This is a genomic window from Shewanella sp. AS1, from assembly GCF_021412565.1.
In the GTDB taxonomy this organism is placed as follows: Bacteria; Pseudomonadota; Gammaproteobacteria; order Enterobacterales; family Shewanellaceae; genus Shewanella.
This window is the reverse complement of the sequence record NZ_JAKCLJ010000002.1, coordinates 173,015-376,516: the sequence shown is the minus strand read 5'-3', so window position 1 is coordinate 376,516 and position 203,502 is coordinate 173,015. Positions and strand designations below refer to the sequence as shown.

The window sequence follows — 203,502 nt, the reverse complement described above, 5'->3', positions numbered from 1 at the left end:
TGGAAACCATAGCATTGTGGCCCCACCTGATCCCATCCCGAACTCAGAAGTGAAACGCAATCGCGCCGATGGTAGTGTGGGGTCTCCCCATGTGAGAGTAGGTCATTTCCAGACGCCTAATACACGATAAGCCCCAGTAACTCTTACGCAGAGTTACTGGGGCTTTTTCGTATATACGCTTCGCGAACCTCTACTTCACATGCAGCCCACAGCCACTGTGTGGGTGGGCCCCTCAGCTCGCAGCACAGCTGCTTCGCGCTACAAAGCCCTTGAATGTGTTGCATTCATTGCAGGGCTTCTCCGCCCCCATGTGTTCGCTACGCGAACCGAGTAGGTCATTTCCAGACGCCACTTTGGTTTTCACTTTTTCGAAAAGTGAAGACAAAAAGTTAACTCGTAAGAGTGTCGAATAATCCCCAGCACACTGTGTTGGGGATTTTTTCGTTTAACGACTTTAGAAATACTTGCTTGATTTTTACTAGTTCAGACCTGCTCCCATCCGCTCCCTATCGCCGCTGGCGCCCAGAAGTGAAACGCAATCGCGCCGATGGTAGTGTGGGGTCTCTCCATGTGCCCCCTTCGGGGATAATAAAGAGTAGGTCATTTCCAGGCGCCTAATACACGAAAAGCCCTAGCATTCTCTTTATAAGAGATGCTAGGGCTCTTTGCTTTATACGCTCGCCTAAATTGCTCCTGGCAATTTATGGCACTTCCTACATCCATGTAGGTCGCGCGAAAGTGCTACTTCACATGCAGCCCACAGCCACTTAGTGGATGGCAGTTAAGTGCTCCATTCATTAACTGCATTTCCGCCATTCATGGCGGTCAGGTCCTCAGCTTGCAGCTTAGCTGCTTTGCGCTACAAAGCCCTTGAATGCGTTGCATTCATAGCAGGGCATCTTCGCCCCCATGTGTTTGCTACGCGAACTACGAGAGTAGGGTAGATTCTCCGGGCTCACTTTAGGCTAATGCGTTTTTTAAATGCTTCTCGAGTCCTATCATCTGCCTGGCTGTACCAGTAATCGAGCATTTTACCTACCTCCTCTTGAGTGCTGCCGACGTTTGTAGGAATCGATGCTTGTGTCAGGGGTTGTGTTAGGGACAGTGTCTGGCTTTGTGGGCCTGCCACCGTGGGTAGTGGGTCTACCGACGCTAAAGAGAAAGTCATAACGGCGGCGCCTTGGCTTTGGTTGTAGGCTTGGATCTCCTGTTGATAATCGCGCCCAAGCTGAATGCCTTCCTGGCGCAGTGTATCAATTTTATAATCTATCCCATTTCCCTTGTTATCTTGCAATGCTAGATCAGGCTGCTTATTGAAAGCGTCGCCTTCTTTACTGGAGGTAATTGGGGGCAGCTTAATCGTGTATTCATTATCCGCCGCATCGAAGCTAAGTATGATGGCTTCAGAGCTGTAACGTGTTTGTACGCCATGGGCACGATAGCTGCTTAACAGCTTAAACACCAGTTGCTGAGGGCCATTATCATTTGTCAGTGTTTTACCACTGATGGCTTTTTCGTTTAACAGCAGGGTCTCTGTGTTGCCGGGGAGCTTAATCACAACTTCGCCATAGGCATTGCAGACTGTTGTAATTGTGAGGAAGAATAGCCAGGGTGTGAATTTTTTCATGGTTTATCAGCTTGTTGAGCAGTAGCTTTTTTATAGCATTCACACTTTGCTTTGCAAATCTATCTATCCAAAAATACGGTTCTTTTTTATCTGCTGAGGGGTCTATAACAGTAATTGCGTACGATAGCGGGTATACTTTTTTTAAATGCGACTTTGGAGCCAACCTTGTTAACGAAATTATTGATCACCTTATTAGTTATTGTCGGCGCTCTGTTTTATATCAGAAAACCTAAAGTGAAACAGCGCAGTGAGTCGGTATCGCAGCAGGGGCAGCGTTTGCTGTTTAAGTATATTACTATGGGTCTGGTTACCGTGACCTTATTAGGTAGTGTGGGGTACTGGTATTGGTCCTGGCAAGATGGTCAACAAATTGTCAATGTGACTATCGTGTCCCCTAATGATGCGACCAGCCAGGTTTATCGTGTGCATAAGCGGGATATAGGCCTTACTGAGATCACTACAATCGAGGGCGTAAAAGTGCGTCTATCCAGTCAAGAGCGAATTGTGATAGCCCCTGCTTCGTCTAAATAAGTGTTTTTTCTTAGGTTATGTATAATTAATCGGCAATCAATCGGGTTTATGATGCTTACTCATTCCATATCGGGGTTTATGCTGGCCAATATTGGCTTATTGAGTAGAATAAAGCGATATTTTCCCTGCGCTTTGGTGTGGTGAATTTTCATCGAAGTGTTTTTCAGGAGGCCTTATGATCACCGCATATGTCTATGAAGGCAATCATCTTTCTATTATTGAACTCGATATTCAAGATAAGGTCCCACTAGGGACTTTATGGTTAGATCTTTATAAGCCGGAAGAGGCTGAGCGTGAGTGGTTACGAGGCTATTCTGCCGAGGAGTTGCCTGAAGAGGAAGATATCAACGAGATTGAGGCATCGGCGCGTTTTTATCAGAACAAAGATGGCTTACATATTAACTCCTTATTCCCACAGCGGGTGGGGCAGGATGTAAAAGGGGTAAACATCTCCTTTAACCTGCGCTCGCAGTTTCTGGTTACTCTGCGCGAAGATGATGTGGGCCTGATCCGTTTGCTGCGTAATTATCTGCGCTTAGGTCGATTGGCGGTGAAAACGCCCCAAGCACTCTTTATTGAACTGTTTAATTTGAAGGTCGACTATCTTTCTGATTTAATTGAAGATGTCTACTCTGTCCTAGAGAATGTAGGGGAGCAGGTGTTTGACAGTGAAGAGCTAGATGATGTGTTTAAACTCATTACACTGCAGGAAGATTCTAACGGTAAAATTCGCTTAAGTTTGCTCGATACCCAACGTTCATTACGTTACATGCAGCGTTATTATCGGGGACAACTCACGGATGAAGATCTCAAAGATCTGCGTGAAATGTTGTCGGATATTGAATCTTTGATGCCACACAGTCAGTTTATTTTCGATAAGTTAAACTTTCTGCTCGATGCCGCCATGGGTTTCAGTGGGCTGCAGCAAAATAAGATCATTAAGATCTTTTCGGTTGCTGCCGTTATCTTTCTGCCACCCACAGTGATCGCCAGTGCCTACGGCATGAACTTTGCCAATATGCCTGAACTCAGTTGGCAATTAGGCTACCCCATGGCGATATTGATGATGGTGGGCAGTGCTGCTTCGACCTACTTTTTCTTCAAGCGTAAAGGCTGGCTATAGGGATTTAGTGCGACGAAAGGGCAATAAACTGGCTCTTTTATTTTGCAAGTTTTCGGGCTCTGTAACGACCTGGTTAAGCAGTAATAACTTATTATTCATTAGCTTAATTGCCAGAATACACCGGGCATAGGGATTGGTGCAGCGTGACATCTGCAGGTTGAAGTTATGCAGCATGGCTGTTAACTGAGGTCGGTTGGCTTCAGAGGCTTGCTCTATCGCGTCCTGGCTGACCTCTTGTTGTAGTCTTTCCAGCTGCTCTGGATCATGTTCAGCTAACCATCTTAAAGTGTCGAAATCGGGTAGTTCTTTCATGGGCGCCTCGCCGAGTGTCGCGCATGCAATTATCCATACCAGCTAATTTTAGTTGTTGACGCAATATTTGCATAAAATATCAACAAATTAAGCTTTGCTGATATTTATTTTTGATACTGGTTATCTGTTTGGTGTAAAAGGCTGCTTGGCTGTTTTTTCTTTAGGGAGGCTGCGGAACACTGTCATTGCAGTTTTGCAAAGCGGCGAGCTCTGTGTCAGCATAGCTGGGATTTATACCACTGCATAATGCGCACTTATTGGAAGTTTTATAATGGATTTTATCGAAGTTTACCCTAATGCAATTCCCGATGATTTATGCGACCGATTGATTGAAGCCTTCGAGCTTCATCCAGGTGTTAATGATGGACAGACGGGAAATGGTGTTGATTTAAGTAAAAAAGTCAGCCGTGATATTACTATGGATAAGTTCAATGACCTGGCACCATTGAGAAATGAACTGTTGGGGCATACTTTAAAAAATATCAGTGGTTATTTTGAAAAATATTCAATGGCCTTAATGGGGGCGGTTTCTGTTGATGTCGCCGATGAGCAGGGACAGGCACAAACGTTAACGCCAGATAATTTCGAGCGCCTTGGTCGTCATAGAGTACAGCCTCTGGTGCAGTATCTCTATCGCAGTGGTTTTATCAATATTCAGAAATACATTAAGGATAAAGGCGGTTACCCGCACTGGCACTCAGAACAGTTCCCGCAGCTGGGGCATAATGAAGCCCTGCACCGGGTGGTGTTGTATATGTACTACCTTAACGATGTGGCTGAGGGTGGCGAGACTGAGTTTTTCTACCAGGGACGTAAAGTGCAGCCCAAGAAGGGCACTATGGTGATCGCACCAGCGGGATTTACCCATAGCCATAGGGGGAACATGCCTGTGAGCAATGATAAATACATTGCGACCTCCTGGGTGATGTTTAACCGTGCAGAGCAGCTCTACCGTGCTGCCGGTAGCTAGAGAGAGCGCTGGCGATAGTGCTAGAGAAGTATTAGTCGCTGTAGCGATGTGAGTGAGATATGGCATCTCGCTCTAATTCAGATCCTAATCCAGATTGACTTAACAAAAGCGAAATAAGCCAGTATTTTTCATCTGGGTCATGCTCGGCTCTCTATGAATTTGACCTGCCAATGGGTAAGATTGCCCGACTTAACCTTAAGGGATATATACCATGTTATTGATTAAAACTATCGCTTTAGCTCTGGCCGTCTTCATTATGCCAGCGGCCTTTGCGCAAACCTTCACTTTCACGGCGATCCCCGATGAAGATGAGACAAAACTACAGACGCGTTTCGATAAGGTTGCCGATTACCTATCCGAAAAATTAGGGGTTGAGGTCAAGTATATGCCTGTCAAATCCTATGCGGCGGCTGTAACTGCGTTTCGCAATAATCAGGTACAACTGGCTTGGTTTGGCGGTTTATCTGGCGTGCAGGCAAGACGTTTGGTACCGGGTTCTCATGCCATAGCTCAGGGTTATGAAGATCAATTTTTCAAAAGCTATCTGATTGCCAATGCCTCAGTGCCACTGGCTCGCGCTGACAGTTTTCCTGACATCAAGGGCTACACATTTACCTTTGGTTCTAAAGGCTCAACATCGGGCCGCTTAATGCCTCAGTTCTATATTGAGCAAAACACTCAGACCAAGGTGGACGACCTCTTCAGCCGAGTAGGTTTCTCGGGTGATCACAGCCGTACTATTGCTCAGGTAGAAGCCGGGGCGTATCAAATTGGTGCCGTCAACTATAAAGTGTGGGATGACATGGTTGTGAAAGGGCAGGTTGATACCAGCAAGGTGAAAGTGATCTGGGAGAGCCCTGTCTATCCCGATTACCAATGGACATTAAGAGCGGGCTCGGATGACACCTATGGTGCAGGTTTTAGCGCCAAGGTAAAACAGGCCCTGCTGGATATGACAGATCCCGATCTGTTAGCCAGTTTCCCGCGGCACTCTTTCGTGCCGGCGACCAACAAAGATTATGAGCCGGTTGAGTCGGTCGCCACTGCGATAGGCTTGTTAGATTAAAACGTGTTAGCACTAGAATCCATATCACTGAATTATCAGGATAAAACCGTCATAGATAAACTATCGCTAACCATCAACAAAGGTGAAAAGTTAGCGATAGTGGGAGCCTCAGGCGCAGGGAAATCTACTCTGCTGACCCATATTTATCAAAAGCTGAGTAAAGACGCGGCGCTGTGTTCGCAGTCTCAAGGGCTTGTCGATGCTTTAAGTGTTTATCATAACGTCTATATGGGAGCTCTGGCGCGCCATTTTTGGCTCTACAATCTGGCGAACTTAGTCTGGCCCTTTAAGCGCCATCTGACTGAAATAAAACAGCTGTGCGATAACCTGTTCCTCGATGTGGATCTCAACACTAAAGTGTCCGACTTGTCTGGCGGGCAGCGACAGCGTGTGGCCATCGCCAGAGCCTTGTATCAGCAGCAGCCGCTGTTTCTGGGGGATGAAGCTTTCTCGGCGCTGGACCCTGTAATGGCCAGTCGTTTGGTTGAATTAGTGCTGAGCCGCCATGAGACTGTAGTCATGGTGCTCCATGACTGTGATTTGGCCCTCACGCATTTCGACCGTATTGTCGGGCTGCATCAGGGCAAAGTCGCACTGGATAAACCCGCCCGTGTTCTGGATGCGCAGCAGCTTGGGGATTTTTTTGATGAAAATACGGTTTCTGTGACCCCCTGATGCTGAGTCGATTTTCATTTCTCGGTCCCTGGCAGCGATTAACCCTGACACTTTGGCTGCTGACCTTTATCTGTTTCTGCTTTGCCGATATAGAGATCATCTCTCTCGATCCCTGGAGCGAGCTGACACGCATGTTATCCGGCTTTATGGCGCCCGATTTTTTTGCCACCGAATCCCTGCTCAATGCCCTGTGGCTGACGGTCAGTTTTGCACTGCTTGGGGTCGCACTGGGTTTATTGCTCGGGATCCCGCTGGCCATGCTGTATCAGTCGCCTGGGATCGCAGCTATCTGTGCTATGGTGCGCGGCGTGCACGAGATTTTCTGGGCATTGCTGTTTTTACAACTCTTTGGCTTATCGCCGCTTACGGGCATTCTCGCCATCGGTTTGCCCTATGGCGCCACCTTTGCCCGAGTATTTCACGATATTTTGCAGCAGGCGCCTGGGGCCACCTTGCAAAGTTTTCCCTTTGGTGTCGATAGAATAAGCCGTTATGTCTACGGCAAACTGGGCCATGTGTATCCCTTGATGCTGGCCTATGTGCGTTATCGCTTTGAATGTGCGCTACGAAGCAGTGCCGTACTTGGCTTTATCGGTATGCCAACCCTGGGCTTTTATCTTGAGACCGCATTTCGTCAGGGTAACTACCACGAAGGTGCGGCCTTATTACTCCTGTTAGTGCTGCTGATAGGTACAATAGCTTTTTGGGCTCGGCGTCAGCTAATTGCATTTTATCTGCTTGCCGCACTGCTTACTCTGCCGACAATCGGCAGTGTAGATGGACTGCTCATCTGGCAGTTTCTCTCTGTTGACTTGCTGCCGCCGGGCATAAAAGGGGTTGTGCATTATCAGCTTGGTGTTGAACAAGGTCTGGAGCAGTTTGTTTCTTGGTGGCAGGCGTTATCGCTCGAGCAAGCCTTGCCTGGGATTTGGGCCACACTTGTTTTGGCGATATCGGCGCTTGGGGTTACTCACCTTTTGACGCTCTTGGGTTATTTCTGTGTGAGTCGCCACAGGTTTGGCTATCTTACCACCCGCGGGGCGCAGCTTGGGCTGCTCTTTTTACGATCAACCCCTGAGTACTTGTTGGCCTTTATCTTTATGATGCTTTGGGGGCCTTCCATGCTACCAGCGATTGCGGCCCTGGCTCTGCACAATGGTGCACTGATCGCCTATCTTGTGGCGCGGCAAGAGGTTGCGGTTAAGCCTAGCCCCTTATACCGACCTCGAAATGATCATTTCGCCTATGAGGTGTTGCCTCGTATCTATCCCAATTTCATGTCGCTACTGTTTTATCGGTTCGAGGTTATCTTGCGTGAAACGGCAATCTTCGGGGTATTGGGGATAGCGACCCTGGGTTTTTATATCGATAGTGCCTTTAGCGAGATCCGTTACAGCAATGCCTTATACCTCTTGCTGGTGACCGCGATACTCAATGTGCTGGTCGATTTTATCGCCCGGCGGTTATTGGCTAATCGCGTTTCTCACAGCGTGAGTCTTGGGCAGGTATCTTGCGTCGCCTAGCGTCTGTCGCCGTTACTCGCTAGGGACAAATGGTTCAAGGGACAAATGGTTTAAGTGGCATAAGCTGAAGCGGAAAAAGGGGGCAAAAGGCGTCCTTGTCCGTTTGCACCCATTTAGTCTTTTACTTAGCCGATTTTCCTTTGCTGTTAGTCAGGGCTTGCTCCAGCTTTTGCTTTTGCGCATCGCTTAATTTGTCTGACTCAATCAGCTTGATCACCTGGTCGATATCTGGCTTCTCCTGTTTGTGGATCACTATCCTATGAGAACCGTTTTTGTGCAGATCTTCGCCGGCATACTTGATTTCGATTTCGGCCATCTGCTCAGCTATCGCGGCAATCTCGGATGAGGCCAGTTCGATCTGCTCATCCATTTGCATCCCATCTTCTTGGAGTATGATCTCAAACTCTCGCGCCTGCTGTTCAAGTTCTGCCGCTTTCGCTTCCATTTTGGCTCTTTTAGCCTCCATTTCAGCACTTTTTATGATGATCTTCTTTTCGATTTTCGCGACATGCTTAGCCAGTTCGGCTTCTTTTTTTGCCATTTTCTTGGTTAATGAGGCGAGTTTTTGTTTATCGGCTTCGGACATGGCACTGTGGCGCAGGTAGACATGGCTTGACTCCCGCCCATCGAGTTGCTTGATGAGGTGAATGACTTTTTCCTGAGTTGCCTCGGGAAGCGCCGTGAGTTTACTTTTTAATTGCTTGTCATCCTGAACTTCATCGTTGCTCAGTTGATAACTGTATTGTTTACCTTGGTGATCGACTATCACCTTGGTAATTTTGTCTTTCTTCTGAGTTTGCTCTTGGGTTTGCTCTTGAGTGAGTTTGATTTTGGTCTGATCATCTTTAAATTCGATCTGCTTCTGAGACGTTGCCAGTGCACCTGTTATCGGAGCAAGCAGGGCGATGCTGATCAGCAGGGGGATAAAATGTTTAAGTTTCATGGCATTTCCTTATAGTTTGAAATCATTATAGATTTGGCATTGATTGCGAGCTTGTGGGGAGTATGTTCCCGTAAACCTGTAAGGGGTAATGCGAATATCGGGCCAACATCTGGCGAATATCAAACCGATATCAAACCAATATCTATTCAAGGTGAAGTATTGGCCGCTGATCGAGACTCTACGTTGAAATTGTACGTTGAGATTGAATGCCGAGCTTAGTCGTTATCGGCATGGGAAGAAGCGGGCTGGCTATCGCTTAAATTCCCCGATTTGCGCTATCAACTTCCTGATATAAGGAAATTTTCATTTTTTCTGTTATCTTGAAACCCAATATCTGCGCCATTTCATCTTGGTACTCTTTTTGTATAGCCAGATAAAAATGATTTGTTAGCTTGAGGATTTCATGTCGATAAAACGCTATCTGTTTGTGCTCTTTGGTGCGCTTATTCTTCTGCTGGGGGTGAGCCAGCTGATTGTGTCTCACTATTTTAAGGGACAGCTACAGAGCGAGCTGAGCGAAAGTTCTCGGGAGTTATCACAGAGTCTGGTTAAAGTGCTGATTGATAATGTCGGGCCCGAACAGAATTTTGTGGTAAAGCTAGACAAGCCTGTGGTGCCAGAGGAGAAACGAGCACTTATTCAGTCAATACATGAAGTCGAGTCAATGCATGAAGTCGAATCGATGCGCAGTGAGTTTGAGGCGGATGTTGAGGCCGTAAGCGATGAGATAGCAAGGCTCAGCGAGGAGTTAGTGCTGCTTGAGCTGCCAGAAGCGAAAAGCGGTAGTGCAGAGCAGCAACAGCAAAAGCGAATTCAACTAAGGGCTGAGCTCAGGGAAAAGCAGCAGGAGTTAACCCGTCGGTTGAATCAGATGATGGTGCATGAGCAGGAACTCAGACAAAGGCAGAAGGCGAAAATTGCCGAAGCGAAGCGCCAGGCCGCGGATGAGTATCGCCAGCGACTCCATGAGGCGGTAAAGCAGATCGAAGTCGATGCAAATAGCTGGCTTGAAAAAGGCAATGTAGCTCTTATCGAATCTCCGCCATCGCCCGGAGCGCCTGTGGTTAAGGTGACACGGGAAATTTCAGTGCCTAATCAACAGGCCAATACCCAGTTAAATCGTTTCAGTGAGTCTATGTTTGCGATGATCTTGCTAAGCTCAATCGCAGCTTTAGTCTTGGCTTACCTGCTTAGCCATGTGATCAGTGCGCCGCTCTCGGCTCTGGCTAGCGGCCATAAGAAGTTAGGTGAGGGCGAGCTTGGCTATCAGGTCGAGGAGCGCGGGGTAAAAGAGCTTAAGAGTATACTCAGCGGATTTAATCGTATGAGTGTGCAGCTGGCATCGTTAAATGAGCAGAAGAAGCTGATGGCGCAGCAGAAACAGTTAGCCGAGCTTGGTGAAGTGACCCGCGGCATTGCCCATAGCCTACGAAACCCGCTTCATACCTTAGGTTTATTATCGGAAGCGATTGCACAGGCAAACTCAAGCCAGCAAGCCGCTGAGATGCTTGCTCAGATGCAGAAAAAAATCGCCATGATGGATAAGAGTATTCAGTCACTGCTGACACTGTCCAGTACTCAGGTGAATCGCGACGCATCTGTGCCTCTTGCCGCGACTGTGCAGGATATTCTGCTGGAGCTGTCGATTAACGGCAGCAAGATGAAGATTAATTTTGATTGCATAGATCCAAGTTTAAGCATCATGGGGGCAGAGTCGGAGATCAGGAGCATAGTTCACGCCGTGCTGATTAATGCGGTGGAGGCGACGCCGGATTCGGGTCAGATAGATGTCACTCTGTCACAGCAGGGAGACTTTTATACTCTGGTGGTGGCCGATACAGGCAAAGGGATAGATCCGGAAGTGCGCGACAAGCTCAGTCAACCCCATATCACCACCAAAGCCGAGGGAACTGGTATGGGGATCTATATTGCCGAGCAATTGATCAAGGGCCATTATGGCGGTCGCATCCAATTTGCCGATAATCCCGGCGGTGGTACTGTGGTGACACTCTATTTTTTATCCCCTAGTTCTCAAGTTAGTGCTTCTGCAAACATATATTCAAAAAACCAGAGTTCAAAAAGCAAGGATTCAGATAACGCCCCTGAAGAGGTGAAATAATGGAGATGCCCCAGTTGCATATTTTGGTCGTGGAAGATGAACCGGATCAGCGCCAGTTGATCGTGCAGATGCTCACGGCCAGCCAATATCAGGTAAAGAGCGCCGAGAGCGTTGAACAGGCGATAGTGATGATTAAGCAGAGTCCGCCTGACTTAGTGTTTTCCGACTGGAAACTGGGTCAACTGACCGGCATGGATCTGCTTAATTATGTGCGCCGGGAACACACGGACATGGGCTTTATTATCGCCACTGCCTACGGCACTATTACCCATGCGGTCGATGCTATGCAGGCTGGCGCCGATGATTACCTGGCCAAGCCTTATCAACGCCAGACCCTGCTGTTAGCCATAGAGAAAGTGGCTAAGTCCATCGCCTTAAAACGCCAGAACCGCCGATTGTCGTCCGAGCTTTCCCAGCAGCAGGAGCTAGTGGGGCTGGTTGGCGGCTCTGCACTGATGCAGAAAGTCTATCAGCGGGTACAGAGGGTGAGCGCCACAGATGCCACCGTGCTGATCGGCGGCGAGAGTGGCACAGGAAAAGAGCTAGCGGCGCGGGCGCTTTATCAGCTCTCAAACCGTAGTCATAAGCCCTTTATCGCCATCAACTGTGGCGCCATTCCTGAGTCCTTAGCCGAGGCTGAGTTATTTGGCGCCGAAAAAGGGGCTTATACAGGTGCGAACTCTCTTAAGGTAGGTAAACTCGAGGCGGCCAATGGTGGCACCGTTTTTCTCGATGAAATAGGCGAGCTACCGCTGCTGCAACAGACTAACTTGCTGCGTTTTCTGCAAGAAGGGGTGATCTCTAGGCTAGGCCAAAATGGTGAGATAAAACTGGATGTGAGGGTGATTGCTGCCACCCACAGGGATCTACAAGTCGAAGTGGCCGAGGGACGTTTTAGAGAGGATCTCTACTACCGGCTCAATGTGGTGCCTATTCACATGCCTGCGCTTAGGGAGCGACGGGAAGATATCGGCAGACTGGTTGAGCACTTCTTAAAGCTACACGCCAGCCAGTATGGTATCACGACGCCCAAGTTACAGAGTCAGACCATGAAGGCGCTGCTGGATCATGCCTGGCCAGGCAATGTGCGGGAGCTGGCTAACCGTATCGAGCGTTTTGTCCTGCTTGGCGATGAAGAGGAGATGGTTCAGGAGCTTAATGCTACGCCTCAGACCTTAGATACCTCACAATTTGTGTTGCCCAGTGACGGAATAGAGTGGGAAAGTTTTGAGAAAGATTGCCTAGAACAGGCGATGAACCGCTTCGATGGTAATCGTACTAAGGCTGCGAAATGCTTGGGTCTGAGTTACAAGGCATTTTTGTATCGTTTAGAGAAATATCAACTGGTTTGATGCCGAGATTTGGGTTTAGCCTGGGCAATTAAGCCTAGGGCTATGACTAAGACAAAGATAAAGAGACAGACAAAGACAAAGATGGATTTACCACTTGGCTAACCAGAGCCTGATCTTCATTCCGATACTGCTGGTGACGCCTGAGGTTTTAAAGCGGATCTCGCCGTGCTTATCGACTATGTAGATCGCTGGAAACACCTCAGCTCCCCAGAGCTGATTTAGCTCAATGGCATCATTCCCCCTAAGGTTATTAGTGATAGCGTCATTAACGACAGTGTCATTTATAACGGGGTAGCGATAACCCTGCTCGGTCATGAACTGGTTTATCTCATCATCGCTGCCAGAGGCAACCGCTATGCTGATCACCTGATAATCGGCCGTCAGCGTATCCACCATAGGGGAGGTGAGGCGGCAAACCGGACACCAGGTGCCCCAGAAATAGACTAAGGTTGGCTGGGAGGTCGATAAACTGAGTGGTTCGCCCAGGGTGCTGTAGGCATGCAGCTTGGGCGCCTTACCGGTTATCATCTCTTTTTGCTGATAACTCAGCACCAGAAAGGCGATAAGACCAAACAGACAGAGATCTCTCAGATAGCGATAGCGTTTCTTTTGGGGATTCAGCCAACCCAAGATGTTAGATAGTCGCTGCTGCGCGCTCATTTTCTTATCCACGCTTACTTTCTTAACCACGCTTACTTAGTGGTCCTCATTTACTGTGCCGTCCTCGTTTTCTTTGTCCTTCGTTAAGACTTAGAGGTACTCGGTCGGCGTCTGGCGCGTCCAGATCCTGGAATAGGCCATCAATTGTGGGTAGAAGGTGCGAAAGGCGATTTCGATATCGATATCCATTTTTTCCACTGTCTTCTGTGCGCCCTGGAAAATCTCAGGCTTAGATACCCGTTTAGCTACCGCGCTGATGGTTTGATTGAGGCCACTGCGACTCTGATAAGCGATAAGCCAGTTTTCGTCGCGCATCCTTGGGATGAGCAGGTTGAGTTTTTCCGGCAGTGCAGGGGTATTTTCCAGCTGTTGATAGGCAGTCTTGGCAAATTGTGCAAGCGGTTGGTGATGATATTCATCCCAATACTTGGCCAGCATATGATCGAAAGCCAGATCGATTAGAATAGGCGCGGCTCGCTGGAGTTCTTTTGGAAAGGCGGCTTTTAACTCTTTGGTGAGTTCATGGCTGTCGGTCAGGGCATCTATCTGTCTATGTAGCCAGATCCCTTGCTGTAACGCTTTGGGATGATCGCTGATGTTACCTTTTGCAAAGTCGCCAGCCAAATTGGCGCCCAGACTGGTTTTGCTGTTATCGGCGAGATGAAGATGTGCCAAAAAATTCATAGTTGGACTATATTTGTCTTTATCAAATTGTTAATTTCACGGTATCATGGCGAAGTACGCTAAGAAACCTTTATTTTTGTTAATTCTTTCATGGGTTAATACAAGGTGGTCTTAAGGATGTGCGTACAGTGAGATTCATTCCTCACAATTCTCGACTAATCTCGATTTAAGGATCACGGATGATGTGGAACTGGTTGTCGCAACTCTATAATAGTAGTAAAACTTCTCAATCTAAACGCAAACGTGTACAGATTGATATTCCAATTGAGCAACATCGAAATCATAGCATGAAGATAGATATGTCTCGTGATCGACATGCAATGGAAAAGAATAAGCAAGTTAAATAGGTTCACCTTGATCTTATCAGTCTCTGCCAATAGACTAGCGGCCGATTTATGTTAAGCAGAGACTGATTATGCGCGTTGCCGATTTTTCTTTCGACCTCCCCGATGAATTGATTGCCCGATATCCCATGGCGGAACGTACGGCCTCGCGTCTGTTGACTTTAGAGGGCTCGACGGGTGAGCTTGCCGATAAGCAATTTACCGATATTCTCGAGCTGGTTAATCCCGGTGATCTCATGGTGTTTAATAATACCCGCGTGATCCCGGCGCGCCTGTTTGGTCAAAAACAGACAGGTGGCAAGCTGGAGATCTTGGTTGAGCGTATGCTCGATGATAAACGCATTCTCGCCCATGTACGGAGTTCTAAATCCCCTAAAGTTGATAGCGTTATCTGCCTCGATGGTGGTTATCAGATGACCATGGTGGCTCGCCATGATGCCTTGTTTGAACTGGTGCTTAACAGTGATAAGACTATCTTAGAAGTGCTGGAAGAGGTGGGGCACATGCCTCTGCCTCCTTATATCGACAGACCCGATGAGGATGCAGATAAGGAGCGTTACCAGACAGTCTATAATCAAAACCCAGGTGCCGTGGCGGCGCCGACGGCCGGTTTGCATTTTGATGACAAAGTGCTCGCTAAACTGAAGGAAAAAGGGGTCGATACCGCTTTTGTGACACTGCATGTGGGCGCTGGGACTTTCCAGCCGGTGCGGGTCGATAATGTGCTTGAACATAAGATGCACTCAGAGTGGGCGCAGGTGTCTCAAGAGGTAGTGGATAAGATTAAGGCCACTAAAGCCGCAGGTAATCGAGTCATTGCTGTGGGAACCACTTCGGTGCGCTCCTTGGAGAGTGCCGCTAAGGCCAGTGCCGGCGAACTTGAACCCTTTAGCAATGATACCAATATTTTTATCTATCCTGGTTATGAGTTCCAGGTTGTCGATGCCATGGTGACCAATTTCCACCTGCCTGAGTCGACGCTGATCATGCTGATCAGTGCGTTTGCCGGATTTGATGAGGTGAAAAATGCCTATCAACACGCGATCGCACAAAAATACCGCTTTTTCAGCTATGGCGATGCCATGTTTGTGACTAAAAAAGCGAACTAAAACCCGATTTTGTTTTAAAATACCCACCCCACTCAGGCGGTGGGTATTTTTTTTAGTTTTTTTAGATTTAGGGTTGATACTTAATTGTTTGCCCTCATCTGTTTATTAATCGCGTCGCCAATTCTATTGGCGGCAAAAAGTCAGACTGTTTCTCTGGCGAGGTAAATTATGAAATTTGAATTAGATACAACTGATGGACGCGCGCGTCGCGGCCGTTTGGTTTTTGAGCGTGGCACGGTTGAAACACCTGCCTTTATGCCCGTTGGTACCTATGGCACAGTCAAAGGGATGACACCCGAAGAAGTCAGGGCCACAGGCGCCGATATCTTGCTGGGTAATACGTTCCATCTGTGGCTGCGTCCTGGCGAGGAGATCATGCGTAAGCATGGCGATCTGCACGATTTTATGAACTGGCAGCGCCCGATCCTGACCGATTCCGGTGGGTTCCAGGTGTTCAGTTTGGGTGATATTCGTAAGATCACCGAAGAGGGTGTGCATTTCCGCTCACCCATTAATGGTGAGAAGATTTTCCTTGACCCGGAAAAATCGATGCAGATCCAAAATTCTTTAGGCAGTGATGTGGTGATGATTTTTGATGAATGTACACCTTATCCTGCGACAGAAGATGAAGCGCGTAAATCGATGCAGATGTCTCTGCGCTGGGCTAAACGCTCTCGCGATGAGTTTGACCGATTAGAGAATCCTAACTCGCTGTTTGGCATTATCCAGGGCGGTGTTTATGAAGATTTACGTGATGAGAGCCTGGAAGGGCTGGTCAACATAGGATTCGATGGTTATGCCATCGGTGGTTTAGCGGTTGGGGAGCCTAAAGCGGATATGCACCGTATTTTGGAGCATGTTTGTCCTAAGATCCCAGCCGATAAGCCGCGTTACCTGATGGGGGTGGGTAAACCAGAAGACTTGGTTGAAGGTGTGCGTCGTGGCGTCGATATGTTTGACTGTGTGATGCCAACACGTAACGCCCGTAACGGTCATCTGTTTACCAGTGAAGGGGTGATCAAGATCCGCAATGCGCGCCATCGTGATGACACTTCACCACTCGATGCTAAATGTGATTGTTATACCTGTAAGAATTACTCGCGGGCCTATCTGTACCATTTAGATCGTTGTAATGAGATTTTGGGAGCGCGTTTAAACACCATTCACAACCTGCGTTACTATCAAATGTTAATGGAAGGTTTGCGTGGCGCTATCGAGACGGGTACATTAGATGCCTTTGTTGAGGAGTTCTACACCAGCCAAGGTCGTGAAGTCCCTAAATTATCCGATTAATATTACTGCTAATAAGAAGAGAGAAATATGTTTATTTCAAATGCATACGCAAATACGGCTGGCGCACCAGCCAACGGTGGCACCATGGAATTGATTTTCATGTTGGTCATTTTTGGTTTGATTTTCTATTTCATGATTTTCCGTCCTCAGTCAAAGCGTGTTAAAGAACATAAGAACCTGATGAGCTCATTGAGCAAGGGTGATGAAGTGTTAACCAATGGTGGTATCTTGGGTAAAATCGCTAAGATCAGCGACGAGAATGACTATGTGCTGTTGGCTATCAACGAAAACACAGAGATCACTATTAAAAAGGATTACATCACGGCTGTATTGCCTAAAGGGTCGATTAAGTCACTTTAAGTTGTAACTGAGTCACTTTAAGCCAAGAGGGCGATGGTGTGTTAAATAAATACCCAATGTGGAAGAACCTGATGGTGATCTTGATCATCGCCGTCGGTACCTTCTACGCAATACCAAATTTGTTTGGTGAAGATCATGCGGTGCAAGTGGTTGCTACCCGTGGTGCCGAAGTTACTGCGACGACCCAGACCCAGGTAAACGACATTTTGTCGACTGAAGGGATTGGCGTTAAACGTTCTGAGCTTGAAAACGGCCAGTTGTTAGTTCGGGTGGCAAACTCAGATCAGCAGCTGCTTGCAAAAGAGCTGATCGCACAGGCGCTGGGCGACAAGTATATTGTCGCATTAAACCTCGCGCCGGCGACCCCTAAGTGGTTAGAGAACTTAGGCGGTAGTCCGATGAAACTCGGTCTCGATTTACGTGGCGGGGTTCACTTCCTGATGGAAGTGGATATGAGCGAAGCTATCCGTAAGATGACAGAAGCTAAAATCGGTGATTTTCGATCTGATCTTCGTAGTGAGCGTATTCGTTATGCCGGTATTCGCAATACCCCTAAGGGGATTGAGATCAAGTTCCGCGATGCAGACAGCCTGGCGAAAGCAGAGCAGTTCCTCAAGACTCGCAGTAACGACATGGTCTTCAGTGATGCAAGCTCTGGTGACAATTACCAGCTGATGGCAAGCATGAGCGAAATCTACCTTAAGCAGATTAAGGAAGAGGCGCTGCAGCAAAACATCACCACTTTGCGTAATCGTGTCAACGAATTGGGTGTGGCTGAGCCTGTGGTACAACGCCAGGGCGCAGAGCGCATCATCGTCGAGCTTCCTGGTGTTCAAGATACCGCTCGTGCTAAGGATATCTTAGGCGCGACGGCATCGATTGAATTCCACATGGTGGATGAAAGAGCCGATGCGGCGGCTATCGCCAGCGGCCGAGTCGCAGCGACATCGCAAATCTATAATCGTCGTCAGGGCGGTCAGGTTGCTCTTGAAAAAGCTGTGATGCTCACAGGCGATCATATCCAGGGAGCCCAACCAAGCTTCGATGAATACAGTCGTCCTCAGGTCTCCATTAACTTAGATGCGAAAGGCGGCTCTATCTTCTCAAACGTCACCAAGGACAATATCGGCAAGCCGATGGCGACCCTGTTTATCGAATACAAAGATAACGGTGCTAGAAATCCTGACGGTAGCGTGAAGATGGATAAGATTGAGGAAGTGATCTCGGTCGCGACCATTCAGGCGCGTCTTGGACGTAACTTCGTTATTACCGGTCTCGATCACTCTGAAGCGCAAAACTTGGCTTTATTACTGCGTGCCGGTGCCTTGATCGCCCCTGTCTCTATCGTTGAAGAGCGCACCATTGGCCCAAGCCTGGGCGCCGAGAATATCGAAAATGGTGTGCAGGCGATGATCTGGGGCATGGCGGTTGTACTCATCTTTATGCTGGTGTATTACCGTGGTTTTGGTCTGATCGCTAACTTGGCGCTATCGGCTAACCTCATCATGGTTGTAGGTGTAATGTCGATGATCCCAGGGGCGGTATTAACCTTGCCGGGTATTGCCGGTATGGTATTGACTGTGGGTATGGCGGTTGATGGTAACGTACTGATTTACGAACGCATTCGTGAGGAGTTACGTGCCGGTCGCAGCGTGCAGCAGGCGATTCATGAAGGTTACGGCAACGCATTTTCAACCATCGCCGATGCGAACATTACCACCTTTATGACAGCGTTAATTCTGTTTGCTGTGGGTACAGGTGCCGTTAAAGGCTTTGCGGTTACCCTGATGATAGGTATTGCAACCTCTATGTTTACCGCCATCGTGGGCACACGTGCCGTGGTGAACGGGATATGGGGTGGTAAGCGCGTGAAGAAACTGTCTATTTAAGGGGAAGTTGTATGTTCCAGATATTATCGATAAAAGGCACGATCAACTTCCTGCGTCATGCAGTGCCGATCAGCATTATTTCACTCTTGTTAGTGTTAGGCTCATTGGGTTCTCTTGCTTTTAAAGGGATCAACTGGGGATTAGATTTCACCGGCGGTACAGTCGTCGAGATGGAGTTTAGCCAGAGTGTGGATCTTAATCAGCTACGCAGTGTACTGACTTCAGATGAAACCGATGGTGCCGTGGTGCAAAACTTCGGTTCGAGCCGGGATGTGTTGGTTCGTCTGCCTGTAAAAGAGGGCGTTAAAAGCGATCTCCAGGTTCAGCATGTATTAGAAGCCGCTGCTACGGTCGATCCGAGCGTGGAGCAGAAGCGGGTTGAGTTTGTTGGTCCTCAGGTAGGTAAAGAGTTAGCCGAGCAGGGCGGTCTTGCGGTATTAGTGGCGCTGATTTGTATCCTTATCTATGTGTCATTCCGTTTCGAATGGCGTCTGGCTTTAGGTTCGGTAGCCGCACTGGCGCACGATGTGATCATTACTCTGGGCGTGTTCTCACTGTTCCAGCTGGAGTTTGATTTGACCGTATTGGCGGGTGTGCTGACAGTTGTGGGTTACTCGCTAAACGATACTATCGTTGTGTTTGACCGTATCCGTGAAAACTTCCTCAAGATGAGAAAGGCTAACCCTGAAGAGGTGGTTAATAACTCCATCACTCAAACCATGAGTCGTACCATTATCACCACAGGAACGACATTAATCGTGGTGATTGCCCTGTTCCTTAAGGGCGGTACTATGATCCATGGCTTCGCAACCGCACTGCTGATGGGGATTTTTGTGGGTACTTTCTCTTCAATTTATGTGGCGAGTTTCTTAGCGATTAAATTGGGTATTAATCGCGAGCATATGATGCCTGTTGAGATTGAGAAGGAAGGCGCGGATCAAGATGCGCTGATGCCTTAACCTAATATGTTTTTGATCAAAAAAGCCACAGATTGTGGCTTTTTTTATAGGTTAAGAAAGTGTAAAAAGGGTATTCTACAGAGAGCCTTATTTCACGACAGTATCTCTTCTTGGCGCAAGGGTGCAATTTTCTAACAGTGTCTGTATGGGGCGACTATTTATGAGGGCGACTATTATGGGGACGACTATTATGGGGACGACTATGCAAGAAAAAGCCAGGTTGGTAGCAAGCGGTAACCTGTTGCAGGTTCATAGTTTGAAAGGGATGTTGGAGACCTGCGGGATTGAGGTTGAGATCCGAGGTGAAGCCCTGCTCGGGGCTATTGGAGAACTGCCGACCGATCTTCAGGATGTGGAACTTTGGGTGGCCGAATCTCAATATGAGCATGCAGTGTCACAGCTCGAAGCCCTCGAAAGCAGCTCGCCTAAATGGCAATGTGTTAATTGTCATGAGATCAACGAAGGCAACTTCGAGCTTTGCTGGAATTGCTGCGCCGAGCGCAGTGAACAATTGAGTTAGATAAATCGACTCACGATTGACGTGTGATCTCAGTGCTATTCTGTTAAGTGTTGGCTGACTTTAGGTACCTTTATGCAATATTTCCCCCTGTTTCTCGATACGCAATCCATACGGGTGTTAATGATAGGCGCCGGGGAAGTTGCGAGTCGTAAACTGGATTTGCTGACGCGGACCGAGGCAGATATTCGTGTGATAGCCATAGATGTCTGTGATGAGGTGCTGCATTATCATGACTCTGGACGTATCCGTATTGTTCAGCGGGCGGCAAGCAAGGCAGATCTACAGGATTGCGATCTACTCTATCTGGCCACACAGGATGAGGCATTTAATCAAGAGATGGCTCTTGCGGCCAAAGAGAAAGGGATTTTAACCAATGTGGTGGATGCGGCAGAGTTGTGTCAGTTTATCACCCCATCGATTATCGACCGAGGCCGATTACAGGTGGCTATCAGTACCGCTGGGGCGGCGCCTGTGTATGCAAGAGAGCTTCGTGCTCGAATAGAAACCCTGTTACCCGCCTCATTGGCACCTTTATTTGATTTTGTTGCCGAGCGCCGCAGTGAGGTGCAGCAACGCCTACCCAACTTTAGTCAGCGAAAACTCTTCTGGGAGCAGTTTTTTAAGGCAAATGGCGACAAGTTTGATGCCAATACAGCCCATCATTATGCCAATGGCTTTGAGCAACTCAGCTGCGAAGGGGACATTTTATTGGTCGATGATACGGCGCCGTTGACCATGCTGCCCATTGCTGCTATCCCCTTATTACAGCGACTGGATCTTATTTGCTGTGCAGAGACGATTCCTGCTGCACTCTTGGAGCTTTGTCGCCGGGATGCCGCACGTAGCCAGCTACTAACCCTAGGCCAATTGACCGAACATTATCAGCAGGGGGAGCGGCTGCTTATCTATGGGGATATCGACGCGATTAAGGCAATAAAGGCGCATTTCCCAATGGCAAAACATCTGCGAGCCGGGTCATTTTAGTCTGCACTGGGCTACTTAATTAAGGTAAACTAGCGCAAATTTCACCTATATTTCCTCCATGGCACTTAAAGCAACCGTTTACAAAGTACAACTGCAGATCGCGGATATGGTTCGCGGCTACTATCATGATCACAACCTCACATTAGCACAGCACCCATCAGAGACAGATGCACGCATGATGCTGCGCCTGTTGGCATTTGCACTGAATGCCAGTGACAGACTGCAATTCAGCAAAGGCTTGTGTGTCGATGATGAACCTGAATTGTGGCAAAAATCCCTAAGCGATGAGATTGAGCTATGGATTGAATTTGGCCAGAGTGATGAGAAATGGCTAAGAAAAGCGTGTGGCCGGGCTAAACAGGTACAGCTGTTTGCCTATGGTGGGCGCAGTGTACCCATCTGGTGGCAGCAAAATCAGCAGGCGTTTTGCCGTTATGACAATCTTAAGGTGTGGAATATTCCTGAAGATGCCCTAAAGGCGATGGGCGAGTTGGTAAGCCGTACCATGGTGGTACAGTTCACCATAGGTGAAGACGATATCTGGATGTCCAATGACCAAGGCAGCGTGCAGATCATTCCTGAATGCTTAAAGGCCTGATCCTGAGACACGCTTATCATTGCTCAGCAATTGCGGAATAGATCAAAGTATCACTCCTGTAAATCCGCTATAAAGGTATAAATTAATTGTATCTTTATAGAGGTGTTATGTCTGAATCAATTCATGGCCATCAGGTGATGGAACTTATGCTTTCCATCGGGCGTGCAGTTTCCAGAGAAGAGCTTAAACAGCTGATGGTTGAGCAGTTCGGTGAACAGGCCAAATACCATACCTGTTCGGCTCAGGATATGGATGCGCAGGAGTTGATCACTTTTCTTGAGCGTCGTGGCAAGTTTATTGAATCTGAAGCGGGTGTTGAAACCGCTGCGGATCGCATCTGCCAGCATTAATCACGGCCTTAACTGGGTTTAACTTTTGCGCTGGCAGTTTAAATCAGCATTTCAAATTAGCAGTTTCAAAGTTGCAGATTAGGCCCGGATCAATTCGTACGAGTTTTCCGGAGGGATAGACAATAACTCTTCGGCGATAGCGCGGATCTCATCCGCTGCTTTGCTACCGGGATCCAGTTCAAGCACGGATGAACCTTGCTCTTCGCTATCATCATAGATATTTCGGTAATAGGTGATGGCGTCGAGCACTTTTATATGAAACGAACTTACCACCTCTTTGGCTTCTTCAATGCGTTTCAATTGATTGGGTAAAGCGGGGCACTGGGTCAGTACCACAGTTGCCACCATCTTAGGATTAACCATTTTACAAGTGCTGAGCATATCCTCCATGTGGGGCAGCGTCTTAAGATCGCGTCTTTTAGGTCTTAATGGCAGAAGCACATAAGTTGCCACAGACATGGCGGCTCGCATTGCTAAGTTATCCTGCCCACCACAATCGACAATCACATAATCGTAGCGTTGGTCCAGGCTAAGAAGATCATTACGTATCTTTCCATAGAGCTGGATACAGTTAATGATGGGAAGGGTGGGATCTTCATTACGCGCCTGGATCCAGTCTGAAGTGGTACGCTGGGGATCGCAATCAACCAGCAAGACATTGGCATGCAACTTTTGGGTTAAATAGACTGCGATATTTTGCGCGATACAACTTTTTCCGGCTCCGCCTTTTTCACCTCCAACAAGCAGAATCATAAGCTCTCCATTTACGTTAAGTCGTGTTGTATCGCGTGGATCGGATTTCCTAGTATAGGACAGGTTTTTTTACCTTGCTCAAATTACGCAATTAGCTATTTGAAATAGTCACTTGAAATTACGCGATAATTTCCATTGCAATATGAAATTCAGTGTTCGTTTTGGTGCAGCGACATACCCTCGCTGTGACGCCATTTTGATTGCTGGTTTCCGGATTAAAGGTAATGAGCAGGATTTCTCCCTGATTGAAGGCGCGCGGATATGCTATCAATACACCTCTGCGAGAGAGATCGAGACACGTGGCATTGTCTAGGTGGCTCTCTCCCTCATCATCTGTCCATGAGATATGAATATGATCGGCTTCTAAATCGATACGTTGCGATTGGCGTCGTTCATCCAGTTCTTCGTAATATTGATTCATATATTCCCTTAAGCTGATATCTAAATGCGTAACTCATTAAAGTTAGCACAGTTTTTTAAGGGCACAATCTAATGGTTTCACAGAGCTTTATACTTCAAGTCCGTAAGTGGCGTTCTCATAAAGGTGAGGGGGAAGCAGGGATGGCGCCAGGCGTGACGCCATCAGGGAATGTTAGAGTTTTTCATCCTCTTTTTTGGGATAGGGCATTCTCAATTGACCCCAACGGATCGCTATCACAGTGCCAGCCAGCACTATGGTCGATACAGAAATGGCTAATATTCGCCAATCTTCCATGCTTTTCATATCGAGGATAAGGTATCGAGCCAACGCAACAATAGCTATATAGAGGGGCATCCTGACGGGTAGCTCTCCAGACTCTACGTAGTTAGCTACCATGGCCAACACTTCAAGGTAGATAAACAGCAATAGCAGATCGGCCAGTGCCACCGAGCCTATCTTTATGATATGGCCTATCTCTTGCCCTATGGCAATGACAGTGGCAATGGCGATGATAATTAATACAAAATTCTCAATCGCTTTGAGACTTTTTAAACCCAATTTATGATAAAGCTTTCCCATCCTGGTAATTCCTATCGGTTTTATATCTTGATAGAGGGTAGCAATAATAATTTGTGATGTGAGCAGATCGATGTGATTTCAATCACATAATTCTTTTTATCCGAAATAAAGCTTCAACAAGTATAGGGGTAGTAAGGATGGCAGGTAAAAAAAACGCCACAGTGAAGTGGCGTTTGCTAGTCTGGTATGACTTATCGTTTGAGCGCATCGCTCAACAATGGGCGGAAACTCTTTAACAAAGCAACGGTCGCTTTTGGGGTACCAGCGATAATATTGCCTGAAGTCATATAGTTATGATCGCCGATGAGATCGGTCACTGTGCCACCGGCTTCACGTACCAGCAGATCACCTGCGGCGATGTCCCAAGGTTTCAGACCGATTTCAAAGAATGCGTCCATACGGCCTGCGGCCACATAAGCCAGATCCAGTGCCGCAGAGCCGGCGCGGCGAAGATCGCCACACTGAGAGAATGTCGCAGCAAAAAGCTTCATGTAGGTTTCGCTGTGTTGTTTGGCCTTAAAAGGAAAGCCTGTACCGATCACAGTTTCGTTCAAGTCGGTCGCTTTACTGACGCGAAGACGGAAATCATTTAGCTTAGCGCCTTTACCACGCACAGCAGTGAACAGCTCGTCACGTACAGGATCGTAAACGACGGCAACTTCAGTCTTGCCTTTATATTGAACCGCGATAGAAACCGCAAAGTGGGGGATACCTCTAACAAAGTTAGTGGTGCCATCCAAGGGATCGATAATCCACATGTAGTCTTTATTTTCACCCTTATTTTGACCACCTTCTTCACCAACTATGGTGTGGTCTGGGTATGACTTGCGGATCTGATAGGTAATGGCAGCTTCAGCTTCTTTATCGACATTAGTAACATAGTCATTAATACCTTTATTGCTTACTTCGATACGGTCGAGTTCCGTATAAGCACGCATAATCGTTTGGCCAGCGGCACGAGCGGCGCGCACGGCAATAGTCTGCATCGGATGCATTACAATCCCCTGGATGTTAAAGAACAGATATAAATAATCGGCGCACATTATACGTATTTTTAAGGTTATATCAAATAGAGTTTTTTATTTAAGAGATCCCATCGCCCTGTGATACCATCTGCATCACTGTTCTATATAAAGAAATAAACCTATTTAATGCTTAGCAATATCCGTGTAGTCCTGGTCGGAACGACCCATCCTGGCAATATTGGCTCAACCGCGCGTGCGATGAAAACCATGGGGTTATCCACCCTGTATCTGGCAGAACCCAAAGTGGAGCCAGATGGACATTCTATCGCCCTGGCGGCTGGCGCTTCAGATATTTTAAAACATGCGGTTACCGTGGATTCGTTAGCAGAAGCGATCGCCGATTGCAGTCTGGTGATAGCCACAAGTGCCCGCAGCCGTACATTAGACTGGCCTATGCTTGAGCCGCGTCAGGCGGGTGAAAAGCTGGTTGCTTCTGCACTTAATGGTCCTGTCGCCATAGTGTTTGGCCGTGAGAGTAATGGCCTGAGTAATGAAGAGCTGCAAAAGTGCAACTATCATGTGGCTATTCCGGCCAACCCTGAGTACAGCTCACTCAATTTGGCTCAGGCGGTGCAGATCATCTGTTATGAAGCGCGTGTGGCTCACCTGAATCAAACGCCATCTGAGGAAGAAGTCCTCGAATATCCGCTGGCAAAAGAGCAGGAAAACTTCTTTACTCATTTAGAAAAAACCTTGTTGTCGACTGGGTTTATCGTGAGGCAGCATCCTGGCCAAGTGATGATTAAATTGCGCCGCTTGTTTAGCCGAGCCAGAATTGAAAGCCAAGAGATGAATATTTTGCGCGGCATTCTCACCTCGATCGATAAGAAGGTGGGGCTGGCAGACAAGGGCTCAATCAGGTCGCAAGATGATGACAATACAGTGGTGAAGAAGGAAGAGTAACTTCATGGGCATGATTTCCAGAATTAAAGATGACATTGAGTCTATTTACCACAGAGATCCTGCGGCAAATAACACCTTAGAAATTTTGCTCAATTACCCTGGGATGCAGGCTATCTGGATCCATAGGGTTAGTCATAAATTATGGAAGCGTAATTGGTGTTTAACCGCAAGGTGTATCTCGACTTTTTCCCGTTGGTTAACTGGGGTTGAAATCCATCCTGGGGCGACAATCGGCGATCGATTTTTTATTGATCACGGCATGGGTGTCGTGATCGGTGAGACAGCCGAGATAGGCAACGATTGTACCCTGTACCATGGCGTGACGCTTGGTGGAACGACCTGGCAGGCGGGTAAACGTCACCCGACCTTAGGTAATAACGTGGTGATAGGTGCCGGTGCCAAAATACTCGGCCCCATTACTATGCATGACGGTGCCAGGGTGGGGTCTAACTCGGTAGTGGTGAAGGAAGTGCCCCAAGATACAACAGTTGTTGGGATCCCCGCACGTGTGGTGGCAAAACCGACCGAAGAATCGAAAGAGCATGCCGAGCGGCGCAGTGCGATGGCGAAGAAATATGGTTTCGATGCCTATGCTGTGTCCCCCGATAATCCAGATCCTGTGGCAAACGCCATTGGACAGATGTTGGATCACATGCATCTGATGGATTCTAAGGTGCAGGAAGTGTGTCAGGCTGTACGCAATTTAGGCGGCAGCGTGTGCACCGAGCGCTTACCCGAACTGGAAGTCGATGAATTCAGCGACGTTGAACAGGCGGCGGCAGAGAAACGTAAAAGCGCATTAGATGAGTTTGATCCCATTATTTAGCTAAAGAGTGAGATTAAAGGTATTTCAGCGTTGAATCTTTGAGACGAAAAAGGTTAAATACCCTAGCAAAGGGGCAGGGTATTTAACTTTAATTTTTTCTGCAATACTTGACTAAATCACTAGGTTTTATACTTGACTAAAATACTCAGGTATGTTTGAATAAACCCAGGCATTTTAGAGAGCAGTGGTAACGATGAAACTAACTTCAAAAGGTCGGTATGCAGTAACCGCAATGTTAGATGTAGCAATGCATTCGACATCTGGCCCCGTCCCATTAGCTGATATCTCTGAGCGTCAGGGCATCTCCCTTTCCTATCTTGAACAACTCTTCGCTAAATTAAGAAAACATGGATTAGTCTCCAGTGTCAGAGGCCCAGGCGGTGGATATTGTCTCGGATATGATGCCAAGGATATCTCTGTTGGCATGGTTGTACGTGCGGTAGACGAGACGGTGGATGCAACCCGTTGCCAGGGTTCAGGTAACTGCCAAAGTGGCACCCGCTGCTTAACTCACTCGCTTTGGGGTGATTTGAGCAAACAAATTTCAGATTTTTTGAATGGAATAAGTCTAGCTGGATTGATGAACAAGAGAGATGTGCAGTTTATCTCAATCAAACAAGATAAAATCCAACAGGAACAAAGAATAACCGCATAAGTGTTCTTTGTTATTAAATTTTTCAAATGGTACGTAGTAAGAGGTCAGCGATGATCTCTGTAGTACGGAGTGTGAGATGAAGCTTCCTATATATTTAGATTATGCAGCAACGACGCCAGTCGACCCTCGTGTTGCAGAAAAAATGATGCAATGTTTAACTATGGACGGCATTTTCGGTAACCCCGCGTCACGTTCTCATCGTTACGGCTGGCAAGCTGAAGAGGCTGTCGATATTGCCCGTAATCAAATTGCAGAGCTGATCAACGCCGACCCACGTGAAATCGTTTTCACCTCAGGTGCGACCGAGTCTGATAACCTGGCCATCAAAGGTGTTGCACGTTTTTATCATAAGAAAGGCAAGCACATCATCACCAGCAAGACAGAACATAAAGCTGTGCTGGATACCTGCCGTCAACTCGAGCGTGAAGGCTACGAAGTGACCTATCTTGAACCCGCTTCTAACGGTATTATTCCTATCGAAAACATCGAAGCGGCCATGCGCGAAGACACTATTCTATTAAGTTTGATGCATGTGAATAACGAGATTGGTGTGATCCATGATATCGACGCTATCGGCGAGTTGTGTCGTGCCAAGAAGGTTATTTTCCATGTGGATGCGGCGCAAAGTGCCGGTAAGCTGCCTATCGATTTAGACAAGACCAAGGTCGATCTGATGTCGATTTCGGCCCATAAGATGTACGGTCCTAAAGGGATTGGTGCGCTTTATGTTCGTCGTAAGCCCCGTATTCGCCTGGAGGCAACCATGCACGGCGGTGGTCATGAGCGTGGTATGCGCAGTGGTACCCTGGCGACCCATCAGATCGTGGGCATGGGTGAAGCGGCTGCGATTGCCAAAGCCGATATGGAATCAGATAACGCACGTATTCTTCAGTTGCGCGACAAACTGTGGAACGGCATTAAAGATATCGAAGAAACTTATATTAACGGTGATGCCGAGCAGAGATATTGTGGCAGCCTCAATGTGAGCTTCAACTTTGTTGAAGGTGAATCATTGATGATGGCCCTTAAAGATCTGGCGGTTTCCTCTGGTTCAGCTTGTACCTCGGCGAGTCTGGAGCCAAGTTATGTGCTTCGCGCGTTAGGACTTAACGATGAAATGGCGCACAGTTCAATTCGTTTTTCAATCGGACGCTTTACAACAGAAGCCGAAATTGATCATGCGATCGAGACAATTACCAAGTCTATTGGTCATTTAAGAGAGATGTCTCCATTGTGGGAGATGTTCAAAGATGGTGTCGATCTGTCGACAGTGCAGTGGGCACACCATTAATAGACCAATAAACGAATAGAGAGTGGAGCAGAATCATGGCTTACAGTGAAAAAGTAATAGATCATTATGAGAACCCACGTAACGTAGGTTCATTTGACAAGAACGATCCATCCGTCGTAACCGGCATGGTAGGTGCGCCTGCCTGTGGTGACGTGATGAAACTGCAACTTAAAATCGATGATAAGGGTATTATCGAAGATGCTAAGTTTAAAACCTATGGTTGTGGTAGCGCCATCGCCTCTAGCTCACTGGTAACCGAGTGGGTGAAGGGTAAAACCATAGAAGAAGCGCGAGCGATTAAAAATACGGATATTGCTGAAGAACTTGCACTACCGCCTGTAAAGATCCACTGCTCAATTCTGGCTGAGGATGCAATCAAGGCAGCGTTAGACGACTATAAGTCTAAGCACGGACAGTAATATTCGGAGTAAAAATGGCAATAACAATGACTCCCGCGGCAGCAGAAAGAGTAAAAAGCTTTCTCGACAGCCGCGGAAAGGGGCTTGGATTACGCTTGGGACTCAAGACCTCAGGCTGCTCTGGTATGGCGTATGTGCTTGAGTTTGTCGATGAATTAAATGCCGATGATGAAGTATTTGAAATCGATGAAGTTAAAATCATTATCGATGCCAAGAGTTTTATCTACCTGCAAGGCATAGAGTTAGACTTCGTGAAAGAAGGCTTGAACGAAGGATTTAAGTTCAATAACCCCAACGCAAAAGGGGAGTGTGGCTGTGGCGAAAGCTTCACAGTCTAACAACCGAATCTACCTACATGAACTATTTTGAGTTGTTTAGTTTATCGCCTGAGTTTGATCTCGATACTGCCTTGCTTGCACAGCGTTACCGCGAGCTGCAACGGGCAGTACATCCGGATAAGTTTGCCAATGCCAGCGAACAGGATAAGCGGATAGCGGTGCAACGTACCGCGCAGGTTAACGATGGCTTTAATACCCTAAAACATCCTATCTCCCGCGCCGAACATATGTTGAGTTTAAAGGGTATCGATCTGAGTCATGAATCGACAACGGTCAAAGATACGCTGTTTTTAATGCAACAGATGGAGTGGCGTGAATCACTCGAAGATATTAAGCACAGCGACGATCCCGACGAGATCATCGACGAGTTACATCACTCCTTCGCCGAACATCAAACTCAGTTAATAACAAAGATGAGCGAACTGATTGGCAGTGATGATCCAAAAGTCTTGCAAGATGCCGCAGACGTTATACGAAAGATGAAGTTTATGGCAAAATTGCAAGATGAACTCGCCAGAGCAGAAGATGCACTTTTTTGAGTGTGATTAACCTTAATGGCTCAATCTCTCTATTGATAGATGATTGAGCCTTTATCATATAAGTTGGATTGATATGGCACTTTTGCAAATTGCTGAGCCCGGACAAAGCGCAGCACCTCACCAGCATCGACTCGCTGTCGGTATCGATTTAGGCACCACAAACTCGCTGGTGGCCGCTGTCAGAAGCGGTGTGGCCGACACATTGCCCGATGAAGCCGCTCGTCATGGACTCGCCTCTGTTGTGCGTTATACCGCGGAGGGGGTTCAGGTTGGCGAACAAGCTGAAAAATATTCGGCTCAGGATCCGCTTAACACCATAGTCTCGGTCAAACGTTTTATGGGTCGCAGCCTGCTGGATATTCAAGCCGAAGAGACCGCCTTGCCTTATCAGTTCAGTGCCAGTGAAAATGGCCTGCCGCTGTTTAATACTGCGACTGGTCAGGTGAATCCTATCCAGGTATCGGCCGAGATTTTAAGACCGCTTATCGCCCGCGCCGAGAAGACCTTAGGAGGCGATCTCGAAGGCGTGGTGATCACGGTTCCTGCCTACTTCGATGATGCTCAGCGCCAAGGTACTAAAGATGCCGCCGGTTTGCTGGGAGTCAAAGTGCTTCGCCTGCTCAATGAACCCACAGCCGCAGCCATTGCCTATGGCCTGGACTCGGGTCAGGAGGGCATTATTGCCATCTATGACTTAGGTGGCGGTACTTTCGATATCTCAATTTTGCGCCTTAATAAGGGCGTGTTTGAGGTGCTGGCCACGGGCGGCGATACCGCACTGGGTGGCGATGATTTCGATTATGCCTTAAGCCAGTATCTACAACAGGCCTGGGAACTGACTAAGTTAACGCCCAATGAGCGCCGGGCGCTGTTGATTGAGAGTCGCCGGGTAAAAGAGGCATTAACCGCCGGTGATAGTACTCAGGCCTGTTTGACCCTGTCGGATGGTCGCGTGTTTGAACTCAGTGTCGATAAAGCAGTATTTGATGAGTTGATTGAGCCGCTGGTGAAAAAGACCATTGCCGCATGTCGCCGCGCCCTGCGTGATGCCGGCATCAAGGCCGATGAGGTGCTCGAAACCGTGATGGTGGGCGGTTCTACCCGTGTGCCTCTGGTTCGTGAAAAAGTGGCGCAGTTTTTCGGTAAGGCACCATTAACCTCTATCGATCCTGACAGAGTGGTGGCCATAGGCGCCGCTATTCAAGCCGACATTCTAGTGGGTAATAAGCCAGATTCAGATCTCTTGCTGCTCGATGTATTGCCGTTGTCACTGGGGATTGAAACCATGGGCGGCCTGGTGGAAAAAGTGGTGTCGCGTAATACCACCATTCCGGTTGCCAGGGCGCAGGAGTTTACCACCTTTAAAGATGGTCAGACGGCGATGGCGTTTCATGTGGTACAAGGTGAGCGCGAACTGGTGGCCGACTGCCGCTCGTTAGCCAGGTTTACCCTCAATGGCATTCCGCCAATGGCGGCCGGCGCAGCGCATATTCGAGTGACCTTCCAGGTGGACGCAGATGGTTTGCTGAGCGTGACCGCGATGGAAAAATCATCAGGTGTACAGGCGACTATTCAGGTTAAACCTTCATTTGGTCTGACCGATGAAGAGATTGGCGCTATGCTCAAAGACTCGATGGCCCATGCTAAAGATGATATTGAGCGCCGCATGTTGGCTGAACAGCAGGTGGAAGCGGCTCGTGTGTTAGAATCCCTTAATGCGGCTCTGGTCAAAGACAGTGAGCTGCTGTCACAGGAAGAGGCTAAGGCGATTGAACAAGGTATGGCGCATCTGGCACAGACAGCGGCGCAAAATGATGCAGATGCAATTGAGAAGGCGATAGAGGCTCTGGATGAAGTCAGCCAATCTTTTGCTGCAAAACGTATGGATAACTCTATCCGATTGGCGCTTAAGGGCCAGTCTGTAGACAATATATAGGTTGAAAATATGCCACAAATCGTTTTTTTACCCCATGAAGAGTTATGCCCGGATGGGGCTGTCGTTGAAGCACAAGTGGGTGAAACCGTGCTCAATGTTGCACTTCGCAATGGGATCCATATTGAACATGCCTGTGAGAAATCCTGCGCCTGTACTACCTGTCATGTCATCATTCGTGAGGGCTTTGACGAGCTTGACGAGAGTGATGAGCTTGAAGATGATATGTTAGATAAGGCCTGGGGGCTCGAGCCTGAGAGTCGCCTGTCATGCCAGGCTAAAGTACCTGACTGCGATCTGGTGGTGGATATTCCTAAATACACCATCAACATGGTCAGCGAAGGTTAAGTCGCAGCAGTTTGTTTAGATAGGCTGTTGAGATAGTCGATTAGCCAGTCCTGAGGACTGGCTTTTTTGTGCGTGTTAGATAGATAGCGACTATGCTGTTAAAATCGATGACAGGAGGTAAGCACATGAAATGGATAGACTCGCTTGATATCGCCTTAACCTTGTTGGAACAGTATCCAGATGTCGATCCCAATACGATTCGCTTTACCGATCTCTATGACTGGGTCATCAATTTAGAGGAGTTTGATGACGATCCGAATCATTGTGGTGAGAAGATTTTAGAAGCGATCCAACAGTGTTGGATCAATGAATATGAGTAACTATGGCGTTCTTTAGTTAATTTTATAACCAGGTCATGGCCTTACCATTGAGATAACGTTTTGCTTAAAATTTGCCCGCCCCGCATTTTACGTCAAAAGTTTGCGCTCTGTGCTCCTCCTCCGTGCCTATGATGGGAGCTATCTCTCATTCATCTTGCTTAAAAGGTAGGTTTTTGATCTTTTATTTCGTATAATCCGCGCGAATTTTTAAACCTGTTTATTAAAGGAAGCTAGACAATGGCTATCGAACGTACTTTTTCTATCATTAAGCCTGATGCAGTTGCTAACAACCACATCGGTGCCATCTACAACCGTTTTGAAACTGCTGGCCTAAAAATCATTGCTTCTAAAATGGTTCACCTAAGCCAAGAGCAAGCTGAAGGCTTCTACGCTGAGCACAGCGAGCGTCCTTTCTTCGGTGCTTTGGTTGAGTTCATGACTTCTGGTCCTATCATGGTTCAAGTATTAGAAGGCGAAAATGCCGTTCTAGCAAACCGTGAAATTATGGGGGCAACTAACCCAGCTGAAGCGGCTCGCGGTACTATCCGTAGCGATTTTGCGACCAGCATCGATGAAAACGCCGTTCACGGTTCAGATGCCGTTGCTTCTGCAGAGCGTGAAATCGCTTATTTCTTCAGCACTGAAGAACTTTGCCCACGTACTCGTTAATCTGAGTCCGATGCAAAATATAAAAAAGGAGCCGAAAGGCTCCTTTTTTATAGGCTTTACAGGCACAATAGCGCTATTACATCGATGGATTTGGGAAATAGATGAAGATAATTGCCGACGAAAACATGCCCTATGTTGAGGCGTTATTTGCCGACTTGGGTTCCATAACCCGTGTCGATGGTCGCAAGCTCACAGCCGAACAAGTAAAAGATGCCGATGTGCTGCTGGTGCGTTCGGTCACTTGCGTCGATGAACATTTGTTATCGCTAAATCACAAGCTGCGTTTTGTCGGCAGTGCCACCATAGGGCTGGATCATCTGGATCAGACCTACCTCAAGCAGCGACAAATCCCCTATACCAATGCACCAGGCTGTAATGCGACTGCCGTGGGGGAGTATGCCTTTATGGCCATGCTGGAGCTGGCCCGTCGCTTCCATCAGCCACTCAAACAGAAAACAGTCGGTATTGTCGGTGCGGGTAATACCGGCTCTGCCTTAAAAAAATGCCTCGATGCCTATGGCGTGAGCTGTTTACTGCACGATCCTTTCCTAGCTGAAACTGAAGATGAGCGCGATTTTGTCTCTCTGGATGAATTGATAGCTCGCTGTGATGTGATCTCCTTACATGTGCCTCTAACCAAGGCAGGTAAGCATCCAACCTGGTATCTGTTTGATGAGCAGAGACTCGAGAGCCTATTAAAGGGTTGTTGGTTGCTCAATTGCTGCCGGGGAGAGGTGATAGACAACCGCGCCTTAATCGAATTTAAACAGGGCAGAGAGGATATCAAACTGGTGTTGGATGTCTGGGAAGGTGAGCCACACCCTATGGCTGAGCTTATCCCCTTGGCTGAGATAGCAACCCCCCATATCGCAGGTTACAGTTTGGAGGGTAAGGCCAGAGGCACCTTTATGCTGTATCAGTCGCTATGTCGGCAACTGGGGAAAAATGCCGATAAGTCGATGACGAGTTTGCTGCCGCCGCTTTGGATTCATCAACTCACCCCCTTGTCTGTGCCCGATGAGAGAACATTATTAAGTTTGTGTCGTTTGGTCTATGATCTTCGTGATGATGATGAATTGTTTCGCCAGCAGGCACTCATGCCCAATGGTTTTGACCTGATGCGAAAAAATCATAAGTACAGGCGGGAATTTAGCGCCTTAACTCTAGCCAATACTGCGTGTTCTGATGTAGATTGGTTGTCCAAATTAGGTTTTTCAGGAGTCGGTCTGTAATTATGTCGCAGGAATATAACGTAGTCGTATTAGGTGCATCGGGCGCAGTGGGTCAAACTATGATTGAGATCCTTGAAGAGCGTAACTTTCCCGTTGCCAATTTATACCCTTTAGCCAGTAGCCGCAGTGCAGGTGATACTGTCTCATTCCACGGTAAACAGGTCGAGATCTTAGATGTAGACACATTCGATTGGTCTTTGGCTCAGATAGGTTTCTTCTCTGCCGGTGGTGACGTGTCTGCCAAGTGGGCGCCTATCGCCGCAGAGCATGGCTGTGTGGTTATCGATAACACCTCACATTTCCGCTATGACATAGATATTCCGCTAGTGGTGCCTGAAGTGAATCCACAGGCGATCGCCGATTTTCGCAATCGCAATATTATCGCCAACCCTAACTGTTCCACTATTCAGATGTTGGTCGCTTTGAAGCCCATCTATGATGCATTCGGGATCTCCCGGATCAACGTGGCGACCTATCAGTCGGTTTCAGGTTCGGGTAAACGTGCCATCGATGAACTGGCCGGCCAATGTGCCAAATTGCTCCAGGGGCAGCCCATTGAGCCTAAAGCTTATCCTAAGCAGATAGCCTTTAACGTCTTGCCACAAATCGATGTGTTTATGGATAATGGCTACACCAAAGAAGAGATGAAAATGGTGTGGGAAACCCAGAAGATTTTTGGTGATGATCAAATTGTCGTCAATCCCACAGCCGTACGTGTGCCAGTGTTTTATGGACACTCAGAAGCCGTGCATCTCGAAACTGTCCAGCCTGTGGATGCTGATGATGTTAAGGCCGTACTGCGCGGTGCGCCTGGGGTAGAGCTGTTTGAAACCGATGAGAATTACCCTACTGCGGTAACCGACTCAGCGGGCAGCGATCCTGTTTTTGTCGGCCGGGTTCGTAAGGATATTTCACACCCCAATGGCATTAACCTCTGGGTTGTGTCTGATAATATTCGCAAGGGCGCCGCACTGAACAGTGTGCAGATTGCCGAAGTGCTGATCCGCGATTACTACTAATAGCCTTTGTTATTGATAGGCCTGTTGAACGGCCTTTTCGTGCGAATACTCTAAAAAGCTTGCCTCTGGCAGGCTTTTTCGTTTCATAAATGTTTTTCAAAAGTGAACAGTAGCAGGGTATTTAATTCTAGTTTATAGTAATCTCAATAAATACAACCGCCTAAAGCATGCTGCCTATTTTTATTGCGCTATTTCGCTTTCAAGGGAAGATTTGATGAACTTTCGCACCTCGTATCTTGCTGGTTTCATTGCCAGTGCTCTCGTTGTTTTTGCCTTTCCATCGGCTCCTTTATCTGCCGCAGAACCCCTGAAAATTACCGGTCCGGATGGCGAAAGCCGCCAAATGATGCGTCAATATGGGCCTACCAACAGCGCAGATACTTTTTGGAGCATTGCCCAAAAGGTGAGACCCGATAACAGCGTCACTGTGTATCAGGTGATGGCGGCCATCTATGAGGCTAACCCCCATGCTTTTACTAGCGACAATTACAACAGCCTTGAGAGGGGGATGATACTCCTGATCCCAACCAAGGCTGAGATTGCCGCTATTCCTAAGACTCTGGCAAAACAGCAGGCTGAGTATAATGACAAAGGGTGGCAACAGGGCGGTAGTCGTCTTGCAAAGCCGAGTGTTAAACCTGCAGTTCAGCCAGCTCCTGTTGAAGCTGAGATTAGCTCTTCCAATGTTAGCTCTGCCAAAGAAAGCTTTCCTAAAGTAAGTGTCGAGACTCAAAAACAGATAGAAGAGCTCACCGCCAAACTGGAAGCGCAGCAGGCAACAAACCTCTCTTTGACCGATGAATTAGCTAGGGCTCAAGACAAGCTGAATTTGGGCGCAAACGATATCGATGTGTTTCAGGCAAAGATAGATGAGCTTAATGGCCGAATAGCAGAGCTAGATGAGGCGCTGCTAGTGCAAAAAGAGCAGAAAGCGGCTCTTTCTAAAGAGGTGATTCAGCTTCGTGAACAGATTGAACAACTGAAAAAGTCGGCATCAAATGAGGGAATGCCAACGGCTTTTTGGCGTAATTTGATGGACAATCCACTCTATCTTGCGTTGGCTGTCTCGATTCCAGGACTTTTACTGCTTGCTATCTTGTGGGCATTCTTCAGACGCCGTAATGAGGTTGAAGAGGAGGTCTCGCCAGCGGCGAAGATAGCTGAAGAGCCTGCGCCACTGGCTGCGTCTCACTCCTTAGAAGATGACCAGACACTCGCTAGCGATGATGACGAGTTAATGGCTGTCCATCTGGACACAGATGATGAGAAAGAGACCCTGGACTCTGTCATCGGGAATGATGCATACACATCCGAGTCCTTCATGTCTGATGATGAAACTCAGTACAGCCAGGAGTTCAACCGATTCGATGAACAGGATGAAGGGCAATCGTTAGATGACTTGTGGGCCGAGGCGATGGGGGAGCACGATGAGCTCGCTAATCAAAACAGTTCGCAAGAGGAGCAATCTAACGACCTCGACTTAGATGATCTGCTCAGACCTGAGCATGATGCCGAGGTGGAGCTTCAAGAGTCTGAGGCGGATACCCTTATCGAATTAGATGAAAAATCTGCAGGCGATGTGGATCTCGACGCCCTGCTAGCGGATTTGGATAAGAATCAAAATGGCGTTGAGGCAGAGCCAGAACTGGAGCATGAGCCAGAAATAGCGCCAGAGCATTACGCTGTTCAAGCTGAAGAAGCCAGCCTGGACAGTCTGCTGCAAGCTGCGCCGGATACGGTTGAAGATGAGCAGGTTCAGGCTGCTCAATATGAGTCAGCTGAATATGAACCCGAGTCAGATGCGCTATTTGAAGAGCAGGCGATCATCGCTGATGATGACGAGGCTAGCCCCAGTCCACAGGCATACCAGTTTGAAGATGACACAGATGAGCTGATTAAGGCACAGCTTGATGCCGAGTTGGAGTTATTATCCGACCCTGCCGATGATGAGGCGGATCTCGATGCGCTATTGGCAAGCTTTGGTCTTAAAGATGAAAGCGCATCTCAAGTTCAGGAGACAGATGATGCACCAGCCGCCCCTGATGTGACGCCTGATACTGAGGCACTAGAGGACATTCAAGAAGATCAAGAAGACGATCAAGAGCAGGCTCAGGAAACAGAGGCCCAGCTTGATCCTATCGCGCTGAGTACGGTATCTCAAAATGCGCCATTAGAGTTTGAACGATTTACTATCGATGATGCTAATCATGATATCGATCCCGTGAGTGTTAATCTGGAGCAGGAGCCTGAGGATAACGCCCTTGATTCCCTCTTAGCCGATCTTCAAGCGGCTGAAAAGAAAGAGAAGACTAAAGACTCAGGCTTCTTCGACGATCTTAAAGGTGACAAGTCACCTAGCGATAACAGTTTAGATTGGGACGATGGCCTAAATGTCTTTAGCCTGGATGATGATCACCTTGATGCGGAAGATGCATTGGCCGCACTGAAGGCTGAAGATCAGAAACAAGCGAGCATAGTCGACCATGATTTAAGTTCGTTCCAACAGGATAACGGCTATATCGATATCGATAAGCTGCTCAATGATGCCGATGATGAGGCGGGTGATGCCGATCAGTATAAAGAGTTGGATATCGATATGGGCGAGCTTAACGATCTCATGAGCAATGCCGACATGGTAGATGTTGATGATGAGGAGAACTCAGTCAATGCCAAGTTGGATCTGGCCAGAGCCTATATTGAGATAGACGATAATGACAGCGCCAGCGCACTGTTAAAAGAGGTTGAACTGGACGGTAATGAGCGTCAGCAAGAGGAAGCCAAGCAGCTGCTTAAAGGGCTCTAACGCCTCTTGCAATTATCCTAAAAACGGCGCCTTGGCGCCGTTTTTTACTCAGGGGGATTTTCTTGCGTGTTTGCTGTCTGTTTAGGCTAACGATATGCTAGAATCCCGCGCCTAAGTTAGCTTTTATGTAAGGGTTGGAATTTCATGCGTGTTGCATTAGGCATCGAATATGATGGCAGTCGCTACTTTGGATGGCAACGTCAGGCCGAGGTGGACTCGGTTCAGGCACAACTGGAGCGAGCCCTGTCTATTGTCGCCAATGAACCCATTTCCATTCAATGTGCAGGGCGCACAGATGCCGGGGTACACGCCACAGGACAGGTGATCCATTTCGAGACCAGTGCCGTGCGTAAGGAGAGTGCCTGGACCTTAGGGGTCAATGTTAACCTGCCCGATGATATCGCGGTGCGCTGGGCAAAAGATGTCGATGATGAGTTTCACGCGCGTTTCAGCGCCACGGCGCGCCGTTACCGTTATATGATCTATAACCATCAATTTCGGCCGGGTATCTTACGCGCAGGGGTGAGCCATTATCCTGGCGTGATAGATGAGCAGAAGATGCATCAGGCGGCACAATCTCTGTTAGGGGAGCAGGATTTTACCAGCTTCCGAGCCATTCAGTGTCAGTCCAATACGCCGTTTCGTTGTGTGCATGAGGTCAATGTGACCCGCCAGGGCATGTATATCTGCGTCGATATTAAAGCCAACGCTTTCTTGCACCACATGGTGCGCAATATTGTCGGTTCGCTGTTAGAAGTGGGCTATGGCCGCCAAGACATCAGCTGGATTAAGACATTGCTGGCGCTAAAGGACAGAACTCAGGCGGCAGCAACGGCCAAACCAAATGGGCTGTATCTGGTGGATGTGACTTACCCCGATGAGTATCAACTGCCCAAGCTGGCCTTAGGTCCGCTCTTTATGCTCGATTAAGCAAAGTGCCACAAAATTAATGTGTCTCAATATTTACGCCGTGAATGATAACCTATGAGTAAAAATAGCCCTATGCAAACCCCACCCAATCGGCACTCGAGTCTCACTGTCTGGCTTGAGCATCTGTTATCCATTCATCCTACCGAAATCGATATGGGACTGGCCCGAGTCTCTGAGGTCGCGGCCTCAATGGGGCTGCTGAGCCTAGGTCAGACAAAAATCGTTACAGTGGCTGGCACAAACGGCAAAGGTACGACCTGCGCCATGATAGAAGCTGTGATGATGCAGGCTGGCTGGTCTGTGGGCGTCTATAGCTCGCCGCATCTGCTGCAATACAATGAGCGGGTACGTATTAACGGTAATGATGCCAGCGATCAAGCCTTTATCGAGGCATTTTGCGCCATAGACCAGGCCAGAGGGGCGATTTCTCTTACCTTTTTTGAGTATGCCACCTTAGCGGCTCTGTATATCTTTAAACAGCAGAAATTAGATCTGGTGATCCTCGAAGTCGGGCTCGGCGGACGTTTGGACGCCACCAATATGATCGATGCCGATGTTAGCGTTATCACCTCAATCGATATTGACCATCAGGAATATCTGGGTGATACCCGGGAGCTGGTTGGACGGGAAAAGGCGGGGATCTTCCGTGCATCGCGCCCAGCCATAGTCGGCGAGCGGGATCTGCCGCAATCGGTTATCCAAGTGGCGAGGGAAAAAGGCGCTGACTTGATCTTGGTCGGTCAGGCGTTTGATTATGTTAAGCATGAGAATGGCTGGGATTTTCAGGGGCAAACCTTCTCAATGAATGGCTTGCCTTTGCCAACACTGCCACTGCCTAACGGGGCAACCGCCTTGGCAGTGGTTGAACACTTGCTGCCAGGTATCAGCCAGGAACTTGTGGCCGCAGGGCTTAGGGCCGCCAAACTCAATGGCCGCTTAGAGCAGGTGTCATTGCAGCCTACTATCTTACTCGATGTGGCACATAACCCCCATGCCGCCAAGTACCTCAGGCAATCGCTTGCGCCCTATAAAGGTAAGCGAATTTTTGCCCTGTGCGGTATGTTAAAAGATAAAGATTATTCAGAGGTTATTTCCATCCTTGGGGATGTGATGACACAGTGGTATTTTACAAGCCTTGATTGCCAGCGCAGCGCGGCAGCCGATGATCTACTCGCTTGTCTTGAGGGTAAAGGGAACGGGTTTGCTTTCGACACGCTTAGGCAAGCTTATGATGCCTTGGCCGCTAAAATCTGCGACGATGATGTGGTAATTGTGTTTGGCTCCTTTTACACTGTTGCAGAGTTTAAACAACTAGTGTTGAAAGAATAGAGTTTAAACAACTAGATTTTAAACAACCAGAGTTTAAACAACCACATCTTAACTAATTCGATATCAGGTAATTTGCGTGGATCAAGTCGAAGCTAAAGAAAACAAACTATCCAGTCAGTTTCAGAACCGTCTCGTTGGCATCATAGTGCTGGTGGCCCTAGGGGTGATTTTTCTGCCGGATATACTCGATGGCAAGAAACAGCTTCAGGAAGAGCAGTTTGCCGAGATCCCACTGCGTCCCGCTCAAGTGAATGAGCTCAGTGCGCCAGAGGAGATAGCATCGGTCGATCTCAGTGAGGCCAAAGCGCAATTTGAGTCGCAAAAGGCGCAGAGTGAAGTGGTTAATTCAAATGATGAGTCTGCTAAGACCGCAGAATCGATAGCTAAAAAACAAGCTGACGCGAATTCAACGCCTCAATCAGAGAGCAAGTCACAAGCTCAGCCTGAATCAAAGCCAGAGTCAAAGCCAGCAACGCCAACGGCTGCGGCTTATACTCTGCAACTCGGCAGTTTTAAAAATGCCGCCAATGTGAATGCATTGGTTAAGCGTCTGAGAAAAGAGGGCTTTCGCGCTTACACTCTGCCACAGACGCCTGTTGATGGTGAGCTAACCAAGGTTTATGTCGGGCCGGATGTGTCTATGGCTAAACTGGAAAAACTGCAAAAGCAGTTAGATAAATCAACAGGTTTGAAGTCGGCCGTGGTGAGTTACAACCCAGTCGAATAATCAGCCGACTTTAAAACAAGCTTGTTAACTGGCCCGAAATGTTTGTTTCGGGCTTTTTATTGCTCTTTTTAGTTAAAGCCGACATTTTTGTGATCTAACCTATTTTTCAGCTGCTTCATTTGATAGATAACTGGCTGAATCTTAAGTTATAACTTAATTATGTTGATTTGATGAACTCAGAGTCCATGATAGCGGATAAAGTTAGTCACTTTTAAATGAAGCAAAGGGGTGAGAATATCCTCTGTCTCTGATAAAATCGCGCCGTCTTAACACTGAAGCTGGATCAACTATTCAATGGTTTGGATCGATTACGCCATTCTCGCGGTTATCGGATTATCAACTTTAATTAGTTTACTCCGTGGTTTTGTTAAAGAAGCTATGTCCCTTGTGGTCTGGTTTGCTGCTTTTTTCATTGCGAGTCAGTTTTATCAGGACCTCGCCGTTTATCTTACCCAGATGCAAGATGAGTTACTGCGTAATGGTATCGCCATTGCCATCTTGTTCATTTCTACCTTAATTCTGGGCGCACTGGTAAATTACCTTATCGGTCAGTTAGTGGCCAAAACAGGCTTATCGGGTACCGACAGGGTACTCGGAGTATGTTTTGGTGCATTAAGAGGTGCCTTGATTGTCAGTGCAATACTGTTTTTTATGGACGCGTTTACCGGCGCGCCCAATAGCGAGTGGTGGAAGAGTTCTCAGCTCGTGCCGGAATTTGGTGTAGTGATCCAATGGTTTTTTGACTATTTGGAAAGCACATCAAGCTTTGTACCCAAAATATAAAATTTCCGGCCATAGGCTTAGCCTCTGGTTGGCAAACACAATAATTATCAGAACATCTTAAAATGAGGAAATCGACTCATGTGTGGTATCGTCGGAATTGTTGGCCGAACTGCGGTTAATCAGACAATCTATGATGCATTAACTGTATTACAACACCGAGGCCAGGATGCGGCGGGTATTGTTACCGTTGATGGCAATGCATTCAGATTGCGTAAGGCCAATGGTCTGGTAAAAGATGTGTTTGAACCTAAACACATGCAGCGCCTGCAAGGTAATGCCGGTATAGGACACGTTCGTTATCCCACGGCCGGTAGTTCCAGTGCATCAGAAGCTCAACCTTTCTATGTAAACTCGCCCTTTGGTATTTCACTCGCCCATAACGGCAACCTGACTAACACTCTTGAGCTGCAAGAGCGTTTAATCAAGCAGCGTCGTCACGTTAACACCACATCGGATTCAGAAGTGCTGCTTAACCTGCTGGCCGATGAACTGCAACATACCCAGAGTCAGCACCTAACTGCCGATGAAGTGTTTGAAGCTATCACTAAAGTGCATAGTCTGACTCGCGGTGCCTATGCCGTTGCCGCCATGATTATTGGTCAGGGCTTAGTGGCATTCAGAGACCCGTTTGGCATTCGTCCTTTAGTGCTGGGTAAGAATGAGACAGCGCAAGGCACAGAATACATGGTGGCCTCAGAGAGCGTTGCCTTAGATGCAGTCGGTTTCGAAACAGTGCGCGATGTAGCGCCCGGTGAAGCTATCTATATCTCACTGGATGGTCAGCTTTATACCCGCCAGTGTGCCCATTCGCCAAGTTACGCGCCTTGTATCTTCGAATATGTTTATTTTGCCCGTCCCGACTCAACCATAGATAAAGTGTCGGTATACGCAAGCCGAGTGAACATGGGCACCATGCTGGGTGAGAAGATCAAGAAAGAGTGGGAAGATAACGATATCGATGTGGTGATTCCTATTCCTGAAACTTCATGCGATATCGCCTTAGAGATCGCCCGTCATATGGATCTGCCATACCGCCAGGGTTTTGTGAAGAACCGCTATATTGGCCGTACCTTTATCATGCCGGGTCAGCAGGAGCGTAAGAAGTCGGTACGCCGTAAGCTTAATGCTATCAATGCCGAGTTTAAAGATAAGAATGTTCTGCTGGTAGACGATTCAATCGTACGCGGTACCACATCAGAGCAGATCATCGAGATGGCCCGTGAAGCCGGTGCCAAGAAAGTTTACTTTGCTTCGGCAGCCCCAGAGATCCGTTTCCCTAACGTCTATGGTATCGATATGCCAACCGCCAGCGAACTGATCGCCCATGGCCGCGATGCCGATGAGATCTGCAAGCTGATTGGCGCCGACGGCATCATCTTCCAGGATCTCAATGATTTGGTCGAAGCTGTGCGTCAGGAAAACCCGGAGATCAAGCGTTTCGAGACCTCGGTATTCGATGGTAAGTACATCACCAATGATGTGGATCAGGCTTATCTGGATCATCTCACTCAGCTGAGAAATGATGATGCTAAAGCCAACCGGATTAAAGATATCGGCACGAATCTGGAACTGCATAACGTCTGTCATCCTTAATCGCCTTCCCGCTTTATTGTGGGCATACCATATTAAAAAGATCGGCTAATTAGCCGATCTTTTTTTGTCCTCCTCATTCATCACGACTTAAATTTGCAGCTTGGGCCAAGCTGAGTTAGAGTTACTGGTAATTTATACAGTATCTTTTAAAATGTACTGGTTAACTCACTGAATCGACTGAACCTACTAACTCGCATTTGCCATGATTCTATATATTGCCGAGAAACCCAGCCTGGGTCGCGCCATTGCCGATGTTCTGCCCAAGCCTTTGAAAAAGGGGGAGGGATTTATCACCGCGGCCAATGGCGATTGTGTCTCCTGGTGTATAGGGCATCTGCTGGAGCAGGCCGAGCCAGACTGCTATGATCCCGCCTATAAATCATGGAAATTTGAGCACCTTCCTATCGTGCCAGCTCAGTGGCAGCTTAAACCTAAATATAAGACCCGTGGACAACTCTCTGTGCTGCGCTCTCTTATCAAGAAAGCGACGCAATTGGTGAATGCCGGCGACCCTGATCGTGAAGGGCAGTTACTGGTCGATGAGGTGATCGCGCACTTAGGTGTCAAGGGGGACAAGTTAGCCCAAACTCAGCGGCTGCTTATCAGCGACTTGAACCCATCGGCAGTCAAAAGGGCCCTTGGACAGCTGAGATCCAATCGCGACTTTATTCCTCTGTCCACCTCGGCACTGGCACGTGCCCGTGCCGATTGGCTCTATGGTATGAATATGACCCGAGCCTATACCCTGCAGGGGCGAAAAGTAGGCTATCAAGGGGTATTGTCGGTCGGCCGTGTGCAAACGCCGCTGTTAGGCCTAGTGGTTCGCCGTGATGAGGCGATCGCGCAGTTTGTCAGCAAACCTTTCCATGAGGTGCTGGCGCACCTGACGACTGAGCAGCAGGAGGGCTTTAGCGCAAAATGGATCCCCAGTGAAGCCTGTCAGCCCTATATGGATGAGGAGGGGCGGGTGCTGGCGAAAGGCCTGGCGGAAAATGTGGTGCGGCGTATCTCCTATCAGCCGGCTCGAGTAGAAGATGTGCAGCGCAGCAGCAAATCACAAAATGCGCCGCTGCCCTATAACTTGTCTTCCTTGCAGATAGATTGCGCCAAGCGTTTTTCCATGAGCGCCAAGGCAGTGCTCGATACCTGCCAGTCACTCTATGAAAAACATAAGTTGATCACCTACCCACGCTCCGACAGTCGCTATCTGCCCTTGGCGCAACTTGCCCTGGCGCCTAGCGTGATTGATGCTGTGCTGACAGGGGCTGGCGAGCTGACCGAGGGGCTGGATAAGCCTGACAGCCAACTTAAATCTAAGGTGTGGAATGATAAAAAGGTCGATGCCCATCATGCCATAGTGCCCACAGAGAAAGTGGCCAAGCTCTCTTTGTTAACCCAGGCAGAAAAACAGGTTTATCTGCAAATAGCCCGTCAATATCTGGCCCAGTTCTATCCGGCTTATCAATTTGACGAAACCGAAGTTTTTGTCGAGATCCAACAAGGGCATTTTAAAACCAAGGCAAAACAGGATAAGCGCCTGGGCTGGAAGCAGCTGTTTCCCAGCAAGGCAGATCCAGGTGAAGAGCGCTTGCAGCAACTGCCGGATTTAGTCAAAGGTCAGGCGCTGCACTCGCAGCAGGCTGAGCTTATTGAGAAGCAGACTCAGCCACCTAAGGCGTTTACCGATGCCACCCTGCTCAGCGCCATGACGGGCATCGGTCGCTATGTGACTAATCCTGAAATTCGTAAAACCCTGAAGGAGACTGATGGTATCGGCACAGAAGCGACCCGCGCCGGTATTATTGAACTGCTGTTTAAGCGGGGTTATCTGCTTCGTCAGGGGAAGAGCATAGTGTCGTCAGACGTAGGTAAGGGCTTAATCCACAGTCTGCCGGAATCGGCGACCACGCCGGATATGACAGCCCTGTGGGAACGTCACCTGGATGCTATCAGCCGCCGAGAAGCTAAGTATCAAAGTTTTATGACGCCACTGGTAACGAGTTTAACCCAGCTTATTGAGCAGGCAGGTTCCCAGTTGCCCACCGCTTTACAGGGAATTAAATCGCCCCAAGGTCAGTTTCGCCGCCCGAAAACGGCGAAAGGCTCTGCCAAAAAACGCGCTAAAAAAACCAGATCAAAGAGTACAAGCTAACCCCTCCCGAAAACGGGGCCGGAATTAGTTGTCCCCTTTGTACTGGTTACTGATGGGATCGTAGTGATAACCGGCATCCGCCAGCTTCTGTTCCAACATATTGCTGGGTATATCCAGTTCATAGAAGAGATCTTGCCTGTTATGACAGTGTAAGCGCAGGTGTTCGTTGACTATGCCGAGCAGGATCTCGCTGCTCAGATTTGAGAGTTGATAATCCATCGTCATTTCCTGTTAATGCGAGTGCCTTTATTCATTTTTAGCCCAATTCCTCCCGTCATGCCAACTGGTCGGTGTGATTGTCAATTTTCCCGGTTTTTATCTCTATAATGTTGGTAATATAGTCTTGAGGTTGTAATTAACAATAAAGGGTTGAATATGGACAGGATCGATGGCATGCGCGCCTTTACGGCAGTAGTGCAAGAGGGGGGATTTTCCAAGGCGGCACAGCGGCTGAACCTCTCGCCGCAACTGGTCAGCAAATATGTCTCTCAGCTTGAAGATCATCTCAAGGTGCGTTTACTCAATCGCACTACCCGTAAAGTCAATGTGACCGAGGCGGGGCTCGCTTATTTCGAACGCTGTCAGCAGGTGCTCATCGATATCGAGGAGATGGACAATGCCCTGACCAATCTCTCCAGTCAGGCGGCCGGCACCTTGAAAGTCAGTGCGCCCATGTCATTTGGCATAGGGCATCTGCCTGAGGCATTGGATCTGTTTCAGCGCCAATATCCAGAGGTGAAACTGAATGTCACCCTGACAGATAAGAAGGTGGATCTGCTGGAAGATGGGGTCGATGTGGCCTTAAGAATAGGTAAGTTGGCCAGCTCTTCATTGATCGCAAAGAAGCTGGCTCCCATCAAATTAGTGTTCTGCGCCTCACCGGATTATCTGGCGCGCCATGGCATACCAGAGAAACTAGAGGATCTCGCTGGCCATAATTATCTGCATTTTCAATATGCCGATCCTCAGCTTATTTTGGGGCGCTTGGGCCCCACGTTTTCCGGGCTTAAGCTTGGCAGTGATTTTTCCTGCAACAATGGCGACATGCTAGTGGCGGCGGCGATCCAGGGGCGTGGCATCGCGCTGCAGCCCACTTTTCTTGTCAGTCAGGCGTTAAAAGAGGGCAAGCTGGTGGCCTTGATGGAAGATTATACCCCTGAGCCATTGGGGCTTTATGCTGTCTATGTTCACCGTAAATTTCTCGCCAGTAAGGTGCGCAGCTTCGTTAGCTGCCTTAGCCAATATTTCGGTAAGACACCCTATTGGGATCAAATGTAAGTGATGGCTAAACTAAATCTATAGCGGTATTTGGTTTCGCTAGCATTGTTGCGAGCTAATTAACAACAATTTGATGTTAAATATTAAATAGAAGCGCTCTTTATCAATTCATTGTTGAAGGCTAAATTGTACTCATCCGCCAAGATTGGCAGGGCAACAGTTAACTTCTGAGGAAAACATCATGAACAAATTTATCGTTTCACTTTTCGAAAGCAACGCAGGTTTTGCACCCTTAGTTTTACGTCTACCTATGGGGCTTATCCTTGCGGCTCACGGTTCACAAAAGCTGTTTGCTTGGTTTGGCGGTTATGGCTTAGAGGGCACAGGACAGTGGCTGGCCAGTGTGGGCTTCGAGCCAGGTTACCTCATGGCTTTACTGGCGGGCAGCGCAGAGTTTTTTGGTGGCCTTGCTTTAGCCTTAGGTTTACTCACCCGTCCGGCAGCGGCAGTGGTGGCCTTCACTATGGCGATGGCGATGACAGTGCATCTGGGCAACGGCCTGTTTGTATCCAATAACGGTTACGAGTTTGCGCTTATCCTGCTGGCAGTTTCTCTATCTCTGGCAATACAGGGCGCAGGGCGCTACTCCCTCGATGCCCTATTAGCGGCGCGTCTTAAAGGCTAACCATAGGTAGCTTTTCCCCTATATCCCTCAGACAGGCATTAGTTGTGATGCCTGCTCTGCAGATTAATCACATCGAATCGAATAATAGAGTAGGAGCCACCCATGTTAGTCGATGGCAAGTGGACAAAGGCCTGGCAACCCGTGCAGGCGAAAGATAAAGAGGGGCGCTTTGTGCGCCAGAGCAGCAGTTTTCGCCACTGGATAACCCCTGATGGCGAGGCGGGCCCAACGGGTGAGGGCGGATTTAAGGCCGAGGCGGGTCGTTATCATCTGTATGTCGCCTTTATCTGTCCCTGGGCGTCGCGCACGCTTATGGTGAGGGCACTTAAGGGATTAACAGACTATATCAGCGTCTCAGTAGTCAATCCTGTGTTATCGGATCAGGGCTGGCAATTTGGCGGTTATCCCGGCGCCGATGACGATCAGCTGAACGGTCATCATTTTATGCACCAAATCTACACTCAGGTTGACCCTCGCTATACGGGCAGAGCCACAGTGCCGGTACTTTGGGATAAGCAGCGTAAGATGATAGTCAATAACGAGTCGGCCGACATTATCCGTATGTTAAATAGCGCCTTCGACAGCCTTACTGGTTCGACGCTGGATTTATACCCTAAGCAATATCGCAGCGACATAGATAGCCTTAATGAGCGCCTTTATCATGAGTTAAATAACGGCGTCTATAAGGCCGGTTTTGCCAGCAGTCAGTTTGCCTATGATGAAGCTTATCACAGCGTGTTTAACCTACTCGATGAGCTTGAGCAGACCCTGAGTGATGGCCGGGCATATCTGCTCGGTTCTGAACTAACAGAGACAGATATCCGCGCTTTTGTGACCTTAGTGCGATTCGATGTGGCTTATTACGGTTTGTTTAAATGTAATCGGGAGTTAATCGCGCAAAAGCCGTATCTTCAGGCTTATTTAAAACGCCTTTATAGGATTGATGGGATTGCAGACACAGTGAATATCGACCATATCAAGCAGGGCTATTATTCGATTAAAGCCCTTAATCCCGCAGGGATAGTCCCCATGGGGCCGGAGGTAAATTTATGAGTGCGCAGCAGATCTCCCTTGAGATGGATCAGCAGTTTGAGGCGGCAAAAAGAGCTGGGTTAATGCCGAGTCTATTTGTCTCCCACGGCTCGCCCATGTTGGCTCTTGAAGATAGCGACAATGCCGCCTTCTTGACCGAACTAGGCGGTAAATTACTTAAGCCAAAAGGGATAGTGGTGTTCTCGGCCCATACAGATAGTCAAGCAGGTGTCCGTATCACAGCGGGCGAACAGCCAAAGACAGTGCATGACTTTTATGGTTTCCCCGATGCTCTGTATCGAATTGAGTATAGGGCTCCTGGGGCGCCAGCCCTCGCCGAAAAGGTCGCCAATTTGTTGAAAGCTGGAGGATTGGACGCCGTGTTAGATAAGCAGATGGGCTGGGATCATGGCCTTTGGAATCCGCTTTGCCGCCTCTATCCCCAGGCCGATATTCCTGTGGTGCAGGTTTCTCTCGACACCAGCAAGGGTGCCAAGTATCACTACCAATTGGGCAAGGCCCTAAGCTCACTTCGCGCTCAAGGGGTGTTGATTTTAGGTTCGGGTGGTATTAGCCATAACCTTAGGGAGATATTCAGCCGACCAGGGGACCCAGATAGAGTAGAGAAGATGCAGGCCTTTGTGCGCTGGATAGCCGATGGCGTGGCAAAACAAGACCTAAGTTCATTGCTCGACTATGAGGCCAAAGCGCCCTATGCACGCTTTAATCATCCCACGGTTGAGCATCTCATGCCTTTCTATGTGGCACTTGGGGCAGGGCAGGCAGAAGCTGACACAGACTTAGACACAGAAAGCGGCAGCAGGCCAGCACTGCGATTGCATCAAAGTGTCGAGATGCAAATTTTAGCTCTCGACAGCTACGCTTGGTTTGAGTAACCCCGCCATAAGCGATGAGTCACAGTTGGCTGCAAAACCAGACGTAAAATGAATATCGCTTCGAAAACTTAATAGCCAATCTCACTCGCTTTTAGCAAAAGCGAGTGAGCTTTTTACGCTAATCCATCATGCAGAGAACAATATTTTTATGGGTAACGCCGCGTAAAGGTTCGACAAACTTGAGCAAAGTGTAGGAGTTGCTCTTAAACGCATTGTTAGCAAACAGTGTCTAACGCCATCGGTATATCTACCACCCCGTCTCTGTTTCTTATGCCTTCTGTACGATTGAAACCAAAACTCAAATAAACACTTTCTGCGTTCACTGCAGAATTCACAGTAAAGTGACCACTATTACCGTTTTTGAGAGACTCATCTTTAACCACTTCCCACAACTGGCGTGAAAGCCCTTTTCCTTGGCTACCCTCGTCTACAAAAAGATGATACAAGTGCGAATAATCTCGAATACCAGCCACACCAACAATGTCATCATTCATATTCACAGCGACCGCATAAAAGTAGTTTGCAGACAAATACGTTTTAATATTCTCTTCTGACATAGAGTCAAGCAAAACACTATGCACCGATAAATCACAAGTCGGGCAAACATACTTTTTTGTCAAACGTAATATCAACACACTGATTGCTTTCGCATCACTAATCACAGCTTTTCTAATATTGATGCTCATTGCTTATCCTGGTTGATAACGCCTCTCTCTGGGGCAAACCGGAGCGCAGCGTAGGTTTGTCCCTAGCAGCGATTTGTTATGACATCAACTCTTCGGCCTTACTGTTTAGTAGTTGTGTCCTTGCTTTTATGAATTCATCATAATCAAGTTTGTCAGTATCTTCAGGGCATAGGGCAGATTCCAAATACGCTCGCCTTCTGTCCTCTGGAAGGCTACCAAGATACTCTGTGGGTGACTTATCTTTGATATTGTTATTGTCGCCTCTGGTCAAGAAACAAATATTGGCAAGCACATTGATCTGCTTTCTTTCGCGACCACTTTTTTCTAAAAATTTCTGGGGAAAGATATGATGATATTCATGTTTACTCCCCTTTTTTAGAACTTCGTCTAAAACAACGTTTGCGCCACTTAAGAATGACTTAGGCCCCATTGTGTTGAGCATAAGAATGAGGACTCGACCATTAGCACTTGTGCTACTAAAAGGGCTCTTTTCAAAGTCTATTTTGTTATCAGCTACGGGATAGCGGAGCACATGCTCTTCATCATCCCGTAAGCGACAAAGTTCTACAATATCCGTTGCCTGTCGCTGATTAACACCTGCAGAGAATCTCCGCGTAAACAGCGACCGCCAAAACCATCTCAATATCTTGTCACGCTGCTTGTCCGTATAACGAATCCCGTCAGCTTTATCAGTTGCAAAAAATGCAGCCAAAGGAACTAACAGACCTGGAAAAGGTATCATCTTGTAATGGCGTACATTAGCCTCTCTCTTTAAAAAGTCTAGCGCCCCCAAGATACCCTTCTCGACTATATGAAATTTTTCTCTTATCTCATCACCTTGTAGTTCCATTATGGTTTTCGGAGTGGTTTCACCCGCAATGATGCCTGCACACATTCTTAGTTGAAGATCTTTATCCTCAACTAACTCTCCAAAATTGTGATCAGATATTTCTGACTGTAAATCTCGAAATTTCTCCACCAAATCAAAATCGTCAGACCAGCTCCAAGCAGACAACAGCTCAAACACATCAAGCTCGGTCCCTGCACGATTAATTCTTTCGAATACAATTGCGACTTTGTTTCTATCTTCTGATTCGAAAACCTCATTTGGAATTAAATACTCTTTGAACCTTGATTGAAGTTCGTCAAGTTTCAAAATTATGTCGTCACGTAGCCCATTGGTTGCCTGACGATAAGCAACCGGATCAAAAAGCGTTTTCATAGGAAAATGTCTGGATTGATCTATTTCTGATTCTTCCAGTGCTAAAAATAGTGACTCCTGTATATTCTCCTCTGCATCAATATCGAAATATATATCAGTCCATTCAGAGGATATTGGTGCCAAATCCGTCTGAAAAACACTAAAGATTGAAGTTAAACGCTGCTGTCCATCCAATACATAATTTACCGGGTAGTCTTTTTGAGGTTCGGGCAAATCGAAGAGACCCAATCTTTTTTCAGTCTTTAATCTAGTGTCGGTTTTCCACAAGATTACAGTTCCTATCGGGAACCCTTTGTAAATACTATCCAAAAGGAAAGCAACTTGCTCAGGCTCCCAAACAAAATCACGTTGAAAAGCTGGAATCCTGATATCACCGGATGTAATGCGATCAATTAGTTTGCGAATTGTTATTGGATCACTCATTGAATTTCCTTGATGTCACAGATCAGATAGTAAAAATTGTTGCATGTTGCTTTTAGTCATAACATTTTATTAGTATGCATGCGCATGTATTTGGCAAAACGCGCATGCACATTTATTAAACCTATTATCTAAGCTGCACTATAACAAAGTTATTGATTAATAAACACTCTACCAGACTCGTGCTGGATAAACGAGCACAAAAATTTGCAAAGTTAGCTTGTGATTTTGACTCGAAGCAATCGAGGTGAGAAAGCGTCCCGAAGGCGCGTTTTACAGCCAAGGGCTTCTACAGCTAAGGGCTTCTACAGCCAATGCCTCCTAAAGCTAGGCGCTTCGCTGATTTTTGGATGGTTGGGGCGAGCGATACGCCCCGTCGATCGTTACTTTGGTCGTTCTTTACCGCGATCGTTACCTCAACAGCTCTCCACGATTAAGGGCGATCAATTTATCTAGGATGCGCTCGCCATCCATGCGTATGCCGTTGTGCTCATATTCAGAGGTGAGCCAATATTTCAATCCGGCGACCTGCTTGGCCGTCTCTAAACTGTATTGCATCTCGACAAACATATCTTCGCTGTAAATTGCGGCGGCCACAGGCACAGTGTTGTTTTGCAATTTATTCAGATCATAGAGGCGAGGCCAGTCGGCCTTTTCTGCCAGCAGGTGAGCGGCATGTTTTAGCGGTTTTAGGTTGCTGAACTGGTCGAAAAACCAGGGATAGACCATCTCGCCGGTAAACAAGAATGGCTTGTCGGCTTGATAGTTAAATTCAGGGTATTGGCCTCTGACGCGCTGGGCCGACCAGCGTGAGGCGGATTGCTGACAATAGATACTCTCATGCAGTAGGGCAAAAATGGGGTTGGTGTTAAAGTCCAGCAGCTGGCAAAAATGCGCCAGAAACAGCGGATTCACAGTCAATCCGTTTGATGTGTCTATCAGCGCCTGTTCCAGCAGGTAATAGACCTGCTCTGGGCCTTGCTCCATGCCTATATTGATCCCCAAGAGTTGCAACATCTCAACCGTGAGTCGCTCGCCGCTGGCGATGCGTACTTCATGCTGGGTGATATAGTCAGCCAGCTGTTTCACCAGTTGCTGTGCATCGGGGAAACGCTGGAAAAAATCCTGATTCTTGGCGAGCACTCTGAGGTAGGTGGCTTGATAGACCTCGTCGGCGCTACGTGTCAGTGGGGGGATACCGCCTGTGATATAGGCTTCATGGACGCCCTCTGGCGCATCATTGAGGTATTTAAGTACACAAAAACCGCCAAAACTCTGGCCTAAGATGCTCCATTTTTGATCGCCAATAAGCTGTTTGCGGATCGCTTCGGCGTCTTTAATGATATTATCGGCGCGAAAATGGCTTAGGTAGTCCGCCTGCTCAGCCGAATTCAGATGACTTAATGCGCTGAAGTTAACCGGAGTCGACAAGCCTGTACCACGTTGATCCAGCAGCAGGACACGAAATTCCCGCAGCGCTCGTTTAACCCAACCGCTGTTTGATACCGGCCTTAAGGCGCCAAAGCCTGGGCCACCCTGGAAAAAGACCATATAGGGTAAAGGTGAGTCCTTATGCTCAGGGGCAAAGAGTTCACGGGCGAACACAGTTATCTGCTCACCTTGAGGCTGGTTGTGATCTAGGGGAAGATGAAAGTGGTGTTTGATGGCATGAATACCAGACAGGAGCTGCGGCTTAGACATAGGGAACCTTGGGTTATGGGCAATTTTTTAAGTTGGATTGTAATCAAAAAATTTTTAGCTCGATAGGTTATCCTAGATCAAAATTATGCTAAGAGTTGTTAGAGAATATGGATGGCATATCGTACTCTAGGATCAACCTTTAATAGTGGATGTGAAGATGAAATATCAAATTGTGCCAGTCACACCGTTTCAGCAAAACTGCAGTATTATTTGGTGTGAAAAAACGAAGATGGCAGCGGTTGTCGATCCGGGCGGTGATGTCCAACGTATTACGCAGCAGTTGCAGGCCAATGGGCTTACAATAGAAAAAATACTATTAACTCATGGGCATATTGATCACGTGGGCGGCGCAAAAGCCTTGAGTGAGGCCACTGGTGTGTCCATTATTGGTCCGCACAAGGCCGATGAATTTTGGTTATCTTCACTCAATGAACAGAGTAAGCATTTTGGCTTCTTGCCCGTGGCACCTTTTACGCCGGATCAATATCTGGAGCACGGCGATCTGGTGACAGTAGGGGAGCAGACGCTGAAGGTCTATCACTGCCCTGGACATACGCCGGGTCATGTGGTGTTTTTCAGTGAAGCGGATAAGCTTGCCTGGGTTGGGGATGTGTTATTTAAAGGCTCTATCGGGCGTACCGATTTCCCACAATCCAGCCATAAAGATCTGATCCACTCTATCACCCAAGTATTATGGACATTAGGGCGAGATGTGAGTTTTATTCCCGGCCACGGCCCCATCTCCAACTTTGGTCTTGAGCGTGAGCAGAATCCTTTCGTAGCCGATCAGCTGTTAAGCTGATCATTAGCCGACACACAGCCTAAAGGGTCTCTTTTGAGGCCCTTTTTAGTGCATTTGGGTCAGCCATTTTCTTTTTTCTAACTTAGTTACTGGTCTATTTACTGCCTTATTTACAAGCTTAGCCTGTCTCTTTACCGGCTTAGTTTGCACTCTGCTGCCATTGAGCGCGTTAAAAAACTTCATTTGGTGATTTTTTAAGCGATTTGTTTCGATATTTTGCGGATGATCCGGTTTTTCTGTTTTATTTTGGTGTAAATTACCTACAAATATTCCACTGTAACATGGGGTCATACATGGAACATCGTTGGCAAGTTGCTTTTTCTGCGGGTCTACTGGCAGCCATTTGGGCTGAGGTGGCCGATATATTTCATCTGGTGACTTGGATTGGTTTCCTCTCCTGCAGTACCTATTTTGCACAGGGTAAAGTTAACGCTAAAGGCGTGTTAACCACTTGGTTGACTAACTTCTCTGGGGTGTTCTGGGCCTGGGTGATCATTGCCGGCGGCAGTTACTTTAACGAACCTTTAGTGGGTTATCTGTTAACTGGGATTGCGACCAGCATGATGTGTTTGCAGGCCAGTTATCAAAAGCTTGCCTTCATTCCCGGCGCCTTTATTGGCTGCTGTGCGACATTTGCCATGGGCGGCGATATTGCACCTATCATCTTACCTTTGATCTTGGGGGCACTGCTGGGTTATGGCATGACGCTGTTAACGGCTCAGCTGGTTGCATTTTCAACCAAGACCTTACCCGCAATTAAACTGCGTTTAGCCAAACAGCATTAATCGGCCAATAGGCAGAAATTAAAAAGGGTCAATAATCGTTATTGACCCTTTTTTAATATCGACTGTAGCAGGCTAGCGAAAACCTTATTTAAACACGCTCCAGATAGGGGCGTGATCGGACGGTTTTTCTATACCCCTTAGTTCATAATCCACGTCGGATTCGACTAAACGTGCGGCAAGGGAAGGGGTTGCTAGGATCACATCGATCCTCAGGCCGCGGTTATCATCAAAGCCTTTACTGCGGTAATCAAACCAGGAGTAACGCTCACTGCGCTCAGGATGCAGTTGACGGAAGGTATCCACTAATCCCCAGTTGAGCAGGGTTTGTAGCCACTCGCGCTCTTCCGGCTGAAAACTGCACTTACCTGTTTGTAGCCAGCGTTTTGCGTTAGCCGGGCCGATGCCGATATCTAAATCGATAGGAGAGATATTGATGTCACCTATGATGGCGATATCTTCATCCGGACTGCGGTGCTCCTCAAGGTAGCGCATCAGATCCTGATAGAATTTACGCTTGGCAGGATATTTCACTTCGTGACTGATATTTTCCCCTTGGGGGAAATATCCATTAAGCACAGTGAGGGGCCTGCCATTTTCCTGCATAAAAGTGCCCATAATCATACGGCGCTGGGCATCTTCATCATCGGTAGGAAAACCTTTCTGAACGTTTAATGGTTCAAGCTTGGATAACATGGCCACACCATAGTGTGCCTTGCCACCATGATAATGCACCTTGTAACCCATGGCCTCAACATCGGCCAGGGGAAATGCTTCATCGTGCACTTTTGTTTCCTGCAGACCGATAATGTCCGGCGCATGGCTGTCGATCAGCGCCTGTAGCTGATGCAGTCTGGCCCTGAGACCATTAATGTTAAATGAGACTATTTTCATCCTGAAAACCTATTTGAGCCTAAGTTTGTTTGAGGCTAAGTTTGTTTGAGCCTAAGTTTGAGCCTAAGTTTGAGCCTACGGCAGAACGTGTTTGTAAGGCTTAACGACCACCTTTTCATAGACACCTGCTGCGATGTAGGGGTCTTTATCGGCCCAAGCCTGGGCATCTTCGAGGGAGGCAAAATCGGCAACGACCAGAGAGCCAGTGAAACCAGCTTCACCTGGGTTTTCACTGTCGATAGCAGGATGCGGTCCGGCAATTAATAAACGGCCTTCATCGGCTAACTCTTGCAGGCGCGCCAGATGAGCCGGACGGGCAGCTAGTCGATTTTCTAAACTGTTTTCAACGTCTTGAGATGAGATCATATACCACATTATTTGAGTTCCTTTTTCTGTTCTTCAGGTAGATGTTTATAGAGATAGACAACTGTGACCACAGTATTGACCAGTGTCAGGGCTGTCAGACCAAAGACTTTAAAATTGACCCAGGTATCCTGTGACAGGCTAAAGGCCACGTAGATATTGCCTAGACCACACGCGATAAAGAAAGCCACCCAGTACCAAGTGACGCGAGCCCAAACTGCATCGCTGACCACCAGTTCTTTGCCCAGCATCCCCTTTAAAATGGGTTTGTTAAGCCATTGACTGACCGCCAAAGCGATGGCGAACAGGGCGTAAACCACAGTCACTTTCCACTTGATAAAGGCATCATCGTGAAAAATCAGGGTGAGGGTGCCGAAAAAGCTCACCATGGCGAAGGTGATGAGATGCATCTTTTCGACTTTCTTATACAGCATATAAGTGACTATTAACTGCAGGGCGGTGGCCGCGATCAGGGCGCCACTGGCAATGTAGATATCGAAAAATTTGTAGACAGCGAAAAAGATCACTAACGGCAGAAAGTCGAGCAGTTGTTTCATAGGTCTTTTAAATACACAAACAATAGAGACCATCGAGTGTAGCACGGCAACTATAGTCGCAAAAGCGACCGAGCGCAGAGAAGGGGGATTTGTTCTCTCTACTGGTTAATTATTACCAGATAGCTGAATTGAAGCTGAAACCGGCAAGTTTGGGGTGTAAAAAACCGATCTCTTAGGAGATCGGTTTAACGTGAGAACGGTCTATCGGGAAATAGGTCTATTGTGAGATCGCTCTATAGTGAGATTGCTCTACTGGGCAGCCTATAGTGTCGCCGCTTTCATATTACGGGTAAATTCACCTAAAGCTGCTAAAAGCGCTGTCTCGTTATCTCGGTTCGCCTCGATTATTTTCACCACGGCGGAGCCGGAAATGGCACCGGCGGCGCCTGCGTCAATTGCAGCCTTCACCTGAGATGGCTCGGCAATACCAAAGCCAAGCAAAGGCGGCGCACTCTTATAGGTTTCAAGCTGAGATAAAATCTCGTTAATCGGCATGCCTGCTTTTGATTCAGTCCCAGTCACCCCAGCGCGGGACAGCAGATAGGTATAGCCTTCGCCTTTTTCGGCGACCTGTTTTAGGGTGTCGCTATCGGCGTTGGGCGGCGCGATAAAAATGGGCGCGATACCATGAGCCTTGGCGCTGGCAATAAAAGGCTCTGCTTCTTCTACAGGCACATCGGCGATCAGTACTGAGTCCACCCCCGCAGCCTTTGCCTTGGCATAAAAGTTATCAATTCCCTTGGTAAAGACCAGGTTTGCGTAGAGCAGCAGACCGATAGGCAGCTCTGGGTATTTTTCGCGGATCTTCGCCAGCAGGGTAAAACATTGGCTCGGGGTGGTGCCTGATGCCAAGGCGCGCAGGTTAGCCCCCTGAATAACAGGGCCATCGGCCAATGGATCGGAAAAAGGAAAACCCAGCTCCAGGGCATCGGCGCCATTTTCCACTAAGGTATCGATTATCTTGAGTGACAGTTCGGGGGTTGGATCGCCTAAGGTGACAAAGGGGACGAATGCGCCTTGCTGTTTGGTCTTTAGTGCGGCAAATGCTGTTTGGTAACGGTTACTCATCGCCGCTCTCCTTGGTGGTTTGTGTCTCTCTTTTCTCTAAAATATCCGCGACTGTGAAGATATCTTTATCACCCCGCCCCGACAGGTTGACCACTAAGATGGTCTCCTTGGTGGCTTTCTCGGCCAATTTGATGGCGTAGGCGAGGGCGTGAGCCGACTCCAGTGCAGGAATGATCCCTTCGCTTCTAGCCAGCAGCTGAAATGCGTCCAGGGCTTCTTCATCGGTCGCCGACTCGTAACTGGCGCGGCCGGTTGCCGCCAGATAAGCGTGCTGCGGCCCAACCGAGGGGAAATCCAGTCCCGCAGAGATGGAGTAGGACTCCTCTATCTGCCCTTCACTGTCTTGCATCAAGGGGGCCTTCATACCGAAGAAGATGCCCGTTTTGCCGTGTTTAAGTGGCGCGCCATGTTTGGGTGTGTCTATGCCAAGGCCCGCAGGTTCGACGCCGATCAGCTGCACCGAAGCTTCATCAATAAAGTCGGCAAACATGCCGATGGCGTTGGAGCCGCCGCCCACACAGGCGATCACCGCATCGGGCAATCTGCCTTCGCGCTCAAGCAGCTGCTTCTTGGTTTCTTCGCCTATCATGCGCTGAAACTCACGCACTATGGTGGGGAAGGGATGCGGGCCTGCCGCCGTGCCCAGCAGATAGTGCGCCTTATCATAACTGCCAGACCAGTCACGCATCGCCTCATTACAGGCATCTTTTAGGGTGGCTGAGCCGGAGGTTACAGGGATCACTTCGGCGCCCATCAGCTTCATACGAAACACGTTGGGTGATTGACGTTCGACATCTTTGGCGCCCATATAGACCTTGCATTTGAGATCCAGCAGAGCGCAGGCCAGCGCTGTGGCGACGCCGTGTTGACCCGCGCCGGTTTCGGCGATGATCTCTTTCTTGCCCATGCGTTTGGCCAGCAGTGCCTGCCCTAATACCTGATTGGTTTTATGGGCGCCGCCGTGGAGCAGATCTTCCCGTTTTAGGTAGATTTTTACCAGCGGGTTGGGACTCAGATTGCGCGTCAGCGTCAGTGCCGTGGGTCTGCCGGCATAGTTTTTCAGTAAGTCAGTAAATTCCGCCTTAAAGGCCTCATCTTGCTGTGCATCGACGAAGGCCGACTCCAACTGCATCAGGGCGGGCATCAATATCTGTGGCACATACATACCGCCATATTCGCCGAAATAGGGATCGAGTTTTGTCATAATTGCTTCCTGTTCTGGTCAGTCTCTGTGACCGGGTATTCATTTGTGTGATCTGTGTTTCAGTAGTGACGCAGTGCGGCAAAGGCATCGGCTATTTTCTGATGATCTTTGATGCCGGGCTCGCGCTCTAAGCCTGAGTTAAAGTCCAGACCAAAAAAGCCCTGTTTGGCGGCATCAAAGGCGTTATCGGCGCTCAGTCCACCGGCAAGCATGGCCTGCTGTTTTTTAGGGAGCGGCAGTTGCCAGTTGAAGCACTGGCCTGTACCGCCAAATTGACCTGTCTCGCCAAACTGGCTGGCATTAGCCGTTTGAGTCTTGCTGTCATAGAGCAGGCGATCGACATGCTCTGGTAGCTTAAGCTCAGATTGTTTGAGCTCTGGCAGTTTAGCGTCAGTGCTGCTTTCGATAGCAATCGCCTTCCAGATCTCACACTGGCAGTTGGCATCTTGCAGGGCGAGACGTAATTCATCGATCTCATATTGGGTTTCACTGCCATGAAGCTGCACCGCAAACAGTGACAAGGCGGTAGCCACTTCCACTATCTTGTTGATCTCTTCATTGACAAACACTCCCACATATTTGAGCCGTTTGTTTGAGGCGCTCTGTTGTTTGATTAAATTATGCGCCTTCTCAGGTGAGATATAGCGTGCCGATTGAGGGGCGAAAATTAAGCCGCCATAGATGGCGCCCGCTTGTGCGGCTGCTTTGGCATCCTCTGCGCGGGTTAAGCCACAGACCTTGTTATGGCCTAAGGTGAGGGCGCGGCAAGCGAGATCCAGATCTGGCTCGGCCATCAAGGAGCTGCCTACCAAGAAGCCATCGACCAGGGGACTTAAGCGGCGAACCTGGCTCTGGTTATAGATCCCCGATTCGCTGATCACCACGCGGTCGGCCGGAATGTGCGGCGCTAGTGTCTCTGTGGTAGCCAGATCGGTGGACAGGTCGCGAAGATTTCGATTGTTGATGCCTATGATGGGGGCATCGAGGTCGATGGCGCGTTTAAGCTCCTCTTCGTTGCTGACCTCGGTAAGTATATCTAATTGATACTTAGCGGCCTCATGAGCAAGGGCGCGGTACTGCTCATCGTCTAACACAGACAGCATCAACAAAATCGCATCGGCGCCCTGGTGAGCCGCCAGTTTTATCTGATAGGGATCGACAAAGAAATCTTTGCACAGCACAGGCTGAGTCACCCGCGCGCGTACCTTGGGAAGATAATCCATATCGCCCTGGAAGAACTGCTCATCGGTGAGCACAGAGATCCCGGCGGCATAATTAACATAGATATCGGCAATCGCCTCGACATCGAAATCTGCCCGGATCAGCCCCTTAGATGGGCTTGCCTTTTTACATTCGAAGATAAAACCCGCATCGGGGGCTTTTAATGCCTCGAACAGACTTCTGTCAGAGATCTTTGGCTGTAACGAGTCCTCTGGGAATCGCAACTTTAATGCGGCGATATGCGCTGCCTTGGTCGCAACTATCTTAGTTAACACATTCTTAGTTAACACATTGCTTGGCTTTAATGATGTATGGCTCACTGTGGTTCCTTTAATCCTGTTGGCTTGCGCTGGAGAGTTTTTCGACTAAATCGAAGGTGCGTCCGCTCGCTAAGGTGCTGAGGGCAAGTTGTACTCCTGCGGCTATCGATTCGCATACACCTGCGACATAGAGGGCGCAGCCGGCATTGGCGGCGACGGCATCGCGGTGGGCATCAGCGCCCTTACCGAGTAAAATGGCCTGGGTGAAAGCCGCGTTTTCTTGCGGGGTGCCGCCTTCAAGCTTAGATAATTTTGTCTGACTTAACCCAAGCTGCGCCGGGGTGAGTGTGTATTGGGTGATGCTCCCCTCTTTGAGTTCGCAGACCTGGGTATCGCCATGGACTGCAACCTCATCTAGGCCTGAGCCGTGAACCACCATGGCTCGTTTCATTCCCAGCGCCTTTAGAACCTGAGTTATGGGCTCGACCAGCTCAGGGCTGTAGACACCGAGCAAGATATAATCGGGGCGAGATGGATTGATCAAGGGGCCTAATAGATTAAATAGGGTTCGGGTCTTGAGTGCCTGTCTCACTGGCACGGCGTGGCGCACTCCGCCATGATAGTGAGGCGCAAACAGGAAGCAGAGACCTAACTTGTCCAGGCAGTCTCTGGCGGTTTCTGGTGCCATGGTGAGATCGATACCAAACTGAGACAGAAGATCGGAGGAGCCCGACTTGCTCGACACCCCCCGATTACCATGTTTGGCGACCTTAGCACCGGCGGCCGCGGCAACAAAGGCGGCCGTGGTGGAGATATTGATTGTGTTATGGCCATCGCCGCCTGTGCCGACAATATCCAGTATCCCCTGCTGACGCGTGGCGTCATTGCCTTGGGGGAAGGGCTTGGCAGCACTTAGCAGCGCATCGGCAGCACCCGAGATCTCCGCTATGGTTTCGCCGCGCACTTTCATGGCGATCAGCATAGCCGCCATCACAGTCTCGCTCATCTCGCCATTGATAACGGCGCTAAAAAGGGTTTTTGCCTCTTCACGGCTGGCACTTTGTCCCAGGTAGAGCTTATCGAGTATGGGTTGCAGCTGACTCATCTACTGAGCTCCTTGTGGTTGCTGTGGGGAAGATCCTCAGTTAAGTAAGCTAAGGTTTGGGTTAGCAGTTGGCTGCCTAAGGTGGTCAGAATCGATTCGGGATGAAACTGAAAGCCGACCGCTTTAATGCTTTTATGGGAGATCGCCATTGGCATCTCGTCTGTGGTGGCTATCACCTCCAGGCAATTGGGCACCTTAGTCGCGACCAGGCTGTGATAACGCGCGACCGGCAGCGGCGAGGGCAGGCCATCGAAAATCCCTTGGCCATGGTGCAAAGTTAGACTCGCCTTGCCGTGCACCACTTGCTTGGCTCGCTCTACTTTACCGCCAAAATGCTCGATCATCGCCTGATGACCCAAGCAGATCCCCAGCATAGGCACTTTGCCTGCAAGTCGTTCGATGAGCGCCATTAAACAGCCCGATTCGTGAGGTGCGCCTGGGCCAGGTGAAAGCACCAGCACGGCAGGTTCCAATTCATTTAGCAGTTTGTCTGCAATAAAGTCTGCCTCAAGATCGTTGCGGTAGATAATGACCTCAAAACCCAAAGTCCTGAATTGATCCACCAGGTTGTAGGTGAAGGAATCAAAATTGTCTAACAGGTAGATTTTCATCGCCCACCTCCCATCTTGATGGCGGAAATAACGGCTTGGGCTTTTTGGCGGGTTTCATCGGCTTCGGCCTGGGGATCTGAGTCATAGACCAAGCCAGCACCGGCCTGAATGTGGGCGACAGCGTTTTTGACGAACGCCGAGCGGATCACGATACAGGTGTCCATGTCGCCTAACGCGTTGAGATAGCCGACCGCGCCGCCATAGCTGCCGCGCCTGGTCTTTTCTGCCTTGCGGATCAGCTGGGCGGCTCTCACTTTAGGCGCGCCAGTCAGCGTGCCCATGTTCATACAGGCCTGATAGGCATGCAGCGCATCGAGATCTGTGCGTAGCTGTCCTGTCACCCGGCTAACTAAGTGCATCACATGGGAGTAGCGATCGACTTTCAGTAGTTCTGGCACTTTGCGGCTGCCGCTTTGGCTAATGCGAGCCACGTCGTTACGGGCTAAATCCACCAGCATTAAGTGCTCGGATAGCTCTTTCTTATCGAGTCTCAGCTCAAGTTCAATGCGACTGTCGAGATCGAAATCTATCTCGCCATTGGCCAGTTTGCCGCGCTTTCGTGTGCCGGCTATGGGGTAGATCTCAACCTGATTGGTAGCGGCTTCATACTTGATTGCACTTTCTGGCGATGCGCCAAATAGGGTGAAATCCTCGCCGCGAAAATAGAACATATAGGGGCTAGGGTTGGTTAGACGCAGGGCGCGATAGGCGCCGAGCGTGTTGGGACAAGGCAGGCTGAAACTGCGAGAAGGCACCACCTGAAAGATGTCGCCAGCGTTTATATGCTCTTTGAGATTATTGACCACAGTCTTAAAGTCATCGTCTGAGATATTGACCTGAACGTCGGCTTCGACGCTGCAAAGGGGCTCGATAGGCGATAGGGTTTCACAGGCCTGCTTTAGCTTGTCTCTACGTTCACTGAAATGGGCGCTAAAGGTATTTAAGCCGCTGAAATCATGGGTGATGATATCGGCCCGCTGGTCCTGATGATCCACTAAGATCAGGGTTTCAGCCAAATAGAACAGGTAATCGGGGCAGGTGTTATCACTGTCTGACACAGTCGGGAGCGGCTCGATGGTATCGATAAGATCGTAAGCGAGCACGCCGCCGAGAAACAGGGATTCAAACTCGGGCTTATCGACAGTCTCTATCTGCTGGAGTAGGGTGCGCAGGCCATCCAAGGGAGAGGTGGCTTTTAATTTTGCATCCTCATCGAGTTGTCCCGAGGGCTTACGCAGTTGCAATATAAGGCCGTCGTCTTCGAGCTGAGCTGCGCCTAGCCTGGCATCATCTTGGCTGAAATAGTGGTGTATGGGTGACAGAAGTGTTTGTCCATTGGGGGTGAGCGCCTTAAATGTGAGTGTGTAGCCTTCACAACGGATCATCATGGCGGCGTGGGTCATCACTATGCTTTTGAGGTGATCTTTACTGTCTATTTCGGCCGATTCCAATAGCAAGGTATTTGGCGCATCATGAGTGAGCTGCTGATAGAGGTTGAGCGGATCATCATGATAGGTTATCCGCTCCTTGTGTGTGCTGACCGATGCCAGAGTGTCATGCGCCATGTTTACTTGCTCCATGATGGTTGTTTCAACCTTTATATAACCTTAGCCTAAATTGCAGTGTGCTAAGCCTTGTCAGATTTTGTGATAAAAATTAAGCCATTAAACGCAAAAAGCCCGCATTAAATGCGGGCTTTTATGTTATTTCTTGTCTCTTTTATATGAGCACAGAGTTTCACACCACCCGCTAATTTGGGAAGTGCCACCACCAGTTGATGCTGTTGAACGCTGTAGTCTGTGTCATTTATCGCTGCATATAAAAATTGAGAGGTGTTATAAAAACATTGTTATGGTCTGGCTGTCAATGGAATATTTTTTTGATTAATCACTTTCTATTTCGAGTCGCTCATCTCGTGTCCCGGCCAACGACTCGAATTGCAGTATTTCACCCAATTGGATGTTTCTACTAATAAAGTCGAGTAGAATAAGAGAATGACAACTGAAACACTTTTAATCGACCTCCATAGCCACACCACTGCATCCGATGGTCAATTGACCCCATCTGAGCTTGTGGCCAGGGCCCTTGAACAAGGGGTTCAGGTACTGGCTATCACAGATCATGATACTTTGGCGGGCTTGGCCGAGGCCCATCAATTTAATCAGTCTCAACCCAAACCGCTGAAATTGATTGATGGTTGTGAGATCTCAAGCAGCTGGAATCATTTCGATATTCACATTGTCGGTTTGAATTTGGACTGCAACAACAGTGAACTCATCGACTTTTTGGATAACCAGCGGCTGCTGCGTGACAGCCGTGCTCAGGAGATAGGCCGTCGCCTGGCGAAGGCGGGGATAGAGGGCGCTTATGAGGGTGCTCTGGCCTTAGCCGATGGCGCGGCGCTGAGCCGTGGCCACTATGCTCGCTGGCTTGCAAACAATGGATATGCGCCCGATGCAGCTTCTGTTTTTAAGAAATATTTAGCCCGTAATAAAACCGGTTATGTACCCAATAATTGGTCGGATATGGCGACCGCGATTAAGATTATCCATCAGGCTCACGGCATCGCCGTGTTGGCGCATCCCAGCGGGTATAAACTGTCGGCAAAATGGTTAAAGCGCCTGGTGCGTGATTTTAAAGCCGCCGGGGGCGATGCCATGGAAGTGGTGTTAGGTCAGCAAACCTTGGATGATAGAGATAATCTGATCGCCCTGAGCCGGCAGAATCAACTTGCCGCATCGTTAGGAAGTGACTTTCATTTTCCCGACAGTTGGATAGAGTTAGGTAAGAATATGTTCCAGCCCCAGGGTGTTGACTGGGTCTGGCAGATGGATAGGTGGACGGAAACACTATGAGCCAGTTTTTTTATGTACATGAAGAGAACCCCCAGGCGCGCTTGATTAATCAGGCGGTCAATTTGATTAAGCAGGGGGGCGTGGTGGTTTATCCAACCGATTCAGGTTACGCCCTGGGCTGCTTGCTGGGGAATAAGGATGCGATGACACGCATCGAGCGCATTCGTCAGATAGATCATGATCATGATTTCTCCCTTATGGTGCGGGATCAGTCTGAGCTTGCGAGCTATGCCAGGGTCGATAACCAGGCATACCGAGTGCTAAAGCATAATACCCCTGGGCCGTTTACCTTTATTTTTAAGGCGACAAAAGAGGTGCCTAAGCGGTTACAGAATCCGAAAAAGAAGACTATCGGAATCCGTGTGCCTGATAATGTGATTGCTCTGGCACTGCTCGAAGCCCTAGATGAGCCTCTAATGTCGACCAGTTTGATTCTGCCTGGTGAAAGTTTTACCGAGTCGGACCCTGAGCATATTCGCGATATCTTGGAACATCAGGTGGATGTGATTATCCATGGTGGTTATTTAGGTCAGAAACCGACGACAGTGATCGACATGTCCGAAGGGGAAATCGAGATCCTGCGAGAAGGGGCGGGTGACGTCAGCCAGTTTATTTAAATCGGTGGTTAAATTTCTGTCTATTCCCCTTGCGAGTCGGTATAATCGCGTGTTTGGTGTCTGTTTAGGGGAGTCTCTTCGAGACTGTGATGAACAAGAGTGACGCCCTGCGGTAACGCATAGCTGAGAACCAGAGCAGTGACGCATAGCGGCGACACAGAATAGGCGGCGACACAGATTAGGAGCTTGGATGCAGGGAACACAACAGAGTCTACCGCTGGTACTTGTCAGGGGAGAGGTGGTTAAGGAACTACCTGCCGATCTGTTTATTCCGCCCGAAGCCCTGGAAGTGTTTTTAGAGTCTTTCGAAGGGCCGCTGGATCTCCTGCTTTACCTGATCCGCAAGCAAAAGCTTGATGTGGTCGATATGGCTATTTTCCCCGTGACCGAACAATACCTTGAGTATATCGAGTTGTTGCAAGGGGCAAGAGTGGAGATAGCCGCCGATTATCTGGTGATGGCAGCCACCTTAGCCGAGATTAAATCGCGTCTGTTACTGCCTAAGCCTGTGACTCAAGAGGATGAAGAAGATGATCCTCGTATGCAGCTGATAAGACAGTTAAAGGCCTATGAAACCATCAAAGAGGCGCAGCAGCGACTCGATGAACTGCCGCGTCTAGAGCGGGACATTTTTCAGGCCAAGGCGCTGGCCGCGGCCGATATTAAGCCGATTGTGGTGCCGCCACCTGTGTCTTTGGTGGACTTGGTTGGTGCCTTTGCCGCCGTGCTCAAGCGGGTTGAGGCGACAGAGCATCACCATGTACGTCGTGAATATCTATCGACCCGGGAGCGGATGACGCAGATCTTAGCCATGCTTGAAGGCAAATCTTACCTGCCTTTCGAGCAGCTGTTTGATGTCAGCGAAGGGAGGGCCGGTGTTGTAGTGAGTTTTCTGGCATTAATGGAGTTGGTTAAAGAGTTATTGGTCGACTTGATCCAGGCGCAGCCTTTGTCGACCATACATGTTAGGGCATATGGGATTGTCGACAAGTAAACTAAACATCAATCAACAACAACTAAAACAGCTTATCGAAGCCAGCCTGTTTGTGATGGCCAAGACGGTTTCCATTAAACAGTTAACCGAGGGTGTGCTGGCGGACTTTAGCGTATCACGTTCGCGCATTAAAGCGGCACTTGATGAGCTACAACAGGATTATCAAGGACGCGGGGTGACACTGGTCAGTGTGGCCGGTGGGTATAGATTCCAGACCATAGAGATGCTCAGTCCCTATCTGCAGCGTTTATGGCAGGAGAAGGCGCCTAAATATTCTCGGGCGACCTTAGAGACCTTGGCGGTGATCGCCTATCGTCAGCCTGTGACCCGAGGCGATATAGAACAAGTACGTGGTGTGGCAGTCGGTAGCCATATCATGAAAACACTATCCGACAGAAACTGGATTAAAATTGTTGGGCATAAAGAGGTGCCGGGACGGCCCGCTCTGTATGCCACAACAACTGAATTTTTAGCCTATTTTGGCTTAGATCGAATAGCAGATCTTCCTGAATTATCCGATCCTGAGTCATTAGCAGCGCTGTTTTCCGGCTCGGCAATTTACAAGGAGCATTTGCCTGAACCTGAGACAGAGTCTGAAACGTAAAAGAGTCAACTAATGAGTGAAAAATTGCAGAAAGTCTTGGCCCGTGCAGGCCATGGCTCCCGTCGTGAGATGGAGGCATGGATTGCTGCAGGTCGAGTTAGTATTGACGGTGAAATCGCAAAACTCGGTGATCGTGTCGAAGCCGATGCCAAAATCCGTATCGATGGCCGCGCGGTATCTATTAAAGCCGAGCAGGATCTTGTCTGCCGTGTGATCGCCTACCACAAGCCTGAAGGTGAGATCTGTAGTCGCAAAGATCCTGAAGGGCGACCAACGGTATTTGACCGCCTGCCTCGTACCCGTGATTCTCGCTGGGTTGCCGTAGGGCGTCTGGATATAAATACCTCAGGCTTATTGCTGTTTACTTCTGATGGTGAGCTGGCCAACCGCCTGATGCACCCATCACACGAAGTCGAGCGTGAATATGCGGTGCGTACCTTTGGTGAGGTGACCGATGCTTGTGTGCAGCGTTTGCGCAGTGGCGTGACCCTGGAAGATGGCCCGGCGCACTTTGATAAAGTCAAACCCGCTGGTGGCGAGGGGATGAACAAGTGGTGGCATGTGTCACTCGCAGAAGGGCGTAACCGTGAGGTTCGTCGTTTGTGGGAGTCCCAAGAGATCCAGGTGAGTCGTCTTATTCGTATCCGTTACGGTATGATTGAACTGCCCAAGTCACTGCCTCGTGGGGGATGGGTTGAGCTGCCTGTGGAACAAGTGAACTATTTAAGAGAGCTGGCGGGCTTAGCGCCTGAAAACCGTACTCTGATGGGCACTGATAAGCACAGTGTTGCGCGGGCTAAGGTGAAGAGTGCCAAGATCCGTCGTGCTGTGCGCAAGCATAAAACGACGGCGAGTAAAACGCCCCGTCAGCGCAGTTAAGGACCTTAATTACTATTCCCTTAAGTGTGTCTATTTTGTATCAAAGCCGCAGATTGCGGCTTTTTTATTGCTTAGCAGCAGTGCAAGCCTACCCAAAATCGAACACCAACCCCATCAGCAACACAAGCGTAACCGCGTAATTCCTGTCTTACCAGTTTTGTATCACGCCCCAGTCCTTTTCAAGATAAGTTTTGTTTCAAGCCCAAGTTTTTTCAAGCATAAGTCTTTTTCAAGCATAAGCCTTTTTCAAGCATAAGTTTTGTATTAACCCTAAATGACAGTCGTTTTTTATTATTATTTCATTGCTGATTAAATTAGATTTTTTAATTTCAGCAAAGTTAAGCCGGATTTTTTATTAGGTTATATTTAAAAATTAAATTACCGATACCTATGTTTAATATTTATTAAATAAATTAAAAAATAAAACATAATAAAAACAGTTGTATTAATTTGTATCCATTTTTGATTGGGTAGCTAAATAATTGTTCGATATTCAATCTCCTTTTTAAGTCTTTGATTTAAAATAATTTGTATTTTTTCGTTCTGTTTTTTTAATCTTCAAATGTATCAATTGTTTTCAATTAGGTTGTTTTGATGTTGTGCTTGTTGACAGCTTGTTTCTTTTTTAACAATATCGGCGGCGAAGGAATTAACTTCTTTTAAATAATAAAACTATAAAGATTAATGGAGTGGGGTTTAATTATTTAAATCTCAGAACATGAGGGGAAAAACATGAACTCTTTAACTTTAACTGCAAAGGCTGTACGGGTTGGTTTAATTGCCGCCGCGACCTCAAGTATCGCTTTTTCAGGTGTCGCTTTTGCTGCTGATGAAAACGGTGAAAAAGTAGAACGTATCGAGGTAACAGGCTCGCGTATTAAGCAGGTTGATATGGAGACGGCATCACCTGTCACTGTATTAACGGCTGCCGATATTCAGATGTCAGGTGAAGCCACAGTTGCCGATGTGCTAAATAACTCCTCGGTCAACAGTTTCGGCTCTCACCGTGGTACCTCTGGTTTGGGGTCGGGTGCATCGGCAACTAGCAGTATCCAGATGCGTGGTCTGCCATCGCATTATACCTTGGTTCTGCTCGATGGCCGTCGTATGCCGGGTACCAGTGCCAGCTCAGGCGCCGCAGCCGATACTTCCCGTATCCCTATGGCGATTGTGGAGCGTATTGAGATCCTGCGTGAAGGGGCATCGGCGGTTTACGGCTCAGACGCGGTAGCAGGTGTGATTAACATCATCACCAAGAAAAACTTCGAAGGCCTTACATTCGCTTATGATGCATCTCTACCCGAAGAAAAAGGCGGTGATGAACATCGCTTTAACGTCACGACTGGTTACTCAAGCGAAAAAGGGAATATCACTCTGAGCTATGAGTATTACAATGCTCAAGCTGTGATGGATAGGGATATCTGGAAGTTCGATGACCCAACCTATGGCGCTTTCAGTAGTTTTGGTGCAGTACCTACGGGTAAATATGATACTGGCACTGTCGATGCAGACGGCGACCCAATATTTGCTAACTATTCAAACTCGGCTATCTGTGCTCAGGCACCTAACTCAGTGGACTACACAGACGGGCAAAACAATGGCCAATGTCTCTATAACCACGGAATGGTAACTAAGCTGTTTGGTAATGTGGTGCAAAACTCTGTGCTGTCTAACTTTAACTACAGCCTAACTGATGATATCCAGTTCCGCGGCCGCGCCAGTGCCTCTATGTCTGAAACCGATACCCGTTATGCGGGGACGCCAGTATCGACCAATGTGCCGACCATGAGTGCCTCACATCAGTATAATCCTGTGGGTAAAGATTTAGATTTGTCACTGCGCTCGGCATTCATTGGTGCTCGTGATACCCATACTGAGATCAACTCTATCGATTTCTTGGGCGGCATTATCGGATATGCAGATCTGGGTAATGGCCTTGATTGGGAGATCAATGCCCAGCATAGCCGTTCGAGCACTAACGTGTGGAACACTAACCTGATCAACGATGATATAGTGCAGAACCTTATCGATTCTGAGCAGTACGATATCTTCAACACCACAGGCATGAGCTATGGTGACTGGGATGCCATGATGACAGATTTTTATGGTCAGGCGGCCCACACAGGTACTTATCAGGCGCAGTTTATCAGCTCACAGGTGGATGTATTAGCATCGACTCTGCTCCTTGATAGCGGTGATTTTTCTCTTGCAGGTGTTGTGGGGACAGAATTCGAGCGTGTCGATTACACTCAGTTCAGTGATCCTCAGTCTGCTTCAGGTAAAGTCTCTGGTGGCTCAGGTGGTGACGATGTCAACGCAACCCGTGACCGCACCTCGGCCTACGTAGAGCTGCAGGCGTCTCTACCCTTTAATATCGATGTGAACGCGGCTGTACGTTATGACAAGTATGAGCAGGAAGGTGATGTTGGGGCGCAGTTTGTGAATGGCACCTTCGATAGCACTACACCGCAAGTGGGTATTGCATGGCGTCCGGTCGATTCACTCTTAGTTCGTGCAAGCTGGGGTGAGTCGTTCCGCGCACCAAACATGGGTGAGATGTTCGCAACTCAAGCGTTGAGTTTCGAAAGTGCGCTGGATACCGTATGGTGTGATGCTAACAATAATGCCGATCCAGTGTATTGTCGCCCTCAGCAGCAGCACAAGACCTGGTTTGGTGGCAACCCAGATCTTAAGCCTGAAGAGGGTGAGTCCTTCACAACGGGTATCGTATGGAACGCGACCGACGAGTTGTCAGTTGAAGTGTCTTACTATGACTTGACCCTGGACAATCAGATCGCCTCTACCAGCCTGACGCGTCTTTTGAAAGATGAGGTGGACAATGGCTCATCAACGGCTATTGTACGTGGCCCAGATGGCAAGATTGATACGGCCTACAGCTTCGATCAGAACATGGCATCCCTTGAAACCTCGGGTATCGACTTTAAGGCGGCTTACTTCTTAGAAACTGGCATGGGCGACTGGACCTTTAAGGCAGAGCTAGGTTATGTGGATGAATATGCACAGACCTCTGCTGCCGGTGAAGAGCCATTCGATTACGCTGGCCTGCAGGACTACCCCAAATACCGAGGTAATGTGAACATCAACTGGGCTCAAGGTGATTGGTCGGCGGCCTGGACCACCTATTATGTTGGTTCACAGTATTCGGGTAACGAAGAGTACGGTTATGATTTCCTAGCTGCAGTGTCGCCTTACTATAAGCACAACGTGCAGGTGAGCTATGTTCACCCATGGAACGGTAAGCTGACGCTTGGGGTTAATAACCTGACAAGTGAAGATGCGCCGACTTGGTACGATGGATTTGTCGATTACCGCGATGTGAAGACAGATTTGTACGATGTGATGGGCAGAACTGTGTTCCTGCGCTTAGAGCAAACTTTTTAAGCCATAACAAACAAAGCCCAAACACTATTGTTAATAACACTCCCTGTTACTTAGCAAGCCAAAGCCTCCTGTAAAGGAGGTTTTTTTTGGTTAATTCTGACTAGATCAATAAGCAGAGGCTCATTTTTAACGGACTAGTAATTCAGCCTCAGTTCCTGTCTGTGCTCGTGAGCATGGTTGGCCGCACACTCGGCGCACCTTTGCTCTAAAGGATCGGCCATCAATCGCGATGCTTCAATTTCTGACTCACAATCGGCGCACAGTCCATATAGACCTATATCGAGCTGACAGAGGGCTGCATCAAGCTGGGTGAGCTTAGTGAAAAGCGGTTCGCAGGTGAGTTTACTTGCGCTCATCTGCTCGATTAATGCCGATAAACTGAGGGTTTTACTATCGATTTCAAGCTGCTTTTGTGCAAGCAGCTGCGATAATCCAACTCTGATATTGGTTTCGAGTAGCGATAGTTCATGTCTGATACGAGAGCTGTTCACAAATTGCTGCCTTGTTGGTGTCTAGAATATAAAGTCTAAACAGCTTGGCAATCTTGGCTATGACTAAGATCAAATTGCAGCGATATTTTGAGTAATATTGTCTCATTGCACAAAAAGTATTAGGTCATTTTGACCCTGATCAAAGCCGTGTTTAAGAGTCCTGCAGTAATGAGAGTATTTGTCGGGTATCTTTCAGGATTCTTATCTGTAAAAACAAGGCTTCGGCTTGTTCATAATGACGCGAGATAAATCTTAGCCATTGCTTGATACGAGCGTGATAATATTGCTGTTTTTCACTGACCACCTCAAATTCTGAGTACTGAATAAGCAGTGCTTTTACATCGTCCCAGGCCATGGCTTGCTGATGACCTTTCACTACATGAGCCAGGTTAGGGACTGTGAGTGCGCCCCGTCCCAGCATCACATCATCACAATCGCTGGCAATCTGGCATTTTAAATAATCTTCTCGGTTCCAGATCTCGCCGTTGGCGATAACAGGAATATTAATATGCTCTTTTATCAACTTGATATATTGCCAGTGGGCAGGAGGGCGATAGGCCTCCTCTTTGGTGCGGGCATGGACGGTCAGTTCATTGGCACCAGCAGAGGCGATCGCCTCGGCAATCTCGACACAGCGACTTTTATCATCCCAACCTAAGCGGATCTTGGCCGTTACCGGTTTTTCTTTAGGCACAGCATCACGCACGGCCTTGGTCACCTGATAGATGGTTTCCGGCTCTTTTAACAGGGCGGCGCCGCCATTGCTGCGGTTAACCATAGGTGCCGGGCAGCCATAGTTGATGTCAACGCCATGGGAGCCAAGCTCAATTGCCCGCACTGCGTTTTCAGCCATCCAGTTCGGGTGTTGCCCTAAGAGCTGCAGACGCACCGGAGTCCCCGATGGAGTATGACATTGATATTTGAGCTCGGAGCAGAGTCGGAAAAAGACTTTTTCCGGCAGCAGTTGATCCACCACGCGGATAAATTCACTGATGACTAAGTCATAGCCTCCCACACTGGTAAGCAGGGCTCGCATAGGTGCATCGGCTACGCCTTCCATCGGGGCTAAGATCACGCGCATGTTTAAGTCTCAAAATTAGCTATTGGGTCGACGGCTTTACCAAGGGTTAATAACAGGCGGCAAAGCCAAAAGGGCGCTTATTCTACGCCAGCGCCGATGCAGATAAAAGCGAAACAGTTACCTATGTGACTGTGTTACTTAGCTTGCACTAGCATGCTTTTTGTATCATAAATGTGATGTTTGATTGGTTTTTGAAATAAAACAGTTAAATATCTGGTCATATCAATCAGCCGACAATGAAGTGGTGTTGGTAACCAATTGCATACATTAAGCAAATAAGGAAGAGATTATGAAATTAGCAAAAAATACCGCTGTGGCTGTTGCACTGGGCTCTGTGATGGTTGGGGGCAGTATAAGCACTCAGGTTCAAGCCGACCCATTTGGCTATGTTGAGATGCAGTCTGGCTACCAAATCGCCAACAACGAAGGTAAATGCGGTGAAGGTAAGTGCGGCGAGAAGATGAAGAAAGCCAAAGAGGGCGAGCGTGGCATGAGCGAGTCCGCGAAAGAGATGGCCAAAGAAGGCAAGTGCGGCGAAGGTAAGTGCGGCGAAGAGATGATGAAGAAAGGCAAAGAGGGTAAATGTGGCGAAGAGATGAAGAAAACAGGCGAAAAGAAAGCCAAAGAAGGTAAATGTGGTGGTGCAAAATCTTAGTCTGCCCTAGCTAAGGTGACAATGATTAGGTCAGTGTTTACTGGCCTAATCTGTTTTGGCGACCAGTTGAGAACAAGTGTGGAGTGTGTATGTTGAGCCAAGCTAGAGTCGGGTTAGGATTAAGGCGTGAGATGTTGGGGGAATTTTGCCAGGCGCTTCCCCGCGAGATCGATTTTCTTGAGGTCGCACCGGAGAACTGGATGACTCTAGGAGGTAAGTTTGGACGTCAGTTTCGTCAGCTCACCGAAAAACACCGTTTCTTCTGCCATGGCTTGTCGCTCTCTATCGGCAGTCCGGCACCTCTGGATATCCGCTTTATCAAGCAGGTAAAACATTTTCTCGATCAGCATAATATCGAACTCTATTCGGAGCATTTAAGTTACTGCTCGGGAGCAGGGCATCTTTACGATCTGATGCCGATCCCTTTTACCGATGCCGCGGTTACTTATGTGGCGAAACGGGTCAAGCAGGTTGAGGCGATTTTAGAGCGTCCATTGATCCTGGAAAATGTCTCCTTTTATGCGGCTCCCGCAAGCGAGTTAACCGAGCTTGAGTTCGTCCAGCATGTTCTGGAAGAGGCGGACTGCAGGCTGCTGCTGGATGTGAATAACATCTATGTCAACTCTATCAATCATCAATATGATCCTTTTGAGTTTATGCGCGCCATGCCGACAGAGCGGATAGCCTATCTGCATATTGCCGGTCATTATGAGGAAGCATCGGATCTGCTGGTAGATACCCATGGCAGTGAGGTGATTTCGCCTGTGTGGCAATTACTCGAGGCCTGTTATCAGCATCATGGGGTGTTTCCGACCTTGCTGGAAAGGGATTTTAATATTCCCGCTACCGATGAATTGCTAAGGGAGATCAGGCAGATCCATGGCTACCAAACTGCTCAGTTAGATAAGCTTGGCAGGAGCGCATAATGGCATTTCAAGCTGTTCAGCAGCGTTTTATCGATTATATCCGCGATCCGAATCGTCCCTTGCCTGAGGGGACGGATCTGCGCCGCATGACAATTTATCGGGAGCTGTTTTTCAACAATATGAAAGGCTTTGTCGATAATGGCTTTCCTGTGCTGCGCTCTCTGTACCATGAGAGGGATTGGTTAGCATTAGTACAAGACTTTTTTGTAAAGCATGATTGCAGTTCCCCCATCTTTCTGGATATCGCCCAGGAGTTTTTACTCTTTCTGCAAGATGAGTATCAGCCAGGCCCTGGGGATCCCGATTTTATGCTGGAGCTGGCGCACTATGAATGGCTCGAGCTGGTGGTGGCCACAGAGCAGGATGATCCCTTGCAGCAAGTTATCACCTTGGAGCAGATAGATAGCGTTAAGTTGGTACTGAGCGCCAGTGCTAAGGTGGCGCAATACCGATATGAAGTGCAGCGAATTTCACCCGAGTATCGCCCCGAGATCCCGAGTCACGAGCCGCAGTTTTTTTGTATCTACCGGGATGCAGAAGATGAGGTGTGTTTCCTGCAGTTACAGGCCTTAAGTGCTCAGGTGCTGGGATATATTTCACAGCAGGGGCAAGTATTTCAAGCAATTTGTGATTGGCTGGCGGCTACCTATCCTGAGATGGCAGCAGGCGTACTCGAGTCTGGTTGCCGGCAACTGCTGCAACAGATGATTGCTAAAGGGATAGTCATGGGGGATCGCACCTAAAGGGAATGCCTGTCAGGCTTAGGGGAATTAATGGCTTTTTGGGCTTTCTATCTTAAAGATGACTCACTATAATGGCGGTAAAATTTGATCTAGATCAATAAAAACCATTAATTTTGCGTGAGGAATCTATGAGTCAGCCGTTTAAAGACCCTTTTAATTTCGTTTATTTCATTGGCTTTTTGTTGGTACTCATGTTGCCAACCCTGCCAGCAACCCTGTCTTGGCTGAAACATCTGCAACTGCTGTGATTTCAGGCTAAACTGCTTGCGTTTTACACTGACTTTTTACTCGTTTTTTACTTAAGTTAAGTGCAAATTTAGATATACTAACCACTCTATTTTGAGTGGTTTTTTATGGGTGGATGAATGACTCGGGGATTATTGCTGCTGATTGGCTGTTTGAGCCTGGCACTTGGCCTTATCGGCATTTTTGTACCGCTGCTGCCGACTGTGCCTTTTATCTTGCTGGCCTCGTTCTGTTTTGCCCGTTCAAGCCAAAGATTACATCAGTGGCTAATCAGTCATCCCTGGTTTGCTCAGGCGCTGCAGGATTGGGAAGAGCAAGGCGGTATACGTAAAGATCTGAAACGTAAAGCCTACATCATGACTAGCCTGAGTTTTATGGTGAGCATAGTATTAGTGCCGCTGCTGTGGGTTAAGTTGATGCTGCTGGGGATGTGTTTGGCTTTGCTGCTTTATTTGTGGCGTGTCCCTGAGCTGGATGACTAAAGCTGATTTTGTGAGCAAGGAGAGGCTTTAGGGCGTCACAGTTGCAAGGGAGTGTAAAGAGGCTTAAGCTAAGCCGAAAATTTTCTCATAAACTGGTCTTTGGCCAGTTTTTCCCTTTAAAGGGCGTTAAAAAAAGATGTTAGTAATGAATCAAGACAAGTTAGCGTTAATCAAAGAGAGTATTAAAACGATCCCTAACTATCCCAAACCAGGGATCATGTTCAGGGATGTGACCAGCCTGATGGAAAATCATAGTGCCTATCAAGCAGTGATCGAGTTGTTGACCGAGCAGTATAAAGATCGTGGCTTCACTAAGGTTGTGGGTACTGAAGCGCGCGGATTTCTCTTTGGTGCGCCTTTAGCGCTTGCCCTGGGAGTGGGTTTCATTCCTGTGCGCAAGCCAGGAAAACTACCACGTGAGACTATCAGCGAAAGCTATGAGCTTGAATATGGTCACGATTCACTAGAGTTACATACAGATGCTATCCAATCGGGTGATAAAGTATTGGTGGTTGACGATCTGTTAGCAACAGGTGGCACCATCGAAGCCACAGTGAAGTTAATTCGTAAACTTGGCGGTGAAGCCAAGCATGCGGCGTTTGTTATTTCTCTGCCAGAATTAGGCGGTGAAACGCGCTTACAAGCATCGGGTCTTGAAATTGTTAAACTCTGTGAGTTTGAAGGCGAATAATCGCATCTCACAGCCGTTAATCTGGTTTAAATATTAAATGCCACTGGTGAGAAACGAGTGGCATTTTTTCTGCCTGCAATTTTCTACCTGCAAAATTATTTTAAACAGCCTAGCTCATTGATTCTTAACTCACTTGCACATTTTAAACTCAAGTCTACGCGCTGGTGTTAATCGCGATTTGGTGATTGTTTAAAACGTCAGGTGGAGGTGTTTGCTTGCTAGCGACTGAGGCATTTGCATGTTATTGTTGGCAGCTAGTCGGAAGAAATTTCCGTTTTGGGTGATGACAATTTGGGGAGTGACATGTCATATCAGGTGTTAGCCAGAAAATGGCGCCCTGCCAAATTTGAGCAAATGGTCGGGCAATCTCATGTATTGCATGCCTTAACCAATGCGCTCATGCAGAATCGATTACATCATGCTTATCTCTTTTCGGGCACTCGAGGAGTGGGTAAGACCAGCTTGGCGCGACTGTTTGCCAAGGGGCTTAATTGCGAACAAGGCGTCACAGCCCAGCCCTGTGGCCAGTGTGCTAGCTGTGTTGAAATTGCCCAGGGGCGATTTGTCGATCTGATCGAAGTGGACGCCGCCTCGCGCACCAAGGTGGATGATACCCGCGAATTGTTGGATAACGTCCAGTACCGTCCATCCCGTGGCCGCTATAAAGTCTACTTGATTGACGAAGTGCACATGTTATCGCGCAGCAGCTTTAATGCCTTACTCAAGACATTGGAAGAGCCGCCTGAACATGTGAAGTTTCTGCTGGCGACCACAGATCCCCAACGTTTGCCAGTCACGGTTTTATCTCGCTGTCTGCAGTTTAATCTTAAGAGTCTCACCTTAGATGAGATCAGTGTGCAGCTGAGCCATATCCTCAAGCAGGAACAGATCCATTTCGACGAGGGCGCGCTAACACTGCTCGCCAAAGCGGCCAATGGCAGTATGCGTGATGCGCTGAGCTTAACGGATCAGGCCATCGCGTTTGGCGCCGGGCAGGTACAGCTTTCTCAGGTTCAGACCATGCTCGGCACGATAGATGAGCATTATGTCATCGTTCTACTCAAAGCCTTGTGTGATGGCGATATTGCCAAGTTGATGCAAGTCATAGATGAAGTGCTGTCATACGGCGCAGAGCCTGTAGAGGTGCTCCGCAGCCTGCTGGAGCTGCTGCATCAGATCACCTTAACCCAATTTGCTCCCGCCGCGGCGCAGCTTTCCAAGTATGCCCAGCAGATAGCTGCCTTTGCCGCCCAGCTCCCACCCGAGCAGGTTCAGCTTTATTATCAGCTCTTATTGACTGGCCGTAAGGATCTCCCCCATGCGCCGGATCCTAAATCTGGGCTGGAGATGGCCATGCTGCGTGCCGTGGCTTTTGTGCCCGAATCGCCGGCAAAAAAGTGGCAGAGTGAGCCAGGTAAGCAAACTGCGCCTCAGGACACCACTGTATCGGCGTCGGGTCATGCTCCTGAAAAACTGACCTTGCCAGTGATGCCCGCAAAATCAGCCGCGCCAGTCAAGTCAGCTGCCCCCGCTACTGTGAAGCAAACAGTGGGTGAAAGCCAAGCTGAGAATGAACAAGACTCAGAAACTGGGCCAGAGGCAGAAAATAGACAAGAGACTGGCAGTACAGCAGAAGCTAGCAGTGCCAAAGCGCAGCATAGCGAGAAGGATGTGGATTGTGATGATGCCAGTTTACTGTCTGAGCAGGCACTGATCTTAAGTCAGGCTGCCAGTCAGACACAGCTGAGCAAAGATGATACGTCTACTAGCGAGACTCATGTTAGTGAGACTCATGCTAACGAGACGAATGTGAGCGATTCGGGTCAAAGCAAGGCGAGTAATGCGTCAAGCCCATCACTGTTCGACGCTTACGATGAGATGACACCAGACTATGGCGATGAGTTAGCGGCTAATGGGCAAGATGCCCTGGATTATGAGGCCTACCTTGCTAGTCAGCCAAGTCAGCCAAGTCAGCCAAGTCAGACTGATGTTGCTGCAAGAGAAGCCTCTCAAGCAGTCTCTCAAACAGCAGCATCTCAAGTAAAAGAAGCAGCATCTGTGGCGCCCTGCAGCGATGATCTGCTCGATGCTGTGCTTGCGGCAAGAGACTCCTTACTTAGCGAGCTGGATGTCAAACCATCTAAGGAGAGTGACGCAAAAAAGTCTGAAGTGCAGGTTAAGGCCTACGTGCCGCCTAAGAGGCAGACCGATGCGGGAACCACACAGAGCGATAAAGCCTCAGATGACAAAGCGATAGAGGACAAATCCAAAGATGATCTGGACGACAGGCCGCCCTGGGAAGATAAACCCAATGCGGCTGTCGAGGTCAGTTCATTAAAGGATGTGACGCCTGAAAATGACGTGACTCATGAGCAACACAGCGAGCTTAAGGCTAAAGATACAACAGACAAGGCGGCTCAAGAGCAGGCTATTTCTCAAACCCAGCTTGTATCTCAAGAGCCGGCTGTTTCTCAAGAGCAGCCTGTTTCTCAAGAGCAGCTTAAGCCACAAAAGTCCTTGCCAGATCAGGTGCTGAGTCAGCACTCTACTCAACTAAGTGTGAGCGAGTCCATTACCGGCGATAGCACAGATCTTAAATGGTATCGCCTGATGGCGGCATTGGAGATTGGCGGGCGGGTAAGACAGCTTGCAGTGAACTCTGTGTGCCAGCAGTTTAGCGAGCCGCTGCCCTTAGTATTAAAGCCGGATCAAAAGCATCTTGAAGCCGCGGCGGCTGTCGCGCAGCTTGAAGAGGCGTTATCCACGGCTTTGGGTGAGCCTTGTCAGGTGAGCTTTAGCGTTGGTGTGGTCAAGGGGCGGGAAACGCCGCTTGAGATCCGCAAGCGTTTCCATGGCGAGCTGTTAGCCCTAGCTGAGCAGGAGCTCGTCAGTGATGAGCATATTCGCTGGCTCTCTCAGGCCATGGGGGCTCAGATGGTGCCCGATAGTTTAAGCTATGCTCCCGAGCGTTTAGGTCAGCGAGGTCAGGCTATCGAGCTTATCGATAAGTCGAACTTTCTTGAGCTGGCCGAATCACATTAATGAAAGGCGTTACAGCTTAAGTTTTTATTTGGTGATCAGCATTGATTGCTTATTGGCGCTAATTCAGTAAGATTAGCCAGTTTTTTAATATCGAAGAGAACGCAATATGTTTGGAAAAGGCGGTATGGGCAACCTAATGAAACAAGCCCAGATGATGCAAGACAAGATGGCCAAAGTGCAGGAAGAGATCGCACGTATGGAAGTGACCGGTGAAGCCGGTGCGGGTCTTGTAAAAGTCACTATGACAGGTTCTCACAGCGTGCGTAAGGTTGAGATCGACCCAAGCCTGCTAGAAGATGATAAAGAGATGCTTGAAGATCTGATTGCCGCGGCCTGTAACGATGCTGCGCGTCGTGTTGAGCAGAGCCAAAAAGAGAAGATGGCGGAAGTCACAGGCGGCATGCAACTGCCACCTGGCATGAAGATGCCATTCTAATCATGAAGTTCAGCCCTCTCGTTGATGAGTTAATACAGTCGCTGCGTTGCTTGCCCGGTGTGGGCCCCAAGTCGGCGCAGCGCATGGCATTTCAGCTTTTGGAGCGGGATCGCAAGGCGGGGCAGAAGCTCTCTCAATCCCTTGCCAGCGCCATGAGTGATGTTGGTCACTGCAGTGCATGCCGCACTTTCACCGAAGAGACCCTGTGTCCAATCTGCGCCAGCAGTCGCCGCGGACAGTCGGATCTGATCTGTGTGGTAGAAACCCCGGCCGATGTATTAGCTATCGAGGCGGGAGGCTATTTTTCCGGTCGTTATTTTGTGCTCTTAGGTCACCTGTCGCCGTTAGACGGTGTGGGACCCGACGAGCTTGGCCTGAGTCTGCTAGAGCAGCATCTGGCATCGGGTGACGTGAGCGAGCTGATCCTTGCTACGAATCCGACGGTGGAGGGAGATGCCACGGCTCACTATATTGCCGATCTTGCCCGGCAGTATCAGGTGAAGGTCAGCCGTATCGCCCATGGTGTGCCCGTCGGCGGTGAGCTTGAATATGTGGACAGCACCACCTTGGCCCTGTCGTTCAATGGGCGCTTGCCTTTGTAAACCATAGCTTTTAGTGGTGAAAACCTTAGAGATAAAATCCAACTCCAACAGAGTTGGATTTTTTTTGAGCAAATAAAACTTAAGATAAAAATCTGGCTTGAAAAGTGAAATTCCAGCCCCATCTCTTTAGCCATAGAGTGTCGTTTGTGAATTTAAGAAGGAATAATCGATGTCACAACAAGAAACCCATGGCTTTCAAACAGAAGTCAAACAACTGCTTAATTTGATGATCCACTCTTTGTACTCCAACAAAGAGATTTTCTTGCGTGAATTGGTCTCCAACGCTGCCGATGCCGCCGATAAACTTCGCTATGAAGCCTTAACCAAAGATGAGTTATATGAAGGCGACGGCGAGCTACGTGTGCGTGTCAGCGCCGACAGCGAGAAAGGCACAGTCACCATAGAAGACAATGGCATAGGTATGACCCGTGATGGTGTGATTGAACACTTAGGCACCATAGCCAAGTCGGGCACGGCTGAGTTCTTCAAGAACCTCTCTGGTGATGAATCGAAAGACTCAAAGCTCATTGGTCAGTTTGGTGTGGGGTTCTATTCGGCCTTTATCGTTGCCGATAAAGTCACAGTTCGTACCCGCGCTGCCGGGCATGCTGCCGATGAGGCTGTGCAGTGGGAGTCAACGGGGGAAGGTGAGTTTACCGTTGAGAACATAGTTAAAGCATCTCGCGGTACCGAGATCATCTTGCATCTGCGCGAAGATGAGAAAGAGTTTGCCAGCGATTACCGTCTGCGCTCAATCATCACCAAATATTCTGATCATATCTCTGTGCCTGTTGAGATGTGGCAAGAGGGTACGCCCGCCAAAGAAGCCACAGAAGAGGGCGGAGAAGCCATCCCTGCCACTGAGGGTAAATGGCAAGCGATGAACAAGGCTACGGCCCTGTGGACCCGTAACAAGAGCGATGTGACCGACGAGGAGTATCAGGAGTTCTACAAGCATATCTCCCATGATTTTGCCGATCCGCTGCTGTGGAGCCACAATCGCGTCGAAGGTAAGCAGGAATACACCAGCTTGCTTTACATCCCTTCGAAAGCGCCTTGGGATCTATGGAACCGAGACCGTAAACATGGCCTGAAACTCTTCGTTCAGCGTGTATTTGTGATGGACGATGCCGAGCAGTTTATGCCCAGCTACCTGCGTTTCGTGCAGGGCTTAATCGATTCTAACGATCTGCCGCTCAACGTCTCTCGTGAGATTTTGCAAGATAACAAGGTTACTACGGCGCTGCGTACCGCCGTCACCAAGCGTGTACTTAGCATGCTGGAGAAGCTGGCAAAGAACGAGCCAGAGAAATACCAGACTTTCTGGGCCGAATTTGGCCAGGTATTGAAAGAGGGCCCTGCCGAAGATTTCGCCAACAAAGAGAAGATTGCCGCGCTGCTGCGTTTTGCCTCTACCCATACTAATGAGGCGGCGCACACTGTGTCTTTAAGTGACTATGTTGAGCGCATGAAAGAGGGCCAGAACAAGATCTACTATATTGTGGCTGACAGCCATGAGGCGGCGGTTAACAGTCCTCACCTTGAGGTACTGCGTAAGAAGGGCATCGAAGTCTTACTCATGTCTGAGCGTATTGATGAGTGGTTAATCAACCACTTAACTGAGTTTGATGGCAAGCAGTTACACTCGGTCACTCGCGGCGATCTCGAACTTGGGGATCTGGAAGATGCGGCTGAAAAAGAGGAACAAGAGAAGCTGCAGAGCGAGTCTGAAGGCCTGGTAAAGCGGGTTAAAGAGGCTCTGGGTGACAAGGTTTCCGAGGTGAAAGTGACGACGCGTCTGACCGATACTCCAGCCTGTGTGGTTGCCGGTGAAGGTGAGATGTCATCACAGATGATCAAACTGATGCAGGCGGCGGGGCAATTTGTTCCTGAAAGCAAGCCGGTATTTGAGCTCAACCCAGCGCATCCCTTAGTGTCTCGCTTAGATGCCGAGCAGGATGAGGAAGCCTTTAGCCAATGGGCTGAGCTACTCTTACAACAGGCTCAGCTTTCTGAGAAGGGCAGTTTAGCCGATCCTTCGGCCTTCATTAAGCTGATGAACAAGATGCTGCTTGCGAGTGTCAAATAAGATAGCATCGAATAAGAGGCAGCCTAGCTGCCTCTTATTCATTGAGTCACACAGACTAAAGATGCTAAGAGATAGCCCCTAAGGTAAGAGATAAGCCTCTAAGGAATGATATGGACAGCGTATTGGATTTAACTAAAGAGAATATCCAGCAGGTGGTCGATGCGTCGATGCAGCAACTGGTGATCTTAACCTTCTGGAGTCAGCAGAGCCCAGACAGCATGGCCTTAGGCCAGAGCCTGGAGCAGCTTGCTCAGTCGGGCCGTTTTATCCTGGCGAAAGTCAATTGCGATGCAGAGATTGAAATCGCCCAATATTTTCAGATCCAGAGTCTGCCAACCACACTGTTACTGACAGAGGGTAAGCCGATTGATGGCTTTGCTGGCCCCTTACCTGTGGATCAGATAGAGGCCATGTTGGCCAAACATCTCCCAGCACAGTGGCAGCTGGATCTCAATCAGGCGAAAACCTTGTTGGCACAGGATGATGCTGTTAATGCCTTACCTCTGCTGAAAGCCGCCTATCAGGAACAGCCTCATGCTGAAGTCGCCCTTGTGTATGCCGATGCACTCTTGATGCTAGGGCAGGTAGCGCAGGCAAAAGTTCTGCTCGATGGGATAGGGCTGGCCGATCAAGACAGCTACTATCAGAGCCTGAAAGCCAAATTGTCCTTGGCCTTAGATGCGGCCGATACGCCGGAGATCCGAAAGCTTCAGGAGAGTGTCGATGCATCGCCCGGCGATTTAGCCTTGCTGCTCTCTTTATGTAAGGCATTGCATGGCGCCAAACGTGATGAGGAGGCACTTGAGAAGTTGTTTGCTGTACTCAGTAATGATATCAACGCACAGGATGGTCAGATCAAGCTGCTTTTCATGGAAATCTTAACCGCCATGGGCCAAGGGAATGTCACGGCCAATCAATTTCGACGTAAGCTCTACTCTTTACTCTATTGATACTGCGGCTTCACGGCTTAATTTCAGTGAATTTGACTGAAAATGCCGTGAAAAACAGTTAATCGCTGACTATCAGCCTAAAGTCGAATGCAAACTCAGGCTCAGCTACTTCAAAATGGCGGCCATTTGTGCGAAGATCGCCGCCCAATGAAAAATATAATTATGCGAAATAAGAGGACTCTCAGATGCGCATTATGCTATTAGGTGCCCCAGGTGCCGGTAAAGGTACTCAGGCTCAGTTCATCATGGAAAAGTACGGTGTACCACAGATCTCTACTGGCGACATGTTACGTGCGGCGGTAAAAGCGGGCACTCCGCTTGGTCTGGAAGCCAAGAAAGTGATGGATGCTGGCCAGCTGGTGTCTGATGAGCTGATCATTGGCCTGGTAAAAGAGCGTGTGGCTCAAGATGATTGTGCCAAAGGTTTCCTGCTCGACGGTTTCCCTCGAACTATTCCTCAGGCTGATGCAATGGCGGCTAGCGGCATAGAGATCGATCATGTGATCGAAATTGATGTGCCGGACGAAGAGATAGTTAAGCGCATGAGCGGACGTCGTGTTCACCCAGGTTCTGGCCGCGTTTACCATGTGGTTTACAATCCACCTAAGGTTGAAGGCAAAGATGATGTCACTGGTGAAGAGCTGGTGATCCGCCCTGACGATGAAGAGAGCACAGTGCGTAAACGCCTTGGGATCTACCATGAGCAGACTAAGCCTCTGGTTGAGTACTATGGCAAAGTTGCCCAAGAGGGCAAACTGACTTACAACAAGTTTGATGGTACTCAAACCGTTGCCGCTGTCAGTGAAGCGATCGAAAAAACCATAGGTTAACTTAGGTTTCTTACGTTTAGGTTTAAGCCCACTTATATTCAAGCGCACTTATATTTAAGAGCACTTAGATTGAATAGCTGAGAACTGGCATGAGCCGCTTCTCATAATTGATTAAAGCCCACTGAGTTGGGCTTTTTTTATGGCTGGCGCAATGCTAGCCTAGAATAAAATTGGTTATCATTTCGGGTAGGAAAATCGTTTGAATTCAATCTCATCTTCAACGCCTGCAAAAATGGGCGTCTTGCTGGTTAATTTAGGCACACCAGACACGCCCACCCCTGCAGATGTAAAACAGTTTTTGAAGCAGTTTTTAAGTGATCCTCGCGTCGTGGATCTCAATCCGCTGATCTGGAAACCTATCCTTAACGGCATTATTTTAAATACTCGGCCCAAAGCGGTCGCTAAGCTATATCAATCCATCTGGTGGCAAGATGGCTCGCCGCTTATGGTGATAAGCGAGAGACAAAGAGAGGCACTCTCTTTGTTGTTAGCGAAAATTCATGGACGTGAAATTCCGGTGGAGCTGGGAATGAGCTACGGCAATCCATCCCTGCAGGCTGGGCTTGATAAGCTAATTCATCAAGGCGTCGATAAAGTCGTAGTGCTGCCGCTCTATCCGCAGTACTCCTGCTCGACTGTGGCGCCTGTGTTCGATGCCATTGCCGAGATTTACAAGCAGCGACGCGATTATCCTGAAACCCGTTTCAGTAAAGCCTATTATCAGCACCCAACTTATATAAAAGCCTTGGCTGAGTCGGTGCGTCGTCACTGGGATGAGCACGGTCAGGCCCAGTGTCTGTTAATGTCTTATCATGGCGTGCCTGTGCGTTATGTGACAGAGGGCGATCCTTATCAGCAGCAGTGTCAGGAGACGTCCAGGTTACTGGCCAAGGAACTAGGGCTCAATGATAGCCAGTGGCGTCTGTGTTTTCAGTCTAAGTTTGGTAAGGAGGAATGGCTAACGCCGGCGACCGATGCCATGCTTGAAGTCCTGCCAGAAGAGGGCATTCGCAGTGTCGATATTATGTGTCCCGCCTTTGCGGTGGATTGCTTAGAGACATTAGAGGAGATCTCCATCGGCGGCAAAGAAAGCTTTATTGAAGCTGGCGGTGAAAGCTATCGTTTTATCCCTTGCCTTAATGACGATGCCGCCCATATTCAGCTACTTGCCGAGATTGTGGCCGAGCAGGCTGGCGCTTGGTTACAGCCTAAGTGATAAATCTCGCTTTATCGGCATAAATCACTGGCCACTGCTATTTTATATGGTAGGATCTGCGGCCATTTTACAGCACTTGGTATAGAGCAGGGTGACTGCCAAGTGCTCGATTAAAGGGTAGGCTAAATGAGGTAGCTTACCTTTTAATGATAATTTCCATTTGCATGGATGCGACAAGAGTGAGCTTGATATGAAGTTTCCCGGTCAACGCAAGTCGAAGCATTATTTTCCTGTTACAAATCGTGATCCACTATTGGCTCAGTTCACTCAGCAGCCACAGCATATCTCCACCCACATCTGCGGGATAGATCAAACCTTAGTCGATATCGAGGCCAAAGTGGCCGATGAGTTGCTCAGCCGTTATCAGCTACCTAAGGGCAACTCTACCTTAATCGATGATACTAAGGCCCATCAGCTCTATAACGAGCTTAAAGCCCTGAGCCTGATCAGCGATGAGTTTGCCGGAGGCACTATCGGTAACACAGTGCACAATTATGCCATCTTAGCCGATGATCGCTCCGTGCTGTTTGGGGTGATGAGTAACAACATTGAAGTGGGCAGTTATGCCTATCGCTATCTGTGCAACACCTCATCGAAAGTGGATCTCAATTACTTGCAGCCGGTTAATGGTCCGATTGGCCGCTGTTTTACCTTGATCTCAGATTGCGGTGAGCGCACTTTTGCCATCAGCAAAGGCTCAATGGATAAGCTTACTCCCGAATTTATTGATAAAGAGATAGTGCAAACCTCATCGGCATTGGTGCTTACTGCTTATCTGATGCGGGCCAGTGACAAAGATCAGATCACAGAGGCGGCGCTAACGGCCATCGCCTACGCCAAAGAGGCAGACGTCCCCGTGGTATTAACCTTAGGTACACGTTTTCTGATTGAGGAAGACCCAGAGTGGTGGATTAACTTCATCAAAGAGAATGTCACTATTCTGGCGATGAATGAGGATGAGGGCGAGGCGCTGACTGGATATCGTGACCCATTGAGTGCATCTAACGCCGCGCTGGAATGGTGCGATTTGGTGTTAACCACAGCAGGTCCCTTAGGCTTGTACATGGCTGGTTACACAGAAGATGGCGAAAAGCGTGAAACCACTCATACCTTGCTTCCTGGTGTCATCCCTGAGTTTAATCGCTATGAGTTTTCCAGACCCAAATTAAAGCTGGCCTGTGAGACGCCGCTTAAAGTGTTTGCCCACATCGCCCCTTATATGGGAGGGCCGGATATTATTCGCAACACTAATGGGGCGGGAGATGGCGCCTTGGCTGCGTTATTGCACGATCTGGCTTCCAATACTTATCATAAGGCCAATGTGCCAGGTTCGAGCAAGCATAAGCGTGATGGGTTGTGTTACTCCTCATTTTCGCAGATCTGCAAGTACGCTAACCGGGTTGCTTATGAGGTGTTAGCTCAGCACAGTCCACGTTTATCCCGAGGTTTGCCAGAGCGGGAAGACAGTCTGGAAGAGGCCTACTGGGAACGTTAATTGCCGCGTGGCATCCTCTTTGTGATAACTGAATCGGCCTGTGCTTGAAAAAGTTCAGGCCGTTTTGTTTGCTTATGCTTTTAGTGCCCGTTTGTTGAGCCTGTTTGCAAAGCGATCCAATAGGCTTTAGGTTAGTGAGCCGAATCTGATGATTTATTCCTTATGGGGAATGTTCGTCATACCTAGTGTGACTCTAGAGGAGCGCCCAGACGTTAACATTATGGCAAAATCGATTACCCTTTCGGCTTATGTTAAAAAGCGCAATGGCGTAGCCCTAGGGGCGCCAGAATCGATGAGAAACATGTTGAGCCGCTCACTTGGCGCAGGCAGTTTTCATCAGTTCTGGGAATACTGGAATCCTATCTGGGGTTACTATCTCGCGAGGCTGGTGATGCGTCCTTGCCTTCGTGTGCTTCCTTTCTCTTTAGCCTTAATCATGACCTTTGCCGTGAGTGGCGCATTGCACGATCTGGCCGTTACTCTGGTCAAAGTACGCGTTACGCTGTTTTTTACTCCCTGGTTTACCCTGATGGGGCTGTGCGTGCTTGCCTCAAAACGCTTGCCACTCTCCTATGGGAGAAGGCCATGGTTGATGCGGGCAATGATAAACCTTTCCATCATCTGTGCTTGCCTTTTGTTGACCCAAATGCTGCTTAAATAGTCAGCCAGTTCACAGTGAGCTCTCTCTTTCCCATAAAGGGTGCATTCATTAGGAAATGATTGTATAACGGGGCGTTAAAATTGAGCGACTGTGGTAGCAGTTGACTCGAATAATATGGATAAAATGGACAGGTTGTTATGAAAAATTCCCGTATTTTGACCCTAGGCCTTATTCTGCTTACTCCAATGGTTTTCGCGAAATCGAGATCTTAAAATAACTGTGTTGTGAATGGGACTTAGTCTGTCGTGGTCATGAAAAAAGGCGTCAATGGACGCCTTCTTATTAAATGGACTACAGAGTAGTAAGTAGATAGCAGTAAACTTAAGGTTTCATTTCCACGTTTATCTGATCGGTGAAACTGCCTGTGGTCTTGCCTGCTTGAGTGTTGTGATAAACTTCTGAGTCAAAAGCATTTTCTGATTTTGCTATCACGACAGTAGCCACAGAATCACCGGTTACGTTAACGGCAGTACGCACCATATCCAGCAATCTGTCTACCCCCATGATCAGAGCGATACCTTCGACAGGCAGACCGACCTGATTAAGTACCATGGCCAGCATGATCAAACCTACACCAGGAACGCCTGCGGTACCGATAGAAGCTAATGTTGCTGTGACCACAACCATGGCGTAGTCGGTAAGCGTGAGATCAATACCAAAGACCTGTGCAATAAAGACGGTCGCCACCCCTTGCATAATCGCCGTACCATCCATGTTTATAGTGGCACCTAAAGGCAGAGTGAAAGAGGCTATCTTATTATCCACGCCCAGGCGGTGTTCGGCAGCTTCGATAGTGACTGGCAGTGTTGCATTTGAACTTGCGGTACTGAAGGCAAATAACTGCACGTCGCGCATTTTACGGATAAAGATGAGGGGACTTAAGCCCGAGAAACTTTTTAATAGCAGTGGGTAAACAACAAAGGCGTGGAATATTAATACAGCCAATACCACGAAGAAATATTTAACCACACTCTGGAAGGTTTCAACACCCAGAGAAAGTGCCAGTTTACCCATGAGCGCGAAAATACCATAGGGGGCAAGTTGCATGATTAAGGTTACTACGCGCATGATAACTTCATTCAGGTCATTAAATAGGGCTGAAACGCGTTTACCTCTTTCGCCAATATGGGAAATCGCAAAACCAAAGATAACTGCAAATATAATGATCTGCAGCATATTGCCTTCGGTCATTGCTTGAATAGGATTACGGGGAACGAGGTTGATTAATACATTGGCTAAACTTGGGGCCTCTTTAACAGCGAAATGCATATTTTCACTGGCAAGGCTGGCATTACCTGGATGGATTAGCAGGGCGACTAAAATTGCGGTGATCAGCGCTATTGCGGTAGTAAATAGATAAAAAATGATGGTTTTTCCGCCAAGTCGCCCCAAAGTTGATGGGTCGCTTAAAGAGCAGGTACCGCAAACGAGTGAGATAAAGACCAGGGGAACAACCAGCATCTGCAAGCTTGAGATAAAAATGGTTCCTACGACATGTAATACACCATCGGTAATATAGTCCTGAATAAAACTACTTTCTGGAAATAAACTGCGAAGTAGAAGACCGAAGAAAATACCCCCGGCCATGCCGATAAGTATTTTAGGTGTTAACCCTAGTTTCTTTTTTTTAGTGGGCGCCATAGTGCATCCTGTATTAATTTTAATCAATGTGATTTTGCCATAAAGCCTAGCAAGAAACTGAGCCTTGTGAAATGGCTAAATAAGTAATCTTTTGGAACATTTGTTAAAAATAAAGTCGATTAGTGATGGAAAAGTTATAGGAAAATTGTGTAATGTTAATCTATAAGTAATAGGCGGATGTCAACATTATAATCTTAAGTTACAGGGAGTCTGACAATGAAGTCAGCGTTTAACGTTTTTACCTCATATTTATTTTTACTTTTTCTTGCTGCCTGTAGTGGTGGGGGCGATATCACAGACGATGGTACTGATGGTGGAACTAGCGTAGATCAGGACAGTATCTCCATTGCACTGACTATCGATAATACCCAAATCTCCGCAGCATCGCCGGCGACTCTTACCGCTGAGGTAAAAACGGGGGGAGGCAGTCCAGTTAATACCTTAGTGACCTTCAGTTTAAACGATGCGACCTATGGCACCTTTACGCCGGCAACCGGAGCGGTGGCGACAGACAGCAGTGGGGTGGCTACTATTACCCTGAATACGGCGTCCATTAGTACCGGCGCCACAGTGACAGCAACCACCAGCACGGGTGAGAGCGCAACTGTTAACGTCACCATGGCCGGTGATGGTGGTACTGTTGTGGCTGGTGGCGGAGCACAAGTTGCTGTGACATTAACTGATGCTAACGGTAATCCTATTCAATCAATCAGCACCTTGACTCCAGGTAAAGTTACCGCGATGGTCAGTGGGGTTTCTAAGTCTGTGATAGTGACATTCGATACGACTATCGGTGATCTGCCCATTAAATCTGCTGTGACTGATGCTCGAGGAGTGGCAAGCGTTGATATTTATGCGGGTAACGCTTTGGGGGCGGGTGAGGTTAGCGCAACATTATCGACTGGCGAAGTAGGTAAGGCGATAGTGGTTGTCGGCGCCACCAATGTGGTGATGGGCAGCGGTACTCCCTTTGTTGCGGGTACAGCCGAAGTGAGTACAGATGTGCTGTCAGCTGGCGGTACAGCGACTATCTCGGTACAAATCCAGGACGATCAAGGCAGTCCCTATACTCAGCCCGTGGATGTTAGCTTCTCATCCCGTTGTGTCAGCGCGGGTTCTGCTCAAATCAGTACACCGGTTGCAACCAACAACGGTGTGGCGACATCGACTTATTTGGCCAAAGGCTGTGTGGGTGATGATCAGATCAATGTGACGGCCAACGCCGGTGGCAAAAACCTTTCTGCCACAGGTATGTTAGAAGTGTTACCCGCCGATGTGGGCAGCATAGTGTTCGATTCGGCAACCCCACAAACCATCAGCATTCTGGGAACCGGTGGTGTCGAGTCTTCAACGGTGAAATTCCAAGTGCTGGATAAAAACAGTAACCCTGTCAGTAACCAGAATGTGCTGTTTGCATTAAATACTAACGCTGGTGGGGTTACATTTGCTCCGCCTAATGCAACCACAGATGCGAATGGTATGGTACAGACGGTTGTGACAACAGGTACTGTGGCCACGTCACTGAGGGTCACGGCGACCGTTGATAACGGCGCTGTGCCAGCGATTTCCAGTCAGTCTAAACAGTTGATCGTATCGACGGGTATTCCAGATCAAGACAGCTTCTCGCTTTCAGTCGATAAGCTGAACCCTGAAGGCTGGGATATCGATGGTGCCGTGGTGGTGGTAACGGCGCGTATGGCCGATGCCTTTAACAACCCGGTGCCAGATGGCACGACTATTTCCTTTACTACAGAGGGCGGTTCTATTGGCGATCACTGTTCGACGGTTAATGGTGCCTGTTCAGTGAAATGGACCAGTCAGCTGCCTCGCCCAGAAGGGAATACGCTGTTTGATGGATCAGGAGCGATGACCAATAACCCTGATGCTAATTTGAGTTTCGATGCGACTCTTGGGATCTACGGCAACATGTATGGTCAAAAATATGGTGGACGTGCAACTATTACAGCAACCGCGATTGGTGAGGAGTCTTTCCCCGATCTCAACGGTAATGGTCGCTTTGATGCCAGTGAAATGTCAGAGTTTCTCAATGGCACTGATGTTACGGGTCACTCTTTTGACCTGACAGATGCCTTTAATGATTACAATGAAGATGGACTGTTTAACCCTCAGGACACCAGTGGTACAGGTCAGCAAGGGGGCTCACTAGAAGAGCTGATCGATTTTAATGCCGATGGTGTCTTTCAAGTTGCCGATCAGAAATACAATGGTGTGCTCTGCTCCGATCCGGTGCATTCTGGGTGCGCCGATGGCGTGACAGAATCTAAGTCTTTGTATGTGCGTCGCAGTTTAGTGATAGTGATGTCTGGCAGCACGGCTTATTCAACGCCGGCGAGTGATGTTCTTATCACAGATAAGGATGGCGCCCATGTGGGAGGAGGGATCACTATCGAGGGTAAAGGCACGGCGTCTGTCATCTTTGTTATTTCAGATCGCCATAATCAGCAGATGCCAGCAGGTACAAAGGTGTCATTTAGCGCCACTGCGGGCTCAGTCGTAAGTTCAACTCAGTATGTCTGGCCGAGCAGTAACTACAATGGCGGACGTGAATTCACTGTGACCCTAAAAGGGGAAGATCAAGACGATTCAGGTGTTTTCCTGGTTGAGGTGGAAACACCGTCAGGGCTTGTAACTCAGGCTCTTTCAGTTCCAATAACAACAATTAAAGCCCCCTGAGAAGTAACAGTAAAAAAGGTGCCAAAGGCACCTTTTTTACTGTCTATGTTTTAGCGAAGGAGTAACACTCCTCTGAACTTTTTATCGTTGGAACTGATAGACACTGCCGAGTTTCATTATCTGGGTCAGTTCATCGAGGGCGATTCTGGATTCATTGATGAGTTGAGGATCGGCCAGATCAGCCACATCCAGCCTGTCACGATAATGTTTATCGACCCAAAGGTTCAAACGATTAAACAGTGCATCATTCATTAGTGTGTGCGGGTTGACTGCCGAGACTTCCATCTCTGTCATAGCAACGCGCAGGCGCAGGCACGCGGGGCCGCCGCCGTTTTGCATGCTCTGCTTAACATCAAAATAGTGTACCTGCTTGATAGGGGTACCTAAGGTGATAAGTTCATTTAGATAGGCCGATACCGCAGGATTGGCCTGACAATCTGTCGGGGCAATGATGGCCATCTCGTCAGGGGACAAGGTGACGATTTGGGTATTAAAAAGGTAACTTTTCACCACATCATCTATGCTGACTTTACTGGTCGGTACACAGATAAAATGCAGATCTGTGGCGCTAAATTTGCGGCGAATCTCAGCTAACTTTTCCTCGGTATGGAGAAAGGCTTGTTCGTGATAAAACAGCACATTCTGGTTACCCACGGCAATCACATCATTATGAAAAACGCCTTGATCGATAACATCGGGGTTTTGCTGGATAAACACGCAGCTTTCATCGTCAAGACCATGCAGGCGCGCAATCGCCTGCGATGCCTCTAAAGTTTGCCTTGCTGGGTATTTCTTCGGTTTCTTGGCAGCAGGGTTGGTGGCCTCTTGGCCATAGACAAACAGCTCGAGACCTGCATGACCATACTCTTGACATAATCGGGTGTGATTGGCCGCGCCTTCATCGCCAAAGCTGGTGTGTTCCGGCAGGTGTTGATGATGGGCAAAATGTCGCGGATGATTAAAAGTCGCCGCCAGAATCCGTCCTGTGGTGACTGGTTCTATGCTGCGGTGTAATTTATCCACTAGGTTTGCAGGGGTAAAATGAATTTTGCCATCATAGGTATCGGCACTGGGGGAGACGGTGGCGGCATTGGCTGTCCACATGCTCGATGCGCTACAACAGGCTCTAAGGAGCGCAGGAGCTTGTGTGGCGGCTTTATTAAGAACTTGTGCGTCTGTTCCTGAAAAACCGATCCGACGCAGTGTATGAAGATCTGGGCGCTCCTGAGGCGCCAGTACGCCTTGGACTAATCCCATGTCGGCGAGTGCCTTGGCCTTTTTGAGTCCTTGTTTTGCCGCGGCCTTAGGGTTGGATGTGGCTGCTGCATTATTTAATGAAGCCACATTGCCATAGGACAAGCCCGCGTAATTATGGGTGGGGCCGACGAGTCCATCAAAGTTTGCCTCATAATGCTTCATTATATTTCCCTTGAACTTGTTATTTGATTAATCATTTTACGACCGATTTTCCATCAGGCCTGCTGAAATTTTGCTCCAGTATACTGAAGCTGTTTGGCTTAACAAGTTGACTAAAAAAGGGGGGTATTGTGATATCTGCTTAAAAATGCATAACTATTGCTTGCGGGATGCCTAATAATGAAATATTAGTTTTTAATTACGCAATATTATTTTTCACAATTTTTTCAAAAATGGTTAAAAATTGGCACTCTGAGACAAATAAAAGAGGGATCTGCTTGAAAGTATCGATACAACCCTCTATATATGGAGCCAATTTACACAACTTTGAGACTTTTTGGCGCAGATCATTCTATGGGTAAATCGCTAGTTATTGTCGAATCACCGGCCAAAGCCAAGACTATTAATAAGTATCTTGGTAAGGATTACATTGTAAAATCCAGTGTGGGTCACATACGTGACTTGCCAACCTCTTCGGTCAGTGAAACGAAGTCAGGAACCAAATCTCCAGCAGAAGTGCGCAAGATGTCAGCGGAGGAGAAAGCGGTTTATAAGGCCAAAAAAGCCAAACAGGCACTTGTTGCCCGTATGGGGGTCGATCCCGAACATGGCTGGAAAGCCAATTACCAGACACTTCCTGGTAAGGAAAAAGTTGTCAAAGAGCTGCAATCACTTGCTGAAAATGCCGATAATATCTTTCTCGCAACCGATTTGGATAGAGAGGGAGAGGCAATCGCTTGGCATTTACAAGAAGTGATTGGAGGGGATCCTGCCCGCTATCAACGTGTGGTATTTAATGAGATCACCAAATCGGCCATTCAGGACGCTTTCAGTCACCCATCCAGCTTAGATAACAACATGGTGAACGCCCAGCAGGCGCGACGTTTCCTCGACCGTGTTGTGGGCTTTATGGTTTCACCACTGCTTTGGAAAAAGGTCGCCCGGGGCTTATCTGCCGGCCGGGTGCAATCGGTTGCGACCCGTTTGGTGGTCGAACGTGAAGGCGAGATCAAGGCCTTTGTCCCTGAAGAGTTTTGGGATATCCATGCCGAGCTAAACACCTTGTCCAATGAAATGCTCAAGATGCAGGTGGTTAGGTATCAAGGTGGTAACTTTACCCCTGTCAATGAGGCGCAGGCGCTTAAGGCTGTTGACGCGTTAAAAGGAGCCAGCTATCGGGTGAGTGCCCGGGAAGATAAGGCGACCTCAAGCAAACCCTCTGCACCTTATATCACCTCTACTCTACAGCAGGCGGCCAGTACCCGTTTAGGTTTCGGGGTAAAGAAAACCATGATGATGGCTCAGCGTCTCTATGAGGCGGGCCATATCACCTATATGCGTACCGATTCGACTAACTTGAGTCAGGAAGCGCTCGATAGCGTCAGAGCCATGATAGGCAAAGAGTTTGGTGATAAATACCTGCCTCAGGAGCCTATTCGTTATGGCAGTAAAGAGGGCGCTCAAGAGGCGCACGAGGCGATTAGACCGTCCGATGTAAATGTTACAGCAGCCAACTTAACTGATATGGAGCGTGACGCCCAGCGTTTATATGAGCTGATCTGGCGCCAGTTTGTTGCATGTCAGATGATGCCTGCGAAGTACGATTCCACTCGTCTGACAGTCACCGCAGGCGATTATGAACTTAAAGCTTCAGGCCGCACACTGAAATTTGATGGTTGGACGAGAGTACAAACTGCTATTAGGAAGAAAAACGAAGAAGATAACACACTGCCTTTCGTTGCCCAGGGTGACAGCTTGTCACTTAAACAACTGGATCCCAAGCAGCATTTTACCAAGCCGCCGGCACGTTTTAGCGAAGCATCTTTGGTTAAAGAGCTTGAAAAACGGGGAATTGGTCGTCCTTCAACCTATGCAACCATTATCTCCACTATTCAAGATCGCGGTTATGTCAAAGTTGAAAATCGCCGTTTCTATGCAGAAAAGATGGGCGAAATCGTCAGCGAGAGCCTGATCGGCAGCTTTGAAGAGCTGATGAGCTATGACTTTACCGCGGGCATGGAGCAGACCCTGGATAATGTAGCTCAAGGTCAACTCGATTGGAAAAATGTACTCGATAGTTTCTATCAGGATCTCACTTCGCAATTGGAAAAGGCCGAACTGCCACCCGAAGAGGGCGGTATGCGCCCCAATGAGATGGTGCTCACCGACATTGCCTGCCCAACCTGTGGACGTCCTATGGGGATACGTACAGGCTCGACTGGGGTTTTCTTAGGCTGCTCCGGTTATGCCTTACCGCCAAAAGAGCGTTGTAAGACCACAATGAATCTGACAGCGGGCGAAGAGGCTATCAGTGAAAATAGTGAAGATGCCGAAACAGAAGCGCTGCGTGCCAAACACAGATGTGGTGTCTGTGGTACCGCCATGGACAGCTACCTAATCGACGAGAAGCGTAAACTGCATGTGTGTGGTAATAATCCCATGTGCGGTGGATATGAAGTGGAGCAGGGGCAGTTCAAGATTAAAGGCTATGAAGGGCCCATATTAGAGTGCGACCGCTGCGGTAGCGACATGGAGCTTAAGAATGGCCGCTTCGGTAAATATTTTGGTTGCACCAATGCAGAGTGTAAAAATACTCGTAAACTATTGAAAAATGGTGAGGCGGCGCCACCAAAAGAGGATCCTATTCATCTGCCAGAACTCAAATGCACTAAGTCTGACGGTTACTTCGTATTAAGAGATGGTGCGGCGGGGATCTTTATGGCGGCCAGTACTTTCCCTAAATCTCGGGAAACCCGCGCGCCCTTGGTGGAGGAGCTGGTCAAGTACCGCGATCTCCTATGGCCTAAATATCAGTATTTAGCCGATGCGCCTTTGACGGACGATGAAGGCAATAAAACCTTCGTTCGTTATAGTCGTAAGACAAAGGAGCAATATGTTGCAACAGAGGTGGATGGTAAAGCCACTGGCTGGGTTGCCAAGTATATTGCTGGTAAATGGATTACTGAGGCAAAGGCCAAACCCAAGGCCAGGCCTAAAGCGAAGAAATGATACTAATCGCCCTAACTTAAGTTAGGGCTTTTTTTATCCACTTGATTTATAGTCTAAAACAATGAATATTAGATCGCTATGAAGTGCGATATTCCTTACGATAAAGCACAGTGTACAAAGCTTTATCTTGTAATGGATTAAGTGGAATTATGGTCATTGATAAAAACGGATATATAGAACTCATACAATATCTTACCCATCACCTTGAGATTTTCGAATTATCTGAAAATATCCCTGCCAGCGGTGGGACTATTATGGAGATATTTGAAGAGCAGCTGGCGGCACAAATTATTTTGGTCTGTGGCCAACACGGCTCTTTGAGCTTTTCCGACCGTAATAGGGTGATCAGGGAAGTTGACGCCATAGTTTATGATCTCGAAGAGATCTTAGCTAAGGTGGCCGATCACAGGGCATCCGATGAGCAAATCCGCTTTATTACCGAGTTTTCAGCCCTGATAAAAAATCTATTCGATAATGAAATCATCAGCCTCACAAAAGAAAAAGTCTTAGTAACAGACGGTTACAACTGATCTCTTGAGTATTGGCTTGAACCTTTCTAAGGTTAGTCTGAGCGCACTATTTTTGGGATCAATGAATGTTATCCATGTCTGTTAATAAACAGCATCTTATTGTTTATGTTATTTTGACTCTGTTTTGGACTGTATTTCAATATTTTAGCAAGAATGCCGTTGAGATGGGGTGGGGGTTTATCCTCTTCGTTTTTTCACTTCCTTTTGTCCCTTTTATCTTGGTATGGCTTGGTGTGCAGTTTATAAGGCACTATCGTTATGCTAGGGCTGGTATTAATATGGGGCAGCATCTGGCCCATTGTGCCTTTACCGGTTTGCTGTTTTGTTTATTTGTCTATCATTTTGTACGTTAAGCCATGACGTGTTCGGAGGCTATGATGATTGAGCTATTAGATGGTTTTAGTCATGATGTGCTCGCGATAAGGGTTCAGGGGATCCTCTCCAGTGACGATTATGACAGAGCCCTTGTGCCTGCCATTGAGGCTAAGTTAACAGATCATGCAACAATAAAGTTATGGTACGAGTTTGGCGAGCAGTTTGAAGGGGTCGCGATTGAGACCCTGTGGGATGACGCTAAACTGGGCCTTTTTCATTTAACTGATTTTTCGAGAGTGGCCATTATCACAGACAATGAAAATCTGATGAATATGGCCAAGTTATTTGCTTATATGGCTCCGTGTCCTGTTGCGGTATTTTCACGGCAGAAAACGTCTCAGGCCTACCGTTGGCTAAATGCTGTTGCTGTGGTTTAATCACCTTTTCCTCTCGCTCATTCCGAGCTGAATTTTTCGTTGTTTTGAGGTTTTTACATGCTGAAAAAAATTCTGATCTCAAGTGTCTTACTGTCGACGGCTGTATTTGCCATGGACAAAGAGATTGTCGGCCCCACGGCGACCATGCAAGTGATTGAAGCTAATCTTGATTTTGAAGCCCGTATAGATACAGGGGCCAGTAAAACCTCCCTTAATGCCTTCGATCTTAAAATTGAGCAACCTGCCAAAAAAATGAAAGACAATATTGGCAAGACTATCTGGTTTACGACTGAAAATGCCAGAGGTGAGCAGAAGCGACTGAGTGCCAAGATTGTCTCCACCTCGACCGTGAGTAACTCCCAAGGCATAGAAACCCGTTATTTGGTCGAGCTCAATATCAGTTATCAGGGGAAAGCGCGCAAAGTTGAGGTGAACCTCAGGGAGCGGCAACACATGGATTATAAGCTGCTGATTGGCCGTAACTGGCTAAAAGACAAATATATAGTAGATGTTTCTGATAAACAGATCATCGGCCCTGTCGCGCCGATCAGCATAGTCGAAACCGGACTGATTTATGAGACTCGTATCGACAGTGGTGCGGTCGAGAATTCGTTACATGCTGTCGATATTAAGATAGAGAACGGGGTAGAAGATATGGAGCAGAATGTGGGTAAAATGCTCTCTTTTACCACAGAAAATGAGAAGGGGGAGTCACGCCGGGTAAAGGCGAGAGTCGTTGAAACTTCCTTGATTAGAAACGCCCAAGGCAGTGAAGTGCGCTACATGGTCGAATTAAATGTGGGTGAGCCGGGTAAAGAGTATAAGGTGAAGGTGAACCTTAAAGATCGCACTAAGATGAGCAACAAGTTTTTAATCGGGCGTAACTGGTTGCAGGGACACTATCTTGTCGATGTCTCTTTGTAGCTTGCTGACAGTGACGAAAGGATAAGCCTGAGCAGCAAGATTACAGGAAAAGATTAAAGAAAAAGAATAAAGGGGGTAGCAGATCCCCTTTATTTTTAGTTTTATTTAAGTTTTTATTTGAGCACTTATTTAAGAGTCAAACGACACTCCACCTGGGTAAATTTGCCGGCCTTGGAATCGATAGCAATTTCACCCTGATATTGTCCATCCAGCCAGCGGTGGAGTTCTACTAGGGTGCCATAGCCTTTCATCTCAGATAGATTGTTTCTAATATTTTCAAGCAGGTTCTGGCTAATACCCAGACCGTTATCTTTGATTTTTATCAGCAGAGTATCTTGCTGATATTCGACGCCGATCTGCAGCAGCTTATCTTCACTCTCAGGGAGTGCATCGGCAAAACCATGAAAAATACTGTTATTGATCAGCTGATAAAGCAGGATGAACAGATGCCATGCCGGTAGGGTTACCGTTAATTGTTTCGGGCAATCGATAGACCAGTTAATGGCTTTTTCTTTGAGGCGAGGGGAAAGTACAACGAACATATCCTGTAGATATTGTTCGAGAATGATCGCCTTGGTCTGTTGCTCGTTGAGCAGTGGGCGAAGATGCCTGAGTATATCTATCTGCTCTGCCAGTTTTTCGCTCAGGATTGGTGGCTGATTCTGTGCTTTTTGTTGCAGGATAAACAGATTCTCCAGCGCTGCCAGCTGTTGCCTGCTGAGTTGATTCACCAGTTGACTGAGCAATTTTTGATGGGTTAACTCCATTGCAGTGCTTAAATTGGACGGCACAGTATGTTCGCTTACCAGTTTGGGATCTTGCCTAAGCTTATCTAAGTTTTGCTGCACTAAGGCAAGTCTTGACGTCAGGGTCTGGATGGTTTGTTCCTGCTCCGCCTGTTTGTCTTTTAAACTGCTCACATCCACCGCCATGGCGCCTAGCGCAATGAGTTTGCCATCGCCATCTTTAATCGGGTATTTAGTGATAAGGAAAACCCTTTCTCCCTGCACCGTTGGCATAGGCTGCTCAAAATTAAGAGCCTGATCTGACGCCATCACTAACTTGTCATTATTGTGTATAAGCCTGGCGACGTGGGGCGGGTAGATGTCGCGATCGTGCGAGCCAACGATTCGGGTGCGTTCTATACCCAGTAGTTCACAAAACTTATCGTTCACTAAGGTGTATTTGCCGTCAGTGTCTTTTATACAAATAAGGTTCTGTGAGGCATTGAGCAGCGAATTGATCAGTTCTCTTTGGCTTTCCAACTCTTCCTGTGCGCTTTGTTGCATCGCCAGTTGTTGCTCAAGTGCCAGATTACTGGCATCTAAACTTGCATAGGCTATTTCCAACTGATTACTGCGGGCGATAAAGGCTTTAGCCAGCTGCCCGACCTCATCTTGCCGCTTGTGGGCATCAAGTTCTAATCGGCCGATATTGCCACTTTGCAATGCCGATACGATCTGAAAAATAGGGCGAATAAACAGTTTGTGCTGGCATACAAATAAAATCATTAATGCGATTAGCTGCGATAGCAGTAGAAATGCACCTATTTTCAAAGCAATGGCATTGGCTTGCTGAGATAAACTTGAGATAGGGGTAAATAGCAGAATTTTCCATTGTGTCTGCTCCATGGTGAGAATCGACACCAAAACTGGCTCTTCAAACAGTGGACTAGAGGTGAGTTCTAAAGTCACTAGATGCTGCTTTATCGGTTTGGCCTGTAAGGCTGAATTGATCAGGGCGGCCAAGCGGTGTCTGTGTTGCTCGGGAATATCGTTAAGCAAGGTCTGAAGCTGCTCGGCCTGATAGGCAGGATGCTGCACCGACTCCTGGTAAAACGCCTCATCGAGTCGATTAATCTCTTTTTCTACCGGTAACAGACTGGGGAACTGTTTGATAAGGGTCTCCAAAGGTTTGCCTAGAAATGGGTCTGTCTGCTGCTTAGCCGACAACTCATCGAAGGGATCGGAGAGCAAATTGTTATAGGCATCTAAGGCTAATATATACCCCTTAGAGAGAGGGTTTTGATCGGAAATTTTAAAATATTTATCTAGGCTAGCGAGTGAAATATCCACAGTTGCGACGCCGATAAATTCATGTTCGACACGCATGGGAACCGAAGCGGTGACCATAAGTTCTTTGGTATAGGGATCCACATAAGACTCTGACCAGTGGGTATAAGCATTTTGAAAATATTTGACAGGTTTATACCAGTTTTTTTCATGATATCCAGGGCCATCGTTATTATTGTAACCTTCAACGGTTCGATATTCGCCGTTAGGATCCCGTGCCCAGAAAAGGCTTCCGAGTTGTTGGTTATCGAAAAATGCGCTGGGTTCGGGCCAGATCCCGCCCCCAGCGATCAGGTTATTGGTATCTTCCACTACGAGCATAGGGGGAACTAGCTTTTCGATAACGCCGACCTGTCCCTTATAGGTTTCGCCCACTATGCTGATGGTATTGGCGAGGGTGTCGATTTTGGTCACTACATTTTGTAACTGTTCAATTACCGATTGGGCGTAGGTTTGGCTCAGGGATAACTGAGTATCCATGTGATGCTTTTTTTCGGTCGCAAAGAGCAACCAGATACTGGAGGTGATGATCAGCGTTGCAACGATAAATTGAACGATAGTAAACTTGAAAATCAGGCTTTTTTTCCACTGGGTGCGGGGGGATATCGACGGATGTCTTCTGTCGTGAGTTACCATTTGTGGGGGCGCTCCATGTCACTGATCTATCTATCAAGATTAAAACATAATGACGCCAGATGCCGCCAGATGCAAAGGCTATCTTTAGGGATTTTTCAGCAGGGGCAGGGCATTGTGGTTCAGAAGGGGATTAACAGGTAAACCGTTTCGAACTTAGGTGGCCACCTAGGAGCTGAGCCTAGATGGCCAAGCGCTGGATCACACCTTTAATCCTATCAGCAAGAGATCTAATTTCTCTGCCGTGGCGTGGAGTTCATCACCAGCTGATCGATCTGAGCTGTATTATCATTGAGTGTGCTGATGGCACTGGAGGCTTGATTGATTTCCTTTGCCAGCTCACTGATCGCATCCACTGTCACCGCGATATCTTTCGCCCCAGCATCCACCTGTTGATTGGACTCTTGGGTCTCTTTCGTTGATTGTTCGGCGTTGTAGGCCACCTCTCTGACGGCAGTGGTCATCTGATCTATGGCTACGGTCAGGGAGTCCAGATGCTCACTTTACTGGGCGGCAAGGCTCTGAACTTGTATGGCATTTTAAAAGCCAGCCATGACTTGCTGATTAAATTGATAATAGAGGATCTGCGACAGGCTTATTAGGGCGGTAATGGCGATAACCGCTAATAGGGAGAATTTGGTTTTTAAAGTTATCTGTAGTAAGGTAGTTATCCACCCAGCGAAATTTAATTTCTTTCATAACAACTTTGTTTCTCGATTTAAACGCTGTAACAACATGAATTTCTCTAGCCCTGTATTAGCGACACAGCACTTGTCTTGAACAGTATCTTTTGGGCTTTGAAGCGTTTGCTGTTTTTTTCACCGACCTCGGGATTTGAACGGGTTCTTGATGCTTATTTGTCCCATTTTGCGGCGTCAAACAAGATTAAACAGTCTGGTGTCGTCAGCTAAATTGATCGGCTTGTTTTCTCATGGATTTTGTTGGAAAAATTCCAAATAAGCCCTAGTCAAATGCCTTATGGTCACGTAAAATTTGTCTCTTTTTCTATTTTCGAAAGATGAATAGTTAGTCTATATAGAAGTCTTGGCTCCGAAGCGGGGCGGGCAAACTGGAAGAGATGATGTCACAGTTAACAGAAATCGTAGAACAGGCCTTAGCGGCCATCGAAGGGACTGACTCACTGAAGACCCTCGATGACCTTCGTGTCGATTACCTGGGTAAGAAGGGTAAGATCACCGACATGATGAAGTTGATGGGAACCCTGAGTGCTGAAGAGAAACCTGCTTTTGGTCAGGCAGTTAACCAGGCGAAGCAGGCTGTTCAGCAAAAGCTTTCTGAGCGTATCGAAGGTTTAAAAGCCCAGGAACTTGAGGCTAAATTAACCGCCGAAAGCATAGATGTGTCCCTGCCAGGTCGCCGCATCGACAATGGCGGTCTTCACCCCGTGACTCGTACCATAGAACGTATCGAAACCTTCTTCGGTGAACTTGGTTTTAGCGTAAAGCAAGGCCCTGAAATTGAAGATGATTTTCATAATTTTGATGCATTGAATATCTCCGAGCACCATCCGGCCCGTGCCGATCATGATACTTTCTACTTCAATCCCAAGTTGATGCTGCGTACCCAGACCTCAGGCGTACAGATCCGCACCATGGAAACGGAAAAGCCACCACTGCGTATCATCTCTCCAGGCCGTGTTTACCGTAACGATTACGATCAGACTCACACGCCTATGTTCCATCAGGTTGAAGGCTTGATGGTGGATGAAAACGTAAACTTCGCAGAGCTCAAAGGAATTTTGCACGACTTTTTGCGTAACTTCTTCGAAGAGGATCTGCAGGTACGTTTCCGTCCATCTTATTTCCCCTTCACTGAGCCTTCGGCCGAAGTGGATGTGATGGGTAAGAATGGCAAATGGCTTGAGGTGTTGGGCTGCGGCATGGTGCATCCAAATGTACTGCGTAGCGTTGGCATCGATCCGGAAAAATATCAAGGTTTCGCCTTCGGTATGGGGGTGGAGCGTCTCTCTATGTTGCGTTATGGCGTTAACGACTTGCGTTCATTCTTCGAAAACGATCTGCGTTTTCTTAAGCAATTCAAATAACGGAGCTTTTTATAATGAAATTTAGCGAATCTTGGCTTCGTGAGTGGGTTAACCCGAGTGTAAGTCGTGAAGAGTTGGGCCATCAAATTACCATGGCCGGTCTGGAAGTCGATGGCATAGAGGCCGTGGCGCAAGCCTTCAGCGGCGTGATCGTCGGTGAAGTGGTGGAGTGTGGTCAGCATCCGGATGCGGATAAACTGCGTGTCACTAAGATCAACGTCGGCGAAGATGAACTGATCGATATCGTCTGCGGCGCGCCTAACTGCCGCTTAGGCTTAAAAGTGGCTGTGGCCATGGTAGGCGCAGTGCTGCCGGGCGATTTTAAAATTAAGAAGGCTAAACTGCGTGGTCAGCCCTCTTTCGGTATGCTTTGTTCCTACAGCGAACTGGGCATAGATATCGAGAGTGACGGCATTATCGAGTTGCCACAGGATGCACCAGTGGGACGGGACATTCGTCAATATCTGGATCTGGATGATGCCATCATAGATGTGGACCTGACCGCGAACCGCGCCGACTGCTTGGGCATGGTTGGTCTTGCCCGTGAGGTAGGGGTATTAAACCGTCAGGCGGTCATTGAGCCGACCTGGGAAGCTGTTACTGCGACTATCGATGCCGCCGTGGTGCTTGATAACCAGGCCCCAAGCGCATGTCCTCGTTATTTGGGTCGTGTCGTCAAAAACGTGAATGTAAAAGCGGCAACGCCACTCTGGATGCAGGAAAAACTGCGTCGTAGCGGCATTCGCTCTATCGATCCTATCGTCGATATCACTAACTATGTGCTGATCGAATATGGTCAGCCTATGCACGCTTTCGATCTGGCGACCCTAGAAGGGGATATCACTATTCGCCTGGGCGATGGTGAAGAAAAGCTGACGCTGCTCGATGGTAGCGAAGTCACTGTTCCTGCCGATACCTTAGTGATTAGCGACAAACAAAAAGCCTTGGCCTTGGCCGGCGTGTTTGGCGGAGAAGCCTCGGGCGTGACTGGGTCCACTCAGGATATTCTGCTGGAATGTGCTTTCTTCGCGCCTTTAGCCATTATGGGTAAATCACGTCGTTTAGGCTTGCATACCGACTCATCGCACCGTTTTGAGCGTGGTGTCGATCCTGAACTGCAGGCAAAGGTGATGGACAGAGCCACACGTCTGGTGCTGGATATCTGCGGCGGTGAAGCTGGCCCTGTGGTCGAGTCTAAATCAGAGGAACATCTGCCAAAGCCAGCCCAAATAACCCTGCGTCGCAGTAAGTTAGATCGTATTCTCGGTCATCATATCAGCGATAGCGATGTGGTTGAGATCCTTGAGCGTCTTGGTTTTAGTGTTGAAGCGCGCGAAGGACAGTGGCAGGTGACTACCGCGACGTACCGTTTCGATATGGCGATCGAAGAAGATCTGATTGAAGAGGTCGCCCGTATCTACGGTTATAACAACATCCCTAATACTGCACCGGTTGCGGCGCTGCGTATGCCGGATCACAAAGAATCAGATATCAGCCTCAACCGAGTTCGAGCCATGATGGTAGCCCGGGGTTTCCAGGAGGCTGTGACCTACAGCTTTGTGGATCCTAAGCTGCAGGAAAGAGTACATCCGGGTGAGCAGGCGATGATTCTGCCTAATCCAATCTCAATCGAGATGTCGGCGATGCGTCTGTCCATGATCACAGGTTTATTGCAGGCTGTGGGTTATAACCAGAGTCGTCAGCAAAACCGTGTACGTCTATTTGAAACTGGCTTGCGTTTTGTACCCGACGAAACGGCAGAATCTCAAGTACGTCAACAAGCTATGTTGGGTGCTGTCATCTCGGGTGTTCAAAACGATGAACATTGGGCCATGGAGTCAAAAACCGTTGACTTTTTTGATCTTAAAGGCGATTTAGAAGCGATTATCGGCTTGACAGTATCTCAGGAAGAATTTACTTTTAAAACAGCATCACATCCGGCTCTTCATCCAGGGCAATGTGCTGAAATATTAAGAAATGATCGAGTAATTGGTGTCATTGGTGCCGTTCACCCGAGTTTGGAAAAGCCTTTCGGACTGAATGGCAAAACAATCGTTTTCGAACTTGAATTAGACGCTTTATTACATGCAAGTTTGCCTCAAGCTCAGGCTGTATCTAAGTTTCCAGCAAACCGTCGCGACATAGCCGTACTCATCGACGAGGGTATACCTGCGGGTGATGTTGTAAATTTAGTAAGAAAAGTTGGCGAAAATCAGTTGGTTGGCTTAAACTTGTTCGACGTATATCAGGGTAAAGGTGTAGAACCAGGCAAAAAGAGTCTGGCGATTGCACTTACACTACAAGACAACGCTCGTACGCTTGAAGAAAAAGAAATTACTGAGATGGTCGAAAAGGTGGTTTCTGAGCTCAAGTCAGAGTTCAACGCATTGTTGAGGGATTAAAAGTATGGCACTTACCAAAGCCGAAATGGCAGAACATCTTTTTGAAAAGCTTGGAATTAATAAGCGAGTGGCGAAAGAGATGGTTGAGGAGTTTTTCGAAGAGATTCGTCAAGCACTCGAAAACGGTGAGCAGGTCAAGTTATCCGGCTTTGGCAACTTTGACTTAAGGGACAAGAATCAAAGACCGGGAAGAAACCCTAAAACAGGTGAAGATATCCCTATTTCGGCTCGCCGTGTGGTGACTTTCCGTCCTGGACAGAAGTTAAAAAGCCGGGTTGAGAAGGAAAACGCGGGCAAATAGTCTGGTTTGATCACAGTAGAAGGCCACTCAATGAGTGGCTTTTTCTGTTTGTTAACACTGTATTTTCAATGGTTTACAAGTGAGAGGTTGAAGTACTTGTCTTCTACTACCCCTAAATATTTTGATCGGCGTTTTCAATTTCAATTATTGCATCCTAAGTTCTGGCCGACTTGGCTTGCTATCATTGTGCTGGTTATTTTTGGCCTGATGCCCGCTTGGCTAAGGGATCCTATTGCGCGGTTGTTGGCGCGTCTGGTTAAGCTCATCGCCAAAAAGCCCCTCAGGGTGGCGCGAGCAAATTTAGTCACTTGCTTTCCAGAAAAAAGCGACGCAGAAATAAACCAGCTATTGCACGATAACATAGAAAATTTTGTGATGATCTTATTGGCTCAGTCTGAACTCTTGGTGCGCTCGAGTGAGAATCTACGTCGCCGGGTAGAGTTGGAAGGCTTTGAGCATGTGCAGCAAGCCCGAGATGCGGGACAGCCGGTGATCTTTATCATGCCCCATGTGTGGGGGATTGAGTATGCTGGCCTGAGACTTAACATAGAGCTGCCTATGGTATCCATGGCAAAACCCCATAAAAATAAGTTGTTTGATTGGTTCAACAACTATATGCGCAGTTCCAAAGGTGGCAACATCTATATGCGCGAGGCGGGGATCCGTGCGCTCTTATCTGAGTTAAAAAATGATAACAGTTTCTTCTATCTGCCCGATGAGGATCTCGGGCCGGATAAGAGTGTATTCGCACCGTTTTTTGCCACAGTCAAAGCGACACTGCCAGTGGTTGGACGGCTCTCGGCAGCGGGTAATGCTCAGGTCATGCCGGTGAAGATAGGTTATGATCAACAGCATCGCAAGTATAAACTGACTGTGATGCCGGCTATCCCACCTGAGCAGATGCAAGGCAAGGAGAGCGAGGCGAAGGCACTGAACCGCGCCGTTGAGCAGGTGATACTGGCGTACCCGGAGCAATATATGTGGTTCTTAAAGGTGCTCCGTACCCGTCCGTTAGGCGAGCCCTCTATCTATAAAGATAAGAAAAAGTAAAAAACGGACAAAAAGAAAATAAAAAACGGCGACCTGAGGTTGCCGTTTTTTATGTGGAATTAAGTACTCATCCACTTATCTGTTTTATTTAAAGGCCGTTAATCCACCAGACCTCGACGCTTTAGCAAGGCATCGATAGTGGGTTTTCTGCCGGTGAAGTGAATGTAATCTTGCATTAAGTCTTCGCTGTTGCCTTTAGAGAGGACATTGTTGCGGAACTTATTGCCATTGATTTGCGTGAGCCCACCGTTTTTGCTCATGAAGTTGAAGGCATCGGCGGCAAACACTTCTGTCCAAAGATAAGCGTAATAGCCTGCAGAGTAGCCGCCGGTAAAGGCGTGGCTGAAATAGGCCGACTTATAACGGGGAGGAACAGGCATAAAGTCGATGCCATGTTTCGCTAAGGCCTGTTGTTCGAACTTCGCCACATTATCCACTTTGGTATCGACGCCGATAGAGTGCCATTCCATGTCCAGAATAGCGGCCGCTAAATACTCTGTCGTATCAAAGCCTTGGCCAAATTTGCTGGCAGCTAATACTTTGTCGAGTAGGTCAGCTGGGATAGCTTCACCCGTTTGGTAGTGCTTAGCGTAGTTAGCCAGCACCAGCGGCTCCACAGCCCAATCTTCATGGGCCTGAGAAGGAAACTCCACGAAATCCCGTGGTGTTGCTGTACCTGCAACACTTGGGTATTTCACATCTGAGAAGAGGCCATGAACCGCATGACCGAACTCATGGAACATGGTGGTCACTTCATCGAAGGTCATCAGGGTTGGACCCGATGCAGGTTTAGGAATATTGAGCGCATTGTAAACCACAGGTTTAGTGCCCATAAGACCGCTTTGGGTGACGAACTCATCCATCCAGGCGCCGCCGTTTTTACCTTCACGGGCGTAGGGGTCAAGATAGAAAATACCCACTGAGGTATCGTCTCTGTTAAACACTTCGAAGGCTAAAACATCTGGGTTCCAAACGGGGAGATCTTTGCGTGATTTGATCGTGATGCCATAGAGTTTATTCATGGCGAAAAACAAACCGTCATTGAGCACGCGGTTAAATTCGAAGTAGGGCGTAACCTGGCTCTGGTCTAAGTCGTATTTCTCTTTACGTACTTTCTCAGCGTAATATGCCCAGTCCCAAGGTTCGAGCTTGAAATCCTGGCCCGATTTTTTGATTTCAGCCTGAATCTCAGCCGCTTCCTCTTTGGCTTTGGCTACTGCCTGTGGCGCTAAGTCATCCAAAATCTGGTAGACGGCGCTAGGCGTCTTTGCCATCTGATCGGCAACTGTATATTCTGCCCAGGAGTTGTAACCCAGCAGGGCCGCTTTTTCAGCATGAAGGTGTGACTGCTTTAGAATATTGGGGCCATTGGTATCCATGGCGCGATGGGCCGAGGTTTCCCAGACACGCTGGCGAAGTTCGCGGTTATTGAGCTGTGTCAGAATAGGTTGGCGCGTCGTATTGACTAAGGTGATAAGGTAGCCGGTTTTACCTGCATCTTTGGCGGCCTGGGCCAGGGTGGCTATCTCGGCATCGGAAAGGCCATCAAGCTCAGCCTTATCTTGGACGATAATCACATCATTTTTAAATGAATCTAACACATTTTTAGAAAACTCAGTGGTGAGGCTGGCAATCTGGGCATTGAGTTCACGCATCTTGGCTTTATCTGTGTCAGAGAGATTGGCTCCGGCGCGCACGAATGTTTGGTAATAGTATTCAGCTAGACGTTGATCTTCCGCATTCAGCTGATCGCGAGATTGATAGACTGAATTAACTCGGGCAAACAGCTGGGGATTTAAGTAAATATTGTCGATATGGGCAGATAATTTAGGTGCCAACTCGGCTTGAAGTGATTGAACGTTTGCATCTGAGTTCATACTCGCCAGGTTGAAGAAGGTTTTTGCGGTGCGAGTTAATAAACCGCCGGCTTTCTCCATGGCGACAATGGTATTGTCGAAGCTGGCGGCTTCTGGGTTGTTTACGATTTTGGTAATTTCGGCATCATGTTCGCTCATACCTTGCTCGAAAGCAGGGGCATAATCGGCGAATTTGATTTTATCAAATTCAGGAGCTTGGTATTGTAATTGACTCGGATGGAGTAGGACATTGCTATCGATAGTGTTAGCGGCTTGAGTTTGGGCAGACGCTTGTGCTGTTGGTTCTTTTGCTGTTGGTGCTTGGGTTGTTGGGGCTTCAGAACAAGCTGAAAGGGCTAGTGCAGTTAAGATAGCCGTTGTAATAATGGACTTACGCATGGGTTCTCCCTAATTGCTGTGCGAACCGATTTTGATTTGCTCTTGTGTAGATCCGCATCAAGCTGTGATTGACGTCTAACCATATCAAGTGAATGTGACTCACATCAAATGCTATTTTTAAGTTTTAATTAAGAAAAATTCATCTAGCCACAAAAACTGTGTTTGGTGCACTTCGGAGTTGAATTCGCGCGTCAATAAATTATGTGAGTGAAAAGGACTAGAGGCTGCGTCAGGTTCGGAGCCTAAATGGAAGGGCCCAAATGAGGGGTTCTGCTAGCGTTAATGACAGACAAAAAAGCCGCAGTAGGTGAGTTATCTACTGCGGCCTGGTATTACACATGGAGTGACGTATTAGTTTGGAGGCTTAATTTAGTCGACGATCAACTGATACTCATCACGCAGTATGTCGATCAACTCCTGACGTGGATTTTCACTCAGGTTCAGCTTCTCGCCTATGATGGTTTCAGCAATACCCACATAGGTATTAGAGATATCCATCATCACTTCGGTCGGTAGCTTGTTGTCACGGGCCAGTGCAAAGCGCTCTGGCATACGCTCTTTGTTGAGCAGAATATCGGGATCGGGGAAGTGGTTAAGCAGCCACTGTCTGAAACCTTCCTTCGATTTTTCGATGATCGATCCATTGCGACGCGCTTCACCATCCCAAATACGCGAGGAATCTGGCGTACCAACTTCATCCATATAGATGAGTTTTTCCTGGCCATTGGCATCCTTGACATAGCCAAATTCAAACTTGGTATCGACGAAAATTTGATCTTGTGCTTCTAAGGCCTCGCTGATCACGGCAAAACCTTCTTTGAGCAGCTTCTCATAGAGATCGATATCACTGTGACTATGGAAGTTGAAGCCTGCTAGGTGACGTTCAATATCCGCGCGCGAGACGTTGACGTCATCCGCTTCTGGAACACCTTCAAGGCCAGTGAGCACGCCCTTGGTCGATGGGGTGATTAACACTTCATCGAGCTTCTGATCTTTCTCAAGACCTTCTGGCAGTGTGATACCACAGAAATCACGCTCACCTTTGCTGTAGGCACGCCACATAGAGCCTGTGATGTATTGTCTTGCAATCGCTTCAACCATGACGGGTTGTGCTTTTTGTACTATCCACACAAAGGGATGCGGTACATCAAGAATATGGCTATCGGCTAAGCCTTTCTCTTTAAATAGTTTGAACCAATGGTTGGAAATCGCATTCAGTGCTGCGCCTTTACCTGGCACACCATTGAGACCATTCTCACCTTGCCAGATGCAGTCGAATGCAGAGATGCGATCGCTGATCACCATGATGGCCAGAGGGGTATCAGCGGGAACATCATAACCTTTTTGTTTGATCAGGCGCGCACTGTCTTCGGCAGTTAACCAGTAAACACTGCGGACTTTGCCTGAGTGAACGGGTTTGTCCGTGCGGATTGGCAGATCATCGTTAACGGCTAAAACTTTGTTTGATTGATTCATAGGGTATTTTTATGTTTCTGTTAGAGGGTAGGATAACGGCGAAATTGTAACAGAACTCACAGTCGACAACAGCTTTTTCCGGTGTGAAAATTGTCTGTTTTTTATAACAAAATGTTGATGGGTATATAACTTTTTAATCTTATGTATTTCTCTATTGTATAAAATGAACAATCTAGTGGAATTTAGCAACTTGCAATTTAGCTGTTACTATTTTACCTTGGTTTTGTGAAATGGACGTTAACAAATTTTTAACAGGCCTGTTTTAGGCCGAAATAAAAGGAAGTGACTATGTACAATAAGGTAATGAATAAAAAACTGATTGCGCTGCTGGTTTCTGCATCTTTGGTGGGATGTGGTGGAAGTGATGATAAGGATGAGGATGACGTCCAGACTCCTGTCGTCGTTACTCCTCCAGCTGAAGTCTCTGTTGAAACGGGCGTATTTATTGACAGTGCTGTTGCGGGTATTGGTTACCGTACTGAAACGCCTGAAGGCGAAGTGCGTGAAGAGGGAGTGACTAACGAAAACGGTGAATATGAATATGTCGAAGGCGATAGTGTTACCTTCTTTATCGGCGATCTTGTTTTCCCTGCGACTGCCGCAACGGGTGTAGTGACACCACTCGATATTGCGGGTACTGATGATGTTACCGATCAGAAAGTGGTTAATATGGTCAGATTGCTGCAAACCCTCGACCAAGACGGCGACCCAGAAAATGGCATCACTATCACTGAAACTGCGGCAAGTGCCGCTGAGCCAGTCGATTTTGATGTTCCCCCTGATGAATTTGCCGCTTCAGATGCAGTAAAAACTGTGATTGAAAATGGTGGTCAAGATACACCTGTTACTGAACTGATTTCAAAAGGTGATGCCCTTGAACATTTAGCTGGTTCTATTTCAGATAACGGAATTCAAGTGGGTGTGGTAGGCGCTTGGACGCAGAAAGAAGTAGATACGGGCGAGCATGTAAATGATATGCTCACTATCATCTTCTACAAAGATGGTACTTATGGCCAGTTTGAAGGTGATGTTGAAGCGCAGCCCGGTGATGAAGAGTATGCCGGTATGGAGTATGGTACTTATACTCGTGATAGTGAAACCGGCCGTATTATGCCTGTTTCTAAATTTGATGGAAACGATGATCGCGGCTTTACCGATTTTATGTCAGAAGATTCACCTGTGCCGCAACTGTTTGGTGAAGTGGTTGATGGCGAGTTAATGCTTTACGTTGATGCCGATGGTGACGGTGATGTTAATGGTGAAGAGGATGGCACTGTAAGTTTCACCCGCTTTCCAAGTGATGGCATCGTTGGCGCTTGGACAATTCAGGATTTCAATGGCGGTGAAGACGAAAATAACTTCCTAACCCTTATCTTCTTTAATGATGGCACCTATATCCACGGTGAAGTGGACTTCGATGATGGTGATGAGGTCTCAGGGATGGAGTGGGGACATTATGAACTTGATGCTGAAACGGGTCGTTTAACTGCTACGCAGTTTGCTGATAAAAATGGCGATACTGGGCTGACGGATTTTGTTGCTGGTTCTGAAGAAGATAAACTATATGCTGAAGTTGATGGTAACAAGTTAATTTTTAGTGTGTATGAAGATGGTGCAACTGAACCAGAAGTACTAACCTTTACTCGTCAATAGACTCACGCTCGTTTATAAAAGTCAAATTCGACAATAGCCGATAAAAAAGTGCGCCTGCTGAATTTAGCAAGGCGCACTTTTTGTTTTTGTATTTAAGTTTTAATGAAAAGAGGGTTATGACAATAATCAATGGTACGATGATTAGGCGAAGAGACTTGCCATTGGGAGTATGGTTTTTTTCGCTTATTACTGTTTAGAGTCAGGTGCAGGAGTCGTTTTCGATTACATTGCTATATAGCCAGAGATGAATAGCTGCCAACCGAGTAGCGATCCCCTGTCGCCAGCAGCGAGATCAGAGACCTTAAGTACCCAGTTTCCATTGATCGGTTCATTATTGAAATGATCGGTTTGATATTCTTGCACTCGATTGTCTTTGGTGACATTACTTTGATTTTCAAGCTTGTAGATGGTGCCCATGGGGGAGGTTAGGGTCATGGAGAGCTCTCTTTGTAATGGGTGTGATATTTTGACTAATATGCGTACGTCAAAAGCGGTAATGGCATCTTCTATCATGATGCCACTCATTATGCCTTCAGGAGTATTGTCGGTAATGGAGAGCTCGGTGAGATTACTTTGTTCAATTTGACGCATGTCGCTAGGCAATAGTCGAAGATTAACCCTTTGCTGTTTAACCCAATGGTCGTTATCGGCCGCTGCAGTAATGGTAAACATATAGTCTCCCCAGCGAGAATTAATACTCGATGGTACTGAAAGGCTAAAAGTTTCACCAGGGCGGATCCTTTGTTTAGACAGTTTGGCTCCGGGCAGGGAGGATGCGAGGCTTAAGCAGATGCTGCCCTGCCAATGATTGTTACCCTGTATCGAGAAGTGATAGGTAGCGGTTTCGCCGACGGACTTACTCAGGTTATCTTCGGCAACTGAGAGTGTGAAACCAGAGGTTAATACCTTTTCCATCTTTTTTGGGTTTGTTACAGATGTGTATTCAAGGTCTGCCGTTGGGTTGACTGATGAATTACCCTTTTTGTCATTCTTGTTGTCGCTATTAGCGTCAATCAGGCCGTGTTTGATCTCATCCAAGGGAAAGACGGTATTGTATCGAGAATAAACATGTTCAATGGTGATAATGTCGGGTTCAAGTATATCGAAAAGTGGATCGTTAAATCTCATCTGATCGATGTGAAACTTGCTAGCCCCCATGCACTCGGGGGAGAGTGTGAAGAGAATAAACAGTGAAAGGGTGGATATTTTCACTTCTTTTATGCCTCAGTTATTCGCTGTATGGGTTAAAGCGGAAACCCATGTTGATAAAATAGAAAAAGAGGGTCCTTTACAGGACCCTCCATGTTGGTTTTAGTTTTTCTTACCTTTGCTCTTATGAGTAGCCACAATGGTTTCCTCTGAAGAACAGGTGCTTGTGCCAGTTTCACAAACTTGGTAAGTGAAGCTAGTCGCGGTTGAGCTAAAGCGGTCTGTGTAGCTTGTTTTTCTTACACCAGAGCTTACTAGGGCACCGTCGCGGTATACATCGAAGTTTACTTTATTCTTCGAAGTCCAAGACAAGCTGGCTACTACACGGTCACCTGAGGTTTCTGCGCTGCCTTCTAGTACGATAGATGGCTCAGTTACAGTCACTTCTTTAGTGATTGAGTGCTCGGCACCGTCATCATCGCTTACAGTTAGGGTTACAGTGTAAGTACCCGCAGCTGCGTAGCTGTGTGAAGGGTTAGCTAGCGTTGAGCTCGCGCCGTCACCGAAGTCCCAAGACCATGTGCTTACCGCACCGTCGGTATCACCAGATAGGTCAGAGAACTGTACGCTAAGGTCAGTAGCTGCGAAGCTGAAGTCAGCTACTGGCGCCACGTTAGCTGGTGCATCTACAACTTTTAGCGTTACTTGCTTAGAGTCGAATGCGTCATCAGAGTCCCAGGCTACCGCTGTAACTATGTGGTCGCCAACGCTTAGTGAGCTAGTGCTGAATAGACCGCCAGAACCAATTTTACCGTTGAAGTTTGAGTACCAATCAAGACGGTCACTGATGTTACCTTCTTCGGCGTCGATAGCCGTTGCTTTGAAGGTTACGCTGTCACCAACTGTGAATGAAGTACCACCAGTAGGCGCAGTAATAGTCACTACAGGCTTAGTGTTCTCAGCCGGTGGTTCAACAACGGCGTCACCATTAGATACTGAGATGCTCCAGCTGTTTAACACACCAAGCATTTCATAGCTTGACGTATCTTCAGCGTATAGGCGCCATTTACCCTTGCTTGACTCACCTGCGTATTCTACTGGAGTAAAGGTATGAACTAGGTCTTTATTCCAGAAATCACGCCAAGTTACTAGCTTAACCAAAGTACCAGATGGAGACTGTAACCATACGTTCAGGTGTTGAGCATAGTTAGCTGAAATATCAACACTTACTTCCATTGCATCGATAGCAACACCGGTAGGTAGGTCGATTTCTGTGAACACACGGCCGCCAAACTCAGGAAGTGCAATGGCTGTGTTGTTAGAACCACTTACCGTAGTGTTAGCGTTCGCTACAGAGAACTCAACAGTTTGGTTCGTTGTTTGACCAGCAGAGTCGGTAACAGCAGCCGTTACTAGGTGATCGCCTACAGATAGGTCAGATTTAGTGAAGGTTGCACCGTTACCGATTACACCATCAACGTTTGATGTCCAAACTACGCTTGCAGTCAGGTCACCGTCTTCAGTGTCGCCAGCGCTGGCTGTGAAGCTTACTGCTTCGCCCGCTAGGAAGGCACTGTTGTTGAAAGGTGCAGCAATAGCAACGTTAGGAGCGAAGTCAGTAGCACCTAGTGGCGCGCCGCTTAGCTTCAGTGTCCAGTTGTTTAGGATACCGGCATTGTTGTTTTCGTGGTCTTCTACTCGTAGCGTCCAGTTACCTAGAGCGTTATCAAGCTCGTGGTCGTAGTTTACAAAGTTCATCTCAAGACGGTTAGTGCCTTGGCCTTCGAAGCGACGAAGTACAGACTCTTTACCGTTAGGTGCAACTAGTTTGATAACCAGGTCTTGGATAGCGTCGTGCGTGATATCAACATAACCTTCAACCTGAGTGATGATCATCTCATGAGGTACATTGATTACGCTCTCAGCTGGTGACTCAGGCGTATCGTCTTCAATCAACACTGCTTCGTTGTTGCTGAAGCTGGTTGTGATGCTGCCTTCAGGCCATACACGTAGTGTTAGAGGTAATGTCTTAGTGATGTCACCGTCTACCGCAGTTACCGTCATCTGGTAAGTACCAGGGTTGGTCGCAGTGGTGGTGTTGATAGTCATAGTTGTAGACGTATCGGCAACAACTGGGTTTTGACTAAATACTACTTCTGCATCTAGAGCTGGAACAGTTGATAGGCTAAGCTCTGCATCGCCATCGAAACCACCGGCTGCAGTTAGGTCGATAACGTACTCTTGGCCTTCGCCTTGGTTAACCGTTGCAGCTACAGGCGTTGCACTCATAAAGAATGAAGGACCTGTACCGCCTGAATCTGCAAGGGCATTAAACACGTTCATGCGCTTGCCGTTGATGGTTTTACCTTGTAACGCTTCTACGGTATCACCCGTGTTCATTAGGATGTCTTTAAGCTGCGCAGTTGTCAGGTTAGGGTTACCAGATAATAGAAGCGCTGCAGCACCGGCTACGTGAGGTGTGGCCATTGAAGTACCGCTTAGGGTGTCATACTCGCCACCAGGTACGGTAGATACAATGAATGAACCAGGAGCTGCGATGTGTACCAGCTCGTCACCGAAGTTTGAGAAACCAGAAAGGTTGTCTTGACTGTCAGTAGAGGCAACCGCCAATACGTTTGGTACATCGTAACCTGCAGGGTAGAAACCACCGGCATCGATATCTGAAGCATCGTTACCTGCTGCCGCTACGAAGAGGATGTCGGCATTGTTTGCTGCTGTGATTGCATCTTTAAGAGATTGAGCGAAACCACCGCCACCCCAGCTGTTGTTAAGAACGCGGATGTTGTTACCAGCATTTTTTAGACCGATCATATAGTCGATACACTGAACGCCATCGGCTAGGGTACCGCCTTGTGAACCAAGGAAGCTACAACCTACCATTTTGGTACGCCAGCTTACACCAGCAACACCTAAGTTATTGTTACCTTCAGCACCGATAGTACCTGCTACGTGAGTACCGTGTAGGTCTGTATCTTGAGGGTTACCATTGTCTAGGATGGCAGAGATACCGTGGATGTCATCGATATAACCGTTACCGTCGTCATCGATACCGTTTCCAGGGATTTCGTTCGGGTTGCGCCAGATGTTATTTACAAGGTCAGGATGTTGGAAGTCGAAACCTGTATCAATAACACCAACAAGTACAGATGCATCACCGATAGTGTAATCCCATGCCGCTTCGGCAGAGATTTTTTGCATGCCGTAAAGGTTTACATAGCCAGGATCATTTGGAATTGCTTGGTGCTTAACGATGAAGTTAGGCTCTGCGTACTCTACAAGTGGGTGGTTTTTAAGGCCAGCCAATACCGCTTCTACTTTACGGCCTTGACCTAGGTTTAGTACCGCAAGACGACCGTTAGCAATGTTACGTACGCGGTCATCAACACCATCGTTGTTTTTATCTTTGAAAGATACACCTAGGTTGCGAGTAAGCTCTTTACGATCTTTTTTATCTACTTTTTGTTTGAATTTTACGATAACTGATTGTTGATCGTACTGAGGCGCTGCTTTTAGCGGAGCTTGCGCTACAGCTAAAGCTACTGGGCTGATACCTGCTAATAGAGTGGTACCTACTAGGGTATTGATTAGTTTGGAAGATGATTTCTTGGGCGTTTTCATCATCTGATCTCCTATTGTATTAAATTTGTAAGTACTTAGTGTTGTCGCACTCAGTAACTTTATGAGGTCTTCAATCGGGCTATAGCACATACAAATGTATGCGGTATGTATACATTTATATACCTTAGCTTGGTTTTGATCAACATTTGTTTATCAAAAATGTCACAAAACTGTATTAAATGTGTATTTTTGTATACAAATCAAATGAGGTTATAGAATGAATGATGTGTAATAGTTTGAATTTACGTGAATTTATTTAATTGTTGGACAATCTATAGCTTAAATCGCTGGTGAAGTTCTTATTGGGGAGTAAAGCAGAGATCTGAGTGATCTCTGCTCATAGGGGAAATGTGCTGAACTTAGAAGCTAACGCTTTGATTTTCTGTACAGTGCTGAGTATTTTCCTCACAAGCTTTGTAGTTGAAACTACCGCTTTCCTTGCGACTAAAGCTGTCGGTATAGATACTGTTTGCTGATACAGTAGCAATGATTTGCTCGTTTCGATAAAGATCTATCTTTGAGTTTGATGGCGAAATAGCCGTCAGGTTAACTCTATGCTTTCCACGAGCAAATTCATATTCTGCCGTTAAGCTAAGGGTATCTGGTAGGCTATCTTGGCCGTCACAACCGTGGTTTTGTAAGTAGTCATATGCCGCCTTAGCCTTGACAATACCGTAGCCAAAATACTCATCGTGTCCCTGAATACCTTGATCTTCAGCCGTTGCTTTTAATGCTTGGCGGATCTCGCTACCGCTACACTGAGGGAAGTTTGACCAAATCAAAGCAGCAATACCTGATACGGCAGGGGTTGCCATAGAAGTCCCACTCATATAGCCATAATCACCACTTGAGATAGATATTGATGCCTGAACCGCCGCGATAATAGCAGTACGGTCAGCTAAACTTGCACCGATAGCAGGAATATGTGTGCTATTGGTTTCACCTAGGGTGCCATATAACATTCCATCGACATTATTGATGATAATGGCACCGACACCACCTGAAGCCTCGCAGTTTGCCACCTTGTCGTGGAATGAGATATTGCCGCGATCGATAACGCAAACTTTACCTATAGCGCCACTATCTATGGTTTCTGCGGTGCCCATGAAATAGGTATTTCCGTCAGCGGTACCGATATTCTCCATTGCAGATGCTTCATAGTAGACATTGTCAGCAGAGATTGAGGCGAGGGTGGCCATTTGTGCAGGATAGGTTGACAATGTTTGTACGCCACCGGCAGTCACTTCTACACAGGTGTTTTCATCCATTGTCGCACGTTTACCACGGCCGCTGCTGCAACTTGGAAATTGTGAGAAATTGGCAATATTGTTATCTGCATCGTTGGCACCAACCATCATGACGGCAGGATACCCTGCTGGATATGAGCGTGTATTGTTACCGTCGTTACCTGCAGCGGCAACGACTAGTCCGCCTGCCTGACTAAAGGCCTCAAATGCATTGGACTCGACGCTGTTAGCACCACCACCGCCTAAGCTCATACTAATGATGTTAGCTCCGGCTTGACTACAAAGGTTAGTAGCGTGAGCCAGATCAGAAGAGTAGGCCCATCCACTGGCGGTAAACACCTTTATGATGTGCATCTCTACCCCAGGAGCCATACCGACGACACCGAAGCCATTATCCATTGCTCCTATCGTTCCGGCAACATGAGTTCCATGAGGACCACCGTTAATATCCCAATCACCGGTGCCAGAGTCGTTGTCACCGCTGATCGCTCCCCAGTTAAAGTCGGGATTAGATCTGTCGAGTCCGGAGTCTATTACACATACTTTGATGCCGGCACCAGGTACAAAACTGACTTGATCGGCTTGGGACTGATATACCGCATATGGGGTCAGCTGTGTCAATGTAGGATCCCCTACACCGTCTTGATACAAAGATTGTAGTTCGCGGCGTTGATCTTCTTCGATCAGTTGTACATGAGGATTATTTAGCAGGCCTTTGACTTGTATTAGGTCTTGGTCGTTAAAGCTTGCGGCGAAGAAGCCCTCTCCATCAAGGTTGATTGTTGCGCCTGATTTGATTGCCAAGGCTTTTATAATGCCCTTATGTTGGTTATCTACTTGGATAACATAGCGGTTATCAGCTGCTTGACTCGAGGTTGCAAAACTGAAGGTGATAAAAGATATCAAACCTGCTAATTTACTGATTTTCATAGCATATTCTCCATAAGCTTTAGAGGTGCAGCAAGTGGTATCGGTGAAGGTTCATTTTCTTTACGCGATACACATTGGCTGGTGTACATGTCCTGTTGCTGTTTAATGTTCTATGGTTGGGTTAAGTTCATAACCGCATAACCTAGCTAACGGGGATGACTTGCTAGGGATATTCAGCTACGAAAGTATACATTTATATACAAAAATATTTATTTGATCAAATTTATTTAACAATTAGAAAACATTTATTGGCTGAAGGTGGGATTACAGGAAAAAGTAACGCAATTTAACGGATAAATGGCGTTACCGTCATTAGATGGGAATGTTGGCTATACTTTATTGTTTTCTTTCAAAAACTTTTTTTGTAAAGGACAGGAGAGTGATAATTTAGCTCCTCCCAAATCGGAGGAGGAGATTGTGAGACTACCGCTATGGGCTTGGCATATTTTTTTCGCGAGGGCGAGGCCTAAACCTATACCTCCAGAGTCACGACATCGACTTTGATCGAGTCTGATAAAAGGTTCGAAGACCCTTTCTCTCTGCTCGTCAGGGATCCCTGGGCCATCATCTTCGATAATAATCTTGATGGTTGATTTTTCTTGCTTGAGTGTGATGAGCACTTGTGAGCGGGCAAAGCGAGCCGCATTTCGTATGATGTTAGAACATGCCCGTGCTATTTGATTACTATCGGCCTCAATTAAAATAGTTTGGCTTTGGTTAACCTCCAGTTTAAATGTTTTATCGGGATAGAGAACGGTATTGGCATCAATTAACTCACTGAGTAATTTATTAAGGTTGACCTGTGAGAGTTGCAATGGATGGGATTGATTTTCGAGTTGAATAAAATCGAGCGCTTCTTTGATTAGTTTTTCCAGTTCGCTAAGGCCGTTATTGATAGTGTTGATCAGGCGAGTCGGTTTACTTGGCTCAAATTGTTCTTCAATCATGTCAAATGCCAGCTGAACCCTGGCGAGGGGCGAGCGAAATTCATGAGCAACCGCTTGTATTAACTCACGTTGAGATTGGATATTCTGATTGAGTGAGACATTGATCTTGCGCTGATGACGACGATTTACCAGTAGCAGAATAATGATGAACAATACGCTCAGGCCTGCAATCCAAACATTGCGCTGCAAGCTGTGCTGTGCCAGCTGAGTTTTCTGCAGTTGCTGATCGGCTTGCAGCAATTTAATCTGTTGTTCTTGCTGCTCGGCTTCAAAATGGCTGAGGAGAAAGGCCAATCGTTGATCGCTCTCTGAATTAAACATCTCATCGTTCACTTGCTTCAACGCTTCGTGACTTTCCAGTGCAGCCTCCGATTGGCCTAAGTTTTTGTAGAGTAAATAGCGAAATTCGTGGGCGTCCCGAACCATGAGTTTATCTTGCAGTTGTTGGGCGCTGTTTAACGCTGTGGCGCTTAGAGAGAGGGCCTGTTCATTGTTGCCACGTAATTTCTCAACTTTGGCTAGGGTTAACAAGCCGTATGGATTGAGTGAGACAATCCCCAGACTGTTGGCCTGACTAAGCCCCGTGGTGATCTGCTCGTAGGCCTGCTCAGGATTGTTGAGTTCGATATAAGCATTAGCTAAGTCCATATGGATTCTCGCCTCTAACGCCGTATCCGGGATGGTCTGTGCTAGCGATAATGCCTGTTGATATTGCAGTAATGCTGATTCAAGTTGATGTTTGTGTAGGTGTACCATGCCGAGGTTACCGTGGATCTCGGCAATGCCTTGTTTGTCCTTTAATGATTCATAGTAACCCAAGGAGCGTTGTAGGTGAGAAATTGCCTGTTCACTGTCTTTTAGATAGAAATAAGTCAGTCCGATATTACCCAAGATTTGTGCCAAACCCGGGAGATCATTGAGCTCTTCACGAATCTTTCTTGATTGCAGTTGGTAGTCCAGTGCCAAGCTGTAGTTACCGCTAGTACCATACATGTTGGCGATGTTATTGAGTGAAACAGCGATGCCTTTCTCATCACCCAATTGCTTCTGTATGTTGAAGGCTTGGGTGAAATAGTTTAATGCTTTCTCTGGTTGACCAATGGTTTGATAGATAATTGCAATATAGTTTGTGGTACTGGCGATACCTCTGAGATCTTGCTCCTGTTTAGCAATCTCCTGTGCCTGCTGGAAGGTCTTCAGAGCCGTTTGATAATCCGCTTTACGCCAATAAATGATGCCTTGCATCGTATGGGCTGTCAGCTGTCCACGAAGATCATCAATCATTGTGGAGAGCTGTTTAGCCTGATTGGTATACTGCTGGGCCTTCTCATATTGACTGAGAGAGACATAAATCCAGGCCATATTATTAAGAACAATAACCTGACGGCTATCATCTGGCCAACGAGAGAACAGGCTAAGAGCTTGTTCTCCATAGGCCAGACTCTTGAGGGGATCGTTGTCGCGATAGTGTTTGACCAGCGCTGTGAGCACCTCTGCTTGTTGCGCTTGTGGGATACTCGATAGTTGTGCTTCTTGTTGGACGATGTCAGTCTTTGCCTCTGGAGGATCAATACGTGCTGTGATCCCGACTAGAGTGAAGCTGATCAGTATAGTGAGTATTAATAGGGCAATAAGCTTTATTCGCATTTGAGATTAATCTCCGACAAACAGGTAACCTTTACCGTGAATGGTTTTGATACGTGTTGCGTGATTGGGATCATCGCCGAGCTTTCGGCGAATGCGAGAAACTCGTAGGTCTATGGTTCGATGAGAGCTCTCGTAACCAAGGTTGTTAAAATAATCGGAAATAGAATCTCTGTCGCATATCTCTCCTGGCTTGCTTGCCAGTAACCAAAGTAGCTCAAATTCAGCAGTGGTCAATTCAATATCTTGCCCATGTTGTTGTATACGTTGATATTTTTTATCAATACTGAGTCCATCAAATTCGATTGCACTATCGTCTTTACTGTTAGTCTTACTTAATTTATCTTCGGTTTGGGATTCAGTTTTACGTCTTAACAAAGCTCTGACTCTGGCTAACAATACCCGTGAACGTACGGGCTTAGCCAGATAATCGTCGGCACCGGTTTCTAAGCCAGCGACTTCGTCTATATCATTATTGAGTGCGGTTAACATCAATATAGGGCCGCTATAGTTGCCTTCGATTCCGGGATGGCCATGACGCACTGCTCGGCAGATGGATAAGCCATCCATGTCAGGAAGCATAACATCCAAGATAACTAACATGGGTTGCTCAATGATGATGCTCTCTACGGCTTTGGTACCGTTATGTTCTATCTTAGTTTTATAGCCGTTCATCTCAAGAAAATCAGCGACTAAATGAGCCAGATCGGCATCGTCATCGACAATCAATATCCAATTACTTTGCTTCACGATATCCCTCAAAATGTTGCGTAACTGTAAAATATTTATTGCAAGTTATTATATATCATTTTTGTATTCTAATGTATGTTTTTGTATATAAAACTTGTTTTAGGTGTGGCACTTAGCTGGGAAGGGCTGATGTCGATTATGGGCGTTAATCATTTAATTTGGCGATCTAGAGCAATTAAGGCATCCATGCCTTGAAGGGGAATTAAACTTGCGACTTAGGTAGATTTTGATGAAATTTGAGCAATTTGATGAACATTTTTATGATTTAGTTGAAAACTTTCAGGAATCACTAACGCTTCATTCCCCATGTAGCTAAACCAAGAATTACGTGAGGAGTGCTTGGCCTGATAAAGCGCCATATCCGCAAGGTAAATAACCTGATCCCAGCTGATTATACTTGGTTGACTTATTGAAAAAGGATAGGGGGCTGCACCTATTGAGACGGTGATATTTATTTGACCATGTTGTTTTAGATCGATTTCCATTGACTCCATGGCATGACGGACTTTTTCAGTGAGTATATTTAGTTGCTTGCGATCGACAAATCGCGCAACCACTAGAAACTCTTCACCTCCCCAACGAACCACGTAATCATAGTTACGAAATAGAGTCATTAGCCGATGACCGACCTGAGCTAACACTTGATCACCTGCTAGATGACCATAGGTGTCGTTAATCTGCTTAAAGTGATCGATATCTATGATAATAGCCAGTAGATCGGCTTTATCTGGTTGTTGATCATTTTTCTGTATAGTTTCATAGATATGGTCTACCCGATTTAGATCCTGGGAGATTATCTCTTCAATAAAATGACGGTTCCTTATTCCGGTTAGAGAGTCTGTTTGACTCATAGTGTAAAGCCGTAGGTTTTCTATTTTTAATGCTTGAGTGCGTTGAGCTACCTCTTGTTCCAGTCGGTGTTGAGAAACGACTATAGCTCTTCTATAGAGGAGCTGTAACACGAGGATGATAGTGATAAGTGGTACGAAGTAATGCAGTAATCTCGGAAAATCTTCTTTGATGTCACTGAACCATGTTGGAGACCTGATGATTTCCTGAGGAGACGAGTTGAGTGAAGTTGAGCCCGAAGAAATTTGAGATTGGTTTATGTCATTGACGCTTAACTGTGCGGCGGCAAAGTGGTTAAGTGTGCTTGTTTGCGAAAATCTGCTAGTTGTGGTCGCTATCAACTGATAAGCCGTGGTCAAATAATCCTGGGTTGTGTGATGATAAGGTGTGATCAGTAATTGTGCCTGATTTATCCTGATATTGGCTTTGAGCTGGCAGGAAAATAATAGCAATAAACTGCAGGTAATTAATGCGCTTGTGTTTAATCGGCTCTTTCGAGAACACTTAACCATAACCGGATACCTCTTTGTTTGAACGCTGACATCTGCGGGCACTTAATCGGCGAATTTGTAATTGATTTGTTTGATTTGGTCGGTTTTATTACATCGCGCATTCATTTGTATATAAATGTATATTATTAGGTAAGGTGTTATATTGCAATAGTGGTGTAGATAAAGAGGTGCAGTCCGAGGGAGGGCGTGTTATGCCAAGTCGCGGTTAAGTATCTCTTTGTGTAACGGCTAATTGAAAGAGATATGAAGAGGTTTTGAAAGTAAACTGCCTGAAATACGGGCTGAAATAGAGGGGGGGGGATTAACAGGCGAGAAGGCCCCATTATTTTGGGGCACTCAATTAATGCTTATTTGTCGGCAGCGTTGTGACGCTTTAACAAGTTCGCGCTGATATCGGCCAGGCTTAGCTGCTGATCTTCGAGTAATACTAATAAGTGATACATCAGATCAGAGGCTTCATTGATCAGCTCCTCTTTATCATGGGTTGCAGCTGCCAATGCGGTTTCCAAACCCTCTTCGCCGACTTTCTGAGCGATGCGTTTGGTGCCTCGTTCAAACAGATAAGCAGTGTAACTGGATTTGGCATCTTGTCCTTTACGTGAAGCGATGAGTTGTGCCAGATTATCGATAAAGGGATGCGCCTCGCCATCGGGCCAGCAGCTTTCTCGCTGTAAATGGCAAGTGGGGCCATTGGGGATGGCCTGAACCAATAGGCTGTCGTTATCACAATCGCTATCGATAGAAATAAGATCTAGGGTATGGCCAGAGGTTTCGCCCTTGGTCCACAACCGCTGTTTACTACGGCTATAAAAAGTGACTTTTTGACTGCTTAGGGTTTTTTCTAGCGCCGCTTTATCCATGTAGCCAAGCATTAATACTTTGCCTGTGAGATGATTTTGAACCACTGCAGGTAGCAGGCCTTGCTGTTTGTCCCAATCGAGCTGGGCAAATTTTTCTATGTTTTTCATAAGCGTTCCTTCAAGCTTAAATTCGAATCGTTATGCCGTTGTCAATCAGATAGGCTTTTAACTGCTGAATGTCGATGATTCCTTTATGAAATACGCTGGCAGCGAGGGCGGCATCGACTCCTGCCTCGACAAAGACGGCTTTAAAGTGGGCCATGGTGCCGGCACCGCCAGAGGCGATTAAGGGAACGTCACAGATGGCGCGTACCATAGCAAGCTGCTTGATATCATAGCCCTGCCTGACGCCGTCTTGGTTCATCACATTCAGCACGATTTCGCCACAGCCACGTTTTTGTACCTCTTCGACCCAGTCTTGGGTATACCATTGGGTGTCTTTTGTGGCGGCTTCATCACCGGTAAACTGCTTAACTTTGTAGCTGTCAGTCTGCGTGTCATAGTAAGAGTCGATGCCTATGACGATGCACTGGCGGCCAAACTCATCCTGCAAGCGATCGATAAGACTAGGATCGCTCAGCGCCGGTGAGTTAATGGATATTTTATCGGCGCCAAAGGCGAGTTTTTCTCGCGCCTGTTCGATGGTTTTAATGCCGCCTGCGACGCAAAAGGGGATATCTATCTGCTCGGCGACTCGGCTGACCCAGGTTTTATCCACGACTCTGTCGTGGGCGCTGGCGGTAATATCATAGAAAACCAATTCATCGGCGCCCTCAAGGGCGTAACGCGCTGCAAGGGGGACGATATCACCGACAATTTCATGGTTACGAAATTGCACCCCTTTAACGACTTTACCTTCGCGCACATCAAGACAGGGGACTATTCGTTTGGCCAGCATGCAATTGCCTCCTCGACGCTGAAATTTTCAATTAGTAGGGCTTTACCTATGATGATGCCGCTGGCGCCGCTGTCGCGCACTGCCGCAACATCGTCTAAGCTTGCTATCCCACCAGAAGCCTGCCATTGAATATCGGGATACAGGGCGGCAATCTCTTGATAAAGTTCGGTATTACTGCCTTGTAATGTGCCATCGCGACTGATGTCTGTCACCAGCGCATGTTTAAGGCCAAAGGGGCTAAAAGACTCGACCAAAGACTCTAAGGTCTTACCGCCACCAGTTTGCCAGCCCGATACGGCGACAATTTTCTCACCCTGATCGTTAATGTTCACATCCAGCGCCAGGCAGATGGCTTCGCTGCCATATTTTTCAAACCAGCGCTGTACCAGCTCAGTTTGTTTAACCGCAAGTGAGCCGATCACCACGCGCTTAACGCCAATTTCCAGCAGTTCGGCGACCTGGGCTTCGCTGCGAATACCGCCGCCTACCTGTATCTTGGCATCGAGGCCATTGACCAGTTGACCTATCAAGGCGGTTTGACGTTTGGCGGGATCTTTGGCGCCGGTTAAGTCCACGATATGCAACCATCTGGCTCCTTGTGCCTGATAGGATTGCAATTGAGCGAGCGGACTTAAATCGAAGGTGGTTTGCTGATTGTAATCCCCCTGATAGAGGCGCACCACTTGCCCCTCGATGAGATCGATAGCGGGAATGATCATAGTTCAGCCTCCGAGGGAGTTAATCTAGATGGTAAGTTATCAGACGTCATTTTCATGAAGTTTTTGAGGATTTGTGCCCCGACAGCGGCACTTTTTTCCGGGTGAAACTGTACGCCCATAAAATTATCCTTAGCGATAGCGGCACTGAAACGTTCGCCATATTCGCTCTGGGCTATGGTGTACTGACTCAGGGGGGCGCGATAGCTGTGAACAAAATAGACATAACTGCCGTCTGCTATCCCGTTAAACAGGGGATGAGCACTGGGTGAGATCTGGTTCCAGCCCATGTGGGGCAGTGGCAGCCCCTTACTGTCTAAGTCACTAATTTCTGTATCGATAAGGCCAAGACAGGCACAAGCATCCCCATCATCATTGATCCCTTTCTCGGTTGAGGAGTTAGTCATCATCTGCATACCCAGGCAGACCCCAAGCACAGGCTGTGTTAATGACTGAATAACTGCTATCAAATTTTTTGATCTAAGTGAGGCCATCGCTGCCTGAGCGCTGCCGACGCCGGGTAAGACGATTCGAGTGGCGTTGCGGATTTTATCTATATCATCGCTGATCTCCACATCGGCATTGATGCGCTCAAAGGCATAGCGTACCGAGCTTAAATTGGCACAGCCTGTGTCTATGATAATGGTGCTGTCTTTATCTGAGATCATAATACACCTTTACTCGATGGCAGGGTGTCACCCTCAACTTTAATGGCTTGGCGCAAGGTGCGGCCTAGCACTTTAAACAGGCTCTCTACCTTGTGATGGTCGTTGTCGCCAGTGGTAGATATATGCAGGGTGCAGCGCAGTCCATCGGCGAAGGAGCGGAAGAAGTGTGGCACCATTTCCGTGGCCATTTCTCCCACCATCTCCCGCTCAAATTGCCCTTCAAATTTGATAAAAGGGCGACCGGACAGGTCGAGCAAGCAGCTGGCATTGGCCTCGTCCATAGGAATGCTGAAACCAAAGCGGGCAATGCCTCGTTTGTCACCTAAGGCTTCTCTTAGGGCATCGCCTATGGCGAGACCGGTATCTTCGACGCTGTGATGATCGTCTATCTCCAGATCGCCATCCACACTCACGTCCATCTTAAAGGCGCCGTGGGTCGCTATTTGATCCAGCATGTGGTCAAAAAAGCCTATGCCTGTTTTGATCAGACTCTTTTGCTGGCTGTCGAGATCGACAGTGACGCGAATATTGGTTTCCTTTGTAGTGCGAATGACAGTTGCGATGCGGTTACTACTGAGTAACTGTTTTGCTATGGCATCCCAATTTAAGGTTTCACTGTGATATTGCAGCCCCAAAATGCCCATGGCGTCGGCCAAGCCCATATCGGTCGCTCTGTCGCCTATCACGGCAGAGCGGGTAAAATCGATGCGCCCTTCGGTGAGGTATGGCTTTACCAGGCCGAGTTTGGGTTTGCGACAGCTGCAGTTTTCATCATCAAAATGAGGACAGATAAGCACCTCATCGAAAACGATCCCTTGACTTGTGAGGATCTGCATCATCATATCCTGAGGTGCGTCGAAATCCTCTTTAGGAAACGAGGGGGTGCCCAGCCCATCCTGATTACTCACCATGACTAGCCGATATCCGGCCGCCTGCAGCTTAAGCAGCGCTGGGATCACCTGGGGTTCAAATACCAGTTTGCTCAGGCTATCGACCTGTTTGTCTGTGATGGGTTCTTCGATAATGGTGCCATCTCTGTCGATAAAAAGTATCTTTTGTTTCATCGCTACTCCCTTTAATTCAACTCTTACTTAGCATCTTAATTTGAGTGAGATGCTCGCTCTCACGCACTTACTCTATTGGCTTTTTATCTTGATAAGCAGATCGATCAATTGCTCGATTATTAGATCGGTTTGTTCATCACTGGCAAAGCTAAAACGGACACTGCTCGCCAGCGCCGGGTCTTTATAGGCTCGCGCTACCACACCGGCCTGTTTGAGTGCGCTTTGCACCAGGGCGACATCCTCAAAACTGGCCAAGATAAAGTTGCCGTGTGCGGGCAGAACAGTGGCGCCCATGCGCATCAGGGCTTCGGTCAGACGCAGGCCATTTTGTTTAAGCTGCGCTACCTGGGTTTTCATTGTCTCTATGCCTGTAGGACTTAATGCCTGACACGCAAGCACTGAGACCGGCAGCGGCACTGGATAGGGAGCGATAACCCGCATCACCATCTCGATCACCTCGGGGTTGGCCAGCATAAAGCCGCAGCGGGCGCCCGCTAAGGCGAAGGCTTTTGACAAGGTTCTAAGCACCACCAGGTTTTCGTAACGCTCAATCAGATTGGCGACGCTAAAGCTCGCACAAAACTCGATATAGGCTTCATCGACCACCACCAACTTATCAGGCATGGCCTTGATCACTTGCTCAATCAATTCAGGTGCGATAACGGTCCCGGTAGGGTTGTTTGGATTACAGATGAAAACGATTTTTGCATCGCCCACCTGAGTGACAATATCTGATGGCAGCTGATAATCAGAGGTTAGGCGCAAGGCATTGACGCCAACATTAAAGGTTTGGGCGCTGATGGCGTACATGCCATAAGTCGGGCCAAAACAGGCAATGCTGTCTTCTCCCGGCGTACAGAAGGTGCGAATAAGCAGCTCAATGGCTTCATCTGCGCCTCGGCTGGTGAGCACCTGATTTGGCGTGACCCCAGCGTATTGCGCGTAGGCGTTAATCAGTTCAGCGGGCTGACATTCGGGATAACGGTTTAGGCCAAGCAAATCGCTGTTATTAAAAGGTGACTCGTTGGCATTGATCCACACCTGTCCTTCACCGCCTATACGACGGGCCGACTGATAGGGTTCTAAGGTCAACAGCTCAGGGCGGGCGAGGCGCTGGGCAAGATTAAGTGACTGGCTCATTTACGCCTCCTCGCTTGATTTGTTTAAACTTGAAAGTCGCAGTGCCACGGCATTTTTGTGGGCATCTAGCTGCTCTGCGCTCGCTAAGGTCATCACACTCTCGCCCAGGCGCTGTAAGCCTTGAGGGGTGAGCTCCTGTACCGTATAGCGGCGGCTGAAATCTGCCAGCGATAGACTAGAGACCGCGCGGCTGTAGCCATAGGTAGGCAGCACATGGTTGGTGCCGCTGGCATAATCGCCGACCGACTCTGGCGTATAGGCACCGAGGAAGATGGAGCCGGCGGCGCGCAGTTTGGGTAGTAACGCCCGTGGCGCGGCGGTTTGCACTATCAAGTGCTCAGGGCCATAGCGGTTAGAAACTAAGGCCGCCTGATTGAGATCCGCTACCAGCAGGGTGCGGCTGCAGCTTAAGGCCTGGCTGGCTATCTCGGCTCTTGGAAGCGTTGAGAGTTGCGCGGCGAGGGCAAGATTGACCTTATCGGCCAGAGTCTGGCTGTCGGTCACCAGCATCACCTGTGAATCGGGGCCATGCTCAGCCTGGGACAGGAGATCGGCGGCGATAAAGTCGGGGTTAGCATCCTTATCGGCGATCACCAAGACTTCGGACGGCCCGGCAGGCATATCGATAGCAACCACACAGCGACTGTCCTGGGAGACAAGACGTTTGGCCTCAGTGACATAACGGTTGCCAGGACCATAAATCTTATCAACGGAGGGAATCGACTCTGTTCCCAGCGCCAGCGCTGCAATGGCTTGAGCGCCGCCAACCTGAAATATTTGGGTGATGCCACAGGCATTGGCCGCATAGATGATGGCATCGTCTATGGGCGGCGGGCTGACCAGGATGCGTTGCTCACAACCTGCGATCTTCGCGGGCAGGGCGAGCATGAGTACGGTGGAGATGAGCGGTGCACTGCCACCGGGAATATAGAGGCCGACTTTTTCAATCGCTTCGCTTCTGAGCTCGCAGCGAATACCGGCTTGCGTTTCAACATCGATGGGCTTATATGCCTGCGCCTGATGAAAGGCTTGGATATTGTCCATGGCAAGGGCGATGGCATTTTTTATCTTGTCATCGACACGGTCACAGGCGGCAGCGATCGCCTGTGGAGAGAGTGCCAGGCTAGTAAGTTCGATACCGTCGAAGCGTTTTGAGAAGTCGATAAGCGCCGCATCGCCTTTATCGGCAACGCTGTCGATAATGTTTTTTACGCTCTGCTCCAGCGCCTGATCGCCAACCAGTGGCGAGCGGCGAAGGGCCTGCTCTTGCTCACTGGCACTCAATTGATTCCAGTTAAGTTGTTGCATGCTAATCGTTTGCAGGGGAGTTGTACTGCTCATCGTCTTAACCCATCATCTTTTCAATTGGCATCACCAGGATAGAGCTGGCACCCAGTTTAGTGAGCTGTTCCATGGTATCCCAGAACAGATCTTCTGTGCTGACCGCGTGAATTGCGACCCGGTTGGTATCGTCATTGAGGGGCAGCACTGTTGGGTTTTCGGCGCCAGGCAGCAGGGCCACAATCTGATCCAGTGTCTCAGTGGGGGCGTGCAGCAGAATGTATTTGCTCTCTTTGGCGCGGATGACACCATTGACGCGGGAAAGGATTTTATCGATAAGCGCCTGTTTGGCCGGTGTCTGCTCCTGCACTGATTGGATGATGCAGGCCATGGAGCGGTAGATCACTTCGGTTTCATACAGGCCATTGGCCTCTAAAGTTGCGCCGGTAGATACCAGATCGCAAATCCCGTCGGCCAAGCCGGCACGAGGTGCCACTTCCACCGAGCCTTTAAGCATACAGTCACGATAATTCACGCCTTTTTGTTGCATAAAACGGCGTAACAGGTTGGGGTAGGAGGTGGCGATGCGTAAGCCTTCTAATGAGGTAGCATCCTGATAGTCAAACTCGGCCGGTACGGCGAGAGAGAGGCGACAGCCGCCAAAGTCCAGATCCCGTAATTTGATGCACTCGGCAGGCTTGCCAAGAGTTTGCCGCTCTATCTGTTCCTCTTCCAGCACGTTTTCGCCAATGATGCCAAGATCCACGACACCATCCATCACCAAGCCTGGGATATCATCGTCACGTACCCGTAAAAGGTCGATGGGCAGATTGTCAGAGTGTGCGATCAGGCGTTGTTCGTTAATATTAAATTTAACCCCACAGCTTTTGAGCAACTTGAGCGACTCTTTCGAAAGACGGCCGGATTTTTGGATGGCGATGCGTAATCTGTTTGACTCTGGCATGGTTGATCTCCTCATCGATAAATTAATTTAATTTTAGAACTGTTAGACAAACTGTAAGTTAAAAAATAAAAACCCCCGGAATTCCTTCCAGGGGTCTCGATCTATCTTGAGTTAGCCGCCAGAAGGAAATAGACCTCCGGCAGTAAGCGTCCGAAGGCTACCGCATATGATGGTGACTATGGTTGTTGTTCAAACGCTGTTTCATTCTGTGCTGCTCACTTAGGCATAAATGGGTTTTAATATGGCGTAATTTTCGCCGAATCTGCATTTAAACTAATGAATATTTATTTTATGTGCAACCATTAATTTTTAATTGAACCTTAAAATGGGCTGTTTAAGGGATGGTTAGTCTTAAGAGTGTGATCGAGTGCAACTTGTACTTCTCTTATATTCACGGATAATGCCTCCATTATCCTAGCGATTTGTTTGGAGCGAGATTGGTTAACCGATTGACTCAGGAAGTAGAGCGCGTTTTTGCCCGTGAGGGGGCCATCGCCCGTTGGGTCAGTGGTTATAATTGTCGCCCGCAGCAACAAGCCATGGCCAGTGCGGTCAGTCAAGCCTTTGGAAAGGGAAACACTCTGGTCGTCGAGGCGGGAACCGGAGTGGGTAAGACCTACGCCTATCTTATTCCTACCTTGCTAAGCGGTAAGCAGGTGATTGTCAGCACAGGCAGTAAAAACCTGCAGGAGCAGTTGTTTTACAAGGATCTGCCCGAGCTGCTGCAGATGCTGGGCATGAACAAGAAAGTGGCGCTCCTTAAAGGGCGTAATAACTATCTGTGTCAGCGCAATCTGGAGAAGCAACTCGATGCCGCGTCTGCGACAAGCACCCAAGTGCTCGATGATCTGTTAAAGATCAATCAGTGGGCGGGTCAGACCCGGGATGGGGATATAGGCGGGATAAACAGTGTCTCTGAAAATTCGCCGGCCCTGCCTTTGGTGGTGAGCTCAAAAGAGTCTTGTATCGGTAAGGCCTGCGAACATTACGACATCTGTTTTACCCGTAAGGCGCGGCAGAAGGCCCTCGATGCTAAGGTTATCGTGGTCAACCATCATCTTTTTTTCGCCGATAGTCTGCTAAAGGAGACAGGTTTTGCCGAGCTGTTGCCCGATCCCGATGTGGTGATCTTCGATGAGGCTCATCTGTTACCGGATATTGCCGTGACCTATTTCGGCCAGCAGCTGAGCCTTAAGAGTCTACAACGTCAGCTGACAGGTTTTAGTGAGCTTTGCAGGAGCACTATGGCAGACTCGCCACAGATAGCCGTGATGAGCGCACGCTGTCAGAGCTTGCTCAGCCAATGGCAGAGCCAAGTGTTTGCGCTAGAACAGTCTGACTGGCGAGTGCTGCTCGGGCAAAAAGCGCTGATGTCACAATCCTGGGAGCTATTGGGGGAACTCACGGCATTTAAGCGACTGCTATTGGGTTATCTTGGGCGTAATGATGAGTTTGATGATGGGGTTGAAAAGTTCGATGCCCTGTTAAATACCCTGGAACGTTTTTTTCAATGTAACAATACCAACTGTGCTTACTCTATCGAGTTTGGCCATCACAATGCGTTGCTGCGGATAGCGCCTATTAATGTTGCTAAAGAGTGTCAGGCGCTGTTTCATGCCGATACCAGCTGGATATTTACCTCGGCGACCTTACAGATAAACCGTGATTTACGCCTGTTTACCGCTGCCCTTGGATTGGTAAAAGCACGTACTCTTATCCTCGACAGCCCCTTTGACTATGGCCGTCAGGCACTGTTTTGCGTACCAAGACATCTGGGTAGTGTTGCGAGTCAGGACAACGCCGCCCGTCAGCTGGTGGAGGTGGCAGTAAAAGCGATCAATGCCGCCAAGGGGCGCACTTTTATGCTGTTTACCAGCCACAGAATGTTAAATCAGGTTGCCGGTGCGCTCCATGGTCGAATTCATTATCCACTATTGGTACAGGGACAGGCGGGCAAACAGACCCTGCTGAAAAAATATCGCCAGCTTGGCAATGCTGTTTTGCTGGGCACAGGTGCTTTCTGGGAGGGGGTGGATGTGCGTGGTAAGCTGCTGAGCTGCGTTATCATAGACAAGCTGCCTTTTATCTCGCCCGACGATAACTTATATAAAGCCAGAGCCGAGGGGATCAGCCGTGACGGCGGCGATCCCTTTCTCTCTTTGTCTTTGCCCCAGGCTGTGATCAGCCTAAATCAAGGTGTTGGCCGCCTTATTCGGGATGAGAAAGATCGCGGCGTGCTTATCTTGTGCGACAACCGGATAGTGAATCGTCCATACGGTCAGGCTTTCATTAATTCTCTACCACCTATGGGGCGCACCCGAGATCTGAACAAAGTATTGTCATTTTTAGACAGCATCGATTGAGGGTGAATAGCGTATTGCATTCATATTCGCTGAGTCCTTATTCCCTAGCCCTTAGTCCCTAGTCCTTGGCCCTGTCCTAAAATTTGTCGCTGCAACTGAGAATTACGTTATAATCCCGACCATTCTTTCTTCGCAGTAAACTGCGTTTAGCCTGAGCTAACTTAAGTTCTGATTCTTATAAGTGTCAGTTTAGGCTGTTAATATTTTGGTTTTATTTATGTCTGAAACGAAAGCGAATTCATCTAACCTGACTGTTCTGGCTCTCGATACCTGCACCGAATCTTGCTCGGTGGCATTGGGTCATCAGGGCAACATTTATGCCCTGCAGGCCGATGCGCCCCGTGAGCACAGTCAGCGACTCCTGCCTATGGTCGATCAAGTATTAAAGCAGGCTGAGATAGGGCTGGATAAGGTGGAACTTATCGCTTACGGCCGCGGCCCTGGCAGTTTTACCGGGATCCGCATCTGTACCTCTATGACTCAAGGTTTAGCCCTTGGCCAGGATTTGCCCGTTGTTGGGATCTCTACCCTGCAGGCCATGGCGCAGCAGGCAATCGAACGACAAGGAGTGACTCAGGTCGTCGCGGCTATCGATGCCCGCATGGGGGAAGTCTATTGGGGCGAGTTTATCAACCGTGATGGCTTGGCGACCTTAGTTGGCAGTGAGCGCGTGTGCAAACCTCAGGAGGTGAGTCGAGAGCTGGATTATCAGCAGGCGGTTGCGGCCTGTGGCACAGGCTTTGATGCCTATCCAGAGCTGATATCTGAGACGATGAGCTTAGTCGATGAAGCCAAGTTTCCTCAGGCATCCTATATGCTGGCGCTGGCTCGTTATTCTTATGCAGCTGGACTCTCTACCGATGTGGAAGGACTGGAGCCCGTTTACCTGCGAGACACAGTTACCTGGAAGAAGCTTCCCGGCCGTGAGTAGTTGAATATTCAGCGAATAAGCTCAGGGTATCGGAATTAGTCTATGATTAGGTGTGTGTTCATAGGTTTTATAATGGGTTGAGATGATAGGGTCAGTGATCATGTTTCTGTCGTCCATTCACCTATTCAATCTCTTAGCAAGCCCCATAGCTAAGCGACAGCAACTTAAGCAACAGCAACTTAAGCAACAGCAACTTAAGTAACAGTAAGTTAAACAAGAGCAACTGATAAAGGTCTATATGAGCATGATCAGGCGTGCAGTTTCTAAAGAAAGAGTGAGCAAGTCCGCTTGCGAACGCTCGTTGCCGTTTTTAGGGGGCTTATGATGCAGTTTCCTAGCGGCAATTTGTTTCGCACCCAGCCATATTCTGCACCTTCATCACTGCAGCGAGAAACTATTGGTCTGAGTGAAGGCATCAATAAAACTCAGCAAACTCTTGTGCTGCCCGCAATTACACCACTTTCGAATGTAGGAAAAACAAGGGAAGCAACAGGGGAAGCAAGGGAACAAGCTGGGGCAGGGCTCAATAATAGCAGTGAAAAAAGTCGCAGTATCACAGCATTTGCGCTGTCGGATAGGCTAGATGCGAAACTTGAATATGACAGGCAAACTCAATCATCTGATTATGCCATCTCAGCCTATCTTAAGTGTGAGTACGCCGCTAAACGTGACGCCATATCGCAAATGGTGGGTATAGATACCTATGTGTAAGCGACTTATGTGTGAGCCGTTTATGTGTAAGCGACTTATGTCTAAGCTGCCTATGTTTAATCCCTATTTTCCTGCTGATTAATCCCTATGATGTCACGGACTGACAGTATGCATACCTTGCGTAAACCGAGTTCTGCTGTACCAAGCCGAGGTCAGTTTATAATTGAACTCATTCTTGCCTTAGTGTTGACCCGTATTCCCTATCTCAATGTGCCTTTTAACTGGTTAGAGAGTTATTTTCATGAGCTTTCTCATGCCTTAGCGACCCTGATGACAGGCGGCGCCGTGAGTCATATTGAGCTTTACAGTAATGGCGCCGGACTCTGTTTTAGCCTAGGTGGCTTGCCTGTGATGATTGGATTTGCAGGCTATTTTGGCGCGGCGCTCTGGGGAGGGCTGCTATTTTATCTGGCGACTTGGCAACGGGGGATACGCTTGAGTTTTGCCTGTCTCGGATTGGGGGTGATCCTCTCAGTGCTGTTTTGGGGGCGGGATCTGCTTACTATCCTCATCCTTGCCATCTTGGCCTTGCTCTTTCTGTTGCCACTTAAATTGAGCCAGAGTCCCATTTTGACTCTGCTATTAAGGTTGACGGGTTTGCTGGTGCTGCTCAATGCCTTAGCAAGTCCAGCTGTGCTATGGGGCGTGACGGGCAGAGGCGATGCCATCATGTTAGCGCAGCAGACCTGGTTGCCGACCTGGTTTTGGATCTTGCTCTGGTTACTCTCCTGTTTCGCTATGCTGTGGCTTTGCTGGCGGCGAGTCGACGGCCATGCAGCTAAAAGCTCCGCTATTGACGATAGCCACTCGCCAGGGCGTTAGTCTGCCCATTAGCCACAAGTAGGGACCGTCACTTAACAAAACGCAGTGAGGATTTTTGTTTTATTTCCTTTGTTAGGCTGTTAGCTTTTACCTTGTCTTTATTACTTTCAGGATGAAATTTAATGAAAAAATTAACCCTAGTCACAGCTATGCTTGCTCCTTCCTTGTTGAGTCTGTCGGTTTGGGCGCAGTCGCCTCAGCCTCAGGTGAGTCCCCAGATGCAAGCCGCTGTAAGCAACAGTTTGAGACAGGAAGCCAATATTGCCCGCGATATCTATCGTCATCCCGCCGAAACCCTGACCTTTTTTGGCATTAAACCGACAGATACTGTGATTGAACTCTGGCCGGGCGGGCGTTGGTACGCCGAGATCTTAGGCCCCTATCTTGCGGATGAGGGACATTACATTGCAGCCAATTTCGATGCTAATCCGCCAGCGGATGTGAAGACGCCCGCTTATCGGGTGCGTCTGGGCAAGGCCTTGGATCAGTGGCTGGTGGACAATAAGCAGGAGTTAGGTAAAGCCTCTGCCTTTGCCTTTGAGCCACCGCGTTTGGCATCACTTGGGGAAGATGAGAGCGCCGATGCTGTACTGACCTTCAGAAACCTGCATAACTGGGCGATGGCCGAGCAATTAGAAACCGTATTTGATGCCGCATACCAGGTGCTTAAACCCGGTGGCGTGTTGGGTGTGGTGGAGCACAGAGCCAAACCAGGCATGAGTATGTCTTCAGGTTATATGGAGCAGGAGGCTATGGTGAGCCTTGCGCAGGAGGCGGGTTTCACCCTAGTGGCCAGCAGCGAGGTTAACGCTAATACCAAGGACACCAAAGATCACCCTAAAGGGGTGTGGACATTGCCCCCTAGCCTAAGTTTAGGGGAGCAGGACAGGGAGAAATACCTAGCGATCGGAGAAAGTGATCGCATGACTCTCAAATTTATAAAAAAATAACCGTCAATGCCTGACAATACCCAGGGTTTATGGCAATCTTGCGGCCGCGAAAATGAGGTAGCGATTTCGCTGCCTCATATCCGTCTTGGCGGGCGGGTTTGGGGGGAGGATGATAAGCCCTTATTACTCGCGCTTCATGGCTGGTTGGATAACGCCAATAGTTTTCAGCCACTATCAAACTATTTAAAAGATTATCAATTGCTTGCAATCGATTGGCCTGGCCATGGTGCATCTCAGCACAGGCCGGGGGCCTATCCGCTGCACTGGATAGATTATCTCTATGATCTAGAGTGTTTGATTGAGCATATCAGTCGTTCAAGAACCCTCTATGGGGTGATAGGCCACTCGTTAGGCGGTATTGTGGCTTCGGCCTACAGCGCCGCCTTTGCCCAGAAGGTGCCTAATTGGATCTTAATTGAGGCGCTCTCGCCCCTGTTCGAATCATCAGAGAACAGCAGGCAGCGATTAGTGCGCAGTTTTCAAAGTCATAGCAGGCAAAAACCTGCGGATGCAAATCGTATCCTGATGCTCGATAGTGCGGTGAAGGCAAGGCATAAGTTGACCGGCTTAGCGTCAAACTGGTGTGAGCTATTGATTGAGCGAAATCTCACCCATACACAAGTGGGCTTGTGTTGGCGCAGCGATCCCAGGCTTAAATTGGACTCGCCGATGCGGCTCAACTTCGAGCATATAAAGGCCTTAATGCAGGATCATCCCGCCAGAGTCTTAGCTGTATCGGCCGATAAAGGGTATCGCCTTTTATCTCATCATCAGGATGAGATATCTGCTTGGTATCGGAATTTGACCTTAGTTCAGTTGGCTGGGGATCATCATCTGCACATGGGGAATGCTGCTGGGGTTGCCGCAGAGATTAAGAAATTTCTCGTCGGCGACTAACGCATTTCAGTGCTTTAGATAGGGCACAATTGAGTGCTTCAGATAGCGCAAAATTGAGCTAGGTTTTTTGCTCTAATTATGTGATGATAATCAAAATTTAAACGCCTGTATGATTTTAAAGTCGTCAGAATAACACTTGAAATAACAATAATAAGTCAGTTTTAGTCGTTAATTTTATAATCTGATGTGAATGGGGTCATTCACAACTAACTCTGCCTTGGGGATTTAGGAGAGATTAAGTGGAACAGCTATGGACAAAAAACTTACCCGATGATGTACCGGCAATCATAGATGATAAGCAGTACAGCTCAATCATAGATCTATTTGAAAGCTCAGTGGCTAAGTATGCCGATCAGCCTGCCTTTATGAACATGGGGGCGACGCTGACCTATCGTAAGTTGGAGGAGCGTAGCCGCGCTTTTGCCGCCTACCTGCAAAATGAACTTAAGCTGCAAAAGGGCGATCGCGTGGCGATCATGATGCCTAACCTGCTGCAGTATCCTATCGCACTGTTCGGTGTCTTACGTGCCGGCATGGTGGTGGTGAACGTCAATCCACTCTATACTCCGAGGGAACTGAAACACCAGCTCAACGACTCAGGTGCTAAGGCGATCGTTGTGGTGTCAAATTTTGCCAATACTTTGGAGCAGGTGGTCGAGCAAACGTCTGTCGAGAGTGTGATCATCACAGGGCTTGGGGATCTGCTAAGTGCGCCTAAGCGAACCCTAGTCAATTTTGTCGTCAAATATATCAAGAAGATGGTGCCTAAATACCATCTGCCCCATGCGCGCTCTATGCGACAGTCGCTTTCCCTAGGTCGCAGGCTGCAATATGTGAAGCCCGAACTTCAGCTAGATGATATCGCCTTCTTACAATACACAGGCGGCACCACAGGGGTATCGAAAGGGGCTATGCTGACGCACCATAATATCGTCAGTAATCTGCTGCAGGCCGATGCGGCTTATTCTCCCTTGTTGACCCAGGGCAAAGAGCTGGTGGTGACGGCATTACCTCTTTATCACATTTTTGCCTTAACGGTGAACTGCCTGCTGTTTATCCATAAAGGGGCTAACAATCTGTTGATCACCAATCCTAGGGATATTCCGGCATTTTTGTCTGAATTGAAAAAGTACCCTTTCACTGTGCTGACCGGGGTCAACACCTTGTTTAATGCCTTAGTGAGTGCGCCAGATTTTAAGGAGCTGGATTTTTCTCACCTTAAACTCTCGATTGGCGGCGGTATGGCGGTGCAGCGCGCCGTGGCCGATAAATGGCAGGGACTCACCCAAACTCGCCTGCTTGAAGGTTACGGTCTGACCGAAGCTTCTCCGCTGGTGACTTGCTGTCCTTATAACCTTGATGGCTATAACGGTTCTATCGGTTTTCCTGTCGCCAATACCGATATGCAGGTACGAGATGATGAGGGCAATGTCCTCGCGCAAGGTGAGACAGGGGAGCTGTTTGCAAAGGGACCACAAGTGATGAAGGGGTACTGGCAGCGTCCGGAAGAGACGGCCAAGGTGATAGACCAGCAGGGTTATTTGGCGACCGGTGATATTGGCTATATGGATGATAAAGGCTTCTTTTATATAGTGGATCGCAAGAAAGATATGATTTTAGTATCTGGTTTTAACGTCTTCCCCAATGAGATTGAAGAGGTAGTTGCACTGCATCCCAAGGTGGTAGAGGTCGCGGCAGTCGGGGTTCCCCACGATGTCAGTGGCGAATTGGTGAAGGTGTTTGTCGTGGCTAAAGATAAATCCTTAACCGAAGAGCAGGTGATCAATCACTGTCGTCAACATTTGACAGGATATAAAGTGCCTAAGCTGGTAGAATTCAGGGACGAGTTACCTAAAACCAATGTGGGTAAGATCTTGCGCCGCGAGCTGCGCGATGAGGCGAAATCCGCATAAGGGACAATAAGGTTAGCTTATAGCAGGTGATCTAAGCCGGCGTTTATCGCCGGTTTTTATTTGAAAGTGTTTATTTGATAAACCAGTTGTAGCCCGACGTGTCGCCGCTACGGGGAGAGAAGAGTGTTACCTTTTACCTATATTGAGGATGATGCCAGCCTAAGTGAGTTGGTCGAGCAGTATCATCAGGCCAGTGTCCTGGTATTGGATACTGAGTTTGTACGTACCCGAACTTACTATGCGCGTTTAGGCTTGATCCAGGTTTATGATGGTAAAACCTTAGCCTTGATTGACCCCTTGGAAGTGAGCGATCTCACTCCCTTCTGGGCGCTGCTACAGCGCGACGATCTTATCACTGTGCTGCATTCCTGTAGTGAGGATCTTGAGGTATTGGCAAACTATGGCCAGTGTCAGCCCAAGCAGCTGTTTGACAGTCAGATAGCCGCAGCCTTATGCGGTTTTGGACATGGTATCGGCTATGCCAAGTTGGTAGAGCAATGTTTGAACATCAGCTTAGACAAAGGGGAGTCCCGCACCGACTGGATAAAACGTCCCTTAACTGATGCCCAGTTGCATTACGCCGCCAACGATGTGGAGTACCTGTATCAAATCTACCCTCAGCTACTTGATAAGCTTAAGCAGTCTGAGCGTTTAGCTTGGGTGTTTGAAGAGGGTGAGCGCATGACCCAGGGGCGGCTCGATGCGCCGGATGGTGAGACTGCCTACCTTAGAGTGAAAAACGGCTTTCAGCTGACATCGCAGCAGCTAGCCTATCTGAAAGTGCTGGCAAAATGGCGTTTAGAGCAGGCGCTGGCAAAAGATCTTGCCCTGGGGTTTGTGGTTAAAGATCACGCCCTCATCGCACTGGCGAAGAAACGCCCGCAGAGCGTGTCTGATATATATAAGATGAGTGAGCTGACCGAGCAGGAGAAGCGACGTCATGCCAAGACCTTAGTCGCCGTGTTAAAGAGCGCCGATCTGCAAAATTTGCCCCAGCCCATAGATGTGCTGGCCTTAAAACCCGGCTATAAATCTGCTTTTAAGGCGATTAAAAACTGCCTTACCTGTATAGCAGAGGCTGCCGATGTGCCCATGGAGCTTATTGGCTCTAAACGTCATATCCATGAGTATCTGCAATGGGTCTGGGAGGGCAAAACCAGTGAGCCACCGCTGGTGCTGACAGGTTGGCGCGGTGAGCTGACGGCATCCAAACTGGAGCAGCTAAGCTTATAAAGCGATATAAAAACGCCCTCATGTGAGGGCGTTTGTTATTTTGTCTCTTAAAGCTTGGCCAGAGTGCTGTTTGACAAGAGTGCTGTTTGGTAAGGATGTGGTTTACCTGAATGATTATTTTTCAGGCAAAGTCACATTGAGCTCCAGCACTGAGAGATTGTCATCATTCTGATCTAACTGCACAGTGACCTGATCGCTGTCTATCTGCACATATTTACGGATCACATCGATGATCTCCTGTTTCATGGCCGGAAAGTAATCCGGTGCATCCCGTTCACTGCGCTGGTGGGCAACGATGATCTGCAGTCGCTCTTTGGCAGTAACGGCAGTGCTCGGTGTTTTCTTGGTTTTAAAATAATCGAGTAAAGACATAATTAGCTACCAAATATCCTTTTTAAGAATCCTTTTTTCTCTTCGGTGACAAAGCGCATCGCAACCTCTTCCCCTGTCAGGCGGGCGACACTGTCGCTGTAGGCTTTGCCGGCATCACTTTCTTGATCGATGATCACAGGTATACCTGAGTTTGACGCCTTAAGCACGGCCTGTGATTCGGGGATCACACCTAAGAGCGGAATGGCCAAGATCTCCTCCACATCGGCAACGCTGAGCATCTCACCGGTTTCGACGCGGGCAGGGGAGTAACGGGTCAGCAGCAGATACTCTTTAACCGGCTCTAATCCCTCTTCGGCGCGTTTCGAGCGGCTCTGCAGCATACCGAGTATACGGTCAGAATCGCGCACCGAGCTCACCTCTGGGTTGGTGGTAACGATAGCGACATCGGCAAAGTAGAGTGCCATCATGGCGCCGGTCTCAATGCCAGCGGGTGAGTCACAGATAATATATTCAAAATCCTGGCGTAAATCCTCAAGCACTCGGCCCACGCCCTCTTTGGTGAGCGCGTCTTTGTCCCTTGTCTGTGAGGCGGGCAGGATAAACAGGTTAGGGGTGCGTTTGTCTTTAATCAAAGCCTGATTAAGATTGGCTTCGCCATTGATCACATTGACAAAATCATAGACGACGCGACGCTCGCAGCCCATGATGAGATCCAGATTACGCAGGCCGATATCGAAATCGATCACTACGGTTTTGTGTCCTTTCAATGCCAGCCCAGTTGCAATCGCTGCGCTTGAAGTGGTTTTACCCACTCCGCCTTTTCCTGAGGTGACAACAATAATTTGTGCCATGTTCTATTTTGTCCTTTATTGTTTCTATAGCGATAGGGCGTCGAATGTGAGGCTGTCACCTTCGAGTTTGATACAACCGCTTGCTTTCGAGGCATGTGCCTGAAGATTTTCTGTTAGCCAATACTGCCCGGCAATGGAAACCAGCTCAGGATCCAATGTCTGGGCGATAATGACGGCATGTTTGTCACCACTGGCGCCCGCCATGGCTTTTCCTCTTAGACTACCGTATATGTGAATGCTGCCATCTGCAATCACTTCCGCGCCATTTCCTACCGTGCCAACAATAATCAAGTCGCTATTTTTCGCATAAACCTGCTGACCCGAGCGGATAGTCTGTTTAACTATTTTGGTGGCTTTGGGCATCACAACTTGGCTAGCACTCTGTTTGCCCGATTTCACTAAGGCGAGTCCCAGCGCCTTAGCTTGGTTGGCAATGGCTGAGGGGGCGCCTGTGATCCCAACGATCACCAGTTGGCGGGAGATAAGCAGATCTTTAAGGCCGGCAAGGTTATAGTCAGGATCTGTGATGGCACTTAGATTAACCACCAGTGGGGCGCCAAGGAAAAACTGCGGGGCTATGGCCAATTTACTGTCGAGTTCAGCGGCAACCTGATCGAGACTGACATGGTTGATATGCAGCACTGAAAGCGTAAAAGAGGAGCCTTTTAATTCGAGGCTAGGTTTCTGCATTCCTAAATTTGCTCTTTATAAATAACCAGCTGACGCTGGCTGGGCATTATAATAATCTCTTGCCTCATGGTATAGTGTGCCGTATTTGCTGGCAAGTTGATTAGACTGGAAATTTTGTAGAATATGATTTGTGCTGTATATAAGAGTCGGTTAAAAGCAGACAGTTACCTGTTTATTGAAAAACGTAATGATTTTGAACGAGTTCCTGACGCCTTGATGAAGATGTTTGGTACTCCTGAGTTGGTGATGTTACTGCCATTAGATAAGCGTCAGCAGTTGGGCATTGCGGATATTAATAAGGTACGAAGTGAATTAGCTGATAAGGGATATTATCTGCAATTACCTCCTCCTCCGGTTAATTTGCTTGAAGCCTATAAGAAAGAGATTGGTTATAGCCAGGATTAGTAATTAAGGGAAAGAGCATGCTTCTAAAAAAAATAGTGCTCGTGAGCTTAGGGCTCAGTGGGTTATTTTTTGTGACGTTTTCGCCTGCAAGTCAAAGTGAAGGGAGTTATCAGCAAGGCGAGCTGAGTTTTACTACATACTTAGATGGATTAAAGCAGCAAGGCCGAGAAGCAGGGGTGAGTGAGAAAACTCTTAATATCGCTTTTTCTCAAATGAAGTTGTTTAAGAAGGCAGTGATCAATGATGAAAACAAAGCCTTACCCGAAAAGTTTGCCGAGTATCTCCCAGAGAGCGTGCCTGAAACTTTGGTCGAGCAGTCCAGAGCCCTGTTTAAAGCCCATAAGGAGGAGTTTGAGCGTTTAGGCAAGCAATACGGGGTTCAGCCCAGATTTGTGCTTGCGCTATGGGGACTGACATCACACCTAGGAGAGGATGTCGGGGATTATCCAGCATTAAGTGTGATAGCATCCAACGGCTATGGCGCTAAGCGAAACGCATTAGACCGAATCGACTTCATTGCTGGACTTAAATGGCTGGATAGATCTAAGGCTGAATTTAACCAGTTAAGAAGTAATTGGAAGGGCGAGTTAGGTTACCCCCATTTTTCTGTTGAAGAGTTTGCCCGTTACGGCGTTGATGGCAACCAGGACGGACAGATTGATATCTGGCAGGATCTCCATGATGCGTTTGCATCGACGGCAAATTATCTGTCGCAGCAGGGGTGGGATGAGAAGAGTACCTGGGGAAGGCAAGTGCAGGTGCCAGCTAACATAGATAGCGAACTCTCAGGTCTTGAGATACATAAAACCTTCGATGAGTGGCAGGCAATTGGCGTGCGCCGATTCGATGGTTCCGATCTGCCTAATCGCAGCGATATGCAGGTCTCCTTAATCATGCCCGATGGGGTAAATGGCAGAAAATATCTGGTTTATGATAACTACCGTATCCTGAGCCAAAGGTATGCCTCTGCTTATTTTGTGTTGTCTCTGACCTATCTGTCAGAGCGAATTAAATATCCGGAGATTCAGTAAACATTATCTGTTCGTCGTATGAATAAGAATACTTTTTGGAAAGAAAAAACCTTAGCAGAGTTAACTCTGGATGAGTGGGAGCAGCTCTGCGATGGCTGTGGCAAGTGTTGCTTAAATAAGATTATCGATGATGACACCGATGAACTTTATTACACCAATGCGGCCTGTAAACTGCTGGATAATCAGGCTTGTCACTGTATCCATTATGCGAATCGATTCGACCATGTTCCCAGCTGTACCAAGGTCACACTAGAGAACATTGCCGAGCTGACCTGGTTACCCGATAGCTGCGCCTATCGTCGCCTCTACTTGGGCAGAGATCTCCCCAGCTGGCACCCATTGCTGAGTGGTTCGAAACAAGCCATGCATGACTTAGGGATCTCGGTGCGCAATAAGACGGTCAACGAGACTAAGGTTAAGTATCTTGAAGATCACATAGTGAGCTGGCCGCTGAAAGACTGCGATTGATAACGCAATTAAGCTTTACAAAAAAACGCCCTTAGAGGCGTTTTTTTATGTGTAGTTTTGATTGCTCATTACCACTTTTACTTAAGCGAACTCGGTTACTAAGATCAAGGTTTTAGGTTCTATTTTTCATCAATGAGGGGATGAAGAAGAGGGCAAAGGCAATGAGATAAAGGGTAAAGGCCAGTATCATCCACTGGGCCATGGTCACACCAAAGATCTCCCAAGGGGTATCGGTGCACATGCCTGTGGGCAGGAACAACCAAGGTAGCCATTCATGCAGTGGCATCCAGCCAGGAAAATCAGGCAGAAAAGAGCAGGTGGCAAAGGGGTTGGCGTTGGTTTGTATATCCACCAGCTCATAGGCCAGTTTGACTCCCCAGACGGCACTCACGCCCCAAACAAGTGTGGCTAATGCTCTTAGTCCCTTGAATTGATAGCCAAAGATCCCTAGCAATCCGGCGAGCATGATACCGATAACGGCAAGTCGGATATAGATACACATAACACAGGGGTCGAGCTTCATCACATGCTGAAAGAAAAGCGCTGTGATCTCTAAGGCTAGGCCACTTAAGAATAAGATGATCCATGCTTTACGTGAATGGGCAAAATGGGTAAGTGCGTTCACTATTATCTCCTATAAAAAACGCCCCTGACTGCAGAGGCGTTTTTAAGACTTTACGGAACTCGAAAAGTTCAGTCAATCAATGTTTAACGGTACTGATAAAGATCAGTGTCCGCCCATCCCTGCCGCCGAGTCCAGCGCACTATGATGGATTAACAGCTGTGAATTGTACATGTAGTGGGTCATATCTGTTAAGAAGCCGGTTTCGATAGCCAGAATGCCCACTAAGGATAATACGATAGTGTAGGGCAGCGCCATCCATACCATGCGGCCATAGGAGAGGCGGATCAGCGGAGCTATAGCCGAGGTCAGCAGGAACAGGAAGGCAGCCTGGCCGTTAGGGGTCGCAACCGAAGGCAAGTTAGTGCCGGTATTGATGGCGACGGCGAGCAGGTCAAACTGATCCCGTGAAATTTGGCCATTTAGCAGCGCCGCTTTCACTTCGTTAATGTAAACGGTTCCGACAAACACGTTATCGCTCACCATAGAGAGCAGACCGTTAGCGATGTAGAAGATCACCAGTTGAGTGTTGCCTTCATAGCTTAAGGCCCATTGGATCACAGGGGCAAACAGATGCTGGTCGATGATCACAGCAACGATGGCAAAGAAGACCGCGAGCAGTGCGGTAAAAGGCAGCGCCTCTTCAAATGCTTTACCTAAGGAGTGTTCATTAGTGATGCCGTTAAAGGCAGTGGTAAAAATGATCACTGACAGACCAATAAGGCCAACTGAGGCCAGGTGCAGTGCAAGACCGACAATCAGCCAGATCCCGACTAGCGCCTGGATCACCAGTTTAAACTTGTCATGGTTTGTGCGCCGAGCATCTTCGTAGGTAGAATATTCGGTTAAAATCTTGTGCACGGTGCCGGGAAGCTGCTGACCGTAACCAAAGACTTTGAATTTTTCGACCAGGAAACAGGTGGCAATACCAGCGAAGAACACAGGGACAGTAACAGGCCCCATGCGCAGGGCAAATTCACCAAATTGCCAGTTTGCCTGAGCGGCGATGATCAGGTTCTGGGGCTCGCCCACCATGGTACATACACCACCCAAGGCAGTACCAATACCAGCATGCATGAGCAGATTGCGCAGAAATCCGCGGAATGCCTCCAGCTCATTTTCACATAATGGGTGGCCTTCACCATGATGATCTGAAGTGTGATCATGGTCATCCGAGAAGCTTTTCCCTGATGCAACCTTATGATAAATTGAGTAAAAACCAACAGCTACCGCAATAATTACGGCGATCACAGTCAAGGCATCGAGGAAGGCAGAGAGGAACGCCGATGCGATGCAGAACATTAATGATACCACTAACTTTGAGCGGATCTTAGTGATCATCTTGGTAAACACATAAAGCAGAAGCTGTTTCATAAAGTAGATACCCGCCACCATAAAGATCAGTAGCAGTAGCACTTCAAGGTTGGCTTCTATCTCATGCAGCACCTGACTTGGAGAGGTCATCCCTATGATAACAGCCTCGATAGCCAGTAAACCGCCCGGCTGTAGAGGGTAGCATTTTAACGCCATTGCTAGAGTGAAAATGAATTCAACAACCAGTAACCAACCTGCGATAAAGGGGTTGAGGTAAAAGATAATAGGGTTGATCACTAAAAAGGATAAGATTGCGATTTTGAACCACTTAGGCGAATTGCCTAAGAAGTTGTCAATAAACGCCTGACTTATAGTCACAGGCATGGCTTCCTCTCAATTAAGTAGTTCTTTTTATAGAAAGTGAACGGACATTTTGTAAATGGGCGCGCATATTCTAACGTATTGCACTATACAAATTAATCTCTTTTGACGATAAAATTAAACTTAAATCTAGATTAATGTTTTCTGGTAACTTTAGGACGTGTTTATCTTCCAAGTTTGTTTTGCAGCAGTTGGTTGGAAATTTATACAAGGCAGCACTTTTGATGTGTGGTTATTCCAAATGAGCAAGTGCTAAGGCCGTAGGAATGACGACAAACGCTGCCCTAGGTGTTTGGTTGTAGGTGTCATAGCTCATGGCGCGGTTAAAATACTTTTATCTCGAACAAAAATTAAACAGCAAAGATAAACACGCTCTAATGCAGGCTGTCCGTTTTTGCTATTTCTGCGATCACTGTCAGTCCGCAAAAGCAGTAATCAGACAGATTAGGTTTTCATTTTTCTTGTCTCTGGTATGATCAGTTCCACAATAACACTAAATTAATTTGGAATTCTGGCCTGATGACTACCGTTTCCCAAGCTAACGCGACGCCAAAAGATAAAGACATTATTGAAGCTAAAGGTCCCGCCAGCTTTGCCGAGAAGTACATAGTTCGTTCAATATGGGAAGGCAAATTTCCACCAGGCTCTATCTTGCCTGCCGAGCGCGAGCTCTCAGAATTGATCGGTGTCACCCGTACGACATTGCGTGAAGTATTACAGCGTTTGGCTCGTGACGGCTGGCTGACGATACAACACGGCAAGCCAACCCGAGTCAATGATATATGGGAAACTTCAGGCTTGAACGTGCTTGAGACCATAGCCGAATTGAACCCCGCCGGTGAGCCTGTGCTACTGGAGCAGCTCTTGTCGGCACGCACAAATATCAGTGCCATCTATTTCAAGGGGGCTGTGCGTCATAATCCGGACAAGGTGCTTGAGGCTTTAGGCTCGCTTGCAAGTTTAGAAGACGATCCCAAGGCCTATATCGATTTCGATTATCAGTTGCATCACACTCTGGCTTATCACTCGGGGAATCCTCTTTATGTCTTAATCCTAAACGGCTTCAAAGGCTTATATAGCCGGGTAGGACAAGAGTATTTTGCTATCAAGAAAGCCCGTGAGCTAGCACTGGATTTCTATCAGGCGCTGGAAGCCCTGGCTAAAGCCCACAATCATAACGATATTCCCGTCTTGATGCGTAGCTATGGTATCAACAGTGGTAAACTCTGGCAGCGGCATAAAAATGATCTGCTCAGTAAAGCCGAGACGCTGTAAAGGACTTAAAAAAACCACTCATAGAGTGGTTTTTTATGGTTGTATTCCCTTTTCGAGTTTGGGCGCCGACTAATCGATATCGAAGTTGTAGTAGATATCTAAGGATTTTTCGACCGCACTTGAGACACTCTCAAGATAGAGCTGGGTTAACAGATAGTAACGTACCGTCATCTCATAACCCGGGCTGAAGACACCGACGCCATATTTCACCATCAGGTTTTCCCCCAGATACCCACTGATGGCGACTTTACCCTCATCATTGGTGTCAAACTGCACATTGGAGAGCCCCAGCTTTTCGATGACGCCTGTAGCACTGTTGCCTAGGTTATTGACGCTACCATCGCCTATCTGATTGCTAAGGGTCAGGGCGGCGCTCATCATAAATGCACTGTTCTGATCGCCGCTGTTATTATTAAAGCCCGTGCCTTTGACTATGTAGGAGATGATCTCCGCCTGCTCCTTGGCGGGGTTCGAGAACAGGGTCACTATGGGTTTAAGTGGTGTACCCGTTATCCTCACGCCGGCAATAACATCTTCAGACTTTATCTCTCGGACGGCTTCAATATTGAGGTTGGGCACCTCCATCGGGCCGATAAATTGCACTTCCCCTCGCTTAATCGCCAAGGTTTGTCCCATAAAGCGATAGGAGCCTTTTACCACTCTGACATCACCATAGAGGCGAGGGGGATTAAAGGGTTCTTGGCGAAGATCCAGCGTGCCGACCAGCATACCTTTTAATCCCATGCCATCGATGGCGAGCCTATCGCCGACATGGATCTTAACTCTGCTACTAATGGCGATGGGGCGCTTCTTCTCCTGCTGTTCAGACAGACTGTCCTGAAAGACAACATCGCTGGACTCTGCGATACCACCTTCGGGTAACTGGACAATTTTTATGTGGCCGGAAGGGACGTCTAGCTGACCACGTATGTCGATATTGTCGCGGCTGAATTGGATTTTAAGTTCCGGTGACAGATCCAGTAGCACCATGGGCGGCTGAGTTACAGCCAGTTTGTCGCCACTAAAGTCTATGTTTCCAAGCAGTTTTTCACCGCGCCAATCCAGATCGCCCTTGAGACTCGCCTTGCCATCACCCATGTTCCAGCCGCCATCAAACTGGGCATAACGGCCGTTAAGGTCCATATTAAATTGAATATTATCCAGGCGGGTAGGGTTGTTTGCGGCGAGTAACTGGCCATCTTTAAGCTGGATATTGCCCACTATCATAGGTTTTTTCAGTGTACCTGAAAGGGTGAGTTTACTCGATACCATCCCTTCTAGTACCTCAAGCTGGGGAGCAAAACCGGTCAAGGCGTGCAGATTAATACGGTTAAAGATGATCTCACCTGACAGGGGATTATCCGGGGTCACTCCTATCTCGATATGACTGTTAACATTGGCCAGCTTCTCTGACTCAAACAGTGTGATGAGCCTTAGCTGCTTATCATCTAAGTTCAGTGAAATTTCGACGTTTTGATAATGGGTTTGCGCTTGCTGTTTGGCCGACTGAAACTCAAGATTCCCAGGCGCCAGCTTGACGTTTATCTGGGCTCTGGGTTTTTGTTTTTCGCTCCAACTGAACTTTCCGTCCAGGCTGGTTGGGCCGTACCATTTTACTTCGCTTGGCAGGAGCGGCGCGATAATGGCACCAATATCACCGTTAAAATCTATGCTGGCATCGCCGGTTTTCGCCAGCTCAGCGGTATCGGTTAGACACAAGGCCCCGTCGCTGTGTCGCCAGCAAAATGGCGGCACACTGCCTGTCTGTTGTTTGTTGTTCCACTGGATATGCACCGGGTTATCGAGCTCGATGGCGCCGATGGCCGATGCTAATGTCAGTTGATTCACATCGAGCTCAAGCTGCTCTGTGTCGATATCAAATTGTGAGTCCAGGGCTGTGGTGAGGTTGATGTCGCCCTGACTTTGCAGCGCCAGGCTCTGCTGATTTTGATCGCCCGCAAAGGTGAGGTTAACCGTGGAGATCAGCAGATCTTTTTGCTGCAGATCCGATGCTTCCAGGAACAAGGCAAATTGATGTTCATCCTGTGGACGATAATTTCCATTTAATTGTGCCTGTGCCAGGCTGATATCGGTAAATTGAAGGCCGCTGACATTGCCATCGATTGAGATCACTGGATGGGCGTTATCCCCTGTCGCCTTAATATCCATGGCCACAGAGCCATCAGCATCTTTATGCCACAGGCTTAAGTCTGGAATAGATAACTTGCCATCTAATGCCCAGCTCTGTTCCACCTGACCCGAGAGGGCAAACTCTGAGCCTAATGCTTTAAGTATCAGCTGTTTTGCGTTGAGGTGGTACTGTTCATTTACCTGTAAGTCCCCCTCAAGCTCAAGCGGGTAGTCATCGATATGGCCGCTTAGTTTCGTTTCATTGATGGCAATTTGCCAGTGTTTATCCTCGATTCGCCCCCAGGTTTTGATATGACCTGCAATAGCCGTTCTGGGCAGGCTGGTTTCATCGTCAATATTGATCTGCTCCAACTGCAGATCCTGAGTGTCTATGCTGAGATCCCAGCTTATCGTATCACCGTATGCCAGTAGACCGCTTAATTGTGCATTGCCCATGGCGCTGGTTAGATCCAAATGCTCAATATTAAGCTGCTGCTTATGGTGACTGAGTTGAGTCTCTAGCTGCAGCGGCGGATGATAGGGCGTTAAGATCTGGCTCGTGAGGATGGCTGTTTGCTGCTCAAGATTGCCCTGGCTTGACAGATAGAGCGCCTTGGCCTCATAAATCGCCTCTTTTAAGGGCCACATAATATGGTCGCTGCCTAAGGTCACTGAATAGGGCAGGCTGGCCTGGGTGAGGTCGATATTGGCATTTAATTGAAATTGAATATGCCCATTGCCGCGGGCATCGAGGTGCAGGGCACTGAGATCGCCGCTCAGCTGTGCGCTCACGCGCTGTTTATCCAGCTGAGGCAGGGTCTTGATGTGATCTGTCTGCACCGCGAGCTTGAGGTTCATCGGATACTGATCCTCCAGGCTGATATTGCCCTGAAGCTGCATATCGGCTTCGTCATGCTGAAGGTCAAGCTTGTCGACCTGAATGTGATAACCGACATAGCTGCCCTGTAATAGAATGCTAGCAAAGTGATCCTGACGCGGCCCTATTTGTAGCTGGCTGTCGGTGAGCTGAGCCTTCTCGACAAATATCGGCATAGGGATAGGCACCTGGGGCATTTGGGCCAGTGGCCAGGCTTGCTGCTCCTGGGCTGCTGGCGCTGGCGCCGCCTTTGCCTCTGTCTCAGCACTTAGCGGTATCTGCACTATCAGACCATCGCTGTCGAGGTAATTGACCCTTAACCCGGTGGACAGCCAGCTTGCCTGGGTGGAAAGCTGCTTGGCACTAAAGTGCATTTCGTCAACACGCACATACACATTACTCAGTTGCCCCTGAGTTAAGTTGATCCCAAATGGCAGTTGCAGCTCAAAAGGCTCGTCGGTTAAGGTTTGTGAAGAGCTGGCATCTGGGTCTTCTGGTTGTGTCTCTGGGCTTAGTGGGATCAGCTGAGTGTCGATATTCACATCGGCAGAGCCTGTGTGAAGAGCATTGACACAGAGTTGCTGCTGCACAAAACACAGTGGCCGCCAGTCGAGTTGCAGCTGCTTTACTTCTACTTCTATTCCCGTCATTTGCCAATGGGCATAGCTGAGGGAGAGCTTGCTGTTGAGTGTGCCTGACTCATAGGTTAAGTCGAGATTGGGGACAAAGGCATCGGCTAAATTCACCGCGATGCGACTGCCAAACGGGGTTCCTATCAGTATCGCTGCAACCACAAGCAGGAGTAATGGCAGATAAACCAGCAGGCGCAGAGTATGCTTAATCCAAATCAATAGCCTAGCTACCGAGGATGTTTTCACCGGCTCTGGGCGAGCAGTATTGTTTGACTCTGGCGCTGAACTCATAGCTCTGAACCCATAGTTAGATGGATTCGCCAGGGGCGGTCGGTTGCATCGGTTTTATCTAGGCCAACCCCTAAGTCTAATTTTATCGGACCGATGGGCGTGATCCAGTGGATCCCCGCGCCAACGGAAACTAATGGATTTATCTGATCAAGGTCGAAGGCGTTACCTGCATCAACAAAGGTGGCCACACGCCAGGAGGGCGTGAGGTAATATTGATACTCTAGACTGCCAACCAGCAGGTAGCGTCCACCCACCACCATTCGCGCAATATCGTTATCATCATTGATATAGTCGATATAGGGACCAAGTTCATTGTAGCCATAACCACGGATACTCTGATCGCCACCGGCAAAAAAGCGCAGCGATGGCGGGATTATAGCTAGATCATCTTCGCTGACCACATTCGCCCCAAGATCGAGACGGGCGACAAACCTGTGCTTTTCAAAGAAGGTATCTATCCATTTGAATTTGGCCTGCAGGTGGGTCAGTCTGGCATCCGAGCCCGCAGTCGGATCGGCATATTCGATACTGTAATACTGAAAATAGCCAGACTTAGGGTCTAAGGTTTTATCGCCCCTATGGGTCTGAGAAATACTGCTGCCGAACAGGTAAAAAATCGGGTCGTAATCTATGTCTGACTGGGTATAGCTTTCATCCAATATGTCAACCGAATAGGTAAAGACCCAGTTATTGTCTAAGCGTCTCTGCCTGACCACCCCTAAGGTCTTGATGATGGACTCGAGTTCACCATCGTAATCATATTCACGATCGGCCACATCGTAGACCTGCTTAACCCCATATTTCTCCCTGAGCAGCCCCAGCCTGATCTTAAGCTGATCGTCTAAAGGGTGGGTGAGGGGAATTGTATATGTAGTCAGAAACTTAGGCCTGTCCGGTGACCATTCGACACTGGTTTCTTGGGAGTGACCATAGCGGTTGATCTGCGGGGTTCGCCAGGTGACTTTTACTCTGGGCTCAATCGTTTCATTGCTGGTATTACCCACGTTTGCACCCACACCAATTTCAATGGAGTGACTTGCCTTTGGGGTCAGTTCAACTTTAATGGGTACAGTTTTATCTTCGCTCTTATCGATAAGAGGTAACACTTTGATGTTACTGAAATAACCTGTATTGATTAGCTGCTGGTTCAAATCGCCAAGACTACCCGTACTGTATTTCGCTTCCTCTTCGAAGGGGATTAATTTGTCCAGGAAGCCGGGCTCAAGGGTATGTCCTGAAAAGGTGACGGATCCGAAGCGATAACGCTCACCGGACTCATAATGGAGGGTGATCCGCGCGGTATTGAGATCGCGATTGATCACTATGGTGTTGGTCTTGTAACGACCGTTAAAGTAACCGCGGGCCAGTGCCAGGGTCAGTAACTGAGACTTAACTTCATCATATTTACCGTGATTGAGTATATCGCCCGGCTTGATATCGATACTGTAAAGCCAGTTGCTGACGGCGTCATCATCACGGATCTCCCCCTCTAAGCGAATATCAATCCATTGGATTCGGATTGGCTCATTGGGGGTTATCTGCAATTTCAGCTGCCAGGCATCTTGCTCTGAGCTGACAACTTGCTGCTTAATCTGGCCATGATAATAACCCAAGGATCGCAGCGCCGCGCGCGCATGTTCGTTGGCATTGAAGATGAAGGCGTTACGTTGCTGCTCTGAAGTGGGAAACTCGCCTAAGTGAGCCATGATGTTGCGAGTCAATGCGTCATTGGCGCCTGTGATTTCAACCTCTATCCATTTATTTGCCCATACAGGAAGCGCCGCCATGCAAAGCATGGTGCCTAACAGTAAAGGAAATATCGATTTTATGAAAAGAGAACGTAGCAAAAATCACTCTATCTATTTGAAGATATTATTGTCTGCTATTGTCGCAGATTATTAATGGCAAGCAAGATTATGATTGTAATTAATAATGAATCTGGCTAAAACTAGGGGCAAAAAACAGTACAAGGAATTCCAGTTAGTATGAAAATGAAGCAGCTTTTATTGTGTGGTATGAGTGCGCTTTTGGGCCTATCTCTTAGCGCAGGGCTTAGTGCCAATGTCAATGCCGAGGAGTCTCGCTTTTCTATTGCCATTCACGGCGGCGCCGGCACTATCTCCAAGGCGAATTTGACTAGCGCCCAAGAGCAAGCCTACAGAGATAAATTGAAACAGGCGGTCGATGCGGGTTACCGGGTTTTGGAACAAGGCGGCGATAGTTTATCTGCTGTGACTGCGGCCATTAATATTCTCGAAGATAGTCCCCTGTTTAATGCCGGCTTAGGCGCTGTCTATACCTATGAGGGCGCCCATGAACTGGATGCCTCCATCATGGATGGTAAGACGATGAATGCAGGTGCTATCGCCGGGGTTAAACATATCAAGAACCCCATCAATCTGGCTCAGAGTGTGATGGAGTATTCGCCTCATGTGATGCTATCGGGTAGCGGCGCCGAGGAGTTTGCCTTAAGCCAAGGTTTCACTCTGGTACCTAGTGCCTATTTTGATACGGATACACGTTATCAGCAGTTGCAGGATGCAAAGCAGAAATTAAAGGCGGCTGAGCAAGGGGCGCAAGGAAAAATCGATCATCAGGCTGCAGTTAACTATCTCGATCTGGATTACAAGTTTGGGACAGTCGGTGCAGTCGCCTTGGATAAGCAGGGAAACCTGGCCGCAGGTACTTCTACGGGCGGCATGACGGCTAAACGCTTTGGCCGTATCGGTGATTCTCCTGTGATTGGTGCCGGTACTTACGCCGAAAATGGCGTCTGCGCCGTCTCAGCAACTGGGCATGGCGAGTATTTTATCCGCTATCATGTTGCAGGTGATATTTGTGCAAGAGTCAAGTATCAGCACAAAACTGTGGTACAGGCCGCCGATGAGGTGATCAATCAGCGTTTGGTGGGCGCAGGTGGAACCGGTGGGGTTATCGCCATCGATCAGCGCGGCAATATCGCGACGCCTTTCAATACCGAGGGGATGTACCGCGCTACGCGTAAGGAAGGCGAACCGGCGCAGGTATTGATTTGGCAAGACCACTAACGGCTTAAGCAAAGCGGATAGAAACAAGCGGATTGAAAAAGGGGCTGTAATTAGCCCCTTTTTTCATATAAACAAGCGATTACATAAACTTCTTGCCCACATTGCATCTGATCTGCTCGCTCTCATAGTTCATTAAGGTAAAAAAAGCGAATCCATTAGCTTTAAACGTTCTATAAAACTAATGTCTTAGTTTCAGTGAGTTGGCTCTAGCCCTTGTGGTTAGGGCGTTTGACGTACATTTGAGGCATTTGTACTGGACTACAATTACATTCTTACACTAGGTGAGAGTTCAGTTATGGATAGCTATCAAAGATTGTTAGTCGTAGTTGATGAGCACGACTTCAGCCTAAAAGGGATCGCACGGGCACTCTATATGGCAAGTCGAACGACAAATGCATCCATTATTGTGATGTTGCTTGAGCATGGCAGTTTCGTGAGTCGTCTTGTAGACACTTTTGAACATGGAAATGAGGCAGACACGGGAGAGGGCCTTAACGGTCATTCCACCCAGATGAGTCTGGATAAAAAACGTCACTGCATTACCCAATTTATTCAGACCAACAGGCAAAACGGTTTATCTATCTCACAGGCGTCTATTTCCTGTCATTCCTGCGATGATGTCTTAAGCTTTTGCGAAGATTTTAAGGTCGATACCATCTTTATCGCGGCTTCCCGCCATAAACTCTGGAACTGGTTAACCATCAAAGCCTTAGATACCCGGCTTGTCAGAGAGTCGCCGCGCCCTGTAGTGGTGGTGAAAGATCATCTGTGGGAGCCAGGTGGACGGATCCTCTCACTGGTGGACCCTTGCAATAATGGTGAGGATGAACAGGCATTAAACAAAAAGGTGCTGCAAACCGCGGAACATTTTACCCGTTTACTTAAAGGTTACTGTCACCTGCTGGACTGCTATTATGGTGAGACTCCCAGCATCTCTTTTCATCAGTCGGTGTCACCAGAGGGTGATGAGCAATACCATTTTGAGCGATTGTCCCGTTATAGCAGCGAATATCATCTGTTGCCCGATAGAAGCCTTAAAGCGCGGGAGTATTGTCATCTGGTAAAGGAGTTACCAGAGGATGCCATCGAGTCACTCTCTAAAAAGGTGGACAGTGAACTGGTGATCATAGGCGATAAGGGCACATCCAGTTTTTTCTCGAATCTGTGTGGTCACGCGGCGGATCAGGTGATAGACAGGATTAACTGTGATCTTCTGGTGGTGAAACCCCAATAACAGGAGAAACCCCAGTAGCAGGGACAACACCCCAGTAAAAGAGACAAAAAAGGGCTGAATATGCGTTCCGGCATGAGTCAGCCCACTGCTTTAGTTTATTTCTTTACCCATTTTCCCTGCGGGGTCTGCACAAACTGCCCCTTGCTGGCAGCGGCGATGGCTTTTTCGGCGGCCAGCTTGGCTACATCATCGACACTGATCCCATTTTTCTTGGCTATCTGCTCATAATAGGCGCGGCGCTTGGCGTTGACCGATTTGGCTAAGGCAATGGTGTCGTCATTTGTGACCACCACGCCCAGATAACCGTTACTTAATTCACCCACTAACCCTTGGTTCTTAGCATCTTGAAGATCTAAGGCAAAGACATTGAGGCTTAATAATAAACCGCTGATAAGTAAGAGTAGTTTATGTTTTATCTTCATCTTCTGGTACCTAAAATGGGTTAAAACAGCTCATCGTTTTGAAGCAGCTCATCGAGCTCCTTATCGACTTTAATTTTTATCTCGTGCTCAATCTTCACGTTGAGATTGATCACTATGGGTTTATCGGGCGGCTCTATCTTTACCGTCGGGGTACAGCCGCCGATACTGAGCAGACAGATAAGTCCAAGCAGTAAACTGGGAGTTTTGGTTAGTCTTTTCACTCGTCATTCCTTTTCGATATGTAGAAACTTGGCGCCTATTTAAAGCTTACTCTGATAGGACTTAAATTACATGCCTCAAATTACATGCCTTAGATTACATGTTTTAGATGACGATAAGCTGAACAAAGTACATCAGCTGTTACTATTTAACTATAACTATCAGCCGTTACTATCGCCATCAAGATTATTGCTCCATCGCTTGTTCAATTTTGTTTTGCAATGAGTCACCTATTTGTAAGCTTTTGAGTAGCTGCAACATATTCTCCTCCTGAGTGTAGTTGAAATGGATTGGCCGCTCGATATCTTTGGCGCGTCCCTTCACCATGACACGCAATTTGGCGTCGCCATTTGGCGCCATATCAAACTCGCTGGCCAGTTCACTGTAGTGTAACTCTTCCAAAATAGAGAAAGCATAATCCAGGTAGGGCTGAGTCTGGCGCATCTGCATTACAGCTGGATTGTCATCGACTTTGATTAAGCCGCCGGGGGCGCGTGCGGCCAGATGCCCCTGGTTGACTGAGATCTGGCCATGTTCGAGTTCGACCGGCAAAACGCCATCGAAGATCCCATCGGCATAGACGCCTGTCAGGGGTTGTACGGCAAGTAGCTGGGTCAGATCCAGCCCTTGTAAAATCAGATAGGCTTCAGATGGTCGGGTGAGGTGCAGATTGAATTTGGGCAGTAGTAACTTGCCGCCTAAGGTGCTGGCATTGGCGGTAAGTGTGAGCGAGGCGGTTTGTTTTTGTGTGTTGCCATTGAGTTCATTGCCGTCATTGTCTTCATTGCTGTCACTGCTCGCCTGCTCGATGGCAAATTCGAGGCGACTCATGGCTTCTATATCCGTTAACAGCACGCCAGGATTAAAGGCCGCAATTTTAAGCTGAAGTCGATCGCAGATAAACTCGGCTTGCTGGTACTGGCCTTGATTTTGATTATCAAGCCTCGCAGCTAAGTGGCACGCGCCCGTGAGCCAAACCTGCTGGAAGGGCAGTTGCTTTAGCTCCCCTTGTGTAAATTCAAGTTCTGGTACCAGCGAGGCGCCGAGTGTTATGCCGCTATCTGTCCAGTTTGCGTTATGGGTGGTGGATAGCTGGATATCACCGACACCGTTAAGTGGCAGCTTCAAATCCAGCATCTGCTCAAACTCTCTGAGTAACTGGTTAATATCACTTGTTAACTTAAGCTTGCCCTGCAACTTAAGTCGCTGCTTCTCGCTTTTCGCCTTAGCCTTCTGCAGGGTTAATTTGTGCTCGCTGGTGAAGTTAATATCCTGCAGCTGCCAGCTTTCGTTCGTGGATAAGCGGTGATCCTTGGCTTTGTTATCCGCCTGCCAATTGAGGGACTGCCTCAGGGAAAACTCGCTAATTTCTAGTAACTTGCGGCTTCTTTGTTTACCAAGCCACTGATATTGCTCACGGCTTTGAAGATGGTGCAGACGATATTGCAGCGTAGTTTTTAAGGGGCTCTGCAGTGTATACAGGCTTGCTTCGGTGTGCTTTGACTTTTGTTCTGGTTCTGATTTTGGCTTTTGTTCAGGCTTTGGCCTGAATGCCTGGCTGGTAAGAGTAAAGGAAGCGATCTGGGTAATGCGTTTACTGGCTTTAGGCTGATTTTGCTGGCTCTTTTCTTTTTGTGCTGTTTGCGTTGTTTGAGCTGATTGGGTCACTTGAGCCGTTTCAGCGTTAGCTGCTGCGTCGATGGGGTCGATTAACTCGAACTGCGTAAGGTCTAACTGAATGCCTGGCACCCTAAATTTAACGTCCTGCTCGATAGCTAAATTCAAGTTCGCTTTGCTCTGCATTTTGAGTTGCAGCGCACTGAGTTCGCGCGCACCATCTTTTAGCTGAGGTTGTTCTGTGGTCACGCTAAAGGGCTCAAGCTCCAGCAGGAGTTGCAGCGCTGCTTCTTGTTTTGCATCATTTTTTGCTTCTTGTGTCGTTAAGCTCTCTTCTTGCCCGCGCTCTTTTTTCCAGCGAAGGCTGCCGCCGCTCAGTTGTAGCTGGGTTTGCTGACTGCTGATTTTTATCGGTGGCTGAGGCTGGGGTGCTGTGAGCGCTAGTCGATTGCCTCTTACTGTCAGGCGACTCTGACCAAAATTAAGCTGCTTCATATCTTTGAGGGTGAGCGGCGCCTGGAGCATCAGTGCTATCTCCTCTGCGCTCAGCGCCAGTGTCTGCTGCTGATAGCTAGGGGATAGGAGAGTGACCCGACTTTGTGCATCCATGCTGAAGTTGGAAGCCATCTGCAGCGGCTCGCTTTTAATCTCAGCCTCACCCGACAGGGACAAATCGATGCCATTCAGACTGGCGCGGCTCTTAATTTTGTTCTTGATTTTGTCCTTGAAATCGCCATCGCAGCGGCTGGCGGCGGGTGTCGGCTGTGTGTTTGATGACAGTTGTGTATTTGATAGCTGTGGCATACAAAGAGGGATTAACACTGAGCCATTAAGGCGCCAGCGTGTGGTGAGCGTCTTGGGGGTCAATGTTAGCTCCTTCACCTCGGCGGTTAATCTGTGCTCGGCGAGGCTTATCTGCGCTTTTGCTTGGGGCAGCTTGAGTGCCTGCTCTTTTAAGTGGTAGTCGAGCGGATGATTAAGCGTGAGGCTAACCTTTACTTCCTCTTGAGGCGCCGGGCGAAAATCTGTCTTTAGCGGCCAATGCTGCGGCTCAAGGGGAGTGAATAACCCATCAAGCTGCGCTGTTGAGAGCTTAGTCTCAAGAGCGAAAGGCGAGAGCTGCAGGGCGAGATCGCTAAGCGGGCCGGAGAGGGTAAACTCAAGGTTCGAATTTTGCGCTTCATTGACAACAGATGTTCGATTCGGGGCTAAGTTGTCAACTGCCTTCGACCTAAGCTCAATCCCAACAGGCTGAGATAAGCTGGCTTGATTTCTCTTACCTAGGCTTATACTGCCTAAATTTAGGTCAAGTTGCTGAACCTTATGTGTTGAGCTGAGTCGGTGATCCTGAAGGTGAAACGCCCAAGTTGAGTCCAGATGACCGGCAAAATGCAGCTGAGACTCTGTGACCAGCTGCCTGATGCGATTGAGTGTATCGGCGCCTGTATTGTCCTGATTAAGTTCGCTGAGATGAGCTGCGAGTGCATACAGGGGCCGCAGTTCAAGCCGGGTTTTTCCCTGCCAAATCTCTTCTCCTAAGCTGGCCTGAATATCAATCAGCTTTTGCTCATTGACACTAAGGTGGCCAAGCAGATGGCCGCGTTGGTCTAGGTTTAAATAGTTTAAGACCAGGCTGGTTTGCTTATCTTCCAGGTTGGTAAGATGGATCTGCGCCCGGCCTACGGCAATAAGCGGCAGGGACGCTAATGTACTGACCAGCTCATTCTTTATTTTAAATTCAGTTAGCTTAGTTTCAGTTAGCTTAGTTTCAGTTGGCTTAGCTTCAGTCGGTTTCTTATCTTGGGCCTTCGGGGCTGACAAGGCGCCAAGCTGCAATAGCTTAGGGGAAAGCCTGATATCTATGTTATCGACGGCAACAGACTTTATGCTCGCCAAAGATAAGGTTTTTTCCAAGGAGAAGGACCACCAGGACAGGTCCTCTTTTAAGCTGACTTGTAACTGCTCGATTGTGATTATGGTGCCGTCCACATCCAGTGTGATGGCGCCCACCTGTCCGCGAAGCAGCGCTTGAGGCGTGATAGAGAGCGACGTAATTTGGGTGTGGTGATCCTTAAGAAACTGATTTGCGCCCGCTGTGGTGATATTGGAAAACTGTGACCAGGTAATAGCCACAAACAGGGCGGCGCCTGCCAAACTCAGCAGTAAAATGATCCCTATCATTCGACTCGTTTTAGACAGGCGCGCCACATCGATTCCTTTAATCTTATCCTTATCTAACGGCTTTATGCACTCAACTGGCGTGATAAGCCTTTATTGCTTGACCCAACCTTTATTGAACGGCCCCAACCTTTATTAAACGACCCAACTTATGATGGTGCTCAAGCTGTGGCTGCTGCCGGGCGCCAAAATGACCTTGTCTTCGAGCACATTCGCCGCTTCATGGCAGACCATAGTGAGGTAATCTTCGTCATTGAAGCGCGACAGGCGTTGGGATTTTTCAATCCAGGGATTCCATAACACGGCCGACTGGCTGTTTTCACGTCTGACTTTGATGATCCCCTCAGGGGTATGCAGCTGCTGCTCGTCACCTAGCTGATTGTAGACGCGGTCTGTTTCTTTATCGAAGATGACCTCATCGGTTTCCTGTGTGTAGGGGCCTTCACCAAACTCAATATAATGACTGCCGGAGAAACCTGTGGCTCTGAGCCTATGTATATCTTGGATAGGGAAATAGGTGTGTAGCGCCTGGGTCAGGCTGACATAATCATCACTAAGGTTGTGATTGATTAAGCTGACTTTTAACTCATGGCTTAAGCGAAAAACCGCTTCAACGCGCGTGTTATGGGGCCAGTAGGCTTTATCCTCTGCCGACAGGGGAAGGCTGAGGGTGAGCTCGACCACTTCATTTTGAGTGTCTATTTTATCTAATTGCCAAATTCGGGTGCGAGCAAATCCATGTTGTGGCCAGTTGCTGTTTTCATGCATGCCAAACCAGGGCCAGCAGATAGGAATGCCGCCGCGAATGCCACTGCCGGGCTGATATTCATCGGCGCCGGACACCCATAACAAAGGCGCCTTGCCCTTGGGAATGAAGCTGTCGATCTGCGCCCCTTGCATAAAGATCCTGGCCTGACAAAACTCTGTGTCTATGTCGAGATAAGTAAGACCGTTTTGATGAACTTTCTGGGTAATACAAGCCATTAGATTCTACCTCATTCCTTTGGTTTAGTTGGCTAAGTGCTGATAAGCAGGACTGACAACAGGTTTAAAACAGGGGTTAGCTTACCGCCTTTTTTCTGCAAGGATAAGTCCAGCGCAATGGTTTTTGTGATTTTGTTGTTTGGCCTTTAAAGGTTAATTTACGCAACTCGCCTAATTAGCCTAATCAATCGGCTTAAGCCCTTTTATAAAACTCAAGCAGGCGGTTGTTAGCGGGCATCTCATGATCCGCAGCCAGTTCAAGGCCCGCCGCGCTAGCAAGCTGTATGATCCACTCTATATCCCGGATGCCGCTGTTTTTGTCACGCTGTTTTAACCAGATATCGAACTGGTGATTGCTCTCGCTTGTATATTGCTTGTTGTAGTTAAAGGGGCCGTAGATACAGCATTTTCCCTCAGGGCTCAGATGCTGCTTTACGCCAGCAAAGAAAGCGTCGACATGGTGCATGCTCATAATGTGCAGGGTATTGGCACTGAAGATCCCATCTAGGTTCAGATGATCGCAAGGCCAGGACTGGCTGACCTCTAAGGTTAAGGGCGCGTTAAGATTATCGCCGCCCTCAAAGGCGATGCGCTTAGTAAGGGGCTGGATATAAATCCCCTGGTCGCTGGGTTGCCAGATCAGATGGGGCAGATGATTGGCAAAAAACGTGGCATGTTGCCCTGTGCCGCTGCCAATCTCCAGGACCTGTTTACAGCGGCTAAAGCTAGTGCTTAGCACAGATAAGATAGGGTGCTTATTATTCTCACAAGATTGTGAGTAGGGCAGTTCAGAGGGATCGATTATCACAGTGTTGTTATTCCATTTAGGGGTTACTTTGACTTGCTTTGTTTTATCCTTTAATCAGCCATGCAAGCAGCATAGCTGATTAAAGGATAAAACAAAGCACGCGCGAGGCGTGCCTTGTTAAGTGGCTTAAATTTATTTGGCCAATAGGCCGCGGCTTCTCAGCAGTGGCTCGATACCCGCTTCCTTACCACGAAAACGCTTGTACAGTAGCATAGGATCGTCACTGCCGCCCTGTGATAACACATTGTTCTTAAAGGCATCGGCCGTGGCTTTATCGAAGATGCCGTTTTCTTTGAAGGCTTCAAAGGCATCGGCACCTAGAATATCAGACCAGAGGTAGCTGTAATAACCTGCCGAGTAACCCCCAGCGAAGATATGCGAGAAGTAAGTGCTGCGATAACGGGGCGCGATCTCTTCGATAAGTCCCATGTTACTCAGTGATTCGGCTTCAAACTTGGCCGCATCCTTAGGTGTGGTATCGCTCAGTGAATGCCAGTCAAGATCCAGCTTGGTCGCGGCCATATATTCAACTGTGGCAAATCCCTGGTTGAACTGGCTGGCGGCGCGGATTTTATCGACCAGGGCTTGGGGGATCACTTCACCTGTCTGGTAATGCTTGGCGAAATGGCTCAGCACTTCGGGTTGCGTCATCCAATTTTCCATCACTTGGGATGGGAACTCTACATAATCACGGGGCACAGAGGTGCCGGCCTGGGATGCATATTCCACGTCAGAGAGCATGGTATGCAGGGCATGGCCAAACTCATGGAACAGGGTGCTGGCCTCATCGAAGGTAAGCAGAGCTGGCTCATCGCCAGTTGGACGAGGGTAGTTGAGCACATTCACAACGATAGGAATGGTATTCACACCTTCGATATGCGACTGCGGACGATAGGAATTATTCCAGGCGCCACCGCGTTTGCTGTCACGCACATAGTAATCCCCCATGAAGATCGCCATCAGTTTGCCATCTTTGTCATACACTTCCCAGGTACGCACTTCGTCATTGTACTTAGGTAGGTCGGTGCGCTCTTTAACTGTGATGCCATAGAGACGATTGGCGGTATAAAACACGCCTTTTAAGGTGTTTTCTAGCGAGAAGTAGGGGCGGGTCTGCTGCTCGTTAAAGCTGTATTTGGCCACACGGATTTTGTCTGAGTAGTACCACCAGTCCCAGGCCGCCAGTTTAAAGTTGCCGCCCTCGCTGTCGATAAGCTTTTGCATCTGCGCCACTTCGGCGCGGGCTTGATTCAGGGCGGCAGGCCAGACGCGGTCTAGCAGTTTGTAAACATTTTCCGGTGTCTTGGCCGTGCGTTCTTCAAGCACATAATGGGCGTGAGAAGGGTAGCCTAACAGCTGGGCACGCTCGGCGCGCAGGGCGGCTTCTTTGGCGAGGATCTGCTTGTTATCGTTAGCGTTATTATTGTTCGCACGCTCGATATAGCCCTTGTAAATTTTCTCGCGCAGCTCACGGTTATCGGCATAGGTCAAAAACGGTGTGATAGAGGGGCGATGAGTGGTGAAAACCCATTTACCAGGATGACCACGTTTCACGGCTGTTTGGGCCGCCGAGTTAATCACATCCTGGGGCAAGCCTGAGAGATCTTGCTCATTGTCGATAACCAACTCAAAGGCATTGGTTTCGGCCAATAGGTTGTCACCAAAGGCCAGGCTCAGTTTGCCCAGCTCTTCGTTAAGGGCGCGTAGTTTGAGCTTGTCGGCATCATTTAAGTTAGCGCCGCCTCGGGTGAAAGATTTATAGGTGTCTTCCAGTAGCTTTTGCTGGGCGACGGTCAAACCTGACTTATCCTGCTGATAGACAGTTTTAACTCGCTGGAACAGCTTATCGTTGAGACGGATATCGTCACGGGCGGCAGAGAGCAGTGGTGCCACCTCTTTTGAAATCGCCCTTAATTCATCATTGGTGTCTGCGCTGGTGAGGTTATAAAACACTCGGGCGATTTTACTGGTGAGCTTGCCGGAAAACTCCATGGCTTCTATGGTGTTGGCGAAAGTGGGCGCCTTTGGATTGTCGATAATGGCTTGAATTTCTGACTTTTGCTCAGCGATGCCCGCCTTAAACGCAGGCAGGTAATGCTCGGGTTTGATCTTGGCAAAATCAGGCATGCCGGCAAAGGTATCATAGGGCTTAAAGAAAGGGTTGTTGGTATCCTGCGCCATTACATTTTGGGCACTTTGTTCTGACTGGCTGATGCTATTGCTGCTGGCATTACTGCTGGCACTTGTATCGAGGCTTGCAGAGCTACAGCTGCTTAAGCCTCCCAGCATGAGCGCTAGCGTGATGGCTGACGCCAGCGGTTTGATCCCTAGAGTATTTTTTATCATCAGTAATTCCCGTTCTTTTCCCTGATTATTGTTATAGCGGCCGCGACTTGGACTAGAAAACACGACCCAAACGGCTAATCTATCCTGTTTATGAGATTGAGTTCTACCAATTCGGTGCATAGTTTGTAACAAAGAGTTTGTAACAAAGAGTGTGTGACGGCCTATCAAGCATTTTCAATGGCGATTTTTATGGCAGAATATCGATTCCAACAACCACCTGATTAGTAATAATTTTAATAATATGACAGGCTTAAATCGCGTTATCTCTTGTGGTGCAGTGGCGTTGTCCCTGCTTATTTCTTCCTACTGCGCCCAAGCTAAGGCGCAAACCGCTCTGACTTCAATCTCATCAACAGCCGATACTCTGGCCGAATATGCTGTCGAGCAGTATGGCGAGAAAACCGTGGATTCTCTACGCACCCTAGTCAGTTTCAATACTGTGGCCGTCGATGGGCTGACGCCGCGAACCAATCCCGAATTTATCCATTTCAAACAGGCGCTGAAACAGTTAAGTCAGCAGCTTGGGCTGGATTATGCCGATCATGGCTATGTGGTGTTAATTGGACTCGGTGATAGTGACAGTAAGCTCGGGGTGATCACCCATGGTGACGTGCAGCCCGCCGATCCTAAATTATGGCACAAGAGCCCCTATGAGCTGGACACCACAACAGAGCCCGGCCTGCTTATCGGTCGTGGCACTGAAGATGATAAAGGGCCAATTGTCACCGCCATGTACGCCATGAAGGCAATCAAAGATAAAGGCTTGATATTAGACAGGCGCATCGAGCTGATGGTCTATATGGCAGAGGAGTCTGACTGGGAACCATTAAAACAGTTTTTAAACACCTTTACCCCAGCCGATATCAATATCACTATCGACGCCGAATATCCTGTGGTCACAGCAGAGAAAGGCTGGAGCAAAATCAGCTTTACCGTGCCGCCAGCTAACGTGAGCGATACCGAGCTGCCAACGCTGAGCGCATTTCACGGCGGTTCATTTGCCAGCCAAATTCCCCAGCAGGCGAGCGCCACGCTCAAACATGTGAATGAAACACTGCTAAATCAACTCAAGCAGCGTGCTGGGGCGCAAATTGGCATGCATTATCAGTTTCTGCAACAGGGTGACAGTTTGACCATATTGGCCGATGGTAAGTCCACCCACTCATCCACCCCTGAAGATGGCATTAATGCCGTGACCCATCTGGCCGAACTGCTAAAAGGTTATGATTGGCCGAAAACCCAGGCGGCATTAACCCAAAGCTTTATCAGTGAGATGATTGGACTTGGAATATACGCCGAGCAGTTTGGCGAAATTGCCTATCGCGATGATTTTATGGGGCCTATGTCGCTCGCGCCCACAGTGGTAAAAGAGACAGAAAAGGGCACAGAGATCACCATTAATCTAAGACGTCCACTGGGTAAAACCCCTGAAATGCTGGACAGCCAGACCCAGGCCGCCTTGGCCAACTGGCAGCGCCAGCATGATGTCAGTTTGCAGGATATCGCCACCTACTGGGGAGAGCCTAAGCTGATGGATAAGGCGCCGCACCTTAACACCTTATTATCTGTGTTTGGTCACTTTACCGGCGTGAAAGACCCCAAACCTGTGGCGATTGGCGGCTCTACCAACAGTAAGCTATTCCCCAATGCCCTGAGTTTTGGCCCCGCCATGCCAGGTGTGGAATACACGGGCCACAGCGAACATGAGTTTATTACCCATGAGCAGTTTATGCTCAACCTCAAGATGTATACCGCCGCCTTTGTCGAGTTGGCAGTGAAGTCTGAGATACGCTAATACTGAATGAAACCTTTTGCCCAAATGACTATCAACAAAAAGGGAAGCGTTTGCTTCCCTTTGTTTACCTAAAATACTCGAACCTTGAACCTTGAACCTTGAACCTTGAACCTCGAATCTCGAACCTCGAACCTCGAACCTCGAACCTCGAACCTCGAACCTCAGTTTAATACCCCAGCGCCTCGCTACCAGCGCGTCTGGGATCGGAGGAGCCGAAGAGGCCATCATCTGTGATCATGATAGATTGAGTTGAGCCAATGGCATTACCGACCTTGACCTTATGGCCTTTGGCTTCGAGCAGTTTGATTGTGTCGCGGTTCAGGCTCTTCTCAACTCGGATCTCATCTGGCAACCATTGGTGATGGATACGCGGTGCGTAAGTGGCCTCGGCGATATTCGTTTTATGGTCGATCACATTCATGATGATCTGCAAAGTCGTGGTGATGATGCGTGAGCCGCCTGGACTGCCAGTCACGATAAAGGGTTTATTCTCTTTCATGACGATAGTGGGGCTCATGGAGCTTAAGGGTCGTTTCTTGCCCTTTACCGCGTTGGCATCACCGCCAATCAGGCCGAAACCGTTAGGTACGCCGGGTTTGGCCGAGAAATCATCCATCTCGTTATTGAGTAAAATTCCCGTGCCTTCGGCCACAAGGCCGGAGCCATAGCTGAAATTCAGTGTGTAGGTATTGGCTACCGCATTGCCCCATTTGTCGACCACAGAGTAGTGGGTGGTTTGCGGGCTCTCATAACCGACTATCTTGCCCGGCGCTATCTCACTGCTGGGGGTGGTCTTATCTTGTTTGATATCGGCGGCGCGGCTTTTTGCGTACTCTTTACTGATGAGCTGCGCCACAGGCACTGTGACAAAATCGGGATCGCCCAAATATTCGCTGCGATCGCTATAGGCGCGTTTCATCGCCTCACTCATCAGATGTATCGTCTCTGCGCTGTTGTGGCCAAGATCGCCAATAGGATAGGGCTCAAGCATGTTGAGGATCTCTATGATGTGAATGCCGCCAGAGGAGGGGGGCGGCATAGAGACCACCCGATAGCCGCGGTACTCACCTGAGACGGGTTGACGCTCGGCGACGCGATACTGCTTAAGATCGTCTAGCGTCATAATACCGCCAGCTTGAACTACGGAGGCCACGATTTTCTCGGCGGTTTCTCCCTGATAAAAGCCTTTGCTGCCCTGCTTGCTGATAAGGCTTAGGGAGTGAGCTAGATCTGGCTGTTTTAACTGCTCGCCTATCTCAAAGTTGCTGCCGTCGGCCTTATAAAAAATCCCTTTCGAGCTGGGCCACTGGCTGATCCGGCGTTTGACACCAGCAAGGGAGGTGGCGAGATCTGCCGATACGCTAAAGCCCTCTTTTGCCAGCTTGATTGCTGGGGCGATCACCTCGCTCATGCTCATGGTGCCATATTGTTTGAGGGCATATTCCATCCCCATCACAGTGCCGGGCACCCCGACAGCCAGGCCATGCTCGCGGCTGAGTCTTGCCACCGCATTGCCGTTCTCATCGAGGAAAATATCTTTATCGGCCTTGGCCGGCGCCATCTCACGATAGTCGATGGCGATGGTTTTATTCTCTTTAGCCAGATGGACAAGCATAAAACCACCGCCGCCTATGTTACCGGCTCTGGGCAGGGTGACGGCCAAGGCGAATCCCACGGCCACGGCGGCATCGACTGCGTTGCCGCCGCGTTTAAGAATATCGACACCGACACGTGTCGCCAGAGATTCCTGGCTCACCACCATCCCCTGTTTTGCCCAGACGGGTTGGACAGTGGCGCTATTGCTGTATATTGAAGAGTCTACGCTGTAAGCGGCGGTACTGCTGATTAACGGCAGGGAAAGGGACAAAGCGACGAGTAAACGGGTTAGCGGGCGCACATGAATTCCTTTGTGTCATTTTTGTTTTAGTTAGCTATTAGCTCAATGTGCCGATTATTCGCCATAAGATCAACCTGCTATTTGAACGAGGTGGGATAGTGTTTGCGTTTTCCCGGGTAGATGAGATTGCCCAAATAGGTCAAGCCGCCTGGCATTCACTCTTTGGTGACGATGACCCATTTATGCGCTATGAGTTTCTGCATGGATTAGAAACCAGTGGCTGTGTCGGTGCTCAGAGCGGCTGGCTGCCATCTCATCTCATGGTGAAACAGGATAACAGTCTCATCGCTTTGCTGCCCCTTTATATCAAGTATCACTCCTATGGCGAGTATGTGTTCGATTGGGCCTGGGCCGAGGCCTATGAGCGTCATCAACTTAATTATTACCCTAAGCTGGTGAGCGCCGTGCCATTTACCCCCATAACCGGATCGCGTATCGGCTTTACAGAACAGCTAGATACCGAGCAGCGGCAAGCCTTAGTCCTTGCGCTTAATCACTATTTATCTGATTGGCTTAAAGAACTTGGCGGCTCAGGTTGGCACCAGCTATTTCACCGGAAAAGAGAGCATGACTATTTTGCCAAAGCGGGCAGCTTGACCCGTCTTGGGACTCAGTTTCACTGGCACAATCGCAGTTACCGGGATTTTGAGGATTTCCTCGCCCAGATGAGCAGCCGTAAGCGCAAGAATATCCGCAAGGAGCGTGAGCAGCTCAAGGCTCTGGCGCTGCGCTTTGATTTTATTGACGGTGATAAGGTGACCTCAGAGCAGCTAGCGCATTTTTATCTGTGTTATCGGGCGACTTATGCTAAACGCTCTGGCCATGGCGGTTATCTTAATCTGGATTTTTTCAGTCAGATTCTGGCGAGCATGGGTAAGGCGGTGCGCCTCTTAATGGTGGAGCAGGAGGGAAAACCTGTCGCTGCCGCGCTTTATTTTGTCTCTAAAGAGAGACTCTATGGCCGTTACTGGGGCAGTTTAGTGGAGATCCCTGGATTGCATTTTGAGACCTGTTATTACCAGGGTATCGAATATGCGATATCTCATGGCTTTAAGGTGTTCGATGCCGGGGCCCAGGGTGAGCACAAGGTGCTGCGGGGCTTCGAGCCGGTGGAGACCTATTCTGCCCATGAGATCTTACATCCGCAATTTCGCGATGCGATAGCCGCCTTTACCTTAGAGGAGAAGCGCAATATCAGGCAGTATATGGCTCAGCTTAGGCAGGTATTACCCTATAAAAAGACGGTGGATTAGAGAGCTTAGCCAAGCGCCAGCCAGAAGCCCACGCCTATCATCAGGCTACCGGCAATGCGGTTAAGCCATTTGATGTTATCGCCACGGCCTAGGAAGAGCTTTAAGGATTTGCCGCCACTGGCGTAGGCCATCATGCTGACAAACTCGGTGCACATGATAATCGACAGCAGAATAAGCAGCTGAGGCGCGATAGGGTTGTCGACATTGATAAAGGGGGGCAGCAGGGAGATCATAAAGGCCCAACCTTTAGGGTTGGCGATGGCGGTGACAAACCCTTGGGTCATCAAGGCGCGATTGCTGACGCCACTGGCGGTATTATCCAAAGTTGCCATCTTGCCTTTGGCGCGCCACATCTGAATGCCTATGTAACCCAGATACGCGCCGCCGACCCATTTTAGGACCTCAAAAATGTGCGGGTAATTGAGCATCATGCTGGCAACGCCCATGACGGCGGCAACGGCCACTAAGGCCACACCAACAAGCTCACCTATCATCATCCACAGGGTGCGTCTTACCCCTATGCTCATGCCTAGGGTCATCGCCAGTGTCATGCACATGCCTGGTGTGATGGAGACAAAGAAAAAAGTCGGCAAAAATACAGCGATAAGAATATGTTCTGACATAGGGCTAACGACAACTGAGCCTGAATTAGAAGAATAAATAAGCTTGCTAGTGTAGTGATTTCTAATGGCTTGGCAATAAAAAACCAGCCGCAGCTGGTTTTTTTCTCGAAAGGGCAGAGCTTACAGAACGCCGCGGCGTACCTGATCCCGCTCGATAGATTCAAACAGGGCCTTAAAGTTACCTTCGCCGAAGCCTAAGTTGTTCTTACGCTGAATGATCTCGATGAAGATGGGGCCAAACAGATTTTTGGTGAAGATCTGCAATAGGTAGCCATCTTCGTCGCCATCGACCAAGATCTGGTGATGTTTAATCTTCTCTCTGTCTTCGGTCACCTGTGGTAGTTTATCGAAGATGGTGTCGTAGTATTCAGGGATAATATCCAAGGTCTGGATTGAACTGCCTTCCATTGCATCCAGTGATGCCACTATATCGCGGCTACGGAACGCCAGGTGCTGTACGCCCGGGCCGTTGTATTCTTGCAGGTACTCATCAATTTGGTTTCTGTCGTCGCCTTTCCCTTCGTTGATCGGGATGCAGAAACTGCCATCGGGAGAGCGCAGTGCGTAGGAGATCAGGGCGGTTTGTGAGCCTTTGATGTCGAAGTAACGTACTTCGGTGAATCCGAACACATCTTTATAGAAGTTTGACCATTGCTCCATAGTGCCTTTGTAGACATTGTTGGTCAGGTGATCGACTTCCATGAAGCCTTTCTCTTGGGTGAAGACAGGCTCATCGAGATCGGCAAAGTCAGCGTTGTAGATGTTGTTATCATCACCGAAGGTATCGATAAAGTAGATCAGGCTGTCGCCAATGCCATAAATGGCTGGATAGGGCAGATCTTTAACCTCATCACCGGCAGGCTTAGCACCACGCTCGACGGCGCCGTTAAAAGCAAACTGGGCATCCTCAACGCGCCAGCCCATAGAGCTGATCGCCGGACCATGTTTTTTGGCAAACTCAGATGAGAAGCCCTGCTTTTCTGTGTTCAGCAGGAAATTGATCTGGTTCTGCTTGTAGTAAAAAATTGACTTTTGCTTATGTTTCTTCAGTTTAGAGAAACCAAAGTCGATAAAGACCTTATGCATAAAGTCGATGTCTGGGGTACAAAATTCGGTAAATTCAATCCCCAGTAATCCGAGTGGATTTTGCTCGCTTGCCATTTGCTTTTCCTTTTTCAAATTGGGTGACCCAAGTTGCAATGCTCTCGGGTCTGAGTGTTCTGTCCTGACTGCTAACGTTTGACCTTAAATGCTTTTGCTAAAATGCTAGTCTTCCAGCCAAGAGCGGTTGTAATCAGGGCTCATACAGGCCTGTACATGTTCTGTTAGTTGCAGCGGTGCGAAAGTATCTATCATTACCGCGTATTCATAGGTGTCGGTTTTGCCGATAGAGGCCTCAGTACGCCCCGGCTGCGGCCCATGAGGCACCCCTTTTTGATGCAGTGTCATGTAGCCTGCTTCTATGCCTGTGCGGCTCATAAAGTCGCCATCGACGTAATAGAGCACCTCATCACTGTCGATATTGTTGTGATAGTAAGGCGCCGGGATCGCATCTGGGTGAAAATCATACGGACGGGGCACGAAATTGCAGATCACGAAGTTATGGGCGCTAAAGACGATATGATCCGACGGCGGCAGATGGATCTTGCCCACCTTAGGCGCGTAATCCTGAATATTGAAGCTCCAGGGATACACATAGCCATCCCAACCGGCGAGATCGAATGGATGCCACTGCAGATTTGTCTGCTGGTATTTGTCACCAAATTTAGAGACTAGAGGGAATGAACCTTTCTCGACTATGGCTGGTTGTAGCTTGGGGGTCTGTATATCCCGCTCGCAATAAGGCGCCGATTCGGTCAACTGGCCATACTGATTGCGAAAATGTTTTGGGATCTCAACCATAGAGCTGGACTCAATCACTAACAGGCGCACCAGACTAAAATCATCAAATTTCAGCTGATAGGTGGTGCCTCTTGGGATAACTAAGTAATCCCACCTAGATACCTTGAGGGCGCCATATTCGCTGTAGAGCATGCCTTGTCCTTCATGGACAAAGATCACCTCATCGGCATAGGCGTTACGGTAAAACGCCTGAGTATCTTCAGTCACCTTGGCACTGTAGATGGCGACATCTTGGTTAAAGAAGATCTTATTACGACCAGAAAAGAAGTTGCCCTGACGATCGGCCTGTTTAGCATCCAGTTTATAGTTTTGGATCAGGCTGTCTTGCCAGGTTGCACCATGGCTTAATTCATAATTCTCAACAGACAAAGCCTTAGTTGGCATGTTGTGGTGATACTTATTGGAATAGATATTGGAAAAACCGTGGGTTGAAAACAGTTCCTCACGGTAGAGTTCGCCATTCTCTTTCTTAAACGCGGTATGGCGCTTTGGGGGGATCTGACCCTGTGTTACATAAAATGGCATGGTGCGTAATTCCTTGGTTGTTCTTGCACAATAATTTTTGTGACCTAGTTATCAATTTAGTTGCGGCAACCACCAAAAAAAAGAATAATAAATGCTTAGAGATAATCTAATTTTTAGATGGTATTGATTGTTTTACAGTTGGAGCAGGGATGAAAATCGACATTGAGACCTTTCGTGTCTTAGCCGTGCTGGTGGAAGAGGGCAGCTTTTCCAAGGCTGCAGAGCGTTTACACAAGGCGCAGTCGGCCGTGAGCTATCAGGTGAAGAAACTGGAGCAGCATCTGGGTGTAAAGCTATTTTGTCGGGATCAATACCGCGCAGAATTAACCCCAGAAGGGCAAGTGATCCTGGCCGAAGGCACAAAACTGCTGCAATACCTAGGTAATATCGAACATCTCGCCAGCCGTTTCAGTGAGGGATGGGAGCCCAAACTTGAGCTGGTGGTGGATGGCGCCTTACCTATGGAGCCTATCATGGCGGCGTTAAAGCAGCTCTCTGAACATCAAATTCCTACTAAAATTCAGCTCAATGTGGAATTTCTTGGCGGGGTTCAGGCCAGATTCGAGCGGGATAACGCCGATGTGATGCTGGTAAAAGATTTTCGCAGCGGTCCTCATTATCGTCATCAGCCACTGCCTGACATTGAGAGTATTCTTACTGTCGCTAAGTCGCATCCGCTGGCTAAGGTGAAAAACCTCAGCTTGTTTGATCTACAGCAGTATGTCGAGCTCACCATAGAAGATTCCACTCCGGGCAAACAACACAGGGACGAACTACAGTTTGGCGGCGATAAGGTGTTTTATCTCTCTGGGTTTATCATGAAGAGAAACGCCTTGTTGATGGAGTTAGGCTTTGGCTGGATGCCAGATTTCCTGATCCAGTCTGAATTGGCTAGCGGTGAGCTGGTCGAAGTCGATTTTGTGGGTGGCAGTCGTTACAGTTTCACGCCGCAACTGGTATCGACCTTAGACAGACCGCTGGGGCGGGCAGGGCAACTCTTTACTCAGTTGATCCAAGCGCAATTTGAGCAGTTTAAACTGGCGCGAAGTTAATGTTTTACGCCTCGCATAATTTTTCTTGTCTCTCGGATTTTTGCTAAAAGCAATTCGGCTTAAGCGCTTCACCTTGAGCGCCATGCCTTAAATTGGGCGACTTTATTATCCATATAAGCGGCCGATTGGGTCAGATAGCGCTGGCTGCGCTTCAACCATTTTCTAGCCCAGAGGTGCTCCAGACTCAGTATGGCTAAGCCGATAGGTAGCAACAGCCAGGCTGGCCCCGGCAGAATGAGCAGCGCTAGCCCCAAGAGACACAAACTGCCTCCTATGATGGTGATCAGGCATTTTCTTAATACTTTAAGGCGGTTATCGCTTTTTAATTGTTTGTAATTGTGCATGATTTCCTATTTCCTCACAGTAACTATACTTAGCACTTAGTAGCATTCGCAATTTTGATGCTGGATTTATCTCTCCACCGCTAGCCTCACCACGTCAGAAGTGGGTCGTCAGTGGTCTTATATGGAACCTTAGTATGTGGTCTTTTGCCAAGCAGGATGTCGTAAAACCAAAGCCGGGTGTCATGGCGATGCTGCAGGGCATGTTCGGCCAACTAATCTGTTCTCTCTTTTGTGTCATTCCTTTTGCTATCCCTAGTCTTGCTAAAGCCGAAACCCTGCATCTCACCTCACTTAACTGGCCACCCTATACTGGAGAGAAACTGCAACAGGGGGGCGTCACTGTGGTGATCATTACGGCCGCCATGAATGCAGTGGGCCATCAGGTTAAAGTCGATTATTACCCCTGGAGCCGGGTGCTTCGTCTGGTTAAGCGTGATGACAGTATCTACCGCGGCTATTTTCCTGAATACCTTTACCCCACTGAAGATTATGTGTTTTCCGATCCCGTCGGTCACAGCCCTCTGGGGCTAATAGAGCAGGCCGATTTTCCCCTAAAGTGGCAGCAAGTTAGGGATCTCAACCGTTATCAACTCGGTGTGGTACAGGATTATGTCAACACCTATGAGCTCGACGGCATGATCGCAAATGGCAGCCAGAAAGTGGAACTTGCCAATTCCGATGAACATAACATCCAAAAAGTCGCCACGGGCCGGGTGCAGGGCGCTGTGATTGACCGCCACGTATTTAATTATTTGGTGGATCAAACCCACCTTAAACCCCTCAAAAACAAGCTGCAGTTTAATAAGCAGTTACTCGAACTAAGAAGCTTGCATATTGCCTTTAAAAATAATCCCGAAGGGATTAAGTGGCGTGACACGCTCAATCGGGGGCTTAAACAGATAGATCAAGATAAGATCATCCAGGCCTATTGGACTGCATTGGCACTGGATGATTAATCTGCTTTAAACCATTTAGCTAAACAATTTAGTTAAATCGATCACTTAATCTCGCCCAATCTCTATCTTAATCATTACGCCTTAGAGGTGATTGTCTGCCCTATGGGGGTTAAACTCAGCAGTGCTAATTTAAGGTGCTGAATACCAAAGGGGATCCCGATTATGGTGACAAAGCAGGCCAGTGCGTGGCCGATATGACCAATGGCGAGCCAGATCCCAAACAGCAGGAACCAGATGATGTTGCCAACCAACCCCAAGGGGCCCGTGCCTAAATCTTCAAGGCCAGTGAGTGATTTACGGTTGCGACTCTCCTGACCAAAGGGCCAGAAGGTCATCTCACCAATGACAAAACAGGCACGGCCAAAGGGGATACCTATGATGCTGATAAAGCAGAGCAGGCCAGCTAACCACCAGGCCAATCCCATGACAAAGCCACCTAAAATAAACCAAGCAATATTGAAAATTAAACGCAGTACAGCCATTTGGCCCCCTATTGAATGCGTATCAGATAAACTTAATTTTTGATAATAGCCGGATATAGCGATTATCATGCCATATTTCTAATCTATTGTTTTTATTGGTTATTACAATGATTCTGCTCGGGCTGGTTAGAGGTTTAGCTTAATAGTTGGTTAAATTAACCAGTTATATTAGCGAGTTCAGTCAGCGGCTCATGTAGCGCAAGTTTTATTTAGCGTGATTTTTATGTTGCGTAAGCTTTTTGTGTCGCAGTTAAGATGTAAAATGGCAGCTCGTTCACCAGAGTCTCAACTATGAAGCTATCCCATACTCCAGTCGATCAGATAGGGTTTGACCAATACGGCGTATTTGTTAAACGAGACGATCTGCTCCATCCCGAATTTTCCGGCAATAAGGCGCGTAAGTTTGCCTACTTTCTTGATCAGACTTTTCCCGGTATCACTCACTTAGTGGGTTATGGTTCGCCCCAGGCAAACTCGCTTTATTCCATGTCGGCGCTGGCCAAATTAAAGGGCTGGCAACTGTGTTTTTATGTCGATCATATCGCTTCTCATCTACGCGATAACCCGATAGGTAATTATCGTGCCGCACTGGAGAATGGAGCGGAGATCATCGACTTGTCTCAAGCTGAAGATCGCCAGGGCCGAGACACCTTAACTTATATACAAGAGCAGGTATTACCGGGGCGCGAGGACATGCTTTTTGTGCCGGAAGGGGGGCGCTGTCAGTATGCCGAAGTCGGTGTTACTCAGTTGGCCCGCGAGATCATCGCCTGGAAACAGCAACAAGCACTGAAATCTTTGATGGTGTTTCTGCCGTCAGGGACAGGCACCACGGCGCTATTTTTAAATAAGGCCTTTTGCCAGTTAGATCCCAGCATTCAGGTGTATACCTGCGCCGTTGTCGGTAGCGAGCATTACCTGAGATTGCAATTTAGTCAGCTGGAAAACGACAGTGCCTCGCATCCAGTGATCCTCCCTAAGGCGAAGCCTTATCACTTTGGTAAGCTCTATCCTGAGTTTTATCAGATCTGGCGTAAACTCAGCTGTAGCGGAATTGAATTTGAGCTGCTGTACGATCCTTTAGGCTGGCTGGTATTGGCAAAGCAGTTACCTAAGGTGAGTGAAGAGGCTGTGCTCTATGTTCATCAGGGTGGTTTGCTTGGCAATGAATCTATGCTGCCAAGATATCTGCGAAAATATGGCTAACGGGGAAGCGGGCTAACGAAGAAACGGGTTTACTCAGAAGCGGGCTAATTGGGGAAGATTTGTCTCATTTGGCGAGCTGCATCTCTAGTGAATATTTAGGGATACTGGCTTGCCAAATGAAATTTGCTCAGTCGTTGACCTTTGGGGTCAATCCTACTTGTTGCTTTAGCAACCTTCGATACGGGTGAGAGGAAGTGTGTATCGAATAGCAGAGGATTATTTATTGCTTGAAAGCAACCACTTCATAAACTGCAAGGCTTCGGTGCGCTTAGAGAAGGTTTGCTTGTTTTTACCTAGGCTATCGGTAAATGCGATAGAGGTTTTGTTAACAGAGATTGAGTCCACGGGAAAATTTACTGTGATCTCATGACCATTTACTTTGTACGACATACATCATACTCCTTTATATTGACTGCTGTTCGCAGTTGAAATTTGAATAATAAAAATCCTTAGCAATAGCGAAAGATGAATTTTAGCTGTTTGAAACTATCCATTTTATTTTGTTGCGTCAAGTCTGGCATCTCAACCATGCACCTCAACCATGCACCTCAACTATGTTAAGCCGTTCAATGTTCACAGTAGAGCATCTCTTGATGACAGTATGATGACCAAAACAGATGGCATAGCAACCATGTTGATTGAAGGTGATCTGACTTGTTTGATCTAAGCGAGCGGGTCTTGGGAAACAAAAATAAGACAGGGTATTTCAAGGCTGGCGATTATAAATCTGTTTAAATAAAAGTCAATAGCTTGATTATCGCGCTTCACTTAATTGTTCATTTTGCAGGTCGAGTAGGATCTGTTGTTTCACTTTAGGGCTGGCGGCAATATTGAGGCGACTGAGCCTGATGGCGTAGCCGAAACGTGCCCGTCCGACAATGGCCGTTAGCTGCTGCAGAAAGTGTTTATCTAGCCCGAGCATCTGGCTGTAATGTTCAATCGCCTTAGCGATGGAGCTAAAGCAGAGTCCATCGAACTGAAAATTAAGCTGATAAGCCTGTTCATCCAGCATTATGCCGTCGATACTCAGCGGCCAGGGCTTGGCTGTGGCACGGCCTTTAGCGACCTGGTACATAAACCAGCCACTCTTCTTGAAGCCTTCGAGGATTTTGCAGGAGAACTCAGATTCGGCCAGCTCCTGTTCGGTCCAGTTCTCGCCAATCGCCAGGTGTTTCTTATGCAGGCGCATTAGCTCATCTTTAACCGCCTGATGGCAATCCCAAATCGAGGTTAGCGGAAATCGTTTTGCCAGAGAGAGGCATTCGCGGCAACTGGGCACGGCCAGTGACGGATGGGGCGTGTAGGTTTGGGCCTGATAATGAAACACCCGATCGCAGGGCTCGGCGCAAAACCAGCAGGTGTGTCGCTTATCGAAAGGGATATCGACTAGGGGATAATCAAGGGACACAGTGACTTCCTGTGTCCATTGTTACAGAGAATTCTCGCAAGTTTATTGCTGCTCGATGTCGACCAGTTTTTTCGCCAGAACGATAGGGTCTAGCTCAATACAATCCTGCTCAGCATCCCAATCGATACCGACCAACACGCCATCATCGTGCAGATCCTGGATCCAGTATTCGAGCAACTCCTCTAAAGGGATTTTGGCGGGTTGATAATTCTGCCAGTCATCTGTGCAGTGGAATTTTGCCAGCTCGGCACTAGACCATAAGGGCATTACATCGGTATTTTCAAATTCTGAAGAGTCACATACGACCCAGCCTTCGCCAGTTTCGTCCTGTAGCCCCCATACGGCCTGATGTTCGGTCACATTTTCAATAAAGCCTGCCAGAGATGGATTGCTGTCTGTCATGGTAAGTCTCTTCGATATCAGTTAAAAACAGCGTCATTATACGCTAATGGAGGTGGGCTCCAAGGACTAGTTGGTTAAAAATGCATTATTTATAAAAATCTGCTAATCCAGTGGTTTATCAGGGCAAGTACTGCTGCGGGGTAATATTAATGATAATTTACTTAGAATAACTCAAGTATCTCGTTATCATGTGGCTAATCATAGTTATGATGACCGTATCTTTTCTGGTTGCCGCATTTGGCTAATGAATTTAGCGCAGCCACATTTATGGAGTGCCTTATTGTGAAAAAAATCCTCACCCTCACATCCCTTTTTCTCGCCTCGAGTTTAGCCCATGCCGATCAAGGCTTCGATACCTGTGTCAGCAGCCTGAAACAGAAAGCTGCCGATGCGGGCATCTCGGCAAAAACCATCAGCGAGAGTTTAGATCAGGTCAATTATGTACAAAGGGTGATCGAGCTGGATAACAAACAGCCAGAATTCAGCCAAACCTTCGATAACTATTTCACTAAGCGGGTGACAGATTGGCGGGTAAAAGAGGGGCGACGTTTACTCAAAGAACACAAGCCTCTGCTGCTTAAATTACAGAAAACCTATGGTGTTCCACCACAATACCTGATGGCATTCTGGGGGCTTGAGACTAATTTCGGCGCTTATAAAGGTAAGATGCCAGTGATCGATAGTCTGGTCACTTTGGCCTGTGATCCCCGCCGCAGCAGCTTTTTTACCAGTGAGCTAATTCAGGCGCTTAAACTGAAGCAAACCTATCAATTTAGCCGTGAGGAGATGATCGGTTCCTGGGCAGGTGCCATGGGGCACACCCAATTTATGCCATCGGCCTATGCCAGATACGCAGTCGATGCTGACGGCGATGGTAAAGCCGATCTCTGGCACAGCACAGAAGATGCCCTAAGCTCGGCGGCCAACTTTCTGCATCAACTTGGTTGGGTGCGTAACGAGCGCTGGGGGCGTGAAGTACAGTTACCAGCAAGCTATGACTACAAATATTTAGGTACTGATGATCCGCAGCCGTTAATCACCTGGGCAGAACTTGGGGTAAAAAAGGCCAACGGACAGCCACTGGCAACACCTCAGATGCAGGCGGCGCTCTATCTGCCTGCGGGTCATACCGGGCCTGCCTTCCTGGGGTATGACAATTTTAAGGTGATCATGCGCTGGAACCGCTCTGAATATTATGCCATTGCGGTAGGACACCTGGCCGACCGTATCAATGGCGCCGCGCCGCTGCATATCGCGCCGCCAGAGCAGGCCAACTTCAGTCGTGAGAAACTTAAGCAACTGCAGAATAAGCTCAATGAAAAAGGGTTTGATGTCGGCGAGGCCGATGGCGTGCTGGGAACCCGTTCCCGTGCGGGCTTACAGGATTATCAGCGCAGTGTTGGTTTAATTGCCGATGGCTTTCCCGATGAAAAGACCTTAAAGCGTATCGGCCTACAGCTCTAATCATTTTGATTGCATCTTGAAAGGTAATCCATTAGTTTCAAGTTAACCTCTCTGAAACTAATGGATAATTTTAAGGTGTCACCATGGATCTTCTTGCCGATTTAACCCATGCACAGCGGCAGCGTCTGGCCTTTATCGATTTTAGTCTGCAATATTTTGGGCAGATCTCTCGCCAGGATCTCATCGCCAAATTTGCCACGGGTCTAGCGGCATCCACCCGGGATCTGGCCTGCTACCGCGAGCTGGCTCCCAAGAATATGCAGTTAATTCATCAAACCAAACGCTACCACAGGTGTGATAAGTTTGCGCCTCTGTTTGACCATGATCCTGAAGTGATCCTCCACGGTTTGGCCAATGGTTTTGGTGATGGTTTATCCCATCCTGTGCAGCCCAGCGATGTGTGTATCGATGCGGTGCAGCTAATTCATCCCGATCCCAATATCATTGCCGGGATCATGCGCGCCATTCAGCAGCAACAGGCGATTGAAGTGACTTATGTGTCTGTCTCTTCAGGCTTGACCACAAGGGAGCTGGTTCCCCATACCTTAGTTAACAATGGCCAGCGTTGGCATGTGCGTTGCTTCGATAGAAAACATCAGGTGTTTACCGACTTTGTGGTGACACGCATTACCTCGGTCAGGCTGAGCAGCAGTGAGCCTTTCGATCATGAGTTGCCGAGTCAAGATCTGGGCTGGCAGAAATGGGTAGAGCTGGTGCTTATTCCCCATCCCAGCCTTACTCATCCCGAGGCGATTGAGTTGGATTATAAAATGGTGGATGGCAAGCTTATTCAGCACAGCCGTGCGGCGCTAGCCGGTTATCTGCTGCGCCAATGGAGTGTCGATTGCTCGGTAAAACATCAGATAGCGAAAGGGGTGTGTCAGCTGGCATTGGAGAATCTGTCAGTACTTGATGAGATTGAGCATCTGACAATAGTGCCGGGTGCAAAATCAAGGTAAGTCCAGGCTAGAGCTATCGAAGGAGTTTTGCTAAGCTCGACCCTAATTTTCAGTGTGTATAGAAGAAGGACACTCAATGAGCATTAAAAACGATATGGTGGTGCAGTTTAATTACACCCTGCGCGATGAGAAAGGTGAAGAGCTGGAGACAAACAAGGGGCTCGATCCTATCGCCTATCTGCATGGCCATCACAATATGATGCCGGGTGTAGAAAAGGCGTTAACAGGGCGGGCGATTGGCGACAGTTTCAGTGTGACTCTGCCTCCAGAGGAAACTTACGGGATCCGTAACCCAGACGCCGAGCAGCGCGTGTCGGTTAAGCATCTGCAGGGCGCGAAAGTCTGGAAGCCAGGGATGCGCGCGATCATTCATACAGAACAGGGCCAGCGTCAGGTGACCGTATTGAAAGTGGGTAAGTTTATGGCCACAGTAGACATTAACCATCCTCTTGCGGGACGCGAGCTGACCTTCGAACTCGAGGTGGTCGGCGCCCGCGATGCCACTCAGGAAGAGATAGCTCATGGTCATGCCCATGGCGTCGGTGGTCATCATCACTAATTTGTGATTCTAAACAGACGTCTATAGATAAAACCCAGATTTATTTTGGGTTTTATTCTTTTGGCGCGATATAGGGATTTTATGGTTATCGATTTCTCAACGGGAAAACTGATCCTCTCCGTAAACGACATTCACGTTAAGTTGAACCAGAGTACAGTCTCTCTCTACGCCATGGCCGAGGATCTTAAGGTATTTCAAGATGCCCTGATGTTAGTGGCCGATGCGGGGGCAGTGTGCTGGAGTATCAAACTCGATGACTCACAGCAGTTAGAGCAGGTTATCAATCAACTGGGGTTAGCGACGCAGTAAATGAATCGCTATTTATCTTATACTTTGAATTCAGTATCCATTTTATCGAGTTGGGTCTGGTCCGGCTTCCTGCTATTATGTCGCGAATTTTTTGGGTTGAGATAAGGAAATATTGATGAGCTCTGTTCCGATAGAGTGTGCCCTTTTAGAGAGGATCGCCGTAGAACCCACACTACCCGCTAAGGCCTGCGTTATCTGGTTACATGGATTGGGAGATTCTGGAGCCGGTTTTGCGCCCATAGTGCCTCTGCTGGCGATACCTGATTCTTTGGCTGTGCGATTTATCTTTCCACACTCACCGAGTATTCCAGTGACACTGAACCAAGGGTTCGTGATGCCAGCCTGGTATGATATACGGGGACTGGATATGAAAAACCGCGCTGATATAGCCGGGGTATTAGTCTCTGAAAAAGCGATTGCGAATCTAATTGACGAGCAGATCGCAGCGGGCATTCCTGCCGATAAGATAGTGTTGGCTGGCTTTAGTCAGGGAGGCGTGATGAGCCTGTTTACTGCGCTCAGGTATGATAAACCGCTGGCGGGGATCATGGCGCTCTCCTGTTATCTTGCTAGTGGCGAGCAGCTGCCCGATAACCTCAGTGAGGCGAATCGTCATACACCTATCTTGCAACAACATGGCGAGAAAGATGAAGTGGTGCCATTTGGTGCTGGGCTTGCTGCTCACGAATTAGTGAAGGCGGCGGGTTATCCGGTTCAATGGCAAAGCTATCCTATGGGGCACAGCGTGTTACCTGAGCAGCTACAGGATATCAGCTGCTGGCTGATTGAGCGGTTAAGCTGAGGATTGAATAGATTAAGTGGCTAAGCCTTTTGAGCGTAACGCACAAATAGCCAATAAAAAATCCACCTTTGCGGTGGATTTTTTATTGGGCTTGCCAGTTTTGGCTACAGCTCAAGTCTCTGGGTTATTTCAAAGGCGCAGCTTGTGCTTTGGTCTGAGGCAGGATGAGGTTCATTGTGATGGCCACTATGCCACACAGACTGATCCCGGTCAGGCTGAAGGAGCCTATGCCAAACGCCATTCCACCTATGCCGAATACCAGAGTTACCCCAACGATACACAGGTTTCTTGGCTCGCTGAGATCAACATGGTTTTTGATTAAAGAGTTCAGACCCACGGCGGCGATTGAACCAAACAGCAGACACATGATCCCACCCATCACAGGGACAGGGATGGTTTGCATTAAGGCGCCTAATTTACCTACGAATGCCAGAGCAATGGCGGTTATTGCAGTCCAGGTCATGATGCGGGGATCGAAACTTTTTGTCAGGGTGACCGCACCTGTGACTTCGGAGTAAGTTGTATTTGGTGGTCCACCAAAGGCTGAGGCGGCTATGGTCGCTACGCCATCTCCTGACAGGGTGCGGTGCAGGCCAGGCTTTTTCATATAGTCTTTACCTGTGACATTGGAAATGGCCAAAATATCGCCGATATGCTCCACCGCAGGGGCGATGGCGACTGGGATCATAAAGGCGATGGCATGCCAATGAAATTCTGGCGCTACGAAGTTGGGTAATGCCAGCCATTTAGCCTGCTGCACTGGGGTAAAGTCGATAATGCCAAAGGCCAAACCTAAAGTGTATCCCACTATAATGCCTGCCAGAATGGGCATAAGTTTAGCTATCCCTTTGGCAAAAATGGCGACACCGATAGTGGCAAGCAGTGAGGCCAAAGACAGGATCAACGCATGATCAGCATCGACCAGGACTAAACTGCCATCACCACTTTTACCTAATGCCATATTCACAGCGACTGGGGCGAGACCTAGACCTATCACAATAATTACTGGGCCCACGACCACAGGCGGGAGCAGACGTTTGATAAAGCCATCACCACGCAGTTTCACTAGGCTGGCTAATATCAGATAGACACAGCCAGCGGCCATTAATCCACCCATAGTGGCTGGAATGCCCCAGGTTTGCACGCCGTACAGGATAGGAGCGATAAAAGCAAAGGAGGAGGCAAGAAACACTGGCACTTGGCGCTTGGTGATGAGTTGGAACAGTAAGGTGCCAACGCCTGCGGTAAATAGGGCAACATTGGTGTCTAAGCCAGTTAATAACGGCATCAACACTAATGCGCCAAAGGCGACAAACAACATCTGTGCGCCTTGTAAGGGGAGCATTAAACGATTCATTCTTATTCTCTATTTTGTAGGTAAACCGAAAAAGTTTAACTTGATGCTCCTTTTTTTACATTCGAAAAGATCACATTCTGCAAAACTCGTCGAATGGGAATAAAATAGTTAAACTGAAATGATCAATGTGACAGGCATGGATTTACCAGGTGTGTTACACTGCCGCCACTCTAATTTGGTTAACGTTTTTTTTGGTTAAAGAATCGGATACGGATGTTTAAGAATCATATATTCGCTATTTTTAGCGCAGCATTGCTGCTTTTGAGCGTGAGTGTACAGGCTCAAGAGCGCCTTCAACTCGATGAGAGTAACGTTAAGGTTGAAGATCGCACTAGCCAAACCCAACAAAATGCGCTGCAACAGGCCTTGCGTAATGTCGTATTGAAAAATGCTGGCAGTCAGAGTGTGTTATCCAACCCGACTATAGCCTCAGCCATTAAAAGCCCAACGAACTTTATTCGCCAGTTCGGTTATCAGGAGAATGAAGGGCAGTTATATCTGCATGTTTCATTCGATCTACAAAAAGTCGTCAGATTGCTGCGCGATGCACAGTTACCTGTGTGGGGAACACAGCGTCCCTTAACCCTGTTCTGGTTAGTACAGGATGAGGATGAGCGCACCATACTCAATGATGAGTCGACCACAGAAACCCGCGCTTTTATCCGTGAACTGGCAGGTGAACGTGGTGTTCCTACGCTACTACCAATTATGGACCTTGATGACAGGATGAAGATAACCGCCAATGACGTGCGTGGTATGTTTGTCGACCATGTCGTCAACGCCTCTGCGCGCTATGGCACAGATTATTTTGTGATGGCAAGCATCGAGCCCAGTGATAATGGCGAGCGTAGAAGTTATACCATGGCGCTCTATCCTGTACGGGGTGACAACGCCTTGTTTACCCCACTTACCCAAGCATCGGGCGCAGCTGCAGATACAGACAGTGCCCTTGAGCAGATCTATAGTGCCATCAGTGAGTACTACGCGGGGCGTTATGCCGTTGCCGATACGGGCGAGTCTTTGATGACTCAGCTGAATTTTGTTCAAATCACTGAGCGTAAGCAACTGGTGGATATTGAACATTATTTGGGTCAGTTAACTGCGGTAAAGCGTGTGACCCTGACTCGCCTGCAAGGGGATTCTGCGATATTTTCACTGCAGCTTTTTGGGACAGAAGCGGATCTGTCCCGATTGCTGAACCTGGAATCTAAGGTCAAACGGCAATCAAATTCGCGTTCAGTCGATCAAGATCCGTTAACAAGCTCACAGAATGATGTGGCTAACTACATTTGGCTGGGACAGTGATGTAGGGTGAGCGTTTCAATTAAGCACTCCCTTAATCTGTTTATCAATACGTAAAATCGAGATTGAATTTAGTGGCATCTCATTCACCGTTACAATTGTCTTTACCCGTTTATCTGCCCGATGATGAGACATTTCAAAGTTATTACCCGGCTTCGGGTAATGATGAGCTTATTCAAACCCTGCAAGGGTGTGCGGCCGGGCAGAGGGACAAATCTGTCTATCTGTTTGGGCCTCAAAAATCGGGCCGAACACATCTGATGCACGCAACCTGTGCCAGGGCGAATGAGCTTAACCGCAGCAGTTTTTATCTGCCTTTAGCCATTCATGCCAGTATCTCTACCGAGTTGTTAGAGGGGCTGGAGCGGGTCAACTTAGTCTGTATCGATGATATCGATGCCATTGCTGGCCATCCGCTATGGGAAGAGGCGCTATTTGATCTTTATAACCGTATTGCTGAACAGACCGACTGTGCCCTTGTGGTGAGTGCGAGCGCCTCAGCAACCGAGAGTGGTTTTGGCTTGCCGGATCTTGTTTCGCGTATGCAGTGGGGAGTGACTTATCAGTTGCAGCCCATGGCCGATGAGGAAAAACTTGCCGCATTGCAACGCCGTGCTGCGATGCGCGGATTGCAGTTACCTGAAGATGTGGGTCGTTTCCTGCTAAATCGTTTGGCCAGAGATCTGCGCACCTTATTTGATGTGCTCGACAGGCTGGATAAGGCCTCTCTGGTTCACCAACGCAAGCTGACCATCCCTTTTATTAAAGAGATGCTGAGGCTCTAGTCTGTTCTAAAGTTAAAAAAAGCGCCTAGGGCGCTTTTTTGTTTGCCTGTTTTTTTAGACCTAGGCCCAGCTCTCGTCCTCTTAAGCGCGCGTAGAAGGGGAAAACGACCAATAAGGTACAGAGCAGAACCACTTCGACTATGGCAAAAAGCAGGGCGGTTTCTGTCACGTACAGCAAGGTTAAACCATGTAGCAGATACAAGCAGATTATAAAACTTGCCCAAGCATAGGTGTAAGGATTGCCGGTTAAGATCCCTTTGAGTGGGGCTAACAGGGGTAAGATCCATAACAGGCTGAACAGAAGCGAATATTGACCGTTAACGCCCTGCAGGGTAAACCAGCCAGCCATCAACAAAAGCAGCGCAACATAAGCGGTGCGGCCAAGCTTAAATAGGGTATTGCTCTTCATTGCAGGCCTTATAGTATGCTAAGTACGTTTTCTGGTGGGCGTCCGATTGCGGCTTTATCGTTAGCTAAGACGATAGGGCGTTCTAATAATTTAGGGGTATCGACCATAGCCTGGATCAACAGAGAGTCATCCTCAACGGCCGCTAGGCCAAGCTGTTTATACTCATCTTCTTTGGTGCGCATTAGCTCACGAGGGCTGATGGCTAACTTTTTAAGAATGTCACTGATTTCAAGGTTAGAAAGGGGTTGCTTCAGGTATTCAACCACTGTGATATTGCAGCCTTGCTCTTCCAGTAACGCCAGAGTTTGACGGCTTTTTGAACAACGAGGATTGTGAATTATGGTGACTTGGGTCATCAGGTTCTCCGGTTAACAGATCTGGGCTCATTCTACTGTAAAAGGTGAGTTGAGTCACAAAATCTTGCTGATCGCTATTTCAGTTCATCCATGGCTTGTTTCGCTTGTTTAAACTGACGAATACGCGCCTCGATGCGGGCAAGTTGTAGCGGTTCGCTCTCAGATAAACGATAAGCGAAATTGAGCTGATCGATTGCGCCGGCATAGTTTGCTGCTAAAGCTAGCGACTCGGCTTTCACATAATGCTCCATCGCCTGATTTCCCTCTTTGCGGTAGGCAGCACTCAAAAGTTGCAGTGGCAGCTGGCTCTGTTTGTCGAGGAAAATCACCTCCTCCAGGATAGGGATTGCCTTCTTGGGCTGATCGCTTTCGATATAGGCATTGGCTAGGTTGATATTGATCACCTGCGAGGTGGGTTTAAGGCGCTTCTCTCTCTCCAATAAATTAATGGCTTGCTCGAATTGCTGGCGCTCGAGCAGCAGATCTGTCTTAGTATCTATGTAGAAGAGATTATTGGGCCCAGATTGCAGCAGCTCATCGATAATCACTTCTGCTTCTTTTGCCCGTTTTGAACGCATCAGGGCCAATGCCAGACCATATTGTGCCGCCTGTTTAAAGTTATAATTGTTCTTTTTCAGCTGCTCTTCAAACAGCGACAGGGCGGCTTGAGGGCTGTAACTGGAAAATCGTACCTGAATACGGGCCTTGGCCAGCTGAAAGTCGAGGTTATCGGCCACGTATCTGTGGGGATATTGTGCCGCTCTGTTTCTTGCCTCTGTGATACGTGACTCTGGCAGTGGGTGAGTCAGTAGCATCTGTGGTGGCTTGGAGGTAAAGCGATAACGGGAGGCCAATTTCGCGAAGAAATCGGCCGCGCCTTCTGGATCAAACCCTGATTCGGCTAAGATCTGCATGCCTATCCTGTCGGCTTCTTTCTCGTGCAATCGGGTGTAGTTGATCTGGGACTGGGTCGTCAGTGCCTGGGTGGTCATTAAGGCGGCTATCCCCACCTGAGGTACAGCGATCGCCAGTAAAATCGAGCCTAGCATCCCCGCCATTGTGGCCGTGGAGCTTTTTTGCTGGGCTTCGAGGCTACGAGCCAGGTGCCTTTGGGTGACGTGGGTGATTTCGTGTGCAAGCACTGAGGCGATTTGACTCTCGTTGTCGGCGTTAAGAAATAACCCGGTATGCACGGCGACATGACCACCGAAAAAAGCAAAGGCATTGATCTCGTCGTTACGTAACAGGAAGAAATAGAAGGGGGTTTTGACCCCAGTTGCATGGGCTACTAAGCGATTACCCAGCTCGGTTGTGTATTGATTCAACACGGGATCGTTAAGCACTGGCGCCGATGCGCGGATCACCCGCATATAAGCATCACCGTAGACATTTTCTTTTTCCAGGCTGAAGGTATTAACCGCTGCGGTGCCAAGGTCGGGTAAATCATTATTTGCAAAACCCTGAGGTGCGATGGAGAAAAGGGCAAAGGATAGCGCCCCGGCGATAAGGGATTTTGCAGTTGGTAGTGTTCTCAAATCTTTCCTCAGGGGTCTGTGCTGGCTGTGTTATTTGAGCGACGAAATCACTATTAGTTCATTAATTTACATAAACTAACATACAGCTCATCTCGAACTGGATGATGTGTAATTGATAACTTGTGGTTTAGTTAGAGACTTAGGATAATAGCTGCAGTTTATCTTTAGCAAGTTCATTATGACTTTTATTGATTTGACCGCTTATCGTTGCCCGTTGGCCTTAGTTAAGTTTAAGTTAGCACTGAAACAGACAGAAAATGGTGAAGAGTTACAGGTAGCATTGAAGGACAGTGGAACCAGGCGCGATGTCTGTCGTTTTTTGGCTAAGGTGAATCCGACTTTTAGCGAGCTGAGAAACGATGAGCAGATGCTAATATTATCTGTAATGAAATCAAACCTGTCTTAATTAGAGTGCGTATCCGAAATAGGAAGTGTAAATGTTTTCCATATTGACTGACTGGTATAAAGAAAGGTTTAGCGATCCCCAGGCGGTAACATTAGTGTTTATCCTGGTGGCCATAGCGCTGGCGATCTACTTTGCCGGTGGTTTATTGGCCCCTTTACTGGTGGCCTTGGTGTTGGCTTTCTTGCTGGAATGGCCAGTGGCGCAGATGGTTAAGATAGGGATCAATCGCACCACGGGCGCATCTTTAGTGCTGGTACTCTTTATCGGCCTGATGGTGCTATTAACCTTTGGCCTGGTGCCTAGTATTTGGCGTCAGGGTGTTGCTCTGGCAACCGATCTGCCTAATATGCTGGACAAAGGCTTGATGACAATCACTGGCTATATCGAGCAATATCCGCAGTTTTTCAGTGTCGAGCAGATTGATGCCAGTGTCGGGGAGCTAAAGAAACTTCTCGATACCCAGCACATTATCGATTTTGGTAAACAGCTGCTTGGCTATTCAGCGTCATTGCTTGTGCTTATGGTTTACGCCATTTTAGTGCCTTTGTTGGTGTTCTTTTTCTTAAAAGATAAAGAGGAGCTGATCAGCGGTAGCAAGCGTTTTATTCCAGCTAACCGTGAACTGGCCCGTAAAGTCTGGCTGGAGATGAATCAGCAGATCTTCAACTATATTCGCGGCAAAGTGATCGAGATAGTGATAATCGGCGTGGTCAGTTATATCTTCTTCGCCGTAATGGATCTGCGTTATGCCATGTTGCTCGGGGTGTTGACCGGTTTTTCTGTGTTGATCCCCTATGTGGGGGCGACCTTAGTCACTCTGCCTATTGCTTTGGTGGCTTTTTTCCAGTGGGGCATGAGTCCTGAATTTGGTTATCTGATGTTAGGTTACGGTATTATTCAGGCGCTCGACGGTAATGTGCTGGTGCCTATTTTATTCTCAGATGCGGTGGATCTGCACCCTGTGTTCATTATCGCCGCAGTATTGGTGTTTGGTGGGCTATGGGGCGTGTGGGGGGTATTTTTTGCAATCCCCTTAGCCTCATTGGTGAAGGCGGTGATCAATGCCTGGCCTCAGTCTAAGGCCAAGTCTGAATCCGAATCCGAATCTATGAGCGATACGCCACAGACGCAGGAGAATGGTGAGCGAGCGGCCTCTTAATTATCTCGTAGTCGATTGAGTCAAATTTATTGATAACAAAAAGCCAGCTATGCTGGCTTTTTGTTATCTGTTGCTTATTACCTGGATTTTAGATCAATTTGATTCAAGGTAATCTAATACGACTTGGTGATGATCTTTGGTCTTAAACTTATCAAACACGTGGGCAACTTTGCCATCCTGACCTACGAGAAAGCTGAGGCGATGGATACCATCGTAGATCTTGCCCATGAACTTCTTCTCGCCCCACACACCAAAGGCATCGGCAACACTATGGTCTTCATCGCTGAGCAATGAGAAATTGAGCTGATGTTTATCGGTAAATCGGTTCAGTTTTGCCACAGGATCTGGGCTGATCCCAAAGACAGTAACATTAAGCTCATTGAGTGCATTTTGGCTGTCACGCAGTCCGCAGGCCTGCACTGTGCATCCAGGTGTTAGGGCTTTGGGGTAGAAATAGACTAACACCGGGCCCTTTTGTAGCGCCTCTTTTAACGAGGTAGACGCGCCGTCTTGATTCTGTAGTGTAAAGAGCGGTGCCTGATCACCTGTAGTTAAGGTTTTCATCCTAATTCCTTTGTTTTCCTGTTTATCTTTAGGGTTCGAGTTTGGCTGCGTCTGAGGTTAGCAGATTGGTGCCTTGCATTCTCTCGATAGTACAGCTGAGCTCCATCTCCTGGGCAAGTTCTTTAAGGGAGAGCTCCAGTTTAGTGATATCGACTTTTTCTGGCACATTGATGGTCAGCGAGACATTTTGCATGGGCTGGCCATCGACGCTCTCCTCTGCATGGGAGCGCACGGCGCCCAGATCCAGTGAACGGTCGGCCAAAAATTTCGTCAGGCGCCCCATGGTTCCGCGCTGATCTTTACCGTTCAGGTTAAGCAATAATCTAGATACAAAATTGGGTGGAGTATGCTTTGAGGTGCGCTTCATTACCGTTAGTAGACCCAGCTCCACACTTAAAGGGGGCAAAAGGGTTTCTATTTTTGTAATGGATGCCCAGGCGCCTGAGAGCATCATGATTAAGGTAAATTCATTGCCGTAAATTGCCATTTTGCTGTCGACTATGTCGCAGTCGCAGTCGTTGGCAAGTTTTGCAAACTGACTCACGATACCTGGACGATCTGTACCCAGAGCCGTGACGACAAGATGATTGGACATGAAATTCCCCTGAATGTTGCGTTTGTATCGCTGTAAATAAACATCAAGACAAACAGATGTTTTTGAAGAACGTTATGCTAACACATGTGAGTCATTTTGCGATCCCCGTCTTGATAAACTGAGGCATAAATAGGTAGCATTTAAGGATATGGCTTTATTCATCTCTCTATGTCGTTATGCTTGTGTTTACCACTGAGCATCAGTACCATAGCGAATCCTGAACACCTGGGGAAATCACATGATAAACGGAAGCATTGTAGCCTTAATCACACCTATGAATAGTGATGGCTCGGTTGATTATGCAAGTCTTGAACAATTGGTTGAATACCATATCCAGCAAGGAACAGATGGTATTGTTGCCGTCGGTACGACGGGTGAATCTGCAACCTTACCCATGTCAGAACATATTGAGGTTGTGTCCCATACAGTGAAATTTGCCGCTGGTCGTGTACCTGTGATCGGTGGTAACGGCGCGAACGCAACGGCAGAAGCGATCGAGTTGACCAAGGCGCAGTCAAACCTTGGCGTAGCCGCTATGCTCGGCGTCACACCTTATTACAACAAACCCACACCAAACGGCTTGGTGGCCCATTACACTGCAGTGGCCAACGCCACGGATATTCCGCAGATCCTTTATAACGTGCCTGGCCGTACCTCGGTCGACATGTTGCCTGAAACTGTCGCCAGATTGGTCGAAGTCCCCAATATTATTGGGGTGAAAGAAGCGACTGGCGATCTGAGCCGTGTAAAGCGTCTGCGTGAACTGTGTGGTAATGATTTTAAACTCTTTAGTGGCGATGATGCGACAGCCCGTGAGTTTATGCTGCTAGGCGGCGATGGGGTGATCTCGGTTGCTAACAACATAGTGCCGAAAGAGTTTAAAGCTATGTGCCGTGCGGCGCTTAGCGGTGATGATAAGGCTGCTTTGGCCGCTGAAGCGGACATTGTGCAACTTTACACTGCACTGTTTTGTGAGGCGAATCCTATCCCGGTGAAATGGGCCGCCCATCGTATGGGGTTAATTAAAAACGGTCATATTCGTTTACCCCTTACGGAACTTTCACCCGAATACCATGGTCTGTTGCTAGAAGCGATGAAAAAAGCCCGAATAGAGGTCCAATAATAAATGCTAAAGCAAGTAACACCGATTTTGTTGATTGCAGCAGTTTCTGCATGTAGTTCACCCCTGGAGCGACGCCAGGCTAATGGTACTGATGAGTATGTTTCGTTAGCCGCCCAGCCTAAATTGGTTATTCCCGCCGATTTGAATGAGCCTCAATACAGTAACGAGTATGCGATCCCTGAGCTTGGCGACAAGGCCGATAGCCGTTCTGTGGGGAAAAATTTGGATATCCGCCCGCCGCTGCAAATTTTGCCCATGGCGGAAGGGACGCATGTTGAAGAGTCCAGTGACAGTATCAAGATCATTGTTGAGACGATCGACAATGAGGTCGATTTACGCCAAGAGATGTTTACCATTTTAACCAATTATCTCAACAGTAAGCCTATTGATATAGTCAAAGAAGACTATGACGCCGGCATTATAGAGACAGACTGGATCGAAAATGAGGATGTGTTAGACACCCATTTCTTTGGCAGTGACGATGTGTACACAGTACGCCAACGTTATCGCTTTACCGTGAATGTCCGTCCCCATGGCCGCAGTGGTAATCTGGAGATTGAGCTAATCGATCACCAGGAGTCCTACAATGGTGAGTCTCAGGATGTGTCGCTCAGTGGCGAAGATAAACGCCGTTTTACCGTTGATATCTTAAACAGCACCATTGCTTACATGAGCGTGAAGCGTGAGCAGATGATCAAGGCCAAGCGAATTCGTGAAAGCCTGGGGATCGAAGTGGAGCTGGTTAAGGCGCCTGAAGTGGAAGATGAGGCGCAGTCAGAGTCGAGCTACTGGTTAGCCCTGGCACCTTACAAGCGTAGCTGGGATCGTCTGCGTCTGGTTCTGCCTGAGATGGGATTTGAAATTGTCGACATGGACAGCAACAAAGGGCTGTATTATATCAGTGTCAACGAAGATTCCGGTTTCTGGAGCTCTTTGTGGAACGATAAGCAGCTGCCATTGAAGAAGGGCGCTTATCGTCTTCTGGTTGAAGAAGATAAAGAGGACAAAGCCAATAAGACGCGTATCTATCTTCACGACATCGCGGATGAGCCGCTGGAGAACGAGACAGTTGAAGAGATCTATAACGGTCTTGCCGAACTGATGAAAGAGGATCGCAAGGTGCGATAATCGGTTCAGTTAGAAGCGAAAAGGAGGCGTAATTCGCCTCCTTTTTTGTACCCCAAATTAAGTAAAATTATCACCACTGACTATAGTTAGCAGATGGCATTCTGCCAGAAATTCTGTAATGGAGGTTAGATGCCTTCTAAGTTTCACCTTCAGGATATCGAAGCCAAGTACCTAAAAATTGTCAGTGAATTTGCTATCGATATGCTATCCCTGCAGGGTGTCGATAATATCCTGTGGCATCTGGCGCAGAACGTGGTTGCGCAGATGGGATTTGATGACGTGGTGGTCTATCTGCTGGATCAGCAACGCGGCATGTTGATCCAACGGGCCAGCTATGGCGCCAAGAACCCGAAAGGCTTTGAGATCTTATCCCCGATTGAACTTAAGTTAGGTGAAGGGGTTGTGGGTGAGGCGGCGAAACGCAAGCAGCCATTACGGATCCCTGATACCCGGCTTTATCCCAATTACATTGTGGATGATGCGCCTAGATTGTCCGAACTGGCGGTGCCCATGCTTATCGATGGTGAAGTGGTGGGGGTGATAGACACAGAACATCCAAAGAAAAATTTTTATAATGAGCAGCATGAGCGCACCCTGTTTGCGCTGGCTTCCATCACAGCCATGAAAATCCATAAGGCAAAATCTGTGGTCAAACTGCAGCAAACCATCGAAGAGTTAGAATACAGCTGCAAGATCCAGGATGTGTTGTTCGAGATAGCCGAGCTGATATTTGAAACCCATGATTTACCGACTTTCTATCATCGTCTGCATCTGTGTATTTCCCGGCTAATCTTTGCTAAAAACTTCTATATCGCGCTGCTGGACAATACCGGCCAGCGCCTGTGTTTTCCCTATCATGTGGATGAGTTTGATGAGATAGCGCACAATACTTACTATACCATCGACCCTCACTTTTTAAGTGTCACAGGCTATGTGTTACTCAAAAACCAACCCTTGCTGGCCGATAAGGCCGAGCTAAAGCGTATGGTGGCGGCAGGGCAAGTTCAGGTGTTGGGGGAGCTGCCTAGGAGCTGGTTGGGGATCCCTTTTGGCCATGAGCACTTTAAGGGCATAGTGGTTGTACAAAGCTATGACGACAACTATCTGTTTCAGACCAAAGATAAGCAGCTGTTGATCTTTGCTGCCAAGCATATCTGTAATGCCATCGAGAGAATGAACCTTAAGTCGCGTTCGGAAGAGATTGCTTTACATCACCCATTGACTGGGCTCGCCAATCGCCCCTTGCTCTTCGACAGAATTGCTCAGGCCTGCAACAGGGTTAAAAGTACGCTTAAGCAACAAGCTATAGATGATAATCTAAGTGGCATTTCACTCTTATATCTGGATATAGATCATTTTAAATTGATCAACGATACCTATGGCCATCACTTAGGGGATGAACTGCTTAAAGCGGTGGCTGTGCGTCTGGGGCTGGGGCTGGGGCAGCTGGAGTCTGTGTGCCATCTGCGCCAAGATCAATTTGCGATTTTACTCGATAACATGGCCGAGCCAAAGTTGTCTCTGGAGGTTGCCAACAGGCTACTGGACTTGTTCGAGCAACCGATCAACCTAAGTGGCATCGCAGTTAAGACATCAGTGAGCATAGGTATCGCAAACTGCGGCGCAATCGATATCTCGCCCAATGGGCTGCTGATGTTGGCCGATGAAGCGATGCAAAAAGCCAAACAGTTAGGGGGCAATAGGGTCTATGTGCATGATGGGGCGCCGGATGAACTCCTGCTCGCCTCCTTTAGTGACGACTTTAATCAGGCAATTGCAGGTAGGGAGTTTTATCTCGAATTTCAGCCAATTTATCAGCTAAAAAGTGATAGAGTGATCGGCGCAGAAGCCCTTGTTCGCTGGCAACACCCTAAGTTAGGCCCACTCATGCCTATGCAGTTCATTGCCGCCTGCGAGCGTAATGGCGCACTGCAGCAGCTGGATTGTTATGTGGTCGAGACTGTGTCTGAGCTGCTCAGTGAATATCAAAGTGCATTGCCCAAAGCGTTCAGGTTAAACGTCAATCTCTCTGGCAGCGGTCTTAACTCGACTAAATTGCTCAGTTTATTGGAGTCTAAATATTGCAACAATCAGCCGTTACTCTCTTTGATGGGGATTGAGGTCAAAGAGCAGGTTTTGAGTGCATTACAAGATGAAGTCAAGCAGACGCTTTCCCGTCAGCAAAATTTAGGGCTATCGATTGCGCTCGATGACTTTGGCACCAGTTGCTCTTCACTAAAGTCTTTGCATCAGATGAACTTTAACCTGATAAAAATCGATCGCGCCTTCGTTCGCTACATGGATATGGCGATAGATAATCAAATCACCCTAGAAACCATCATTAAATTGGCCAAAACCTTAAATATTCAAACGGTGGCAGAAGGTATTGAGACCCATGAGCAATACCAGAGAATGCAAAACTTCGGCTGCGATTACGGTCAGGGGTATTTTATGCATGGCGCATTGAACTGGGCGCAGCTGCTTGAGGTGATTGAGAAGCAAGAGAGCTTTTCCCGATTTGGATAATAAAGGGGAAATTCGCCAACAAGCACACATTTGTAGTGGGGTTGTTAATATTGTAAGGAAAAGTAAAACGCCTTGATGAGGAGGTTTTACAAGGTAAACTACTGATAATAAAACTCGATGATTGGACCATTGATGAAAAAAACTATAACAATAGCAATATTAGTTGCTGCCGCAACTGGTTATTATTTTTATATAAATCAAGAAAATAAACCTTCCCCCTCGAGATCTGCCGTGACCCCAAATGTGGTGGTTTCCATCGCGGAAATGCAGCCCATTCGTGATGAAGTCGAGGCATTGGGGACTGCCAAGGCGAACGAATCTGTTTCAATTACCCCGAAAGTGACCGATATGGTGACCGAGTTGAATTTCGATGATGGCGACATAGTCGAGAAAGGGCGCATGTTAGTTCGTCTGCAGGATAGGGAGCAACTTGCCAGGGTCAGAGTCGCCAGCGTACAGATGAACGACCATAAGCGTGAACTGGCCCGTATCAGTTCACTGGTCACCAGCCAAACCGTTGCCGAACTTGAGCGTGACAGATTACAGACCTTGATGGATACCGCCAAGGCTGAGCTGGATCAGGCCGAGTCTGCCTTAAAAGATCGCCACATCCTAGCCCCATTTTCAGGTCGTCTTGGCTTGCGCCAAGTGAGTTTAGGCAGTCTGGTGACGCCCGGCACAGTGATCACGACCCTGGATGATATCTCTGTGATCAAACTGGACTTTTCGGTTCCCGAGCGTTTCTTGCAATCTATCGCAATAGGCAAATCTGTCGAAGCCAGTGCCGTGGCATTTGATAACCAGGTTTTCAATGGCAAGGTGGTCTCGGTCGATAGCCGCGTTAACCCTGTCACCCGCGCCGTTATCGTTCGCGCCGAGATCCCCAATAAGGACTTACGTTTGCTACCCGGCATGCTGATGAAGGTAAAGCTGATTAAACAGAGCCGTGATGCCTTGATTATCCCGGAAGCGGCAATTATTCCTATCCAGCAGAATCATTTTGTCTATCTTGTGAATGACGACGATGTGATTGAACGTCGCCAGGTGCAGATTGGGCTGCGTAAGCGAGGTTGGGTCGAGATTTTAGATGGGATTAATATAGGCGAACGTATCGTGACCCGCGGGATCTTAAAAGTGCGCCCGGGCAATACTGTGACCACTCAGCCCAGTGAGCATTTTAGCTTTAACGAACAGGCTAAGGTGGGTCCCACCGTATGATGTTAACGGATTTGTCGGTAAAACGGCCGGTATTTGCTTCCGTTATTAGCATGCTCTTAATTGCGTTTGGTTTAGTCTCGTTCGATAAGTTGCCATTAAGGGAGTATCCCAACATAGATCCGCCAATCGTATCGGTGGAAACTAACTATCGAGGGGCGAGCGCCGCGGTTGTCGAGAGCCGCATTACTCAGTTAGTCGAGGATAGGATCAGTGGCGTTGAGGGGATACGTAATATCAACTCTTCCAGCCGTGATGGTCGCTCTTCTGTTACCTTAGAGTTCGATGTTGGGCGTGATATCGAGGCTGCGGCCAACGATGTGCGTGATCGTATCTCAGGCTTGCTCAATAACCTGCCGGAAGAAGCCGATCCCCCAGAGGTACAAAAAGCCAGTGGCGGCGATGAAGTGATTATGTGGCTTAACCTGCAGTCAGATCAGATGACGACACTGCAGTTAACCGATTACGCACGGCGTTATCTTGTGGACAGATTCTCTGTGATCGACGGTGTGGCCAATATCCGTATCGGAGGCGGCAAAGTCTATGCGATGCGGATCTGGATTGACCGTCAGGCGCTGGCGGCTAGGCATTTGACCGTTGCCGATATTGAGAAAGTGCTACGCTCCGAAAACGTTGAATTGCCAGCAGGTTCGGTAGAGTCCAAAGACAGACAATTCACTGTACGTTTGGAGCGAACCTTTAAGACGGCGGAAGATTTTAATGAGCTGGTGCTGGCCGAAGGGGATGATGGGTATCTGATCAAACTTGGCGATGTGGCCAAGGTCGAGATAGGCTCAGAAGAGGAGCGTATCACCTTCAGAGGCAATGGCGAGTCTATGATTGGCCTTGGTGTCTCCAAGCAATCGACCGCCAATACACTGGATGTGGCCCGTGCGGCCAACGCCCTTGTTGATAAAATTAACCCCACCTTGCCGGCGGGCATGGAGATTAAGCGCTCCTACGACAGTTCTGTCTTTATCGAAGCCTCTATCAACGAGGTGTATCAGACCCTGTTTATCGCTATGTCTTTGGTCATAGTGGTGATCTATCTGTTCCTGGGTAGCGTGCGTGCCATGTTGATCCCCGCACTCACTGTGCCGGTTTCTCTGATGGCGACCTTCATCGTACTCTATGCTCTGGGTTATACCATCAACCTGCTAACCTTGCTTGCCATGATCCTCGCCATCGGTATGGTGGTCGATGATGCGATTGTGATGCTAGAAAATATTCACCGCCGCATCGAAGAGGGAGACTCTCCCCTTAAAGCGGCGTTTTTAGGTGGCCGTGAAGTTGGCTTTGCTATCATAGCAACCACCTTGGTGCTGGTAGCTGTGTTTATGCCGATCACCTTCTTAGATGGCGATTTGGGCAAGCTGTTTAAAGAGTTTGCTGTTGCGATGAGCGCGGCGGTGATATTCTCCAGTCTCGTTGCCTTAACCTTAAGCCCTATGATGTGCTCTAAGCTGCTTAAGCCAACTGGGCAAGAACCTTGGCTAGTGAAACGCATCGATGCGGGTATGGATAAGCTGATCGCCGCATACGGTCTTTTGCTTTCCAAGTCGATGAAGCATCCCGTCTTGGTGAGCAGCTTAGTGGTAATGGCACTGCTTGCCAGTGGCTTTTTGATGACCAAGGTTCCTCAGGAGTTTGCTCCGCAAGAGGATAGGGGCTCTATGTTTTTGATGGTGAACGGTCCTCAGGGGGCCAGCTTCGAATTTATCAGTCCCTATATGGATGAGATTGAAGCGCGTTTAATGCCACTCGTTGAAAGCGGCGAGATCAAGCGTCTATTGATCCGTGCGCCCCGTGGTTTTGGTCGCAGTGCTGATTTCTCTAACGGTATGGCGATTATCGTATTGGAAGATTGGTCAACGAGGCGTCCTGCATCGGCAATCATCAATGATATACGCGCAAGGCTATCGGATCTTGCTGGTGTGAGAGCCTTCCCTGTGATGCGCCAGGCATTTGGCCGCGGCATAGGTAAGCCTGTACAGTTTGTACTGGGTGGCCCAAGCTACGAAGAGCTGGCGAAATGGCGCGATATCATGCTCGAAAAAGCCAAAGAGAATCCTAAATTAATCGGTCTTGATCATGACTATCAAGAGACTAAGCCTCAGTTGCGTGTGGTGATAGACAGGGATCGCGCCGCCGATCTGGGGGTGTCTATTGCTCATATTGGCCGTACTCTGGAGTCTATGTTGGGTTCACGTTTGGTGACCACTTTCATGCGCGATGGTGAAGAGTATGATGTGATCATCGAAGGCAACCGCGAGAACCAAAATACTGCCAGCGATCTGGCTAACATCTATGTGCGTTCTGACAGAAGTCAGCAGTTGATCCCGCTGGCTAACCTGGTGAGTGTCGAAGAGTTTGCCGATGCTAGCCAGCTGAATCGCTACAACCGGATGCGCTCTATTACCTTAGAAGCAAACCTTGCCGATGACTATAGCCTAGGTGAGGCGCTGACCTATCTTAATCATCTTGCCCATATCTATCTACCGGCAGAGGCGGTGATCAGCTATAAGGGGCAATCGCTGGATTATCAGGAGTCGGGTAGTTCTATGTACTTCGTGTTCCTGCTGGCCCTTGGCATAGTATTCTTAGTGTTGGCAGCGCAATTTGAAAGCTATATTCACCCTATGGTTATCATGCTGACAGTGCCGCTGGCGACTTTAGGTGCGCTGATAGGGCTATGGGTGACGGGGCAGAGCCTCAATATCTATAGTCAGATAGGGATCATTATGTTGGTCGGCTTGGCGGCCAAGAACGGTATCTTGATCGTTGAGTTTGCCAACCAGCTGCGAGATAAAGGGATCGCCTTCAATGATGCCATTATTCGCGCCTCCAGCCAGCGTTTACGTCCCATTTTGATGACAGGTATCACGACGGCAGCGGGCGCCATTCCATTGGTTCTAGCCAAAGGCGCTGGCGCCGAGACACGTTTCGTTATTGGTGTGGTTGTGCTGTCGGGGATCATACTGGCGACCTTCTTTACACTGGTAGTGATCCCTGTGATGTACTCAGTGCTTGCCCGTAAGACGGGATCGCCAGATGCGGTGGCGCGAGCGCTTGAGCAAGAGCTGAAATAGCCTTAATCCCTTCTGATGCTCGAGATAAAATGCCAACCTTAATCATAGGTTGGCTTTTTTATTTCACTTTTCGCCTAATTCATTTTTCGCTTAATTCATTTTCGCATTTTTCACTTTTCCACCGGTTTCATGCCCAGTTTATTTTGAGGTCCCTGTTTGTGGTAGTTAAACTATCGGGGAAAATTTGTTAGGGTATACATAACGCAGCAGTGAATTATTTTACTGTTATTTAAATGGAATTAGCATCTTAGGAGTAGCAGATGGAAAATCATGTTTTAAATATGGAAGAGGGGCTGAACAGGACGGCACCTTGCAGTTTTCAAAAAGGTGCCATAAGAGTGGATGGCGTATTGACCTTAGCCCGGCATCAGCTGTGTTTTGAGCCCTACAGCAAGTCGAGCCCATTCGGCCCCTATGGGATTGGGATGAGTCAGGTCGTCGCTGTTGAGCCCTGTTGGGGGAAAGGCGCGGGTATCTTGCCTATCACGCCAGATGGGATGCAGCTTAGCTTAGCCAACAAAGAGAATTATCAGTTTATTGCGGCTGATATCGACGAGTGGATAGCTTTAATTCAGGCCGAACTTCATCAGTGAGTCAGGCGTCTTACCAATCTAAACAGAATAAAGAGCAGGATCCCACTGATCACACCGACCAGATGCGCCTCGGTAGCAACACGGGCATTGATCATCTGAGTGATCTGCTCGCTGGCACCATAAACCTGCTCATAGAGCACTTTGGCGCAAACTCCCACCAAGAGCAGGTAACCCGAGCGTATCCCAGACTGAATATCCCTAAGTGCGCCATAGGTAAACAGGCCATGAAGCAATCCGCTTAGGCCGACATAGGCTCCAAGGGCGGGGAAGAAGAGATATAAGCCTATGCCTTGCAGCAGGCCGAGCAAGATGAAAATTAGGCTGAAATTTGCCAGCCTGTAGTGGTTCTCATGTAGAAAGCTTATCACCCACAGACCCGCTAGGTTCATCAAAAGATGCAGGGCATTGGTGTGCAGTAAATTTCCGCTAAACAGACGCCACCACTCACCATGACTGATGGCGCTACGGCGGTAACCAAGTTGACCCTCAAGCTGAATAATGAAGAGAGTGACACACAACAGGCTGATAAATGCCACCACGCTATAGGGGGTGGCAGTCGATTTGAGTTTATGGATCATGCTGGTTTAGTTTTGATTGTCTAATTCGGCTTGTATGCTGGTCTTATTGTCTAGGTAGTCGTTTAACCCTTTGCTGCGTAATATACAGGCAGGGCAAGTTCCACAGCCTGAACCTTTAATCCCGTTATAGCAGGTGAGGGTCTCATCCCTGACCAATTCAAGGCTCTGATACCTGTCCGCTAAGGCCCAAGTTTGTGCCTTATTGAGCCACATTAATGGGGTTGAGATGGTCAGTTTTCGGTCCATCCCTTGTTCAAGCGCATTTTGCATCGCTTTGATAAATTGATCACGGCAATCTGGATAGCCTGAAAAGTCTGTTTCACACACGCCAGTGATCACTGTCTGTGCGCCTATCTGGTATGCGTAGATCCCGGCCAGGGTTAAAAATAGAATATTACGACCTGGCACAAAGGTATTGGGCAAGCCGTTCTCCATCAATTCATTTG

The 203,502-nt window shown here is 48.1% G+C and carries 181 protein-coding genes, 1 rRNA gene and 2 pseudogenes (1 of these 184 running past the window's edge); 110 read left to right on the top strand and 74 right to left on the bottom strand.

The annotated features are described in order from the left end of the window. Nucleotides 1-114: ribosomal RNA gene (gene rrf, locus LZP69_RS05900) — 5S ribosomal RNA — on the top strand; the annotation flags it as partial. Between the two features lie 841 nt (nt 115-955). Here the strand turns inward: rrf and LZP69_RS05895 are convergent. Further along, nucleotides 956-1,627 (bottom strand): DUF2057 domain-containing protein, encoded by a 672-nt coding sequence (locus LZP69_RS05895; protein WP_234199257.1) that lies wholly within the window; start codon nt 1,625-1,627, stop codon nt 956-958. Between the two features lie 165 nt (nt 1,628-1,792). Between LZP69_RS05895 and LZP69_RS05890 the strand changes: the two genes are divergently transcribed. After that, the gene (locus LZP69_RS05890) at nt 1,793-2,158 is read left to right on the top strand and encodes a hypothetical protein (RefSeq protein ID WP_234199256.1); all 366 of its coding nucleotides are present in this window, start codon (nt 1,793-1,795) and stop codon (nt 2,156-2,158) included. 175 nt (nt 2,159-2,333) lie between these two features. Then, nucleotides 2,334-3,281 (top strand): magnesium/cobalt transporter CorA, encoded by a 948-nt coding sequence (corA, locus tag LZP69_RS05885; RefSeq protein WP_234199255.1) that lies wholly within the window; start codon nt 2,334-2,336, stop codon nt 3,279-3,281. Here the strand turns inward: corA and LZP69_RS05880 are convergent. Beyond that, entirely contained in the window at nt 3,276-3,593 is a 318-nt protein-coding gene (locus LZP69_RS05880) for a DUF3135 domain-containing protein (RefSeq protein WP_234199254.1), read from the bottom strand. The genes corA and LZP69_RS05880 overlap by 6 nt on opposite strands. A gap of 271 nt (nt 3,594-3,864) precedes the next feature. Between LZP69_RS05880 and LZP69_RS05875 the strand changes: the two genes are divergently transcribed. The 4 genes from LZP69_RS05875 (at nt 3,865) to LZP69_RS05860 (ending at nt 7,827) form a co-directional block, all read left to right on the top strand. After that, complete coding sequence (locus tag LZP69_RS05875; protein WP_234199253.1) at nt 3,865-4,563, top strand: 2OG-Fe(II) oxygenase; 699 nt, start codon at nt 3,865-3,867, stop codon at nt 4,561-4,563. A gap of 211 nt (nt 4,564-4,774) precedes the next feature. Next, nucleotides 4,775-5,629 (top strand): putative selenate ABC transporter substrate-binding protein, encoded by an 855-nt coding sequence (locus LZP69_RS05870; protein WP_442800664.1) that lies wholly within the window; start codon nt 4,775-4,777, stop codon nt 5,627-5,629. A 3-nt stretch (nt 5,630-5,632) separates the two neighbouring features. Next, nucleotides 5,633-6,304 (top strand): ATP-binding cassette domain-containing protein, encoded by a 672-nt coding sequence (locus LZP69_RS05865; RefSeq protein ID WP_234199252.1) that lies wholly within the window; start codon nt 5,633-5,635, stop codon nt 6,302-6,304. Continuing rightward, on the top strand, nt 6,304-7,827 hold the full coding sequence (locus LZP69_RS05860; protein ID WP_234199251.1) for a PhnE/PtxC family ABC transporter permease: 1,524 nt from the start codon (nt 6,304-6,306) through the stop codon (nt 7,825-7,827). Before LZP69_RS05865 ends, LZP69_RS05860 begins: the two co-directional genes overlap by 1 nt. A gap of 121 nt (nt 7,828-7,948) precedes the next feature. On the opposite strand, the gene LZP69_RS05855 is transcribed toward LZP69_RS05860, so the two are convergent. Beyond that, the gene (locus tag LZP69_RS05855; RefSeq protein ID WP_234199250.1) at nt 7,949-8,770 is read right to left on the bottom strand and encodes a hypothetical protein; all 822 of its coding nucleotides are present in this window, start codon (nt 8,768-8,770) and stop codon (nt 7,949-7,951) included. A 403-nt stretch (nt 8,771-9,173) separates the two neighbouring features. On the opposite strand from LZP69_RS05855, the gene LZP69_RS05850 reads away from it, so the two are divergent. Further along, nucleotides 9,174-10,889 (top strand): sensor histidine kinase, encoded by a 1,716-nt coding sequence (locus LZP69_RS05850; RefSeq protein ID WP_234199249.1) that lies wholly within the window; start codon nt 9,174-9,176, stop codon nt 10,887-10,889. Continuing rightward, nucleotides 10,889-12,241, top strand: coding sequence for a sigma-54-dependent transcriptional regulator (locus LZP69_RS05845; RefSeq protein ID WP_234199248.1), 1,353 nt, complete (start codon nt 10,889-10,891; stop codon nt 12,239-12,241). Before LZP69_RS05850 ends, LZP69_RS05845 begins: the two co-directional genes overlap by 1 nt. Before the next feature lie 87 nt (nt 12,242-12,328). Here the strand turns inward: LZP69_RS05845 and LZP69_RS05840 are convergent, their stop codons facing one another. Then, nucleotides 12,329-12,901 (bottom strand): protein disulfide oxidoreductase, encoded by a 573-nt coding sequence (locus tag LZP69_RS05840; RefSeq protein ID WP_234199247.1) that lies wholly within the window; start codon nt 12,899-12,901, stop codon nt 12,329-12,331. Nucleotides 12,902-12,991: 90 nt separating this feature from the next. After that, nucleotides 12,992-13,585: an acyl carrier protein phosphodiesterase gene (locus LZP69_RS05835; RefSeq protein ID WP_234199246.1), complete on the bottom strand. Its 594-nt coding sequence runs from the start codon at nt 13,583-13,585 to the stop codon at nt 12,992-12,994. 415 nt (nt 13,586-14,000) lie between these two features. Between LZP69_RS05835 and queA the strand changes: the two genes are divergently transcribed. From queA to LZP69_RS05790, 9 genes are all read left to right on the top strand, one after another. Then, nucleotides 14,001-15,038 (top strand): tRNA preQ1(34) S-adenosylmethionine ribosyltransferase-isomerase QueA, encoded by a 1,038-nt coding sequence (gene queA, locus LZP69_RS05830; RefSeq protein ID WP_234199245.1) that lies wholly within the window; start codon nt 14,001-14,003, stop codon nt 15,036-15,038. A 168-nt stretch (nt 15,039-15,206) separates the two neighbouring features. Continuing rightward, nucleotides 15,207-16,331, top strand: coding sequence for a tRNA guanosine(34) transglycosylase Tgt (tgt, locus tag LZP69_RS05825; RefSeq protein WP_234199244.1), 1,125 nt, complete (start codon nt 15,207-15,209; stop codon nt 16,329-16,331). Nucleotides 16,332-16,358: 27 nt separating this feature from the next. Beyond that, nucleotides 16,359-16,691, top strand: a complete 333-nt coding sequence (gene yajC / locus LZP69_RS05820) for a preprotein translocase subunit YajC (protein WP_234199243.1) — start codon at nt 16,359-16,361, stop codon at nt 16,689-16,691. Nucleotides 16,692-16,729: 38 nt separating this feature from the next. Then, nucleotides 16,730-18,580 (top strand): protein translocase subunit SecD, encoded by a 1,851-nt coding sequence (gene secD, locus LZP69_RS05815; protein ID WP_234199242.1) that lies wholly within the window; start codon nt 16,730-16,732, stop codon nt 18,578-18,580. An 11-nt stretch (nt 18,581-18,591) separates the two neighbouring features. After that, nucleotides 18,592-19,539 carry a protein translocase subunit SecF gene (gene secF / locus LZP69_RS05810; protein ID WP_234199241.1) on the top strand — a complete coding sequence of 316 codons (948 nt, stop codon included), beginning with the start codon at nt 18,592-18,594 and terminating at the stop codon, nt 19,537-19,539. 202 nt (nt 19,540-19,741) lie between these two features. Further along, nucleotides 19,742-20,059 (top strand): putative signal transducing protein, encoded by a 318-nt coding sequence (locus tag LZP69_RS05805; RefSeq protein WP_234199274.1) that lies wholly within the window; start codon nt 19,742-19,744, stop codon nt 20,057-20,059. Nucleotides 20,060-20,131: 72 nt separating this feature from the next. Next, entirely contained in the window at nt 20,132-21,043 is a 912-nt protein-coding gene (locus LZP69_RS05800; RefSeq protein WP_234199240.1) for a precorrin-2 dehydrogenase/sirohydrochlorin ferrochelatase family protein, read from the top strand. Between the two features lie 58 nt (nt 21,044-21,101). Further along, nucleotides 21,102-21,641, top strand: a complete 540-nt coding sequence (locus tag LZP69_RS05795) for a YaeQ family protein (protein ID WP_234199239.1) — start codon at nt 21,102-21,104, stop codon at nt 21,639-21,641. 107 nt (nt 21,642-21,748) lie between these two features. Continuing rightward, nucleotides 21,749-21,991 carry a YecH family metal-binding protein gene (locus tag LZP69_RS05790; protein ID WP_234199238.1) on the top strand — a complete coding sequence of 81 codons (243 nt, stop codon included), beginning with the start codon at nt 21,749-21,751 and terminating at the stop codon, nt 21,989-21,991. A 78-nt stretch (nt 21,992-22,069) separates the two neighbouring features. On the opposite strand, the gene LZP69_RS05785 is transcribed toward LZP69_RS05790, so the two are convergent. The 4 genes from LZP69_RS05785 to suhB form a co-directional block, all read right to left on the bottom strand. Then, nucleotides 22,070-22,744, bottom strand: a complete 675-nt coding sequence (locus tag LZP69_RS05785; protein WP_234199237.1) for an AAA family ATPase — start codon at nt 22,742-22,744, stop codon at nt 22,070-22,072. Between the two features lie 118 nt (nt 22,745-22,862). Beyond that, nucleotides 22,863-23,165: a PilZ domain-containing protein gene (locus tag LZP69_RS05780; RefSeq protein WP_234199236.1), complete on the bottom strand. Its 303-nt coding sequence runs from the start codon at nt 23,163-23,165 to the stop codon at nt 22,863-22,865. A gap of 171 nt (nt 23,166-23,336) precedes the next feature. After that, a complete protein-coding gene (locus LZP69_RS05775; RefSeq protein WP_234199235.1) occupies nt 23,337-23,744 on the bottom strand; it encodes a phosphate-starvation-inducible protein PsiE in 408 nt (135 codons plus the stop codon). 191 nt (nt 23,745-23,935) lie between these two features. Continuing rightward, complete coding sequence (gene suhB, locus LZP69_RS05770; RefSeq protein WP_234199234.1) at nt 23,936-24,739, bottom strand: inositol-1-monophosphatase; 804 nt, start codon at nt 24,737-24,739, stop codon at nt 23,936-23,938. Nucleotides 24,740-24,895: 156 nt separating this feature from the next. Between suhB and trmJ the strand changes: the two genes are divergently transcribed. The 20 genes from trmJ to LZP69_RS05670 all read left to right on the top strand — a co-directional run bounded on the left by trmJ (nt 24,896) and on the right by LZP69_RS05670 (nt 45,578). Next, on the top strand, nt 24,896-25,672 hold the full coding sequence (trmJ, locus tag LZP69_RS05765) for a tRNA (cytosine(32)/uridine(32)-2'-O)-methyltransferase TrmJ (protein WP_234199233.1): 777 nt from the start codon (nt 24,896-24,898) through the stop codon (nt 25,670-25,672). Nucleotides 25,673-25,676: 4 nt separating this feature from the next. After that, entirely contained in the window at nt 25,677-26,498 is an 822-nt protein-coding gene (gene cysE, locus LZP69_RS05760) for a serine O-acetyltransferase (protein WP_234199232.1), read from the top strand. Nucleotides 26,499-26,691: 193 nt separating this feature from the next. Further along, nucleotides 26,692-27,153, top strand: coding sequence for a Fe-S cluster assembly transcriptional regulator IscR (gene iscR / locus LZP69_RS05755; RefSeq protein ID WP_234199231.1), 462 nt, complete (start codon nt 26,692-26,694; stop codon nt 27,151-27,153). A 76-nt stretch (nt 27,154-27,229) separates the two neighbouring features. Next, complete coding sequence (locus LZP69_RS05750; protein ID WP_234199230.1) at nt 27,230-28,444, top strand: IscS subfamily cysteine desulfurase; 1,215 nt, start codon at nt 27,230-27,232, stop codon at nt 28,442-28,444. Nucleotides 28,445-28,479: 35 nt separating this feature from the next. After that, nucleotides 28,480-28,863, top strand: a complete 384-nt coding sequence (gene iscU, locus LZP69_RS05745) for a Fe-S cluster assembly scaffold IscU (protein ID WP_234199229.1) — start codon at nt 28,480-28,482, stop codon at nt 28,861-28,863. Between the two features lie 14 nt (nt 28,864-28,877). Further along, entirely contained in the window at nt 28,878-29,201 is a 324-nt protein-coding gene (iscA, locus tag LZP69_RS05740; RefSeq protein ID WP_234199228.1) for an iron-sulfur cluster assembly protein IscA, read from the top strand. 17 nt (nt 29,202-29,218) lie between these two features. Continuing rightward, nucleotides 29,219-29,740: a co-chaperone HscB gene (gene hscB / locus LZP69_RS05735; protein WP_234199227.1), complete on the top strand. Its 522-nt coding sequence runs from the start codon at nt 29,219-29,221 to the stop codon at nt 29,738-29,740. 73 nt (nt 29,741-29,813) lie between these two features. Next, complete coding sequence (gene hscA / locus LZP69_RS05730; protein WP_234199226.1) at nt 29,814-31,676, top strand: Fe-S protein assembly chaperone HscA; 1,863 nt, start codon at nt 29,814-29,816, stop codon at nt 31,674-31,676. Nucleotides 31,677-31,685: 9 nt separating this feature from the next. Then, nucleotides 31,686-32,021, top strand: a complete 336-nt coding sequence (gene fdx / locus LZP69_RS05725; protein ID WP_234199225.1) for an ISC system 2Fe-2S type ferredoxin — start codon at nt 31,686-31,688, stop codon at nt 32,019-32,021. A gap of 125 nt (nt 32,022-32,146) precedes the next feature. Continuing rightward, a complete protein-coding gene (gene iscX, locus LZP69_RS05720; RefSeq protein ID WP_234199224.1) occupies nt 32,147-32,341 on the top strand; it encodes a Fe-S cluster assembly protein IscX in 195 nt (64 codons plus the stop codon). A 237-nt stretch (nt 32,342-32,578) separates the two neighbouring features. Beyond that, on the top strand, nt 32,579-33,010 hold the full coding sequence (gene ndk, locus LZP69_RS05715) for a nucleoside-diphosphate kinase (protein WP_234199223.1): 432 nt from the start codon (nt 32,579-32,581) through the stop codon (nt 33,008-33,010). 101 nt (nt 33,011-33,111) lie between these two features. After that, nucleotides 33,112-34,242 carry a 4-phosphoerythronate dehydrogenase gene (locus tag LZP69_RS05710; RefSeq protein WP_234199222.1) on the top strand — a complete coding sequence of 377 codons (1,131 nt, stop codon included), beginning with the start codon at nt 33,112-33,114 and terminating at the stop codon, nt 34,240-34,242. Between the two features lie 2 nt (nt 34,243-34,244). Beyond that, entirely contained in the window at nt 34,245-35,261 is a 1,017-nt protein-coding gene (locus tag LZP69_RS05705; RefSeq protein WP_234199221.1) for an aspartate-semialdehyde dehydrogenase, read from the top strand. A 214-nt stretch (nt 35,262-35,475) separates the two neighbouring features. Beyond that, the gene (locus tag LZP69_RS05700; protein ID WP_234199220.1) at nt 35,476-38,064 is read left to right on the top strand and encodes a FimV/HubP family polar landmark protein; all 2,589 of its coding nucleotides are present in this window, start codon (nt 35,476-35,478) and stop codon (nt 38,062-38,064) included. 144 nt (nt 38,065-38,208) lie between these two features. Then, on the top strand, nt 38,209-38,994 hold the full coding sequence (gene truA, locus LZP69_RS05695) for a tRNA pseudouridine(38-40) synthase TruA (protein WP_234199219.1): 786 nt from the start codon (nt 38,209-38,211) through the stop codon (nt 38,992-38,994). 72 nt (nt 38,995-39,066) lie between these two features. Next, entirely contained in the window at nt 39,067-40,323 is a 1,257-nt protein-coding gene (gene folC / locus LZP69_RS05690; protein ID WP_234199273.1) for a bifunctional tetrahydrofolate synthase/dihydrofolate synthase, read from the top strand. Nucleotides 40,324-40,399: 76 nt separating this feature from the next. Further along, nucleotides 40,400-41,050, top strand: coding sequence for a cell division protein DedD (gene dedD / locus LZP69_RS05685; RefSeq protein WP_234199218.1), 651 nt, complete (start codon nt 40,400-40,402; stop codon nt 41,048-41,050). 294 nt (nt 41,051-41,344) lie between these two features. Next, nucleotides 41,345-41,833 (top strand): colicin V production protein, encoded by a 489-nt coding sequence (gene cvpA, locus LZP69_RS05680; protein WP_234199217.1) that lies wholly within the window; start codon nt 41,345-41,347, stop codon nt 41,831-41,833. Between the two features lie 78 nt (nt 41,834-41,911). Further along, entirely contained in the window at nt 41,912-43,426 is a 1,515-nt protein-coding gene (purF, locus tag LZP69_RS05675; RefSeq protein WP_234199216.1) for an amidophosphoribosyltransferase, read from the top strand. A 202-nt stretch (nt 43,427-43,628) separates the two neighbouring features. Beyond that, nucleotides 43,629-45,578, top strand: a complete 1,950-nt coding sequence (locus tag LZP69_RS05670; RefSeq protein ID WP_234199215.1) for a DNA topoisomerase III — start codon at nt 43,629-43,631, stop codon at nt 45,576-45,578. Between the two features lie 24 nt (nt 45,579-45,602). Here LZP69_RS05670 and LZP69_RS05665 read toward each other — a convergent pair whose 3' ends face one another. Next, nucleotides 45,603-45,797: a DUF4250 domain-containing protein gene (locus tag LZP69_RS05665; protein WP_234199214.1), complete on the bottom strand. Its 195-nt coding sequence runs from the start codon at nt 45,795-45,797 to the stop codon at nt 45,603-45,605. Nucleotides 45,798-45,953: 156 nt separating this feature from the next. On the opposite strand from LZP69_RS05665, the gene LZP69_RS05660 reads away from it, so the two are divergent. The 4 genes from LZP69_RS05660 to LZP69_RS05645 all read left to right on the top strand — a co-directional run bounded on the left by LZP69_RS05660 (nt 45,954) and on the right by LZP69_RS05645 (nt 49,409). Continuing rightward, nucleotides 45,954-46,856, top strand: coding sequence for a LysR family transcriptional regulator (locus tag LZP69_RS05660; RefSeq protein WP_234199213.1), 903 nt, complete (start codon nt 45,954-45,956; stop codon nt 46,854-46,856). Nucleotides 46,857-47,037: 181 nt separating this feature from the next. Further along, nucleotides 47,038-47,481 carry a DoxX family protein gene (locus LZP69_RS05655; protein ID WP_234199212.1) on the top strand — a complete coding sequence of 148 codons (444 nt, stop codon included), beginning with the start codon at nt 47,038-47,040 and terminating at the stop codon, nt 47,479-47,481. A gap of 102 nt (nt 47,482-47,583) precedes the next feature. After that, nucleotides 47,584-48,534: a glutathione S-transferase family protein gene (locus LZP69_RS05650; protein ID WP_234199211.1), complete on the top strand. Its 951-nt coding sequence runs from the start codon at nt 47,584-47,586 to the stop codon at nt 48,532-48,534. Continuing rightward, nucleotides 48,531-49,409, top strand: a complete 879-nt coding sequence (locus LZP69_RS05645) for a DODA-type extradiol aromatic ring-opening family dioxygenase (RefSeq protein WP_234199210.1) — start codon at nt 48,531-48,533, stop codon at nt 49,407-49,409. The genes LZP69_RS05650 and LZP69_RS05645 overlap by 4 nt, the downstream gene beginning before the upstream one ends. Before the next feature lie 215 nt (nt 49,410-49,624). Here LZP69_RS05645 and LZP69_RS05640 read toward each other — a convergent pair whose 3' ends face one another. From LZP69_RS05640 to LZP69_RS05630, 3 genes are all read right to left on the bottom strand, one after another. Beyond that, complete coding sequence (locus LZP69_RS05640; protein ID WP_234199209.1) at nt 49,625-50,095, bottom strand: GNAT family N-acetyltransferase; 471 nt, start codon at nt 50,093-50,095, stop codon at nt 49,625-49,627. Between the two features lie 76 nt (nt 50,096-50,171). Then, complete coding sequence (locus tag LZP69_RS05635) at nt 50,172-51,740, bottom strand: GmrSD restriction endonuclease domain-containing protein (RefSeq protein ID WP_234199208.1); 1,569 nt, start codon at nt 51,738-51,740, stop codon at nt 50,172-50,174. Between the two features lie 408 nt (nt 51,741-52,148). Further along, complete coding sequence (locus LZP69_RS05630; protein ID WP_234199207.1) at nt 52,149-53,438, bottom strand: alpha/beta fold hydrolase; 1,290 nt, start codon at nt 53,436-53,438, stop codon at nt 52,149-52,151. A gap of 157 nt (nt 53,439-53,595) precedes the next feature. On the opposite strand from LZP69_RS05630, the gene LZP69_RS05625 reads away from it, so the two are divergent. Both LZP69_RS05625 and LZP69_RS05620 read left to right on the top strand, forming a co-directional pair. Further along, nucleotides 53,596-54,240, top strand: coding sequence for an MBL fold metallo-hydrolase (locus LZP69_RS05625; RefSeq protein ID WP_234199206.1), 645 nt, complete (start codon nt 53,596-53,598; stop codon nt 54,238-54,240). Between the two features lie 293 nt (nt 54,241-54,533). Further along, complete coding sequence (locus LZP69_RS05620; protein WP_234199205.1) at nt 54,534-55,025, top strand: DUF1097 domain-containing protein; 492 nt, start codon at nt 54,534-54,536, stop codon at nt 55,023-55,025. 84 nt (nt 55,026-55,109) lie between these two features. Here LZP69_RS05620 and xthA read toward each other — a convergent pair whose 3' ends face one another. The 9 genes from xthA to LZP69_RS05575 form a co-directional block, all read right to left on the bottom strand. Beyond that, nucleotides 55,110-55,916: an exodeoxyribonuclease III gene (xthA, locus tag LZP69_RS05615; RefSeq protein ID WP_234199204.1), complete on the bottom strand. Its 807-nt coding sequence runs from the start codon at nt 55,914-55,916 to the stop codon at nt 55,110-55,112. A 75-nt stretch (nt 55,917-55,991) separates the two neighbouring features. After that, nucleotides 55,992-56,291 (bottom strand): YciI family protein, encoded by a 300-nt coding sequence (locus tag LZP69_RS05610; RefSeq protein WP_234199203.1) that lies wholly within the window; start codon nt 56,289-56,291, stop codon nt 55,992-55,994. After that, the gene (locus LZP69_RS05605) at nt 56,291-56,836 is read right to left on the bottom strand and encodes a septation protein A (protein ID WP_234199202.1); all 546 of its coding nucleotides are present in this window, start codon (nt 56,834-56,836) and stop codon (nt 56,291-56,293) included. Before LZP69_RS05605 ends, LZP69_RS05610 begins: the two co-directional genes overlap by 1 nt. 261 nt (nt 56,837-57,097) lie before the next feature. Then, nucleotides 57,098-57,904: a tryptophan synthase subunit alpha gene (trpA, locus tag LZP69_RS05600; protein ID WP_234199201.1), complete on the bottom strand. Its 807-nt coding sequence runs from the start codon at nt 57,902-57,904 to the stop codon at nt 57,098-57,100. Further along, nucleotides 57,897-59,108, bottom strand: a complete 1,212-nt coding sequence (trpB, locus tag LZP69_RS05595) for a tryptophan synthase subunit beta (protein WP_234199200.1) — start codon at nt 59,106-59,108, stop codon at nt 57,897-57,899. Before trpB ends, trpA begins: the two co-directional genes overlap by 8 nt. Before the next feature lie 59 nt (nt 59,109-59,167). Next, the gene (gene trpCF / locus LZP69_RS05590; protein ID WP_234199199.1) at nt 59,168-60,649 is read right to left on the bottom strand and encodes a bifunctional indole-3-glycerol-phosphate synthase TrpC/phosphoribosylanthranilate isomerase TrpF; all 1,482 of its coding nucleotides are present in this window, start codon (nt 60,647-60,649) and stop codon (nt 59,168-59,170) included. A 10-nt stretch (nt 60,650-60,659) separates the two neighbouring features. Next, on the bottom strand, nt 60,660-61,694 hold the full coding sequence (trpD, locus tag LZP69_RS05585) for an anthranilate phosphoribosyltransferase (protein WP_234199198.1): 1,035 nt from the start codon (nt 61,692-61,694) through the stop codon (nt 60,660-60,662). Further along, complete coding sequence (locus tag LZP69_RS05580) at nt 61,691-62,305, bottom strand: aminodeoxychorismate/anthranilate synthase component II (RefSeq protein ID WP_234199197.1); 615 nt, start codon at nt 62,303-62,305, stop codon at nt 61,691-61,693. The genes trpD and LZP69_RS05580 overlap by 4 nt, the downstream gene beginning before the upstream one ends. Then, on the bottom strand, nt 62,302-63,870 hold the full coding sequence (locus LZP69_RS05575) for an anthranilate synthase component 1 (RefSeq protein WP_234199272.1): 1,569 nt from the start codon (nt 63,868-63,870) through the stop codon (nt 62,302-62,304). The genes LZP69_RS05580 and LZP69_RS05575 overlap by 4 nt, the downstream gene beginning before the upstream one ends. A 429-nt stretch (nt 63,871-64,299) precedes the next feature. Here LZP69_RS05575 and rnm point away from each other — a divergent pair, with 429 nt between their 5' ends. The 6 genes from rnm (at nt 64,300) to LZP69_RS05545 (ending at nt 71,656) form a co-directional block, all read left to right on the top strand. Continuing rightward, nucleotides 64,300-65,160: an RNase RNM gene (rnm, locus tag LZP69_RS05570; protein ID WP_234199196.1), complete on the top strand. Its 861-nt coding sequence runs from the start codon at nt 64,300-64,302 to the stop codon at nt 65,158-65,160. Next, nucleotides 65,157-65,777, top strand: a complete 621-nt coding sequence (locus LZP69_RS05565; protein ID WP_234199195.1) for an L-threonylcarbamoyladenylate synthase — start codon at nt 65,157-65,159, stop codon at nt 65,775-65,777. The genes rnm and LZP69_RS05565 overlap by 4 nt, the downstream gene beginning before the upstream one ends. Before the next feature lie 190 nt (nt 65,778-65,967). Further along, nucleotides 65,968-66,771, top strand: coding sequence for a segregation and condensation protein A (locus tag LZP69_RS05560; RefSeq protein ID WP_234199194.1), 804 nt, complete (start codon nt 65,968-65,970; stop codon nt 66,769-66,771). Continuing rightward, a complete protein-coding gene (gene scpB / locus LZP69_RS05555) occupies nt 66,752-67,375 on the top strand; it encodes an SMC-Scp complex subunit ScpB (protein WP_442800663.1) in 624 nt (207 codons plus the stop codon). Before LZP69_RS05560 ends, scpB begins: the two co-directional genes overlap by 20 nt. 12 nt (nt 67,376-67,387) lie before the next feature. Further along, nucleotides 67,388-68,254 (top strand): 23S rRNA pseudouridine(2605) synthase RluB, encoded by an 867-nt coding sequence (gene rluB / locus LZP69_RS05550; RefSeq protein WP_234199193.1) that lies wholly within the window; start codon nt 67,388-67,390, stop codon nt 68,252-68,254. A 732-nt stretch (nt 68,255-68,986) separates the two neighbouring features. Continuing rightward, on the top strand, nt 68,987-71,656 hold the full coding sequence (locus LZP69_RS05545) for a TonB-dependent receptor (protein WP_234199192.1): 2,670 nt from the start codon (nt 68,987-68,989) through the stop codon (nt 71,654-71,656). Between the two features lie 134 nt (nt 71,657-71,790). On the opposite strand, the gene LZP69_RS05540 is transcribed toward LZP69_RS05545, so the two are convergent. Both LZP69_RS05540 and dusC read right to left on the bottom strand, forming a co-directional pair. After that, nucleotides 71,791-72,147: a TraR/DksA family transcriptional regulator gene (locus LZP69_RS05540; protein ID WP_234199191.1), complete on the bottom strand. Its 357-nt coding sequence runs from the start codon at nt 72,145-72,147 to the stop codon at nt 71,791-71,793. 151 nt (nt 72,148-72,298) lie between these two features. Further along, the gene (dusC, locus tag LZP69_RS05535; protein WP_234199190.1) at nt 72,299-73,228 is read right to left on the bottom strand and encodes a tRNA dihydrouridine(16) synthase DusC; all 930 of its coding nucleotides are present in this window, start codon (nt 73,226-73,228) and stop codon (nt 72,299-72,301) included. Nucleotides 73,229-73,517: 289 nt separating this feature from the next. Here dusC and LZP69_RS05530 point away from each other — a divergent pair, with 289 nt between their 5' ends. From LZP69_RS05530 to LZP69_RS05465, 14 genes are all read left to right on the top strand, one after another. After that, nucleotides 73,518-73,883: an HvfA family oxazolone/thioamide-modified RiPP metallophore gene (locus tag LZP69_RS05530; protein ID WP_234199189.1), complete on the top strand. Its 366-nt coding sequence runs from the start codon at nt 73,518-73,520 to the stop codon at nt 73,881-73,883. 89 nt (nt 73,884-73,972) lie between these two features. Continuing rightward, nucleotides 73,973-74,809 (top strand): HvfB family MNIO-type RiPP peptide maturase, encoded by an 837-nt coding sequence (locus LZP69_RS05525; protein WP_234199188.1) that lies wholly within the window; start codon nt 73,973-73,975, stop codon nt 74,807-74,809. Continuing rightward, on the top strand, nt 74,809-75,552 hold the full coding sequence (locus LZP69_RS05520) for an HvfC family RiPP maturation protein (RefSeq protein WP_234199187.1): 744 nt from the start codon (nt 74,809-74,811) through the stop codon (nt 75,550-75,552). The genes LZP69_RS05525 and LZP69_RS05520 overlap by 1 nt, the downstream gene beginning before the upstream one ends. Before the next feature lie 365 nt (nt 75,553-75,917). Further along, entirely contained in the window at nt 75,918-76,280 is a 363-nt protein-coding gene (locus tag LZP69_RS05515) for a YbaN family protein (protein WP_234199186.1), read from the top strand. A 136-nt stretch (nt 76,281-76,416) separates the two neighbouring features. Continuing rightward, nucleotides 76,417-76,971, top strand: coding sequence for an adenine phosphoribosyltransferase (gene apt / locus LZP69_RS05510; RefSeq protein ID WP_234199185.1), 555 nt, complete (start codon nt 76,417-76,419; stop codon nt 76,969-76,971). 303 nt (nt 76,972-77,274) lie between these two features. Next, nucleotides 77,275-80,013, top strand: coding sequence for a DNA polymerase III subunit gamma/tau (dnaX, locus tag LZP69_RS05505; protein ID WP_234199184.1), 2,739 nt, complete (start codon nt 77,275-77,277; stop codon nt 80,011-80,013). 106 nt (nt 80,014-80,119) lie between these two features. After that, nucleotides 80,120-80,449, top strand: a complete 330-nt coding sequence (locus LZP69_RS05500) for a YbaB/EbfC family nucleoid-associated protein (RefSeq protein ID WP_234199183.1) — start codon at nt 80,120-80,122, stop codon at nt 80,447-80,449. A gap of 2 nt (nt 80,450-80,451) precedes the next feature. Further along, nucleotides 80,452-81,051 (top strand): recombination mediator RecR, encoded by a 600-nt coding sequence (gene recR, locus LZP69_RS05495; protein ID WP_234199182.1) that lies wholly within the window; start codon nt 80,452-80,454, stop codon nt 81,049-81,051. A gap of 169 nt (nt 81,052-81,220) precedes the next feature. After that, nucleotides 81,221-83,140 (top strand): molecular chaperone HtpG, encoded by a 1,920-nt coding sequence (gene htpG / locus LZP69_RS05490; RefSeq protein WP_234199181.1) that lies wholly within the window; start codon nt 81,221-81,223, stop codon nt 83,138-83,140. Between the two features lie 110 nt (nt 83,141-83,250). Beyond that, complete coding sequence (locus tag LZP69_RS05485; protein WP_234199180.1) at nt 83,251-84,090, top strand: co-chaperone YbbN; 840 nt, start codon at nt 83,251-83,253, stop codon at nt 84,088-84,090. A gap of 185 nt (nt 84,091-84,275) precedes the next feature. Then, on the top strand, nt 84,276-84,920 hold the full coding sequence (adk, locus tag LZP69_RS05480; protein WP_234199179.1) for an adenylate kinase: 645 nt from the start codon (nt 84,276-84,278) through the stop codon (nt 84,918-84,920). A gap of 232 nt (nt 84,921-85,152) precedes the next feature. Further along, complete coding sequence (hemH, locus tag LZP69_RS05475; RefSeq protein ID WP_234199270.1) at nt 85,153-86,136, top strand: ferrochelatase; 984 nt, start codon at nt 85,153-85,155, stop codon at nt 86,134-86,136. Between the two features lie 190 nt (nt 86,137-86,326). Next, a complete protein-coding gene (locus LZP69_RS05470) occupies nt 86,327-87,631 on the top strand; it encodes an inosine/guanosine kinase (RefSeq protein WP_234199178.1) in 1,305 nt (434 codons plus the stop codon). Between the two features lie 220 nt (nt 87,632-87,851). Beyond that, nucleotides 87,852-88,292 carry an MBOAT family O-acyltransferase gene (locus tag LZP69_RS05465; protein WP_234199177.1) on the top strand — a complete coding sequence of 147 codons (441 nt, stop codon included), beginning with the start codon at nt 87,852-87,854 and terminating at the stop codon, nt 88,290-88,292. A gap of 321 nt (nt 88,293-88,613) precedes the next feature. On the opposite strand, the gene LZP69_RS05460 is transcribed toward LZP69_RS05465, so the two are convergent. Further along, nucleotides 88,614-89,933, bottom strand: coding sequence for a dicarboxylate/amino acid:cation symporter (locus LZP69_RS05460; RefSeq protein WP_234199176.1), 1,320 nt, complete (start codon nt 89,931-89,933; stop codon nt 88,614-88,616). A 216-nt stretch (nt 89,934-90,149) separates the two neighbouring features. On the opposite strand from LZP69_RS05460, the gene LZP69_RS05455 reads away from it, so the two are divergent. After that, nucleotides 90,150-92,627, top strand: coding sequence for an Ig-like domain-containing protein (locus tag LZP69_RS05455; RefSeq protein WP_234199175.1), 2,478 nt, complete (start codon nt 90,150-90,152; stop codon nt 92,625-92,627). An 81-nt stretch (nt 92,628-92,708) separates the two neighbouring features. Here LZP69_RS05455 and astB read toward each other — a convergent pair whose 3' ends face one another. After that, a complete protein-coding gene (gene astB / locus LZP69_RS05450) occupies nt 92,709-94,046 on the bottom strand; it encodes an N-succinylarginine dihydrolase (RefSeq protein WP_234199174.1) in 1,338 nt (445 codons plus the stop codon). A gap of 351 nt (nt 94,047-94,397) precedes the next feature. On the opposite strand from astB, the gene topA reads away from it, so the two are divergent. The 5 genes from topA (at nt 94,398) to LZP69_RS05425 (ending at nt 99,258) form a co-directional block, all read left to right on the top strand. Further along, nucleotides 94,398-97,052: a type I DNA topoisomerase gene (topA, locus tag LZP69_RS05445; RefSeq protein WP_234199173.1), complete on the top strand. Its 2,655-nt coding sequence runs from the start codon at nt 94,398-94,400 to the stop codon at nt 97,050-97,052. A gap of 149 nt (nt 97,053-97,201) precedes the next feature. Next, complete coding sequence (locus tag LZP69_RS05440; protein WP_234199269.1) at nt 97,202-97,582, top strand: DUF3802 family protein; 381 nt, start codon at nt 97,202-97,204, stop codon at nt 97,580-97,582. A gap of 65 nt (nt 97,583-97,647) precedes the next feature. After that, a complete protein-coding gene (locus tag LZP69_RS05435) occupies nt 97,648-97,935 on the top strand; it encodes a hypothetical protein (protein ID WP_234199172.1) in 288 nt (95 codons plus the stop codon). Between the two features lie 24 nt (nt 97,936-97,959). Next, a complete protein-coding gene (locus LZP69_RS05430; RefSeq protein WP_234199171.1) occupies nt 97,960-98,334 on the top strand; it encodes an STAS/SEC14 domain-containing protein in 375 nt (124 codons plus the stop codon). Between the two features lie 57 nt (nt 98,335-98,391). Beyond that, entirely contained in the window at nt 98,392-99,258 is an 867-nt protein-coding gene (locus LZP69_RS05425) for a putative ATP-dependent zinc protease (RefSeq protein WP_234199170.1), read from the top strand. Between the two features lie 125 nt (nt 99,259-99,383). Here LZP69_RS05425 and LZP69_RS05420 read toward each other — a convergent pair whose 3' ends face one another. Then, nucleotides 99,384-101,966 (bottom strand): PAS domain-containing protein, encoded by a 2,583-nt coding sequence (locus LZP69_RS05420; protein ID WP_234199169.1) that lies wholly within the window; start codon nt 101,964-101,966, stop codon nt 99,384-99,386. Nucleotides 101,967-102,283: 317 nt separating this feature from the next. Next, nucleotides 102,284-102,463 (bottom strand): annotated as a pseudogene (locus LZP69_RS16740) (methyl-accepting chemotaxis protein); the annotation flags it as partial. Between the two features lie 581 nt (nt 102,464-103,044). Between LZP69_RS16740 and pheS the strand changes: the two are divergent. The 4 genes from pheS (at nt 103,045) to lpxM (ending at nt 107,781) form a co-directional block, all read left to right on the top strand. Next, a complete protein-coding gene (pheS, locus tag LZP69_RS05410; protein ID WP_234199167.1) occupies nt 103,045-104,028 on the top strand; it encodes a phenylalanine--tRNA ligase subunit alpha in 984 nt (327 codons plus the stop codon). A gap of 14 nt (nt 104,029-104,042) precedes the next feature. Further along, on the top strand, nt 104,043-106,430 hold the full coding sequence (pheT, locus tag LZP69_RS05405) for a phenylalanine--tRNA ligase subunit beta (protein ID WP_234199166.1): 2,388 nt from the start codon (nt 104,043-104,045) through the stop codon (nt 106,428-106,430). A 4-nt stretch (nt 106,431-106,434) separates the two neighbouring features. Then, a complete protein-coding gene (ihfA, locus tag LZP69_RS05400; RefSeq protein WP_234199165.1) occupies nt 106,435-106,731 on the top strand; it encodes an integration host factor subunit alpha in 297 nt (98 codons plus the stop codon). A gap of 96 nt (nt 106,732-106,827) precedes the next feature. Beyond that, the gene (gene lpxM / locus LZP69_RS05395; protein ID WP_234199164.1) at nt 106,828-107,781 is read left to right on the top strand and encodes a lauroyl-Kdo(2)-lipid IV(A) myristoyltransferase; all 954 of its coding nucleotides are present in this window, start codon (nt 106,828-106,830) and stop codon (nt 107,779-107,781) included. Between the two features lie 98 nt (nt 107,782-107,879). Here lpxM and LZP69_RS05390 read toward each other — a convergent pair whose 3' ends face one another. Together LZP69_RS05390 and LZP69_RS05385 are read right to left on the bottom strand one after the other, a co-directional pair. Continuing rightward, nucleotides 107,880-110,036 (bottom strand): M3 family metallopeptidase, encoded by a 2,157-nt coding sequence (locus LZP69_RS05390; protein WP_234199163.1) that lies wholly within the window; start codon nt 110,034-110,036, stop codon nt 107,880-107,882. Nucleotides 110,037-110,405: 369 nt separating this feature from the next. Then, nucleotides 110,406-111,512, bottom strand: a complete 1,107-nt coding sequence (locus tag LZP69_RS05385) for a phosphoribosylaminoimidazolesuccinocarboxamide synthase (RefSeq protein WP_234199162.1) — start codon at nt 111,510-111,512, stop codon at nt 110,406-110,408. Between the two features lie 288 nt (nt 111,513-111,800). Here LZP69_RS05385 and LZP69_RS05380 point away from each other — a divergent pair, with 288 nt between their 5' ends. Next, a complete protein-coding gene (locus LZP69_RS05380; RefSeq protein ID WP_234199161.1) occupies nt 111,801-113,165 on the top strand; it encodes a hypothetical protein in 1,365 nt (454 codons plus the stop codon). A 222-nt stretch (nt 113,166-113,387) separates the two neighbouring features. Here LZP69_RS05380 and LZP69_RS16675 read toward each other — a convergent pair whose 3' ends face one another. The 14 genes from LZP69_RS16675 to hisG all read right to left on the bottom strand — a co-directional run bounded on the left by LZP69_RS16675 (nt 113,388) and on the right by hisG (nt 132,423). Next, on the bottom strand, nt 113,388-114,377 hold the full coding sequence (locus LZP69_RS16675; protein ID WP_234199160.1) for a proprotein convertase P-domain-containing protein: 990 nt from the start codon (nt 114,375-114,377) through the stop codon (nt 113,388-113,390). 99 nt (nt 114,378-114,476) lie between these two features. Continuing rightward, entirely contained in the window at nt 114,477-117,956 is a 3,480-nt protein-coding gene (locus tag LZP69_RS05370) for a S8 family serine peptidase (protein WP_234199159.1), read from the bottom strand. 356 nt (nt 117,957-118,312) lie between these two features. Further along, complete coding sequence (locus tag LZP69_RS05365; RefSeq protein ID WP_234199158.1) at nt 118,313-120,130, bottom strand: S8 family serine peptidase; 1,818 nt, start codon at nt 120,128-120,130, stop codon at nt 118,313-118,315. A gap of 329 nt (nt 120,131-120,459) precedes the next feature. Continuing rightward, entirely contained in the window at nt 120,460-122,724 is a 2,265-nt protein-coding gene (locus LZP69_RS05360; RefSeq protein ID WP_234199157.1) for a tetratricopeptide repeat protein, read from the bottom strand. Nucleotides 122,725-122,730: 6 nt separating this feature from the next. Beyond that, nucleotides 122,731-123,471, bottom strand: coding sequence for a response regulator (locus LZP69_RS05355; RefSeq protein WP_234199156.1), 741 nt, complete (start codon nt 123,469-123,471; stop codon nt 122,731-122,733). Nucleotides 123,472-123,686: 215 nt separating this feature from the next. Continuing rightward, a complete protein-coding gene (locus LZP69_RS05350) occupies nt 123,687-124,772 on the bottom strand; it encodes a GGDEF domain-containing protein (protein ID WP_234199155.1) in 1,086 nt (361 codons plus the stop codon). A 407-nt stretch (nt 124,773-125,179) separates the two neighbouring features. Continuing rightward, nucleotides 125,180-125,800, bottom strand: a complete 621-nt coding sequence (gene hisIE / locus LZP69_RS05345) for a bifunctional phosphoribosyl-AMP cyclohydrolase/phosphoribosyl-ATP diphosphatase HisIE (protein ID WP_234199154.1) — start codon at nt 125,798-125,800, stop codon at nt 125,180-125,182. Between the two features lie 16 nt (nt 125,801-125,816). Then, on the bottom strand, nt 125,817-126,590 hold the full coding sequence (hisF, locus tag LZP69_RS05340; RefSeq protein ID WP_234199153.1) for an imidazole glycerol phosphate synthase subunit HisF: 774 nt from the start codon (nt 126,588-126,590) through the stop codon (nt 125,817-125,819). Then, a complete protein-coding gene (gene hisA, locus LZP69_RS05335; RefSeq protein WP_234199152.1) occupies nt 126,572-127,309 on the bottom strand; it encodes a 1-(5-phosphoribosyl)-5-[(5-phosphoribosylamino)methylideneamino]imidazole-4-carboxamide isomerase in 738 nt (245 codons plus the stop codon). Before hisA ends, hisF begins: the two co-directional genes overlap by 19 nt. After that, nucleotides 127,306-127,974 (bottom strand): imidazole glycerol phosphate synthase subunit HisH, encoded by a 669-nt coding sequence (gene hisH / locus LZP69_RS05330; RefSeq protein WP_234199151.1) that lies wholly within the window; start codon nt 127,972-127,974, stop codon nt 127,306-127,308. The genes hisA and hisH overlap by 4 nt, the downstream gene beginning before the upstream one ends. Beyond that, nucleotides 127,971-129,038, bottom strand: a complete 1,068-nt coding sequence (gene hisB / locus LZP69_RS05325) for a bifunctional histidinol-phosphatase/imidazoleglycerol-phosphate dehydratase HisB (protein WP_234199150.1) — start codon at nt 129,036-129,038, stop codon at nt 127,971-127,973. The genes hisH and hisB overlap by 4 nt, the downstream gene beginning before the upstream one ends. A 72-nt stretch (nt 129,039-129,110) precedes the next feature. Further along, nucleotides 129,111-130,178 (bottom strand): histidinol-phosphate transaminase, encoded by a 1,068-nt coding sequence (gene hisC, locus LZP69_RS05320; protein WP_234199149.1) that lies wholly within the window; start codon nt 130,176-130,178, stop codon nt 129,111-129,113. After that, a complete protein-coding gene (hisD, locus tag LZP69_RS05315) occupies nt 130,179-131,486 on the bottom strand; it encodes a histidinol dehydrogenase (RefSeq protein WP_234199268.1) in 1,308 nt (435 codons plus the stop codon). Nucleotides 131,487-131,523: 37 nt separating this feature from the next. Beyond that, nucleotides 131,524-132,423: an ATP phosphoribosyltransferase gene (gene hisG / locus LZP69_RS05310; RefSeq protein ID WP_234199148.1), complete on the bottom strand. Its 900-nt coding sequence runs from the start codon at nt 132,421-132,423 to the stop codon at nt 131,524-131,526. Nucleotides 132,424-132,860: 437 nt separating this feature from the next. Here hisG and LZP69_RS05305 point away from each other — a divergent pair, with 437 nt between their 5' ends. The 9 genes and pseudogenes from LZP69_RS05305 (at nt 132,861) to rnd (ending at nt 142,243) form a co-directional block, all read left to right on the top strand. Next, nucleotides 132,861-134,786 (top strand): ATP-dependent DNA helicase, encoded by a 1,926-nt coding sequence (locus LZP69_RS05305; RefSeq protein WP_234199147.1) that lies wholly within the window; start codon nt 132,861-132,863, stop codon nt 134,784-134,786. Nucleotides 134,787-135,003: 217 nt separating this feature from the next. Then, the gene (gene tsaB, locus LZP69_RS05300) at nt 135,004-135,717 is read left to right on the top strand and encodes a tRNA (adenosine(37)-N6)-threonylcarbamoyltransferase complex dimerization subunit type 1 TsaB (RefSeq protein WP_234199146.1); all 714 of its coding nucleotides are present in this window, start codon (nt 135,004-135,006) and stop codon (nt 135,715-135,717) included. A gap of 158 nt (nt 135,718-135,875) precedes the next feature. Beyond that, nucleotides 135,876-135,944 (top strand): annotated as a pseudogene (locus LZP69_RS16735) (pentapeptide repeat-containing protein); the annotation flags it as partial. A gap of 94 nt (nt 135,945-136,038) precedes the next feature. Then, nucleotides 136,039-136,428 (top strand): hypothetical protein, encoded by a 390-nt coding sequence (locus LZP69_RS05295; RefSeq protein ID WP_234199145.1) that lies wholly within the window; start codon nt 136,039-136,041, stop codon nt 136,426-136,428. 108 nt (nt 136,429-136,536) lie between these two features. Continuing rightward, nucleotides 136,537-137,250, top strand: coding sequence for a M50 family metallopeptidase (locus LZP69_RS05290; RefSeq protein ID WP_234199144.1), 714 nt, complete (start codon nt 136,537-136,539; stop codon nt 137,248-137,250). 122 nt (nt 137,251-137,372) lie between these two features. Next, on the top strand, nt 137,373-138,200 hold the full coding sequence (locus LZP69_RS05285; protein ID WP_234199143.1) for a class I SAM-dependent methyltransferase: 828 nt from the start codon (nt 137,373-137,375) through the stop codon (nt 138,198-138,200). A 6-nt stretch (nt 138,201-138,206) separates the two neighbouring features. Next, entirely contained in the window at nt 138,207-139,097 is an 891-nt protein-coding gene (locus LZP69_RS05280) for an alpha/beta fold hydrolase (protein WP_234199142.1), read from the top strand. A 239-nt stretch (nt 139,098-139,336) separates the two neighbouring features. Next, nucleotides 139,337-141,010, top strand: coding sequence for a long-chain-fatty-acid--CoA ligase FadD (gene fadD / locus LZP69_RS05275; protein ID WP_234199141.1), 1,674 nt, complete (start codon nt 139,337-139,339; stop codon nt 141,008-141,010). A 123-nt stretch (nt 141,011-141,133) separates the two neighbouring features. Next, a complete protein-coding gene (rnd, locus tag LZP69_RS05270) occupies nt 141,134-142,243 on the top strand; it encodes a ribonuclease D (protein WP_234199140.1) in 1,110 nt (369 codons plus the stop codon). A 114-nt stretch (nt 142,244-142,357) separates the two neighbouring features. Here the strand turns inward: rnd and minE are convergent, their stop codons facing one another. Genes minE through minC form a run of 3 tightly spaced genes read right to left on the bottom strand, consistent with a single transcriptional unit; the run spans nt 142,358 to nt 144,117 of the window. Beyond that, the gene (minE, locus tag LZP69_RS05265; protein WP_234199139.1) at nt 142,358-142,615 is read right to left on the bottom strand and encodes a cell division topological specificity factor MinE; all 258 of its coding nucleotides are present in this window, start codon (nt 142,613-142,615) and stop codon (nt 142,358-142,360) included. A 2-nt stretch (nt 142,616-142,617) separates the two neighbouring features. Continuing rightward, on the bottom strand, nt 142,618-143,427 hold the full coding sequence (gene minD / locus LZP69_RS05260; RefSeq protein WP_234199138.1) for a septum site-determining protein MinD: 810 nt from the start codon (nt 143,425-143,427) through the stop codon (nt 142,618-142,620). Nucleotides 143,428-143,451: 24 nt separating this feature from the next. Continuing rightward, nucleotides 143,452-144,117 (bottom strand): septum site-determining protein MinC, encoded by a 666-nt coding sequence (gene minC, locus LZP69_RS05255; protein ID WP_234199137.1) that lies wholly within the window; start codon nt 144,115-144,117, stop codon nt 143,452-143,454. Nucleotides 144,118-144,240: 123 nt separating this feature from the next. Between minC and LZP69_RS05250 the strand changes: the two genes are divergently transcribed. Genes LZP69_RS05250 through LZP69_RS05240 form a run of 3 tightly spaced genes read left to right on the top strand, consistent with a single transcriptional unit; the run spans nt 144,241 to nt 146,021 of the window. Beyond that, nucleotides 144,241-144,522: a YcgL domain-containing protein gene (locus tag LZP69_RS05250; protein WP_234199136.1), complete on the top strand. Its 282-nt coding sequence runs from the start codon at nt 144,241-144,243 to the stop codon at nt 144,520-144,522. Between the two features lie 17 nt (nt 144,523-144,539). Then, nucleotides 144,540-145,553, top strand: a complete 1,014-nt coding sequence (locus tag LZP69_RS05245; protein WP_234199135.1) for a lytic murein transglycosylase — start codon at nt 144,540-144,542, stop codon at nt 145,551-145,553. Between the two features lie 18 nt (nt 145,554-145,571). Continuing rightward, nucleotides 145,572-146,021: a YcgN family cysteine cluster protein gene (locus LZP69_RS05240; RefSeq protein WP_234199134.1), complete on the top strand. Its 450-nt coding sequence runs from the start codon at nt 145,572-145,574 to the stop codon at nt 146,019-146,021. A gap of 112 nt (nt 146,022-146,133) precedes the next feature. Here the strand turns inward: LZP69_RS05240 and dsbB are convergent, their stop codons facing one another. Beyond that, a complete protein-coding gene (gene dsbB / locus LZP69_RS05235) occupies nt 146,134-146,646 on the bottom strand; it encodes a disulfide bond formation protein DsbB (protein ID WP_234199133.1) in 513 nt (170 codons plus the stop codon). Between the two features lie 102 nt (nt 146,647-146,748). Then, nucleotides 146,749-148,341: a sodium/proton antiporter NhaB gene (gene nhaB, locus LZP69_RS05230; protein WP_234199132.1), complete on the bottom strand. Its 1,593-nt coding sequence runs from the start codon at nt 148,339-148,341 to the stop codon at nt 146,749-146,751. Between the two features lie 516 nt (nt 148,342-148,857). Here nhaB and fadR point away from each other — a divergent pair. Beyond that, nucleotides 148,858-149,613: a fatty acid metabolism transcriptional regulator FadR gene (fadR, locus tag LZP69_RS05225; RefSeq protein WP_234199131.1), complete on the top strand. Its 756-nt coding sequence runs from the start codon at nt 148,858-148,860 to the stop codon at nt 149,611-149,613. A 69-nt stretch (nt 149,614-149,682) separates the two neighbouring features. On the opposite strand, the gene tamB is transcribed toward fadR, so the two are convergent. Both tamB and LZP69_RS05215 read right to left on the bottom strand, forming a co-directional pair. Next, on the bottom strand, nt 149,683-153,543 hold the full coding sequence (tamB, locus tag LZP69_RS05220; RefSeq protein ID WP_234199130.1) for an autotransporter assembly complex protein TamB: 3,861 nt from the start codon (nt 153,541-153,543) through the stop codon (nt 149,683-149,685). Then, on the bottom strand, nt 153,540-155,330 hold the full coding sequence (locus LZP69_RS05215) for an autotransporter assembly complex protein TamA (protein WP_442800662.1): 1,791 nt from the start codon (nt 155,328-155,330) through the stop codon (nt 153,540-153,542). The genes tamB and LZP69_RS05215 overlap by 4 nt, the downstream gene beginning before the upstream one ends. Before the next feature lie 204 nt (nt 155,331-155,534). Between LZP69_RS05215 and LZP69_RS05210 the strand changes: the two genes are divergently transcribed. Both LZP69_RS05210 and LZP69_RS05205 read left to right on the top strand, forming a co-directional pair. Then, on the top strand, nt 155,535-156,590 hold the full coding sequence (locus LZP69_RS05210; RefSeq protein WP_234199266.1) for an isoaspartyl peptidase/L-asparaginase family protein: 1,056 nt from the start codon (nt 155,535-155,537) through the stop codon (nt 156,588-156,590). Between the two features lie 295 nt (nt 156,591-156,885). Beyond that, on the top strand, nt 156,886-157,824 hold the full coding sequence (locus LZP69_RS05205) for a hypothetical protein (protein WP_234199129.1): 939 nt from the start codon (nt 156,886-156,888) through the stop codon (nt 157,822-157,824). Nucleotides 157,825-157,919: 95 nt separating this feature from the next. On the opposite strand, the gene LZP69_RS05200 is transcribed toward LZP69_RS05205, so the two are convergent. The 6 genes from LZP69_RS05200 to LZP69_RS05175 form a co-directional block, all read right to left on the bottom strand. After that, the gene (locus LZP69_RS05200; RefSeq protein ID WP_234199128.1) at nt 157,920-158,246 is read right to left on the bottom strand and encodes a YdbL family protein; all 327 of its coding nucleotides are present in this window, start codon (nt 158,244-158,246) and stop codon (nt 157,920-157,922) included. A 20-nt stretch (nt 158,247-158,266) separates the two neighbouring features. Next, a complete protein-coding gene (locus tag LZP69_RS05195) occupies nt 158,267-158,437 on the bottom strand; it encodes a YnbE family lipoprotein (protein ID WP_267962005.1) in 171 nt (56 codons plus the stop codon). Nucleotides 158,438-158,651: 214 nt separating this feature from the next. Further along, nucleotides 158,652-162,290 carry a YdbH domain-containing protein gene (locus LZP69_RS05190; RefSeq protein WP_234199126.1) on the bottom strand — a complete coding sequence of 1,213 codons (3,639 nt, stop codon included), beginning with the start codon at nt 162,288-162,290 and terminating at the stop codon, nt 158,652-158,654. Between the two features lie 105 nt (nt 162,291-162,395). Then, nucleotides 162,396-163,244: a D-hexose-6-phosphate mutarotase gene (locus LZP69_RS05185; RefSeq protein WP_234199125.1), complete on the bottom strand. Its 849-nt coding sequence runs from the start codon at nt 163,242-163,244 to the stop codon at nt 162,396-162,398. 193 nt (nt 163,245-163,437) lie between these two features. Further along, a complete protein-coding gene (locus LZP69_RS05180) occupies nt 163,438-164,046 on the bottom strand; it encodes a DUF938 domain-containing protein (RefSeq protein WP_234199265.1) in 609 nt (202 codons plus the stop codon). A gap of 138 nt (nt 164,047-164,184) precedes the next feature. After that, a complete protein-coding gene (locus LZP69_RS05175; protein ID WP_234199124.1) occupies nt 164,185-166,398 on the bottom strand; it encodes a M3 family metallopeptidase in 2,214 nt (737 codons plus the stop codon). A gap of 241 nt (nt 166,399-166,639) precedes the next feature. On the opposite strand from LZP69_RS05175, the gene LZP69_RS05170 reads away from it, so the two are divergent. Further along, nucleotides 166,640-168,193 (top strand): dipeptidase, encoded by a 1,554-nt coding sequence (locus tag LZP69_RS05170; RefSeq protein ID WP_234199123.1) that lies wholly within the window; start codon nt 166,640-166,642, stop codon nt 168,191-168,193. Between the two features lie 166 nt (nt 168,194-168,359). Here LZP69_RS05170 and ggt read toward each other — a convergent pair whose 3' ends face one another. Beyond that, nucleotides 168,360-170,090 (bottom strand): gamma-glutamyltransferase, encoded by a 1,731-nt coding sequence (ggt, locus tag LZP69_RS05165; RefSeq protein ID WP_234199122.1) that lies wholly within the window; start codon nt 170,088-170,090, stop codon nt 168,360-168,362. A gap of 182 nt (nt 170,091-170,272) precedes the next feature. Here ggt and LZP69_RS05160 point away from each other — a divergent pair, with 182 nt between their 5' ends. After that, nucleotides 170,273-171,343, top strand: coding sequence for a GNAT family N-acetyltransferase (locus tag LZP69_RS05160; RefSeq protein ID WP_267962001.1), 1,071 nt, complete (start codon nt 170,273-170,275; stop codon nt 171,341-171,343). A gap of 5 nt (nt 171,344-171,348) precedes the next feature. Here LZP69_RS05160 and LZP69_RS05155 read toward each other — a convergent pair whose 3' ends face one another. The 3 genes from LZP69_RS05155 to LZP69_RS05145 form a co-directional block, all read right to left on the bottom strand. Beyond that, complete coding sequence (locus LZP69_RS05155; RefSeq protein ID WP_234199120.1) at nt 171,349-171,966, bottom strand: LysE family translocator; 618 nt, start codon at nt 171,964-171,966, stop codon at nt 171,349-171,351. A gap of 120 nt (nt 171,967-172,086) precedes the next feature. Then, nucleotides 172,087-173,127, bottom strand: a complete 1,041-nt coding sequence (gene hppD, locus LZP69_RS05150; RefSeq protein ID WP_234199119.1) for a 4-hydroxyphenylpyruvate dioxygenase — start codon at nt 173,125-173,127, stop codon at nt 172,087-172,089. Between the two features lie 105 nt (nt 173,128-173,232). Then, nucleotides 173,233-174,393: a homogentisate 1,2-dioxygenase gene (locus LZP69_RS05145; RefSeq protein ID WP_234199118.1), complete on the bottom strand. Its 1,161-nt coding sequence runs from the start codon at nt 174,391-174,393 to the stop codon at nt 173,233-173,235. 149 nt (nt 174,394-174,542) lie between these two features. On the opposite strand from LZP69_RS05145, the gene LZP69_RS05140 reads away from it, so the two are divergent. Further along, the gene (locus LZP69_RS05140) at nt 174,543-175,445 is read left to right on the top strand and encodes a LysR family transcriptional regulator (RefSeq protein WP_234199117.1); all 903 of its coding nucleotides are present in this window, start codon (nt 174,543-174,545) and stop codon (nt 175,443-175,445) included. Between the two features lie 68 nt (nt 175,446-175,513). Here LZP69_RS05140 and LZP69_RS05135 read toward each other — a convergent pair whose 3' ends face one another. Next, a complete protein-coding gene (locus tag LZP69_RS05135) occupies nt 175,514-175,789 on the bottom strand; it encodes a PGPGW domain-containing protein (RefSeq protein WP_234199116.1) in 276 nt (91 codons plus the stop codon). A gap of 134 nt (nt 175,790-175,923) precedes the next feature. On the opposite strand from LZP69_RS05135, the gene LZP69_RS05130 reads away from it, so the two are divergent. Then, nucleotides 175,924-176,745: a substrate-binding periplasmic protein gene (locus LZP69_RS05130; RefSeq protein ID WP_326490248.1), complete on the top strand. Its 822-nt coding sequence runs from the start codon at nt 175,924-175,926 to the stop codon at nt 176,743-176,745. 74 nt (nt 176,746-176,819) lie between these two features. On the opposite strand, the gene LZP69_RS05125 is transcribed toward LZP69_RS05130, so the two are convergent. Next, a complete protein-coding gene (locus tag LZP69_RS05125) occupies nt 176,820-177,227 on the bottom strand; it encodes a YccF domain-containing protein (RefSeq protein ID WP_234199115.1) in 408 nt (135 codons plus the stop codon). 291 nt (nt 177,228-177,518) lie between these two features. Between LZP69_RS05125 and LZP69_RS05120 the strand changes: the two genes are divergently transcribed. Beyond that, entirely contained in the window at nt 177,519-178,433 is a 915-nt protein-coding gene (locus LZP69_RS05120) for a 1-aminocyclopropane-1-carboxylate deaminase/D-cysteine desulfhydrase (protein ID WP_234199114.1), read from the top strand. 216 nt (nt 178,434-178,649) lie between these two features. Here LZP69_RS05120 and LZP69_RS05115 read toward each other — a convergent pair whose 3' ends face one another. From LZP69_RS05115 to LZP69_RS05105, 3 genes are all read right to left on the bottom strand, one after another. Further along, a complete protein-coding gene (locus tag LZP69_RS05115; protein ID WP_234199113.1) occupies nt 178,650-178,823 on the bottom strand; it encodes a hypothetical protein in 174 nt (57 codons plus the stop codon). Between the two features lie 364 nt (nt 178,824-179,187). Next, the gene (locus LZP69_RS05110; protein ID WP_234199112.1) at nt 179,188-179,841 is read right to left on the bottom strand and encodes a hypothetical protein; all 654 of its coding nucleotides are present in this window, start codon (nt 179,839-179,841) and stop codon (nt 179,188-179,190) included. A gap of 42 nt (nt 179,842-179,883) precedes the next feature. After that, nucleotides 179,884-180,243, bottom strand: a complete 360-nt coding sequence (locus tag LZP69_RS05105) for a DUF2750 domain-containing protein (RefSeq protein WP_234199111.1) — start codon at nt 180,241-180,243, stop codon at nt 179,884-179,886. A 267-nt stretch (nt 180,244-180,510) separates the two neighbouring features. Here LZP69_RS05105 and LZP69_RS05100 point away from each other — a divergent pair, with 267 nt between their 5' ends. From LZP69_RS05100 to LZP69_RS05080, 5 genes are all read left to right on the top strand, one after another. Then, nucleotides 180,511-181,707, top strand: coding sequence for a lytic murein transglycosylase (locus LZP69_RS05100; protein WP_234199110.1), 1,197 nt, complete (start codon nt 180,511-180,513; stop codon nt 181,705-181,707). An 83-nt stretch (nt 181,708-181,790) separates the two neighbouring features. Further along, a complete protein-coding gene (locus LZP69_RS05095; RefSeq protein ID WP_234199109.1) occupies nt 181,791-182,666 on the top strand; it encodes a WYL domain-containing protein in 876 nt (291 codons plus the stop codon). A gap of 76 nt (nt 182,667-182,742) precedes the next feature. Then, nucleotides 182,743-183,225, top strand: a complete 483-nt coding sequence (locus LZP69_RS05090; RefSeq protein WP_234199108.1) for an FKBP-type peptidyl-prolyl cis-trans isomerase — start codon at nt 182,743-182,745, stop codon at nt 183,223-183,225. A gap of 81 nt (nt 183,226-183,306) precedes the next feature. Then, a complete protein-coding gene (locus LZP69_RS05085) occupies nt 183,307-183,534 on the top strand; it encodes a DUF3389 family protein (protein WP_234199107.1) in 228 nt (75 codons plus the stop codon). Nucleotides 183,535-183,649: 115 nt separating this feature from the next. Then, nucleotides 183,650-184,336: an alpha/beta hydrolase gene (locus LZP69_RS05080; RefSeq protein ID WP_234199106.1), complete on the top strand. Its 687-nt coding sequence runs from the start codon at nt 183,650-183,652 to the stop codon at nt 184,334-184,336. A 124-nt stretch (nt 184,337-184,460) separates the two neighbouring features. On the opposite strand, the gene LZP69_RS05075 is transcribed toward LZP69_RS05080, so the two are convergent. Next, nucleotides 184,461-185,693, bottom strand: a complete 1,233-nt coding sequence (locus LZP69_RS05075) for a uracil-xanthine permease family protein (RefSeq protein WP_234199105.1) — start codon at nt 185,691-185,693, stop codon at nt 184,461-184,463. Between the two features lie 213 nt (nt 185,694-185,906). Here LZP69_RS05075 and LZP69_RS05070 point away from each other — a divergent pair, with 213 nt between their 5' ends. After that, nucleotides 185,907-186,998, top strand: a complete 1,092-nt coding sequence (locus LZP69_RS05070) for a DUF2066 domain-containing protein (RefSeq protein ID WP_234199104.1) — start codon at nt 185,907-185,909, stop codon at nt 186,996-186,998. A 71-nt stretch (nt 186,999-187,069) separates the two neighbouring features. Continuing rightward, a complete protein-coding gene (gene hda / locus LZP69_RS05065; protein ID WP_234199103.1) occupies nt 187,070-187,780 on the top strand; it encodes a DnaA inactivator Hda in 711 nt (236 codons plus the stop codon). A 25-nt stretch (nt 187,781-187,805) separates the two neighbouring features. On the opposite strand, the gene LZP69_RS05060 is transcribed toward hda, so the two are convergent. From LZP69_RS05060 to LZP69_RS05050, 3 genes are all read right to left on the bottom strand, one after another. Continuing rightward, a complete protein-coding gene (locus tag LZP69_RS05060) occupies nt 187,806-188,189 on the bottom strand; it encodes a DUF2069 domain-containing protein (protein ID WP_234199102.1) in 384 nt (127 codons plus the stop codon). 8 nt (nt 188,190-188,197) lie between these two features. Then, nucleotides 188,198-188,545: an arsenate reductase (glutaredoxin) gene (gene arsC, locus LZP69_RS05055; protein WP_234199101.1), complete on the bottom strand. Its 348-nt coding sequence runs from the start codon at nt 188,543-188,545 to the stop codon at nt 188,198-188,200. 74 nt (nt 188,546-188,619) lie between these two features. Continuing rightward, entirely contained in the window at nt 188,620-190,080 is a 1,461-nt protein-coding gene (locus LZP69_RS05050; RefSeq protein WP_234199100.1) for a M48 family metalloprotease, read from the bottom strand. 178 nt (nt 190,081-190,258) lie between these two features. Between LZP69_RS05050 and LZP69_RS05045 the strand changes: the two genes are divergently transcribed. Beyond that, entirely contained in the window at nt 190,259-190,486 is a 228-nt protein-coding gene (locus LZP69_RS05045; RefSeq protein WP_234199099.1) for a sulfurtransferase TusA family protein, read from the top strand. 31 nt (nt 190,487-190,517) lie between these two features. After that, nucleotides 190,518-191,645, top strand: a complete 1,128-nt coding sequence (locus LZP69_RS05040; RefSeq protein WP_234199098.1) for an AI-2E family transporter — start codon at nt 190,518-190,520, stop codon at nt 191,643-191,645. Between the two features lie 93 nt (nt 191,646-191,738). Here the strand turns inward: LZP69_RS05040 and bcp are convergent, their stop codons facing one another. Beyond that, the gene (gene bcp, locus LZP69_RS05035; protein ID WP_234199097.1) at nt 191,739-192,209 is read right to left on the bottom strand and encodes a thioredoxin-dependent thiol peroxidase; all 471 of its coding nucleotides are present in this window, start codon (nt 192,207-192,209) and stop codon (nt 191,739-191,741) included. A gap of 28 nt (nt 192,210-192,237) precedes the next feature. Continuing rightward, nucleotides 192,238-192,804, bottom strand: coding sequence for a glycine cleavage system protein R (locus LZP69_RS05030; RefSeq protein ID WP_234199096.1), 567 nt, complete (start codon nt 192,802-192,804; stop codon nt 192,238-192,240). A 238-nt stretch (nt 192,805-193,042) separates the two neighbouring features. Here LZP69_RS05030 and dapA point away from each other — a divergent pair, with 238 nt between their 5' ends. The 6 genes from dapA to LZP69_RS05000 all read left to right on the top strand — a co-directional run bounded on the left by dapA (nt 193,043) and on the right by LZP69_RS05000 (nt 202,478). Next, on the top strand, nt 193,043-193,927 hold the full coding sequence (gene dapA / locus LZP69_RS05025; protein WP_234199095.1) for a 4-hydroxy-tetrahydrodipicolinate synthase: 885 nt from the start codon (nt 193,043-193,045) through the stop codon (nt 193,925-193,927). Nucleotides 193,928-193,930: 3 nt separating this feature from the next. Then, the gene (gene bamC, locus LZP69_RS05020) at nt 193,931-195,055 is read left to right on the top strand and encodes an outer membrane protein assembly factor BamC (RefSeq protein ID WP_234199094.1); all 1,125 of its coding nucleotides are present in this window, start codon (nt 193,931-193,933) and stop codon (nt 195,053-195,055) included. A gap of 129 nt (nt 195,056-195,184) precedes the next feature. Continuing rightward, entirely contained in the window at nt 195,185-197,581 is a 2,397-nt protein-coding gene (locus LZP69_RS05015) for an EAL domain-containing protein (protein WP_234199093.1), read from the top strand. Between the two features lie 132 nt (nt 197,582-197,713). Further along, the gene (locus LZP69_RS05010; RefSeq protein WP_234199092.1) at nt 197,714-198,799 is read left to right on the top strand and encodes an efflux RND transporter periplasmic adaptor subunit; all 1,086 of its coding nucleotides are present in this window, start codon (nt 197,714-197,716) and stop codon (nt 198,797-198,799) included. After that, entirely contained in the window at nt 198,796-201,885 is a 3,090-nt protein-coding gene (locus LZP69_RS05005) for an efflux RND transporter permease subunit (RefSeq protein WP_234199091.1), read from the top strand. Before LZP69_RS05010 ends, LZP69_RS05005 begins: the two co-directional genes overlap by 4 nt. Before the next feature lie 260 nt (nt 201,886-202,145). Next, on the top strand, nt 202,146-202,478 hold the full coding sequence (locus tag LZP69_RS05000; protein WP_234199090.1) for a GRAM domain-containing protein: 333 nt from the start codon (nt 202,146-202,148) through the stop codon (nt 202,476-202,478). Here the strand turns inward: LZP69_RS05000 and rrtA are convergent. After that, nucleotides 202,472-203,056, bottom strand: a complete 585-nt coding sequence (gene rrtA / locus LZP69_RS04995; protein ID WP_234199089.1) for a rhombosortase — start codon at nt 203,054-203,056, stop codon at nt 202,472-202,474. The two genes, LZP69_RS05000 and rrtA, sit on opposite strands and share 7 nt — an antisense overlap. A 6-nt stretch (nt 203,057-203,062) precedes the next feature. Next, nucleotides 203,063-203,502 carry the 3' portion of a 7-cyano-7-deazaguanine synthase QueC gene (gene queC / locus LZP69_RS04990; RefSeq protein WP_234199088.1) on the bottom strand. Its footprint extends 247 nt past the window's final position, so 440 of the gene's 687 nt are visible here — the last part of the coding sequence; the start codon falls outside the window, past its right edge; its stop codon occupies nt 203,063-203,065.

What these genes read in the sequence shown, in the direction of transcription:
- LZP69_RS05895 (WP_234199257.1), bottom strand. Translation starts at nt 1,627, where the DNA reads ATGAAAAAATTCACACCCTGGCTATTCTTCCTCACAATTACAACAGTC.
- corA (WP_234199255.1), top strand. Translation starts at nt 2,334, where the DNA reads ATGATCACCGCATATGTCTATGAAGGCAATCATCTTTCTATTATTGAA.
- LZP69_RS05880 (WP_234199254.1), bottom strand. Translation starts at nt 3,593, where the DNA reads ATGAAAGAACTACCCGATTTCGACACTTTAAGATGGTTAGCTGAACAT.
- LZP69_RS05875 (WP_234199253.1), top strand. Translation starts at nt 3,865, where the DNA reads ATGGATTTTATCGAAGTTTACCCTAATGCAATTCCCGATGATTTATGC.
- LZP69_RS05870 (WP_442800664.1), top strand. Translation starts at nt 4,775, where the DNA reads ATGTTATTGATTAAAACTATCGCTTTAGCTCTGGCCGTCTTCATTATG.
- LZP69_RS05860 (WP_234199251.1), top strand. Translation starts at nt 6,304, where the DNA reads ATGCTGAGTCGATTTTCATTTCTCGGTCCCTGGCAGCGATTAACCCTG.
- LZP69_RS05855 (WP_234199250.1), bottom strand. Translation starts at nt 8,770, where the DNA reads ATGAAACTTAAACATTTTATCCCCCTGCTGATCAGCATCGCCCTGCTT.
- LZP69_RS05850 (WP_234199249.1), top strand. Translation starts at nt 9,174, where the DNA reads ATGTCGATAAAACGCTATCTGTTTGTGCTCTTTGGTGCGCTTATTCTT.
- LZP69_RS05845 (WP_234199248.1), top strand. Translation starts at nt 10,889, where the DNA reads ATGGAGATGCCCCAGTTGCATATTTTGGTCGTGGAAGATGAACCGGAT.
- LZP69_RS05840 (WP_234199247.1), bottom strand. Translation starts at nt 12,901, where the DNA reads ATGAGCGCGCAGCAGCGACTATCTAACATCTTGGGTTGGCTGAATCCC.
- LZP69_RS05835 (WP_234199246.1), bottom strand. Translation starts at nt 13,585, where the DNA reads ATGAATTTTTTGGCACATCTTCATCTCGCCGATAACAGCAAAACCAGT.
- queA (WP_234199245.1), top strand. Translation starts at nt 14,001, where the DNA reads ATGCGCGTTGCCGATTTTTCTTTCGACCTCCCCGATGAATTGATTGCC.
- tgt (WP_234199244.1), top strand. Translation starts at nt 15,207, where the DNA reads ATGAAATTTGAATTAGATACAACTGATGGACGCGCGCGTCGCGGCCGT.
- yajC (WP_234199243.1), top strand. Translation starts at nt 16,359, where the DNA reads ATGTTTATTTCAAATGCATACGCAAATACGGCTGGCGCACCAGCCAAC.
- secF (WP_234199241.1), top strand. Translation starts at nt 18,592, where the DNA reads ATGTTCCAGATATTATCGATAAAAGGCACGATCAACTTCCTGCGTCAT.
- LZP69_RS05805 (WP_234199274.1), top strand. Translation starts at nt 19,742, where the DNA reads ATGCAAGAAAAAGCCAGGTTGGTAGCAAGCGGTAACCTGTTGCAGGTT.
- LZP69_RS05800 (WP_234199240.1), top strand. Translation starts at nt 20,132, where the DNA reads ATGCAATATTTCCCCCTGTTTCTCGATACGCAATCCATACGGGTGTTA.
- LZP69_RS05795 (WP_234199239.1), top strand. Translation starts at nt 21,102, where the DNA reads ATGGCACTTAAAGCAACCGTTTACAAAGTACAACTGCAGATCGCGGAT.
- LZP69_RS05790 (WP_234199238.1), top strand. Translation starts at nt 21,749, where the DNA reads ATGTCTGAATCAATTCATGGCCATCAGGTGATGGAACTTATGCTTTCC.
- LZP69_RS05785 (WP_234199237.1), bottom strand. Translation starts at nt 22,744, where the DNA reads ATGATTCTGCTTGTTGGAGGTGAAAAAGGCGGAGCCGGAAAAAGTTGT.
- LZP69_RS05780 (WP_234199236.1), bottom strand. Translation starts at nt 23,165, where the DNA reads ATGAATCAATATTACGAAGAACTGGATGAACGACGCCAATCGCAACGT.
- LZP69_RS05775 (WP_234199235.1), bottom strand. Translation starts at nt 23,744, where the DNA reads ATGGGAAAGCTTTATCATAAATTGGGTTTAAAAAGTCTCAAAGCGATT.
- suhB (WP_234199234.1), bottom strand. Translation starts at nt 24,739, where the DNA reads ATGCATCCGATGCAGACTATTGCCGTGCGCGCCGCTCGTGCCGCTGGC.
- trmJ (WP_234199233.1), top strand. Translation starts at nt 24,896, where the DNA reads ATGCTTAGCAATATCCGTGTAGTCCTGGTCGGAACGACCCATCCTGGC.
- cysE (WP_234199232.1), top strand. Translation starts at nt 25,677, where the DNA reads ATGGGCATGATTTCCAGAATTAAAGATGACATTGAGTCTATTTACCAC.
- iscR (WP_234199231.1), top strand. Translation starts at nt 26,692, where the DNA reads ATGAAACTAACTTCAAAAGGTCGGTATGCAGTAACCGCAATGTTAGAT.
- LZP69_RS05750 (WP_234199230.1), top strand. Translation starts at nt 27,230, where the DNA reads ATGAAGCTTCCTATATATTTAGATTATGCAGCAACGACGCCAGTCGAC.
- iscU (WP_234199229.1), top strand. Translation starts at nt 28,480, where the DNA reads ATGGCTTACAGTGAAAAAGTAATAGATCATTATGAGAACCCACGTAAC.
- iscA (WP_234199228.1), top strand. Translation starts at nt 28,878, where the DNA reads ATGGCAATAACAATGACTCCCGCGGCAGCAGAAAGAGTAAAAAGCTTT.
- hscB (WP_234199227.1), top strand. Translation starts at nt 29,219, where the DNA reads ATGAACTATTTTGAGTTGTTTAGTTTATCGCCTGAGTTTGATCTCGAT.
- hscA (WP_234199226.1), top strand. Translation starts at nt 29,814, where the DNA reads ATGGCACTTTTGCAAATTGCTGAGCCCGGACAAAGCGCAGCACCTCAC.
- fdx (WP_234199225.1), top strand. Translation starts at nt 31,686, where the DNA reads ATGCCACAAATCGTTTTTTTACCCCATGAAGAGTTATGCCCGGATGGG.
- iscX (WP_234199224.1), top strand. Translation starts at nt 32,147, where the DNA reads ATGAAATGGATAGACTCGCTTGATATCGCCTTAACCTTGTTGGAACAG.
- ndk (WP_234199223.1), top strand. Translation starts at nt 32,579, where the DNA reads ATGGCTATCGAACGTACTTTTTCTATCATTAAGCCTGATGCAGTTGCT.
- LZP69_RS05710 (WP_234199222.1), top strand. Translation starts at nt 33,112, where the DNA reads ATGAAGATAATTGCCGACGAAAACATGCCCTATGTTGAGGCGTTATTT.
- LZP69_RS05705 (WP_234199221.1), top strand. Translation starts at nt 34,245, where the DNA reads ATGTCGCAGGAATATAACGTAGTCGTATTAGGTGCATCGGGCGCAGTG.
- LZP69_RS05700 (WP_234199220.1), top strand. Translation starts at nt 35,476, where the DNA reads ATGAACTTTCGCACCTCGTATCTTGCTGGTTTCATTGCCAGTGCTCTC.
- truA (WP_234199219.1), top strand. Translation starts at nt 38,209, where the DNA reads ATGCGTGTTGCATTAGGCATCGAATATGATGGCAGTCGCTACTTTGGA.
- folC (WP_234199273.1), top strand. Translation starts at nt 39,067, where the DNA reads ATGCAAACCCCACCCAATCGGCACTCGAGTCTCACTGTCTGGCTTGAG.
- cvpA (WP_234199217.1), top strand. Translation starts at nt 41,345, where the DNA reads ATGGTTTGGATCGATTACGCCATTCTCGCGGTTATCGGATTATCAACT.
- purF (WP_234199216.1), top strand. Translation starts at nt 41,912, where the DNA reads ATGTGTGGTATCGTCGGAATTGTTGGCCGAACTGCGGTTAATCAGACA.
- LZP69_RS05670 (WP_234199215.1), top strand. Translation starts at nt 43,629, where the DNA reads ATGATTCTATATATTGCCGAGAAACCCAGCCTGGGTCGCGCCATTGCC.
- LZP69_RS05665 (WP_234199214.1), bottom strand. Translation starts at nt 45,797, where the DNA reads ATGGATTATCAACTCTCAAATCTGAGCAGCGAGATCCTGCTCGGCATA.
- LZP69_RS05660 (WP_234199213.1), top strand. Translation starts at nt 45,954, where the DNA reads ATGGACAGGATCGATGGCATGCGCGCCTTTACGGCAGTAGTGCAAGAG.
- LZP69_RS05655 (WP_234199212.1), top strand. Translation starts at nt 47,038, where the DNA reads ATGAACAAATTTATCGTTTCACTTTTCGAAAGCAACGCAGGTTTTGCA.
- LZP69_RS05650 (WP_234199211.1), top strand. Translation starts at nt 47,584, where the DNA reads ATGTTAGTCGATGGCAAGTGGACAAAGGCCTGGCAACCCGTGCAGGCG.
- LZP69_RS05645 (WP_234199210.1), top strand. Translation starts at nt 48,531, where the DNA reads ATGAGTGCGCAGCAGATCTCCCTTGAGATGGATCAGCAGTTTGAGGCG.
- LZP69_RS05640 (WP_234199209.1), bottom strand. Translation starts at nt 50,095, where the DNA reads ATGAGCATCAATATTAGAAAAGCTGTGATTAGTGATGCGAAAGCAATC.
- LZP69_RS05635 (WP_234199208.1), bottom strand. Translation starts at nt 51,740, where the DNA reads ATGAGTGATCCAATAACAATTCGCAAACTAATTGATCGCATTACATCC.
- LZP69_RS05630 (WP_234199207.1), bottom strand. Translation starts at nt 53,438, where the DNA reads ATGTCTAAGCCGCAGCTCCTGTCTGGTATTCATGCCATCAAACACCAC.
- LZP69_RS05625 (WP_234199206.1), top strand. Translation starts at nt 53,596, where the DNA reads ATGAAATATCAAATTGTGCCAGTCACACCGTTTCAGCAAAACTGCAGT.
- LZP69_RS05620 (WP_234199205.1), top strand. Translation starts at nt 54,534, where the DNA reads ATGGAACATCGTTGGCAAGTTGCTTTTTCTGCGGGTCTACTGGCAGCC.
- xthA (WP_234199204.1), bottom strand. Translation starts at nt 55,916, where the DNA reads ATGAAAATAGTCTCATTTAACATTAATGGTCTCAGGGCCAGACTGCAT.
- LZP69_RS05610 (WP_234199203.1), bottom strand. Translation starts at nt 56,291, where the DNA reads ATGTGGTATATGATCTCATCTCAAGACGTTGAAAACAGTTTAGAAAAT.
- LZP69_RS05605 (WP_234199202.1), bottom strand. Translation starts at nt 56,836, where the DNA reads ATGAAACAACTGCTCGACTTTCTGCCGTTAGTGATCTTTTTCGCTGTC.
- trpA (WP_234199201.1), bottom strand. Translation starts at nt 57,904, where the DNA reads ATGAGTAACCGTTACCAAACAGCATTTGCCGCACTAAAGACCAAACAG.
- trpB (WP_234199200.1), bottom strand. Translation starts at nt 59,108, where the DNA reads ATGACAAAACTCGATCCCTATTTCGGCGAATATGGCGGTATGTATGTG.
- trpD (WP_234199198.1), bottom strand. Translation starts at nt 61,694, where the DNA reads ATGAGTCAGCTGCAACCCATACTCGATAAGCTCTACCTGGGACAAAGT.
- LZP69_RS05580 (WP_234199197.1), bottom strand. Translation starts at nt 62,305, where the DNA reads ATGAAAATCTACCTGTTAGACAATTTTGATTCCTTCACCTACAACCTG.
- LZP69_RS05575 (WP_234199272.1), bottom strand. Translation starts at nt 63,870, where the DNA reads ATGGCGCATGACACTCTGGCATCGGTCAGCACACACAAGGAGCGGATA.
- rnm (WP_234199196.1), top strand. Translation starts at nt 64,300, where the DNA reads ATGACAACTGAAACACTTTTAATCGACCTCCATAGCCACACCACTGCA.
- LZP69_RS05565 (WP_234199195.1), top strand. Translation starts at nt 65,157, where the DNA reads ATGAGCCAGTTTTTTTATGTACATGAAGAGAACCCCCAGGCGCGCTTG.
- LZP69_RS05560 (WP_234199194.1), top strand. Translation starts at nt 65,968, where the DNA reads ATGCAGGGAACACAACAGAGTCTACCGCTGGTACTTGTCAGGGGAGAG.
- scpB (WP_442800663.1), top strand. Translation starts at nt 66,752, where the DNA reads ATGGGATTGTCGACAAGTAAACTAAACATCAATCAACAACAACTAAAA.
- rluB (WP_234199193.1), top strand. Translation starts at nt 67,388, where the DNA reads ATGAGTGAAAAATTGCAGAAAGTCTTGGCCCGTGCAGGCCATGGCTCC.
- LZP69_RS05545 (WP_234199192.1), top strand. Translation starts at nt 68,987, where the DNA reads ATGAACTCTTTAACTTTAACTGCAAAGGCTGTACGGGTTGGTTTAATT.
- dusC (WP_234199190.1), bottom strand. Translation starts at nt 73,228, where the DNA reads ATGCGCGTGATCTTAGCCCCGATGGAAGGCGTAGCCGATGCACCTATG.
- LZP69_RS05530 (WP_234199189.1), top strand. Translation starts at nt 73,518, where the DNA reads ATGAAATTAGCAAAAAATACCGCTGTGGCTGTTGCACTGGGCTCTGTG.
- LZP69_RS05525 (WP_234199188.1), top strand. Translation starts at nt 73,973, where the DNA reads ATGTTGAGCCAAGCTAGAGTCGGGTTAGGATTAAGGCGTGAGATGTTG.
- LZP69_RS05520 (WP_234199187.1), top strand. Translation starts at nt 74,809, where the DNA reads ATGGCATTTCAAGCTGTTCAGCAGCGTTTTATCGATTATATCCGCGAT.
- LZP69_RS05515 (WP_234199186.1), top strand. Translation starts at nt 75,918, where the DNA reads ATGACTCGGGGATTATTGCTGCTGATTGGCTGTTTGAGCCTGGCACTT.
- apt (WP_234199185.1), top strand. Translation starts at nt 76,417, where the DNA reads ATGTTAGTAATGAATCAAGACAAGTTAGCGTTAATCAAAGAGAGTATT.
- dnaX (WP_234199184.1), top strand. Translation starts at nt 77,275, where the DNA reads ATGTCATATCAGGTGTTAGCCAGAAAATGGCGCCCTGCCAAATTTGAG.
- LZP69_RS05500 (WP_234199183.1), top strand. Translation starts at nt 80,120, where the DNA reads ATGTTTGGAAAAGGCGGTATGGGCAACCTAATGAAACAAGCCCAGATG.
- recR (WP_234199182.1), top strand. Translation starts at nt 80,452, where the DNA reads ATGAAGTTCAGCCCTCTCGTTGATGAGTTAATACAGTCGCTGCGTTGC.
- htpG (WP_234199181.1), top strand. Translation starts at nt 81,221, where the DNA reads ATGTCACAACAAGAAACCCATGGCTTTCAAACAGAAGTCAAACAACTG.
- LZP69_RS05485 (WP_234199180.1), top strand. Translation starts at nt 83,251, where the DNA reads ATGGACAGCGTATTGGATTTAACTAAAGAGAATATCCAGCAGGTGGTC.
- adk (WP_234199179.1), top strand. Translation starts at nt 84,276, where the DNA reads ATGCGCATTATGCTATTAGGTGCCCCAGGTGCCGGTAAAGGTACTCAG.
- hemH (WP_234199270.1), top strand. Translation starts at nt 85,153, where the DNA reads ATGGGCGTCTTGCTGGTTAATTTAGGCACACCAGACACGCCCACCCCT.
- LZP69_RS05470 (WP_234199178.1), top strand. Translation starts at nt 86,327, where the DNA reads ATGAAGTTTCCCGGTCAACGCAAGTCGAAGCATTATTTTCCTGTTACA.
- LZP69_RS05465 (WP_234199177.1), top strand. Translation starts at nt 87,852, where the DNA reads ATGGCAAAATCGATTACCCTTTCGGCTTATGTTAAAAAGCGCAATGGC.
- LZP69_RS05460 (WP_234199176.1), bottom strand. Translation starts at nt 89,933, where the DNA reads ATGGCGCCCACTAAAAAAAAGAAACTAGGGTTAACACCTAAAATACTT.
- LZP69_RS05455 (WP_234199175.1), top strand. Translation starts at nt 90,150, where the DNA reads ATGAAGTCAGCGTTTAACGTTTTTACCTCATATTTATTTTTACTTTTT.
- astB (WP_234199174.1), bottom strand. Translation starts at nt 94,046, where the DNA reads ATGAAGCATTATGAGGCAAACTTTGATGGACTCGTCGGCCCCACCCAT.
- topA (WP_234199173.1), top strand. Translation starts at nt 94,398, where the DNA reads ATGGGTAAATCGCTAGTTATTGTCGAATCACCGGCCAAAGCCAAGACT.
- LZP69_RS05440 (WP_234199269.1), top strand. Translation starts at nt 97,202, where the DNA reads ATGGTCATTGATAAAAACGGATATATAGAACTCATACAATATCTTACC.
- LZP69_RS05435 (WP_234199172.1), top strand. Translation starts at nt 97,648, where the DNA reads ATGTTATCCATGTCTGTTAATAAACAGCATCTTATTGTTTATGTTATT.
- LZP69_RS05430 (WP_234199171.1), top strand. Translation starts at nt 97,960, where the DNA reads ATGATTGAGCTATTAGATGGTTTTAGTCATGATGTGCTCGCGATAAGG.
- LZP69_RS05425 (WP_234199170.1), top strand. Translation starts at nt 98,392, where the DNA reads ATGCTGAAAAAAATTCTGATCTCAAGTGTCTTACTGTCGACGGCTGTA.
- LZP69_RS05420 (WP_234199169.1), bottom strand. Translation starts at nt 101,966, where the DNA reads ATGGTAACTCACGACAGAAGACATCCGTCGATATCCCCCCGCACCCAG.
- pheS (WP_234199167.1), top strand. Translation starts at nt 103,045, where the DNA reads ATGTCACAGTTAACAGAAATCGTAGAACAGGCCTTAGCGGCCATCGAA.
- pheT (WP_234199166.1), top strand. Translation starts at nt 104,043, where the DNA reads ATGAAATTTAGCGAATCTTGGCTTCGTGAGTGGGTTAACCCGAGTGTA.
- ihfA (WP_234199165.1), top strand. Translation starts at nt 106,435, where the DNA reads ATGGCACTTACCAAAGCCGAAATGGCAGAACATCTTTTTGAAAAGCTT.
- LZP69_RS05390 (WP_234199163.1), bottom strand. Translation starts at nt 110,036, where the DNA reads ATGCGTAAGTCCATTATTACAACGGCTATCTTAACTGCACTAGCCCTT.
- LZP69_RS05385 (WP_234199162.1), bottom strand. Translation starts at nt 111,512, where the DNA reads ATGAATCAATCAAACAAAGTTTTAGCCGTTAACGATGATCTGCCAATC.
- LZP69_RS05380 (WP_234199161.1), top strand. Translation starts at nt 111,801, where the DNA reads ATGTACAATAAGGTAATGAATAAAAAACTGATTGCGCTGCTGGTTTCT.
- LZP69_RS05370 (WP_234199159.1), bottom strand. Translation starts at nt 117,956, where the DNA reads ATGATGAAAACGCCCAAGAAATCATCTTCCAAACTAATCAATACCCTA.
- LZP69_RS05365 (WP_234199158.1), bottom strand. Translation starts at nt 120,130, where the DNA reads ATGAAAATCAGTAAATTAGCAGGTTTGATATCTTTTATCACCTTCAGT.
- LZP69_RS05360 (WP_234199157.1), bottom strand. Translation starts at nt 122,724, where the DNA reads ATGCGAATAAAGCTTATTGCCCTATTAATACTCACTATACTGATCAGC.
- hisIE (WP_234199154.1), bottom strand. Translation starts at nt 125,800, where the DNA reads ATGAAAAACATAGAAAAATTTGCCCAGCTCGATTGGGACAAACAGCAA.
- hisF (WP_234199153.1), bottom strand. Translation starts at nt 126,590, where the DNA reads ATGCTGGCCAAACGAATAGTCCCCTGTCTTGATGTGCGCGAAGGTAAA.
- hisA (WP_234199152.1), bottom strand. Translation starts at nt 127,309, where the DNA reads ATGATCATTCCCGCTATCGATCTCATCGAGGGGCAAGTGGTGCGCCTC.
- hisH (WP_234199151.1), bottom strand. Translation starts at nt 127,974, where the DNA reads ATGATCTCAGATAAAGACAGCACCATTATCATAGACACAGGCTGTGCC.
- hisB (WP_234199150.1), bottom strand. Translation starts at nt 129,038, where the DNA reads ATGAAACAAAAGATACTTTTTATCGACAGAGATGGCACCATTATCGAA.
- hisC (WP_234199149.1), bottom strand. Translation starts at nt 130,178, where the DNA reads ATGAGCCAGTCACTTAATCTTGCCCAGCGCCTCGCCCGCCCTGAGCTG.
- hisD (WP_234199268.1), bottom strand. Translation starts at nt 131,486, where the DNA reads ATGCAACAACTTAACTGGAATCAATTGAGTGCCAGTGAGCAAGAGCAG.
- hisG (WP_234199148.1), bottom strand. Translation starts at nt 132,423, where the DNA reads ATGCCAGAGTCAAACAGATTACGCATCGCCATCCAAAAATCCGGCCGT.
- tsaB (WP_234199146.1), top strand. Translation starts at nt 135,004, where the DNA reads ATGTCTGAAACGAAAGCGAATTCATCTAACCTGACTGTTCTGGCTCTC.
- LZP69_RS05295 (WP_234199145.1), top strand. Translation starts at nt 136,039, where the DNA reads ATGATGCAGTTTCCTAGCGGCAATTTGTTTCGCACCCAGCCATATTCT.
- LZP69_RS05290 (WP_234199144.1), top strand. Translation starts at nt 136,537, where the DNA reads ATGCATACCTTGCGTAAACCGAGTTCTGCTGTACCAAGCCGAGGTCAG.
- LZP69_RS05285 (WP_234199143.1), top strand. Translation starts at nt 137,373, where the DNA reads ATGAAAAAATTAACCCTAGTCACAGCTATGCTTGCTCCTTCCTTGTTG.
- LZP69_RS05280 (WP_234199142.1), top strand. Translation starts at nt 138,207, where the DNA reads ATGCCTGACAATACCCAGGGTTTATGGCAATCTTGCGGCCGCGAAAAT.
- minE (WP_234199139.1), bottom strand. Translation starts at nt 142,615, where the DNA reads ATGTCTTTACTCGATTATTTTAAAACCAAGAAAACACCGAGCACTGCC.
- minD (WP_234199138.1), bottom strand. Translation starts at nt 143,427, where the DNA reads ATGGCACAAATTATTGTTGTCACCTCAGGAAAAGGCGGAGTGGGTAAA.
- minC (WP_234199137.1), bottom strand. Translation starts at nt 144,117, where the DNA reads ATGCAGAAACCTAGCCTCGAATTAAAAGGCTCCTCTTTTACGCTTTCA.
- LZP69_RS05250 (WP_234199136.1), top strand. Translation starts at nt 144,241, where the DNA reads ATGATTTGTGCTGTATATAAGAGTCGGTTAAAAGCAGACAGTTACCTG.
- LZP69_RS05245 (WP_234199135.1), top strand. Translation starts at nt 144,540, where the DNA reads ATGCTTCTAAAAAAAATAGTGCTCGTGAGCTTAGGGCTCAGTGGGTTA.
- LZP69_RS05240 (WP_234199134.1), top strand. Translation starts at nt 145,572, where the DNA reads ATGAATAAGAATACTTTTTGGAAAGAAAAAACCTTAGCAGAGTTAACT.
- nhaB (WP_234199132.1), bottom strand. Translation starts at nt 148,341, where the DNA reads ATGCCTGTGACTATAAGTCAGGCGTTTATTGACAACTTCTTAGGCAAT.
- fadR (WP_234199131.1), top strand. Translation starts at nt 148,858, where the DNA reads ATGACTACCGTTTCCCAAGCTAACGCGACGCCAAAAGATAAAGACATT.
- tamB (WP_234199130.1), bottom strand. Translation starts at nt 153,543, where the DNA reads ATGAGTTCAGCGCCAGAGTCAAACAATACTGCTCGCCCAGAGCCGGTG.
- LZP69_RS05215 (WP_442800662.1), bottom strand. Translation starts at nt 155,330, where the DNA reads ATGGCGGCGCTTCCTGTATGGGCAAATAAATGGATAGAGGTTGAAATC.
- LZP69_RS05210 (WP_234199266.1), top strand. Translation starts at nt 155,535, where the DNA reads ATGAAGCAGCTTTTATTGTGTGGTATGAGTGCGCTTTTGGGCCTATCT.
- LZP69_RS05205 (WP_234199129.1), top strand. Translation starts at nt 156,886, where the DNA reads ATGGATAGCTATCAAAGATTGTTAGTCGTAGTTGATGAGCACGACTTC.
- LZP69_RS05200 (WP_234199128.1), bottom strand. Translation starts at nt 158,246, where the DNA reads ATGAAGATAAAACATAAACTACTCTTACTTATCAGCGGTTTATTATTA.
- LZP69_RS05185 (WP_234199125.1), bottom strand. Translation starts at nt 163,244, where the DNA reads ATGGCTTGTATTACCCAGAAAGTTCATCAAAACGGTCTTACTTATCTC.
- LZP69_RS05175 (WP_234199124.1), bottom strand. Translation starts at nt 166,398, where the DNA reads ATGATAAAAAATACTCTAGGGATCAAACCGCTGGCGTCAGCCATCACG.
- LZP69_RS05170 (WP_234199123.1), top strand. Translation starts at nt 166,640, where the DNA reads ATGACAGGCTTAAATCGCGTTATCTCTTGTGGTGCAGTGGCGTTGTCC.
- LZP69_RS05160 (WP_267962001.1), top strand. Translation starts at nt 170,273, where the DNA reads ATGCGCTATGAGTTTCTGCATGGATTAGAAACCAGTGGCTGTGTCGGT.
- LZP69_RS05155 (WP_234199120.1), bottom strand. Translation starts at nt 171,966, where the DNA reads ATGTCAGAACATATTCTTATCGCTGTATTTTTGCCGACTTTTTTCTTT.
- hppD (WP_234199119.1), bottom strand. Translation starts at nt 173,127, where the DNA reads ATGGCAAGCGAGCAAAATCCACTCGGATTACTGGGGATTGAATTTACC.
- LZP69_RS05145 (WP_234199118.1), bottom strand. Translation starts at nt 174,393, where the DNA reads ATGCCATTTTATGTAACACAGGGTCAGATCCCCCCAAAGCGCCATACC.
- LZP69_RS05140 (WP_234199117.1), top strand. Translation starts at nt 174,543, where the DNA reads ATGAAAATCGACATTGAGACCTTTCGTGTCTTAGCCGTGCTGGTGGAA.
- LZP69_RS05135 (WP_234199116.1), bottom strand. Translation starts at nt 175,789, where the DNA reads ATGCACAATTACAAACAATTAAAAAGCGATAACCGCCTTAAAGTATTA.
- LZP69_RS05130 (WP_326490248.1), top strand. Translation starts at nt 175,924, where the DNA reads ATGTGGTCTTTTGCCAAGCAGGATGTCGTAAAACCAAAGCCGGGTGTC.
- LZP69_RS05125 (WP_234199115.1), bottom strand. Translation starts at nt 177,227, where the DNA reads ATGGCTGTACTGCGTTTAATTTTCAATATTGCTTGGTTTATTTTAGGT.
- LZP69_RS05120 (WP_234199114.1), top strand. Translation starts at nt 177,519, where the DNA reads ATGAAGCTATCCCATACTCCAGTCGATCAGATAGGGTTTGACCAATAC.
- LZP69_RS05115 (WP_234199113.1), bottom strand. Translation starts at nt 178,823, where the DNA reads ATGTCGTACAAAGTAAATGGTCATGAGATCACAGTAAATTTTCCCGTG.
- LZP69_RS05105 (WP_234199111.1), bottom strand. Translation starts at nt 180,243, where the DNA reads ATGACAGACAGCAATCCATCTCTGGCAGGCTTTATTGAAAATGTGACC.
- LZP69_RS05100 (WP_234199110.1), top strand. Translation starts at nt 180,511, where the DNA reads ATGGAGTGCCTTATTGTGAAAAAAATCCTCACCCTCACATCCCTTTTT.
- LZP69_RS05095 (WP_234199109.1), top strand. Translation starts at nt 181,791, where the DNA reads ATGGATCTTCTTGCCGATTTAACCCATGCACAGCGGCAGCGTCTGGCC.
- LZP69_RS05090 (WP_234199108.1), top strand. Translation starts at nt 182,743, where the DNA reads ATGAGCATTAAAAACGATATGGTGGTGCAGTTTAATTACACCCTGCGC.
- LZP69_RS05085 (WP_234199107.1), top strand. Translation starts at nt 183,307, where the DNA reads ATGGTTATCGATTTCTCAACGGGAAAACTGATCCTCTCCGTAAACGAC.
- LZP69_RS05080 (WP_234199106.1), top strand. Translation starts at nt 183,650, where the DNA reads ATGAGCTCTGTTCCGATAGAGTGTGCCCTTTTAGAGAGGATCGCCGTA.
- LZP69_RS05075 (WP_234199105.1), bottom strand. Translation starts at nt 185,693, where the DNA reads ATGAATCGTTTAATGCTCCCCTTACAAGGCGCACAGATGTTGTTTGTC.
- LZP69_RS05070 (WP_234199104.1), top strand. Translation starts at nt 185,907, where the DNA reads ATGTTTAAGAATCATATATTCGCTATTTTTAGCGCAGCATTGCTGCTT.
- LZP69_RS05060 (WP_234199102.1), bottom strand. Translation starts at nt 188,189, where the DNA reads ATGAAGAGCAATACCCTATTTAAGCTTGGCCGCACCGCTTATGTTGCG.
- arsC (WP_234199101.1), bottom strand. Translation starts at nt 188,545, where the DNA reads ATGACCCAAGTCACCATAATTCACAATCCTCGTTGTTCAAAAAGCCGT.
- LZP69_RS05045 (WP_234199099.1), top strand. Translation starts at nt 190,259, where the DNA reads ATGACTTTTATTGATTTGACCGCTTATCGTTGCCCGTTGGCCTTAGTT.
- LZP69_RS05040 (WP_234199098.1), top strand. Translation starts at nt 190,518, where the DNA reads ATGTTTTCCATATTGACTGACTGGTATAAAGAAAGGTTTAGCGATCCC.
- bcp (WP_234199097.1), bottom strand. Translation starts at nt 192,209, where the DNA reads ATGAAAACCTTAACTACAGGTGATCAGGCACCGCTCTTTACACTACAG.
- LZP69_RS05030 (WP_234199096.1), bottom strand. Translation starts at nt 192,804, where the DNA reads ATGTCCAATCATCTTGTCGTCACGGCTCTGGGTACAGATCGTCCAGGT.
- dapA (WP_234199095.1), top strand. Translation starts at nt 193,043, where the DNA reads ATGATAAACGGAAGCATTGTAGCCTTAATCACACCTATGAATAGTGAT.
- bamC (WP_234199094.1), top strand. Translation starts at nt 193,931, where the DNA reads ATGCTAAAGCAAGTAACACCGATTTTGTTGATTGCAGCAGTTTCTGCA.
- LZP69_RS05015 (WP_234199093.1), top strand. Translation starts at nt 195,185, where the DNA reads ATGCCTTCTAAGTTTCACCTTCAGGATATCGAAGCCAAGTACCTAAAA.
- LZP69_RS05010 (WP_234199092.1), top strand. Translation starts at nt 197,714, where the DNA reads ATGAAAAAAACTATAACAATAGCAATATTAGTTGCTGCCGCAACTGGT.
- LZP69_RS05005 (WP_234199091.1), top strand. Translation starts at nt 198,796, where the DNA reads ATGATGTTAACGGATTTGTCGGTAAAACGGCCGGTATTTGCTTCCGTT.
- LZP69_RS05000 (WP_234199090.1), top strand. Translation starts at nt 202,146, where the DNA reads ATGGAAAATCATGTTTTAAATATGGAAGAGGGGCTGAACAGGACGGCA.
- rrtA (WP_234199089.1), bottom strand. Translation starts at nt 203,056, where the DNA reads ATGATCCATAAACTCAAATCGACTGCCACCCCCTATAGCGTGGTGGCA.